The sequence below is a fragment of the Desulfovibrio sp. UIB00 genome, from assembly GCF_022508225.1.
Lineage (GTDB): Bacteria > Desulfobacterota > Desulfovibrionia > Desulfovibrionales > Desulfovibrionaceae > Desulfovibrio.
In genome coordinates this window covers 57,672-249,925 of sequence record NZ_JAETXJ010000005.1, presented here as the reverse complement: position 1 = coordinate 249,925, position 192,254 = coordinate 57,672, and the positions used below count along the sequence as shown (strand labels likewise).

General features: G+C 57.5%; 165 protein-coding genes and 1 tRNA gene (1 of these 166 only partly in view). 88 read left to right on the top strand and 78 right to left on the bottom strand.

From position 1 onward, the window contains the following. Nucleotides 1-580 precede the first annotated feature (580 nt). Nucleotides 581-1,051, top strand: coding sequence for a metalloregulator ArsR/SmtB family transcription factor (locus JMF94_RS10315; RefSeq protein ID WP_240825009.1), 471 nt, complete (start codon nt 581-583; stop codon nt 1,049-1,051). Nucleotides 1,052-1,066: 15 nt separating this feature from the next. Further along, the gene (locus JMF94_RS10310) at nt 1,067-3,076 is read left to right on the top strand and encodes a heavy metal translocating P-type ATPase (protein WP_240825008.1); all 2,010 of its coding nucleotides are present in this window, start codon (nt 1,067-1,069) and stop codon (nt 3,074-3,076) included. A 147-nt stretch (nt 3,077-3,223) separates the two neighbouring features. Here the strand turns inward: JMF94_RS10310 and JMF94_RS10305 are convergent, their stop codons facing one another. The 6 genes from JMF94_RS10305 to moaA form a co-directional block, all read right to left on the bottom strand. Next, entirely contained in the window at nt 3,224-3,601 is a 378-nt protein-coding gene (locus tag JMF94_RS10305) for an ACT domain-containing protein (RefSeq protein ID WP_240825007.1), read from the bottom strand. A gap of 84 nt (nt 3,602-3,685) precedes the next feature. Beyond that, nucleotides 3,686-4,678 (bottom strand): Holliday junction branch migration DNA helicase RuvB, encoded by a 993-nt coding sequence (ruvB, locus tag JMF94_RS10300; RefSeq protein ID WP_240825006.1) that lies wholly within the window; start codon nt 4,676-4,678, stop codon nt 3,686-3,688. Next, nucleotides 4,678-5,289 (bottom strand): Holliday junction branch migration protein RuvA, encoded by a 612-nt coding sequence (ruvA, locus tag JMF94_RS10295; RefSeq protein ID WP_240825005.1) that lies wholly within the window; start codon nt 5,287-5,289, stop codon nt 4,678-4,680. Before ruvA ends, ruvB begins: the two co-directional genes overlap by 1 nt. Before the next feature lie 123 nt (nt 5,290-5,412). Continuing rightward, entirely contained in the window at nt 5,413-5,934 is a 522-nt protein-coding gene (locus JMF94_RS10290) for a MarR family transcriptional regulator (RefSeq protein ID WP_240825004.1), read from the bottom strand. Beyond that, on the bottom strand, nt 5,901-6,326 hold the full coding sequence (locus JMF94_RS10285; RefSeq protein ID WP_240825003.1) for an SRPBCC family protein: 426 nt from the start codon (nt 6,324-6,326) through the stop codon (nt 5,901-5,903). The genes JMF94_RS10290 and JMF94_RS10285 overlap by 34 nt, the downstream gene beginning before the upstream one ends. A 95-nt stretch (nt 6,327-6,421) precedes the next feature. Then, on the bottom strand, nt 6,422-7,501 hold the full coding sequence (gene moaA, locus JMF94_RS10280) for a GTP 3',8-cyclase MoaA (RefSeq protein WP_240825002.1): 1,080 nt from the start codon (nt 7,499-7,501) through the stop codon (nt 6,422-6,424). Here moaA and JMF94_RS10275 point away from each other — a divergent pair. Further along, nucleotides 7,500-7,778, top strand: a complete 279-nt coding sequence (locus JMF94_RS10275; RefSeq protein ID WP_022657260.1) for a DUF5334 domain-containing protein — start codon at nt 7,500-7,502, stop codon at nt 7,776-7,778. The two genes, moaA and JMF94_RS10275, sit on opposite strands and share 2 nt — an antisense overlap. Before the next feature lie 108 nt (nt 7,779-7,886). Here JMF94_RS10275 and JMF94_RS10270 read toward each other — a convergent pair whose 3' ends face one another. Beyond that, nucleotides 7,887-8,423, bottom strand: coding sequence for a hypothetical protein (locus JMF94_RS10270; protein ID WP_240825017.1), 537 nt, complete (start codon nt 8,421-8,423; stop codon nt 7,887-7,889). Between the two features lie 426 nt (nt 8,424-8,849). Between JMF94_RS10270 and JMF94_RS10265 the strand changes: the two genes are divergently transcribed. From JMF94_RS10265 to JMF94_RS10245, 5 genes are all read left to right on the top strand, one after another. Beyond that, on the top strand, nt 8,850-9,224 hold the full coding sequence (locus tag JMF94_RS10265) for a hypothetical protein (RefSeq protein ID WP_240825001.1): 375 nt from the start codon (nt 8,850-8,852) through the stop codon (nt 9,222-9,224). Nucleotides 9,225-9,233: 9 nt separating this feature from the next. Then, a complete protein-coding gene (gene miaB / locus JMF94_RS10260) occupies nt 9,234-10,589 on the top strand; it encodes a tRNA (N6-isopentenyl adenosine(37)-C2)-methylthiotransferase MiaB (RefSeq protein ID WP_240825000.1) in 1,356 nt (451 codons plus the stop codon). Next, on the top strand, nt 10,583-11,197 hold the full coding sequence (locus tag JMF94_RS10255) for a bifunctional nuclease family protein (protein WP_240824999.1): 615 nt from the start codon (nt 10,583-10,585) through the stop codon (nt 11,195-11,197). Before miaB ends, JMF94_RS10255 begins: the two co-directional genes overlap by 7 nt. A gap of 337 nt (nt 11,198-11,534) precedes the next feature. After that, nucleotides 11,535-11,933 carry a hypothetical protein gene (locus tag JMF94_RS10250; protein ID WP_240824998.1) on the top strand — a complete coding sequence of 133 codons (399 nt, stop codon included), beginning with the start codon at nt 11,535-11,537 and terminating at the stop codon, nt 11,931-11,933. A gap of 229 nt (nt 11,934-12,162) precedes the next feature. Continuing rightward, a complete protein-coding gene (locus JMF94_RS10245; protein WP_240824997.1) occupies nt 12,163-13,749 on the top strand; it encodes a response regulator in 1,587 nt (528 codons plus the stop codon). A 159-nt stretch (nt 13,750-13,908) separates the two neighbouring features. On the opposite strand, the gene JMF94_RS10240 is transcribed toward JMF94_RS10245, so the two are convergent. Both JMF94_RS10240 and JMF94_RS10235 read right to left on the bottom strand, forming a co-directional pair. Continuing rightward, nucleotides 13,909-15,315: an MATE family efflux transporter gene (locus JMF94_RS10240; RefSeq protein ID WP_240824996.1), complete on the bottom strand. Its 1,407-nt coding sequence runs from the start codon at nt 15,313-15,315 to the stop codon at nt 13,909-13,911. A 493-nt stretch (nt 15,316-15,808) separates the two neighbouring features. Next, a complete protein-coding gene (locus JMF94_RS10235; RefSeq protein ID WP_240824995.1) occupies nt 15,809-16,654 on the bottom strand; it encodes a 1,4-dihydroxy-6-naphthoate synthase in 846 nt (281 codons plus the stop codon). A gap of 84 nt (nt 16,655-16,738) precedes the next feature. Between JMF94_RS10235 and mqnE the strand changes: the two genes are divergently transcribed. From mqnE to JMF94_RS10200, 7 genes are all read left to right on the top strand, one after another. Next, complete coding sequence (gene mqnE, locus JMF94_RS10230; RefSeq protein ID WP_240824994.1) at nt 16,739-17,878, top strand: aminofutalosine synthase MqnE; 1,140 nt, start codon at nt 16,739-16,741, stop codon at nt 17,876-17,878. Between the two features lie 56 nt (nt 17,879-17,934). Further along, a complete protein-coding gene (mqnC, locus tag JMF94_RS10225) occupies nt 17,935-19,005 on the top strand; it encodes a cyclic dehypoxanthinyl futalosine synthase (RefSeq protein WP_240825016.1) in 1,071 nt (356 codons plus the stop codon). A 115-nt stretch (nt 19,006-19,120) separates the two neighbouring features. Further along, a complete protein-coding gene (locus JMF94_RS10220; protein WP_240824993.1) occupies nt 19,121-19,972 on the top strand; it encodes a menaquinone biosynthesis protein in 852 nt (283 codons plus the stop codon). A 302-nt stretch (nt 19,973-20,274) separates the two neighbouring features. Beyond that, nucleotides 20,275-21,822: a DASS family sodium-coupled anion symporter gene (locus JMF94_RS10215; RefSeq protein WP_240824992.1), complete on the top strand. Its 1,548-nt coding sequence runs from the start codon at nt 20,275-20,277 to the stop codon at nt 21,820-21,822. Nucleotides 21,823-21,852: 30 nt separating this feature from the next. Then, nucleotides 21,853-23,625: an adenylyl-sulfate reductase subunit alpha gene (locus JMF94_RS10210; RefSeq protein WP_240824991.1), complete on the top strand. Its 1,773-nt coding sequence runs from the start codon at nt 21,853-21,855 to the stop codon at nt 23,623-23,625. A gap of 15 nt (nt 23,626-23,640) precedes the next feature. Further along, nucleotides 23,641-23,970 carry a 4Fe-4S dicluster domain-containing protein gene (locus tag JMF94_RS10205; RefSeq protein WP_192113735.1) on the top strand — a complete coding sequence of 110 codons (330 nt, stop codon included), beginning with the start codon at nt 23,641-23,643 and terminating at the stop codon, nt 23,968-23,970. Between the two features lie 88 nt (nt 23,971-24,058). Then, nucleotides 24,059-24,754 carry a Crp/Fnr family transcriptional regulator gene (locus JMF94_RS10200; RefSeq protein WP_240824990.1) on the top strand — a complete coding sequence of 232 codons (696 nt, stop codon included), beginning with the start codon at nt 24,059-24,061 and terminating at the stop codon, nt 24,752-24,754. Nucleotides 24,755-25,076: 322 nt separating this feature from the next. Here the strand turns inward: JMF94_RS10200 and JMF94_RS10195 are convergent, their stop codons facing one another. Beyond that, on the bottom strand, nt 25,077-25,916 hold the full coding sequence (locus JMF94_RS10195) for a hypothetical protein (RefSeq protein ID WP_240824989.1): 840 nt from the start codon (nt 25,914-25,916) through the stop codon (nt 25,077-25,079). 3 nt (nt 25,917-25,919) lie between these two features. Continuing rightward, a complete protein-coding gene (locus JMF94_RS10190) occupies nt 25,920-26,711 on the bottom strand; it encodes a sirohydrochlorin cobaltochelatase (protein WP_240824988.1) in 792 nt (263 codons plus the stop codon). A gap of 196 nt (nt 26,712-26,907) precedes the next feature. On the opposite strand from JMF94_RS10190, the gene rfbD reads away from it, so the two are divergent. The 7 genes from rfbD (at nt 26,908) to JMF94_RS10155 (ending at nt 36,171) form a co-directional block, all read left to right on the top strand. Next, nucleotides 26,908-27,795 carry a dTDP-4-dehydrorhamnose reductase gene (gene rfbD / locus JMF94_RS10185; RefSeq protein WP_240824987.1) on the top strand — a complete coding sequence of 296 codons (888 nt, stop codon included), beginning with the start codon at nt 26,908-26,910 and terminating at the stop codon, nt 27,793-27,795. Continuing rightward, nucleotides 27,792-28,961, top strand: coding sequence for a DUF3179 domain-containing protein (locus tag JMF94_RS10180; protein ID WP_240824986.1), 1,170 nt, complete (start codon nt 27,792-27,794; stop codon nt 28,959-28,961). The genes rfbD and JMF94_RS10180 overlap by 4 nt, the downstream gene beginning before the upstream one ends. Before the next feature lie 64 nt (nt 28,962-29,025). After that, on the top strand, nt 29,026-29,820 hold the full coding sequence (locus JMF94_RS10175; protein ID WP_240824985.1) for an HD domain-containing protein: 795 nt from the start codon (nt 29,026-29,028) through the stop codon (nt 29,818-29,820). Continuing rightward, on the top strand, nt 29,817-30,314 hold the full coding sequence (locus tag JMF94_RS10170; protein WP_240824984.1) for a hypothetical protein: 498 nt from the start codon (nt 29,817-29,819) through the stop codon (nt 30,312-30,314). The genes JMF94_RS10175 and JMF94_RS10170 overlap by 4 nt, the downstream gene beginning before the upstream one ends. Before the next feature lie 193 nt (nt 30,315-30,507). Then, nucleotides 30,508-33,996 (top strand): DNA polymerase III subunit alpha, encoded by a 3,489-nt coding sequence (gene dnaE / locus JMF94_RS10165; protein WP_240824983.1) that lies wholly within the window; start codon nt 30,508-30,510, stop codon nt 33,994-33,996. A gap of 6 nt (nt 33,997-34,002) precedes the next feature. Beyond that, nucleotides 34,003-35,166 carry a metallophosphoesterase gene (locus tag JMF94_RS10160; RefSeq protein ID WP_240824982.1) on the top strand — a complete coding sequence of 388 codons (1,164 nt, stop codon included), beginning with the start codon at nt 34,003-34,005 and terminating at the stop codon, nt 35,164-35,166. A gap of 54 nt (nt 35,167-35,220) precedes the next feature. Further along, nucleotides 35,221-36,171 (top strand): radical SAM protein, encoded by a 951-nt coding sequence (locus JMF94_RS10155; protein ID WP_240824981.1) that lies wholly within the window; start codon nt 35,221-35,223, stop codon nt 36,169-36,171. A gap of 79 nt (nt 36,172-36,250) precedes the next feature. On the opposite strand, the gene JMF94_RS10150 is transcribed toward JMF94_RS10155, so the two are convergent. Continuing rightward, nucleotides 36,251-37,309, bottom strand: coding sequence for a DUF1848 domain-containing protein (locus JMF94_RS10150; RefSeq protein ID WP_240824980.1), 1,059 nt, complete (start codon nt 37,307-37,309; stop codon nt 36,251-36,253). Between the two features lie 154 nt (nt 37,310-37,463). Between JMF94_RS10150 and JMF94_RS10145 the strand changes: the two genes are divergently transcribed. The 11 genes from JMF94_RS10145 (at nt 37,464) to JMF94_RS10095 (ending at nt 47,633) form a co-directional block, all read left to right on the top strand. Further along, complete coding sequence (locus JMF94_RS10145; protein ID WP_022657287.1) at nt 37,464-37,631, top strand: hypothetical protein; 168 nt, start codon at nt 37,464-37,466, stop codon at nt 37,629-37,631. Then, nucleotides 37,628-38,041 (top strand): 6-carboxytetrahydropterin synthase QueD, encoded by a 414-nt coding sequence (gene queD / locus JMF94_RS10140; RefSeq protein WP_240824979.1) that lies wholly within the window; start codon nt 37,628-37,630, stop codon nt 38,039-38,041. The genes JMF94_RS10145 and queD overlap by 4 nt, the downstream gene beginning before the upstream one ends. A gap of 78 nt (nt 38,042-38,119) precedes the next feature. Further along, nucleotides 38,120-38,989, top strand: coding sequence for a WcbI family polysaccharide biosynthesis putative acetyltransferase (locus JMF94_RS10135; protein WP_240824978.1), 870 nt, complete (start codon nt 38,120-38,122; stop codon nt 38,987-38,989). A gap of 328 nt (nt 38,990-39,317) precedes the next feature. After that, entirely contained in the window at nt 39,318-39,941 is a 624-nt protein-coding gene (locus JMF94_RS10130; RefSeq protein ID WP_240824977.1) for a flavodoxin family protein, read from the top strand. Nucleotides 39,942-40,659: 718 nt separating this feature from the next. After that, complete coding sequence (locus tag JMF94_RS10125; RefSeq protein ID WP_240824976.1) at nt 40,660-42,012, top strand: SLC13 family permease; 1,353 nt, start codon at nt 40,660-40,662, stop codon at nt 42,010-42,012. 37 nt (nt 42,013-42,049) lie between these two features. Further along, the gene (locus JMF94_RS10120) at nt 42,050-42,895 is read left to right on the top strand and encodes a fumarate hydratase (protein ID WP_240824975.1); all 846 of its coding nucleotides are present in this window, start codon (nt 42,050-42,052) and stop codon (nt 42,893-42,895) included. A gap of 9 nt (nt 42,896-42,904) precedes the next feature. Then, nucleotides 42,905-43,468 carry a Fe-S-containing hydro-lyase gene (locus JMF94_RS10115; RefSeq protein ID WP_240824974.1) on the top strand — a complete coding sequence of 188 codons (564 nt, stop codon included), beginning with the start codon at nt 42,905-42,907 and terminating at the stop codon, nt 43,466-43,468. A 93-nt stretch (nt 43,469-43,561) separates the two neighbouring features. Further along, complete coding sequence (locus tag JMF94_RS10110; protein ID WP_240824973.1) at nt 43,562-44,191, top strand: succinate dehydrogenase/fumarate reductase transmembrane subunit; 630 nt, start codon at nt 43,562-43,564, stop codon at nt 44,189-44,191. A 9-nt stretch (nt 44,192-44,200) separates the two neighbouring features. Further along, entirely contained in the window at nt 44,201-46,057 is a 1,857-nt protein-coding gene (locus tag JMF94_RS10105) for a fumarate reductase flavoprotein subunit (RefSeq protein WP_240824972.1), read from the top strand. A 10-nt stretch (nt 46,058-46,067) separates the two neighbouring features. Continuing rightward, nucleotides 46,068-46,850: a fumarate reductase iron-sulfur subunit gene (locus JMF94_RS10100; protein ID WP_192113719.1), complete on the top strand. Its 783-nt coding sequence runs from the start codon at nt 46,068-46,070 to the stop codon at nt 46,848-46,850. Between the two features lie 96 nt (nt 46,851-46,946). Beyond that, nucleotides 46,947-47,633 carry a CBS and ACT domain-containing protein gene (locus JMF94_RS10095; RefSeq protein ID WP_240824971.1) on the top strand — a complete coding sequence of 229 codons (687 nt, stop codon included), beginning with the start codon at nt 46,947-46,949 and terminating at the stop codon, nt 47,631-47,633. On the opposite strand, the gene JMF94_RS10090 is transcribed toward JMF94_RS10095, so the two are convergent. Further along, nucleotides 47,630-47,803, bottom strand: a complete 174-nt coding sequence (locus JMF94_RS10090) for a hypothetical protein (protein ID WP_240824970.1) — start codon at nt 47,801-47,803, stop codon at nt 47,630-47,632. The genes JMF94_RS10095 and JMF94_RS10090 overlap by 4 nt on opposite strands. Nucleotides 47,804-47,944: 141 nt before the next feature. Between JMF94_RS10090 and JMF94_RS10085 the strand changes: the two genes are divergently transcribed. Further along, the gene (locus tag JMF94_RS10085; RefSeq protein WP_240824969.1) at nt 47,945-49,864 is read left to right on the top strand and encodes a diguanylate cyclase; all 1,920 of its coding nucleotides are present in this window, start codon (nt 47,945-47,947) and stop codon (nt 49,862-49,864) included. Between the two features lie 126 nt (nt 49,865-49,990). Here JMF94_RS10085 and JMF94_RS10080 read toward each other — a convergent pair whose 3' ends face one another. Further along, nucleotides 49,991-50,878: a LysR family transcriptional regulator gene (locus tag JMF94_RS10080; RefSeq protein WP_240824968.1), complete on the bottom strand. Its 888-nt coding sequence runs from the start codon at nt 50,876-50,878 to the stop codon at nt 49,991-49,993. A 174-nt stretch (nt 50,879-51,052) separates the two neighbouring features. Between JMF94_RS10080 and JMF94_RS10075 the strand changes: the two genes are divergently transcribed. Together JMF94_RS10075 and JMF94_RS10070 are read left to right on the top strand one after the other, a co-directional pair. Further along, on the top strand, nt 51,053-51,445 hold the full coding sequence (locus JMF94_RS10075; protein ID WP_240824967.1) for a CidA/LrgA family protein: 393 nt from the start codon (nt 51,053-51,055) through the stop codon (nt 51,443-51,445). Continuing rightward, complete coding sequence (locus JMF94_RS10070; RefSeq protein WP_240824966.1) at nt 51,433-52,134, top strand: LrgB family protein; 702 nt, start codon at nt 51,433-51,435, stop codon at nt 52,132-52,134. Before JMF94_RS10075 ends, JMF94_RS10070 begins: the two co-directional genes overlap by 13 nt. A gap of 91 nt (nt 52,135-52,225) precedes the next feature. On the opposite strand, the gene JMF94_RS10065 is transcribed toward JMF94_RS10070, so the two are convergent. Next, entirely contained in the window at nt 52,226-56,266 is a 4,041-nt protein-coding gene (locus JMF94_RS10065) for a transporter substrate-binding domain-containing protein (protein WP_240824965.1), read from the bottom strand. A 292-nt stretch (nt 56,267-56,558) separates the two neighbouring features. Between JMF94_RS10065 and rfaD the strand changes: the two genes are divergently transcribed. Continuing rightward, nucleotides 56,559-57,545, top strand: coding sequence for an ADP-glyceromanno-heptose 6-epimerase (gene rfaD / locus JMF94_RS10060; RefSeq protein ID WP_240824964.1), 987 nt, complete (start codon nt 56,559-56,561; stop codon nt 57,543-57,545). Between the two features lie 70 nt (nt 57,546-57,615). Here the strand turns inward: rfaD and rfbC are convergent, their stop codons facing one another. The 15 genes from rfbC to JMF94_RS09985 all read right to left on the bottom strand — a co-directional run bounded on the left by rfbC (nt 57,616) and on the right by JMF94_RS09985 (nt 74,620). Beyond that, on the bottom strand, nt 57,616-58,161 hold the full coding sequence (gene rfbC / locus JMF94_RS10055) for a dTDP-4-dehydrorhamnose 3,5-epimerase (RefSeq protein ID WP_240824963.1): 546 nt from the start codon (nt 58,159-58,161) through the stop codon (nt 57,616-57,618). Further along, nucleotides 58,152-59,045, bottom strand: a complete 894-nt coding sequence (rfbA, locus tag JMF94_RS10050) for a glucose-1-phosphate thymidylyltransferase RfbA (RefSeq protein ID WP_240824962.1) — start codon at nt 59,043-59,045, stop codon at nt 58,152-58,154. The genes rfbC and rfbA overlap by 10 nt, the downstream gene beginning before the upstream one ends. A 14-nt stretch (nt 59,046-59,059) precedes the next feature. Next, nucleotides 59,060-60,139, bottom strand: coding sequence for a dTDP-glucose 4,6-dehydratase (gene rfbB / locus JMF94_RS10045; protein ID WP_240825015.1), 1,080 nt, complete (start codon nt 60,137-60,139; stop codon nt 59,060-59,062). A gap of 13 nt (nt 60,140-60,152) precedes the next feature. Further along, nucleotides 60,153-61,463, bottom strand: a complete 1,311-nt coding sequence (locus tag JMF94_RS10040; RefSeq protein WP_240824961.1) for a nucleotide sugar dehydrogenase — start codon at nt 61,461-61,463, stop codon at nt 60,153-60,155. Between the two features lie 658 nt (nt 61,464-62,121). Continuing rightward, nucleotides 62,122-63,381: a glycosyltransferase gene (locus tag JMF94_RS10035; RefSeq protein ID WP_240824960.1), complete on the bottom strand. Its 1,260-nt coding sequence runs from the start codon at nt 63,379-63,381 to the stop codon at nt 62,122-62,124. Beyond that, nucleotides 63,381-64,298, bottom strand: a complete 918-nt coding sequence (locus JMF94_RS10030) for a polysaccharide deacetylase family protein (protein WP_240824959.1) — start codon at nt 64,296-64,298, stop codon at nt 63,381-63,383. Before JMF94_RS10030 ends, JMF94_RS10035 begins: the two co-directional genes overlap by 1 nt. A 2-nt stretch (nt 64,299-64,300) precedes the next feature. Then, a complete protein-coding gene (locus JMF94_RS10025) occupies nt 64,301-65,245 on the bottom strand; it encodes a glycosyltransferase (protein ID WP_240824958.1) in 945 nt (314 codons plus the stop codon). Between the two features lie 209 nt (nt 65,246-65,454). Beyond that, a complete protein-coding gene (locus JMF94_RS10020) occupies nt 65,455-66,753 on the bottom strand; it encodes a glycosyltransferase family 4 protein (protein ID WP_240824957.1) in 1,299 nt (432 codons plus the stop codon). Beyond that, nucleotides 66,683-67,825 (bottom strand): UDP-N-acetylglucosamine 2-epimerase (non-hydrolyzing), encoded by a 1,143-nt coding sequence (wecB, locus tag JMF94_RS10015; RefSeq protein WP_240824956.1) that lies wholly within the window; start codon nt 67,823-67,825, stop codon nt 66,683-66,685. Before wecB ends, JMF94_RS10020 begins: the two co-directional genes overlap by 71 nt. After that, nucleotides 67,815-68,900 (bottom strand): hypothetical protein, encoded by a 1,086-nt coding sequence (locus JMF94_RS10010; protein ID WP_240824955.1) that lies wholly within the window; start codon nt 68,898-68,900, stop codon nt 67,815-67,817. Before JMF94_RS10010 ends, wecB begins: the two co-directional genes overlap by 11 nt. Before the next feature lie 24 nt (nt 68,901-68,924). Continuing rightward, nucleotides 68,925-69,821: an alpha-1,2-fucosyltransferase gene (locus JMF94_RS10005; RefSeq protein ID WP_240824954.1), complete on the bottom strand. Its 897-nt coding sequence runs from the start codon at nt 69,819-69,821 to the stop codon at nt 68,925-68,927. 301 nt (nt 69,822-70,122) lie between these two features. Further along, a complete protein-coding gene (locus JMF94_RS10000; RefSeq protein ID WP_240824953.1) occupies nt 70,123-71,916 on the bottom strand; it encodes a glycosyltransferase in 1,794 nt (597 codons plus the stop codon). Between the two features lie 362 nt (nt 71,917-72,278). Further along, on the bottom strand, nt 72,279-74,078 hold the full coding sequence (locus JMF94_RS09995; protein ID WP_240824952.1) for an ABC transporter ATP-binding protein: 1,800 nt from the start codon (nt 74,076-74,078) through the stop codon (nt 72,279-72,281). Between the two features lie 41 nt (nt 74,079-74,119). Then, nucleotides 74,120-74,356: a hypothetical protein gene (locus JMF94_RS09990; protein ID WP_240824951.1), complete on the bottom strand. Its 237-nt coding sequence runs from the start codon at nt 74,354-74,356 to the stop codon at nt 74,120-74,122. 57 nt (nt 74,357-74,413) lie between these two features. Next, complete coding sequence (locus JMF94_RS09985; protein ID WP_240824950.1) at nt 74,414-74,620, bottom strand: DUF268 domain-containing protein; 207 nt, start codon at nt 74,618-74,620, stop codon at nt 74,414-74,416. 166 nt (nt 74,621-74,786) lie between these two features. On the opposite strand from JMF94_RS09985, the gene JMF94_RS09980 reads away from it, so the two are divergent. Continuing rightward, nucleotides 74,787-75,173, top strand: a complete 387-nt coding sequence (locus tag JMF94_RS09980; RefSeq protein ID WP_240824949.1) for a hypothetical protein — start codon at nt 74,787-74,789, stop codon at nt 75,171-75,173. A gap of 182 nt (nt 75,174-75,355) precedes the next feature. Here the strand turns inward: JMF94_RS09980 and JMF94_RS09975 are convergent, their stop codons facing one another. The 7 genes from JMF94_RS09975 to JMF94_RS09945 all read right to left on the bottom strand — a co-directional run bounded on the left by JMF94_RS09975 (nt 75,356) and on the right by JMF94_RS09945 (nt 83,415). Further along, nucleotides 75,356-76,309: a GDP-L-fucose synthase gene (locus JMF94_RS09975; protein ID WP_240824948.1), complete on the bottom strand. Its 954-nt coding sequence runs from the start codon at nt 76,307-76,309 to the stop codon at nt 75,356-75,358. Then, the gene (gene gmd, locus JMF94_RS09970; RefSeq protein ID WP_240824947.1) at nt 76,302-77,450 is read right to left on the bottom strand and encodes a GDP-mannose 4,6-dehydratase; all 1,149 of its coding nucleotides are present in this window, start codon (nt 77,448-77,450) and stop codon (nt 76,302-76,304) included. Before gmd ends, JMF94_RS09975 begins: the two co-directional genes overlap by 8 nt. 141 nt (nt 77,451-77,591) lie before the next feature. Further along, nucleotides 77,592-79,007 carry a mannose-1-phosphate guanylyltransferase/mannose-6-phosphate isomerase gene (locus JMF94_RS09965; RefSeq protein WP_276612892.1) on the bottom strand — a complete coding sequence of 472 codons (1,416 nt, stop codon included), beginning with the start codon at nt 79,005-79,007 and terminating at the stop codon, nt 77,592-77,594. Between the two features lie 160 nt (nt 79,008-79,167). Beyond that, nucleotides 79,168-80,574: a phosphomannomutase gene (locus JMF94_RS09960; protein WP_240824945.1), complete on the bottom strand. Its 1,407-nt coding sequence runs from the start codon at nt 80,572-80,574 to the stop codon at nt 79,168-79,170. A 235-nt stretch (nt 80,575-80,809) separates the two neighbouring features. Then, a tRNA-Ala gene (locus JMF94_RS09955) sits at nt 80,810-80,885 on the bottom strand. Between the two features lie 98 nt (nt 80,886-80,983). Further along, complete coding sequence (locus JMF94_RS09950) at nt 80,984-82,621, bottom strand: DUF3880 domain-containing protein (protein WP_240824944.1); 1,638 nt, start codon at nt 82,619-82,621, stop codon at nt 80,984-80,986. 257 nt (nt 82,622-82,878) lie between these two features. After that, nucleotides 82,879-83,415, bottom strand: a complete 537-nt coding sequence (locus JMF94_RS09945) for a superoxide dismutase family protein (protein ID WP_240824943.1) — start codon at nt 83,413-83,415, stop codon at nt 82,879-82,881. A 181-nt stretch (nt 83,416-83,596) separates the two neighbouring features. On the opposite strand from JMF94_RS09945, the gene JMF94_RS09940 reads away from it, so the two are divergent. The 10 genes from JMF94_RS09940 to JMF94_RS09895 all read left to right on the top strand — a co-directional run bounded on the left by JMF94_RS09940 (nt 83,597) and on the right by JMF94_RS09895 (nt 94,602). Next, nucleotides 83,597-84,277, top strand: a complete 681-nt coding sequence (locus JMF94_RS09940) for an RlmE family RNA methyltransferase (protein ID WP_240824942.1) — start codon at nt 83,597-83,599, stop codon at nt 84,275-84,277. A gap of 30 nt (nt 84,278-84,307) precedes the next feature. Beyond that, nucleotides 84,308-85,045, top strand: coding sequence for a YebC/PmpR family DNA-binding transcriptional regulator (locus JMF94_RS09935; RefSeq protein WP_240824941.1), 738 nt, complete (start codon nt 84,308-84,310; stop codon nt 85,043-85,045). A 375-nt stretch (nt 85,046-85,420) separates the two neighbouring features. Further along, on the top strand, nt 85,421-86,236 hold the full coding sequence (locus tag JMF94_RS09930) for an ATP-binding cassette domain-containing protein (RefSeq protein WP_240824940.1): 816 nt from the start codon (nt 85,421-85,423) through the stop codon (nt 86,234-86,236). Nucleotides 86,237-86,382: 146 nt separating this feature from the next. After that, complete coding sequence (gene mlaD, locus JMF94_RS09925) at nt 86,383-86,835, top strand: outer membrane lipid asymmetry maintenance protein MlaD (protein ID WP_240824939.1); 453 nt, start codon at nt 86,383-86,385, stop codon at nt 86,833-86,835. A gap of 2 nt (nt 86,836-86,837) precedes the next feature. Then, nucleotides 86,838-87,482, top strand: a complete 645-nt coding sequence (locus tag JMF94_RS09920) for an ABC transporter substrate-binding protein (RefSeq protein WP_240824938.1) — start codon at nt 86,838-86,840, stop codon at nt 87,480-87,482. Beyond that, on the top strand, nt 87,472-88,317 hold the full coding sequence (locus JMF94_RS09915) for a VacJ family lipoprotein (protein WP_240824937.1): 846 nt from the start codon (nt 87,472-87,474) through the stop codon (nt 88,315-88,317). The genes JMF94_RS09920 and JMF94_RS09915 overlap by 11 nt, the downstream gene beginning before the upstream one ends. 975 nt (nt 88,318-89,292) lie before the next feature. Further along, nucleotides 89,293-90,282, top strand: coding sequence for an ABC transporter ATP-binding protein (locus JMF94_RS09910; protein ID WP_240824936.1), 990 nt, complete (start codon nt 89,293-89,295; stop codon nt 90,280-90,282). Between the two features lie 412 nt (nt 90,283-90,694). Then, entirely contained in the window at nt 90,695-92,452 is a 1,758-nt protein-coding gene (locus JMF94_RS09905) for a methyl-accepting chemotaxis protein (protein WP_240824935.1), read from the top strand. A 124-nt stretch (nt 92,453-92,576) separates the two neighbouring features. After that, nucleotides 92,577-92,945: a hypothetical protein gene (locus tag JMF94_RS09900; protein WP_240824934.1), complete on the top strand. Its 369-nt coding sequence runs from the start codon at nt 92,577-92,579 to the stop codon at nt 92,943-92,945. Further along, a complete protein-coding gene (locus JMF94_RS09895; RefSeq protein ID WP_346770017.1) occupies nt 92,845-94,602 on the top strand; it encodes a methyl-accepting chemotaxis protein in 1,758 nt (585 codons plus the stop codon). The genes JMF94_RS09900 and JMF94_RS09895 overlap by 101 nt, the downstream gene beginning before the upstream one ends. Nucleotides 94,603-94,680: 78 nt before the next feature. Here the strand turns inward: JMF94_RS09895 and JMF94_RS09890 are convergent, their stop codons facing one another. Next, on the bottom strand, nt 94,681-95,688 hold the full coding sequence (locus JMF94_RS09890; protein ID WP_240824932.1) for a DMT family transporter: 1,008 nt from the start codon (nt 95,686-95,688) through the stop codon (nt 94,681-94,683). A 73-nt stretch (nt 95,689-95,761) separates the two neighbouring features. On the opposite strand from JMF94_RS09890, the gene JMF94_RS09885 reads away from it, so the two are divergent. Continuing rightward, complete coding sequence (locus JMF94_RS09885) at nt 95,762-97,249, top strand: PLP-dependent aminotransferase family protein (protein WP_240824931.1); 1,488 nt, start codon at nt 95,762-95,764, stop codon at nt 97,247-97,249. Nucleotides 97,250-97,396: 147 nt separating this feature from the next. Here the strand turns inward: JMF94_RS09885 and JMF94_RS09880 are convergent, their stop codons facing one another. The 8 genes from JMF94_RS09880 to JMF94_RS09845 form a co-directional block, all read right to left on the bottom strand. Further along, nucleotides 97,397-99,196 (bottom strand): methyl-accepting chemotaxis protein, encoded by a 1,800-nt coding sequence (locus tag JMF94_RS09880; protein ID WP_240824930.1) that lies wholly within the window; start codon nt 99,194-99,196, stop codon nt 97,397-97,399. 554 nt (nt 99,197-99,750) lie between these two features. After that, entirely contained in the window at nt 99,751-100,752 is a 1,002-nt protein-coding gene (ilvC, locus tag JMF94_RS09875) for a ketol-acid reductoisomerase (RefSeq protein ID WP_240824929.1), read from the bottom strand. 346 nt (nt 100,753-101,098) lie between these two features. Further along, nucleotides 101,099-101,587 (bottom strand): acetolactate synthase small subunit, encoded by a 489-nt coding sequence (ilvN, locus tag JMF94_RS09870; RefSeq protein WP_022659634.1) that lies wholly within the window; start codon nt 101,585-101,587, stop codon nt 101,099-101,101. A gap of 11 nt (nt 101,588-101,598) precedes the next feature. Further along, nucleotides 101,599-103,290, bottom strand: coding sequence for a biosynthetic-type acetolactate synthase large subunit (gene ilvB / locus JMF94_RS09865; RefSeq protein WP_240824928.1), 1,692 nt, complete (start codon nt 103,288-103,290; stop codon nt 101,599-101,601). A 25-nt stretch (nt 103,291-103,315) separates the two neighbouring features. After that, nucleotides 103,316-103,543 carry a DUF465 domain-containing protein gene (locus tag JMF94_RS09860; RefSeq protein WP_240824927.1) on the bottom strand — a complete coding sequence of 76 codons (228 nt, stop codon included), beginning with the start codon at nt 103,541-103,543 and terminating at the stop codon, nt 103,316-103,318. A gap of 211 nt (nt 103,544-103,754) precedes the next feature. Further along, nucleotides 103,755-104,057: a YggT family protein gene (locus JMF94_RS09855; protein WP_240824926.1), complete on the bottom strand. Its 303-nt coding sequence runs from the start codon at nt 104,055-104,057 to the stop codon at nt 103,755-103,757. Between the two features lie 47 nt (nt 104,058-104,104). Further along, the gene (locus JMF94_RS09850) at nt 104,105-104,797 is read right to left on the bottom strand and encodes an HAD family hydrolase (protein WP_240824925.1); all 693 of its coding nucleotides are present in this window, start codon (nt 104,795-104,797) and stop codon (nt 104,105-104,107) included. Then, a complete protein-coding gene (locus JMF94_RS09845) occupies nt 104,794-105,714 on the bottom strand; it encodes a hypothetical protein (protein ID WP_240824924.1) in 921 nt (306 codons plus the stop codon). Before JMF94_RS09845 ends, JMF94_RS09850 begins: the two co-directional genes overlap by 4 nt. Nucleotides 105,715-105,942: 228 nt before the next feature. Here JMF94_RS09845 and pdxS point away from each other — a divergent pair, with 228 nt between their 5' ends. Next, complete coding sequence (gene pdxS / locus JMF94_RS09840) at nt 105,943-106,824, top strand: pyridoxal 5'-phosphate synthase lyase subunit PdxS (RefSeq protein ID WP_192113958.1); 882 nt, start codon at nt 105,943-105,945, stop codon at nt 106,822-106,824. Next, the gene (pdxT, locus tag JMF94_RS09835) at nt 106,824-107,402 is read left to right on the top strand and encodes a pyridoxal 5'-phosphate synthase glutaminase subunit PdxT (RefSeq protein ID WP_022659627.1); all 579 of its coding nucleotides are present in this window, start codon (nt 106,824-106,826) and stop codon (nt 107,400-107,402) included. Before pdxS ends, pdxT begins: the two co-directional genes overlap by 1 nt. Before the next feature lie 242 nt (nt 107,403-107,644). Here pdxT and JMF94_RS09830 read toward each other — a convergent pair whose 3' ends face one another. The 4 genes from JMF94_RS09830 to JMF94_RS09815 all read right to left on the bottom strand — a co-directional run bounded on the left by JMF94_RS09830 (nt 107,645) and on the right by JMF94_RS09815 (nt 111,446). Beyond that, nucleotides 107,645-108,928: an L-serine ammonia-lyase, iron-sulfur-dependent, subunit alpha gene (locus JMF94_RS09830; RefSeq protein ID WP_240824923.1), complete on the bottom strand. Its 1,284-nt coding sequence runs from the start codon at nt 108,926-108,928 to the stop codon at nt 107,645-107,647. A gap of 47 nt (nt 108,929-108,975) precedes the next feature. Continuing rightward, nucleotides 108,976-110,160, bottom strand: a complete 1,185-nt coding sequence (locus JMF94_RS09825) for a dicarboxylate/amino acid:cation symporter (RefSeq protein WP_022659625.1) — start codon at nt 110,158-110,160, stop codon at nt 108,976-108,978. Nucleotides 110,161-110,236: 76 nt separating this feature from the next. Then, nucleotides 110,237-110,611 (bottom strand): RidA family protein, encoded by a 375-nt coding sequence (locus JMF94_RS09820; RefSeq protein WP_240824922.1) that lies wholly within the window; start codon nt 110,609-110,611, stop codon nt 110,237-110,239. 163 nt (nt 110,612-110,774) lie between these two features. Continuing rightward, nucleotides 110,775-111,446 (bottom strand): PAS domain-containing protein, encoded by a 672-nt coding sequence (locus JMF94_RS09815; RefSeq protein ID WP_240824921.1) that lies wholly within the window; start codon nt 111,444-111,446, stop codon nt 110,775-110,777. Nucleotides 111,447-111,693: 247 nt separating this feature from the next. Here JMF94_RS09815 and JMF94_RS09810 point away from each other — a divergent pair, with 247 nt between their 5' ends. Both JMF94_RS09810 and JMF94_RS09805 read left to right on the top strand, forming a co-directional pair. Further along, nucleotides 111,694-112,089 carry a TraR/DksA C4-type zinc finger protein gene (locus tag JMF94_RS09810; RefSeq protein WP_240824920.1) on the top strand — a complete coding sequence of 132 codons (396 nt, stop codon included), beginning with the start codon at nt 111,694-111,696 and terminating at the stop codon, nt 112,087-112,089. Between the two features lie 109 nt (nt 112,090-112,198). Further along, nucleotides 112,199-113,953 (top strand): GNAT family N-acyltransferase, encoded by a 1,755-nt coding sequence (locus JMF94_RS09805; protein ID WP_240824919.1) that lies wholly within the window; start codon nt 112,199-112,201, stop codon nt 113,951-113,953. A gap of 243 nt (nt 113,954-114,196) precedes the next feature. Here the strand turns inward: JMF94_RS09805 and JMF94_RS09800 are convergent, their stop codons facing one another. After that, entirely contained in the window at nt 114,197-115,864 is a 1,668-nt protein-coding gene (locus tag JMF94_RS09800) for a bacteriohemerythrin (RefSeq protein WP_240824918.1), read from the bottom strand. Between the two features lie 98 nt (nt 115,865-115,962). Between JMF94_RS09800 and yedF the strand changes: the two genes are divergently transcribed. Beyond that, nucleotides 115,963-116,568, top strand: coding sequence for a sulfurtransferase-like selenium metabolism protein YedF (yedF, locus tag JMF94_RS09795; RefSeq protein ID WP_240824917.1), 606 nt, complete (start codon nt 115,963-115,965; stop codon nt 116,566-116,568). A 279-nt stretch (nt 116,569-116,847) separates the two neighbouring features. On the opposite strand, the gene JMF94_RS09790 is transcribed toward yedF, so the two are convergent. The 5 genes from JMF94_RS09790 to JMF94_RS09770 all read right to left on the bottom strand — a co-directional run bounded on the left by JMF94_RS09790 (nt 116,848) and on the right by JMF94_RS09770 (nt 124,527). After that, nucleotides 116,848-118,047 (bottom strand): iron-containing alcohol dehydrogenase, encoded by a 1,200-nt coding sequence (locus JMF94_RS09790; protein ID WP_192113392.1) that lies wholly within the window; start codon nt 118,045-118,047, stop codon nt 116,848-116,850. A gap of 548 nt (nt 118,048-118,595) precedes the next feature. Next, the gene (locus JMF94_RS09785; protein ID WP_240824916.1) at nt 118,596-121,595 is read right to left on the bottom strand and encodes a hypothetical protein; all 3,000 of its coding nucleotides are present in this window, start codon (nt 121,593-121,595) and stop codon (nt 118,596-118,598) included. Nucleotides 121,596-122,120: 525 nt separating this feature from the next. Next, nucleotides 122,121-122,903 (bottom strand): hypothetical protein, encoded by a 783-nt coding sequence (locus JMF94_RS09780; RefSeq protein WP_240824915.1) that lies wholly within the window; start codon nt 122,901-122,903, stop codon nt 122,121-122,123. Beyond that, nucleotides 122,900-123,244 (bottom strand): hypothetical protein, encoded by a 345-nt coding sequence (locus JMF94_RS09775; protein WP_240824914.1) that lies wholly within the window; start codon nt 123,242-123,244, stop codon nt 122,900-122,902. The genes JMF94_RS09780 and JMF94_RS09775 overlap by 4 nt, the downstream gene beginning before the upstream one ends. Nucleotides 123,245-123,252: 8 nt before the next feature. Next, a complete protein-coding gene (locus JMF94_RS09770; protein WP_240824913.1) occupies nt 123,253-124,527 on the bottom strand; it encodes a YIP1 family protein in 1,275 nt (424 codons plus the stop codon). 355 nt (nt 124,528-124,882) lie between these two features. On the opposite strand from JMF94_RS09770, the gene JMF94_RS09765 reads away from it, so the two are divergent. Beyond that, nucleotides 124,883-126,103: a sodium:calcium antiporter gene (locus JMF94_RS09765; RefSeq protein WP_240824912.1), complete on the top strand. Its 1,221-nt coding sequence runs from the start codon at nt 124,883-124,885 to the stop codon at nt 126,101-126,103. A 103-nt stretch (nt 126,104-126,206) separates the two neighbouring features. Beyond that, nucleotides 126,207-127,175, top strand: coding sequence for a DUF3298 and DUF4163 domain-containing protein (locus tag JMF94_RS09760; RefSeq protein WP_240824911.1), 969 nt, complete (start codon nt 126,207-126,209; stop codon nt 127,173-127,175). 83 nt (nt 127,176-127,258) lie between these two features. Here the strand turns inward: JMF94_RS09760 and uvrC are convergent, their stop codons facing one another. After that, complete coding sequence (gene uvrC / locus JMF94_RS09755; RefSeq protein ID WP_240824910.1) at nt 127,259-129,148, bottom strand: excinuclease ABC subunit UvrC; 1,890 nt, start codon at nt 129,146-129,148, stop codon at nt 127,259-127,261. A 136-nt stretch (nt 129,149-129,284) separates the two neighbouring features. Continuing rightward, entirely contained in the window at nt 129,285-130,496 is a 1,212-nt protein-coding gene (gene trpB / locus JMF94_RS09750; RefSeq protein ID WP_240824909.1) for a tryptophan synthase subunit beta, read from the bottom strand. A gap of 277 nt (nt 130,497-130,773) precedes the next feature. On the opposite strand from trpB, the gene JMF94_RS09745 reads away from it, so the two are divergent. Further along, a complete protein-coding gene (locus JMF94_RS09745; RefSeq protein ID WP_240824908.1) occupies nt 130,774-131,568 on the top strand; it encodes an FAD-dependent thymidylate synthase in 795 nt (264 codons plus the stop codon). Nucleotides 131,569-131,654: 86 nt separating this feature from the next. Here the strand turns inward: JMF94_RS09745 and JMF94_RS09740 are convergent, their stop codons facing one another. Further along, nucleotides 131,655-132,965 carry an O-antigen ligase family protein gene (locus tag JMF94_RS09740; RefSeq protein WP_240824907.1) on the bottom strand — a complete coding sequence of 437 codons (1,311 nt, stop codon included), beginning with the start codon at nt 132,963-132,965 and terminating at the stop codon, nt 131,655-131,657. Nucleotides 132,966-133,154: 189 nt separating this feature from the next. On the opposite strand from JMF94_RS09740, the gene JMF94_RS09735 reads away from it, so the two are divergent. The 6 genes from JMF94_RS09735 to JMF94_RS09710 all read left to right on the top strand — a co-directional run bounded on the left by JMF94_RS09735 (nt 133,155) and on the right by JMF94_RS09710 (nt 138,634). Next, the gene (locus JMF94_RS09735) at nt 133,155-133,838 is read left to right on the top strand and encodes an NYN domain-containing protein (protein ID WP_240824906.1); all 684 of its coding nucleotides are present in this window, start codon (nt 133,155-133,157) and stop codon (nt 133,836-133,838) included. A gap of 248 nt (nt 133,839-134,086) precedes the next feature. Further along, nucleotides 134,087-134,830: a basic amino acid ABC transporter substrate-binding protein gene (locus JMF94_RS09730; protein WP_240824905.1), complete on the top strand. Its 744-nt coding sequence runs from the start codon at nt 134,087-134,089 to the stop codon at nt 134,828-134,830. A 64-nt stretch (nt 134,831-134,894) separates the two neighbouring features. After that, nucleotides 134,895-135,638 (top strand): basic amino acid ABC transporter substrate-binding protein, encoded by a 744-nt coding sequence (locus JMF94_RS09725; RefSeq protein WP_240824904.1) that lies wholly within the window; start codon nt 134,895-134,897, stop codon nt 135,636-135,638. A 174-nt stretch (nt 135,639-135,812) separates the two neighbouring features. Continuing rightward, complete coding sequence (locus JMF94_RS09720; protein WP_240824903.1) at nt 135,813-136,613, top strand: amino acid ABC transporter permease; 801 nt, start codon at nt 135,813-135,815, stop codon at nt 136,611-136,613. After that, a complete protein-coding gene (locus JMF94_RS09715; RefSeq protein ID WP_276612890.1) occupies nt 136,600-137,346 on the top strand; it encodes an amino acid ABC transporter ATP-binding protein in 747 nt (248 codons plus the stop codon). Before JMF94_RS09720 ends, JMF94_RS09715 begins: the two co-directional genes overlap by 14 nt. A gap of 139 nt (nt 137,347-137,485) precedes the next feature. Further along, the gene (locus JMF94_RS09710) at nt 137,486-138,634 is read left to right on the top strand and encodes a tRNA-specific 2-thiouridylase (protein WP_240824902.1); all 1,149 of its coding nucleotides are present in this window, start codon (nt 137,486-137,488) and stop codon (nt 138,632-138,634) included. A gap of 841 nt (nt 138,635-139,475) precedes the next feature. Here JMF94_RS09710 and gcvPB read toward each other — a convergent pair. The 5 genes from gcvPB to JMF94_RS09685 all read right to left on the bottom strand — a co-directional run bounded on the left by gcvPB (nt 139,476) and on the right by JMF94_RS09685 (nt 145,125). Beyond that, entirely contained in the window at nt 139,476-140,924 is a 1,449-nt protein-coding gene (gcvPB, locus tag JMF94_RS09705; RefSeq protein WP_240824901.1) for an aminomethyl-transferring glycine dehydrogenase subunit GcvPB, read from the bottom strand. Next, the gene (gene gcvPA, locus JMF94_RS09700; RefSeq protein WP_240824900.1) at nt 140,921-142,252 is read right to left on the bottom strand and encodes an aminomethyl-transferring glycine dehydrogenase subunit GcvPA; all 1,332 of its coding nucleotides are present in this window, start codon (nt 142,250-142,252) and stop codon (nt 140,921-140,923) included. Before gcvPA ends, gcvPB begins: the two co-directional genes overlap by 4 nt. 229 nt (nt 142,253-142,481) lie before the next feature. Next, nucleotides 142,482-142,868 carry a glycine cleavage system protein GcvH gene (gene gcvH, locus JMF94_RS09695; protein ID WP_240824899.1) on the bottom strand — a complete coding sequence of 129 codons (387 nt, stop codon included), beginning with the start codon at nt 142,866-142,868 and terminating at the stop codon, nt 142,482-142,484. Nucleotides 142,869-142,966: 98 nt separating this feature from the next. Then, on the bottom strand, nt 142,967-144,049 hold the full coding sequence (gene gcvT / locus JMF94_RS09690; RefSeq protein ID WP_240824898.1) for a glycine cleavage system aminomethyltransferase GcvT: 1,083 nt from the start codon (nt 144,047-144,049) through the stop codon (nt 142,967-142,969). 242 nt (nt 144,050-144,291) lie between these two features. Beyond that, nucleotides 144,292-145,125, bottom strand: a complete 834-nt coding sequence (locus JMF94_RS09685; protein ID WP_240824897.1) for a TatD family hydrolase — start codon at nt 145,123-145,125, stop codon at nt 144,292-144,294. A 168-nt stretch (nt 145,126-145,293) separates the two neighbouring features. Here JMF94_RS09685 and JMF94_RS09680 point away from each other — a divergent pair, with 168 nt between their 5' ends. From JMF94_RS09680 to JMF94_RS09640, 9 genes are all read left to right on the top strand, one after another. Further along, nucleotides 145,294-146,250, top strand: coding sequence for a UDP-glucuronic acid decarboxylase family protein (locus JMF94_RS09680; RefSeq protein WP_240824896.1), 957 nt, complete (start codon nt 145,294-145,296; stop codon nt 146,248-146,250). Nucleotides 146,251-146,264: 14 nt separating this feature from the next. Further along, a complete protein-coding gene (locus tag JMF94_RS09675) occupies nt 146,265-148,325 on the top strand; it encodes a proton-conducting transporter membrane subunit (RefSeq protein WP_240824895.1) in 2,061 nt (686 codons plus the stop codon). After that, complete coding sequence (locus tag JMF94_RS09670; RefSeq protein WP_240824894.1) at nt 148,322-149,269, top strand: NADH-quinone oxidoreductase subunit H; 948 nt, start codon at nt 148,322-148,324, stop codon at nt 149,267-149,269. The genes JMF94_RS09675 and JMF94_RS09670 overlap by 4 nt, the downstream gene beginning before the upstream one ends. After that, nucleotides 149,266-149,889 carry a hydrogenase-4 component E gene (locus tag JMF94_RS09665; RefSeq protein ID WP_240824893.1) on the top strand — a complete coding sequence of 208 codons (624 nt, stop codon included), beginning with the start codon at nt 149,266-149,268 and terminating at the stop codon, nt 149,887-149,889. The genes JMF94_RS09670 and JMF94_RS09665 overlap by 4 nt, the downstream gene beginning before the upstream one ends. A gap of 9 nt (nt 149,890-149,898) precedes the next feature. Continuing rightward, the gene (locus JMF94_RS09660; RefSeq protein ID WP_240824892.1) at nt 149,899-151,395 is read left to right on the top strand and encodes a proton-conducting transporter membrane subunit; all 1,497 of its coding nucleotides are present in this window, start codon (nt 149,899-149,901) and stop codon (nt 151,393-151,395) included. A gap of 59 nt (nt 151,396-151,454) precedes the next feature. Beyond that, entirely contained in the window at nt 151,455-153,002 is a 1,548-nt protein-coding gene (locus JMF94_RS09655) for a hydrogenase (protein WP_240824891.1), read from the top strand. Between the two features lie 9 nt (nt 153,003-153,011). Then, nucleotides 153,012-153,767, top strand: a complete 756-nt coding sequence (locus tag JMF94_RS09650) for a 4Fe-4S dicluster domain-containing protein (RefSeq protein WP_240824890.1) — start codon at nt 153,012-153,014, stop codon at nt 153,765-153,767. A gap of 214 nt (nt 153,768-153,981) precedes the next feature. Next, nucleotides 153,982-154,896: a TIM44-like domain-containing protein gene (locus JMF94_RS09645; RefSeq protein ID WP_240824889.1), complete on the top strand. Its 915-nt coding sequence runs from the start codon at nt 153,982-153,984 to the stop codon at nt 154,894-154,896. 209 nt (nt 154,897-155,105) lie between these two features. After that, nucleotides 155,106-155,501 carry a PaaI family thioesterase gene (locus JMF94_RS09640; RefSeq protein WP_240824888.1) on the top strand — a complete coding sequence of 132 codons (396 nt, stop codon included), beginning with the start codon at nt 155,106-155,108 and terminating at the stop codon, nt 155,499-155,501. A 257-nt stretch (nt 155,502-155,758) separates the two neighbouring features. Here JMF94_RS09640 and JMF94_RS09635 read toward each other — a convergent pair whose 3' ends face one another. From JMF94_RS09635 to JMF94_RS09605, 7 genes are all read right to left on the bottom strand, one after another. Continuing rightward, nucleotides 155,759-156,973: a response regulator gene (locus JMF94_RS09635; RefSeq protein ID WP_240824887.1), complete on the bottom strand. Its 1,215-nt coding sequence runs from the start codon at nt 156,971-156,973 to the stop codon at nt 155,759-155,761. A 225-nt stretch (nt 156,974-157,198) separates the two neighbouring features. Further along, nucleotides 157,199-157,672: a response regulator gene (locus JMF94_RS09630; protein WP_192113365.1), complete on the bottom strand. Its 474-nt coding sequence runs from the start codon at nt 157,670-157,672 to the stop codon at nt 157,199-157,201. 39 nt (nt 157,673-157,711) lie between these two features. Next, nucleotides 157,712-158,377, bottom strand: a complete 666-nt coding sequence (locus JMF94_RS09625; RefSeq protein WP_240824886.1) for a sensor histidine kinase — start codon at nt 158,375-158,377, stop codon at nt 157,712-157,714. Then, nucleotides 158,374-158,769 carry a response regulator gene (locus JMF94_RS09620; RefSeq protein ID WP_240824885.1) on the bottom strand — a complete coding sequence of 132 codons (396 nt, stop codon included), beginning with the start codon at nt 158,767-158,769 and terminating at the stop codon, nt 158,374-158,376. The genes JMF94_RS09625 and JMF94_RS09620 overlap by 4 nt, the downstream gene beginning before the upstream one ends. Nucleotide 158,770: 1 nt before the next feature. Further along, complete coding sequence (locus tag JMF94_RS09615) at nt 158,771-160,585, bottom strand: ATP-binding protein (protein ID WP_319637971.1); 1,815 nt, start codon at nt 160,583-160,585, stop codon at nt 158,771-158,773. A 38-nt stretch (nt 160,586-160,623) separates the two neighbouring features. Next, nucleotides 160,624-161,052 (bottom strand): DUF1634 domain-containing protein, encoded by a 429-nt coding sequence (locus tag JMF94_RS09610; protein WP_240824884.1) that lies wholly within the window; start codon nt 161,050-161,052, stop codon nt 160,624-160,626. A gap of 37 nt (nt 161,053-161,089) precedes the next feature. Further along, on the bottom strand, nt 161,090-162,220 hold the full coding sequence (locus JMF94_RS09605; protein WP_240824883.1) for a sulfite exporter TauE/SafE family protein: 1,131 nt from the start codon (nt 162,218-162,220) through the stop codon (nt 161,090-161,092). Between the two features lie 679 nt (nt 162,221-162,899). Between JMF94_RS09605 and JMF94_RS09600 the strand changes: the two genes are divergently transcribed. Next, a complete protein-coding gene (locus tag JMF94_RS09600) occupies nt 162,900-163,229 on the top strand; it encodes a hypothetical protein (protein ID WP_240824882.1) in 330 nt (109 codons plus the stop codon). Between the two features lie 253 nt (nt 163,230-163,482). On the opposite strand, the gene JMF94_RS09595 is transcribed toward JMF94_RS09600, so the two are convergent. Both JMF94_RS09595 and mgtE read right to left on the bottom strand, forming a co-directional pair. Beyond that, nucleotides 163,483-164,169, bottom strand: coding sequence for a response regulator transcription factor (locus JMF94_RS09595; RefSeq protein WP_240824881.1), 687 nt, complete (start codon nt 164,167-164,169; stop codon nt 163,483-163,485). 234 nt (nt 164,170-164,403) lie between these two features. Further along, nucleotides 164,404-165,855: a magnesium transporter gene (gene mgtE, locus JMF94_RS09590; RefSeq protein WP_240824880.1), complete on the bottom strand. Its 1,452-nt coding sequence runs from the start codon at nt 165,853-165,855 to the stop codon at nt 164,404-164,406. A gap of 418 nt (nt 165,856-166,273) precedes the next feature. On the opposite strand from mgtE, the gene nadC reads away from it, so the two are divergent. After that, nucleotides 166,274-167,146, top strand: a complete 873-nt coding sequence (gene nadC / locus JMF94_RS09585) for a carboxylating nicotinate-nucleotide diphosphorylase (RefSeq protein WP_240825013.1) — start codon at nt 166,274-166,276, stop codon at nt 167,144-167,146. Here nadC and JMF94_RS09580 read toward each other — a convergent pair. Then, nucleotides 167,121-167,312: a hypothetical protein gene (locus JMF94_RS09580; protein ID WP_240824879.1), complete on the bottom strand. Its 192-nt coding sequence runs from the start codon at nt 167,310-167,312 to the stop codon at nt 167,121-167,123. The genes nadC and JMF94_RS09580 overlap by 26 nt on opposite strands. Before the next feature lie 22 nt (nt 167,313-167,334). On the opposite strand from JMF94_RS09580, the gene nadA reads away from it, so the two are divergent. The 10 genes from nadA to JMF94_RS09530 all read left to right on the top strand — a co-directional run bounded on the left by nadA (nt 167,335) and on the right by JMF94_RS09530 (nt 178,336). Beyond that, entirely contained in the window at nt 167,335-168,381 is a 1,047-nt protein-coding gene (nadA, locus tag JMF94_RS09575; RefSeq protein ID WP_240824878.1) for a quinolinate synthase NadA, read from the top strand. A 10-nt stretch (nt 168,382-168,391) separates the two neighbouring features. Further along, nucleotides 168,392-169,990, top strand: a complete 1,599-nt coding sequence (gene nadB, locus JMF94_RS09570; RefSeq protein WP_240824877.1) for an L-aspartate oxidase — start codon at nt 168,392-168,394, stop codon at nt 169,988-169,990. Nucleotides 169,991-170,114: 124 nt separating this feature from the next. Then, nucleotides 170,115-171,665, top strand: coding sequence for a hypothetical protein (locus JMF94_RS09565; RefSeq protein ID WP_240824876.1), 1,551 nt, complete (start codon nt 170,115-170,117; stop codon nt 171,663-171,665). A gap of 3 nt (nt 171,666-171,668) precedes the next feature. Continuing rightward, nucleotides 171,669-172,850, top strand: a complete 1,182-nt coding sequence (locus tag JMF94_RS09560; protein WP_240824875.1) for a class I SAM-dependent rRNA methyltransferase — start codon at nt 171,669-171,671, stop codon at nt 172,848-172,850. Nucleotides 172,851-172,865: 15 nt separating this feature from the next. Next, the gene (locus JMF94_RS09555; RefSeq protein WP_240824874.1) at nt 172,866-174,050 is read left to right on the top strand and encodes an alanine--glyoxylate aminotransferase family protein; all 1,185 of its coding nucleotides are present in this window, start codon (nt 172,866-172,868) and stop codon (nt 174,048-174,050) included. Nucleotides 174,051-174,150: 100 nt separating this feature from the next. Beyond that, entirely contained in the window at nt 174,151-174,465 is a 315-nt protein-coding gene (locus JMF94_RS09550) for a DUF1844 domain-containing protein (protein ID WP_240824873.1), read from the top strand. Between the two features lie 94 nt (nt 174,466-174,559). Then, on the top strand, nt 174,560-175,615 hold the full coding sequence (argC, locus tag JMF94_RS09545) for an N-acetyl-gamma-glutamyl-phosphate reductase (protein ID WP_240824872.1): 1,056 nt from the start codon (nt 174,560-174,562) through the stop codon (nt 175,613-175,615). Nucleotides 175,616-175,961: 346 nt separating this feature from the next. Further along, nucleotides 175,962-177,053 carry a hydrogenase formation protein HypD gene (gene hypD / locus JMF94_RS09540; protein ID WP_192113352.1) on the top strand — a complete coding sequence of 364 codons (1,092 nt, stop codon included), beginning with the start codon at nt 175,962-175,964 and terminating at the stop codon, nt 177,051-177,053. Further along, nucleotides 177,053-178,057: a hydrogenase expression/formation protein HypE gene (gene hypE / locus JMF94_RS09535; protein ID WP_240824871.1), complete on the top strand. Its 1,005-nt coding sequence runs from the start codon at nt 177,053-177,055 to the stop codon at nt 178,055-178,057. The genes hypD and hypE overlap by 1 nt, the downstream gene beginning before the upstream one ends. A gap of 87 nt (nt 178,058-178,144) precedes the next feature. Further along, entirely contained in the window at nt 178,145-178,336 is a 192-nt protein-coding gene (locus JMF94_RS09530) for a hypothetical protein (RefSeq protein ID WP_192113350.1), read from the top strand. A 168-nt stretch (nt 178,337-178,504) separates the two neighbouring features. Here JMF94_RS09530 and JMF94_RS09525 read toward each other — a convergent pair whose 3' ends face one another. From JMF94_RS09525 to JMF94_RS09510, 4 genes are all read right to left on the bottom strand, one after another. Continuing rightward, the gene (locus tag JMF94_RS09525; RefSeq protein WP_240824870.1) at nt 178,505-179,293 is read right to left on the bottom strand and encodes an ATP-binding cassette domain-containing protein; all 789 of its coding nucleotides are present in this window, start codon (nt 179,291-179,293) and stop codon (nt 178,505-178,507) included. After that, complete coding sequence (locus tag JMF94_RS09520) at nt 179,283-179,984, bottom strand: GTP-binding protein (protein ID WP_240824869.1); 702 nt, start codon at nt 179,982-179,984, stop codon at nt 179,283-179,285. Before JMF94_RS09520 ends, JMF94_RS09525 begins: the two co-directional genes overlap by 11 nt. Beyond that, a complete protein-coding gene (locus JMF94_RS09515; RefSeq protein WP_240824868.1) occupies nt 179,972-180,988 on the bottom strand; it encodes an ABC transporter substrate-binding protein in 1,017 nt (338 codons plus the stop codon). The genes JMF94_RS09520 and JMF94_RS09515 overlap by 13 nt, the downstream gene beginning before the upstream one ends. A 206-nt stretch (nt 180,989-181,194) precedes the next feature. Continuing rightward, nucleotides 181,195-182,427: an Nramp family divalent metal transporter gene (locus tag JMF94_RS09510; protein WP_240824867.1), complete on the bottom strand. Its 1,233-nt coding sequence runs from the start codon at nt 182,425-182,427 to the stop codon at nt 181,195-181,197. A gap of 336 nt (nt 182,428-182,763) precedes the next feature. Here JMF94_RS09510 and JMF94_RS09505 point away from each other — a divergent pair, with 336 nt between their 5' ends. From JMF94_RS09505 to JMF94_RS09490, 4 genes are all read left to right on the top strand, one after another. Further along, the gene (locus JMF94_RS09505; RefSeq protein ID WP_240824866.1) at nt 182,764-184,854 is read left to right on the top strand and encodes a methyl-accepting chemotaxis protein; all 2,091 of its coding nucleotides are present in this window, start codon (nt 182,764-182,766) and stop codon (nt 184,852-184,854) included. 213 nt (nt 184,855-185,067) lie between these two features. Further along, entirely contained in the window at nt 185,068-187,272 is a 2,205-nt protein-coding gene (gene ppk1, locus JMF94_RS09500) for a polyphosphate kinase 1 (protein WP_240824865.1), read from the top strand. Between the two features lie 340 nt (nt 187,273-187,612). Further along, the gene (locus JMF94_RS09495; protein WP_240824864.1) at nt 187,613-188,533 is read left to right on the top strand and encodes a hypothetical protein; all 921 of its coding nucleotides are present in this window, start codon (nt 187,613-187,615) and stop codon (nt 188,531-188,533) included. 329 nt (nt 188,534-188,862) lie between these two features. After that, nucleotides 188,863-192,254, top strand: partial view of an MG2 domain-containing protein gene (locus JMF94_RS09490; protein WP_240824863.1) — the 5' portion only. The gene runs 2,350 nt beyond the window's last position; 3,392 of the gene's 5,742 nt are visible here — the first part of the coding sequence; its start codon is at nt 188,863-188,865; its stop codon lies off the right edge, out of view.

The window sequence follows — 192,254 nt, the reverse complement described above, 5'->3', positions numbered from 1 at the left end:
TTCGTTTCACCGTGAAGCCAGTCGTTTTCTTCAATCGCGAGGAGCGGTTATGCTCCCCTTCGCTTTCGAAGTCAACAACTTTTTTTCATTTCGTGAAACTTTCGTTTCACCTTGAAGCCAAGTCGTTTTCTTCAATCGCGAGGAGCGTTTATGCTCCCCCTCGTTTCACAAGTCAACAACTTTTTGTGTCTTGGCGAATTTCGCCGCGATCCATTGTGTCGATCCCGTGACGCGAGAAATGCACTTTAAGCAAACACCCCTGACGTGTCAACACAAAAACCATTTTCACACGAATATTCAACCAAACGCCCGGTCAGCGCCGATTTACAGCCCTCCAACCACTCGCCACATCTACACTCTGGCATTTTCACCCAACGATCCCCCCCATCACCACTCAGCGTGCCGCCCTTTCATAACGAAGACACACTCTGCCCGGTCGCATCAACGGCACACCCCAATTTGTTCAAGCGAACCATACATTCGCTGTCATATATATAGATGTATCAACTAACATTTCGTCACTTGGCGAAATATGCTTGACTTCAACCACCCCACTTCTTATATTTCGTCACACAACGAAATGAAAAAGACATCCACCTCCATCACGTCCCCCGGAGTACACATGCTCAGCTACATATCCGCTATCCGCGCCCTTGGCGACGAAAACCGCCTGCGCATACTCATGGCCTTGCGCCTGCGCCCTCTGTGCGTTTGCGAGATAACAACGCTCCTTGGGCTAGCAGCGTCCACCACCTCCAAACATCTGTTTATCCTACGTCAGGCGCGCTTGATCGAGAGCATCAAGAATGGCCGCTGGGTTTACTATCGCCTGCCGCAAGATCCTACAGACTGTGTGCGTGATGCGCTTGCGCTCACAATCCGCGAGCTTGCAGACTGCCCCCAAATCGCACAGGACGAAGCCGCCTTGCCGGGCATTTCGCACAACACCAGCATCCATGAATTTTTCAAGCAGAAGCATATTCCTGTGCCTGCCGATCAGGCCGACGACACTGAAGACGATGCCGCGCAAACCGCAGGCACCCCCGCATAACGTCAGGAGATCTGAATGGAATCCACCAAGCTTAGCCCTTTACCCATGAAGGCATGCTGCGCTGCATGCGCCCCGGCCGCCCCTCAGCCAGAGGCAGACGACCACGATCACGGCTGCGCCTGCTGCCATGATCATGACCACGGTCATGAACACGGGCACGACCACGAAAAGCGCGAAATCGCCATCATGGCCATATCGGCCGTGCTTTTCGCCATTGGTATGATCGCGGATGAACGCCTTGCCGAGTTCATGCCCAACTGGTTGGTCATTGGCATCTTCTACGCCCTTCCATATGTATTGTGCGGCTTCGATGTGCTGCGCATCGGGGCGCAAAGCATCCTGAAGAAGGATTTTTTCAACGAATTTACACTGATGGGCGGCGCAACCATCGCGGCCATAGCCCTTGGGCAGTTGCCGGAAGCCGTGGGCGTCATGCTGTTTTACTGCGTGGGTGAATTTGTGCAGGAACGCGCCGCCGGGCGTTCTCGTCGGTCGGTCAAGGCTCTGCTGGCCGCCCGGCCAAGCATTGCCCACGAAATGCTGGACAACGGCGCCACTCAAGATGTGGAACCCGAAGCCCTTGGCCCCGGCAGTCACATTCTTGTGCGCCCCGGCGAAAAGATCCCGCTGGACGGCACAGTGCTGGAAGGCGATTCGCAGGTGGACACCTCCCCGCTTACGGGCGAATCCGTGCCCCAGCGCGTTGCCCCCGACAGCAAGGTGCTCGCGGGCACCATCAATCTGAATGCGGCCCTGCGCGTTGAAGTGACAACGGCCTTTGCCGACTCCTCCATTGCCCGCATTCTGGAAATGGTGGAAAACGCCGTGGCCCGCAAGGCCCCTACGGAACGCTTCATCACCCGCATGGCCCGCTGGTACACCCCAGCAGTGACGGGTATTGCATTTCTGGTGGCGGTGCTGCCTCCCCTGTTCGGGCTTGGCCCATTCTCTCAATGGATTTACCGCGCTCTGGTGCTGCTGGTCATTTCCTGCCCCTGCGCCCTGCTTATTTCCATTCCGCTGGGCTACTTTGGCGGCATTGGCGCGGCTTCTCGCCGGGGCATCCTTATCAAGGGCGGCGCTGTGCTCGACAACCTGCGCGATATCCGCGTGGCTGCGCTGGACAAGACCGGCACCCTCACCGAAGGCGTGTTTGAAGTAAACGCCGTGCTGCCCGCCGAAGGTGTTGCTCCCAATGATCTTCTGACCGCTGCCGCGCTGGCGGAGAGCCGCTCCAACCACCCAATTGCCCGCTCTGTCATGCGCGCTGCACAGAAGCAAGGCATTGTGGTTGATGATGCATCACTCTCAGGCATGGAAGAAATCCCCGGCATGGGTGTGGCTGCCGCTGCTGACGGTCATAAACTTCTTGCGGGCAACGCTGCCCTGCTCACAAGCCGTGGCATTGCGCCCATGGAAGTGACCATGACCGGCAGCGTGGTGCAGGTCGCCAAGGGCGGCAAGCTGCTGGGCGCGCTGGTGGTGGCAGACCGTATCAAGCCGCAGTCGCCGGAGGCTATTCAGGAACTGCGCCGCCTGGGCATTCAGAACATTGCCATGCTCACGGGCGACAGAGAAGAACAGGCCCTCCCCGTGGCCCAGCGCCTGAAGCTGGACACCCTGCGCGCAGACCTGCTGCCCGAAGACAAGGCCGGAGCGCTCGAAGCCCTTGGCCCGGTAAAGAACACAATCTTTGTGGGTGACGGCATCAACGATGCCCCGGTGCTGGCAACGGCAGGGGTGGGCGTGGCCATGGGCGGCCTCGGCGCGGAAGCCGCCATTGAAACTGCAGACGTGGTCATTCTGGATGACAACCCGGCCCGTCTGCCGGAACTGCTGCGCATAGCGCGCCGCACGCGTACCATTGTGTGGCAGAATATTGTTATGGCCTTGGGCATTAAGGGCTTGTTCATGGCGCTGGGCATCGTGGGCCTTTCCGGCCTTTGGGAAGCCGTGTTTGCCGATGTAGGCGTGGCCCTCATGGCTGTGCTCAACGCGGCCCGCGCTGGCAAGATAGACGTGTAGCAAGCAAATCGGGGGAAGAGGCCACAAAGCCCCTTCCCCCGATTTTTATATTCGGCCCTGTCCTGTTCAGGGCTGCGCCTCTGCCCCACTGGCGGGCAAATCTTCTCAAAAACGAAATCCGGCATCCTGCTTGCGCCGACCGACCTTTTACAGGGCAGCGCGCTCCACGGTGTAGCCGCTCGCCTCCAGCGCTTCAATAGCCGGAGCAAGCTTTTCCGCCTTCATCAATATATAGTCCGTATCAAAGGTGGACACGGCAAAAATGCTTATTCCCGCCTGGGCCAGCACGGTGGACAAGCCCGCCATCACACCGGTAAGGCCAAAATCCATCTGCCCCGCCACGCGCAGTGCGCGCCAGCCATCCTCCCGCGCCAGTGTGGCGTGAGGAACATCCACAGTTAGGCAGACCACCGAAATTTCCGCATCAGTTTTGCCCACAAACAGCCACGGCACATGAAAATTGACGGCGCGCAGGTTTTCCACCTTGCAGACGCTGAATTTTCCTTCAATAACTTGCAACTGCATGCTTTCTCCGCCTTTTCTTTCAGTTCGGTGTAAAAAACTGGCCGGGCAGATCATACACCTAGAGCATTTCAACGTTAATCTGGTCTAGGAAAGCAGCATTTTCAAGTGCCTGTAGGCCAAAGCTGTCGCCATGCGCCCACGCGGGGTGCGCTTTAAAAAGCCGCACTGAATAAGGTAGGGTTCGTAAATATCTTCAATGGTTCGCACTTCTTCCGAACAGGCAACGGCCAGGGTTTTGATGCCCACCGGGCCGCCGTCATAGTGTTTGATGAGCACTTCCAGCAGCTTGCGGTCCATCTGATCCAGTCCCAGCTCGTCCACGTCCATGCGCTTGAGCGCCGCCGAAGCCTGCTCGCCAGTCACCAGCCCGTCACCGTGCACCAGGGCAAAGTCGCGTACCCGGCGCAACAGACGGTTTGCAATGCGGGGCGTGCCGCGCGAACGGCGGCCAATTTCCGCAGCGCCGTCAGTGGAGACCTCCACACCCAGGATGCGCGCCGTGCGCTGCACCACGCGGGCAAGGTCGCCCGGACTGTAATATTCCAGCCGCGCCACAATGCCGAATCGGTCACGCAGGGGCGAAGAAATCAAGCCCATGCGCGTGGTCGCCCCCACAAGGGTGAAGGGTTCAAGGTCTATCTTGACCGTGCGCGCCGCAGGCCCCTGCCCGATGACCAGATCGAGCTTGAAATCTTCCATGGCGGGATACAGCACTTCTTCCACGGCAATGGGCATGCGGTGGATTTCATCCACAAAAAGGATGTCGTGCCTGTTCAGATTGGTGAGGATGGCGGCAAGGTCGCCGCTGCGCTCAAGTACCGGCCCTGAGGTGCAGACAAGATTGACCCCCAGCTCGGAGGCCATGATCTGCGCCAGCGTGGTTTTACCAAGCCCTGGATTGCCGTAAAAAAGCGTATGGTCCAGCGCCTTGCCGCGCTCGCGCGCAGCGCCCAGATACACGCGCAGATTGGCGCGCAGTTCATCCTGCCCGATAAAGTCGTCAAGGCTGTGCGGGCGTACGCTTTCGTCAATGCCTGTGGTGCACTCCGCAACGCACGGATTCGCAAGATCGGTCATCAGACCTTCCCCTTGGCAAGGGCCTTGAGGGTGGCGCGCAGAGCGCCGGTCACATCCAGATCAGGCTCTTCATGCAGCAGTTTTTTGACTAGGGGCGCGCATTCGTCCGGCTCGTAGCCAAGGTTGCCCAGACCGTCCAGCACATCGCGGAATACAGAACCGGGCCGCGACCCGGTGGTCAGCGCCGCCGCCTGCGGGGCGTCCTCGACCTTGAGCTTGTATTTCAGCTCAAGAAACACATGCTCGGCGGTTTTTTTGCCAATGCCCGAAACGCGGGTAAGGGCCAGCACGTCATCCTCAAACACAACCCGGCGCAGGTCGTCGGGCCGAAAAATGGAAAGGATGCCAAGGGCCGTGCGCGCGCCCACCTTGGAGATGGAAACCAGCACTTCAAAGGTCTGGCGTTCTTCAAAGGTGGCAAAACCAAAAAGTTCCAACGCGTCTTCACGCACTGCAAGGCTGGTGTACAGCGCCAGGGGTTCCCCTCTGCCGGGCAGGCTGGCAAGCGTGTGGGCGGGCAGGGCCACTTCGTATCCCACGCCCCCTTCGGTGACGATCAGGCAGGCATTGCCCCATATTTCGGCCAGGCGGCCTTCAAGATAGGCGATCATGGATTCCTTGCGAGAAGTAAAGGTTGCTACAGCCAGAGCATAGACTGAAAGGCGAAGGGTTTCAAATGGCGCTTGCCGTGTGCGACGCTGCCGCCCTCAGTGGAACTTTGACCCGAAATTGCCTTATTTGGAAATAACGTCAGGTTCAATACCAGGGATGTTCCCATCGGTTACGGCTGAAAGAACACGGAGCATCCGCGCAAAATCTTTCTGCCCACTCCCAAGGACCCCAAAAAATTCTCTATCTATAACCTCGACCGTTGGCAGGCTGTTGCTCAACCGGAGTTGTCCCTCATCTGAAAGGCTCACAGACTTGGCGCGGCTGTCCTGCGGGTGTGTCGTGCGCAGAATCAACCCTTTTTTTTCCAACAATACCGCAAGCTGTGAAATCGTCATCAAATCCATGTCGGCAAGGTTTGCCACCATGCTCTGGGTCACGTACTCCTCATTTTGCGCCAGATAGCCGGTACAGGCCAGAAAAACGAACTGAGGGTGCGTGAGGCCGCACTTGGCGAGCGCTCTTCGGATAATACCGTGCCAGCGGTTATATGCCCGTATAAAAAGCAACCCAGGGGAGGCTCCAGCCTCCCCCTGAAACTGTGAAGGAAAAACTACAGGCTTTCTGCCAGAATTTTCAAACGCCATAACACATCCGTCATATCCCCAGTGACTTTTTGGAAAAATGCATAATTTTCGTTTGTTATTTCACAATATTTTGGCAGAAGCGAGATGGAATGTTCCACAAAGCGCCGCCCATCGCGCTCTGAAATTTCATGCCCGAACTCTAGCCGTCCTATACCCCCAAGGTCAACGGCATCCCGAAAACGCTTGTTGGTCTGCACCTCTGTAAAAACAAATCGGATCGGCGGCATGCCTTCTAGCTGCATGGTACCGCCCACACCCTCGGCAAATGGCCCGTCAAGCTCATACGATTCCAAATCTGTTTCCCATTGTCTTCGAAGTGAAAATTCGCTGTAGACTCTCCAAATATTATCCGGCGTGGCGTTTACCGGCAATTCAAGTGACATCTTGAGCATGGCGTACTCCTTTGCGCTGTGTTTAATAAGTACATTTATAATAAGTATACTTAATATCGAGAGTCAATCATAATCTTCCAATGGGGAGCTCTCTGTTAACCGCCAATGCCCACCATCTGCTTGTCTGCCACGGCGGAGCCTTTTTTGCGGGCCTTGAGCAGATCCGCACCGATGGGTTTGTCCGCACAGGCAAGGCGCACCACGCGGGCCAGATGTTCGTCATCAAAACGCGGATGACGCAGAAGCCCCCGCAAATGATATTCCCTGTCGTCAAACAGGCATGTGCGCAGGTTGCCGTCGCTCGTAAGCCGCAGCCTGTTGCACGTGCCGCAGAAATGGCAGGATACAGCGGTGATAAATCCCATGCGGCCCTTGCCCCCCTGCACGGCAAACATCTTGGCGGGGCCAGCCTCCGCGCTGCTGTCCTGCACGGGATCAAGGCGCACACGGCGCTCGGCTTCGGCCCGGATGTCTGCGGCAGACCAGAACGTCTCCGGCCCCCAGAGGGTGCCGCTGCCCATGGGCATAAATTCGATAAAGCGCAGATCAACGGGCATAGTGCGCACGGCATGAACAAAATCGTCCATCTGCCCGTCATTGACGCCGCGCATGGCGACAGCGTTGATTTTTACGCGAATGCCCGCTTGCAGCAGCCCGTCCAGCGAGGCGAGAACAGCGGGCAGCAGGTCGCGCCCGGTCACTCTGGCAAAGGTTTCGCGGTCAAAACTGTCGAGGGAAAGATTGACGGCGCTCACCCCCACCGAGCGCAGCAGCGGAATGTGCGGCTCAAGCAGGGTGCCGTTGGTGGTCAAGCGCAGATCAAGGGAGGGGTAACGCGTATGCAGCAGATGCAGCAGTTCGTCGCAGCCCTTGCGGGCAAAGGGTTCGCCCCCGGTAAGCCGCACCTTGGAAACGCCCAGCGCGGCCATCATGCCCACAAGGCGGGCCATTTCTTCATAGCGCAGGACCTTGGGGTGCGGAATGAACTTCTGATTTATCTCGCTACGGCAATAGGCGCAGCGCAGATTGCAGCGGTCAGTGACAGAAAGGCGCAGATACCGCACCACGCGGCCGTGCCCATCGCACAGAGGGGCAGGGTGCGCCAATGACGCGAGTTCTTCACCAGGGGCGGCACAGTTGCCAAGAGGGGCAAATGGATTTACACATGCTTGCATGAAACACCTGCTATTCGGAGCCGCCCTGCTGGGCTGCCTTTGCATGACCATACCCGCGCTGGCCTGGGACGGCTTTGACGCCGATTCCGCCGACCTTGTCGAGGTGATCCCCGACCGTGTTCCCTCCAAGGGCGACACGGTGGACGTGCGCAACTACGATAAGGACGCCACGGAAACCTGCCTCGTTGAATCGGTTGCCCGCAATGCCCGCACTGTGGAACTTGTGGTGCGCACTCCTGCCGGAGTAGCCCGCACCCTTGTGATGGAAGGCCGTTAGCGGCTGTTGCCGAAAAGCATTTTGTGCCCCGAGGACTGTTGATCGCGCTTTGCGGCGCGCAGCCGGGAGCAAAACGGCGTTTTCAGAAACAGCCGCCAGTGCCAGCACTTAGTTATCGCCCGAATCGGCCTCATGCCCCGGCAAAAGAATGCTCGGGCTTTCAGCCTGACCCTGCCCCTTGGGACACTGGGCCTGGAGATGGCAAATTTCGCAGCCGCCCTTGAAGGGATAGTGCGTCACCACGGCATAACGGCGCGTAAGGGTGCCGAATGCCTCGCGGTATTCAATGCCCAAGGAGGCCAGCGCCTCACGCAGCGTTTCTGTGGGGCGCGGCGACGGCGCGCAACCGGCATCTTCCACCTGGGGCAGAGCCTCCTGCACGGCAGCCATGCACATAAACTGGGCAAGATTGTTGATCATAAAGCCGTCAGAGGCAGATTTGCCCCAGGCTTCATCCACAAAATTTTCCACTTCTTCCGGCAGCCAGACAGCCAGATACGAAATTTTGCCAGCCGCAATCTCACAGACGTTCAGTTGCGGCAGCCATTCGCCCCACAGGCCCACAAGACGCTCAAGAATCGCACCGCCAAGGCGCGTTTCCTTGCTCATGGACATGAAGGCTTCCAGATCAAAATAGGGCTGCATTTCATGCCGCCGGATTTCATACGGTTTGCTGCTTGCCTCGCTCACTTGTTCTCCTTGGATGCTCATGCCTGATTAGCCCGCGCGCTGCCGCGCCTGACCGTGCTTATGAGCCGCAGCAGATATTCTATCCATGCAAGGCATATCGTCAAGAGCATGTTTGCCGCAGCAAGGCTGTTGCATGGGCCGCAGAGCGGGGCTGGCGCTGCCTTTTGCGGTCATTTGATTCTTTCGCTCCAAATTTTTTGCAGCGGGCCGACCGGGCATGATCCATACAAAACAATGCCGTCCCCAGCGCGGAGAGCATGTTGCCTTTACTTGGCAGGGCCTCTTTTTTATCATATGCAATTGCCGCACAGCTGATGTCGTTGCAAACGGAGCCTCAGCCTGCGGCCAGGCTTCTGATACCACACACCACAAGGATGCCGCATGAACAAGCCCAGTGACCACCCCGCAAAGATCCGCTATAAATATCAGATGGATGAAAACGCAAGACTGCAAACAGCCCACGGCGTTTGGGGCGGCATAAATCCGCAGGGCGAGATCGAGATGAATTTTTATCACGAAAGCGATGCCCTGCCCGCTTTCTCTGAGCAGCTGGTCGCCCCCGACGGCTCCATCGGCCACGAAATGACCCCCGGCGAGATGGACGCGCGCGAAGTGAACCGCTGCATCCACAGCCGCGTGCTGCTCAACTACCACACGGCCCGCGCCGTGCTTGACTGGCTTGAAGACCGCGTGGCCGCCCTTGAAGAAGAAGGCGCACATGGTATGTACGATGCAGACCTGGACATTGAGCAGTAATACAAGATCATGATTGAAAAGACCTACCATATCATCACTTTTGGCTGTCAGATGAATGTGCACGACTCCCACTGGCTGGGGCGTGCGCTCGGCGCTCGCGGTTTTTTTGAAGCGCCGCTTGAAGACGCGCAGGTGGTGGTGGTCAATACCTGTTCTGTGCGTGAAAAGCCGGAGCAAAAGGTTATGAGTACGCTTGGCCGCATCCGTCAGGTTTCGGGCGGCAACCCCGCCGTGCTGGTGTGCGTGGCCGGATGCGTGGCCCAGCAGCTTGGCGAAAGCATCTTTGAAAAAGAAAGCCAGGTACGCCTTGTGGCGGGCAGCGACGGCATAGGCAATGCCCCGCAGGCCATTGAGCGCCTGCTGGAAAATCCCGCCCAGCGCCTCTCCCTGCTTGATTTTACAAGCCAGTACGTGGAGCGCGAGGGCACAACCGAACCCGGTGTGGTCAGCGGTTCCGTGGCCTACGCCAATATCATGCAGGGCTGCGACAATTTCTGCGCCTACTGCATTGTGCCCTTTACCCGGGGCCGCCAGAAATCGCGCAGCAGCACGGCCATTCTTGATGAATGCAAGGCACTGATCGACAACGGCGCGCGGGAAATCACCCTGCTTGGGCAGAACGTCAACGCATTCGGGCAGGACAAAAGCGGCGACGGCACAAGCTTTGCGGCCCTGGTGCGCAAAGTTGCCGCCCTGCCGGGCCTTGAGCGTCTGCGCTATGTTACCCCGCATCCCAAGGATATGGGGCCGGAAGATATCGCCGCCTTTGCGGAGCTGCCCCAACTCTGCCCCCGCCTGCACCTGCCCATGCAGGCAGGATCGGACGCGGTGCTGGCCCGCATGAAGCGCCGCTACGACAGCGGGGCCTTTCTTGATCTGGTGGAACGCCTGCGCGCAGCCCGGCCCGATCTGGCCCTCTCCACCGATCTTATTGTGGGCTTTCCTGGTGAAAGCGAGCAGGATTTTCAGGATACGTTGCAGATGATGCGCGCCAGCAACTTCATGTCCAGCTTCTCATTTTGTTACTCGGACAGGCCGGGAACACGGGCCTCACTTTTCCCCGACAAAATCCCCGCCGATGTGGCCCAGGACAGGCTTTTGCGCCTCCAGGCCCTTCAGGATGAACTTGGCGCGCGCTGGTTGCAGCAGCGGGTGGGCGGCGAAACCACCCTGCTGATCGAAAACCGCAGCCCCAAGGAAGGCCAGGGGCCGGAGCCAAGCTGGCAAGGACGCGACCCCTACGGCGCGCCCGTGCATGTGGAGCTGTCGTCGCAAGTGGATCACACGGGCCACATGGTGCGGGTGAGCATCACTGAGGCCAAGAAACACAGCCTCATGGCCCAACGATTGGGGGAACCATGGTAGAAATGCGCGTTTTTGGCCTCACCATCGACCCGCAGAGCAAAACACCCATCGTAGTGTTGCGCGAAGCCAGCGGCGATGCCGTGCTGCCCGTCTGGGTGGGAGCCATGGAGGCCATGGCCATTTCTCTGGTACTCAACAACGAAAACCTGCCCCGCCCGCTCACGCACGACCTTTTTCTCATGACGCTCAAAGCCTTCAAGGCCGAGCTGCGGCGCGTGGAGATCAACGACCTGCGCGAAGGCACCTTCTACGCAGTGCTTGTGCTTTCCGGCCCGGAAGGCAGAACGCGGGTGGACTGCCGCCCCTCGGACGCCATTGCCCTGGCCATGCGCGCAGGGGCGCCCATTCTGGTGGAAGAGGAAGTACTGCGCCTTTCTGCCGAGGAGCAGCAAAGGGCAGAACAAAGCACTGCCGTGGAAGTTACCACGCCGATTCCTGATGCCGCCACCGACATGGTGCGCCGCGTCGGTGCCCAAAAAGAGGCGGATATGCTGGGCGGCGCCCTGCTGCGCCACGGCGAGCTGCCCCCCTCCCTCTCTGCGGATGAAGAAACCCGATACCGCGAGATGCTGCGTTCGCTTGATCCGATTTCACGCCGCAAGATGTAACCAGCCGCAACAATTCTCTTTATCTTTACCACACCCGCATTGCTTGGATGTGCGCGTGGGTTTGGGCATCTTCTGTTTTTCCCCATTTTTCGCGCAGACAGCGCTTTTCAGAGGCAATACGGCAGTCCTTGCGGCCATGACGGGACGGGCGCGGCCAAGCCTGCCCCTGGAGGATTCAGGGGTTTTCCTGAACTCTAAAAATATTCTAAATAAAAAATGCTGCACCAACCGCCCAAAATCATGGATAAAAATTTTCAGCCCGCGCCAATAGCCGATTTCAGATCCCTAAAGATATACCGTCTTGCTCCGATTATTAGCAGCAATGGGGAAGCGAACCATGCTGCACTATCGACTATTCAAAGAAATCAACGACCTTTTTGCCTCCGGGCATGTCGAACAGGCCCGCCGCCTGCTCATGGAAGTGCAATCGCGCAGCATAGCCCTGCACGATGAGCTCAACCTGTTGCAAACCCGCCTGAAAACCCTTGAAGAAGTTGTTGAGCTTGCCAGCAACCTGTTCCGCCGCAACGGCCTCTACTGGCTCAAGGCCAAGGATATAAATCTTGGGCCGTTCTGCCCGCGCTGCTACGAAAACGAGGGCGGTCTCATCCGCCTTGAACGGGCAGATGGTACGCTGCACTGCCCATACTGCCACGCCGTTCATTCCTGCCCGCCGGAATATTGCGCCAGCGAGGATGTGCAGCAGCGTGCGCGCATAATACCCTTTGCCAATTAGGCTGGTTCTGACAGATACGACACATAAACACCTTGCCGCCACAACCAGCGACAAGGTGTTTTTTATGGAGGCACAAGCGCTTACGCTCATTCGCGACAGGCATTCATCAAATTTCAAGCCCCAGTTTTCTTGCGCAAGCCCGCTCCAGCGGGTATAGTGCATTTACGGAAGCCACTGCCTGCCCTTCCTGCCGGCAGCTTTTCAACTGGTTATTCCGACAAGGACAAGCATGACCCGCCCACGGCAGATCCATGTTCTTCTTCTCAGCGAAAGCGAATCAATGGCCGCTCTGGACAGACGCGCACTGCGCGAAGTCGGGGTTGACCGCATTGAAGGTCTGACCTCCGGCGTGGCGGCAGCCCGCATGCTGGCTGGCCTTGACGAATTTCCCCCTTCTTTCAAGCCCGATGTGGTCATCTGCTCGCAGCGCCTTTCTGATATGGACGGCGAACAGTTCTGCGCCATCCTGCGTCTGCACCCCCTGCTGCTCGACATGCCCGTACTGCTGATTCTGCCTCACGACAGCGAGGTGGAGCAGCTCCGCACTCTCGGCTGCGGCGCAAGCGCCCTCATATCAAGGCCCTACTCCTTTAGCCAGCTCAAGGCCCATCTTGATTTTCTGGCCAACTCGCGTTCTTCGCTTGATGACCTGGAAAAAGCCGCCCACCTTGCCGACACCAGGGCCTTTGACGAAGCCGTGGCCACCTACGGCATCCTGCTCAAGCCCATTCGCCAGCCCGAAGACTATTTTCGCGTGGGCATGCAGTGCCTTGAACAGCGCAAATGGAACAGCGCCATCAATGCCTTCCAGCGGGCCATGCGCGGCGCGCTTATTCAGGGCAAGGCGGAGCTGGGCATGGCCGCAGCGTGGAAGGGCAAGGGCGACATGGCCCGCTACCGCCACTATCTTTCGTTGGCGGCAGCCACTTTCGTGCGCGCGCGACAGTGGAACCGCGCCCGCGCTGTTTATGCCCGCATGCTTCAGGAAGACCCCGCAGCGCGAAGCCCGTTTTTGTCCGAGGCCTTGCAGCAGATACGCCAGGGCAACTTTGATTTTGCAGCAGGAATTTTGGCTCAGGGGTATGAAATTACCCCCAGAGAGCAGATCAGTGAGCGCATGGCTCAGATATGCCTTGCAACAGATACCCCGGACGACATGCTGAAAAACATGGAAACCTGCCTTGAACAGGCTCTGGGCGCTGACGCCGAAGCCTTGAGCGCAGAAATCCGCACCACCCTTGAAACCCTGACCCGCGAGGCCGAGGCAAAAAAGATTGAGGACGCGGTCGAGCGCCAGTGGCGGGCAGGCCGTCAGGCCGCCAGGGAGCGCGGGGACGCAGAAGGCGCAGCCGCAGAATGGGCAAATGACCCTCTGATGCAGGTGGGTCAGGCGCAAATGGGCCATGTGCAGGCAAATCAAACGCAAACAAATCAGGCTCAGCCCGCAGGCACAGTCCCTCTGGCTGGCGCGCGGCAACGCGGGCAAGTTGGCATTGCCCTTGCCGACGAGGACGAACCGGACATGCCCTCCCAGCAGGGTTCCGCCGCCAGAGCAGGCAATCTGCGCGCCGGGCAGGGTGCCTCCTCGCCAGTTATCCCCTTGTGGGGCGAGCATGAGGGCGCAGCCCAATCAACGCAGAACACCCGCACCGCGCAGGATGCGCAGCCTGCCATTTCTGGCAATACCCCCATCCCGCCGCTGCTTGATCCCCTCGCGCGCGGCAAAAGCTCCGGAAGCCTGCTTGGCGGCAAAAGCAGCCTCACGGACATGATGTCCATAGTAAGATTTACCTGGAAGCAGGCCTTCCGCAAATAGCGCAAACGTCCTTTTCATTTTCTCTGCCAACGCAATCAGTGATTGAAAGAGGCGCAGGCGGGCAAAGCCCGTCTGCGCCTCTTTTTACGCTCGCACCAGTCCGCCCGCAGAAAAAACGTTCTGACAGGGACAGGGTATATATAACTTTATGACATCGTCCTAACGCTTCACGCGCTGGAGCATGTCTTCCGTGGTAAGCGAATGCAGATGCCGCACCCGCCAGAGGTAACATGCCGCCCCGAATCCCAGGGCCACAATGTAGGCAATCCAAAAGCCCGCCGCTCCCATTGAGGGCACCAGAAGGTTTGTACGTGCCAGGGCAAACCCCAGAGGCAGCCCGATAATCCAGTAGGCCCCAAAGCAGATGGCAGAAATAATCCGCGTATCATTGTGCCCGCGCAGAATGCCGATGCCCGTCACCTGCAAGCCGTCCACGATCTGGTAGGCGGCCTGATAAAGCAGGAGTTGCATGGCCAGGGCGGCCACCGCCGCATCCTCGGTATAAATGGCCACAATACTATGGCGGAACAACACTGTAAGCGTAGCAATGAGCAGCGCAAAAACAACGCTCAGGGTCAGGGCCGTGCGGGCCACGATTTTGGCGCGCTCGGCCTGCTGCGCCCCAAGGTAACGGCCAACGCGGATTGTGGCCGTCATGCTGATGGAAAGCGGGACCATGAACACCAGCGCCCCAAAATTAAGGGCAATCTGATGACCAGCCACCATGACCGTCCCCAGTGGGGCCAGCAAAATGGCGCTGAGGGCAAAGAGCGAAACTTCGAAAAACAGGGCCAGCGCGCCGGGAAAGCCAATGCGGAACACACGCAAAACCAGCGCCCCGTCAAAGCGCGGCTCTTCTGCGCTGCCGCCACGGACCAAGGGCGCAAACAACGGCCCCAGGCATTTATACTGCGGGTCGCGGCGCAGATAATACAGCATGCACAGGCCCATAAACCAGAAGCTGATGGCAGAGGCCACGCCGCAGCCCACCCCGCCAAGCTCCGGTAAGCCGAACTTGCCGTAAATGAATACGTAGTTGCAGGGAACATTAAGCGCCAGCCCGAGCAGGCCTATGACCATGGCGGGACGAGTGCGGGAAAAACCCTCAAGAAAGCTGCGCAGGTTCACAAAAAGCAGGAAACCCGGCAAACCCCACATGATGGCGCGCAGGTACGCCCCTGCCATGTCTGCAAGCGCGGGTTCAAGGCCAAAAAGGTCCAGATGGAACGAGACTGCGTAATAAAAGCTCACCAGCACAACGCTCAGGCCAAGAGTAAGCCACAGCCCCTGCCGCAGCAGATGCGCCGCACGGTCAGGCCGCCCGGAACCCACCAGTTGCGCGCTCAAGGGAGAGAGCGCCAGCAGGCAGCCAATGCCAAGCAGGGCCACAGGGGCCCATATGGAACCCGCAACGGCCACAGCGGCCAGAGCCTGAGCGCTGTAAAGCCCGCTCATGGCAGTATCGGCAAAGGTCATGCCCGTTTGCGAAAGCTGGGCAATGAAGATGGGCAGCCCCACCGCATAAAAACGGCGGGCCTCTGAAAGGGAGAATATTTTTTCAAACATAGGGTTCTCGCAGGTGATCCGTGGCGGGCATAAAGCCAGCGCCAGAACAAGCCGGAAGAGTCCGGGGTAAAACGTGTTCCGTCCGCGCCGCAACGCGCGAAACCTGGGGAGGCAAAAGAGTTACGGGCCGGGTTTGCCCTGCCTGGCTATAGCAGTTAACTCATTTCATTCGTAACCTGCTTCAGGGGTTGTCTCTAAATAAATGATTTTGTGCCAAGGGCAAGGAAAAAGGTTTTTTTTACGAAAGGAGTGTACTCGCTTTAGCCGCTGCGACAAAGGAAGCTACGGATGCTTCAAGCGTTGTGACGCAGGAAACTACGCTTGAAGACAGCACGCGTAACGACACGGTTTCATCGTTGCAATCGCTGTCGCCATCCGTAGGCCCTTCGGCAACGGCTGCCGCGAAGACAGCAGCGCTTACGGTACATGACTGGAGTAAAAAATGGCCTTTTGACGCAGCCAGTTGGCCAAAAGAATTATTTAGAAACAGCCCCTAGCGCAAAAACAGCCCTTCAGAAGGCAGGGCCTTGCCCATGATATCCGCAGCCCGGCCCACCAGTGTTTCAATGGCCGCACGCCCTGCCGGGCCGAGATCAAGGCTGAAATCCGTCACAAAGGTCTTGATGTGGGCGCTGGTGACGCTTTCTTCCATTTCCTGCGCATGCGAACGGATAAATTCACGCGAATCATCGGGGTGCGCGTTGGCGTAAGCCAGGCTGGCAGTAATGGTATTCTGCACGCGCCGGGCAAGGGGTATGGGCAGGTCGCGCCGCACGGCAATGGCCCCCAGCGGCAGCGGCAGAGAAAACTCCGCCTCCCACCACTGCCCCAGATCAAGCAGTTTTACAAGCCCTTGACGTGCGTAGGTAAAGCGTCCCTCGTGGATGATCAGACCAAGATCAGCCTCGCCATTGCTCACGGCAGACATAACGTCGCTGAACAACATTTCCTTGCGCGGCCCCTGAAAACCGCCGTGCAGGGTCAGCAGCAGGTTGCCTGTGGTCAGCAGGCCGGGCACCGCCACCGTGGCATTGCGCCAATCTTCGGGCTTGAGGTTTTTGCGCGCCACCACAAGGGGGCCGCAGCCCCAGCCAAGCGCCGCGCCAGAAGACATCAGGGCATAATCCTGCATGATCTCGGTGGTTGCGCCAAGCGACATTTTGGTGACGTCCAGCGCCTTTTGCCGGGCAAGGTTGTTCAGTTCTTCCACATCGGCCATATGCGGGGTGAGAGGCGCGGGAACAGGCACCAGCCCGTGCAGCATGGCATGAAAAATATAGGTATCGTTGGGGCAGGGCGAAAGACCGAATGACAGATTTGGCGGCGGCAAGGCAGACATTTTTTCCTCACGTTGACAGTGTGCGGCGGCGGGGCTTAATCTGCGAGCGGCATTTTGCCCCCAATCCATGCACAGGATTCAGATATGCTAGACGCAACATACTACGCCGCACTGGGCCTTTCGTCTATCCGCGAAAAGGTGCTCTCCGGGGAGCGGCTTTCGCCCGAAGACGGGCTGACACTGTTCAACTGCCCCGATATTACAGCCGTAGGCGCTCTTGCGCTGCACGTGCGCTGCCGCTTGCACGGCCACAAGGCCTTTTATGTGGTCAATCGGCAGATCAACTATACCAATGTGTGCGTCAACGGCTGCACCTTTTGCGCCTTCCGCCGCGACAGGGAGGACGAGCCGGGCGCGTTTGCCATGAGCCTTGATGACGTGCTGGCCCGCCTGCGCGCCGCAGACGCGACCCCCCTGCATCTGGACGAGCTGCACATTGTGGGCGGCTGCCACCCCACGCGCCCCCTTGCCTGGTTTGAAGACATGATCCGCGCGGTGCGGGCCTTCAACCCCAACCTGCCGGTCAAGGCCTTTACGGCCGTAGAGATTGAACATTTTGCGCGCCTTGAAGGCATCAGCACCCTTGAGGTGCTCAAGCGCTTGCAGAACGCGGGCCTTGTGATGATGCCCGGCGGCGGCGCGGAAATTTTTGATGAAGAACTGCGCCCGCAGATCTGCCCGCACAAGGCTGATGCCAAGGCATGGCTGCGCATCCAGGGCGAGGCTCACAGCCTCGGCATTGCCACCAACTGCACAATGCTGTTCGGGCATATCGAATCATACGAACATCGTATCGACCACCTCTGCCGACTGCGCGAGCAGCAGGACAAAAGCGGCGGCTTTACCTGTTTTATCCCCCTGCCCTTCCTTACGGATCATAGCCGACTCAAGCTGCCGGAAGACAAGGTGGGCCCCCAGCGCGGGCTGGATCAGCTGCGCACGGTGGCTGTTTCGCGCCTCATGCTCGACAATATCCCCCACCTTAAGGCCTACTGGATCATGATGGCCCCCAAGCTGGCCCCCGTGGCCCTGTGGTACGGCGCGGACGATCTGGACGGCACCATCATTGAAGAGCGCATCGGTCACATGGCGGGCGCGCAGTCCGCTCAGGGTATGACCATTGAGGAACTTGAGCACCTTATCCGCGAGTCGGGCTTTACCCCGGTGCGGCGCAACGCCACCTTCAATACACTGAACGACGAATCCACGGAGGCGCGCCAGTGAGTACGTTTTTCCCCGCGCACAGCCCCTTTGACGAAGCGGGCGCAGAATTTGAAGACGTGCGCCAGGCCGCAGCCCTTGCCGCCAGTGGTCAGCGCCTTGACCGCGCTGCCGCCGAAGCCCTGTACTACAAGGCCAGCCTGCACACGCTTGCTCAACTGGCCCACGCCAGGCGTCTGCGCCTGCACCCGGAACCCATTGTCACCTACGTGGGCGACCGCAACATCAACTATTCCAACGTGTGCGTGTGCGCCTGCCGCTTCTGCGCCTTTTTCCGCGCGCCAGATCAGGACGGCGGCTACATTATCAGCCGAGAGGAAATGGCGCAGAAAATCGAGGAAACCCTTGCCCTCGGCGGTACCCAGGTGCTGCTCCAGGGCGGACACCACCCCGACCTGCCGCTGGAGTGGTACGAAGACCTGCTGCGCTGGATGCGGGCCACATGGCCGCAACTGCACATCCACGCCTTTTCACCGCCGGAGATTTTCTTCTGGGCCGAGAAATTCGGCCTTTCCGTAACGGAAGTGCTGCGCCGTCTGAAAGAAGCTGGCCTGCAATCTCTACCCGGCGGTGGGGCGGAGATTCTGCACACGGGCGTACGCGCCCAGGTTTCGCCCAACAAATGCACTGCCGAGCAGTGGCTCGGCGTTATGGAAGAAGCCCACAAGCTGGGCCTGCGCACCACCGCAACCATGATGTTCGGCCATGAGGAAGAACCCGCTCACAGGCTGGATCACCTCTTTGCCGTGCGCGAGGTGCAGGACCGCACCCATGGCTTCACGGCCTTTATTCCCTGGACATTCCAGCCAGCGCACACGCGCATCGACGTCGACCCGCTGCCCGCGCCCGCTTACCTGCGCCTACTGGCAGTCTCGCGTCTGGTGCTGGACAATATCGCCAACATCCAGGCCTCTTGGGTGACCATGGGACCGCAGGTGGCCCAACTGGCCCTGTTCTACGGCGCCAACGACTTCGGCTCGCTGATGATTGAAGAAAACGTGGTGGCCGCAGCCGGGGTTTCCTTCCACATGAACCGCAGCGACATCCACAAGGTCATCCGCACGGCGGGCTTTACCCCTGTGCAGCGCACCATGGATTACACGCCCGTGGTTCCCCAGCCTGAAGCGTAAAGCTCCTTGCACAATTGATTCCACGTTTCCGGGGGTTCGCCCCCGGAAACGCGTTTTGGCCGCACATTCAAATTTCGCCCATCGGCTTTGCCCCTGGCAAAAGGTACTCCGCCCCATGACCGAGCAAAAGAAAACTCCCCCTGTACTGCGCATGGGCCGCATTGGCTATCTCAATGTACTGCCCATCTATCACCCGCTTGAAGCCGGTATTCTACCCCACGATTACGAGCTTGTTTCCGGCCCGCCAGCCCTGCTCAACACCATGATGGCGCGCGGCGAACTGCACGTTTCGTCCTGCTCGTGTTTTGAATACGCCAGCCGCCCGGAGCGCTACCAGCTTGTGGAAGACCTCTCCATAGGCTCCCACGGCCCGGTCATGAGCGTACTGCTGCTCTCACGCGTGCCCTTTGATCAGCTTGAGGGGCAGGAAATCCTCATCAGCGGCGAAACACATACCTCGGTGGCCCTGCTGCGCCTCATCATGCGCGACAGGTTCAAGCTCAACGTCACATTCACCACCGGGCAGGTGACCCCGGCCCTGCGCGGCAAAAACCCGCCCGTGGCCTTTCTGGCCATTGGCGATGAAGCCCTGCGCCTGCGCAACCATCCCGAGTATCCGCACCGTCTTGATCTGGCTGAGGCGTGGCGCGACTGGACGGGCCTGCCCTTTATTTTTGGCCTGTGGGTGGTCAGCCGCGCCGCCGCCGAGGCAAAACTCTTTACCAGCGACCCCGGCGCGCTGCTGCGGCAGGGCCGCGACTGGGGCCTTGAGCACATGGACGTCATCCTCGACCTCACGGCCCATGGCTGCCCCCTCTCGCGCGAGGAGCTGGCCTTCTACTACAGCAAGGGTCTTGTTTACACACTGGGCGAAGAAGAACAGCGCGGCTTGAGCCTTTTTTATCAAATGCTGGCAGATGCGGGCATGATCGCCAAGGCTCCGGCTCTGGAGTTTTTCAAACTGTAATTATTCGCTGCGGGCATTTTTCATCTGAAAAAAATTTTGGCCGCAGGGCAAAAAAAATCGGCATGGAGCAGCCGGAGCACGTGGTGCGGGCTGCTCCATTTTTTTGCCGTATTTACATAGTAATTCAGTAAGTTGCCATCATTCACAGAGGTATGCTCAGCCTTAAAAATTGCCGCAAAGCCTACAGCCAGGCCAAAATATTTTTCTCCGAATTATCATCCAGCACATGGAATGGAAGAGCAAACTAACCTAGTGTCAGTGCCCACGCGCGTACTGACACTCTTTTATCGTGGGGTAGGTATATGACTCAGGTTTCTTCCGCCGCAGGGCGGTCTTTTTTGGGCTATCTTTGTGAAAATATTCGTAATAGGGGCAAAAATCCCCTGCGCGCTTTCACGGGTTTTGCCCTGGCATGGGTTGCGTTTTTTCTGCTGTGGACTGTGATTCCCGCTTTTGACGGGCTGACGCACAACGGCATGGCCGTTCTCGGCATTGTGGTATGGGCCAGCATCATGTGGGTCAGCGAGGCCATGCCCGCAGGCGTGACTGGTATTTCCATTCCCACCATGCTGCTGATCACCCAGGCTCTGCCCTGGAACAACGGCAAGCCGCCCATGGCTACCATCTTTGCCGGATTCACCGACCACGTTATCTGGCTGTGCCTGTTTGCCTTTATGGTGGCAGCGGTCATGCAGCTCATTGGCCTTGACCGCCGCATCGCTCTGGGCATTCTGGCCCGCTTCAAGGCTTCGTCCGTATGCCGGGTTATCTGGGGCATGTTTTTTGTAAATATTGTTCTGGGCTTTCTGGTGCCTGCGGCAAACGCCCGCGCCGCCACCCTGCTGCCCGTGGTGCAGGGCATCTGCAATCTGCTGGGTGATACGCCCGAAGAACGCGCCGCAAAAAAGGCCCTTGTCATCCAGTCTCTGGTTTACGGCTCCATGATCTGCGGCATGTTCATCATGACCGCCCACCTGCCCAACATGATTCTGGTGGGTATTTTTGAAAAAAACGGCTTCACCAACATCAACTTTCTCAACTGGATGCTCCTGCAGTTCCCGTATCTGGGGATGTTTGTGCTGACCAACTGGTGGACGCGCTACTACTTCAAGACCAACTGCGTTTCCATTGCGGGCGGCTCCGCCACCATTGAAAAAAGCTACAAGGAACTTGGCCCCATGAGCATGGCGGAAAAAACCCTGCTGGGCATTTTTCTGCTGGTCGGATTCATGTTTGTGACGGGCAAGGGCAGCTTTATTTATGAACTGCACCGCCAGCCTTTGGGCGTTATCGGTCTTGTTGGTATGATGGTGCTGTTTGCCCCCGGCATGATGCCCTGCTCATGGAAGGCCGTGCAGCAAAAGACCATCTGGGGCACATTCTTGCTGCTGGGCGGCGCAATGACCATGACCACCGCCATGACCCAGGCTGGCGTGGCACAGTGGCTTGCCGACCACATCCACAGCATGGTTGTGGGTATGAACTGGTGGCAGACCGTGCTGACCATGATGGTGGGCACGCACATTATCCGCCTTGGCATGCTCTCCAACGTGGCTGCCGTGGCCATGCTTGCCCCGGTGGTATTTGCCATGGCGCCCAAGCTTGGGCTGCACCCTGTGGCCTTTACCCTGCTGGTTTGCGATACCGACACCTTCGCCTACCTGCTGCCCACGCAGATTACCGCCGCAGTCATTGCGCACAGCACAGAAACCTTCTCCACAGCTGACTACGCCAAGGTGGGTTCTGTGGCCGTGCTTATCGCTATCGCCTACGGCGTCTGCGTCATGGCCCCCTGGTACGCGCTGCTCGGCATGCCCGTGTGGAACCCCGCCGCAGCCTGGCCTTTTTAATCGCCCCAACCCTTTGCCCGAGAGGACATTATGGCACGCATAAAAACAACACATGCGGTCGATTTTCGGCCAACCAGCCTGAACGATATTGAAACCGTCGAGGTAACCGCCGACCTGTTGATCATCGGCGGCGGCAATGCCGGTTGCTTTGTGGCAACGGAAACCGCGCGTCTCAACCCCGCAGCCAAGATCGTTATTGTGGAAAAGGCCGACATCATGCGTTCCGGCGCGTGTTCTGCCGGCATGGACGCCATCAACACCTATATTCCGCCCAACAAGACGCCCGAAGACCTCGTGCGCTGGAGCCGCTCGCAGGTTGGCGGCGGCCCCCTGCGCGAAGACCTGGCCCTCTCCAACGCTCAGGAACTCAACGAATGCGTTGAAGACCTGGAGCGCTGGGGCTTGCCCATTCTCCGCGATGAGCAGGGCAACATCCGCTACCGTGGCAAGTGGGATATTTCCATCCACGGCGAGCAGCTCAAGCCCATCATGGCAGAAAAAGCCCTTGAAACCGGCGCGGATGTCTACAACCGCGTGGCGGCAACGGGCCTGCTGGTGCACAATGGCCGCTGCACAGGGGCCACGGGCTTTGGCGTGCGCGACGGCAAGTTCTACGTGTTCCGCGCACGGGCCACTGTGGTGAGCACCGGCGGCGCGGGCACGCTTTACAAGTCCTACACCGCCGATTCCACCGACAGCGGTTCGCAAATCTGGATGTGCCCCTACTGCGTTGGTTCCGGCTACGCCATGGGCCTGCGCCAGGGCGCGGAACTCAGCAGTCTTGAGCAGCGCTGGGTCGCCACGCGCACCAAAGATTTTTGCGGCCCGGTGGATACCATCTCCGTGGGTTACGGCGCGCCCATCATCAACTCCTTGGGCGAGCGCGTCATGAGCCGCTACGCAAGCCTTGGCGGCGATGCGGCCCCGCGCTACATCCGCGCCAACGCTCCCATGGAGGAATGGCTGGCTGGTCGCGGCCCCTGCTTCTGCGACACCACCAACATGACCCCGGAAAAAACCAAGGCCATGATGGAAGACTACCTCAACGAGCGTCCTTCCTTCGTGCTCTTCCTCGCCAGCCGTGGGCAGGATCCGTCCAAGGAACCCATCGAAATCTTCGGTTCCGATCCCTACATCATGGGCGGGCACACAGGCGGCGGCTATTGGGTGGACATGGAACGCATGACAACCCTGCCCGGCCTGTTTGCAGCGGGCGAAACCGCAGGCGGCAACCCCAACAAGTTTGTGGGCGGCTGCTGCGCCGAGGGCAAACTGGCCGCGCGCGGCGCTCTTGCATATATGGCCGTTGCCGATGCGCCGGAGCTTGATGCCGCCCAGATCGCGCAGGAAAAGGAACGCGTGTACGCTCCCCTGCTCACGCGCGAAGAAGAAGGCGTAAGCCCGCTGGAAATGAAGGAACGTCTGCAAAGGCTTATGGATGAATACGCTGGCGGTTCCAGCCAGTTTTATCGCGTCAACGAGCAGCAGCTTGATTACGCCCTGCGGCACATCAAGATTCTGCAAAGCCAGTTCAAGCATCTGCGCGCCAAGGATCTGCACGACCTCATGCAGGCCAACGAAACCATGGATCGCGTGGACGTGGCCGAAGCCGTGGTGCACCACCTCAAGGCCCGCAAGGAAACCCGCTGGGCTGGCTGGCAGACCCGCTCGGACTACCCCCAGCGCGACGATGAAAACTTTGACTGCTTTGTGGAGTCGCGCCGCGATCCCGCCACAGGAGAAATGACAACCTTTACCCGTCCCTACGAGCAGTTGCTGCCCGGCGACAGGTACAAGCCCTAAGTCAGGAGAAAGACAATGCCGCCAAAAATCGACACGCACAAATGCAACGGCTGTAACGGGCGCGAAGAAACCCATTGCGAAGAAATCTGCCCCGGCGATCTCATGGCTCTGAACCCCGCCACGGGCAAGGCCTACTTGCGGGCCGCCCGCGACTGCTGGGACTGCATGTCCTGCATCAAGGCCTGCCCTGCAGGCGCGCTTGAAATCAAGATGCCCTACCAGTTGGGCTACTTCAAGGCCACGTTGCGCCCCATCATGGGCTCCAACTTCATTATCTGGAAGTGCCGCGACATCAACGGGCAGGAACAGACCTACCGCTATGTGAACAGGCTGGACAAGGCCTGATAGCGCAGAGTAGTATTGAAAATAGTCGCCAGCGTCCCGCCGTCTTTGCACGGCGGGACGCTGGCGCATCACACAGGGAAGGGCATTCATGGACACATTCTGGCATCTGGAAAAGGAAGACTTTTTCAAGGGCATTGACGAGGCCAAGAGCGCCTTTTTAAAAAACGCCCAGCGCCTTGAACTGTCCAAGAATGAGATGGTCTTTCTTGAAGGTGACGCGGGAGACTCCTGCTTTTATATAGAATCCGGCCTGATACGCATCTTCTGTATGGACCGCGCAGGCAAGGAAATGACCTTCTCGCTGCGCATGAAGGGCGAAATATTCGGCATTTCAGAAGTGCTGAACAATTCCCCGCGCAAGGCAAGCGCGCAGACGGCCAGCGCATCCGTGCTGTACGCCATCAACCGGCAGGATTTTGAAAGCATGCTTCAAGAGCATTATCCGCTGGCGCGCAGCGTCATTACCCTGCTTGGGCGCAGACTGCGCCAGATGGGCGACCTGGTGCGCCGCCAGAACAGCGACGTTGCCAACCGGCTGGCAAGCCTGCTCATTTCTCTGGCCTACGAAACCCTGCGCACAACTGAGGGCTGGAACAAGCCCTGCGAAATCCCGCTGAGCATTCCCCAGGAACAGTTGGCCTCCATGGTCGGCTCCACCCAGCCCACAGTCAGCGCCACCTTACAGCAGTTTCGTAATGCAGGGCTTATTGTTGGCTCGGGCAGGCGCATTGTGCTGCTCAATCCCATTGAAATGATCTACCGCCTCGACCACAACCTGCTGTAGCCGCGCCACCACGCACTCCGGCACTACGGGCGCGCTAGCCAACACTTCTGCGCAGAAGAAAACTTGCCGCAGGTCCAATAATCTTGCAGCTTATAGTCTGCCCTGCCGATAAATGGTAAATCAGAACAAGGGCTGCACCCAGTGCCTGCCATGTGACTGTCTGCGGCCCCTTCATTCCACTCCATTCCGGTTTCTGCCCCTGCAACGGATTTTGCCGTCCGTGAAAGGTAAAAACAAAGCCCGCTCTTTCGAGCGGGCTTTGCGGCATTATACGTGCAGTTTCAAAAGGCCAAAGGCCGTCCGAATGTTTTGCGTCAGGCGGCTATTCCATGGCCTTGAGAATGCTGCTGGCAGAGACGGACGACAGCACATTGCCGTCAACAATCACGGCAGGCAGGGCCTTGATGCCAAAATACTGGGCAATCTGCTGGGCCTGATACAGGTTCACATTGCCCGCATTATAGCAGTATTTGCCCACGGCCAGTTCCTCGGCGGGGTTCACCGGGGGCCGCAGCTTGCTCATGTAGCTGTAGTGGATGGGGAAGTCAGAGGATTCCGCCGTGGCGTCATATTCATTGTTAAAGGCCACAACGTGTCCTTTTTTCTTTTGGGCAGCCTTGATCTCGTTCCAGCGCGAGAGCGCGTAGGTCATGTAGGCCATGCCCTGACCGGGGCGGGAGTAAGAAATCCAGATGCCCATGCCCATGAGGTCGGTTCCGTAGTATTCCTTGCTGTTGGCAAAAACCGCCACCTTGCACTGCTGGGGCGAAACCGAGCGGCTGGCCTCAGCCACGGCATGCCAGACCTTCTCGCTCTGCGGCGAGGCAAAATCAAGCAGCACCAGAACTTCGTGAGGAGCCTTGGGCTCGCCAAAAAATACGGGATAGATCTCGTTTTTCCACTGGGGCCGATAGGCGGCCTCGCCCTCGATGGACGTAACGCGCCCGCCCATTTTTTGCAGCATGGCCTGACTCTCCGCATCGTTTGTGCGCAGGTTGGGCAAGGAAGTACGCAAGTAGGGGTTAAAAGCATTGGCCTTGGCGTTCTGCACGCCAGCCGCAAGGTTCACCTTTTCTTTGGGGCCGGTATCACCCGTGCCCATAGCGCCGCACCCGCCCAACAACAAACCTGAAACCAGTATAGCCGCCAAAAATCCGCGCATACGTCACCTCTTCTCCCAGCCAGCGGCAAGGGATTGCACGGCATCCTCAAGATGCCGCAGCCATATTTCAGCCACATCGGCGTATTCAGCCGTCCCCATGAGCACGGGCAGGCATTGGTGCCCTTGGGCCTCAATGCGACTGCGCCAACTGTGCCCGTTCTCGCCCGCCATGTCCTCCAGAGCATGGCGGCCCACCACCGACAAAAGCGGCATAAGCCATACCCGGCGTGAAGCGAGATTGGGCAAAATACTTTCAAGCGTCACAGCGCCGTTCATGGCCCCCACATGCACGCGGCTGTCAAGCTCGTGCACGGCGCTGGCCAGATCCACATAGCGGGCAACCGCCTCGTGTTCCGCGCCGTGCCCCATAAAGACCACGTCTTCATCCACGTTGCGCTCTGCGGGCAGATGCCGCACCAGCGCCCGCGCCGTCGCGCGCACATCGTCCGCTGTGGCCAGCAGGGGCGCCCCAACCCGGCAGAGCAGATGCTCGTGTTCGGCGGCCTCTTCAACCATGGCACGCACATCACCATGCTCCTGACCGGGGATGGTCTGCAAGGGCTGCACCGCCACGGCCTCGAACCGCTCAAGCCCAAGACGGCAGACCGCCTTGAACACGGAATCGCTCTTCTGGCGGGCCTGCGCCATGCGCTCGCGCAAGAGCAGCGAAGTGTAGGCCCAGCGTACCGGAATACCGGGATAACGCTGGCGCACAAGGGCGTCAAATCCTTTGAGGGCGTTCTGCCCCTGCGGGCTGCTTGCGCCAAAGGCGACCAGAAGAATAGCGTGTCTCATGGGGGTTTTTTGTACGTCACTTGCGCCCTTGAAGCAAGAACGGCGCTTGCGGCAGACAATGCCCAAGCGGCTTCGTATGAAATTGATGTTGACCTGTCTGTATTGTATTGACCCGGGCATCAATGCGGGGATAATGTGCCGGAGAATGGCCTGGATACCACCAGCACAGCGCTGGCGGGCAAACCTTGGGGGTCGCATGGCAAAAGCTCTGGTACTTGGGGGGGCAACTGGCCTTCTGGGCCAGGCCCTGACGCGAGTGCTTAAAGCACGCGAGTGGGAAGTCGCAACACTGGGCCGTGAAAACGGCAATCTGCTGGACATGGCCTTTCTGCAAGCTGCCATTGCAGAGGCGCAGGCGGATGTGGTGTTCAACACTGTGGCATGGACAGCTGTTGATGATGCCGAAGACCACAAGGACGAAGCCTGCCAGCTCAACCGCGCCCTGCCCGCCTCCATTGCGCGCTGTATCAAGGCGCAAGGGGCCGGATTTCTTGTGCAGTTCAGCACGGACTTCATTTTTTCCGGTGCAGGCGAAACCGCGTGGAAAGAAACAGATACGCCCCAACCGGCATCTGTATATGCCAGCACCAAACTTGAAGGCGAAAAGGCCGTTCTGGAAACACTGCCTGACCGCTCGTGCGTCATACGCACGGCATGGCTTTTCGGCCCAGGTCGCAAAAATTTTGTGGATACCATCCTCGCAGCCTGCCAGCGCCGCGACTCCATCAACGTGGTGCATGACCAGACAGGCTCGCCCACCTATACCCTTGATCTGGCGCACTGGAGCATCGCTCTGGCGGAAAAAAGGGCCACTGGTATCTGGCATGCGGTGAACGGCGGGCAGGCAAGCTGGTGTGATCTGGCTTGCGAGGCTGTTTCTCTGGCAGGTGCCCCGTGCCGGGTTGTGCCCATTGATTCGGCGGAATGGCCTCAAAAAGCTCGCCGACCTGTGTTTTCCGTGCTGGACAACAGCAAGCTGGCCGCCTTTCTTGGCAAGTCTCCCCGCCCGTGGCCCCAGGCCCTGCGAGATTATGTTTTCAGCGACTATCTGCCCGCGCACGCCAGCAAAGGCGGGACGCAGTGACAATACCAGGCCCTTGCCCGGCGCGGATTCCAGCCAGCCAGCCCGAATGGCGGGCGCTTTGCCTGATCACGGCGGCCCTCGCGCTGTTCATTCTCGCGGCGCTCTGGAATGCCGATGACGCTCAGGCCAGGCCGCGCAGCTTGCAGGAGCTTGCCGCCATCAACGGCAAACTGATTGAAACTGGCGTCAAATACGGCTCCATCCCTTCCCTGTACCGCCCGCGCTACGACCGTATTCAGGATGCAAACCTGAGCCTCAGCGATGACGAGGTGGTGTTCATCGCCATGCTGCAAGGGGGCGCGCGCGTATACCCGCAGCGCATCATGGTCTGGCATCAGGTTGTCAACGAAATCGTGGACGACAAGGCCTACGCCATCACTTACTGTCCCACCACCGGCAGCTTCATGGCCTACGATTCTTCCATGGGGGGCCTGAACCTTATTTTTGACACGGAAGGCCGCCTCTACGATGGCAACAGCGTTCTGATTGACCGCAATTCCGGCAGTCTCTGGCTGCAGGAAACAGGCATGGCCTTTGACGGCCCCCTGCTGGGCCGAGGGCTCCCCATGGTGCCCGTATACTGGACAACCTGGGGCGCGGCAAAGCGCACCTTTCCGCATGCCTTGGTGCTTGCCAAACCTAACGGCAACAAGCCCTACGGGCGCGATCCCTACGGCAACTACCTGCGCAAGGGAACCTACTACGATAACGACAGGCTCATTTATCCAGTGGAACGCATGGACAAACGTTTTGCCCGCAAAACGCCCATGCTGTGCATTGAGTATGAGGGATACCTGCTGGCTATCGACATAGGCTATGTGCGCAAAAAAGGGGCCGTGAATTTTTTTGTGGGGCCCAATGCCCTTCTGGCAGTTTATGACCGGGGCCTTGAGGTGGTGCGTCTTTTTAACCGCCAGATATGGGCCGAGCCATTCCTCTTCATATCCCAAAACGGCAAGCTCATGGATCTGACCACGCGCAGCCAGTGGGATCCTGCCACGGGCGTGGCGCTTGACGGCAACATGAAGGGCGCGTCCATGCCGCAGTTTTACGGCGCGTATTCCATGTGGTTTGCATGGTACAGCATGAATCCGGAAACACTGGTCATTCCCGGCCCCGGCGAGGTGCCGGAAAAGCTGCTCTCGCCAGCTCCGCCGGGGGAATAACCCCACAGCCCAAGCAGGGTCAGCCCATTTGCATTGCGTAAAACCAGAGCGTATTTGATTTCCCATGAACTGCACTGTCACAGCATCCGCCGACATATCCTTGCATCTGGCGTGGTTTACTGCATATGCCGCCGCCAAAACAGCCATGGAACAGGGCGATGCCTCGCCCATGGATCTCAAACTCCGGCACTCCCTCGAAGTGCTGGAAAATGCCCGACACACCGTTGAAGGCGAAGGTTTTGCCCCTCAGACTGCGCGGGCCTGCCTGCTGGCAGCACTGTACCATGACGTGGGCCGGTTTGAGCAGTACCTGCGCTACCACACGTTCAGGGACAGGGAATCGTGCAATCACGGGCAGATGGGCGTGCGGGTTCTGAAGGCCGAACACCGCCTCGTCAGCGAGACACCGCAAATGCGCAAGCTGGTCATGGCTGCTGTGGGCATGCACAACCGTTTTGCCCTGCCCAAGGGGACGCCGGAGGATATCGCTCTGGTCACAAATGTGGTGCGTGACGCGGACAAGCTGGACATTCTGCGGGTCATGGATGAACACTTGAGCGGCCCAGCCCCGTATAATCCCACGGTGGTGCTGCAACAGCCGGACGACCCCACCATCGCCAGTGAGGCGGTTCTCAAGGCTGTACGCGAAAAGCGCGTGGCGGCCTATGTGGATCTGCGCTGCGTCAACGATTTTCGCCTGCTGCTTGGGACATGGTTTTTTGATCTGCACTTTGCTTCGAGCCGCCGTAAATTCATTGCGGACGGGCATGCGCAAAATCTGCTGCGTCGCATGCCGGACGGCGTTCCGCAGGCCGAAGCCCGCGACTGCCTGCTGCATATTCTGGAGAGCGCGCAGTGACGTCAGCGCGCATGACAGCCAGTTTTGACGCTTTGCCTGTCTGCCCTGGATATTTTCCGCAGGAGGCGCTGGCGCGGCGGGTGCCGTGGCCGGATGCGTACGCGCATGCTCCGCTCAACCCAGATATGCTGACACTGCGAAGCGCCAGCCATGCGCCCCTGGCTTGTGCGCGCTTGGCTTTTACGCTGTTTTATCTGCCTGCGGCGCAGGCAGAAGCCCTGCTGCGGCTCGCGCTTGAAAGCGCTGAAGTAGTTCTGGTGGCTGATTTCAAGCTGGCGGAACGCAACCTTGAGCTGCCCGCAACGCTGGCGGCGCGCGGCCTCATGGCGCTGACAAAAGCACGCAGAACAGCGGCGGCAGACGGGGCGCCTCAAGCAAGTTTTATTCAAAGGGGCGGCATTGAGGGGCTTGTGCACCAATGCAATGCTCTGGTGCACGAGCGCCGCCCCATTTTTGCAGGCGCTGCGGCCTTGCTGCATTTGCAACGCGCCTGAGATCTTGAACCTTTCCACGCGGCCCCTCGCGAACCCTCGCGGCTAAACCCGCATTTCTGGCCTCATGGCCCCGCCTTGAAGGGCCACCCTGCCTGTGCTATAAGCTGCTCTGGCGCTGCCGCACCCTGTGCAGGCGCTCGCCTGTCAGGCATTTGCGCCGGTAACGCCCGCCTTTTCCGCTTCTGGAGTTTTCATGTCAGATTTTGTCCATCTTCATTGCCATACCGAATACAGCCTGCTTGACGGCGCCATCCGCATCAAGGATCTGTGCGCCCGCGCCAAGGATTTCGGCATGCCCGCCTGCGCCATCACCGACCACGGCAACCTCTTTGGCGCGGCCTATTTTTATCAGGGTTGCAAGGATTACGGCGTCAAACCCATCTTTGGGTGCGAGGTTTACGTCTGCCACGACCACAAGGATAAAAGCACGGATTCGCCTCTGGCGCGCCGCCGCAACCACCTGATTCTGCTGGCCCAGAACACCACGGGGTACCACAATCTGGTCAAGCTGGTCACACAGGGCTATCTTGAGGGTTTTTATTACAAACCCCGCGTGGATAAACCCCTGCTGCGCAAGTATTCCGAGGGCCTTGTCTGCCTTTCGGCCTGCATTGCGGGCGAAATCCCCCGCGCCATTCTTGCGGACGACATGGACAAGGCTCTGAGCCTCACGCGGGAATACGCCGATATCTACCCCGACCGTTTTTATCTTGAGTTGCAGTCCAACGGCCTGCCGGAGCAGACCAAGGCCAACAACGCCCTGCTGGAACTGGCGGAAACCACGGGCGTGCCGCTGGTTGCCACCAACGACTGCCACTATCTCACCGCTGACGATGCCGAAGCCCACGAAGTGCTGCTCTGCATTCAGACGCAGACCACCATGGACGACCCCAAGCGCATGCGCTTTGGCACCCATGAGCTGTACTACAAATCCATCGAAGAGATGGAAAAGCCCTTTGCCCACGTGCCAGAAGCCCTGGCCAACACCATGCGCATTGCCGAGCAGTGCAATGTGGAGCTGGACTTCGGCCACCACTACTTCCCTGTGTACAAGCTGCCGGAAGGGGCCAGCCTTGATTCCGAATTTCGGCGGCTGGCAGAAGAAGGGCTGGAAAAACGGCTGGAAAAACACCCCGACAGAGACACGCTAGACGTCCAGCTCTACCGGGACCGCTTGCAGTACGAACTGCGCGTTATCCTTGAAATGGGTTTTCCCGGTTACTTCCTCATCGTGCAGGAATTCATCAACTGGGCAAAAAACCACAATGTTCCCGTGGGGCCGGGGCGCGGTTCTGCCGCCGGTTCGCTGGTGGCGTGGGCTCTGCGCATCACCAACCTTGATCCCATCCCCTACAATCTGCTGTTTGAACGCTTTCTGAACAACGAACGCGTCTCCCTGCCCGATATCGACGTGGACTTTTGCGAACGCCGCCGCGTCGAGGTCATCAAGCACATGGTGGAAACCTACGGCGAAGGCTCGGTGGCGCAGATCACCACCTTCGGCACCATGAAGGCCAAGGGCGTTGTGCGCGACGTGGGCCGCGCCCTGGGCATGAGCTTTGCGGAAACTGACCGCATCGCCAAACTGGTGCCCGCCGACCTCAAGATGACCATCAAAAAGGCGCTGGAGGCAGAGCCGGAGCTGGAAAACATTTACCACTCCGACCCCAAGGTCAAACACCTGCTGGACACGGCCCGCCGCCTTGAAGGTCTGGCCCGCCACGCCTCCACCCACGCCGCCGGGCTCGTGGTTTCAGACAAGCCCATGGAGGAATACCTCCCCCTGTATCAGGGCAAACGCGGCGAACTTGTGACCCAGTTTGACGGCCCCATGACGGAAAAAGCCGGGCTGGTGAAGTTCGACTTTCTTGGCCTGAAAACCATGACCCTGATTCAGGACACCCTGGACAACATCACCCTTCAGGGGCATGAACCGCCGGATCTCGACAACCTGCCGCTTACGGATACGGAAACCTACGAGCTTTACGCCCGTGGCGACACGGACGGCGTGTTTCAGGTGGAAAGTTCGGGCATGCGGCAGTATCTGCGCATGCTCAAGCCCTCGTGCTTTGAAGACGTCATCGCCATGCTGGCCCTGTACCGGCCCGGCCCGCTCGGTTCTGGCATGGTGGACGAATTCATCAAGCGCAAGCACGGGCAGGTGCCCGTGGTGTATCCGCACCAGTCGCTTACAGAATGCCTGCGCGATACCTACGGCGTCATCGTCTATCAGGAACAGGTCATGCAGATCGCCCAGATCATCGCCAGCTATACGCTTGGCGGGGCCGACCTGCTGCGCCGCGCCATGGGCAAAAAGAAAGCCGAGGCCATGGCCAAGGAACGCGTCAACTTTGTCACCGGCGCGGAAAAGAACAACATCGACAAGGACAAGGCCAACGAAATTTTCGACTTGATGGAAAAGTTCGCCGAATACGGCTTCAACAAGTCGCACTCCGCCGCCTATGCCCTTATTTCGTACTACACGGCCTTTCTCAAGGTTCACTACAAGGTCGAGTTCATGGCCGCCCTGCTCACCTCGGAAATGGGCAATCAGGACAAGCTGCTCAAGTATGTCTCGTGCTGCAAGGACATGGACATCAATGTGGTGCAGGCCTCGGTAAACCAGAGCCAGCGCGAATTTACGGCCCACGGCGGAAAGGTGGTCTTTGGCCTTGGCGGCATCAAGAACGTGGGCGATGAAGCCATACGCGAAATTGTGGAAGCCAGGGGCGAAGGCGGCGAATTTGCCTCGCTGTTCGACATGTGCTGCCGGGTAAACCTGCGCAAAGTCACCAAGCGCGTGCTTGAATCGCTCGTCAAGGGCGGCGCCTGCGACTGCTTTGGCGTACCCCGCGCCGCCATGCTGGCGGCCATTGAAATTGTGGTTGCCCGCGCGCAAAAAAAGGCCAAGGACAAAACATCCAACCAGGTTTCGCTGCTCTCCATGGCCCCGGTGGTGGAAAGCGCGCCCCAACCCGGTATCGGCCTGGACTGCCCCGAAGCCTCGTTGCCCGAAATGGCTGACGACGACAAACTGCGGGCAGAAAAGGAGGCCCTGGGCTTCTTTTTGACCAGCCATCCGTTGCAACCCTTCTCGCGCGAGATCCGCCGCCTGGGACTCACCACGCTGGAAGACGCGCGGGAACTGTTCCCCGGTGCGGAAATCCGCTGCGCGGCGCTGGTTGTCAGCGTGAAGGAAGTACTGACAAAGTCCAAGGGCGAACGCATGGCCTTTGTGGGGATCGAAGACCTCACCGGCCACGCTGAAGTGACGTTTTTTCCCCGCCCTTACGCCGAATGCCGCGATCTTTTGCGCTCTGAACAGCCCATCTGCCTTGTGGCGCGGCTCGACAGCCAGACCGACAACGGCGACAATAGCGATATGGATGAAGAAGCAGACGAAGGCCCGCGCGAAATCAAGCTGCTGGGCCAGACCGCCCGCTCGCTGGCTGAAGCCTGCGGGCAAAGCGACACCCCCATATGCGTGCAGATACCGCAACACCGCCTTGGGCGCGAAGACATGCTGGCTCTGCGCAACCTTCTGGAGAAATTCCCCGGCCCGGTAGAAGCGCATGCCCAGGTTTTTCTTGATGGGCACGTGTGCATTCTGCACCTCGACAACACTCTGAAAGTACGCCCCGGGCCGGATCTCGATAAAGCTCTTGCCGCCTGGGCTTCATAAAACCATATGTTCCGATTTTTTCTGGTAACAGGCATAGGCCTGGCCATTATTAACGGCTGGATATCCTGGTGGCTGTGGCGCGCGCTTTCCGGCACTGGCTGGCTGCGCATCGCGCTCTGCATCCTTGTGCTCGCTCTGGGCGCGGCCTTCCCCCTGCTCTACAAGGGGCATGGCGATACCCTTGCCCACGTGTGGCTGATTCGGGCAGGGGCATTCTGGATGGGCGTGGCTTTCTACGCCTTTGCGCTTGTGCTGCTTGCCGACATATGGGGCCTTGCCGCACGTTTGTTTGGCGCACTGCCGCCCGTCACCCCACGCTGGGGCGCTGTGCTGCTGGTCATGGGCCTGCCCCTGCTGCTGGGCGTGGGCAGCTGGTTCAACGCGGCATTTCCCGCGTTGCGGCACTACGACATCACTGTCCGCTCACAAGGCCCAGTACCCATCACCTATGTGGACAAGCCCCTGAAACTGGGCGTTATTACCGATATGCATCTGGGCCGCCTCATCACCGCAGGGCGGCTGAGCCGAGCAGTAGAGCTACTGGCCCCGGAGCAGCCGGACGCAATCCTCTATGTTGGCGACATCATTGACGACCACATAAAACTGGATGCCGAAGCCACCGCCGCAGCGCTTGCTGTGGCCCAGCCGCGCCTTGGGCATTGGGCTGTGCCGGGCAACCACGAGTATATCTCTGGTTCCATCGACAAAAGTCTGGATTTTCTGCGCGCTGTGGGTATGCAGGTGCTGCGCGACCAGTGGGCTGTGGTGGACAACAGCTTCGTGCTTGCTGGCAGGGATGATTTGAGCAAGCCCGGTTTTACCGGCATCCAGAGGGGCAGCATGGAGGAAATTTTGGCCGATCTGCCAGAACAGTACCGCAGCCTGCCCCTTATGGTCATGGATCACCAGCCCGCCGCCCTTGACGAAGCCCGTCAGGCGGGCACTGCGCTCATGCTGTCAGGTCACACGCACAACGGGCAACTTTGGCCTTTTAACTTTGTGACGGAACTAAGATACGAAAACCCGCTGGGCCTGCTGACAAAAGGCAACTTCCACTCTATCGTCAGCGCAGGCACTGGCACATGGGGGCCGCCCCTGCGTACCACAGGCCGCGCTGAGGTCTTGCTGGTTACGGTGCATTTTACTTCTGCGGACAATGCCGCTCCATAGCCATCGGCATGGGATGATCGACACCCCGGACATCTGGTTCCGGAAGGAGGCCGCATGTTATTCTGCTCCAGGTTTGTTCGGGAACTTGTGTTTGAAGAAAGGGCCTTGCAACCCTGCTGCAATACGCACAACATCGTGGTGCCGAGTTTTTCTTTTGAAGGCGGCGCGGTGGATATGGAGGCATATACCCGCCATATGGGCAGCGTTGCGCAGGAAGTGCAGAAGCAGAATCCCCAGGTATGCGCGGGCTGCCCCGATCTTGTTCCTCTTTCGCATTCCGTCTGTGTGCCCAAATTGCAATTTGCCGTTCTTTCCCTGAATCATCACAGGCACATCTGCAACTGCCGTTGCATCTACTGCGACCTGTGGAAGCCCGGGCAGCACCCGCGCCCCATTGCCATTCTTCCTGCCATCCAGAGTCTGTATGAGCAGGACGCACTGGAAAAGAACTGCGCCATAAGCTGGGGCGGGGGAGAATCCACCCTGTTGCCCGATTTTGAAGCCACAGGCCGCTGGCTGCGCGAGCATGACTACTTTCAGTACGTACATACCAATGCGCTGCGGCATTCTGCCTGGATTGACGAATTGCTTTCCAGCGGCGGCGGCAAAATCAACATCAGTCTTGATTCCGGCAATGCCGCAGCCTATGCCCGCGTTAAGGGCGGCGACTGGTGGAATGATGTGATGGCTTCGATGGAAAAGTATTTTATTGCAGCAATCACACCAGAACAAATTGATATCAAATACATAATTTTTGAACAAAATAACAAGATCGCCGACGTGGAGCAGTTTTTCCAGATCTGCCGCCGATTCGGTGCAGCGAAGGTACAGTTGTCCTTCAATTTTCTGGAAGTAAATGCTGGCGCGGTCAGTGAGCATTCCATTACCGCAGCTGCGTATTTTATGCATCGGGCGCAGGAACTGACTCTTGCTTGCGAGCTGTTTTTTGTGGATGCACCGTTGCGTGAACGCATTGACCGCGCACGCGGCAAATTTTTTCAGTAGCCCGCACAGGCTCTGCGCCCCGCGCAAAATCAGCCAGAGGAATCAGGTAGATGAATCAGGCCCAATGTCAGGCCGGTCGTCAGGCTGTCCTCTCCGGCTCTGCAAAAATGCTCTCCCCCTCCGGCTCATGCCGCCGGAAATTCCGGGCCGCAACGGCGGGTGAGGTATTGGCGTAGCAGTACACGCAGCCGTGGGGGCAGGTGTCGTACTGGCCCACATCCTTGCAAGGTACGCACAGGCACACGGCACGCTGGCCTGTGTCGCGCGGATACTCATGCGGCGTGCTGGCAAGGTTTGCGCCTGAGGGCATTTCCAGAGGCAGGCCCAGTTGTCGCTGCGGCGCAATGCCAAAAAGGCGCAGCATGTCCGGGTGTCTGTTGGTGAGCCTGAGGATAAGTTCCGGGTCTGTGCAGCGGTTATGGCTGATTCCCCATGCCGAGAGGTCGCCCTTTTCACCGCAGGTGCAGGGTTCCGCGCCCATTTCCGCAGCAAGAGCGGCCACCCCCGCTGCCACGGCCTGCATTTCCGCCTGCGTAAAATCACGCCAGGCAAGGCCCGCCCGGCGCAGATTTTCCCGCACCTTGCGGTAGTCGGCGATGTCGGCAAAACTGAACACCAGCTTGCGGGTCCAGCCTTTCAAGGCTCTGCCGATGCGGGCCATTTTGTCCAGCAACACCTGGCAACCGTCAGGATTTTGCGCCAGATGTCCGGCCAGCATCAGGGGGTCAAAGCGCCACACAACCCGTTCCGGTCCTGCCTCATCCGCAAAACGGCGGAAAGTGTCGATGCGTTGATCAAGCTGTGGCAAATTGGGTTCCCATCCTTCCGCCTCGTAATCGTTGAGCGTAAATTCCAGATACCAGGCGAGGCCCCGCGCCTCCACTTCCGGCAGCAAGGGCAGCAAAGGCAGCGGATTTTTGCTCCAGAACACGACAACCCGCGTGTTGGCAAAGGACACAAACTGGGGCCTCCCGTTGAAGGGATTGATCCAGCGGGCGTATCCGGCGCGCAGCCTGTTGACAAACCAGGGCGCGTAAAAAGCCGGGATATCCGTTGCCCGGCTGGCCGCAATGATCTCTGGAGCAACGGCGCTTGCCTGCCCCGATGCGGTGGTTATCTGTACTGTACGCCACTTCATGCCCAAAGTGTTTCAGGGCTGCGCGGCTTCGTCAACTGCACGGGGCATGCGGCCTGCCTGAAACCATGGCTCTGACGTGTATTTTGACTTATCCGGCGCAATTGTTATGCTTAAGGGCAAGCACAATCAATAACCTGTAACAAACTGGAAATTCATGTCTTTCTTTTCCTGGATGCAAAGCCTCTTCACGCCGCCCTCCACTGGCGACCCTGATCTGGATGATCCACATCCAGGCTTTGAATGGAACCAGAACGCCCGCATCATGCTGGCGATCATTGTTGTCATTATTTCGGCCTTCGTGGTCTACTGGATACTGTCATGACAAAGGGCGCTTTCTGGCGGCTGACCGTGCGGGACGATTTCTCTGCTGGTCATGCCTTGCGGCATTATGAGGGCAAGTGCGAACGCATGCACGGCCACAATTTTGCGGTGGAACTGACTGTGCAGGGGCAGCGCCTAACCCCGGACACTGAAATGCTGCTTGATTTTAAAACGCTCAAAAGCGGCCTTAAAGCAGTGCTTGACGCGCTCGACCACCGCCTGCTCAACGAAACGCCGCCCTTTGACGTCATGAATCCTTCTTCAGAAAATCTTGCCCGGCATATCTGGCGGGGCATGGCGGAGCTGCTGGCAGCACATGACGACCCACAGGCCCGGCAAGTGCGGCTTTACAGCGTCACAGTATCTGAAAAAGCCGCGCAAAGCGCCACCTACATGGAAGTGGACGACTGATTCAGGGACGCGAATGGGGATGGACGTTGGCGCACCCCAGGAACACGCCCCCTTCACACCAAGACAGACGGAACCAGCATGACCAAGGCTCTGTGTCTTCTGCACGCCAACTGCCAGGGCGATGCCCTGCGGCCCCTGCTGGAAAACACTCCGGCCTTTGCCAGCCGGTTTTATATCCGCCAGTATGTGAATTACACGCGGCAGAGTATTGCAGACAGCGATATTGAACGCTGCGAGCTTTTTCTCTACCAGCGCCTTGCGCCAAAATGGGGCGACCTCTCCACAGAACAAATGCTGCCGCGCCTGCCGCAACACTGCAAGGCCATTGAGATTCCCAATCTGTTTTTCAAGGGTTACTGGCCCTTCTGGTCCCGCGATGACCGCATCAACTTTGCAGACAGCCTGCTGGAGACGCTGCTGCAAAAAGTCACACCGCAAGAGGCGCTGACCCTCTATCTGCGCGGCGCAGCCTCGCTGCTGGGCAATGCCGATACGCTCAACGCACAGGCTGAAGAATCGCTTGCGCGTGAGGAAGCCAAGGAGGCCGATGCCCCCATACGTTGTGCGCCCCTGCTGCGCGAGCGCTGGCGTGATCAACAGATGTTCATCACGGTCAACCACCCAGGCCGTGAACTGCTGTTCCACATGGCAGACAGCCTGTTGCGCCTGTTGGGCCTTGGCGTTCTGCCCCCCTCCACACGCGGGGCATATGTTCACCCGCTTGAAGATTTCTGGCTGCCCATCCATCCTGCGGTGGGGAGCGCGCTGGGCCTGCCCTTTGCCAGCGTAGACAAACGCTGGCCCATCTTCCACTCCCTGCTCACGCACAGGGAATATACCCTGTGCTACATGGCCTGCCGCGCAAGCAATGTGCCCGACTTTCTGACCTTTCTGAAAAACCTCTCGCCGGATGCCCTGAGGCTGGTCGCAAAAGATATGACAGGCTGATTTTGACTTGCAGATATGGCTGCTTCAGGAGCTGAGGCTGGTGCAGAGGCGCGGGCAGACGGCGTACACACAGGGCCAATGGAGGCAGACTCCAGCGTGGCTTGCACACGTGAAGGGCATTGCGTACTGTTGGAGGCCAAGAAATTACGGACGAAATTACGCTCAGGCTTGCAAGTACTCGCCTAGCCTGCACAGACCGACATCTGCTGGCCTGACGCGCCCAAGCGTCAACATCTGGCTGGCTTTTACCAACAAAATCTACGGGGTCACTGGCCTCGCCGTTCCGCTCACTGCGAGGGCGGCCATTTGGACCCGAAAGGAGATTTTCATGAAGGTACTCATGCTCAACGGCAGCCCGCATCCCAAGGGCTGCACCTTTACCGCACTGTCCACGGTTGCGGCGCAGCTTGAAAAAAACGGCGTTGAAACGCAGATGCTCCAGTTGGGCACAAAGCCCATACAGTGCTGTATTGGCTGCGGCAAGTGCAAGGATACAGGACATTGCGTGTTCAATGCCGACCACGTTAACGAGGCCATTGACCTGCTGCGCGAGGCAGACGGCTTTGTTGTGGGTTCTCCTGTTTACTACGCCGGCCCCAATGGCGGCGTGTGCTCCTTTCTTGACCGCATGTTCTATGGCAAGTCCCTCCACTATGCCTTCAAGCCCGCTGCCGCCGTGGTGAGCTGCCGCCGTGGCGGGGCCAGCGCCTCCTTTGACCGGCTGAACAAGTACTTTACCATTGCCCGCATGCCCGTGGTTTCTTCCCAGTACTGGAACGCCGTGCACGGCAATACGCCGGAACAGGTATTGCAAGACAAGGAAGGCTTGCAGATCATGCGCACCCTTGGCGACAACATGGCGTGGCTGCTCAAGTGCATTGCCGCTGGCAAGGCCGCTGGCGTGGCAACCCCAACCCCGGAACCGTGGGATCCCACAAACTTTATTCGCTAGAACCAGACACTATGTGAGATACCGTGCAGATATTCCTGCAATATTTACCCGTTTGCAGGGCAAACGCACAACTACAGTAACAGGCAAATATCAGTGAGCAAGGCTGTCCGAAAATATTTTCGGACAGCCTTTTTTATTGTCTGGCTGTTCATTTTATATGCTCCTGCTTTATGCAAGAGCATATCTTGTCTGGATGATCGCCGCGCATAAGCCTTCTAGGCGTTCTGACAGAATTTTTCACACGCGCTGTACACTGGCGGCTGCAATCTCAATGTCCCCAGTAAGGCTGGTAAAGCTTTGTCCGCGCATTCGCGCTTTATCTTTGGGCTTCCATACAGATTAGTTCGCGCTGAATATGTGTCTTGCACAAAAAAGCATACCTTCATTAAAAATTGCGATACAAAATTTATATAAAGAGACATTTAATGAAGATCAAACAACTACAATATTTATGACCGATAAATATTCATACCGCATAACATGCGTATTTGTGATTTTTATTACATACTACTTGATATAAAAAATTTTACCATCTTTCATACTGCATACGTTGAATAAATTATAAAGATTGATCAATCATTCAGCATAATATTGTTGCCACGATTTTTCATATCTGGCATTGTTTCAGGTATCCATTTATTTTCCCTGCAATTGTATACCATGAACGCAAAAAAACACGCAGGGACGCCGTAAATTTCATGATGCAGGAGGTTGGCGGATGAAAAGACCAGCTCTATGGGCGTTTATGCTGCTTGCGATTGTTCTTTTTGCCGGACATGAGGCATTTGCAGCTTCCAGTCTTGGCATCAAGCTACCAGAAGACCCCACCAAGGCATACATCACCCTGGGCATCCTGCTGGTTGCAGCAGTGATGTTTTTTACGGAAATTGTCCCCCTGCCCATCACGGCCCTGCTTGTGCCGGTGGCTCTTTCGCTCACAAATGTGGTTTCGTCCAAGGTTGCTTTTGGCTACTTTGGCGACCCCACCGTTGTGCTCTTCATGGCCATGTTCATTGTGGGCGAAGCCACGTTTATTACCGGCTTTGCAGACAAGGTGGGCGGTCTTGCTGTCAAATTGTCCAAGGGCAATCCCGTCAAGCTCATCGTCTACACCATGGCAGCCATCGGCCTGCTCTCAACCGTGCTTTCAAACACCGGCACCACAGTTGTGGCCGTGCCCATGGTGCTTGGCATGTGCATGAAGGCCAAGCTTGCCCCCGGCAAGGTGCTTATGCCCGTTGCCTTTGCCTCGTCACTGGGCGGCACGGTAACCCTTGTGGGCACGCCGCCCAACGGCATTATAAACTCCATGCTGGCCCAGACAGGGCAAAGCCCCTTTGGCTTTTTTGAATTCGGCCTTATCGGCATGCCTCTGCTGGTTGTGGGCTTGCTTTACTATGCCATTGCGGGCCACAAATTGCTGCCCGAAAGAATGCAACTCGATGGCGAAGACGACATTGAAGTTGATGCCAAGGTACGCCGCGACAACAAAATGTGGCATTCCGTGCTGATCTTCGCCTTTGTGGTCGCCATGATGGCCAGCGAAGTCATGCCCCTGACCACCGCCGCCGTTCTGGGCGCCTGCCTTATGGTCATTACAGGCTGCATGACCATGCGTGAAGCCTTCCGCAGCGTTGACTGGACAACAATTTTTCTGTTCGCGGGCATGCTTTCCATGTCTGCCGCCATGGACAAATCCGGCGCTGCCGCCATCGTGGCGAATGCCGTGGTGAGCACGGTCAATGACCCGTGGATGCTCATGTTTGTGTGCTGCGCCCTCACCGCCGCCATCACCAACTTCATGTCCAATACCGCCACGGCGGCCCTGATGGCCCCGCTGGCTCTGCCCATCGCCATGGCCAGCGGCATTTCGCCCCTGCCCATCGCCATGGGCATTGCCATGTCGGCCTCGTGCTGCTTCCTGACGCCCATTGCCACCCCGCCCAACACCATCGTGCTCGGCCCCGGCAGATACAGCTTCATGGATTACGTCAAGGCTGGCTGGCCTTTGCAGTTAATTTCGCTCATTATGTGCTGGCTGCTTATCCCGCTGATCTGGCCTTTCCATTGATAGGCCAGCAGCAGTCGTACTTATTAAAGAGGAAGACATGAAGGAAATCAATGTTGAGGACATAGCGCGCGCCGTTGCCGACCTTGCAGTGCGGGCCTGCTGCCGCCTGCCGCAGGATATGGTGGACGGCATGCATAAGGCGCATGAGGCGGAACCCTCGCCCGTGGGCAAAAACATTCTTGAACAACTGCTGGAAAATGCGGCAATCGCGGCCAGCGATGGCATCCCCATTTGTCAGGATACCGGCCTTGCCGTCATTTTTGCCGATGTGGGACAGGATGTGCGCATTGTGGGCGGCGCATTTGAAGACGCCGTCAATGAGGGCGTGCGCCGGGGCTATGTGGACGGGTACCTGCGCAAATCCTGTGTGGCGGAGCCATTGTTTGAACGCAAAAATACGCGCGACAACACTCCTGCCGTCATCCACACCCGTCTTGTGCCGGGAGACTCTCTGCGCCTGCGCCTGGCCCCCAAGGGGGCAGGTTCTGAAAACAAGAGCGTGGTCAAAATGCTTGTGCCCGCTGACGGCATTGAAGGCGTGCGTAAGGTGGTGCTGGATGCCGTGCTGGCAGCAGGGCCTAACTCCTGTCCGCCCATGGTGGTGGGCGTTGGCCTTGGCGGCACCATGGAAATGGCCGCCATTTGCGCCAAGCGCGCCGCCGCCCGCGACCTTGAAAGCCGCAACCATGATCCGCGCTACGCGGCCTTTGAAGAAGAACTGCTTGAGCTTATCAACAAGACCGGCATTGGCCCTCAGGGCCTTGGCGGGCTGACTACGGCGCTGAAAGTGCATGTGGAATGGGCGCCCACCCACATTGCCTCCCTGCCTGTGGCAGTGAACATCAACTGCCACGCGGCGCGCCACGCCGAAGTTACGCTGTAGGAGGCCCCCATGTCGGAAAACCAGATGAAAAAAATACGCGCTCCTTTTGACGAAGCCACCGCGCGTTCACTGCGCGCGGGCGACCGGGTACTGATTTCGGGCACCATTCTTGCCGCGCGCGATGCGGCCCACAAACGTCTTGTAGAGACTCTGGACAGGGGCGAACCCCTGCCCGTGGATCTGAAGGGCGCAGTGGTCTATTACGTGGGGCCAAGCCCGGCCAAACCCGGCGAAGTGATCGGCGCTGCCGGGCCAACCACCTCGGGGCGTATGGATGCCTACACCCCGCGTCTGCTTGATCAAGGCCTGAAAGGCATGATTGGCAAGGGCTACCGCAAGCCCGAAGTGGTGGAAGCCATGAAAAAGCATGGCGTGCCGTATCTTGCCGCCGTGGGCGGCGCAGGCGCCCTGATCGCCCGCAGCATCAAAAAATACACAGTGCTGGCTTACGAAGACCTTGGGCCGGAAGCCGTGGCTGCCATGGAAGTGGAGGATTTTCCCGCCATTGTGGTCATCGACAGCACGGGCGACAATTACTACGAGACAGGGCAGGCCCCGTACAGACGATCCTGACCTGCGGCCGCCCCTGTGCATGCCGAGTGCCGAAACGTGGCGCGGGCTGCCGCGCCGTTTTATAATGCCTGATATCTTTATGAAGGAGTTGGTATGGCCTTGAGCAGATCCCCTGTCGATGACCGAACCCGCCTTGATTTCTGGCAAGCGGCTTCTGGCGCGGTGCTGGCGCTTTTTGTGTGCGTCCATCTCGTGCTGGAAGGGACGGTCGTCCTTAGCCCCGCACTGACCAACGGCATTGCATGGTTGCTTGAAGTAACCATGCTCGCGCAGGTGGCGGCACCCGTCATCATGCTGCTGATCCTGTTCCATTTTTACATTGCAGCCCGCAAAATGCCCTTCCGTGCCAATGAGCTTGGCGTGTTTGTGCAGCACAGCAAGGGCCTCAAGGAAGTGGATACGTGGCTGTGGCTGGTGCAGGTTTTTACGGCCATCGTTATTCTGGCAGGCGCTTTCTACCATGTGTACAGCGTTATGACCGACCTGCCCATCAATGTGGCGGGCAGCGCCAAACGCCTGCACGCCGGCTGGCTGGCCTTCTACGTGTTCTTTCTGCCTTGCGTCATTCTGCATACGGGCATTGGCGTGTACCGCCTGGCCGTCAAGTTCGGCGTGTGCGTCAAGGCCACGCGCCCGGCGTGGCGCAAGTGGACCTGGATTGTCATGGGCTGTTATCTTCTGCTCGGCGCGGCGGCTCTGACCCGCGTGTGGTTCTTGGGATAGGGGGTGCGTATGCGAGTTTTTGAAAGCGATGTTCTTTGCATAGGCGCCGGCCTGGCCGGGGAACGCGTTGCCGTGGAAGCGGCTCAGGCGGGTTTCAGCGTTATCTGTCTTTCACTGGTGCCGCCCAAGCGGTCGCACTCGTCAGCCGCCATGGGCGGCATGCAGGCGGCGCTGGGCAACTCCATCATGGGCGAGGGCGACTGCCCAGAGGTGCACTTCAACGATACGGTCAAGGGTTCCGACTGGGGCTGCGATCAGGAAGTGGCCCGCCTGTTTGCAGAGACAGGCCCCATCGCCATGCGCGAAATGGCCTGGATGGGCGTGCCCTGGAGCCGCGTTGTGCCTGGCGAGCACACCTACTACAAGGGCGGCAAGCCCTTTCAGGCAACGGAAAAAAAGGAAAACGAGGGGCTGATCCACTCCCGCGCCTTTGGCGGCACCGCCAAGTGGCGCACCTGTTATACATCTGACGGCACAGGCCACGCCGTGCTGTTCACCCTTGATAACCGTCTGCTGCAACTGGGCGTTGACGTGCATGACCGCATGCAGGCCGAGGCCCTGATTCATGATGGACAGCGCTGCATGGGCTGCGTTGCCCGCGATCTGCGCACCGGCGAACTGGTGGGCTATTTCGCCAAGGCCACGCTTATCGCCACGGGCGGTTATGGCCGCATTTACCGGGCCACCACCAATGCCATCATCTGTGACGGCGGCGGCCAGATCACGGCCCTTGAAACAGGCGTTGTGCCGCTGGGCAATATGGAAGCCGTGCAGTTTCACCCCACAGGCACCGTGCCCACGGATATTCTGGTCACGGAAGGCTGCCGTGGCGACGGCGGCACCCTGCTGGACGTGAACGAATACCGCTTTATGCCCGATTATGAGCCGGAAAAAGCCGAACTTGCCTCCCGCGACGTGGTGTCGCGCCGCATGACCGAGCACATGCGCAAGGGCCTTGGCGTACAAAGCCCCTATGGCGAGCACTTGTGGCTGGATATTCGCCATCTGGGCGAAAAGCACATCACCACAAACCTGCGCGAAGTGTACGACATCTCAACGCACTTCCTGGGCGTAAACCCCATCCACCAGCTTATACCTGTGCGGCCCACCCACCACTACAGCATGGGCGGCGTACGCATCAACAAGGACGGGCACGCCTACGGCCTTGAAGGACTTTTCTCCGCTGGCGAAGCAGCCTGCTGGGACATGCACGGATTCAACCGTCTGGGCGGCAACTCACTGGCGGAGACCATTGTTTCTGGCCGCATTGTTGGCGCAAAGCTGGTGGAATTCCTCAAAGGTTACGAAACTGTTTTCTCCACCCAGGCAATGAAGGACGCCGCCACCAAGGTCAAGGAGCGCATCTCTGCCCTGCTGCGCGGTACCGGCGATGATTGTTACACCCTGCGCAACGCCATGCAGGACATCATGATGGAGCATGTGGGTATTTTCCGTAACGGCAAGGATCTGGAAGCAGGCGTTGCCAAGTTGCAGGAACTGCTGGAGCGCACAAAGAACATGCGCCTTGCCAGCGGCAACATTCCCGGCCCCAATGCCGAGCTTTCCATGGCCCTGCGCGTACCGGGCATGCTCAAGCTGGCCCTGTGCACGGCCTACGGCGCGCTGATGCGCACAGAAAGCCGTGGCGCGCACGCCCGCGAGGATTACCCCGAGCGCAACGACAAGGAATGGCTCAACCGTACCCTGGCCTACTGGAAGGAAGGCGACACCCTGCCCACCCTCAAGTACGAACCGGCAACGCCGTTCTATATTCTGCCCCCCGGCGACCGTGGATACGGCGGCGGCAAGATCATAACCGCCGACATCAGCCCGGAAAAAATTGTACCGTACGCACAACAGGGGTAAGGAGAGCCATATGGGACGCAATCTGACGTTTGAAATCTTCCGTTACAATCCGCTGGATCCGCTCTCGCATCCCCATATGCAGACATTCCAGCTTGAAGAACACAACAGCATGACGCTGTTTATTGCGCTGAACATGATCCGCGAAACGCAGGACGCCTCCTTGCAGTTTGACTTTTGCTGCCGCGCCGGAATCTGCGGTTCGTGCGGCATGGTCATCAACGGACGGCCCGGTCTGGCCTGCCACACGCAGACAAGCGACCTGCCAAGCCACATTACCCTGCATCCCCTGCCGGTGTTCAAGCTTTTGGGCGACCTCTCGGTGGATACGGGTACGTGGTTTCGCAATGTGGGAGCCAAGATCGAATCGTGGATACACACCACAAAAGAGTTTGACCCCAAGGCGCAAGAAGAGCGCATGGACAACGAGCTGGCCACCCAGATATTCGAGCTTGACCGCTGCATTGAGTGCGGCTGCTGCGTGGCGGCCTGCGGCACGGCCCGCATGCGCGAGGACTTTATTGGCGCAACGGCCATCAACCGTATGGCACGCTTCTACATTGACCCGCGCGACAACCGCACCCCTGCGGACTATTATGAACTGATCGGCGATGACAGCGGCGTATTTGGCTGCATGGGGTTACTTGCCTGCGACAACGTCTGCCCCAAACAACTGCCGCTTCAGGATCAACTGGGCATCATGCGCCGCATGGTGACAATGGAATCTGTGCGCGGTATTTTGCCCGAGTTTATACGCAACAAATTGCAGGGCTGTGGATGCGGCTGTTCCAAATAACAACGCTTGCCTCATGGAATGGGCTGGCGTAAGCCGCCCATTCCATTCCCACCAGACGGGAGGGGCAACCCTCGCACTACCATCAGGGAGGATGCCATGCTGATACTCGACTGGATGCAATCCAAGGTAATTTCCATTCCGCCGACCGCAACCCTGCTCCAGTGCCGGAAGCTGTTCAAGGAACACAAAATAAACCGACTCCCTGTGGTTGACGCCAACAATGTCGTGGTTGGGCTCATCTCGTCTTCCGATGTCCGCAGTTTTGCTCCCAACAAGTCCACTGGGCTCGAAATCATTGAGCTTCTGGAAATCATGAGCGAAACCAAGGTCAGGGATGTCATGGTGGTCGACCCTGTTACCATCACGTACAAAAGCACTATTGAACAAGCTGCCAAAAGGATGATCGACAGGCACGTTGCCTGCCTGCCCGTGGTGAATGACGAGGAAAAACTGGTGGGCATCATCACCGGCTGGGATGTGTTCAAGGCATTGCTCGACATAAGCGGCGCAGAACAACCCGGCGTTGAGGTGGGCTTTGTAGTCCCCTATCAGCCCGGCACCCTGCGCGAACTGCTCGACAGGCTGAAGGCGCATGGCATGAGCATTATTTCTGTATTGTCGTCGGCTTCAAACGATGGCATGCGACAGGTCAAGATACGCTTCAAGGGCCCCGATGCCATGTCGCAAAATATGGCACTTGAGCAGTTCCGCGACCATCCCGGACTGCGTTACTGGGCGCGCGATGACGAATTTTACCTTAAGTCCAACGTGAATCTGGGCTAAGTATCACCCTGCCCGGCTCTGGGAACGCTGGCTGCGGGGCAGGCCTCGCGAACAAGCTGTAAACGAGCCGCCACGGCTGCTGCGCCGTGGCGGTTTTTCTTGTACCCATCGGCATATTTCCAAGCAGATGCCTTGGCTTCCTTTCTGCAATACGATATACAAAACGGCATTCCGTGTTGCAGGGAGGGGCCATGCCCCGCACAGGGCAAAGGCCTTGCCCGTCCAGCATGGGCGCATGCATTTTCGGCACATCCGGATCCCGTCTTATCACTCGTTGCAGACATATCTGCCTTCACGCTTCAGGACGTTCCATGCATAAGAACTACGCCTTCCGAACCAATTTCATAATCTGCCTGATTATTGTTATCGGCTTTTCTGTCACGTCTGTAATAGGCTACCGTTCCAATGTGGACACCCTGAAAAAAGAAGCGGAAAGCGTGACGCGCCTGGCTTCAGAAGGCATGATGTATCAGATTGACGCCATTTTTGCCCAATCCATACATATTTCACTGACAATGGCGCACGACAGTTTTTTGATCAATTTTCTTTCGCAGGAAAAGGAAAACCTGAAAAACCCGGCATATACGCTGAACATCAGGGAATACCTTGCTGCCTACAGGAAAAAATACAATTACGACTCCGTTTTTCTTGTCTCCATGCAGACAGACCGTTACTACAATTTTTCTGGTGTTGACCGCATTGTTGACCATTCTAATCCTGAGAACAAATGGGTACGGGAATTTATTGCAAGCAATCAGGAATTTTCACTCAATATTGATAATGACAAAGCTGCGCACGACACCATCACGGTATTTGTAAACTGCGCCGTTAAAAACAAGAATAATGAAACCGTGGGCATAGTGGGTGTTGGCTTTACTGTAACCTCCATTCAGGCCATGCTTATCAAGTATGAGCAGCAATTTGCGGTTAAATCCTACCTTGTGAACGCTGATGGGGCCATCCAAATATCTTCATCCGCGCAGGGCAGGTCTGCCGAAGATATTTATTCCGCGCAAACCTTTGCCGCAGTAAAAAACACCCTGAAGAAGAACAGCACAAAAATTTCTGACACGTGGTATTCTGGTCATGGCACAGATGGCTATGCTGTCACGCGCTACCTTCCTGCCCCGGATCTTTTCCTCATTACAGACAAAAACACCTCTGAAATAATCAGACAGATCAGAACAAAATACTACACCGGCGCTATTGTTGTTTGTTTTACAATGATAATTGTCATTTTTATTGTAACAGCAATAATACGTAGATATAAAAACAAGATAATCTCCCTCACCATTGCTGAAGAACTGAAGTACCACGCCATACTTCAAAATGCCACGTCGCATATTTATGACAGCATTGTTGAATTTGACATAACCAACGATGTTGCCTGCGGCGAGGGCACCAAAAAGTTTATGCAGCAGTTGGGCCTCAAACCAAACACATCATACAGCACCATGCTGCAAACCATTGTGGCAAAACATATTTTGCCCGAGCACGTGAACCTGTACCTGAAAACCTTCAGCCCGGAATCCATACGCGCAGCCCTGCAGGAGCAGCGCAACAAGCTGAGTTGCGATTTCCAGTGCATGCAGAGCAACGGCCAATACATCTGGTTCAGGGAAACCGGTTATATCTTGCGCTGGGCGGAGAATGACTCCATCCACATTGTCATTTGCCGCCAGAACATTGACCACGACAAAAGGCAGGAACTCAGCCTTCAGGATATGGCCCAAAAGGACGGCTTGACGGGTCTTTACAACAAAATGACCACAGAAGCGCTTATTGACAGACGCCTGACGGAGCAACCGTGCGATGCTGGCACCCTTGCCATGATTATGCTTGATATAGACAACTTCAAGGAGCTCAACGACTCGCTGGGCCATGTTGCGGGCGACAGGATCATTCAGGAATTTGCCCAGAGTCTGAGGGCGGCCTTTGCGCCCGGTGATCTGGTGGGCCGCATCGGCGGTGATGAATTTATTGTTCTTACGTGCCAGCATAACAGTGAGGCATTGACCACAAAGCTTGAAGAACTCTGCAATCGCATCCGCCACACCACATATGGAGGCGCAGGACAACACCACCTTGCCGCAAGCATGGGCGTGGCGCTCTTTCCCCTGCATGGCAAAAACTTCAGCGAGCTGTATGCAAGTGCAGATGCCGCCCTGTACCGCGCAAAGCAGAAAGGCAAGGACACGTATACATTTTTTGAAACCGCGTCCTTGGCATAAGCCAGAACTGCCCCCCCCAGCAGACACGCCGGCTCGGGGGCAATTCAGACTGCACAGATGACAACGTGCATTGGCCGGTTCGCAGACTATTTTGAGGCAATGCTCAAGGGGTGGATGACTCTACAGCTACCCTGCGGGAATAACATCCGTTTTTTGCTCACAATTTGTGAGACAGCGACAAACAGCCGCCACGTTGGCAGAGGCCATGCCCTTACGCCACACAAGCTCGGTTACGGCATTGCACAGGGGGTGTTCGAGCGCGTGCACGGAAAGCATGCCGTTGGTGCGGCACAGCTCAAGAACCGATGCCGGAACCACGCCAACCCCCATGCCCGCAATAACGCCCCCCACAATGGCGTGGTACGAAGCCAGCTCAACGATATGCTGCGGTTCCCACCCGTAGGCCCGAAACCAGTTCACCAGCCTGTTCCGATAGGCGCACCCTCCCTGAAAAGCCAACACGGCCTTACGCCCTATGTCGTCCGGCGTATGGATGGGTGGATGCTCCCTGGTGGCAATGAGCACCAGCCGCTCAGTAAAGGCCTCCATCCTCTCCAGCCGTTCATCTGTGGGCGCATCAACCACAAATACCGCATCGAGCCTGTTTTCAAGAATATCCCCGTACAGGGAGCTGCTGGTACCTATTACAAGTTCGAGCTCGATGCTGGGATATTCCGCATGCAGACGGGCCAGAACTTCGGGCAAACGCGCCGCAGCAGCACTTTCCAGTGCGCCAATGCGTAACCTGCCGCCCGGTTCCATGCCCTTCACGCACAGCTCGGCTTCATCCATCAGAGCGGTTATCCGGCGGGCATAGGTGTAAAGCGTCTGTCCCCTTGCCGTGGGCAGCAAGCGCTTTTTCTCCCGCAAAAACAGCTGGATGCCCAGTTCTTCTTCCATCAGCATAATGCGGGCGGTAACGCCCGAGGGCACCCGGTGTAAAGCCTTGGCGGCGTGGCTTATGCTGCCGGTTTCCATGACGGCCATGAACGTGCGCAGGTCTGACACTTCCATTTGTTCACCATTTGTGACTGTTTATTTCATTTTTATTCATTTGCCATGATGGCTATCATCTCATAGCGTATGCCGCAAGCCGCCCGTTGTCGTTGGCAGGAAAAACCCTCACTTGCCAAATTTCTGCCAATGGCAACGGGAGGCGGCAGAAACCTTGAACATCAGGAAGACCCTATGCGCGCAACATGGAAGCTGCTTTGGCAGACCGCAATTCTGACAGCCATATTCTGGGGATGCGATCAACTCACACGGCTGACAGGAATTCCCATCCCCGGCAACGTGCTGGGCATAATCGTACTGTTTTTTCTGCTGCTCACCGGTATTGTGAAAGAAAGCCACATCAGCATGGCGGCGGAATTTCTGCTGAAGCATCTTGTGTTCTTTTTTGTGCCCATTGCGGTAGGGCTGATGCAATGGGGGAGCGTTTTTTATGATTACGGATGGGTGCTTGCGGCTGCCATTGTGGGCAGTACAGCCCTGCCGCTGGTGATTGTGGGCTTTATGGCCCGGGCCCTGCGCCGCGCTACGCCTGAAAAGAAAGAGGAAGAAGCACCATGCAGATCATAAACACATTTTTGTGCTCAGCGGGCACCGTGCTGGCATATGCGCTGGTGCGCAGCCTGTATATGCGTTATAAGCATCCGCTCATCAACATCGTGGCTGGCAGCGCCGCCATAGTCATCGCAGTGCTGGTGCTGTGCGATGTTCCCTATGAAACCTATGAGCCAGCCCGACAGATCATGACCTTGCTCATTGGCCCGGCAACGGTCAGCCTTGCGCTGCCCTTGTACCGCTATCGCCACCTGCTCCTGCGCAATGCCTTGCCCATTCTTGCAAGCGTGTGCGCGGGGGCCTTTGCAGCAATGCTCTCTGCCGGGGTTATTGCCAAACTGGGCGGCCTGCCGGACGACGTGGTAATTTCCATTCTCCCCAAGGGGGTTTCCATCCCCTTTGCCGTTGAGGTGGCCTCCATGTATGGCGGCATCCCGTCCCTGACTGCGGCCTTTGTGGTGGCTACCGGTACGCTCGGCTCCCTCTTGGGTTTGTGGGGGCTGAATGTCATACGCATCAAGGATCCCTTTGCACGGGGGCTGACCATGGGCACAATTTCGCATGCTCAGGGAACAGCCGTTGCATTGCAGGAAGGGCAGGAACAGGGAGCAATGGGCGGTCTGGCCATGATTCTGGCAGGTATTCTTACTGCGGCTCTGGCGCCTGTGGCAGTCTGGATAGTACAGCGGCTGCCGTTGATGTAGCCAGTACGATTACGAGATCAAACTTTTTTTGTGATGCGGTCGGCTTGCCGACCGCATCAGCTTTTTACAGAATATTTTCAGTTTGTCTGATTTATTCAGGCTGACCGGATTGGCCTGAATCACCAGCCTGGGCAACCTGGTCTGCTCCCCATTCCAGCCACTGCACTGCCACTTCAATCAGGCGGTAGGGATCAATGGGTTTTGCAAGGTGGTCGTTCATACCCGCTGCAAGGCTTTTTTCCCGATCGCCCACCATGCTGTCGGCTGTGAGAGCAATGATCGGCGTATGGGCATAGCGCGCCTGGGCGCGTAGCAGTTTTGCAGCTTCGATGCCGTCCATCAGCGGCATATGGATATCCATAAACACCATTGCGTAGTCAGTGCCTTCCGCCTTTTGCAGCGCTTCAAGACCGGAAATGGCAATGTCCACAACAAAGCCTGATGATTCCAGCAATTCTCTGGCCACCAGCTGATTAACCTCGTTATCTTCGGCAAGCAGCACCCTGCGGCCTCTGTATTTGGCAGGGATGCGCAATTCCTGGGGCAAGCCGGATGCATCTTCATCAGCTACCCGCTGCCCAAAAACATCCAGGATGGCGTGTTGCAAGAGTGAAGGGCTGACAGGCTTGATGAGAAAATGGCTGATGCCCTCGGCCTGAGCCTCTTCCATGATTTCTTCCCGCCCATAGGCCGTAACCATGATGACGGTAGGAATGTAGGGCAGCTCACGGCAGCCGCGCAGCAGCCGCACCACCTGAATGCCGTTATTGCCGGGCATCTTCCAGTCCATCAGCACCAGATCATAGGGGTCGCCGCTTTCGGCGGCGCGCACCAGTTCTTCCAGCGCGGCATCGCCGCAGTCAGCCGTGCCCGACCGCAGCCCCATATCTTCCAGCTCTTGCCGGAGAATTTCACGGCTTGAGAAGGAATCGTCCACAACAAGCACCCTGCGCTCGGAAAGGTTTTTCATGGCCGGGACTGGCTTTCGCTGGGGATTTTCCTGCAAGTCCAGATTGACGGTAAAGTAAAACGTGCTGCCCTTGCCCAGTTCGCTATCTGCGCCTATTTCGCCCCCCATCATCTCCACAATCCGCTTGCTGATGGAAAGGCCAAGGCCGGTGCCGCCAAAACGCCGTGTTGTGGATGAATCCCCCTGGGTAAACTCCTGGAACAGCTTGTCCAGCTGCTCTTGCCCCATGCCAATGCCTGTGTCTGTGACGGTAAAACGCAACTGCGCCTTCTGGTCTTTTTGCTCCTCAAGCGCAACGCGCACCACAACCTCGCCCGAAGGGGTAAATTTGATGGCATTGCCCACAAGATTGACCAGTACCTGCCCCAGCCGCAAAGGATCGCCCTTGAAAAACAAGGGGACCTCCCGATCGATGCGCAACAAGAGCTCAATATTTTTCCCGCCGGATTTGGTTGTATCCAGACTTGAGAGACCAAGAAGGACTTCTTCCAGGTTAAAGTCCAGATATTCCATGTCCATGCGACCAGCTTCAATCTTGGAAAAATCAAGGATGTCGTCAATGATCCGCAAAAGGGATTTTGCGGAGCTGTCTATATTTTTCAAATAATTACGCTGCGTTGCATTAAGAGGCGTGCGCAGGGTCAAATGAGTAAGTCCCACAACGGCATTCATGGGGGTACGGATTTCATGGCTCATATTGGCAAGAAATTCGCTCTTGGCCCTGCTGGCCTGTTCCGCCGCCTGCTGGCTTTCCACAAGGTCGGTAATATCCCGGCAATCTTCGATAATGCCGAGAAGCTCGCCATCAGGCGAAAGAAATGGCGTGGCAACCAGATCGCAAAATACCCATGTCCCGTCTTTTTTTTGCCGCTGCTGACGGATGGCAGCCCGAGGCTCACCGTTAAGAATGCGCTTGCCCACACAATCAGAGCCGCAATCTGATCCACTGGGGTATTCGCCGCACCAGCGGCCCACCATTTCTTCACGTGAATAGCCAAAGCAGTTTACGTAGGTATCGTTGACTTCCTTGACTATCAGGCTGCGGTCAATAACCCGCATGGCGCTGCCAGCGGCATTGAATATCTGCGACATTTCCATTTGGGCGCGGCGCAGCGCCTGTTCTGCGGCCCGGCGTTCCGTCACGTCTATCCCCATGTAGACCATGCCGTAAACTGTGCCGTCCGGCTCAAACAGCGGAACGCGCACAACATCCAGGATATGTTCCTCTCCAACTGCATCATACCGGACTTCTTCAGTTTTATGTACTTTTCCGGTTTCTATGACCAGTTTGTCCAAGCGCATTCCCTGTTCTGCATGCTCCGGGGAAAGCAGATCGGCTATGTTCTTTCCCACAACGTAGGATTCGGCATAGCCGGTAAATGTTTCAAAATACTTGTTCGCCATAATGTAGCGGGCTTGCGAATCCTTAAGCATCATGAGACTTGGCAGATTATCCACAATGCTGCGCAATTGCTGCTTGCGCTGCCACAGGGCTGAAGCACTGGCTCTGGCCGCTTCCAGAGCTTTTTGCCTTTCTGCCGATTCCTGCGCGAGCTTGCGGTTCCAGATCAAAATGACCGCAAGCAGGCTGCCCAGAAACACTGTCACCACCCCGCCGATCTGCAAGACGAGCATCCAGTTCATGGCGCGCTCAATACGCAGATTGGCCCAGCGCTTTATGATCGCGGCCATCTGCTCATGGGGGATATTATCCAGTGTTTTATTCATGATTTCGACAAGCTGGGGCCAGTCTGAGCGTACGGCTACCCGGGCGGAATACTGCAACTGCGGCAGCAGGCCCACGCGCAGATCGCGCAGGTTTTTGTTCACCACCGCGTATTCCACAGAAAGTGCAATGCCCACCATAGCGTCGAACTGCCCACCCTGCACCGCAGAAAGCCCCGCAGTCAGGCTGGAGACCTCCACGATTTTTGATCGCGGCAACTGGGCGCGCAAATACCCTGCAAGACCTGCGTGATCATGCACTGCCACACTTTTGCCGGCAAGGTCGCCAGGGCTCGTGACCAAACGCTCGGAGTCAAGCGTTGCAACCGCCAGCGGCAGCTGCAAAAAAGGATTGGTAAACAACCAGGGGCCACCCTCTGGCGGCGTCCCTTCCAGAAAAGGCTCCACGTCCGCCCGGCGGGGGCCTGTGGTTTCTTTCAGCACATTGGAAGAAACAGGCTGTATGGCAACATTAAGGTATCGCCCCACAACCTGCATGAGGTTCATACCAATGCCGTTGTATGTGCCCTCGCTGTCCATAAATTCAATGGGATGCCAATCATCCTCCAGGGCAACACGCAGGGTCTGATGGTTTGCCAGCCATTCCCTCTCCGCTGGGGTGAGCAGCAGGGAGCGAGGCATGTCGCCCCAAACGCGGTGCGCCGGATTACGGACCCACCTTTCTTCAAGCGCCACCATTTCAGCGCGGGATATGCGCGAAAGCCCTTCATCCATCAACCGGGCAAGGTCATCCCTGTTACGCAGCACTGCCGGATGAAGGTTGCGAGAAAAAAGGGGGAATGCCTGAGGCATAAAAAAGCTGTTGAGGCCCAACCGGTCAATGGTGCCATAAGCCGAAGGAAAGTTGCTCGAAATGCCATCTGCCAGCCCATTGGCCACCGACATGAACATTTCTGCCCCGTTGCGCACCACCACCAATTGAACCTTGGGGAAGTGCTCCCGCATGTAATCTTCCTGCAACGAGCCTTCAAGCACAACAATGGTCGCATCCCCCAACTGGCTTGGGTCAGTAATTTTTTGCCCGGCAGATGTTGAGAGCAAAAGCCCCCCCATGCCGGGAGAAATGGCCGGGCCAAATTTTGCCCAGCGGGCCCTGTCGGGAGTGATGTACATGCTGAAGTGGATGTCGGCCCGCCCAGAATGGAGGGCATCAAGCGAATCCTGCCAGTCGCCCATGATGAATTTCACAGGTCTGCCTACTTTTTCGCCCCACAGACGCCACAGATCAATCATCAGGCCAACAGGTTCTCCTGTTTTTGAAACAAAAGACAGCGGTTCGTTATCCTTCATGCAGGCAATGGTGATGGGGTCTGCGCTGGCTGCCGTGGAAGAATCCGTCGCGCACAGCGCAAGATTCGCACAGGCGAGAAGCAGCAGAAGCAGGCAGCAGCATGCGGTGTGGAAAAATTTGACCATGTCTACCTCGCTGGTTCTCTTGCAGGAGTTATACTTAATTTCTTATAGCAGTAACAGCCGCATTGCAATATTCTCCCCTTGCCATTGCCATCGCCAAAAATTTTTTTTGCAAAAAGGGGGCAGGGGCAAAGATACGCGCAACCACATATGAATATCTGCTCGGATCAGGCCCCCGGAGCACACTTTGACGCGTCTGGCCCGACAGGGATATGATCGGTGCGCGCGATAGCGCAGACGCGGGTTCTACGCCTTGCTCCGCAAGGAGCCCACATGCTGGATCAATGAGGTTTGTATGTATATTATCACTGGTGGCGCAGGTTTTATTGGCAGCGCCATGCTCTGGCGGCTGAACCAGGCAGGCATAACTGACATACTGGTGGTGGATAACCTCGGTTCAACGGAAAAGTGGAAAAATCTCGTCAACCGGCGATATGCCCGCTATGTACACAGGTCTGAATTTCTGGAAATGCTGCGCGACAACACGCTGGGCGGCAAGGTAGAGGCAATCGTGCACATGGGGGCCTGTTCTTCCACCACAGAAAAAGACGCAGACTTTCTGATGGCCAACAACACGGCCTATACTGTAGAACTGTGCAGATTTGCCCTGGAACACGGAGCGCGCTTTATCAATGCCGGGTCAGCCGCTACCTACGGGGATGGCTCACAGGGTTTCTCTGACAGACCAGAAACGACCAGACGCCTCAAGCCCCTGAACATGTATGGCTACTCCAAACACCTTTTTGATTTGTGGCTGCTGGATAACAAACTTACAGAGAGCGTGGTCAGCCTCAAGTTTTTCAACGTCTACGGCCCCAATGAATACCACAAGGGCGACATGCGCAGCGTAGCCTGCAAGGCCTTTCATGAAATCAACGCTACGGGGCGTTTGCGACTCTTCAGATCAAACATGCCGGATTTTGCCGACGGCGGCCAGATGCGCGATTTTGTCTACGTGAAGGATTGCGTGGAGCTGATGCTCTGGCTGCTTGAAAACCCGACAGCCAACGGCATCCTCAATGCGGGCACGGGCAAGGCTCGAAGCTGGAACGATCTGGCTTGTGCCATATTTGCCGCATTGGGCAAAGAACCCCAGATTGAGTATATGGACATGCCGGAAGCCTTGCGCGGGAAATACCAAAACTTCACCCAGGCGGATATGAGCTGGATGCAGGAAAAAAACTGCCCGATGAGCTTTGCGTCGCTGGAACAGGGCATTGCGGATTATGTGGGCAACTATATGGCCCAGAGCGATCCCTATCTTGAAATGTCCGCCAAATGAAATGCACCCGCTCACGTGTCCAAGCGGGTAAAACTCTGATCAGGATATGCCGCAGTCCGTTGCGATTGATTCAGCGGTCTGCGGCCTGCATAGCCTCAGCCCACAACGGAGCTGCTTGATCCTTGGCGGAAAGCAGAGGTTCGTCCACGGGCCAGGCAATGCCGAGGGCCGGGTCGTTCCAGCGAATGGCCGCTTCGTCCTCTGGACAGTAGTAATCTGTGCACTTGTAGTGAAAATGAGCAATTTCGCTGGTAACTACAAAACCGTGTGCAAGGCCGGGCTGTACCCACATCTGCCACTGGTTCTGCTGTGAAAGTTCTACACCGAACCACTTTCCGAAAGTGGGGGAATCTCGCCGAATATCCACAGCCACATCAAATACGCTGCCCAGCGAAACATAGACCAGTTTACCCTGAGGGCGTGTTTTCTGATAATGCAGACCGCGCAGTATGCCACGGGCGGACATGGAATGGTTATCCTGCACAAAAGGCTGATCAATGCCTGCCGCCGCGTAGCGCTGCTGCTGCCATGTTTCCACAAAATAGCCGCGCTGGTCACCCCACACCTTGGGTTTGACCAAAAGTAACCCGGCAATAGGCGTCTGAACTACTTCCACAGCCCAATCCCCGCATCCACAAGTTCAAGAAGATATTGCCCGTAGCCGGTCTTGGCCATGGGCTTTGCCAGTGCGCGCACAGCGTCCGCATCAATATAGCCGTTACGCCAGGCTATTTCCTCCAGGCAGGCCACCTTGAGTCCCTGGCGTTTTTCTACCGCCTGCACAAAGGCACCGGCATCCATGAGGGAATCATGCGTACCGGTATCAAGCCAGGCAATGCCCCGCCCCATGAGCTCCACATGCAGATCGCCCTGTTGCAGATAGGCGTTGTTCACATCTGTGATTTCCAGTTCGCCCCGGGCCGAGGGACGCACAGCGCGGGCGATATCCAGCACCTTCTGGTCATAAAAATACAGGCCTGTCACCGCAAAGTTGGACTTTGGAAGGACGGGTTTTTCTTCAATGCTGACTACCTGCCGCGCATCGTCAAATTCCACAACGCCGTAACGCTCAGGATCGCGCACATGGTAGCCAAAAATAGTCGCTCCGGATTCGCGGGCCATGGCAGCGTGTGTAAGTGCTGGCAATCCATGACCGAAGAAAACATTATCACCCAAAATCAGGCAGGTATTATGCCCCGCAATGTGATCTTCCGCCAACAAAAAGGCCTGGGCCAACCCCTCAGGGCGGGGTTGCACAACGTAGCTGAACTTGCAGCCCAGTTGCGAGCCGTCGTGCAGCAAAGCCTTGTAAAGGGGCAGGTGCTCAGGGGTGGAAATAAAGCAGATATCCCGAATGCCCGCCATCATCAGAATAGACAACGGGTAGTAAATCATGGGTTTGTCATAGATGGGCATGAGCTGCTTGCTCACGCTCAGAGTCAATGGGTGCAGGCGCGAGCCAGAGCCTCCCGCAAGAACAATGCCTTTCCAGCCGTTCATGCCGCCCCCTTCTTTCAGTTGGCCCCACCGCAAGTGCGATGGGCGTAGTTGACCGCAATCCATTCCCTATAAGCGCCGCTGCGGACATTTTCAACCCACGCAATATTTTCAAGATACCAGCGGACGGTTTCACGCAGTCCGGAATCAAACTTGTGGGTCGGCTTCCAGCCAAGTTCCGCTTCTATTCGGCTGCAGTCTATGGCGTACCGAAAATCATGCCCAGGTCTGTCGGCCACATATTCGATTTGATCGGCATAAGGCCCGCGAGCCAAAGGAACCAATTGGTCAAGGATGGCGCACACGGTCTGCACAACCTCAAGGTTGGTCTTTTCCGCATGCCCGCCGATGTTGTAACACCGCCCCACCCTGCCCGCTTCAAGCACTCGGGCTATGGCAGCGCAATGGTCCTCTACATGCAGCCAGTCGCGAATATTGGCCCCCTTGCCGTAGACAGGCAAAGGTTTGCCATCAAGGGCATTGCAAATCATCAGGGGAATGAGTTTTTCAGGGAACTGGCGCGGCCCGTAATTGTTGGAACAATTGGTGAGCAGCACCGGGAGACCGTAGGTTTCGTGAAAGGCGCGCGCCATGTGGTCGCTGGCGGCCTTGGAAGCAGAATATGGGCTGTTTGGGCAGTAGGGGGTCGCCTCTGTAAAAGACGGATCGCCCGGTTGCAACGCACCATAGACTTCATCTGTGGACACGTGCAGAAAACGAAAGGCTGAAGCGCGCTCCGCAGGCAGCGCGCGCCACCATTGGGCAGCCATTCTCAGCAGCGTGGCCGTACCCAGTACATTGGTGCGCACAAAAGCATCGGGGTCGATAATGGAACGGTCAACGTGGCTTTCCGCAGCAAAATTCACGATGCCATCGGGCTGGAAGGTTTCCAGCAGCCAGGCAACCAGCTCGGCATTGCCAATGTCGCCGCGCACAAAGACGTAATCCGGATCGTCTTTCAACGCTTCAACATTGGCGGGATTGCCAGCGTACGTCAGTTTGTCGAGGTTGATGACGCGCACACCCTGCCGTCGGGCCTGAAGAACGTAGCAGGACCCGATAAAGCCTGAACCACCAGTAACCAGCTGACAGGGCATGCGCGCGTTCAAATTACAGCCTCCAGAGATCAAACCCGGCAGCAAGCATTTCCTGCTTGTTCCAGAAGCCCTTGATATCCATAAGCGTGACTGCATCGCCAGCAAACATGGCGCGTATGGCCGCATGATCAAGCTGGCGGAAACTCTCGTGTGATACGGCCAGGATAAGGACATCCAGATTTTTAAGATCGCTCAGAGGCAACAGTGTTTGCCCGTATTCGTGATGGGCTTCCGCAGCATCAGCTTCGGGATCATGCACCAGAGCCGTGATGCCGTATTCCTTCAGCTCTGCGATGATGTCCACCACGCGGGTATTGCGTATGTCAGGCACATTTTCCTTGAACGTAAAGCCCAGCAGGCCCACGCGCGCGCCCTTGACGTGCTTGTCCGCATTGATGAGGCGCTTGACGCAAATTTCTGCCACATACTTGCCCATGCCATCGTTGATGCGGCGGCCCGCAAGGATAACCTCGGGGTGGCAGCCGATTTCTTCGGCCTTGTAGGTCAGGTAATAGGGGTCCACGCCAATGCAGTGCCCGCCCACAAGACCCGGACGGAACGGCAGGAAGTTCCACTTGCTGCCGGCGGCTTCAAGCACTTCCAGCGTATCGATGCCCATGCGGTTGAAAATAAGGGCCAGTTCGTTCATCAGGGCGATGTTGATATCACGCTGCGTGTTTTCAATAACCTTGGCGGCCTCGGCCACCTTGATACACGAGGCCCTGTGGATGCCCGCCGTCACCACCGCGCCATAGACCTTAACCAGCAGGTCTGCGGTAGGAGCGTCTGAGCCGGAAACAACCTTGCGGATGGTTTCAAGCCGGTGAACCTTGTCGCCGGGATTTATGCGCTCGGGCGAATACCCCACGGTAAAATCCGCAGGAAAGCGCATGCCGGATTCTTTTTCCAGCAGAGGGATGCATTCGTCCTCGGTAACGCCAGGGTACACCGTAGACTCATAGCACACCACGCAGCCCTTGGGCATATGACGACCAACAGTGCGGCTTGCACCCACCACAGGCGTAAGATCGGGCTGTCGGTGGCTGTCTACCGGGGTAGGCACAGCCACAATGATCACGCCAGCCTTGGCAAGCTCGCCAGCATCGCTGGTAAAACGGGCCGTGCTGGCGGCAAGGGAAGCATCGTCAACCTCATTGGTGGCATCGTGCCCCTTGTTGAGTGCATCTACCCGCGCCACGTTGATATCAAAGCCAATGACATCAAAGTGATGGGAAAGGGCAACAGCCAGAGGCAAGCCAACATACCCCAGACCAACCACTGCCACGGAAGATTTCTTTGCCAACAGGTCTTCAAATGAAACCATCTGATTGTCCTCAATACTACTGGATTCCTTCTAACGGAACCACAGACGCAATCTTGTGTGAAGTAAAAAAGTCCGCATCGCAGAGTTGGCCAACATGCCGTATACACGGCAAACTTGATACGCCCCGCAAGTTCAACAGACATACGACCTATAGAAAAAATACGCAAAATACTATTCTTTGCGCAACTTACTTAAAACGTGCTTTTTCAAAGAGTTCCCCTCGCAGGACATTAAAAATCCTACCTGCTGAAGGCTCTCAATGAATCCATCAAGTTCGGCGACACAATTCCTGCCAAGGACAGTGCGCAGAGCTTTGCAGCAACACACGCCGCGAAAGATACACCGCTCGTAACAGATTGAAAAGGGGGAAATACACGATCACCCGACCCAAGAGGCAAGATTCCTCGAAGGCTGCGACCGCCAGTTCCTTTACTTTGCGGTCCGGTTCAAGCTAGCCACCCTCGTTCATAACAGTTGCACAGCTTTACCTTGGCACATGCCAAGAAGCACGCCATAGTCCCTAACGCCTCACATACAAAGGGGTAGAAACATCTGTCACAACGCTTTGAGCATCTCTGAAAACTGTTGTTGCCGCTACACAGTAATCCGCGTTGGCATTGTTTAGTAAATTCTGAAACTGGCTATGCTCTGACACGCTTTAATGAAAATGCTGAGAATCTGCGATCAATGTCAGATACAGGTCGTGATAACGCCGTGCAATGTCTGGCAAGGCGTATTCGTCAACAGCTTTTTGGCGGGCCGCGCAGGACAACCGTTGTTTCTGATCTACAGAACTCAGCAGTATCTTGGTAATGCCTTCTGCCAGAGCCTTCACATCATAGCATGGCGCCAGCATGCCATTTTCCTCATCATCAACCAGGTCAGGGATGCCACCGGTACGGAAGGCTACCACAGGGGTACCGCAGGCAAGCGACTCCATAATCGTGTTAGGCAAATTCTCTTCACGGGAAGGGCAGATAAAAACATCTGCAGCAGAGTAAACAAGCGCCAGTGATACGTCATCATGCAGTCGGCCAAGCTCTATGGCGGGAAGCGGCGTTTCCGAGGCTGCAATGCTCCCACCAAAAACAGCGCACTGTGCACGCCCGCGCAAGGGCATCGGCAACTCGCGCAACGCATCACACAGCAGATCAAACCCTTTGTTGGGATCGCGGCCAGGTGCTACTGCTCCAAAAACCAGCAACGGCACGTCTTGCGGCAACTGCAAAATATGGCGTGCAACATGCTTATCAATCGGCCGAAAACGCTCAGTATCAACGCCATTGGGAATACGCACGATCTGGTGATTCTGAAATAATGGGCTCGCCTTTGCCAGCACCTCCATGTGTCGACTGGGCGCAACAATTGTCATACGTACTTTTTTATAGGCGGCCTCGCGCAATGAATACCCCAACGAACTCATGTCCATGCCTGTTCGACTGCCCAGTTCAGGACACCGCCCGCAGCCCTGTCGATAGAACTCACAGCCTTTAAGAATATGGCAGCCGCCTGTCAGCGCCCATGTATCATGCAATGTCCACACGATAGGGGCGGTCAACCTCGCTAAAGAATGCAACGGCACGAAGCTGTCCGCGATCCAATGCAGGTGCACCACGTCTGGGCGCAAGCCCATGATGTCCCTATGAACTCCAGATGGTCTCCAGGAAGGCGAAAAAAGGACATTCCGATCACGCTTGGGGTAAAGCAAGAGGGGCAGCCGTTCGCCCTGCCTAAAGAAGGGCTGAAGTGTGCGTCGCAGTCGGCTGGTAAGCGCAAGGCAGCCGGGGATATCCCCGCTCTGCTGCATGACAGCAAAGACACTATCATCGCCCAACTGCCGCAGCCCCCGGTGGAGTCGTCGGGCGGCAATGGCAGCGCCGCCGCCACAGTCAAGAGTATTACAAAGAACTGGCCGCACTAAAAATATCCTCTTGTCAAAAAGGTGCGAAGCTGTATCTTGAATGCTGGCCCATCCCAATCACGCACGAGATGCCGCGGTATGGCGTAGCAGTTTGTCCATGGCCGAACCTGTCCAGGAAAGTTGGCTGCCGCGCGTTTAAGTCCAAGCCTGCGGCAGGCCTTTATGCTGTCCTTGTTGTAATCGCAAAATCGGCCAAAAGGAGAACGGGCACCAAAGGGATATGCGGCCACAGTCGGCCGGACGGATGTCCAGCTTTCCAGCTTATCCAAGGATTTTTTTATCTCTTGATATTGATCTTCAGCTCCGAGGTTGCTTAAACGCGGGTGAGTATGTGTGTGTGCGCCAAGGCAGACCAAGGGATGGCGGCTGAACTCTTGTAGGGCCGCAATTGTTAATGGGTGACACTCTTCCAGAGCCTCTGCGGCAGGAGCACACGCTTCCAGCAGTACGTGAACAGCCTTATGTTGTTCTGAAGAGGGCATTGCCAGAATGCGCCCATGGTCTGCCAATCTCCCACATATGCTTAGTGCTTCCCACCAATAGGGCCAACCATGCTCAACGTGGCCTGTACTCACAAAAAATGTAGCAGGTATATTAAAACGCTCCAATATAGGCAATGCAATAGTGTAATTATCCATATAACCATCGTCAAAGGTCAGACAAACAGATGGCCGTGCTGTATGCAACTGGACAGCGTCAAAACGCACGACATCATCAAATGTCTCCGCAATGATCTCCAATTGCTCAGTGAAATTCTTGGGAGTTACCGTCAGTTGGAGTGGGTCTCCTTTATGCTGCGCAACCCTGTGATAAGCAAGAACTATTGCAGGAGGACAAACCAGATTTATCCCGGCGGCGCATACTTGATAGGCACCAAAGCACAGTTTCCGTGCCAACAACTTGCACGTGACCATAACTATCTCCGAATCTTTTTACCGCGCAAAGCATCCCACATTCTTCCCAGAAAAGGAAAACACCGCCGGACACGCGTTTTAAAAATGCCGAAATGCCCCCCACTTTCTTTCAACAAGATCGCTAGTCTAGCCTCAACCATTATTGGGTTTGGCCGCACTTCAATGGAAGTTACCTCAATGGGGGTGGTGCTTAAAGGAACGTCAAAAAGCGTGTCAACGCCGCAGTTTGTGCCTGAGCCGTCAGAACCGGCATGAAAAACAAGGGAACGTCCAGGGTAAAGCGTATACATATCGTGCAAATAGGCTGCAGCATGCCACCGCACCGCCCAAGAAGAATTGCGTTTCTCAGCCACATCGGCCAGCAGCCCGGTAAAATTATAGCAACCTTGGGCATTAAAATCGTGGACGCAAGCCGCGTCGCGAATGCGCTGCAACAATCTTGCAGCGTCAGCGTCAAAAATATCCCAAGCCCGTTTCCATGTTCCCCAGCCCAGGCAGTCTGTACCCTTCAGGAAAAAAGTTTCGGGGGGAGATGATACCGTATGTGGGTAAAGATAGCCGTGTACTGAAGCAACGCGCGGATTGTCGGCATAAATATCGAGCCCGGTATTCATGTACTCCAGAAAGAAAGGGGCTGTAAGCAGATCGTCCTCAAGCACGATAACGCGTTCATGCTTTGCTATAATTTCTGTCACGCCGCGTATGATGCTTTCACCGAGGCCTTGATTAACTTCTGAGGTAACAACCGTGACAGAGCGAAAGCCCAGGGTGCCACGGGCTACACGCCGAGTTTCTTCCGTCAGTTTTTTTTCCGCATCAGAACGCGCCCCGTCGCAATAAATAAACAAATCACTTTGTGCCGCGAGAGAATTGCGTTGCAACGCCTCAAGGGTATTTTTCAGATGACGTGGCCGATTAAAGGCAAAAATGACTATAGGCGCGATCATATGCCCCCAACAGAAGTTGCAGCTGAATACGAGGTTCCAGACAAAGAGTTTCTGAGGCTTGCCGGAAGAAAAGTAAAGTTACCGAAAAAGCATGGTGGGCACAACAAGCCCGAGAACGCCGAACACTTATCACCCTGACAAGTATATTTGTCGGCCTGCCGTCTGCATAGTGCCGTTCGGCCCACTGCAAACAATTGCCGCAAACAATCTCAATAGCGTTTGCGAAAGACCTTATGCAAATGCGTCACAAGATTCCAGATCCTGGGACATTTTTTGAGTAGTTTTACTGCAGTCACCGGAAGAGGAATTTCATCATCCTGTAACTGACGCTTTAAGTCATCGGGCAACGAATGTTTTGGCAGCGCGGAAAGCCAGGCGGAGAGATTACTGCCGTTTTTATACCAGTTGAGGCAACGTTCTGCAAAAGCACGTGCTGCAACTTTTTTTCCAACAAGAGCACATCTGTCATCAACAAAGGTTTGCATGGCGGCTGCCAGAGCATCCAGATTGACCAGACACTGGGGCCAGTAATAACCATCGGCTCGGGACCAGAGTTTGTCGACCGCCACTGCGACCCCGGATTCGGGAGCCACAAATTCATTCATGGGCGGGTTGTCGGGAACAATGATGGGCAGCCCGCAAGCAAGCGCTTCCGCCTGCGTCAGACCAATCCCCTCAAGGCGTGATGGATACACATAGACGTCTCCCAAATGATATAATCCTGGGGCCGGAACTTCTCTGTTATAGATGGTAAGACGCCCCTGCTCCATCAGTTCATTGGCTAAAGACTCGACATCGGCGATCGAACTAAAGGCCCCTTCCTGCATATGCAAAACAAGATGAGCCGGGCCAATAAGACGCGCAAAGGCCTTCAACACAAGGTCCGTCCCTTTGCGGTAAGGACTCAGTCCTGCGGAATGAAAAAAAACGGGGCCTTCATGACCACGAGACCCAGTCGATTGAGGGTGAAACAGCTCTAGATCTGTCCCCCAAGGAATGTACTGGCAGTAAGGGTGTTTTTTGAATACACTATAGTGCCGTTGAGTATTACAAATAAGCCCGTCATATATGGAGAAACTATCCACCGTTGCTTCAGTATAATAGTCAATGTATGCAACAGTCCTGCATCCACACTCCATAGCCCAGTATACTGGGGGAAACCACCACTGCTCGTTAAAAATAATCAATTCAAGGTTATTGCGGCGAATCCAGGATACGAAATCTTTCCTGTCAATTCCCGTAATCCTCTGTACAGCACATTTTTTCCCCCAAGTGACATCTGGGGTATTCCAGCTGGGATCATTTTGTGCGTACCTTTCTCCGCCTCTAGCATAGATCAAGACATCATCGCCGTTCTTGCGTAAAAGATCCCGATATTGACGTGAAACATAGGCCGCGCCCCGTTCAAACCATGTTGTGACTATACCTATGCGCATTTCAAACTGTCTTGGTTGAAAAGAAATCCGAAAGGATATCTGCAATACGTTCAGACGCGCGTCCATCCCCATAAGGATTCTTCGCCGCCACCATAAGCTGATAGCGGCCATCAGGATCATCTAGGATTGCCGAAACGCTATGAACGATTTTATCGCAATCTGTACCAACAAGGCAGCTGCAGCCAGCCGCAACTCCCTCGGGCCGTTCCGTCACATCCCGCATTACCAGGACGGGTTTTTTGAGCGAGGGGGCCTCTTCCTGCACCCCACCAGAATCTGTCAACAAACAGTATGCGCCCTGCATTGCAGCAACAAATTGCCTGTAAGGCAAAGGATCTGTGAGTACAATATTAGGACAATCCGAGAGAGCATGAAATACGGTACTGCGCACATTTGGATTTAAGTGAACTGGGTAAAGAAATGCTACATCGCGATGGATTGATGCCAACTTTTTTAGAGCCTGGCAAATTGACTCAAATCCCTTGCCAAAGCTTTCCCGCCGATGACCGGTGATAAGCACATATCGCTGGCCAGAGTCGATAATTTTTTGAATCTGACTGGGTAAAACTGGTGGGGACATTAAGATGTCATTGGCTGTCCAAAGCAGGGCATCAATACCGGTATTACCAGTCAGATAAACTACATCAGATGGAACACCTTCATCATGCAAAGCAGCTACAGCTCGATCTGTGGGGGCAAAATGCAGACTGGCCACAAGCCCCGCAACCCTGCGATTCAACTCCTCCGGGAAGGGTGAATGCATATTGTAACTTCGCAGCCCAGCTTCCACATGCCCGCAGGAAATCCCCCGGTAAAAGGCGCACAGGGAGGCAACCATCACCGTTGTTGTATCGCCTTGCACCAAAATAATATCGGGGTTTTCCCGAGCAAGAACTGCATCAATGGAGGTCATCAGCTGCGAGGAGAGCTGCGCCAAGCTCTGGTTGGCTGTCATAAGATCAAGGTTGATGTCCGGCTCCAGAGCAAAGTCTCCCAAGGTCTGCATCAGCATTTCACGGTGCTGACCGGTTGACAGCAGAGTAACATCAAACTGATCGCTTCGAGTGCGCAGAGCTTTTACCACTGGCGCCATCTTTATGGCTTCCGGCCTCGTGCCAACAAAAATGAGTATTTTACGCTTCATGACCTTTTACCGGCAACAAGTGATCAAAATCTGAACGAAAGGTAAAAAAAGATTCTGGATAATAGATTTGATCATTGTCTGGACTTAGCTCGTCAATAACAAAGGGCCGATCAGGATCAAAAGGATATTTCTTTTTATCTACAGCATCCTGAAGAACTATCCGATCAGCAAGATGCCCATAGATGTCATTATGGGCGTAGGTTTTAAGCTTGAATAACATCTGCTCAATGGTCAGCTGCCACGAAAAATGGCACCCGGCCATTATAGGAAACTTTTTACCATCGTAACGCCACTTATGGGGATGCGGCCGATGGTTATAGTAACCCGCATATGTCGCGGTGGGGGCCCAAAACGTTTCATTCTTCCACAGGTAATTCATTCTGTAAAAAAACTGGTGCAAAGGAAGAATGAGGGGGCGCTCGGGACGCAGCAGATTTAAAATCAGAGGGTAAACCTTGCGGTAAATGACCTCGTCGGCATCAGCAGAAATAACAATGTCATTATCCTGCAAATCTACATACTTTTCAAATGAATCCCATAAGATATTTTCATTATTATGCATCTGGCAGCCATCGTTGCTTCCAGTACAGTCAATGGTTTCATTGGCAATGTCTGCTTTGATGTATAAAATTTTATGTCGAAGATCATCTGGAATAGATGAGATATAGTTCTCAAAAATATACTCTCGCGGCTCACCCACATGAGTTCTATTGCCTTCAACAACAATAAATTTATCCACATAGTGCAGACTTTCTGCAAGATTCATTTTAATAAATGGCAATTCCAAGGGCGCATAAAAAATTGTTTTGAAGTACACTTTACCGCCTGGCAACGCTCTTGCGATAGGGGTACGGGAATTATCTTTACATTTTTCCAGATATTGAAGCCAGCGAAGACTCTGTCGAACTTTAATTGGAGAAATCTTCAACGCCGTGACGCAGGCGGCCACCCCACACTTGCCATTGTGTTGTGCGCAAAACTTTTCAAGGGCAAAAGTATCCTCTGGCGTGGCAATAAAACACTCAAGAAATGACTTGACTGATGATTTTAACCATTTGGATATTGAATGCATCATAAAAAATCCATGTACAGTTGGCTGTTACAAAAGAAGCCAATTTTGAGGGAACAAGTCAAAAATATACCGAGACAGCAAAACCTTTTTTTGGGCCCACTGCTTTGGAGCAATAACAATCTTTTCAAGATTTGAATTAAGCCAAGCCCCCCACCATGAAAAGGTTGAGTTTGCGATTATTTGATGCTTACAGGAAGCGATCAGGGCCAGATCTTCTTCTGCTGACAGTGCAGGGCAAACGGTTGCATCAGGCCAATCGCCAAACATATCCCGGGCAGAATCATAATCATCAGAAAAAATAAAAAATTGTGGGTTTTCAAATCCCCTGCGTAGCAAAGAGGCTGCGTAAGCATAGTACTCATATGGGATAAGACCAAAGGTGTCACTATGCTGCGTGGCATAATCACCCCGACGTACATGGACCGCTACTGACATGGTGTTGCGAATGGATTCAGCAAGTGGGACATTCGCCTTTACAAGCGGGGCCAGTTTGACAGAATCACGCAACTGACTGGCCGCATCTACAAAATACAACGGTGACTGCCAGTATCCATAAAGATAAACTGATGGATTTATCAATGAAAGAACTTCATCGTAATCATAACGCTTTTCGCTGATGACGGTATACCGCAGACGCCACTGCCGTATTTTCGAGATCAAAACCCCTGCCATGCGGCGTGGAGAGATTGACCATCTATCACCAAATGGCGGAGTGGCCCAAGGCCATTTTTTTTCATTGAGGCCCAGCTTGGCAAGCGCGTAGTCACGGTTTTTTGCTGGATGATGAAAAAAATTTGTGTCTAAAAGTAGTGTTGCTCCAGTCCGTAATGAATATGCATACGCTGCTGCAAACTGAAAAAGCTGGTTGCCAAGCCCACCGGCAATCCACGCTCCTACAAATGGTTGAGATAAATTACATGACATTTTTATTCACCTATTGCCGGCTGGTCGCTAGTGGAAGCAACCCTATCGTATATTACAAATTTCATATCACTCCCAGATGTGAGAATGACAAGACACATACATTTTTCCGACAGAATTTACGCATATGATACATTAAAAAGAATCATGCCCGTAGCTATATGCCTAGACAATGAGACAACACAAAGCATGATATGGCAGTTCCAGCAACATCAATGTGCAACATTACAGATACAGAAAATTGTAAAGGATCAGACTACGTAGAACTCAAATAGATTATTACAATCAGTTCCGACAGCAACATTCAACCCTTTAACGCTGAAGATGAGCGCACGTAAAAAAAACCGTGCAGCCTCGCCTTGAACATCATAAATCGGTATTTTCTTGATCCAATCCCCTCAAAGGGAATTCTAAGTAATGGATAAATTATATTGAATACCTGAAACCACAATGGGAGTTTATGCTTACGCAAAAGATACATACGCCCCGTTGCATAAGATATAATTTTTTGTTTGTTAGTCATTATAGCCATAACATCAACTTCATTATGGTGAACATGAACTGAAGGTGCGTATACTACTGTCAAACCTTTCTCAATGGCGCGCAACAAATAGTCAGTATCTTCCCCGCAACCATATGGCAACCCAGTACCGGGCCCTAACATAGTATCAAAAAGACCAATGTGATTTACAGATTCTTTTCTAAAAAACTGCACATAAGTTTCGCCCCGCTTAAAAATGGATAGCGAAGTGCACAGCCGATTGGAAGGGCAAATTAATTTTCTATCCCTGCCAGGGGCAGACCAACTCCCCTGAATAGCATGCACATGCAGGTGGGATTCAAAAATTTTCTGGGCTTCTAGCAACGTATCAGCTTCATAAAAGCAGTCATCATCAGGAAAGGCAATATATTGCCCATGGGCCAATGGCACCAGGACATTCCGAGCATGCGAAACACCGATATTGGGCACTTGCACAACACGAATGGACAGACGATCAGCATAGCCATCAATCAGTGGTTGTAAAAAACCTGACGGATTCTGGTCTGCAATAAGAACCTCAAATGAAGAGGTCCCGATCGTCTGTTCCAACAAGCAGTCCAAAAACTTCTGTAGTGGTTGTCCTCTGTTAAGTGTAGCAACCAATAAAGAGAAAACTGGCTGCTGGCTGCTGCATGTAGTGGCTGAATCTTCAGGTAGCCGCATGGCCCCAGACAATGGCTCCCTTGTGGTCCAGAGTGGGGTCTTACGAAGTAGCCTTCGATAATAGTCAGCACACCTTGTTGCAAATTGTGCCCCAAACAATATGGACAACCCATTGAACAGATAAGACAAAACCAGGCGCTTCCACAGCGCGCCGCGAGCGCAGTCAGGGAAAAACTTTCTGGATACCCGCAAAACTTCGCGGTTCCGCCTTGCCAGGCCTTCTAGGTTGCCACTTACACCTCCAAGGCTCATACAAACCAGGGCAGGTAGATCAAGATAGACCAAGTTGTCAGGCTTCAGAGTGCTGCACAAAAAGCTATAGTCACCTGTAATCCGTAACGAAGTGTCGAATCTGTTAGCTGAAAACAAACAGCGCCGATGAAATAAACCCTGATGCGGTAGCGGCATCCCCATAGGAAGGTCGCGCTTAAGAGAGCGTGAGGGGAAGAGGGTATCTACCGCAAAACCATCTCCATTGACCAAGGTAACCGGAGCAGCAGCGTATTCAGCATGTTCCGCAAGATTACCCAGAGCAGCTACCGTTGCCTTCAGGCGATGCGGGGAACATATAAAGTCATCAGCCCCCAGAAAAAGAATCCATTGTCCCTGAGGACCTCCGTCAGCTGTAACGGCCTGATTCCATGCATCAGAAATGCCAGTATCTCGTTGGCATATAAACCGAATAGGTAGACGATCCAAATATTCGTCAACGATATTCTGCGTGTCATCAACAGAGCAGGCATCTTTAATGATGATTTCGATTTGGTGCGTATCACACTCCAACAAAGAATTCAGACAACGCCGAAGTGTCTCACCGGCATTAAATGTAGCGATAATAAATGAAATAATGGGTGAGCAACTGTGCATTGCTTGTCCTTTAGAGATTTTCCACAAGTGTTTACTGTTAAGTCCTTGAACATACGATGCAAGGCCAGATCAATGAAAGATCCAGCAACGTATAAAGGCAACTCAGAGCTGCTCGGACTCAAGCCCCCAAGCAGCTCGACCTATACCATAGCTTCCAATGAGATTCCGTCGTAACCAGTATTAGTGAAAAGGATTGCATGGGTCGCTGGGCATTGGGGTGCTTTCAGCTTCGCAGAACCACTTAGGAGCACCCTTGAAAAATTGCAGAGGCGCACATTGAAGCAAAGATATCATTCAAATTGAACACGAAAAAATGTTCCCCCGCCCCACAGAGGCAAGTAACAATTTCGTACTTTAGCTAACACATGCGAAAATATAAAAATGAAGCATTACACTTTGCCTGCAATGCAATCCGTGCCACAGGTGTGTTCTGCCAAAAATGCTTCATATTCAGCTAAAACATCCCGGGCAGGTCCACTCCTGTGAACTTTTCCATCCTTAAGCCAGAAAAGTTTGTCACACTCCTCAACAGTACTCAACCGATGTGCAATAATAATGATAGTCAAATCATTGCTCAAGGTCATGATTGTTTTTTGAATAGCAGATTCCGCAGCACCATCCAAGGCACTCGTAGCCTCGTCAAAAAGAAGAATCTCTGGGTTGTTGTAAAGTGCCCGGGCCACTGAAACTCGTTGCACCTGACCGCCGGAAAGACGCACACCCCTGTCGCCGAGTATCGTATTAATACCCTGCGGCAGTTCATCTAAAAAGTCGATGGCGGCCAACTGACAACACTTAATAACTCTGCCTTCGTCCGGCACCCCCCCCCAATCTGCAAAGGCAACGTTTTCTGCCAATGAAGCGTCCATAATATAGGGGTGTTGCGGGACATAGCCTATCTTTATAAATCCAGGCAAAGGCGCAGTTTCTGTTCCATCTATAATTATTTTCCCAGATGTTGGCTTCAATAGCCCGGTCAAAATGCCCACAAGAGTACTTTTCCCGGCACCTGAAAGGCCGACAACACCTATCATGCATCCCTTTGGAATGGTTAGGTTCAAATTTTTCAGGGCTGCATTTTTTGAATCAGGATAATAAAAATCTACATCAGCGATTTCAATCAAAGAAAACGTCTTTAACCAGTCACTTTCCTTTTCAGTCACATTCGAATCAGAATAATTTTCCAGTATTTTTATTACTGTAGGATAATACGTCTTGACCTGCAAAATCCCACCAACAATTTTATTTACTGCAGGAAGCAACCGCCATGAAACTGCAGCCATCATTGTGAGAGTGCCGGTTATCATTGCGACGTTTTCACCATTGAATACCATAACAATGATCGATAAAAAAAGCAGTAACATACCTGAGCATTCAAGACACCAAGTCGGCAAGGTCGGATAGGTCCCTTGCCGCGCACTCAGCCGGGCCATCATAGCCAATGCGCTCGAGTATTTTTCTATAAACGCACTCCGCCTATGGTAAATCTGCACTTCTCGAATTCCGTGCAAAGCGGCATGTATTACACGGCTCACGCCAGTAGATAATCCAACAAACTGGATCCCAGCATTTTTGGCATTATTTTGTGAAAATTTATAAACCAAAATTGCAACGCATGCTGTCACGCCATAGAGCAACAAGGCAACAGTTGGGGCAACCCAGAAAACCCCCAACATTAAAATGAACATAACCCCAAAATTGCTAACAACTTGTAACACACCCAAGAACAAAGCAGCAATTTGTCCGCGCCAGTTTAAATAATCGCTCAACTCACCAGGATTTTTTTGCATGTGCCAAAAATACGGTGCATACATGTATTTTTCGAACAGCAAGCTACTAACATCACTGCCTATCAACTGTGATACGACATTTTGCCAATACGTAAGTACTGCTGTAATGATATTTTTTGCAATAGTGGCAATACACACCATTCCCATGACAAAAAGGAGCATACGCACTGAAGATGGCATCTCGCGACTAATATTTGGAACTAATTGAAATATTTTTTTAAATACTGCAATTTTTTCTAAGCTAGCAGGATCAGCAAGGGCAACACCCAATAATGAGATGGTTCCAGCGAGGCCTAATTCAACAAAGCTGACAAGCACCATTGCCAGGGCAAGCCCTATAAGTTGTTTTTGACGTAGTTGAGGCAATAAGAAAAAAATTTTACTTAGTGTTTTCAGCATATTATCCACACAGAAAAAAATTTACGAAGAACTGGAGAGCATTATAGCTTCCATCCTAGACGCGGCTTCGCCCACCACAAACGCAACTTCCTCTTAAGACTCAAAAAAGTCTTTTTATATTTCACCTGAGAAATTACGCCGCCACAGCCTAAACGTTTGAAGAATTTTAAATAATAACTACAAAACAATCTTTTCTTGCAGACAGAAGATACAATTTCATTTTTCACGAATTCAAAACAGCCGCAACTGTAACGACTCGCATCAGTGTTTTCTTTCATTGCAGGGTCAATGTGCTGTCCGCAAACCGCTACAAAGGCAAAATTTGCAAGTTCAAATTAAGGGAAGCATTTCAAAATATGTTTAAAATCATATATTCTGTGCGCATTATACTGAATTCTAGCTTTGCCCCCCAAGGGTACAATAAAATACAGATGTCCCCCAGGTTTGACCGCTCTTGCCAGTTCCGCCATTGCTTTCAAGTCGCCCTGAGGATCAAAAATATCCACATCGCGCTCAAGCCCGGCATGTTCTACCACATGCATGCACGATAATGAGGCGATGCTATAGTCACAAATCAGCACGACCACAAGAAAGATCAGAGAGCAAGATTGATGCAGGCCTATAGTCGTAAAATTCAACGGGAATAAAGGCGGAAAGCAACGTTACAAAATCCAACTTTGATCCAATATCAATATGCTTTTCAGGCTGATGAGCTTTGATCTTGCGAGCAGCCCAAGCCGGATGGCAGATGTAATGCGCATCAAAATTTGTTTCACCGGTAGCGGCATTCAAATCTGCCATCGCTTAACTCGTACGATATTTCATGGAACCTTTTCTGAACCGCTCAAACCTGATGAAGCTTCTCAACATATCCCGAATCAGCGCTGCATTTTTTTAATCCAACCATTTTACAATCTTTTTGGTACAATAGATAAAAACGAATTAAAATCAAAAATGGACAGATATTTTTGCGTTAATATCGCATGTATTGCAGCGCACAATCGCTCGGCACGAACAACACGTTCCCCATCTGATATCTTTAGGGTGCCACCAGGAGCAGGCTACACTGTCATCCAGCTCAAGGAGACCGAATAATATCCTCTCCAAATCCATTCTGAAGCATTCATTAGCTTGGCGGCATAACACCTTCGTCTAGAATTGCTTCCCTTACGACAGAAAATTCATGAATAAGGCCGACCCCTTGCGCAAGGGTTCAACCAGAACCTCTTGACTAGCAAGCAAACGATCACAAAAAAAAACAGCAATTTTCTAGTGGGTTAATAGCCCCACATATGCTGGTTTTGTAAAAAATCGCTGTACGCATCGCGCAGACCTTCTTCAAGCCCCACGCGGGGTTGCCAGCCCATGCCAAAAAGTTTGCCCGAATCCATCAGCTTGCGGGGCGTGCCGTCCGGCTTGGTAGAATCAGTATCAATTTCACCATTGAAGCCCACAACGCTGGCGATAAGCCGGGCAATATCCATAATCGTGCATTCCTGCTGGCTCCCCACATTCACATGCTCAAAGTCAGAATAGTTCTCAAGCAAAAATACGCAGGCTTCCGCCATGTCGTCCACGTGCAGAAATTCGCGTAGAGCTTTTCCACTACCCCAAATAGCAACCTCTGAAGCACCGCGTGCTTTTGCTTCATGAAAACGACGGATAAGCCCAGGAATCACATGGCTGTTTTCCGGATGATAGTTGTCGCCGGGTCCATACAGATTGGTAGGCATGGCGCTGATAGCATCAAAACCATATTGCTTGCGGTAGGCCTGGCACATCCTGATGCCCGAGATTTTGGCCAGAGCGTAAGCATCGTTGGTTGGTTCCAGCGGCCCCGTGAGCAGATACTCTTCCTTGATGGGCTGCGGGCACATCTTGGGGTAAATACACGATGACCCCAGAAACAGCAGCTTTTTACAACCGTTGCGGTATGCGCTGTCGATGACGTTGTTCTGGATTTGCAGATTTTGATAAATAAACTCTGCGGGATATGTGGCATTGGCGTGGATGCCCCCCACCTTGGCAGCGGCCAGGATCACCACTTCAGGCCTGTGCTGGGAAAAAAAAGCTCGCACTCCGGGCTGATCGCACAGATCCAGTTCCGCATGTGTGCGGGTGACCTGTCGCGCATAGCCCGAACGCGTCAAGGCGCGACACAGAGCGCTGCCTACAAGCCCCCTGTGGCCCGCCACATAGACCAGAGCATCCTTGCGCACTGCATTACTCATTGTGGCTGAAGGTTTTGAAGCCCGCCACTTTGCACACGGCATCGCGCATGCTCAGGGCAAGGTCTTCGCGCGCCATTTCGGCCACCATGTCTTCAAAGGAGGTTTTCGGCTCCCAACCCAGCTTTTCCTTGGCCTTGGCCGGTTGCCCCAGCAGGGTTTCCACTTCTGTGGGGCGGAAGTAACGCGGATCAACGCACACAATGACATCGCCGGGTTTGAGATGGCATTCCAGCCCCTGACGGTTGCCGGCGACCTGCTGCAATCGGCTCACGTCAACGCTTGTTACGGTGCCGGTTTCTTCCACGCCAGAGCCCTGCCAGCTGAGACATACGCCAAGTTCTGCGGCTGCGGTATTGACAAAATCGCGCACGGAAAACTGCCTCCCGGTGGCGATCACAAAATCGTCAGGCTTTCCCTGCTGCAACATAAGCCACTGCATTTCAACGTAATCTCTGGCGTGCCCCCAGTCGCGTTTGGCGTCCATGTTGCCGAGATACAGGCAATCCTGCAAGCCAAGCACCATACGCGACATAGCGCGGGTGATCTTGCGCGTCACGAAGGTTTCACCACGGATTGGCGACTCGTGGTTAAAAAGAATGCCGTTGCAAGCGTACATTCCATAGGCTTCGCGGTAGTTGACCGTAATCCAGTAGGCGTAAAGCTTGGCGCATGCATAGGGAGAGCGCGGATAAAACGGTGTTTTTTCCGTTTGCGGCACTTCCTGCACCAGACCAAAAAGCTCTGAAGTAGAGGCCTGATAAAAACGCGTGGTCTCAGCAAGCCCGGCAATGCGGATAGCCTCAAGCAGACGCAAGGTTCCGAGGGCATCCACATCCGCAGTGTATTCAGGAGACTCAAATGAAACCTGCACGTGGCTCTGCGCCGCCAGATTATACACTTCGTCCGGCTTTACTTCCTGCATCAGGCGCACCAAATTGCTGGAGTCGCTCAGATCGCCGTAATGCAGAATAAAGTGCCGCCGATTGGCATGAGGGTCTTCATACAGATGATCAATGCGGTCAGTGTTGAACAACGAGGCGCGCCGTTTAATGCCGTGCACTTCGTAGCCCTTCTGCAACAGAAACTCCGCAAGGTAAGCCCCATCCTGTCCGGTGATGCCGGTTATAAGCGCTTTTTTCATAATCTCGGTATATTTTAACGGTGAAGCTACGAGGGCTGAAACTCCCAGCTGTGAGCAAGGAGGCGGATAAAATACCTTGCAAGGCTACCATTGTCCACTGGTCGAAACAGCGGTCGTGCAGCAACCATACAGGCAGCAGTGCTACCCTTCCCGCCCGTACACATCCGCAAACCGCACGATATCGTCCTCCCCCAGATAGGAGCCGGACTGTATTTCGATAAGCACCAGAGGGATAACCCCAGGGTTTTTCAACCGATGCATGGTGCCGAGTGGTATGTAGGTCGACTGGTTTTCCGTGAACAATTTAACCAGATCACCATTGGTCACCTCCGCAGTGCCGCTCACCACAACCCAGTGCTCGGCGCGGTGGTGGTGCATCTGCAAAGAAAGCTCGGCACCAGGGTTCACAATAATGCGCTTGACCTGAAACCGCCCGTCCATGACAAGAGTTTCGTAGCTGCCCCACGGCCGATAGACCAGGGGGTGCTGCCTGCACTCGGGCCGCTGAGCGCTTTGCAGGCGGCCAACAATCTTTTTAACGTCCTGCACGCGGTCGCGCGGCGCAACAAGCACGGCATCCTGTGTTTCCACCACCACAAGCCCGCTCACACCAATAGCCGTCAGCAGCCTGTGGGTGGCGTTAAAATAGCAATCTTCAGCACCCTCGGTCATGACATCACCGGAGCATACGTTGCCGGAGTCATCCTGCTGCCCTAACTGATAAAAGGCCTCCCATGAGCCAAGGTCGCTCCAGCTGACGCCAAGCGGCACAACAGCCGCCAGATCCGTTTGCTCCATAACCGCATAGTCTATTGAATCAGACGGGGAGGAAAGGAATGCCTCGCTGTCCGGGCGGAAAAAGGCCTGATCATCCTTGCGGCCCTTCCATGCGGCATTGCAGGCGGCGTATATCTTGGGAGCAAAACGCTCCAGCTCTTTCAGATATACAGAAGCCCGCAGCAAAAACATGCCGCTGTTCCACGAATAACCGCCCCTGGCCAGCATGACCGTGGCTTTTTCCGCATCTGGTTTTTCCACAAAACGGGCAACCCTGTATCCATTAGCTCCGAGGGCCTCGCCTTGTTCGATGTAGCCAAAGCCTGTTTCCGGGCCAGTGGGGGCTATGCCAAAGGTGACAATACGCCCCTGTTCCGCCAGGGCCGCCGCGCGCTTTACGCCTTCAAAAAAGACACCTTCATCGCCAATGGCATGGTCAGAGGGCAATACCAGCATGAGCGGATCTGCGCCGTCTTCCTTCAAGGCAAAGGCCGCCAGAGCAATAGCCGGAGCAGTGTTACGCGGCGCGGGTTCCAGCAGGATTTTGCCATGCACGCCGCATTCGTACAGCTCTGCGGTCACATAAAAGCGGTGAGCCTCATTGCACACAATAACAGGCTCCATGCTGTCCGGCATATGCTGCGCCCGAAGCACTGTATCCTTGAACAGCGTTTTCCCGTCGCCCAGATCCACAAACTGCTTTGGGTATGCCTCGCGCGAGAGCGGCCACAAACGCGTGCCACTACCGCCGCACAGAATCACAGGGGCAATATTCTGCATGAATTTCCTCACCATTGCGTCAATGTTGGAACACCAATCCGATACACTGCCAGCAGGGCAAACGATTCCATACTACGGCGTCAAGCGTTCACAAACAAGCTTGCGATCTTGCCTATCGGGCCTTGCTCCGCCTGTAAGCGGCAGAACCGCAACGGCTACCTCAGGCGGGCACGGCCCCACCCTGCTCTTCCAGAAAAGCTAGTATTTCAGCCGTTTTTTCTTCCATCAGCGAATGTTTTCCCCTGCTCTCCACATTCAGGCGCAGCAGGGGTTCAGTATTGGACATGCGCAAATTGAAACGCCAGTCGGCGAATTCCAGATTAACGCCGTCCATGCTGTCTTCGTGCAGAGCCGAAGGCGCATAACGATCCCTCACCAGCCGCATGAGGGCTGGGGCATCCTGCACCCTTCGGTTGATTTCACCGCTGCATGGATAGGCCGCCATGCGCTCTGCCACAAGCTCTGCCAGAGGTTTGCCAGTACGGTGCAGCAACGAGGCCACCAGCAGCCAGGGCAGCATGCCCGAATCGCAGTAGGCAAAATCGCGAAAATAGTGATGCGCGCTCATTTCGCCACCATACACGGCATCTTCGGCGCGCATGCGTTCTTTCATGAAGGCGTGTCCGGTCTTGCCCATGACGGGCTGCCCGCCTGCGGCCTGCACCACCTCACGGGTGTTCCAGTACACTCGGGTGTCGTGCACCACTTTGCCGCCAGGCACACGCCGCAGCAGCTCCTGCGCCAGCAGGCCTATGCAGTAATAACCTTCAATAAAGTTACCGTCCGCGTCATAAAAAAAGCAGCGGTCAAAATCGCCGTCCCAGGCAACGCCCATATCCGCGCCAGATTCGCGCACGGCAGCGGCTGTGGCCGCTCGCCGTTCCGGCAGCAAGGGGTTGGGCACGCCATCGGGAAAAGTTCCGTCCGGCTGCATCTGGCGGCAGACAAATTCAAAGGGCAACGAGGCCATCAGGTCGTTCAACACTAGTCCGGCGCAGCCATTACCCGCATCAGCCACAATCTTCAAGGGCTTGCGGCCAGCAGTTAGCGCAAGCTGTGCTGCACCGCTGTATTCAAGCAGCCAGGCCACATAGTCGGCCCGGAACGAGGCATTGTGCAGAGGGGGTAGTTCACGGGATTCGGCAGTGTCGCCGTTCTCAGCAAGGATGGCCCCCACGCGATCGCGCAGGGCAAACAGGCCAGAATCACCGCTGATGGGTATGGCCCCGCCGCGCACCAGCTTAAAGCCGTTCTCGTCCGCCGGATTGTGGCTGCCCGTGATCATGACGCCCGCGCCAAAGGGCTGGTTGGCGGCGGCATAATAGATTTCTTCCGTGCCGCACATGCCTATGTCCGTCACCTGCGCCCCGGCCTCACGCAAGCCCAAGGCCAGCGCATCGCGCAATTCGGGGCCGGAAAGCCGGGCATCGCGGCCAATCACAACGCTTTTTGCACCCAGGATTTCGACAACGGCCCTGCCGAGAGCAAGTGCCAGCGGCGCATTGAGAACACCCGGCACGCGGCCCCGAATATCGTAGGCTTTGAAGCATGAAAGTGAATTGCCCATGACGTCCCTCTTCTGCTTTTTATTGAAGCACTGCCCTTTCCATTCCAGTCCAAAAGGGCAATGCATACTTTTTATCCAACTTGCAGCGCGATTGCCAATGTATTTTGGTGCGTACAGATTCCACACGAAAAATGGCCGCTGTGCACACAAGCCGAACCGTTCATCCCGAAGTCTTTACAGATGTGCAACGCATAAAAAAAGGGGCCACGGTATTATCCGTAACCCCTTGATATTGTGGTGGAGAAGAAGGGATTTGAACCCTCGACCCCCGCCTTGCGAAGGCGATGCTCTCCCAGCTGAGCTACTTCCCCACATGGAAAGCTTAACGCAGGAAATGAGCAATAGGCAAAAGCGCACGACTTGTCAAGCCTTTCTCCTGTTCAGCTATGCATCCAACCCTCGCCACTTTTCAGACAAGTTTTTCAATAATCAGCTGAATACGTTGCTTATAGCCGTGGTGAGCGCGCAGATTTCCACGCCATGCCTGCCGCAGATCATGCGCGGCTTGCGGATGCGCCCGAAACCATGCGCATCTGGCCATAAAGTCGTCGGGCCCGCGCAATGTCATGGGTTCGGTCAATTCCGCAGGGAAGATTTCCAATCCGGATGTGGCGTCACTGAGCAGCAACCCGCCGCTGGCCCAGACGTCAAAATGGCGCTGGCTCAGGCTCTGCGGCAACAGGAGGCTCGTTACGTTCAGCACGGCTTCGGCCCGCGCATACACTTCGGGCAGTGCCGTGTAGTAATCCACTGGCGGCAGTATTTCTGTGTTGGGCAAGAGGGATTTCCAGCCGTCATCGCCGATGACGCGCAGCCCGCCAACCGAACCCGCCCTTGCGGTCAAGAGCCAGCGCCGTCTGTTGGCCTGTGCGCAGCGCTCTGCCCCAAGGCCCGGACGGCGCGCATCATAACCAGGCCACAGCGTGCCTCCCAGTTTGTCCTGCCACCAAAAAAAATGCGGAGCATCCCCCGGGCCGGTGCTGGCCTCAAGCAGCCTCGCGGCATCAGCCTCCAAAGTCTGCGGCACACAGGCCGCAGCAAAAAAGCGCTCTTTTTCAGGAAAGGCGGAGCGCCCCACGAACAGGGGCGGCTCCACTGTAACGGAGGATGGAGCAATATCCGGCAGCTCGCGCCACATGTGGGGCGCAACAGCCAAGGGCAGATGAAAGACCCGGCTTGCGCCATACGCTCTAAGACCATCAACAAAGCCGGCATCCGTCACAAAAATATGGGCATCCCGCCACCAGGGCAGCCGCAGACCAGACAAAATATGCCAGGGATTATCCACAAACCACAGGGCAACGGGAATCCCAAGGGCCCGGCAAAGCTCAAAAACGCGCCCGTCGGCATCCAACCCGCGCAGGTTTACTGAAAGCAGAAATACGGGCTTTCCCCCTTGCAAGAGATCGCGCCAGCGGGGCAAAAAATCATCCTCACGGCCAGCATGCGCTCCGCCCATGCCAGACGCGGGCTGAGGCAGAGCGTCCACCACCGGCCCGAAACCGCATTCGGCAAGAGCCGTGCACAATTCCTGATGCAGCAGTTGCCCATCATTGCCGGGCAACAGAACTGCCCCCCGAACACCCTCGGCCACCATGGACGCACTCGCCCGCGCAGCGGATGCAGGAAGCGCAAGGGCCGCATCCACCCGGCCCAGCAACGGCCCCCAAAATTCAGGATCAAGCCGTAGGCCGGGCGAGTAAATGTAGCAATGACACTGCCCTGCCAGAGCCACAGCCTGCTCTGCGGTGACCGCGCGCCAATGGGCGGGCAACGGTTCGCGCGGCAAAATTTCTGCCTCCAGCCTCCATGCCTCCAGGGCACGAGTCACTTGCGGGGATTCCAGCCAGTATACGGCGGGGGCATTGGCAAGCTGGGGCAAAACCTGCGGCAGGTTTGCTCCTGATTTTGGCCCCAGCCCGAGCAGCAGCACGGCATCGCCCTCACCCCGGCAGGTCCAGGCGTCCGGGCCATCGGGCAGGCTCACACCCCGCCCCGTAAAGTCAGGCAAACGAACCCGCTGGGGGCGTTTGTCTTGGTCGGCCATATTTCTCTCCACCACTGCAGGATCCTTGCGAAACTGTCCTATCAAACAAAAAGCCCCGCTGCGGCAAGCAAGCGGGGCAGAATAATCCCAAACTCCGCGCCGGTTACGGCAGTCGGAGGCTCTCCCCTGTGGCTGGCAATACTTTGCGCCGATAATGACGCGCCCTTGCCAGAACTGCAAGACCCACACAAGGGAGGACATGATCTATCCACGCGAACAGATAAATTTTTTGCCGCGTGAACGCAAAAAACATAATCCTACTCGATCACGCCGCAGGCGATACGCGCGCCTCCGCCGCCAAGAGGAGCTGGCTGGTCGGAATAATTGTCGCCGCCAGCATGAATCATGAGCGAGCGGCCCTTGATGTCAGATGTGGTCAGATCGGTCACATGCAACTTGGCCTTCACATTCTGTTGCGCATCGGCGGTGATAAGCGGCAGATCGCCCTTGTGCCCATGCTTGCCTGGGCCTTCGTGTTTGCCTGCATGGGTGGGATCATAATGTCCCCCTGCGGCCAGGCCAGCCACGTTGGCGCCATCCTTGGCAGCGGGTGCGCACGAAGGATTTTCATGCACGTGCATGCCGTGGTCGCCCTGGGGTATGCCCGCGATATCAACCATGATATCCATACCGCCCTTGCCATCATCCTCAAAAGCAACAAAGCCGATGGCCTCTCCAACGCCTTCACTGCTGATCTTGTTCACAGGAACTTTAATGCTTTCCGCCAGTACCGTCTGCGCTCCAAATGCGAGCGCGCAACCCGCAAGACAAGCGGCCAAAAGAATCCGTTTCATAGCCTCTCCTTACTGGTGATAGTGTGCGAGATCAAAGGTTCTGGAAACTTATTGAAAAAATATCCTGATAAATCCCAGAGGTCAACCTGTTCGGCGATTTTGCGCGGCTCGTCACGAAGGGCTGCACTGCGCACTTGGCGAGCGCAATAAAAAAGGGTATGGTCACCTGTTGGAATTTACCATGAAAGAATACCGAGATCATTATTTTCTGAAGGCCAAGCGCGAGAATTATCCCGCGCGCTCGGTCTACAAGCTCAAGGAGCTGGACTCCAAGTTCCACCTGCTGCGCCCCGGCCAGCGGGTTCTCGACCTTGGCGCTGCCCCCGGATCGTGGTCCATGGGCGCGGCGGAAAAGGTCGGTACGCGTGGACTTGTGCTTGCCTGCGACATTCAGAGCACCGAAACGGTGTTCCCGCCGCAGGTCACATTCATGCAGGAAGACGTGTTCAACCGCTCCGCCGAGTTTGAAGCAAAACTCAAGGAGCTGGGGCCATTTGACGTTGTCATCAGCGACATGGCCCCGCGCACAACGGGCACGCGCTTTACGGATCAGGCCCGTTCGCTTGAGCTTACGGTTGAGGCATTGGCTGTAGCCTGTCTGCACCTTAAAAAGGGCGGCAGTTTTGTGGTCAAAATTTTTATGGGGCCAGATATTCAGGAGCTGCTCGCGCCCATGCGCAAGGCTTTTGATGCGGTCAAATCGTTCAAGCCCAAAAGCTCGCGGGCCGAAAGCAAGGAAACATTTTTTGTCGGCCTTGGTTTTCGCGGCCAGGCGGGCGCTACCCCAACGGCGCACGTGCCGGGCGAAGCCGCCGGAGAAACTTCACACGAAGTTGCCGACGACGCGCCGCCGGGTATATAAACATACTCTACACTAGGTTTCGGAGGTTTTATGTCAGGTCACAGTAAATGGGCCAATATCCAGCACCGTAAGGGTCGCCAGGACGCCAAGCGCGGCAAGATTTTCACCAAGGCCGCCAAAGAAATCATCATCGCAGCCAAGGGCGGCGGTGACCCTGTGGGCAACTCCCGCCTGCGCGCGGCCATTGCCGCAGCCAAGGCCGTCAACCTGCCCAAGGACAAGATTGAGGCTGCCATCCGCAAGGGTACGGGTGAAGACGCAGGCGGCGATCTGACAGAAACCTTCTACGAAGGCTACGGGCCCAACGGCATCGCCATCATGGTGGAAGTTGCCACTGACAACAAAAACCGCACCGTGGCTGAAGTTCGCCACCTTTTCACCAAGCATGGCGGGGCCATGGGTGAAAACGGCAGCGTGGGCTGGATGTTTGACCGCAAGGGCGTTATTGCCGTGGACAAGGCCGCCTACCCCGAAGACAAAATTATGGAAGCCGCTCTTGAAGCCGGCGCAGACGATGTCATTGACGATGAGGACGTGTGGACCATCCACACCGCCATGGCCGATTTCACCTCGGTGCGCGATGCGCTGGAAGCAGCCGGTATTGCCATGCAGGAAGCTGAACTGGCCATGATTCCGCAGAATCTTGTGGCTGTGAGCGCCGAAGTGGGCATGAAGGTACTGCGCCTCATGGACGCGCTGGACGACAATGACGACGTTCAGAATGTCTATGCCAACGCGGACTTCCCCGACGATATGCCCACAGACTAACGCGTTTTCACTTTGAGTTGTCTGGCGGGGGAGAATCCCGTTTGTAAGAAGGGTCATCCCCCGCGCAGCCAGCCAAGCTTCGCAAAATCTCGCCAACCGCGCCCGCAGCGTGGCGCATCATCCGCACTTGTTCCTCCTGCCTCCCTGCGTTATGCTGCAAAAGCGCCAGAAGGCCCGCAGGCCATCCACCTGCTGGCGGCGCTCCGACATCAAGGCATTCTCACGTTGAAATACTTGCTTGCGAGCGATACGGGGTCGCCTGACAAAATATTTTTCAACGGGAATTTTACAAAAAACCGTGCGGAGCAGAGACATACCTTTCAATGATAATCTGCTCCAATCGATAATCCATATCAGAGGCGACAGGCGGTATTCATGCAGGCATGGGACATTGAATTTCGGGATCTCAGCGTGGGCTACGGCGAGCATGTGGTTCTGCGCGATGTCAACGCGGTGCTCCCGGGCGGCAAGGTTTCTGTAATTCTTGGCGGTTCCGGCTGTGGCAAGTCCACCCTGCTGCGCCATATCATCGGCCTTTCGCGCCCGCAGGCTGGCCATGTGCTCATAGGCGACAAAGACCTCTTTGCCCTGCCGCAAAAAGAATTTCGGCGCATGCGCCGCAACATGGGCGTGCTGTTTCAGGACGGCGCGCTGCTGGGCGCTCTGTCGCTGGTGCAAAACGTCACGCTGCCCCTCACGGAGCATCTGAATCTCCCCAAGAAGCTTGTCCGCGAGGCTGGCCTGCGCGTGCTGCGCATGGTGGGTCTTGAGGATTTTGCCGATTTTTATCCCAACCAGCTTTCCGGCGGCATGCGCAAACGCGCGGGCCTTGCGCGGGCCATTGTGGCCGAACCGCGCATTCTGCTGTGCGATGAGCCAACCTCCGGTCTTGACCCCATCACCGCTGCCCGTATGGACGAACTGCTGCTTGCCATGCGCAAGCAATATACCGACATGTCAGTGGTTGTGGTCAGCCACGACCTTGCCAGCCTGAGGGCCATTGCCGACCATGTTCTGGTACTGGGCGAAGGCCGCGCGCTTTTTTCCGGTTCGCTGGCCGAGCTTGAAGCAAGCGATGACCCATATCTGCGCCAATTTTTGTTGCGTGAACCCGGCGACACGCAGGCCGCCATGGGCGAAGCGCCAGATCCGGCGGTGCGGCAGGCCCTTGACCGCTGGCTGGCATCATAAAAACTGCGCCGCTGTATAATAAAAATTGCGATAACCTGGCGATTCGCGATTACCTACTCAACAGTAGGGCTTGAAACTTTGTCATGGCGCACTTATACTGAGATTTGATCTTATTGCCGAATTATCTGTGGAGCTACCTGAACCTTATGAGTACTGTTCGTGAAACCGCTGTGGGCCTTTTTGTCCTGTTCGGCCTTGTATGCGTTGCCTACCTGACCATCAAGCTGGGCAAGATGGAAGTTTTCAGCCAGCAGGGCTTTGAACTTTCTGCCAACTTTGATTCTGTTTCCGGCCTGCGGGTCGGGGCGGATATTGAAATGGCCGGGGTGCCGGTAGGACGCGTGGTAAGCATTGGTCTTGACCCGGACCCGGTGCGCAATCAGGCAGTGGTGCGCCTGCGGCTCGACAAAGACCTGAAACTTTCGGAAGACAGCATCGCCTCCATCCGCACCAGTGGCCTCATTGGCGACAAATATGTCAGCCTTTCGCGCGGAGGTTCGGAGCATGTCCTTGCGGCTGGCGACACAATTACTGAAACGGAATCCGCCGTTGACCTCGGTTCCCTCATCGGCAAGTACGCCTTCGGAGGAGTCAAATAACAATGACCATTCATGCGACCACACGCCATATAGCCGCAGGCTTTCTGCTTGCGCTGCTGACAGTTGCCCTGTTGCCCGGCGCGGCCAGTGCAAGTTCTCCTGCACAACTGGCGCTGGAAACTTCCATCAGCCGCATCCTCGGCTCCATCAAGAACCCCGACTACGTCAATCCTGCCACGCGCGGCCCGCTGCGCCAGCAGATTGAAGATGAAGTCCTGCACATATTTGATTTCAAAGAATTTTCTTCGCGCACGGTGGGGCCGCGCTGGAGCACATTCAGCCCGGCGCAGCAACAGCAGTTCAGCGATGCCTTTGCAGAACTGCTCCTGAATACCTACCTGAGCAAGATTGACGGATACAATGGCGAACAGGTGGTGTACACTGGCGAGGTTTCGTCCCCCAAGGGCGACCGCACCGAAGTGCGCACAATCATCACCATGAAGGACTCGAAAAAAGTCCCCGTTGCTTACCGCATGCTCCCCAAAAACGGATCATGGCTTGTTTATGACGTGCTGATTGAAAATATCAGCCTGGTCAAAAACTATCGCACCCAGTTTCAGGACATTCTGAACACCGGCAGCCCTGACCAGCTTATTGCCAAGGTCAAGGCCAAGGCGCAGGAGGTCCGGCAGGGCAATGGCCAGTAACTACTCATCAACACTGCTAGGGCATCTCTATGTGCCCGGCTTTCTGCTGGCCGCACTGCTTTGCTTGTGGCATGCGCCAGCCAGTGCGGCCCCCAGTCAGGCGCCTGCGCCCTCCACTGTGTACGGCAAAGCGCCCCAGCTGCAGCCTGGGGCCATCACAGTAACGCCCTACGGGACAATGAATGCAGACAGTACCCTGGACGACTACGACAATGAGCCGATCCAGAGTATTTCCGACCCCATTGAACCGTGGAACAGGTTCTGGTTCCATTTCAATGACATTTTCTTTCTCTATGTTGCCAAGCCCGCCTACACAGCATGGGAAGCAGTTACGCCGCACCAGTTGCGCTCCGGGTTGAAAAATTTCTTTTCCAACCTTCTGTTCCCTGTGCGTTTTGTGAACAACATTCTGCAGTTCCGCTTTTTTGAAGCGGGGGTGGAATTTGGGCGTTTTGTCATCAACACCACTTCCAGCGCGGGCTTTGCCGACGTGGCAAAAGGACACAAAACCATTGTGCCCGTTGATCCCACAGGCGAAGACTTTGGTCAGACTCTTGGACGCTGGGGCCTTGGGCATGGTTTCTATATTGTCTGGCCCATCATTGGCCCAAGCTCCGCGCGCGACACTGTGGGCCGTGCTGGCGATCTGTTTGCCGACCCGCTGTTCTACCTGCAACCCACGGAATTGAGCCTTGGGATTGGCGGCGGCCTGCGGTTCAACGCCCTCGGCGATGTGCTGCCCCTGTATGAAGACCTGAACACCGTGGCTGTTGACCCCTACATAGCCATGCGCGAGGCCTATGTGAACTTCCGCAAGGCGCAGGTATTGCACTAGACCTTGCCCTGTAAGCCAGAATGCAAGCCCCCGGCGGAAACCATATAGTTTCTGAGCCGGGGGCTTTTTACGTTTTGGGATATATTTTGGGCGTAGATGCGGCGCGTTTTCGGCCGATCTGTACGATACTATTTTTTTCTGCCCTTCGGGCGCAATTTTCCGCCTTCCGGCGGGGTTTGGGACGCCTGTGCGGCGCGCAGCAAGGCGGGGCCGGTTATGGGGCTACGCCCCCTTCTCGGCCCCCCTTGCATCCCCCCCGAAGCACCCCCTTGAGTTTTCAGCTTCCACAAACCGGCGAGGGCAACGCGGCCATAGCTGCGGGAGCTTCCCTCGCTCGCTGCACTCGCTCAGGTGATCTCCCTCCGCGCCGCGTTTATGCCAGAGAACATTTCCGCTCCGAATGGAATTCCGCTTCAGCCAACTACCATTGATTTTATTGCTGCCAGAGAATGAGCCTTGTACCTTTTTAGTTGCTCTGAATATTCTGGCAGCACTACGCGTGGATAAATTCTGATAGCAAACAAAGACATGCACCACTTCGACAAGGTGCATGTGATACTGACAAGTTTCATTCAGCCATGACCAAAGGAATACCTTACGAGTCAGAAAAATTTGTACTCCATCAGGAGCTGGTCGTTGTGTTGCCTTCCTTAAACTCGCCGGAGCGAATGCGAAGGCGATGGCTGGTGTTGGGCGAATTTGCAAAATACGCGTTTTGCGGCCTGAAAAGGAAGCGCCGGGATTTTGAGCGCAGCGTACTCAAGTACGTGAGCATCAAAATCCCGGCGCTGACGCATTCAGGGCGTAAAAGTCGGGTTTGCGTAAATCAGCCTGACAGGCTCACCCACCCCGCAAAAAACATCTCCCCTTATTTGCCTTTTCTTTCCCGTCCTGCCTTCCATTACCTTCCCCTCTGCCGCAGCACCCCAGGCCCCAAGACTTTTTTTTGCCAGCACCTTCTGGTAGGCTCCGCCCATGAACAATCCGTCCACCCAAGCCTCAAGCCCCCTGCTGCAACTGGAAAACCTCTCTGTGACCTTTGCAACCGCAGACGGCCCGCTGCCCGCCGTGCGCAGCGTAAACATCTGTCTGCATGAGGGCGAAACAGTTTGCCTCGTTGGTGAATCCGGCTGCGGTAAAAGTCTCACGGCCAAAGCCATTTTGCAGCTCACCCCGCCCAACGCGGTGCTTGACGGGCGTATTCTGCTGCACGGTCAGAATCTGCTTGAGCTTTCAGAAAAAGAAATGCGCTCCGTGCGTGGTCGTCAGGTGGGCATGATCTTTCAGGAGCCCATGACCTCTCTCAACCCGGTGCTCAAAATTGGCGATCAGGTGGCGGAACCTTTGCGACTGCATCAGGGCATGAGCCGCTCAAAAGCCCGGGAGGCTGCCATAGAGCTGCTGACGGAAGTGGGCATCCCCGCGCCGCAGAGTCGCTATGACGATTACCCGCATCAGCTCTCGGGCGGCATGCGTCAGCGCGTCATGATCGCCATGGCTTTGTCGTGCAGACCTGCCCTGCTGCTGGCTGATGAGCCAACCACTGCGCTGGACGCTACCATTCAGGGTCAGATTCTGCGTCTGCTGGCGGCCCGCTGCCGCGAGCGCAGCATGGCCGTACTGCTGATTACCCACGATCTCGGCGTAGCCGCCCAGATGGCGGATACGGTGGGCGTTATGTACGCCGGGCGTCTGGTAGAATGCGCCCCGGCCCAGGAGCTGTTCGCTGACCCGCGCCATCCCTACACTCAAGGATTGCTGCACGCTGCGCCCAGCGCCCGTTCACGCGGCCTTGAGCGCCTGCCAACCATACCAGGCACAGTTCCATCCCTTGCCAAGATGCCTACGGGGTGTCCATTCCACCCCCGCTGCAAGTCAGCCCTTGCGCGTTGCGCCGCCGAAATGCCGCCCACAGCTGCCAGCGGCGCACACAGCACGGCCTGCTGGCTGGTCGGCCAGCTATAGCGATAGCCCCTCGCGGGCAAGCATCACGCCCAGCCATTGCCGCAGACCACCTTGCGCAGATATATTGCCTCTGCTATAAACTTATTTTCCAGTTCTCCGTAAATTCAGACAGTGGCTCTGTCCGGCTCATTCCTGCTGCCGCGCCATGCCGCATCTGATTGCTCCCCCCATCGCGTTGCCCCCTACTGGCAACGTTTGGCAATCGGACTTCTGAATTTCGGCGTATTCAAGCATTCCGCCAGACTGTCAGTTTCTGGGCCGCCCCCCTACGGCCCACCAGAGCATTTCGTGGCGCGGATTTTCAGAATCCGCGTGAACAGACAAACTTGTTCAAGTTCATCTGCTCTATGCTGTCAACAGCGCTGCCCTGGGCAAACAGGGCAGTTTCAGCTGAACGTGGAGGATGCCTCACATGAAACTAGGCGCAAAACTTGTGCTCTCTTTCGGCAGTCTCATCGCTGTCATTCTGGTGTCTTCTGCCGTCACCATGCACAACGTGGGCGAAATGAACGGCAAGGTGCGCGAGATTGACGAGGCATGGCTGCCTTCTGTCACTGCCATCCAGTCCATGAATGTGCAGCTCAATTCGCTCCGCGCCGATCTTGCGTCAATAATGTCGCAAACCTACGCCGACGAGATCCGCAAGTACGAAAAAAATCTTCAGGATTCCATGGATTCCATCCAACGTGATCAGGCTGCCTATCTGCAACTGCGCAGCGCCACCCCCGGCATGGATAGTGAGGAAGGCAAGTCCCTTATGGCCCGCATTGCCGACCTTTCCTTGCAGGAAAGCAAGGCGCGCGAAGGCATCATCAAGGGGGTGCTGGATGGACGGCGCGGCGTGGCAAACGTGGCCTTTGACAAAAAATACCGCCCAGTGTTTCAGGAACTTGGCGAAACCTATGGCAAAGTCGTACATATGAACATCACAGGCAGCAAGCTTGCGGCCCAAAGCGCCACCGATGCAGGGCAAAAAACCCGCAACATGTCCATTGCCATCACTCTGGCTGCCGTTATCATCAGCATCTGCATTACCTGGCTGCTCACGCGTTCTGTGGGGCGGCAACTGGGCAAAGACCCCGGCGAACTGGCCGTCATAGCCCGCCGGGTTGCCAACGGCGATTACGATATTGACGATGGCAGTGCCAAAACCGGCGTGTATGCAGACATGGTTTCCATGGCGCAGACGCTTAAGGAAAACATGGCAAGGGCGCACCAGGAATCGGAAAATGCCAGGCAAAGCGCCCAGCGGGCAGAAGAAGCCCTGCGGCAGGCGGAGGCAGCAAGCGTTGAAGCTCAGCGCAAAGCCGAAGCAATGAGCGCCGCTTCTGAGGGTCTTCAGCAGGTTGCGCAGGTTGTGAGCGACGCTTCAACGCGACTGGCTGCGCACATTGAGCAGTCTGACAAGGGCGCATGCGAGACGTCGCTCAGGCTGACTGAGGCAGCCAGCGCTATTCAGCAGATGAACAAGACCGTGCATCAGGTGGCGCAAAACGCCGCAGCCGCCAATGCCGCCTCGCTGGAAACGCGCCAAAAGGCCGAACAAGGCGCGGAAATCGTCAAGCGCTCCCTGCACAGCATCAGCGAGGTGCACCATGTTTCGCTGGCGACCAAGAACGATATGGCGCAGCTCCGGGAACATACGCAAAATATCAACCGCATCATGAACGTTATTTCGGATATTGCCGACCAGACCAACCTGCTTGCCCTTAATGCCGCTATTGAAGCCGCCCGAGCTGGCGATGCCGGGCGCGGTTTTGCCGTGGTCGCTGATGAGGTGCGCAAACTGGCGGAAAAAACAATGAATTCCACGCATGACGTGGCCAACGCCATCACAGCCATTCAGGACAGTGCCGCAAAGAGCATGGATTCTGTGGATAACGTTGCCCTTCAGATCGAGCAGGCCAATGATTTTGCCCAGCAATCCGGGCAAGCGCTGACAGATATCGTTGTGATGGTGGAATCCACCTCTGATCAGGTTACCGCCATCTCTTCTGCCAGCGAGGAGCAGTCTGCCGCCAGCGATCAGGTCACAAGCGTTATTGACCAGATCAACGGCATGTCCCGTCAAACAGCCTCTGCCATGCGTGCAGCCACTGAAGCTGTGGAAGATCTGGCAGCCCAGGCCAACGGGCTTTCGGGCCTTATTGCGCAGATGCGCGCCCAGTAGTTTTTTCAGGGCATCCCTGGATGTCTGCAACATTCGTTGCAAAAACGCCGACCTCCGGGTCGGCGTTTTTGTTTGCTGTGTCATCCTGGGAGTCTGATCAACTGCCTTTATATTTTAGACAGCCATGAGCGAGGCGGCAGAGGCCATAACCAACCTTTCCGCCCAAGCCAGCAACCTCATGCAATTGGCAGAAGCCATGAATCACGATTTATCCCAGCTTGCGACGGCATCCCCCACACACTGCATGGCACGTACAAAGCGGTGGTTCAGAAAAACCACCGCGTTGTTGTATATTTTGTCCTTCATGCCATTGAAAAAATTTAGCACGCTCTTTGCATATGTTATACATTCATCGCAAGTGTCTGTAGCACAAACCCAGGAGGTGAAAGATTATGCGACTGATTGTAAAACTTGGATTATCATTCTTTTTCATTACACTTGTTCTGCTTGCGATGAGTGGCATGTCGATCAAAAACATTTCTGCAATGAATAAAAGATTCATTGAAATAGATACATCGTTACTCCCATCGCTCATAGAACTTCAGGAAATGCATCTGAAATTCTGGATTATTCGCTCTGACGTATTGGCGCTTATTTCACAAACATCGCCAGCAGAGATCGAACGCTATTCCTCCAACATCACCAGCACGATGGATTCAATCAGGGAAAATCATGATAGATATTTTTCCATTGTGGGTGAATCCGAAGACCAGCATCATGCAGCGGCAAAGGAACTGATAGAAAAAATTGATGCAATTTCTCGCAAGCTCAACACTGTACGCAAAGAAATCCTTGCATTTGTGCAATGTGAAGAACGCGGAGAGGCAATAAACATATTTGAAAAGAAATACACGCCCTTATTCAACAGCATTGAGCCACTCTATGAAGAACTGATGGCACTTACCAAGTCAGACAACAAACAGGTGTCTGCCGAGGCCGTTACCTTAGGCGAAAGCGCCGTTAAAGGCGCATATGCGCTCAGTGCTGCCGCCGTATTTTTCAGCATCATCGTTTCTCTTGCACTTTCGCGCTCCATAAAGCATCAACTTGGCAAAGACCCCGGCGAACTCCAGGCAGTGGCAAGCCGTGTTGCCGCCGGAGACTACGACATTCATGACGCAAATAGCGACAGCGTCGGCGTGTACGCTTCCATAGTCGCCATGGTGCTGGCGCTGAAAACCCATATCGAAAGTGCTCAACGCGAATCGCTGGTGGCTCGGGAGCAATCCGCCAAGGCAACCGAAGCATTGCGCCAGACGGAAACCGCCAATATAGAAGCCCAAAACAAAAGCGAATCTCTGCGGATGGCCGCCGCCAGGCTTCAGGAGGTGGCCCGGATAGTGAGTGCAGCTACCGCGCGCCTGGCCGCGCAGATTGAACAGTCAGATAAAGGCGCGCAAGAGACATCGGCCCGACTGGGCGAGGCGGCCTCTGCCATGCAGCAGATGAATGCCACTGTGCAGGAAGTGGCGCGCAACGCGTCCGTTGCCTCGCAGGCCTCCACAGAAACCCGCGCCAAGGCGGAAAACGGCTCAGAAATCGTCAAGCGTTCACTGCGCAGCATTGATCAGGTGCATCAGGCCTCCATGACGCTCAAGGACGACATGGCCCAACTGCACGGACACACCCAAAACATCAACCGCATCATGGGCGTTATTTCAGACATAGCCGACCAGACCAACCTGCTTGCCCTCAACGCGGCTATCGAGGCTGCCCGAGCTGGCGATGCCGGGCGCGGTTTTGCCGTGGTGGCGGATGAAGTGCGCAAACTGGCGGAAAAAACCATGGCCTCCACCCATGACGTTGCCAACGCCATCAAGGCCATCCAGTCCAGCGCTACCCAGAGCATGGATTCTGTGGACAAGGCCGCAAGGCAGATTGAAGAAGCCAATACCTACGCCAGCCAGTCTGGTGCGGCCCTGACCGATATTGTGGCCACGGTTGAGGGCACGGCGGACCAGGTCAATGCCATTGCCGCCGCAAGCGAGCAGCAGTCTGCCGCCAGCGATGAAGTAAGCCGCGCCATAACCCAGATAAGCGAAATGTCGCGTCAGACCTCTGCCGCCATGCGCGAAGCGGCAGATGCCGTGGCCGAACTGGCAGGGCAGACCCAAAATCTTATGGATCTCATGTCCAGCATGCAACAGTAGCACAAAAGAAGGGGCTGTTCCGTCAGGACAATGCGAGTCTCTGACGGAAAAGCCCCATCGGCCCGAAATATTTTTTTTCTACGGCTCTTCCGCCACGGCAGGCTTGCACCGCCTGCCCAGCCAGCGGGCGATCACAGGGGGCAGCCAGCCAGCGCCCTTTTGTCCGGCCCCGGCAACGCAATCCTTGCTTGGCGTATACTGCCTTTTGACAATATAGACGCCCACCAGCACCACCCCTATGCCCATAACTTCCAGCCCAGACAATTTCTCTGAAAATATGGCCCACGAGTACACAGCTGCAATGGCAGGCTGGCAAAGGCATATCACCGAAGAAAGATTGACGCTGAGCTTGCCCTGACAATGCGTGAGCATGTTATGCCCTATTACCTGCACGCAGAGCGTAAGAGCCAGTATGGGCCACAGATCATCCCAACTTCGCGGAATCTGCAAACCCTCCACGCCCCACGAGGCAAAAAAAAGGCCCACAAGCCCGCCAACGGCGCTGCCAAGCATGATGACGCTGCTTTCCATCCTGTCGCGCAGGCGGTAGGCAATGAGCAGAAATCCCGCGTAAAAAAAGGCCGCAGCCAGTGCCAGAAAATCACCAAAATAGTTGCCCGGCACAGGGCTGGCCTTGCCCCCCACCAATAGCACCACCCCGGCAAGGGTAACAGCCGCGCCGGGAATGAACAGCTTCGGCAGTCGCTCGTGAAACAGAAAATATGAGACCGGAATAACCGTGAACGGCGTCAGATTGGTGAGCAGGTTGGCATTGGCAACCGTTGTATAGCTGAATGCCGTGTTCCACAGGGCCACATCGCCCGCCAGGAACAGGCCGGATAACAGCAGCAGGACGACATCCCTGCCGCTGAGCCGCCCAAGCCTGCCATAGGCCAACGGCCAGAGCAGCGGGATAGAAAAAAGCATGCGGTACATGCCCGTATTGATGGGCGACAGACCGCTCTGGCGCACAAAGATACCCCCGGTGGCCAAAAAGGCCACTGCCAGCACCGCCAGCAGAACATATTTTGTGCCGTTCCCCCGCCACATTCCGCCCTGCGGCGCAGTATCGTCTTGCGTGGACATGGAGCCCCCCATCCTTTTATTGTGTTTGCTGCCCCCTTTGATACAGTGGGCATGGCACCATCAAAAGTGCCACATGATACATATTTTATGGTGCCACCTGGGGGCAGACATGATCAGCACGGGCAAGAACGGCTCCGGGCCGCTGTATTTGCAGATATACAGCCAGTTGAAGCAGGATATTGCCTGCGGCGCGCTTGCAGAGGGCACGATCCTGACCGGCAGCAGGACGCTGGCATCCATGCTGGGGGTCAGCCGCAATACTGTGGACAATGCCTATAGTCAACTGGTGGCGGAGGGCTATATAGCCGCCCGCACGGGGGTAGGATTTGTGGTGCAGCATGTTCCCATCATTGACGCCCCAGCCGCGCCAACAGGGCACACAGCGCCACAACCTGCGCAGCGCCCCGCGCAGCCAGAAATTTATGCCCAAAGGCAGGCGCAGATTCACGGGCAGCCCCTGGTTTACGACCTGACAAACAGCAGCCACACGGTTGACCTTTTTCCCAAAAGCCTCTGGAAAAAATACACCTTTGAATGCCTTGAGATGCTGGAGAGAGAAGAAAAAATTTCTGCCTTGCAGGTCATGCAGGGCGAACCCTACCTGCGCAAAAACCTGCTGGGCTACCTCAAACGCATTCGCGGCGTGAACTGCACGGAAGACCAGATCGTCATAACCTGCGGTTTGCAGCAGTCGCTGGAATATCTGTGCAAAATAGCAGCCCGGCGCGGGCAAAAAATTCTGATGGAAGAACCCGGCTTCAACAAGGCGGCCGCTGTATTCCGCAACAACCACCTGCCCATTGAGACCGTACCCGTGGATGAAAACGGCCTGAAAGTGGCCGACCTGCCCCACAGGCCGCAGGCATTTGCCATCTATACCACGCCATCCCACCAGTTCCCCACCGGTGTCACGCTCCCCATCGGGCGCAGACATGCCCTGTTGCGCTGGGCGCAGAGCAACAACGTCTACGTGCTTGAAGACGACTTTGACAGCGAGATGCGCTACTATTCCAAGCCCATTCCTTCGCTGCAGTCCATAGATTCGGAAGCGCGGGTCATCTATCTTGGCACATTTTCCAAGGGCATATCCCCTTCCATCCGCATGGGGTACATGATTCTGCCGCCGCAGCTTGCCACCGCTTTTCGCGAAATGTTTGACGAATACAACAGCACCGTCCCCGTACTGAACCAGTATATTATTGGTCGCCTGCTCGAAACCGGCCAGTACGACAGGCATATCCGCCGTCTGAGCCATGTGTTCAAAAACCGCCTTGAGCTGTTCATTCAGGAATTTTCCCGTCTTGGATCGGGCCTGCGCATTACAGGCAACGGAACGGGCCAGTATTTTCTTTTGCGTTTTTCTGCCGGTATTGATCAGAAATTGCTCATAAAAAAAGCCCTGGAGCAGGGGGTGCGGGTCTACCCCACCATGCAGTTCTGGCAGGACAAGGCCGACTGCCCGCCCGACACGCTGTTTCTGGGGTTTGGCAAAATTCGCCTTGAAGACATACCAGATTGCGTGACGCGGCTTAAAACGGCCTGGGCGGAATGGCTGCATTGAGAGGAGCAAATAGCCGCCAGCACCAGGAGGACCAGAGAGGACGACCCGCCAGACTACTTCCAGAAGGCTTCCGCACCCTGAATGCAAAAGGGCCTCTGCACGGTTTTGCACCGCACAGAGACCCGCAGTGTTACAAAGAGACAGCCCCTAGTTTTTCATATCCACAATCAGATCGGCCAGCCCCCTGGTCTGAACTGCCAGATCAGCCACGGCCTTTTGGGCTTCGTCCATGGCCTCCGCCGTCTGGTGGGCGACCTGTGTGGCATCATCAATTGAATGGTTGATTTCTTCGCTGGCAGCAGACTGTTGCCCGCTGGCTTCGGCAATGGCGTTCACCTGGTTGGCGGTGGCTTCTACAGTAGCCACGATTTCTTCCAGAGCCTTGCCCGACTGATTGGCAAAATCCGTGGCCTGCTCCACTTGCCCCACAGCCTTGTCCATGTCCGAAACGCTCTTGGCCGTGCTTTCCTGGATGGCCTTGATGGCGTTGCCCACATCCTGGGTTGAGGCGAGGGTTTTTTCCGCCAGCTTGCGCACCTCATCCGCCACCACGGCAAAGCCGCGCCCAGCATCGCCCGCTCGGGCAGCTTCAATGGCGGCATTGAGCGCAAGCAGGTTGGTCTGGTCGGCAATATCCGAAATAACGCCCATGATGCGCGTAATGGCCTGTGAATGGTCGTTAAGTTCGGCCATGCCATCCCGGAGCCGCAACGAAACTTCGTGCACATGACCAATGCTCTGCACGGCCTTTTCCACAATGCCCGCTCCGCTCAGAGCGCGCTCACGTGTCTGGCTGGCCGCGTCAGATGCGGTTGCGGCGCTCAGCGCCACCTCCTGCACGCTGGCGTTCATCTGGTTCATGGCTGTTGCGGCCTCTGCAAGCATCTGGGCGGAATGCACAGCCCCTTTGTCCGACTGCTCTATCTGGGCCGAAAGCTGGGTAGAGGCAGTGCTCACAGCCTGGGCAACCCGCTCCAGCCTTTCCGCAGCCTGGAGCATGGCAGCGGCTTTGTCCTTTGCCTTGAGCTCGGCTTCGAGAGCCTCCGCCTGCGCCTGCTGGGCTTCACTGGCGGCCTTACCAGCAAGACGGCTCTGCTCCTCGGCCTGACCGATAAACTCCTTGAGCTTCACAACCATTGCGCTCAAGGCCTGTTGCAGGGTCGCCACTTCATCGCGCCCTGTTGTTTCAAATTCTTCATCAAGATTGCCTTGCGCCACGGCGCGAGCATGCCGGGTTATGCCCGCAAGAGGGCGAGTTATGGACACGACCATAGCATAGGAAAGCGGGCAGACCACCAGCAACAGTATCGCCAAAAAACCACCGCCATAGATTGCCAGCTGGCTGTGCAGGATGGAGCGCATGGTGGTGATGAGGCGACTTTCGGCCTTGTCCACATTGTCGATATACACGCCCGTGCCAATCCAGAAGGGCGTGCCCGCAATAGCTTCCGCATAGCCCAGCTTGAACACGTCGCCAGAGCCGGGCTTTGGAAACACAAAATCCACAAACCCGCCGCCGCGCTGCGCGGCCCTGTACAGTTCACTAACATAGTGAACGCCCCTGCTGTCAGCGGTTGAAGCCAGATCCTTGCCGATCAGTTGCTTCTGCAAGGGATGGGCCGCGCTGAGCGTGCCCTTGTACACATAAAAATACCCGGAGCTGTCATCCTCAAACCGGGCGCTGTCCACATACTGCGCAATGATGCGCAACTGCTCGGCCTCGGACTGGCCTTGCGTCATGGCCGCCAGACCAAGCGCCTGGGAGTGCGTGATATCCTTGATGCGCGCCCTTTGGGAGTCGAGCAGCATTTCTTTGGCAAGTGCCGTGCCGTCAGCAATGACGCCTTCCGTCATGCGCACGGACAGGCCCGCGATGGAAATAATCAGGGCGATCATGATGATGACAAAAAAGATAATTCGCTGACTGATGCTGAAATTTCTGAGCACGTCTTAATCTCCTGAAAAATCAAGGTGCAAACCGACACGCCGAAAAGCCGCACCAACCCTCCTGCGCAAGCACACGCTGTTGCAGCGGGCGCGGAACGCAAAAAGTACAGCGCGGACACAATGCCAGAGCAGGTCATACCAGCGTAACTGGCTACATAAATGGGCGGTCGCAAGGCAAAGGCGGGAAGCAATGCACACATGATAAAACCAAAAGCGGAAAGGCCATGCCCGTAAAATACGGCACACCGAGGCAGCCCGCAGGATGCTCCGGCGCATGGAAGACAACAACTTTATATACAAGCTGTATGGCCTGATTGTGGCAAACAGTAACTATTTTTGCAACATGCAGAAGTCGATAAAATTGATCAATTTACTATGGCAATATCCCCTGTCAGCCTAGAATCATGTCGGCTGCGTCCCAATCCTCTACGGGCAGGCTCCATGAAGGACATCGGCTTTGTTATTTTTCAGCGGATAAAAAAATGGGGCTTCTCACGGAAATACCGCGAAAAGCCCCAACAAAACGCTTTCAGCCTGCGGCTGAAACAGCGGAACTAGTCTTTCTTGTCCTTCTTGAGCCAGGACATCATGCCGCGCAGTTCCTTGCCCACCTTTTCGATCTGGTGTTCAGATTCGTTGCGGCGGGTGGTGAGGAACATGGGGTACTTGGCGCGGGCTTCAAGAATGAAGTTGCGCGCAAACACGCCGCTCTGGATGTCCTTGAGCACGCCCTTCATTTCCTTTTTCACCGTTTCGGTGATCAGGCGGGGGCCGGTGACGTAGTCGCCGTATTCAGCGGTGTTGCTGATGGAGTAACGCATGCGGGAAAGGCCGCCCTCGTACATGAGGTCAACGATGAGCTTCATTTCGTGCATGCATTCAAAGTACGCCATTTCGGGCTGATAACCGGCTTCCACGAGGGTTTCAAAACCGGCCTTGATCAGGGCGGAAACGCCGCCGCAAAGCACGGCCTGTTCACCGAAGAGGTCGGTTTCCGTTTCTTCACGGAAGGAGGTTTCAATAACGCCGGAGCGAGCGCCGCCGATGCCCTTGGCATAGGCCAGAGCAATCTTGAGGGCTTCGCCGGTGGCGTCCTGATGAATGGCCACGAGGCAGGGCACGCCACCGCCTTCAGTGAAGGTGCGGCGCACCAGATGGCCGGGGCCCTTGGGGGCGATGAGGAACACGTCCACATCCTTGGGCGGCTGGATCTGGCTGAAATGGATGTTGAAGCCGTGGGCGAACAACAGGGCCTTGCCCTTGGTCAGGTGGGGCTTCACGTCGTTTTCGTACACGGCGGCCTGCACTTCGTCAGGCAGCAGAATCATGATCAGGTCGGCCTGAGCGGCGGCCTCGGAAGCAGACACGGGGGTGAAGCCGTGTTCCTTGGCCAACTCGTAGTTGGCGCCGCCGGGGCGCTGACCCACCACAACCTTGACGCCGGAATCACGCAGATTCTGGGCATGGGCATGGCCCTGACTGCCATAACCGATGATGGCCACGGTCTTGTTTTTCAAACAATTAAGGTCTGCATCCTGATCGTAATAAACTTTCATCTGAACATCCTCTGAGATCACTCACGGTTAGACAAAAAAAATACATTCCTTCCCGCCCTTGCGGCAAGGACAGAGGGGGGCCGACTGGATACGGCGGGCAAGGCCGCCTGTGGGACGCTTTGCCAATGACCCGGGCTGGTTTGAATGGATATACGCACCACCCCGACCTCATGCGCGCTGTCAAGGAGACCTTGTGGGCCATTGACACGCTCACGGGCTAACGCTCCTGTAATCTCGCGGCGCATGGCCGCGCGACCGGGTTCTTTACGCGCAGGGGCAGCCATGCCTCGTGGGGTGTCTTGTGTCAAACACCCCGGCAAAAGGCTGTCCTTCGCGTCCCGGAACCCTAATCCGTTTTCTTGGAACGACGCATGGCAACTGCGCCTGTGCGCGCCAGTTCCTTGATTCCAAACCGTTGCAACAGGCTGATGATGGCGTCCAGCTTGTTCTGGTCGCCAGTGGCCTCAATGGTCATTTCATTGGGGCTGACATCAACCACCTTGCAGCGGAATATTTCAACAGTTCGCAGAATTTCGCCCCGCATGGGGCCTTCTGCCTGCACCTTAACAAAGATCATTTCGCGTGCCACAGCGGGAATATCCGCAAAATCCACCACCTTGATGACCGAAACAATCTTGTGGAGCTGCTTCATGATCTGCTCCAGAATAAGACTGTCGCCATCGGTGGTGATGGTCATGTGCGAAACGCCCTCTTCCAGAGCCGGAGCCACATTGAGGGAATGGATATTGAAGCCGCGCCCGCTGAACAGGCCAGCCACGCGGGAAAGCACACCGGGTTCGTTTTCCACCAGCACGGAAAGCACATGTCGTTGCATAGCCATCTCCCTTACACCAGCAACATTTCATCAAGCGCCGCACCAGCGGGCACGATGGGGTACACGTTTTCTTCGCGCTCTACTACCACGTCAATAAAGGCAGGGTTGGGCGAAGCAAGGGCCTTTTCAAGCACGGCCCGCATGTCCTCAGCCTTTTCAATGCGATAGCCTTCGGCCCCGTAGGCCTCGGCCAGCTTCACAAAGTCGGGCTGGGCTTCCATGTTGGTGGAACTGTAGTTGTTGTTGTAAAAGAGCTCCTGCCACTGGCGCACCATGCCCAGGTAGCGGTTGTTCAGAATGACGACCTTGATAGGCAGCTTGTTGGCCACTACGGTTGCCAGCTCCTGAATGTTCATCTGCAGCGAGGCGTCGCCTGCCACAGCAATGACCTTTTTATCCGGAAAGGCAAACTGCGCCCCCACCGAAGCGGGAAAACCGTAGCCCATGGTGCCGAGGCCACCGCTGGTCAGCAGGGTGCGCGGCTTGGTGAACGAATAAAACTGGGCCACCCACATCTGGTGCTGTCCCACCTCGGTGGCGATGATGGCATCGCCGCCGGTGATGTCGTAAAGAGCTTCAATGACCGACTGCGGTTTGATGTTGCCATTGCACTGGTAACACAGGGGCTTGCTTGCCTTCCACTCGGCCACGGCGGCAATCCAGGCGGCATGTTCACCCGCCCAGTCCTTGTTTTCCAGCTTGGCCTCGCAGATTTCGGCAATGCCTTCCAGCGCCAAGCGGCAATCGCCAACCACAGGCACATGCACCTCCACATTCTTGCGAATGGACGTGGGGTCAATGTCGATATGCACAATGCGGGCCTTGGGCGCAAAGGCCGCCAGCTTGCCGGTAACGCGGTCGTCAAAGCGCGCGCCCACGCACATCAGCACATCGCAGTTATTGATGGCAAGGTTGGCCGCGTAGGTGCCGTGCATGCCCACCATGCCCAGCCACAGGGGGTCTGTGGCCGGAAAAGACCCAAGCCCCATGAGGGTGCAGGTAACAGGGATGTTCAGCTTGCGCGCAAGCCCGGTAAGGGCCTCCGCACCGTTGGACAGAATAACCCCGCCGCCCGCCAGAATCACCGGACGCTCGGCCTTTGCCAGTTCTTCCACCGAGCGGCGCAACTGGTTCAGGTTGGGCTTGTAAGTGGGGTTGTAGCTGCGCATGTAGACGTCTTCAGGCCAGACAAATTCAGCCCGCTTCTGCATGACGTCCTTGGGCAGGTCCACCAGCACCGGGCCGGGGCGGCCCGAACGTGCAAGGTAAAAGGCCTGACGGATGGTCAACGCCAGTTTACTGATATCCTTGACCAGGAAATTATGTTTGGTGCAGGGCCGGGTGATGCCCACGATATCCACTTCCTGAAAGGCATCGTTGCCGATCAGCTGGGTGGGCACCTGCCCGGTGAACACCACCAGAGGAATGGAATCAGAGTAGGCTGTGGCTATGCCCGTGACCGTATTGGTAGCTCCAGGCCCCGAGGTGACCAGGCATACGCCGGTCTTGCCCGAGGCACGGGCATAGCCGTCAGCCGCGTGCACAGCTCCTTGCTCGTGCCGTACCAGCACATGGCGTAGCTCGGGATGTCGCGGTAGTTCATCATAAATATCAATGACCGCACCGCCCGGATAACCGAACAGCACATCCACGCCCTCTCGCTTCATGGACTCAAGGAGAATCTGCGCACCAGTACATTCCATGTCCGACTCCTTAAAAAAAGCCCGGCTATCCTTGTTTCTTCAGACGATCAAGAACGGCCATGAGCTGGGTTTTTCCTTCGAGCTTCTGCTTTTTCAATTGCTTGAGCGTCTGCTCTTCAGTGGGCGAACGGAAGGCTTTGCCTTCGAGCTTTTCCACCTGTTTTTCGTAGAGCACGTGATCTTCCCAAAGGGATTTCAGCTCCGGATCAGTGGCAGCGTACTTTTCCAGCAGTTCCAGTTCTTGCTGATCCATAAGAAATCTCCATTGTTAGATGTTCATAGGCTTTTGCCTGCGCATCAACTGAGGCTTTTGCTCAAGGGGATCAGCCCGCCTGTGCCGCTGCGCCGATGTGGCTTTGTGCAGCGCGGCTACAGGTTATATGGGCTTGTTCTCCTGGCGCGGATTCTCAGACATCCGCATGGAGCATGTGTAAAAAATCAGTCCTCCGGCGGTGCCAGTTCTTTTAATGAAGCGTCATCGCGTACTGGGCCAGCGAGGTAATGACAATCCTGTTAAACAGCTCAATGGCCAGCAGCACCACCACAGGCGAAAAATCCATGCCGCTTGAATAGGTGAACGGCAACCATTTGCGCACACGGTAAAACACAGGCTCCGTAAGCGTGCGCAGGGTGCGCACAATAGGATTGTACGGATCGGGGCGCACCCACGTGAGCACAGCCGCGATAATGACAATCCAGAAATACAGACTAAGCAGAGACCCGAGCACCAGGGCAATAGCGCTCATGGTATTGGCAACAACAATCATGCGCCCTCCAGCGTGGCTTTCTTTTATATTCGCAACGGGTCCAGGCCTTACAGGCCGGAAACAGGCGGCAGCACTGCGGCCAGCGCATTGTGCAGACCGGGATAATCCGCCGCCGTAATCTCTCCCCGTAACGGGCCGCCATTAAATGCGGCAAATATCACGCCCGCCCCCCGGGCCGCCTCCTTGTCGTGCTCGCTGTCGCCAACAAAAAGCACCTGTTGCGGAGGGCATTGCCACGCGGCGCATATGTGCCGCGTACCCTCGGGCGAAGGCTTGGGTGCGGCGGTATCCGCCGCGACCACAGGATTAAAATAGGAGGGCAGGGAAAAAATGTCCAGAACCGTTTGTATTCCATCGAGCTTTCGATTGGTGTGCACGGCCATACGCACCCCCCTGCTCCGCAGATTGCCGATAAAGTCCATAAAACCGGGCTGTAAGCGCAGCATGGGGACAATATCGCGCTGGTAAATAACCTCGTGGCGGATGACATGGTCGATCTGCCCGTGCAGAGGCTGCGGCACAATATGCAGCAATGCCTGACGCGATGTAGCCATGAAACAGTAGTTTTCCTGTTCAATGGTCATGGGCGGCAGGCCAAACCAGGCGAGAACACGATTGTAAAAGATGTTGTTCGCCTCGCGCGAATCAATCATCACGCCGTCGCAGTCAAAGATCACGCCAGCAATGCCGTGCGGGAACAAACCTTGCGCGGTGAGTGACTGCGCCTGCTGGCTGTTCATGCTCCGGCCCTCCAGGTGATCCACACCCGCTCGGCGTCAATCGGCGGCTGCCCTGTGGGGCGGGTATGCCCAAGCAGTTTCCAGCCCGGGGCGCGGGCTTCTACCGCCACGGGCAGCGGTGCGCCTGCGGAGGCCGACTCCGGCGCGCCAAGCAGGCCCTGACGTTCTGGGGCCGGGACAAATTCCAGCATATCCAGCACATCTTCACGCATGGCCCCTTCAATAATAATGGGCGCATGGGGCGGCACAAAATAGAGCGCGTTGGCCATCACCAGCCGCCACGGCGGCACAAGGCCAGTATCAAGCGCAATGGGCGAACCAAGGCGCACCAGGTCGCCCGTAAGGGCATCCGGCGTCAGCCCGGCCATATCTTCATCCGGGTCAACCCCCAGAGAAGCTGTCAGGCTGCCCGCATTTTTGGCAAAACTCGCTGTCAGCTCCGCCAGATCAGCCAGGCTTTCCTCCTGCTGCCAGACCCAGAGCAGGGTCTTCTGCGCCTGAGTGCGCGCAAGCAGCTCCTTGCGGGCCGCTTCTGCCGCCAGAGCGGCTGCGGCATCGCCATCAGATTTTTCAAGGCCGGAGAGCATGGCCATTTCTGAGCTGCGGCGCGCGGCGCGCGCGTTGCCAGCGGCGGCTGCGCCAACCGGCAGGCCGGAAAGGGCCGCATCGCCCATCTGTTGCAGATCGCCAAGGCAGGCCACGGCCTCGCGGGGTGAAAAGGGATAGGTATCCGGACAAAAAAAACCTTCGGCAGGCGCATCAGGCAGACCGGGCCACAGACGCAAAGCGCCAGCCCAGTGTGGGTCTGATCCTTTTCCGGCGGCTGGGGCCTGGCCGGACTGAGCGGACGCTTCAAAAGCGTGCAAAGGCAGTGGGCCGCGAAGCAATGGCAAAAGAATGGGGAAACTTTCTGTCATCATACTTCCTTTTGAGTCCTTAAGCATAGCCAGAGGACGCCCGAAGCGCAAGCCGCATGGGCCAATGACGGAAGTTTTTTGCGGCGGGATGTCCTGCTGCGGAGCATGTCAGGTATCATATTGTCAGGTGCGGCTTATTGACATATATACACGCCAGCAAAGCCGCCGCATGTGCGGCATGCAGACATCATCACCAGCCGGCCTCCGGCTCAGAAGGAGTAGAAAGATATGGAACAGGGCACCATCCGCCTGAAGACAGGCCTTGCTGAAATGCTCAAAGGCGGCGTGATCATGGACGTCACCACTCCCGAACAGGCTAAGATCGCCGAAGCAGCGGGAGCCTGCGCAGTCATGGCCCTGGAACGCGTACCTGCCGATATTCGCGCCGCAGGCGGCGTGGCCCGTATGGCCGACCCCACCATCGTCAAGCGCATCATGGAAGTGGTGAGCATTCCCGTCATGGCCAAGGCCCGTATCGGTCATTTTGTTGAAGCCCGTATCCTTGAAGCCATGGGCGCCGACTATATTGACGAAAGTGAAGTGCTCACCCCCGCTGACGACAAGTACCATATCGACAAGCGCGATTTTACCGTGCCTTTCGTGTGCGGCTGCCGCAATCTGGGTGAAGCCCTGCGCCGTATCGCCGAGGGTGCAGCCATGATCCGCACCAAGGGTGAACCCGGCACAGGCAACGTGGTTGAAGCCGTGCGCCACTGCCGTCAGGTTATGGACGACGTGCGCAAGCTGTGCAGCCTGCCCGAAGCCGAAGTTGCCAACTACGCCAAAGAAATCGGCGCTCCCCTTGAAGTGTGCTACGCCGTGCGCAAGGAAGGCCGCCTGCCCGTGGTGAACTTTGCCGCTGGCGGCATTGCCACCCCCGCTGACGCCGCCATGATGATGCACCTCGGCTGCGACGGCGTGTTCGTCGGCTCCGGCATCTTCAAGTCCGGCGACCCGGCCAAGCGCGCCAAGGCCATTGTGCAGGCCGTGACCAACTACAACGATTTCGCCATGCTGGCCGAAATCTCCCGCGATCTGGGCGAACCCATGGTGGGCATTGAAATTTCCACCATTCCTTCTGCCGAACGCATGCAGGAACGGGGTTGGTAATGTCGCAGCTTTGCGTAGGCGTTCTGGCTCTTCAGGGAGCCTTTCGCGAGCATGTGGCCGCTGTTGCCAGCCTTGGCGCAACGGCCCGCGAGGTGCGCCAGCTCAAGGATATTGAGGGCATTGATGCCCTGATCATTCCCGGCGGCGAAAGCACCACCATCGGCAAACTGCTCAATGAATGGAACATGCTTGAGCCCCTGCGCCAGCGCATACTCGACGGCATGCCCGTTTATGGCAGTTGCGCCGGGCTTATACTGCTGTGCCGCGACATTGAAAACTCGGATCAGCCCCGCCTGGGCGTGCTTGACGCCACCGTGCGACGCAACGCCTTTGGCAGGCAGGTGGACAGCTTTGAAACCAATCTGAGCATACCCGAGATCGGGGCAGACCCCCTCCCGGCAGTTTTCATTCGCGCTCCTGTCATTACCGGCGTGGGCGCGGGTGTAAAGGTGCTGGCAGAGGTTGACGGTCAGGCGGTAGCCGTGCGCCAGAACAATATTCTGGCCACGTCCTTCCACCCCGAGCTTACGCCAGACACGCGCATGCACAGCTACTTTCTGTCCTTCTGCGGCAAGTAGGCCGCTGCGGCAATCTGCCGACAAAGCCTGATATAAAGCCCGTTCCGCATTGCGGGACGGGCTTTTGCGTACAGAAGCCCGCAAAGCAGCCAGAACTCATTGAACAGATTGTGGGTTTACCACATCACAAAAAAGGCCCCTTCCACGCACCTTATCCATTACTGGTAAAGGCAACGACAGGAAGGGACCCTTGCAGCTCAGTTCTGGCCTTTTGCCACTGAGGGAATGCCGCTACAGCAAACTCAGCTTTTCGCCACCATGATGTCCAGCACCACGCGGTCAGCCTGAGCCATACCGTCGCAGCCCAGCCGGGCCAGATTGGCAATGCATTGTTCAATATCGTCTTCAACAATGCCTTCATTGCGGGTTACGCCCATACCATCCATAGCCAGCATGGCAGATTGCACGCCCGCGCCTACCGCCGAAGCAACCTTCATGGCGCAACCGGTCTTGGCGCCATCGCAGATCATGCCCGCCACGTTGCCCACCATATTGCGGATGGTACGGTCAATCTGCTCTATCCCGCCGCCAAGCAGCATTACAATACCGCAGGCGGAGGCCATGCTGGCAACCGTAGCGCCGCATAAAGCCGAAAGCCGCCCCAGACGATGCTTGACGTGAATTGAGGTAAGGTGGCTCATAATCAGCGCCCTTGCCAGAGCCTCGTCCCCTGCTTCCAGCCGCATGGCAAAGGCCACCACCGGCATGGTGCAGGTTATGCCCTGATTCCCGCTGCCGGAATTGCTCATCACAGGCATCATCACGCCGTCCATGCGCGCATCGGAAGCGGCAGCCGTCAGTTTGACCGCCAGGGTAGCCACATCGTCGGACATAAGACGTTTGCGGATATTGCCATCAATGGTGCGTCCTACCTGCAGGCCGTATTCCCGGGCCAGGCCTTCCAGAGCCACCGCTTCGTTGAGCCTTGCGGCTTCAAGAATAAAGCTGATGTCTTCAAAAGGTGCCTGCGTGGCAAACTCGTGAATGGCGGCAATGGACAGCGGCCACTCGTCACTTTTTGCAGTTGCCGCGCCCTCTGGCTCTTCACGGCTGAACAGTACCTTGCCATCGCGCTCAATACGCACAATGTTGGTGTGCTCATGCTCAAGCACAGCCCGGCCTGTATGGCCCCCGCCTTCCACAAGAACTTCCGCATACAGCAGGGGCGAGCCTTCGGCAATGCCCACATGGACACGGCCTGCTTCGACCATATTGCGGCCCGCTTCGGCCTGTTCGGGGGTAAGCTCCGCCAGCACTTCAAGCCCGCGCGCAGCCTTTCCGCCAATCGCCCCGACAGCAGCGGCAATATTCATACCCGTGGCACCGGTGCCGGGCACACCAACACCCATGCCGTTTTTCAGCAAATTACCGCTAACGAGCACCTTTATGTTCTCGGGCTGGCAACCCAGAGCCTCAACGGCATGGGCAGCAGCCAGCGCCACGGCTACTGGCTCTGTGCAACCTAGAGCGGGCACTACTTCCTTATGCAGCAGTTCAATAAAACTGGGCCATTGGGAATTGGGCATGTATGCTTCCTCGCATTTATTGCAGGGGGTTGTTATATTCATGATTTTCAGGCTTGGCTGACCTTGCCTTTTGACCGGTTGAAAAGGCCTTCCAGCATCAGGGCCATTGCGCCATCGCCGGTAACGTTGCAGGCAGTGCCAAAGCTATCCTGAAGGGCAAATATGGCGAGCAGCAAGGCCACCCCGGCAGGATCAAAACCAAGCACACTCACCACAATGCCAAGAGAAGCCATTACTGTACCGCCAGGCACGCCAGGAGCACCGATGGCGAACACCCCAAACAGGGCAATAAACACCGCCATTGTCGCCGGGCTGGGCAAATAGCCATACAGCAACATGGAAATAGTCATGGCAAAAAAAGTTTCCGTCAGCACGGAGCCGCAGAGATGGATTGTCGCCCCAAGCGGCACGGCGAACTCCACCATTTCCTTGGAAAGTACGGAAGATCGCGATGCGCAGGAAAGGGAAACTGGCAGCGTCGCCGCGCTGGACATGGTGCCAACAGCAGTAAGGTAGGCCGGGCCATAGTGGCGCAGCACCTCAAGGGGATTGCGACCAGACACAATACCGGCAATAGAGTACAGCACGGCAAGCCAAATGTAGTGCCCGAGCAACACAAGAATGATAACTTTCAAGAATACGGGAAGCTGCCGCGTGAGGCTACCTTCGTAGGCGAGTCCGGCAAAGGTGGCGGCAATAAAGAGCGGCAACAGGGGAATGACCACGTTGCTCACGATCTTGAGCATGATGGCTTCCAGCTCGTCCAGCAGGCGCACCATGATTTCAGCACGTGTCCACAGCGATGCTATGCCAATGAGAATAGCCGTTACCAAGGCTGTCATGACCGGCATGACCGGGGGGATATCCAGCTTGAAGAGCACATCGGGCAGAGGATGCAGGGCCGCCACCGCCGTGGGAACGGACAAATGGGGAATAATGGCGTATCCGGCGAGACAAGACATGGTGGCCGCGCCTACGGAAGAAATGTAAGCAATGACCAGCGCCGCAATCAACATGCGGCTGGCGTTCTGTCCAAGCCGGGTAATGGCAGGCGCAATGAACGCAATGATAACGAGCGGCACGGTGTAAAAGATTATCTGGCCCAGAACATACTTGAGAGACATTACAACCTGCATGACATTTTCATTGGCCGCAAAACCGATCAGTGCGCCAATGACAATGCCTGCCAGCAGCTTGAGAATAAGACCGAATTCGTTCTTGCTCTTGGACATGTGGTGTCTCCTGACGATGAAGTACCGTTCAGCGGCCCCATGCCGCCGATGCTCAGACAGCTAAGCCCACTTACGCCTACAGGGCGGCGATTGCTTCAATCTCGACCTTTACGCCAAGAGGCAAGGCCGCAACCTGTACGCAACTCCGGGCAGGAAAAGGCTCTGCAAAATAGGTGGAGTACACCTGATTCACAGCGGCGAAATCACCCATATCAGCCAGAAACACCGTAGTTTTTACCACACGGTCCATGCTGCTGCCGCCAGCTTCCACAACGGCCTTGACATTTTCCAGCGACTGCCGGGCCTGAGCAGCCACATCGTCGGGCACAGCCTTGGTGGAAGGATCAACGGGTATCTGACCGGATGTAAAAAGAAGGGTGCCGCAGACCATACCCTGAGAGTACGGGCCAATGGCTGCTGGGGCCTTTTCCGTTGCAATACGCTGAGACATTTGACGGATTCTCCTTAACAAGTTGTTAAAACAAGATGTTATGCGCTGCCCCGTTAAGGAGACCACACGCCCTGCAAGCACAGCTATCGCAGTGAAACAAAATTATCTTGATAATAATTTTTTGTCAATATGATAGAAAAAAATCATGTGTGCGGAAAACACTTCAGGAAGAAACCCGTTGCAGATACCTGTAAACGGTGGCCTCAGATGCTGCCAGATGGCGCGCCACAACCGCCACCGCACCTTTAAGCAAAAATACTCCTTTTTCGTTAAGGGTGCGTACAATAGCTATTTTTTCATCTGCCGTCATGCGATCCGGCGGGATATCCGCGCCATTCACTGCTTGCTGGATAATACTGCTGGTCAGGTCTTCCAGCGATTCAGCGAATGTTTCAAGAGGATGCCCATTTTCAACATCTGACCTGGGCTTTTCCATTCGCGCTCGCGATATGAAGCGCTCAAGCAGATCGCGCGCCTCAATCAGCGGGGCCGCATCCATGTTGAGACATAACATCCCCGCCAAAGAACCATCGTCTTCACGGATAAAATATGTTGCCGAATGGAGCTGACGACCATCCTTGCTCTGCGTTTTATAGCCCGTAATAAAAGGCGCGGTCATCCAGGTACCGTCCTTGATAAGCCGCAACGCCATATCCGTAATGGGCGATCCCACACGGCGTCCGCTTATATGGCTGTTGGCTATCGCAAGCACGGAGCTGTCCGGCCTGGTGGCATCGTGCAGCACAACTTCACAGTCCGCACCCAAAAAAGCGCCCAGAAAGTCCACAATAGGGATAAACCGCTCTAATGTTGAGGGCTTTCTATATTCGGACACAACTTCCTCCTTGGCTACATCGTGATGATAAATTATATGCATGAGAAAATTATTGCACAAACACCCCCCTGTCAACAAATCTTCCCTTGAGCTGCATCTGTTCAGAAAGCACAGCCTCCGCCTCCACCACTTTGCCGCCAACATGACGCACAAGTTCACATGGGCGTCACCATAACGCAAACCAGCACATTCATGATGCCCCAAGAGCAACAGTTCAACCATCGGAAATTCTCCGGAGGAGGCAGACATGGACAATTTGCACACTTTGCAGCGTCTTCAGGGCGAACTGAACGAAGAAATGCACCGTCTCACCCTGCTGCGCGATGTTTTTCAGGCTCAGCACTGCGCGGACGAACTGGACGCAGCCAGCCACCTTGAGGCGGCCCACATAGCCCATTGCAGCGCCCGCCGCAGCTCCCAGCGCATTCGTGAACTCCAGAGCCTTGTGGCGCTCCTGCGGCACGGCGGCCCCCGCCGCTGCGAAGAATGCGGCGAAGAGATTCCCCTAGCCCGCCTCATGGCCGCACCAGGGGCGACCCGCTGCTGCGAATGCCAGCAGAACATTGAAAACGATCTGCGCACAAATATGATCCAGATGAAGGCCACGCCGCTTCCTCAGGAAGTGTGCGCCGAATACTGTTAGACATACGAAAATTACCCTCGCCCGGCCCGGCTCGCCGCCACGCGCAGGAAACGGAACCAGCCGGGTATGCGCCCACGCGCATGCCCAGCCCAAGCACAGGAGAATCCCCATGCCCGGCAATGCTGATATTTTACCCCTTGCACCTGGCCGCCCGCTGGTCAGAAGCGTCGGGCGGCTGGCCCGCGCCCTGGCCCGTCAGCTTTCGGGTTTCGCCCGGTTGGAAAAAATGGCCGACACACTGCCCCAGTGCGGCGACCCTCAAACCTTTGCCACCGCCTGCCTCACTGCGCTGGATGTCCGTACGGAATGCCTGCGCGGCGATCTGGAGCGCATTCCTGCCCACGGACCGGTGGTGCTTTTTGCCAACCACCCCTCCGGCGCGCTTGAAGGGTTGATGCTTGCTGCGCTCTGCGGCAAGGCACGTCCCGATCTCAAAATTCTTGCCAGCGATGCCTTGCTGCGCATTCCCCAACTGGCGCAACTTGCCCCCATGCTGTTGCCCCTGAATCTTTCTGGCGGCGCAGCCGCCAACGCCGCAGTGTTGCGCGCAGCCATGACCCACCTGCGGGCGGGCGGCGCACTGGGTATTTTCCCCTCCGGGCGTGTGGCCCGCTGGCAATTGGGACGCGGCATTGCTGAGCAGCCATGGTCGCGCCTGCTCAGCAGGCTTGGCGGGCGCAATGCCGATATCCCCGGCCTGAATTTTGTTCCCTTGCATATGGGCGTACGGCAGAACGCCCTGTTTATCGCTGCAACAGCGCTCAAGGAAAACGTCGGCGAGGTTCTGCTGCCCAATACCTTGTTCAGACAAAGGGGAAGCACCGCCCGCATGATCGTGGGCGAGGCCATCCCCGCAGAAATTCTGACCGGGCTGAACCACGAGCAGCGCACCCACTGTTTGGGGCTTTGCCGCTCTGCCCTGGGTTCTGAACACGGTGCAGCCGGGCATGCAGCCAATTGCCTGCCCCTGGCCCCTGCCGCTGCCAAGATGGATATCATGGTCAGCCTTGCCGCCCTGCCGGAAAACCGCATGCTGGCCCGCGAAGGCCGCTACGGCGTCTATCTGCTTGAGGGCAACGAATCCCCCCTGCTGCTGGACGAACTGACCAGAAGACGCGAAGAGGCCTTTCGCGCGCTGGGGGAAGGATCTGGGCAGGCGCGGGATACAGACCGCTACGACCCGCAATATTCACACCTGCTGCTTCTGGACGAAGAAGGCAAAAACATTGCCGGTTCATACCGGGCACGAGTGGTGCGACCAGAAGGAACATGGCAGTATGACAAAAAACACCTCTACACTGCCTCGCTTTTTGAGTACGAGCCGGAATTTTTCCGCCAATGCGGCAATGCGCTGGAGCTTGGACGCGCCTTTGTCTGCCCTGAATATCAGCGCGATTACACTCCCCTGCTTCTGCTATGGAAGGGTATTGGGCAGATGGCCCTGCGTAATGGCGTGCGTACCCTCTTTGGCCCTGCCAGCATTGGTCTCAACTATCGCCCGCAATCGGTAGACCTGCTCTGGCGGCACCTGCGCCTGCGCCACTGGGATACGCCTCTGGCAAGTCTGGTGCACGGCAAACAGCCCCGCAAGCTGCGGGAAGAACTGCCCTTTGCCCAGCATCTTGATTACAAGTCCGTCAACGCGCTGGTGCGGCAGATGGAGGGCGGGCGCACCCTGCCCATCCTTTTTAAGCACTACCTGCAATTGGGTGGGCGCATTGCCGCCTTTCACGAAGACAGAACCTTTGGGACCCTTGATGCCCTGCTGGTGGTGGATCTGCTCAACGCCCCTGACAAGCAGTTGCGCCGCTATGTGGGAGAGGAAGGCATGCGCAGACTTCGCGAGGGCAGCTGGCCCGCGTAGGGCAGACCTGCAGCGGGATGTTCTGTGAAAGCGTGCCCCTTTCGTCCCCTCCCTCTGAAATTTTTATCTTTATTCCAGGCTCAGAAAGGGGACAGGAAGAAATATTGTTCTGAAGCGCCACCTGCGCACAGAGGCCGTCACGCATGCCCGGCGTGACGGCCCCTTTTTTGTAGGGTTCCGCACGCAAGCAAAAAGCCCCTTTCGGGGCTTCTTTGCTTGCATAAAAAATCTTTGATTTTATGACTACCGCTTAGCGGGTTCCTTGTCCTCAGGCTTGAGGTAGGGCAAATAGGTGGGGTCTGTGCCCATGATGTGCTGTACCAGCCAATCCTTGAGGAAGGTCAGCAGATCCATGCTCACAGTGGCGGTGCCCATGCGCAACTGCTCTTCCACCTCATCCAGCTTGGCGACAAACTTTTTATGAATCTTCATATGCTCCGCTGCGGCCTTGTAGGCGGGAACATTGAACAGCCTTTCTTCATCGCCAAAGTGGGTGGCCGTGTAATCGCGCAGCTTTTTGAGCACCGTGATCATTTCAGACACAGGCTTGTTATGCGTCATGGCCTGATGCAGTTCGTTGATATATTCCACCAGCAGCTTGTGTTCCCTGTCCACCAGGGGCACATGCAGTTCAAGCTTGGGCGTCCACTCCACGAACTTGTCGGAGAGGGCCTGATCAAAGTCGCCTGCAACAAGCGCATTGACGATCATATCCAGCTCTTCCATGCCGCTCTGGAACGTCAGCAGCGAGGCAGTAAACATCTCCATGTTTTTGGAGGTGCTCTCTGCCACCTCTCGGACTTCTTCCAGCGCTCCGCTGGTTCCGGCGCTCTGCTCGGACTGCTCGGCGGCACCGGCAGCGATGCTGGCAAGGTGCCCGGCGGTATCCGCCATGCTTTGCAGAATAGTACGCATCACATCACCGGCATTGGTGGCCTTGTCTGCCGCGTCCACGCTCAGTTGCGCGGCCTTGTCCACAGTCAGCACATTACGCCGTGTTTCATCCTGAATGGCCTTTACGGCCTCCTCGACTTCCTTGGTGGCACCCATGGTTTTTTCAGCCAGCTTGCGCACCTCGTCGGCCACCACGGCAAATCCGCGCCCGGCCTCGCCAGCGCGCGCCGCTTCAATGGCGGCGTTGAGGGCCAGCAGATTGGTCTGATCCGCCACTTCGTTGATGACGCTCATGACCTGACCGATATTGCTAGCTTTTTCGCCCAGACCAGCCATGGCTTCCTTGAGTTGCACGATGGTGTCACGCACACTGTCAATGGAGCCAACAGCGCCTTCCACTTCCTGCTCGCCCGTGGCTGCGCTGGCGCTTGAATTCTGGGCGCTCTCGGAAAGTTCACGCACACGCAGGGAGGCCTGACTGGCAGAATCGGCCACGCGCTCCATTGCCGCGCCTGTTTCCTCCAGCCTGTCACGCTGCACGGCAACGCCGCCGTTCACGTCCGTAATGAGGCTGGCAAGCTTGCGCATGTCGCCAGAAAGTCTGGTGCACACCGAGTGGGCCTTGTGCAGGGCGATAACGCCCTTTTCGCGCCGCCCGCGCAAGGTTACGACAAGTTCCTCAGATTCCTTGAGCTGCTTGGCGAGTTCGCTGTTCTGCGCCTGCAAGGATTCCACAACCTGAGCGTCCGCCTTGGTTTTCAGCGTTTCACGCAGGCTTTCAATGCACTGCATGGCCCGCTGTTCCACATCGCCATCAGCAGCTGGCGCTGAAGTCTGAGCCTCCAGATACTGTGCCAGACGGGCAGCGCGGGAACGCCCGCTCAGCCAGAGCCAGATGTTTGCACCGGCGCAGACAAAAATAATGCCGACCACCAGCCAGCTTATACCCTGTATACCACCCAAAGCGGCCAAACCGCCCAAAGCGGCAATGATTACTACCTGAAGCGCAATGCCCATATATGCCTACCTTAGTTTGTCTTGCTTATCGGCTTTTTTCTAACTACCCTTACCCCTAATAGTTGTAAATCGCAGATATCATGCTCAGGAGGATATTCATGGAACAATTTGATTGCAGAGGGCTGGCCTGCCCCCAGCCCGTCATGCGCACCCGCGACGCCCTGGCAGCAGGAGCAAATGCCCTGGAAGTACTGGTGGACAACGAGCCTGCCCGGGAAAACGTGCGGCGCTTTCTGGAAGGTCGCGGCTTTACTGTTGCTGCCAGCCAGGAAGGCCCCGACTGCTGGCGCATCACGGCGAGTGCTGGTGAATCTGCGGCATCCGCTCCGCAGCAGGCCGAAGAAGCATCACGCCCTCTGGGTGAAACCAACCGGACGCTGGTACTCATCACCACTGAGACCATTGGCCGTGGCGATGACGGGCTGGGCGCCAAACTCATGGGCAATTTTGTGGCAACCTTGCCGGAGCTCGGGCCTCGCCTGTGGCGTATTGTACTGATCAACGGCGGCGTTAAACTTGCATCCCAGCCTGGCCCTGCGTTGGATGCCCTGAAAAAAATGGCAACCGATGGCGTTTCTGTGCTTGTGTGCGGCACCTGCCTTGCGCACTTTGGTCTGCTGGAAGCCAAGCAAGTGGGCGACACCTCAAACATGCTTGATATTGTCACCAGCCTTGACCTGGCAGACAAAGTCATCCGTCCCTGAGCCCCTGCCCCTCGGGCATGGGCTGCCTTAACACGCAAAAAGCGGCATGGGTTCCATGCCGCTTTTTTGTTATGGGGCAAAGCCACGCAGTTTTTCATTTCATACCCCGCCAGATACGCGGAACAAAAATGCGCCGTGAGGCTTGCCGTAGAGCACAACGCAAAGAGCAAGAAAAACGGCGCGGAAAGTCCGCGCCGTTTTTCATACCGCGATGTCTGCCAAAGGCCTGCCCCGCAATGGGGGATCAGGCAAACGGCCTACATTCTGGAGGACACTGTATTACAGGGCCGCCTTGTAGATAGCCGCCACAGCCGCATCCGTCATGGAGCGGGGGTTGGTAAGGCCGCAGGCGTCCTTCTGGGCGTTGGCGGTCATTGTGGGGATATCGGCTTCGCGTACTTCCTTGCCGTATTTCTTGCCAAGGGCGATCAGGCCATCAGGGATGCCCACGTCCTTGGACAGGATGTTGATGGCGGTGATGGCTTTGCGAGAGGCTTCGTCAGCGCTGATGCCCTGGGTGAGTTCGCCCAGAAGCTGGGCAATGCGGCCAAAGCGGCGACGGCTGGAGATGCGGTTGTATTCGCACACATGGGGCAGCAGAATGGCGTTGCATTCGCCGTGGGGCAGGTCATAGAAGCCGCCAAGCTGGTGAGCCATGGCGTGCACGTGGCCGAGGCTGGCATTGTTGAAGGCCATACCAGCCAGATACTGGGCATAGCACATGCCTTCGCGGGCTTCCTTGTCCCGGCCGTTGGCAACGGCGCGGCGCAGGTACCGGTTGATGTATTCCATGGCCTTTTCAGCGCAGGCATCGGTCATGGGCGTGGCGGCAGTGGAAACGTAGGCTTCCACGGCGTGGGTCAGGGCGTCCATGCCGGTGGCTGCGGTCAGGGCCGGGGGCATGCCCATCATCAGGACGGGATCGTCAATGGCCACGCTGGGGGTACAGCGCCAGTCAACAATGGCCATTTTCACCTTGCGCGAGGTGTCGGTGATAATGCAGAAACGCGTCATTTCAGAGGCGGTGCCAGCGGTGGTATTAACAGCAACATACGGGGGGAAGGGCTTTTTGGACTTGTCCACGCCTTCATAGTCATGAATCTTGCCACCGTTGCCAGCCAAAAAGCCTACGCCCTTGCCGCAGTCATGCGAGCTGCCGCCGCCAAGGGTAACGATGCTGTCGCACTTTTCCTTTTTGTACAGGTCAAAAGCTTCTGCAACGTTTTTATCCGTGGGGTTCGGGATGGTCTTATCGTATATGGCATACTTCATCTTGGCGGCATCAAGGATGTCGGTGATCACTTTAAGGATACCGGCATTGACGATACCCTGGTCAGTTACAACCAGCGGCTTCGCACCATTGATGCTCTTCAATCGAGCAGGAATCTCTTTGGAACATCCCTCGCCCACCAGGGTGACGTTGGGGATAAAGAACGAGGTGATCTGACCCATATGCATGCTCTTAAGATCCGTACTCATTCGTAACTCCTTTTGTTATACAGAACGATATCAGTGTGAAATGCTCTGTCGTATGTATGAAAGACTCCTGTGGAAAAAAATATACCATATAAAAAACCAATGCAAGCATAACACAGCATTTAGTTAGTTCTTTTTTTCCTTTTAGTTTCACATTTAAATGTTCCTTTTTGCACAAGCAACTAGAGTGAAAAATTATTTTTTGCACAAGCACATCTTTGATTGATTGACCACACAATGCACTCGCTTAAAATAAAAACGTGAAAAAACAGATCACTAACAGTTTTACCTTGTACTTTTGCCGCAACAACAAAAAACCACCGGAGCAAGCGTACCTGCAACGGTGGTTTGAAGACGGGAACCGCGTCGTTCCCATACTTCCGGTGTGTACTGGCGCTGCCTGTCAGGCAGGAGCGCCCTGTGCCCGGCGCAAAGGCAAAAGCCGCGCCCGCTGTATGATTTTATTCAGATGACGCCCGCGTAGCAGGCAATACCTGTTCCCTTGCTATCCTTTGCCTACTCTGGCCTTCCGGTATCGGCGGAGATCGGTTTCAGAAGGTTACCGGCTCCCGCATCTTTCCCGGACGGCACAGGCGGCTTAACCGCCTCAGATATTCTTTCCGCTTATCGAGGTAAAAAGCCAGTGGCCGGGAGAAATTACGTCCAAGCAATCCGTCCACCAGCATCTGGCTGACCTCGCGCTCACGCGTCAGCACAAGCTGCGCCCGTGCAAGCACATTGCGGTCAGCCTCAGGCATGGTTCTGGCAATCTGCCGGAATGCATCCTGCGCACGTGGCTGGTAGAACCATATATACATGAGGTCAAGGGCGTTAATGATGAAAGCCCGTTCAAGCTCCTTGCCCATCACCCCGCCGCTGCCCTGCAGGCCGCCGGGTTTCGCAAGCTTGATCAGTGCGTCTTCGTCAGGAAACAGCAATTCCAGCCGCGTGTAGCAGTCAAAAACATTGGCAAGCTTGCTGCGATAATCCCATCTGCGCATGCGCAGGTTTACCTGGCTGTCCGCATAACCTTCAATGAGAGCGGCAACCGAATCCGAGGCCATCTTGGAAATAACCGCAGCGCTCGGCACAAGATACATGGCCGGATTATCCACCCCAAGCAGAAAGGCCGCCTGATACAGCACCCAGTTGTACAGCGACGACACGGGGATGGCCAGAAGGCTGCGGAACAGATTGCCGATGGATGCTTCTTTGGGAAAACCGCGAAACACATTGTGCGCGCACAAATAAATGCCGTTAACAAGGCTGAGCACGCCAAACACCACCCAGGGATTCTGGGCCGCTGTAATGCCAAGTGTTTTATCGAGCAGCAGCACACGCACCAACATTTCGAGCAGTAGCACCGAAAAACCCGTGAACATGAGGGAATCGCACAAGCGGCTCACGTTGACCTGATCTTTCCAGTGAATGAGCGTGGAGCGCGTCGCCCCCTTGGCGGCCATGACCATTTGCACCACGTTACGGAACCCGGTGATGCCAAACCAGATAAAGGTGCCGCACCAGGCGAGGAACCACCAGTTCTGCGTGTACATAAAGGAGAAAAACGCCGGGCAGAAGCCCATGAGCACCTTGAGGCAGTTGCTCACAAAGCTGTTGAAATATGCTGGCCCCAGAGATTCGCTGCTGCCCTTTTCGCAGGTTTTGCCCAGCAGGCCGTTGCCGCAGGCAAGGCTCAAGCCGCCAAGGTTGAGCACGTTGCCCTTGGTGCAGATGCGAAAGTCCACGCTGGCGGTCTTCCAGACAGACTGGCGTTCCATACCCATATGGCGGCAGCCGGGCAGATGGCGCAACAGGCGCAAGGCCTTTTGCCAGGGCGAAGGATTGCGGGGTTTGCTGTAACGCACGCATTCTTCAACCGGCGAACACACGGGAATATCCGGCTGCTTTTGATCCCTTGCGTAAAATTTGCGGCTGCGGGCGGGCAGGGTCTCGCGCAGCACAAAACCCATGCCATAAGAATCACGGCTCACCGAGCTTGTGCCAAGGCGTGAACCAAGGGGCTTGTTGCGATAGTGCTCCCACAATTTCGGCACGTTGTGCAGAATATGGCGGAACTTTGCCGCGCGCTCCTCGTCCTGGGTGCTCATGCGGCGTACCATCGTGCGGATCATCTGCTTCACACGCGGGCCAAGCCCTTCATTGAGAGCTTGCTGCAACTCGCTGATAGCCTTGAGGCAGGAGTGTTTGCCTTCCATCCAGCCGCGCATGTTGAAAATTTCCAGATGGCTGATGCTGCCCCGGCTGTCCCACAAAAGTTCCGCCACGTCTTCCACGCTCAGCCCCTTGGTGGTCAGCACAAGGCGGTAGCCGGGGTTCAGTTCGGAAAGTTCGCGGGTAATATCACCCACAGAAAGCTGCATGAGCGGCGGCAGGTCGCCGTGCGCGCAGGGTTTGTTGAGGTCGGGCATTTCCGGGTGTTCCAGGGGGGAAAGCCAGTGGTCGGCGATGTATTCAGCGCTCAGGTTATCCAGAAAAACCAGTTCGGCCCTGGCCTCCTCGCTATCGCTCTCGCGCAGCAGGGCTGCGCGTTCACGCAACGATGGCTGCACATGCGCATGCAGCGCCTCGGCAAGATGCAGGCCAGAGGCCTGCCCCCGGCCCACATGCCGCGAAAACCCCTCGCCGGTCAGTTCCGGCACAGTTACTCCCCACTGGGCTTCAAGCTGTGGACGCTGAATTTCGTTCCAGAGTGCAAGGCTTTCGAGCACGCGTTCACGCCGCCAGCGCAGCACCTCGCGGCCCCGCTTCATAAGTTCGGCAACCTTGGGGCTGTGCAAAAACTCCAGAAAATCCTCGTTGGAGCTGAAGCCACGGGGAATCCAGAACAGGCTGATGAATCGCCCGTAAAAAGGCAGATGAAATTCCAGGCCGATACGCACGCCGATACCGGTGATTTCCGCTGCACGCAGAATTTCACGCGCTGCCTCGGGCTGCACCCAGTATTCATAGGCCACGGTAAGGGAACGCATCCCTTTGATCCACGCGTCCATGATCAGATGGGTGGGGGTTTTGCGCCCCTTGGTGTTGGCGTCATACACATGGTCGTCAAAGGCAAGCTGATTCCAGCTTTCGGGCATTTCAGGCAGGTGATAGCGCGCAAGCATGCGGCGCACCACGCGCGGCGTACCCTGCACGGTGCGGCGAAAGTCGTGCGCCAGCTTGAGCTGCTCAAGCTGGTTGCCGTGGGCGCGCACCATGCTCTTCATGATCTGCATGAGGGCGCGCGCAGTGTTGCGCCGCAGGGCCGAGTGGGCACTGTTGAGCACTTCGTCATACAGGGTCTTGAGGGCAAGCAGACGGTCGCGAGCCTGTGTACGGCCCGCCTGAAGGTTGCGCAGCAGGTTTATGACGGCATACGCCATGCGCGACACAGGCGAGGCCACCAGTTCCTTGATGCCGTGCGGATGCAGGCTGGGATCAAAAAGAAATGTGTCCGACTGTTTGCCGTCGGATTCCAGAATACGGTTAACCAGAGCCAGGATGTCCCTGTCCTGCTTGTCAAAATAAAGACCTTGCATCTTCGCGCACACGGCGGATCTCCTTTCTGCCGCTTCCCATTCAGCCAAATCCATTGGGGGAATGATCGGCAAGGAACTGTTCCCACATATTTGCACGGCCTTTTGCTGGCAAAAGGCCGAACCCAAGACGGATGCGGCGCGGTGAAGCAGCGCGCAACCTGCTTGTGACGGAGTGAACAGCCCTAGTATTTCTTATTACTTACCCTGTGACAATGGCTTCGTCAAACAGAGCTTTTTCCTTACCACTCAAAAAGTTAGGAGCGGGGCATTACTACCCCGCTCCTGTTTGACGGCAAAACCCGCATGACGGTCTATAGCTTATCGGCGGCGGCAAAACAGCCTTACCGAAAAGATCAAAAGCCAGAATGGCAAAGCCGCGACTCAAAGCTTATCCTTCCAATATTTCAGACAGTATCCGCCTTTGCACGACAAACCAGCCCACAAGGTAAACCTGAAACTACAGTTGCCCACCCCACAGAAAGTTCAAAAAAGTACAACCATGCGCCATATGAGGAACGACAACGGATTACTCTACACCTAAAAGGCCTTTGTGCCAAACACCGTATCCCAGAACGACTTTTCCTTGGACGAAGGATCAACCCAGGCCAGAACCTCGCGGCCCATATCCCACGCCAGCGAGCGGGCGATAAAGCCCGAGGGGTCGCCGGGATTGCGCTCCCTGATGGAGAAAAGATAAAAATCGTGCACCTGTCGGGCTTCCATCAGGCCACCCTGAGCCATGGACCAGAGCAAGGTGCCGGAGCGCGCGTCGTACACTTCCATAGCCAGCGAAAGCGAGCTTGAGCCGGTGCTGCCGCCGTCCATGTAGTGATTGATGTACCCCCCGACCACCATTTCCGCACCGCGCTGGCGGGCCAGAGCTATGGCTCGGGAGGGTTCATACGGCGCGCCCTGCGGCGCATACTCAAGGGCCTGAAAGGCATTGAGCGAAAGCCAGACCTGCCATATCTGCCGTGAAAGCATCTCGCTGAAGCTCACGGCATTGGCTATCTGCTGCGTGGCACGCAAAGGCACGAACAGGGCGCGGGGTCGCCGCCCCAGAACCATCTGCGGAGCCACGTAAATGGCAGGAGGCTGACGGCGCACAAAGTTGTTTATCTGCAACTGAAAAGGCGTGCCAAAGTCGCCGGTGACGCTCACAGACCTGCGGCTGTCGTCCGGCGGCGAAGAGCAGCCGCCCAGAAGCGTAAACAAAAGCGTTGCCAGAACTGTAGCTGCGCCCAGCGCCAGCGCAAGTGGCCCGCGCTGGCGCGACACCGCGCCGCCCAAGCCGCAAAACCGAGTATACAGATGGTTCATTGCGTTTTCTCCGAGGCCAGACATGCATTTTGCATGGAATCGAGCAGCTTTTCCCTGGCCTGCGCCAGGCTGTCGTGCAGATCGCGGCGTTTTTCTGCCGGGATGGTGCAAAACGAGGTCTGGCGGGTCATCTGCACAAGGCTGCGCATTTCCCGCTCCAACTGGGCCAGATGGAGCGATTCCGCTTCCGTCAGCGCAATACTTCTTCCGGCCAGTTCCGCCAGATGCCCAAGGTCTTCGGCCTTGGCGCGAATGGTGTCTGGCCTGATGCTTGCGCCATATTTACGACAATTGCGAAATTCATGCCAGAATAGCGCAATTTTTCGCCAAAAGCGGGCCATGGCAATCCTCAGAATTGTGCAGCCTTCATCACCTGCAACAACAGCGGCGCGAGCAGCAGCACAACAGGGGCAAAACCCATGAAGGTCTGCGGCCACGTAAGATTAAGAACCGTGCGGCAACCCACAAGGACGCAGGCAACCATCCAGATAAAGCCAACAATGGAACCCAGCAAAGGCACCACGCACAGCAAAGAGGGGGCCGCCGCATAGGCCGCCACCTGAAACACCAGCGAGAATTCGGGCCTTTTGCCAGTTATAAAGCCATAGGTAAAATGCATCAGCGCCGTCAGCACGTAGAGCTGCACCACAGAAACGCCTGTTTTGATCAGGATGGTCATGGGCAGGCTGAGCTGGGGTGAAAGCAGGATGAGCATTTTTTCCAGCTCGGGGTCAGAGGCGGCGCTGGGGGCCATGAGCGAAAGAAAGATGCCCGACCAGACCCTTTCAATAACAACCTGAATCACGCTGATGATCAGATAGAACACCAGCGGCCGCACCTGTGAGGATTCAGCCCGCATATGGGCAAAAAAGTTGTGTGCGCCAAACATGACCCGCATGCAGGTGTGATAAAAGGCGGGTATCCAGCCATCGGGTTCAGGCGCGGCATCCCAGGGATTGGCCGGGCCGTGCTGAGCATCGTCCTGACTGGCGTCGTGGCCGTTTTCAAAACGCGCAGACTCACGCGCATAGGCCGCGCTGGCATTACGGCTTTCATCAGCATCATCGTCAGCAGGGCCAAAAAGTCCGCGCTGCGAATTACGTTTCTGCTGATTGTCGTCATCCCTTTCGCCAGCACGCTTTTCACTGCTTTTGTCATCGCGCTGGCCAAAAATATTTTTGCCGCCCAGCAGCCCCCACAGATTACCTATATGCTTTTCTTCTCCAGCATCCGCCTGGGGGAATTTTCTGCCAGACTGCGGCTTTTGCGCGGGTTCACGGCTCGCGTCCCGCTCGTCATCCGAATAGGAAGGTTTCTGCACGGAATGACCGGGAACAATGGCCCCAGGGGGCAATGGATCATCATCGCCCGACTGCCAGGCTCCCCGCCCATGCGGTTCCGCACCCAACTTTTCAGGCCGCGCAGCGGCGACTTTGGAATCACCGTTGTGTGCAGGATTTTCAATGGGGTGTTCCGGTTCGGACAGCACATCCATGACGCCAACGCCGGGAACCAGACGGAACCGGCAGGCGCAGTGCGGGCATGTAGCTATAACTGCCTTGGAGGGCAGACGATCGGCGGGCAATTCGCGGCTGAAGCCGCAACGCGGGCAAGTAATATTCACAAAGAGCTCCTAGGCTGGCCGACTACGCCGGCACATAATTCATCGTCACTTTAGCCGCAGGCACCCATACTGGCAAGTGCCGCCTGCCCCCTTGCAACAATGCGGCGCATGGTTCGGACAGCAAAGCCTGTGTCCCTGACTACGCAGCGCTGCATGCCGCTGAGCGCCCGGTGGAATTGTTGACAGCACCGTGAACAACGTCTATTTTGGCAGCTCAAGGGGAGTAACTGGGTTCTTGAAACCCGGGCGACATCAACAGCATGGCCTCAGGCCTGGTGTCGCCGTCGGTACAGCCGATTAGTGAGACCTTGGCGTTACATCGCCAAGGTCTTTTTTATTTTTTAAGGAGAACAGCATGACCATTCGCGCACTGCGCCCCTACATCATTGCCGTGGGCATGACCCTGCCAGGCATTGGGCTACGCTTTCTGCACCCTGACGTTTCGCCGCTTCTGGTGGCCCTGCTCTCGGGCATGGCCATTCTGGGCGCATCCTTTCTGCTCACCTGGGCGTGCGAAGTGGCCCAGATGGACATCCCGCAGGCTGTAGCCGTGGCTGTGGTGGCCTTTATCGCCGTGCTGCCCGAATATGCCGTGGACATGTACTTTACCTGGATGGCAGGCCAGCACCCCGAAAGCGCGTACTCCCACTACGCCATTGCCAACATGACCGGGGCCAACAGGCTGCTCATCGGCGTAGGCTGGTCGGCCATTGTACTTGTTTTTGCCAGACGGTTCCATTCGGGGGTGTCCCTGCCGGACGACAAACGCACGGACGTACTCTTTCTCGGCCTAGCAACCATTTACGCCCTGTTTATTCCGCTCAAGGGTTCGCTGACCTGGGTTGACGGCGCAGTGCTGCTGGGTATCTATATCTGGTACATCTGCATTATCGCCCGCAGACCCGTGGAAGAGGAAGAACCCGAAGGCCCCGCAGCCCTGCTGGCCCATTTTGCCAAAAAGGTGCGCCTGCGCAGCGTTATCCTTATTTTCCTTTTTTCGGCGCTGGTCATTTTGTGCAATGCCGAGCCCTTCAGCGAAAGTCTGGTTGCCAGCGGAAAACTGCTGGGCATCAACGAATTTTTGCTGGTGCAATGGCTTGCGCCTCTTGCCTCTGAATCTCCCGAGTTCATCATTGCCCTCATGTTTGCCGCGCGGGGCAATGCTTCACTGGCTCTGGGCAGCCTGCTTTCGTCCAAACTGAACCAGTGGACCCTGCTTGTGGGCATGATCCCCGGCGTCTACGCCGCGTCATCCGGATCGCTTTCACCTTCCATAAACCTTGACACTCACCAGTTTCAGGAAATACTACTGACCGCCGGGCAGTCCCTTTTTGCCGTGGCCCTGCTGGTGGATCTGCGCCTGCATGTACGCGAGGCCCTGTGGCTGTTCATTCTGTTTGCAGCCCAGTTGCTCTCGCCTCTCTACGACACCCAGGTTGAAGCCCTGCTGGGGCTTGCGCACGATCCTTTACGCCTGCACTATTTCTTTGCGCAGGTGTATCTGGTGCTGGCGGCAGTGCTGCTGCTCAGAAACTGGCGCGGCCTTCTGCGCCTGCGTGAAGGATTCAAGGTTTAAAGCTATTGTATTTACCGCCCGCATGTGTTCCTGTGCCAGCACATGCGGGCTTTGCCGCAAAACCCCGTCGGTCAGACTTTTCTGACCGCTACAATGGATGAATATGCCCCGCCTAGTCTTTTTTCTGCTTCTGCTTTTGCCGCTGCTGGCATGCGCGCAAGCCGCCCTTGCCGCCCGCCTGCCCGAAGTGCAGGCAACGGGATCACTAAAAGCTGAAACTCCGGCTCAGGGCATTAAAATAATACCGGCCCGCAAGGATTCCGCGAACACGCCTGCCACTTCGCTGGCCGCTGCAGACCCCAATGCGGGTGCGGGCCAGCTCCCCCTGCCAGCGGCCAATGCGGACAAAGACAGCCCTGCCGCGACAGATGCCGCACCAGCGCTGAAAGCTGTGGAAAAAGCGGATGAAAAGACTGCGGCAGCCATCATTTCCGGTTCGCGCCGCCCTGGCATCATTGAACACCAGATCGTGCGCACCAACCGGGAAGACAAGCCGGATATCAATCTCAGCTATCCCTCGGTCGGCATCCGCGCAGTTGACGCCAATATCCGCGAATGGGCCACGGGCATAGCCGACGCCTTTGAAGAAACCTTCAATTCTCCCGGTCTGTACCCGGATGAAAACCGCCCGGTTCCTGAACTGTGGTGTTCCTATTCTCTAAGCCATCCTTCGGACAAGGCGCTGAGCATCACCTTTGAAGTCTGGACCTACACGGGCGGCGCACAGGGCAATCTGGACATCATGACCCTGAACTACAGCCTGCTGACAGGCCAACGCCTTGGGCTGGTGGATATTTTTGAAGACCCGGACGCGGCCCTTGCCATCATGTCCGCATGGTCGCGCAGGGAGCTTTTCCAGCGTCTGGGCGGCATGCGTCAGGAGCAGTACCTGCGCACAGGCCTTAATCCCGTGCCGGAAAACTTCGCCAGCCTGACCCTGACGCCCTCGGGCATACGCATCAACTTTCAGCCCTATCAGGTGGCCCCTGGCATGGCTGGCGCGCAGAAGGTGGAAATCCCCATTGAAGAACTCCAGCCTGCGCATCCCCTGATGCTGCTCTGGGGCAAATAACGCCCCTCGCCGTAGCGCGCTCATATATGCAAAAAGCCCCTTCCGGGGCTTTTTTTGTGAGCAGTCGTCAGTGCCTGCGGCCATCAATCCAGACCGCGTAACTTTTCGCGCAGCAGAGCGGCCTTGGCAGGGCCGATGCCGGGAATCTTGCACAAATCCTCCACCCCTGCGGCCCGCATGGCCTCAACACTGCCAAAGTTGTCCCAGAGCAGGCGCGCCGTGGCAGGGCCGATGCCCGGCAGACGCATCAGCTCGCCAGACAAAGCAGCACCTTGCCGCGCCCGGCGGTGTCGGCCAATGGCAAAGCGGTGGGTGTTGTCGCGCACGTTCTGCAAAAACAGCAGTTCCGGGCCGCCCTCGCGCAGGGGCAGCGGATTTGCGCGGTTGGGCACAAAAATTCTGTCAGCTACATTGCCTGCGCGGCGGTCGGCATGGCCCTCCTCATCCCTGGCCTTGGCAATGGCCGCGAGGGCAAACAGATCTTCCTGCCCTGCCTCGCGCAGGGCGCGCTGCACGGAGCCGAGCTGCCCGCGCCCACCGTCTATGAGCAGCAAATCCGGCCACGGCGGGCCGCTCTCAATTCTACGTGCCACCCAGGCGTACAGGGTTGCGTAGTCATCTCCACTGTCGGGCATGGCATAGGCCCGATACTGCGAGCGTTCGGGCTTGCCGTCCTCAAAAACAACCATACCCACGCGGGTCTGTTGCCCGCCAGTGTGGGACACGTCCACGCATTCAATCCGCATGGGCGGGCCGGGCAGGTGCAGGGCCTTTGCCAGACGCTCCAGAATGTTCTGATCCGTCTTCTGTTCCTGACGACGGGCTTCCTCCCGTGCGTTTGCCTGCGCAAGGTCTATGAGCTGGTTGTCGCCCGCATTCTGCGGCGGCACAATGCGCACTGCTCCGCCCCGGCGGTCTGCAAGAGTCTGCTCCAGGGTTTCGCGGGTTGATGCGCCGCTTTCGCCTGCCTGTCCGTTACTGTCAGTTGTCTTGTCGCCCTCTTCTGCTGGCTCCTCTTCCTGATCGGCGGGAATCCAGGGCAGCAGGACACGCGGGGGCGGCGTGGCCTGGCTGTAATACTGCCCCATGAACGACCACAAAAGCTCCGGCGCGTCTTCAAAGGTCAGGCCCGACCAGTAAAAAGCCCGCCCGTCCGTCACCGCCCCGTTACGCACAAAGATAAGCCCCAGCGCCAGCCCCTTGTCGGCAGAGAAAAGGCCCACCACGTCCATGTCGCCGCCGCCGGGCAGCACGGCGGCCTGCCGCTCAACAGTGCTTTCCACTGCGCGGATCTGGTCGCGCAGGCTGGCGGCCCTTTCAAATTCCAGTTCTTCGGCGGCCTGTTCCATGGCGGCGCGTAGCCCGCCAAGCAGCTCGGCGGAACGCCCCTGGAGCAGATCCGTCACCTTGCGCACGTTTTCGTTGTATTCCTGCGATGTCACCATGCCCATGCAGGGCGCCGGGCATTGCCCCATAAAATGATACAGGCAGGGGCGCACGCGGTTTTTCATGGCCTTGTCGGTGCAGCGCCGCAGGGCAAAGGCGCGGTGGATGAGCTTCCACGTTTCACGCGCCGCCAGAGCGGATGTGAACGGGCCAAAATAACGCGCGCCATCGCGCCGCGCCTGCCGCACGATTTCCAGCCGGGGAAAGGGATGCTTGGGATTGATGCGAAAAAGCACGTACTGTTTGTCGTCGCGCAGCACGATGTTGTAGTGCGGCCTGTGCTTTTTGATGCAACTGGCTTCCAGCAGCAGGGCCTCTTTTTCCGTGGTGGTGGTCAGATACTCAATGCTTTCGGCATGCGAAAGCATGGCCCGCGTTTTGGCGGGCAGCCCCTCTGGCCGAAAATAGGAGAGCACCCGGCGGCGCAGCACGCGCGCCTTGCCCACATAGATAATGCGGCCCTTGGCGTCCTTGTACAGGTAAACGCCGGGAGTAATGGGAATGCTGGATGATTCGGGCTTCTGCATGACAAAAAGAATGGGGAGTTAAAGAAAAAAAGCAAGTGCGGGGGAAAAAGCCAAAAGGCTTCCTTCCCCCGCGCTCCTCCTGCAAAACTGGCGGGCGTCTGCTCACACAGCCGCCAGAGCAATTTTAAGAATTGCCCTAAATCAGGCCCTTCTGCATCATTTCGGCAACCTGGGCCACGTCCTTGTCGCCACGGCCAGAGAGGTTCACCAGCAAAATGCCGTCCACAGGCATGGCGGGGGCCATCTTCATGGCGTGGGCCAGCGCGTGGGAAGATTCCAGCGCCGGAATGATGCCTTCATGCCGCGAAAGGGCAAAAAATGCGTTCAGGGCTTCCTTGTCTGTCACGCTGACGTATTCGGCGCGGCCCATATCCTTGAGCAGTGCGTGTTCCGGCCCCACTGAGGGATAATCAAGCCCGGCGGAAATGGAATACACTTCGCCCGCCTCGCCCCCAGAATCCTTGATCATATAAGAATTGAAACCGTGCATGACACCGGGTTCGCCAAGGCAGAGGGATGCGGCATGCTCGCCGTAGCTGTTGCCGCGACCGCCGGGTTCCACGCCCACAAGGCGCACGTCCGTATCGTCAAGAAAACCCGCGAACAGGCCGATGGCGTTGGAACCGCCGCCCACGCAGCCAAGGCAGGCATCGGGCAGGCGGCCCGTTTCGGTCAGCATCTGGGCACGGGCCTCGCGCCCAACCACCGACTGAAAAACACGCACCATATAAGGGTATGGATGGGGGCCAACGGCAGAGCCTAGCACATAGAACATTTCCGGATCTTCAATCCACATGCCCAGGGCTTCGTCCACGGCTTCCTTGAGGGTGCGCTGACCACTCTTGGCCGCCACCACGCGCGAGCCGAGCATCTCCATACGGATAACATTGAGGTGCTGGCGCTCAATATCCACTTCACCCATGCAGATGGTGCATTCCAGCCCCATCAGGGCTGCTGTGGCCGCTGTGGCGACACCGTGCTGGCCTGCGCCGGTTTCTGCGATAACGCGCTTCTTGCCCATGCGTTTTGCCAGCAGGCACTGTCCAAGGGTATTGTTGATCTTGTGCGCGCCCAGATGGTTGAGGTCTTCACGCTTGAGCCATATCTGCGCGCCGCCAAGGTGACGGCTCAGGTTGGCGCAGTGAAATACCGGATTGGGCCGCCCCGTGTAGTGGGAGCAAAGATAGTCCAGCTCTTTCTGGAAGGACGGATCCGCCTCGGCGGCCTTCATGGCTTCGGCCACTTCGTCCAGACGGGCCTTGAGAGGCTCGGGTACGAACTGCCCGCCGTAGGCCCCAAAAAAGCCCTTGCTGTCAGGAATGCCGTAAGGGGCGGAATGCTGGCTCATGCGATCTCCTTCTTCATGCTGGGTTTCTGCAATATCTGCGGCCTGCGCGGTTTTCAGCCTATGAATGGCCATCCGGCGGCGGCATTTCAAAAAACTCCGTCAGTCTGGCGTGTTGCCCGCGCCATGTCAAGATGCCGCCCCAAATACCCGCTCAGGGCGGGCCTTTTTTGATATCTCCGTGTTTTGCGTAGTGCTGTACGCAACCTTGCCCGCAGGGGCGCTTTGCCCTATAGTCTGCCTCTGTTGTACTGACCCATATTAGATTAGGCGGAAATCCATGCTTGACGAAAAATACACTGGCAACGGCAAGGTTGTGTTGCTGGCAGGCGGCGGAAAAATCTATACGGATATCGCCGCCCGGTTTGTGCGCAGTGAGCGCGATCTGGAAGAAATCGTGGCCTCGCCTTACTCGCGCCAGATAGTGCAGAACATTCTCGATTCGGGCCACAGGGCCGCGCTGGAGTTCGACTTTTTTCTCTTTGGCGTCGAGGGCTATTCGCGCGTTACCGAAACCCAGCTTGTGCGCAAGCGGCTGGCCTCGTACCTCATCAAATCCGGGCGGGCGGAACTGGGCGGCAAGCGCCGCTATTCCGTGGTGTATCCGCGCAGCGTTGCCGAATTTTCCGCGCAGGTGACCCTGCCCGACGGGCACACGGCAACCCTCAGCGGGCACGATCTGGCTGACATTTCACGCCAGTGGTATGATGCTGGCCTTGACGCGGGCCTGCCTGAAGAAGACTTGCGCTACCTGAAGCCACAGGCCACGGAATTCAAGGCCATCATCGGCATGAACGCCCACGCCCTGCTCGACTGGTTTGCCATCCGCTGCTGCCGCAACGCACAGCACGAAATTCGCCATCTGGCGTGGCAGATGCTGCGCCTCAGCCGCAAGGCCGCGCCCGACCTCTTTGCAGGGGCTGGCCCAAGCTGCGTGCAGATGGGCTATTGCCCTGAAAACAAGCGCCAGCACGCACGGTGCGTGGGCCGCGTGCTCACCAAGGAGCAGGCGCTTGAAATGCTGCGCTCGCATGGCGGGCAGCAGACCAGCGCTGAAGACTTTACCGATCAGTAAGGCTTTCCCAAAAGGCTTGCAGAAAAGTTTTGCGGTTCCGCACACTGTGTGTGGAACCGCATTCTCTTTTGCTCATATGGGACTCTTTAAAAGAATGTTTTGCCCACCGCTACGGCTTCATCCTGACGCGCCTGCTCGGCCAGGTCTTCCGGGGCGGCGTCCAGACCGTTGACCACAGCCCCGATCATGACCCCAAGGTGGCTCATGGCAAGGCCCAACCACCAGATGCGGTAAAAGTCATGTCCAAAGATGCCGTTGACAAGCCAACCGCCAAAACCGATCCAGAACCAGGCAGTCAAGCGCCAGTAGATGCTGGGGCTTTTGCTTTCAAGCTCTGCCAGCAGGCGCGGGCGTATACGCTTGTAGCCCCACCAGATAAAGCCCAGCAGAAAAATCATACCCAGCACAAAGCCAACAATACCATGCGCGTACAGCATATCCAGATAAAGGTTGTGCGGATGGCTGATGGTGATAACGTCTTTTTCAGGCGCAAGACCGAGCGCGCGGAAGGCCTCGTTATAACGGCCCGCTCCGGCTCCCAGCCAGGGATGTTCACAAAACACCTGCCACGCCAGATGCCACAGGCTCCAGCGGCCATCGCTCTCCACCGCGCCCAGCCCGGCCCGCCCCTGCAGCAGGAGCACCGCCAGCAGAATGCCCAGCGAGCCCACGGCAAGTTTGAAGCGTCCACGGCCCCCGCGCAGCAGCACCCACAAACCAAAGGAAGCTGCCACAGCCAGCGCGCCGCTACGGCTGCTTGCGCCAATCAGCAGGAAAAACGCGGGCCAAAGCGTTGCGAACCACAGCAGGGCCGAAACCGCAGGCGAGAGGGCACGGCGCAAGATGAACCAGAGGGAAAAGGCAGGGATGAGCGCCAAGGCGATGTAGTTGCCCACAGTGTAATCGCCGAGGCTCCCCGTGAGCCTGCCCGCATTAAGGGCATAGCCCATGATGAAATCCGTGCCGGTCAGCGCCTGATGCAGGCCGTCCAGCCCTTCCCAGAAGCAGGCCAGCGCACAGGCCCACACAAGGCGGCGCAGGTCTTTTTCGCTCCGCACGCATTCCATGCCGATGAACGGCAGAATAAAACCCTTGTTAATGCCTGTGCCCGCGTGGAGAAGTGAAGTCCATATGTGTTCTGAAAAAAACACGCCAATACCGATCATGGCCCACAGGCAATAAAAAAACGGACGCGCATCAAGCCTGTGCAAAACACTTTCTGCCCAGTTGTAGCGATAATAGAGCAACAAAAAAATAAAGCAGATGACGGGCAAGACCTCACGCGCACCGTACCCTATGGGAAAGGAGGCCAGCGAAATCCAGAACGACCAGAAAAGGCAGCGATGCCACTGTACATCAGACGGATTGCGCAATGCGCAAAGCAGGTGCTCCCGCACGTGCAAACCCTGTTTTTTTGCTTCATTATATATATTCAGCACAGCTCATGCGCCCTTTGTTTGGATACAGACTATGGCGCAAGGTGTATCCGTTGGCGGGCATAAATTCAAGTAGCCGTAAAATCCTTGCATTAGGGGAACAGGCAAAATATACTTTTGCGATAAATTATTTCACCATTGAGGTATACTATGGCCAGATTTACCGGTTTTGACGAAGTATTCAGTGCTCTTTACGTTGACTTCGACAATATTTACACCCGCTTTCTTGAAATTGACCCCGAGGCTGCCAGGGCCTTTGGCTCTGTTCCATACCGGTGGGTGCGCTGGATTGAAAACCATGCGCTACGCATTCTGTACGGCGAAGGCGTGCGCCGCCGCATCCTCAAACGCATGTGTTACCTCAACCCCCAGCGCTATCAGGAATACCGCAATCCCTTCATCCGCAGCGCATTTCAGGTGGTGGACTGCCCGCCGCTGACCACACGCGGCAAAACCAGCACCGATATCCATCTGGTGATGGACTGCATGGACGACCTTTCCCACTCCACCCACTTTGACGAATTCATCATTCTTTCCGGCGATGCGGACTTTACCCCCCTGCTCATCCGCCTGCAGGAACATGCCCGCCGCACCCTGGTACTTTCTGTGGGATATTCTTCGCCCGCCTATACGGCTGCGGCATCCTGGCGCATCCGCGAAGACTGGTTTTTGCAGCAGGCCCTGCGCGACGAGCGCGCCGATGATGTGGACGACCAGCCCATTCCTGTAGCGCCCGCACCATCCATTGCCCGCACCGCGCATGTCGCGCCGCCAGCCCCCGAAAAGAATCCTGACGACGAGGACGAAGGCCCAGCGCCCGGCAATGCGTGGTAAATACCCGCAAACTGTCAGTCCAACGGCCCGAAGCGCTTGACGCCGGGAGCCGCCAACGCTAAAAAGTGAGACGCTCTTTTCTGGTTGGTAGCCCGCCCTACTGGTGCACCCCGCGCTTACCGGCGAACCACGGACCGCCGCAGCCTGTAGCCGTTTTCAGTGATTACGGCCGCATGATTACGGCGCAGGCGTCCCCCATGACGCATACAGCGGCGGGCCTGAATCATAAAACCTGGTTAGGAGGTCCTATGTTTCGCCGTGTTATTCTTGCCCTGATTACCCTTGCCCTGCTCTGCGGGCCGGCGGCCGCCGCCGAAAAATTCATTGTTGCCAGCGACTGCACATGGCCCCCCATGGAAATGCTGGACGCCAACAAGCAGCCTGAAGGCTTCTCCACAGACTACCTCCGCGCCATGGGCAAAGCCGCAGGCTTTGAGGTTGAAGTGCGCAATATCGCGTGGGACGGCATTTTTGGCGGTGTGGCCACCGGACAGTACGACATCGTGGCTTCCTCGGTGACCATCACCCCCGAGCGTGAAAAGCAGTTTGACTTCTCCGCTCCTTACTATGAAGTGGTTCAGGCCGTGGTGCTGCCCGCTGGCAAGAGCATCAAGACCCTGGCTGACCTCAAGGGCAAGAAGGTCGGCGGCCAGATCGGCACCACCGGCATCTTTGTTATGCGCAAGGCCAATGCCAACGCGGACATCAAGGAATATGACGATGTGGGCCTGGCCATTCAGGACCTCGTGGGCGGCCGTCTTGACGCCGTTATCTGCGACGATCCGGTTGCCATGTACTATGTGAACAAAAAGCCTGACACCGCCGGCAAGCTGAACATTTCGTTCAAGGCCGACGAAAAGGAATACTATGGCTTCACCGTCCGCAAGGGCCGCAAGGACCTGGTGGAAAAGCTGAACAAGGGCATTGCCGCTGTGAAGGCTTCTGGCGAAGACCGCAAAATTGCTGAAAAGTGGCTTGGTAAATCCAACTAACGTTCCGTTTTCGCGGGGCGTTCGGGCTTGGCCTGGGCGCCCCGCCGTATTTTAAGGAGTGGACATGATCCGTCGTCTGTTGCTGGCCCTTGTTGCCGTTTCCCTTTTGTGCGGCCAGGCTATGGCTGCTGAAAAATTTGTTGTGGCCACCGACTGCACCTGGCCCCCCATGGAAATGCTGGATGCCAACAAGCAGCCTGAAGGTTTTGATGTGGACTTCATCAAAGCTGTCGCCAAGGCTGCCGGCTTTGAAGTTGACGTGCGCAACATCGCCTGGGACGGCATTTTCGGCGGTGTAGCCACCGGACAGTACGACATCGTGGCCTCCGCCACCACCATCACTGAAGAACGTCAGAAGCAGTTTGACTTCTCTGATCCCTATTATGAAGTGGCCCAGGCTGTGGTGCTGCCCGCAGGCAAGAGCATCAAGACCCTGGCCGACCTCAAGGGCAAGAAGGTCGGCGGCCAGATCGGCACCACCGGCGTGTTCGTTATCCGCAAGGCTGGCGTGACGGTTGATCTCAAGGAATACGACGATGTGGGCCTGGCCATTCAGGACATGCTGGGCGGACGCCTTGACGCCGTTATCTGCGATGACCCGGTTGCGCTCTACTACGTCAACAAAAAGGCCGACACCGCCGGCAAGCTGAACATTTCTTTCAAGACCGAAGAAAAGGAATACTACGGCTTTACCGTGCGCAAGGGCCGCCCGGATCTGGTGGAAAAGCTGAACAAGGGCATCAAGGCCGTGAAAGCTTCCGGCGTGGAAGCCCAGTTGCTCCAGAAATGGATGGGCGCTTCCAACTAGCTTGCTTTTTTTTGCGATATTTTGCTGGCTTCCGGGAAAACTCCCGGAAGCCATTGCACAAACCAGGGCAATGCCTTACACCACAGGGCCAGCCCGTTATAACCTGCGGCATCTCGAGACGGCCCAGCCCGTTGCTTGCCGCCAGCCTCAAACGCCTTGTCATGAAGGACTGCGATGCACGATAAAAAAGATGGAAGCAAAGGCAACATCATTATGGTCACGGATGGCGCGTCCATCCCCGACCCGCGTGAATGGCGCCTGATAAACGCATGGTCTATCGCCCTGGTGGGCGCGCTCGGCACCCTGTTTACCCTCTGTACGCTCTGGCCCGAGCCATACCTGCGCATTCTGCTTTACCTGCCGGACGGCATACTGATCACATTCAAGATCACCCTGCTTTCCATCTGCTGTGCGGTGCCGCTGGGGCTGCTCACAGGGCTTGGTCGCATTTCGGACAACCGCCTCATAAATCTCATCGCCTCCACCTATGTGGAAGTGATACGCGGCATCCCCCTGCTTGTGCAGATATTTTACATCTACTACGCACTCTCGCGCTTTGTGCAGGTGAGCGGCGTGACCTCTGCGGTGGTTGCCATCAGTTTTTGCTACGGCGCCTACATGGGCGAAGTGTTCCGCGCGGGCATCACGGCCATCAACAAGGGCCAGACTGAAGCCGCGCGCTCGCTGGGCTTCAACCGCTACCAGACCATGCGCCTTGTGGTGCTGCCCCAGGCCATGCGCACCATTCTGCCCCCCGTTGGCAACGAATGTATCGCCATGCTCAAGGATACCTCGCTTGTATCCATCATGGCCGTGCCGGACATCATGCAACGCGCGCGCAGCTTTGTGGGCACCACATATCTGTATTTTGAGACCTACACCATAGTGGCAATTATGTATCTGATTATCACTCTTGTGCTCTCCAAGGCTGTGAGCATCATGGAATCCAGGCTGAACTACTATGACGGAAAATAGCGCCGCCCCCATTATCTCCATCAATCACGTCTGGAAGTACTTTGGTTCGCTGCCTGCCTTGCAGGATGTGAGTCTGGATATTGCTCCCGGCGAACGTGTGGTTATTATCGGCCCTTCCGGCTCCGGCAAGTCCACCCTGCTGCGTTCCATCAACAGACTGGAACAGATCGACCAGGGCAGCATTATTGTTCAGGGGCAGGATATCCAGAGCGATGAGAACAACATCAACGAGATGCGCCAGAATCTGGGCATGGTTTTCCAGCAGTTCAATCTTTTTCCGCACAAGACGGTACTGGAAAACCTCACTCTTGCCCCGCGCCACCTGCGCAAGCTCTCGCGCGAGGAGGCTGACGCCCGCGCCCTGAGTCTTCTCAAAAAGGTCGGCATCAGCGACAAGGCCAATGTGTACCCGGCCATGCTTTCGGGCGGGCAGCAGCAGCGTGTTGCCATTGCGCGCGCTCTGGCCATGCAGCCCTCCATCATGCTCTTTGACGAGCCTACATCAGCCCTTGACCCCGAAATGGTGGGCGAAGTGCTGGACGTTATGGTGAAGCTGGCAGAAGAAGGCATGACAATGGTTTGCGTAACCCACGAAATGGGCTTTGCGCGCACGGTCGCTGACCGCCTCATTTTTATGGACCAGGGCCAGATTGTGGAAATGGGCAAGCCCGAAATGCTTTTCACTGCCCCCCGCCATCCGCGCCTGCGGCAGTTCCTGAACCAGATTCTGTAGTTCGCTTTTGGGCAGGAGGGGCCATTGCCCGCAAGGGGTCCCTCCTGTCGTATCCCCTCCCTCTTTCCCGCCATCCCTTACGCGCTGCGTCAGCAGCTACGCCCTCCACGGCGACAACTGCAAGGGAGTGAACAAATCCATGAACGCCCCCCATACACATAGCCCTACTGTAGCCGTTGCCGTGAGCGGCGGCGTGGACAGCCTGTGCGCAGTGGTCATGCTGCACAATGCGGGTTTTCGCGTATTGGCCCTGCACGGTCTTTTTTTACCAGACGGCCCAACTGTCGCCCCCGCAGGGCTGGCCGAAGCCTGCGCCGCGCTTGGGGTTCCTCTGCATGTAGCCGACCTGCGCGAGACCTTTCAGCGCGAAGTGCTGGCCCCCTTTGCCGCCGCCTATGCCCAGGGGCGCACCCCCAACCCCTGCGCCTACTGCAACCGGGCCATCAAGTTTGGCGTGCTGCTCGACACCGCCCTTGCTCTCGGTGCGGACAAGCTTGCCACCGGGCACTACGCCCGCCTTGTTCCCGCCCCAGACGCGCCAACAACTGTGGGCGAGGATGAAACTTCCAAAGCCTATCCCCTGCTTGCCGCCGCTGCGGATGCCGCCAAGGATCAGAGCTATTTTCTCAGCCTTGTGCCGCGTCAACGGTTGAGCCGCGCCCTGTTTCCGCTTTACGGGCAGAACAAGGAGCAGACCCGCGCCATTGTGGCGGCAGCAGGGCTGGCAGTTCCCCTGCCGTCCGAGAGCCAGGATATCTGTTTTGCCCCGCCCACAGCGCAGGCTGGCATGTCTGCCGCAGAAGCCTATCGCCCCTTTTTGGAGCGGCACTGGCAGGCAGCTGGCACCATCGCGCCTGGGCCGGGGCCAGTGCTCTTGCTGGACGCTGCGGGCAACAGGCGCGAAATTGCCCAGCACAAAGGCCTGTGGCGCTATACGGAGGGGCAGCGCAAGGGCCTTGGCATTGCATTTACGGAGCCGCTTTTTGTGCTGACCAAGGATAGCGCCACCAACACCCTTGTGGTCGGGCCGCGTGCTTTGCTGGGCATACGCACCTGCGTGACAGGGCCAGCAAATATCGCATTGCCGCCGCATCTTTGGCCTGACAGGTTGCTTGTACGGCTGCGGCATCGGCAGCGCCCCTGCCCGGCGAGCGTGCAGGTAGAGGATGCGTGTCTGCGCATTATGCTGGCTGAACCTCAGTTTCCCACGGCACCCGGTCAGGTGGCAGCGGTTTATGACGAAGAAGGCCGAGTGCTGGCTGCTGGCGTTGTGGAGGAGATGGCATAGGGCAAGAAGAAGAATTTCCCCATACGGTAGTGCGGGTGAGCCTGTCAGGCTGATTTACGCAAACCCGACTTTTACGGCCTAAATGCGTCAGCGCCGGGATTTTGATGCTCACGTACATGAGTACGCTGCGCTCAAAATCCCGGCGCTTCCTTTTCAGACCGCAAAAACCGTATTTTGCAAATTCGCCCAACACCAACCATCGCCTCCGCTACGCTCCGGCGAGTCTAAGGAAGGCGACTTCACGACCAGCTTTTGATGACGTGCCGAGTTCCAATCGTGCGTAGTTGGTCAATTCCCAACGCTGACCGCGACTGTTGGCTGAAACGGAGTTCGACTTAAACGAAAGCGGACTCTGGCATTAACGCGGCGCGGAGGGAGATCACCTGAACGAGTGCAGCGAGTGAAGGAAGCTCCCGCAGCTACAGCCGCGTTGCCCTCGCCACGCGAAGGGAATTGAAGATTCCTCTTTGGGGGTGCTTCGGGGGGGATGCAGGGGGGGCCGAGAAGGGGGCGCAGCCCCATAACCGGCCCCGCCTTGCCGCGCGCCGCGCAGGCGTCCCAAGCTTCGCCGGAGGGCGAAATGGTGTGCCCGGAGGGCGACAAATACTCGCAACACCACGCCGGGAAGGCGAAAACGCACGCCTCGCAGGCGTCCCAAGCTTCGCCGGAGGCTGAACCCTGTGCCCGAAGGGTAGCAATGCTACAAATATCCCCCACCAGCAACGACAAAAAACAGGCCTCAGCATCAGCCAAGGCCCGTTATAAAAGTTTTTGCGGGGATGGGGGTTTGGGGGCAGGGGCGCTTTTTTCAAAAAGCGCCCCTGCCCCCATCATTTTTTACCTACCCCATATCTGCCGTCAGAACCATCTGGCGCGCAGCGGCGGTTTCGTCCAGACGGCGCACGGGCAGATTGGTGGGCAGTTCCTGAAGAGACTGCGGATCAGCCTTGCCCGTAAGGATGATCTCCTTCAGGGCTTCAACGTAACCATCCAGGGTTTCCTTGCTTTCCGTTTCCGTGGGTTCGGCCATGAGGCACTCATGCACGATAAGCGGGAAGTAGATGGTGGGCGCGTGGATGCCGCGTTGCAACAGGGCCTTGGCGATATCCAGCGCACGCAGCCCCTCGGGTGCGGACGCCACAAATTCGTGCGCGCAGAAACGATCCTTGAAGGGAATCTCCAGCACGTTCTCAAGCTTTTTCTTGAGGTAGTTGGCGTTGAGCACCGCGTATTCAGATGCGCGGGTGAGTCCTTCGCCGCCGAGGCGAAGCATATAGGCCAGGGCTTTGATAACCACGCCAAAACTGCCGTAGAAGGGGCCGATGGGGCCGATGGTCTGCGGCAGATTGTAATCGAGGAAGAAACGGCCATCAGGGTGCTTTGCCACGCGCGGGGCGGGCATAAAGGGCAGCAGACGGTCAGTGACACCCACAGGGCCAGCGCCTGGGCCGCCGCCGCCGTGCGGGGTGGCAAGGGTTTTGTGCACGTTGAGGTGCACCACGTCAAAGCCCACATCGCCCATGCGCATCTTGCCCATGATGGCGTTCATGTTCGCGCCGTCATAGTACAGCAGGGCATCGACCTTGCGCAGTTCCGCCACGATGCGGGGCAGGTGCACTTCCATGAGGCCGAGGGTGTTGGGGCAGGTCATCATAAGGCCCGCCACATCTTCGCCGTGTTCGGCAATGGCCGCCACGATGGCTTCGGGATCCACCATGCCGTCGCGCGATTCGATATTGATGGTGTCAAATCCTGCAAGGGCGGCGGAGGCAGGGTTGGTGCCGTGGGCCGCATCGGGAATGAGCATCTTTTTACGGTTGCGTCCCTTGGCCTTATGGTAGGCGGCAATAAGCTTGACGCCGGTGAACTCGCCGTTGGCCCCGGCCATGGGCTGGAAGGTGAAGGCCTTCATGCCCGTGAGTTCGCAGAGCAGATTTTCGGCTTCATACAGGCATTGCAGCGCGCCCTGAGCGCAGTCGGCCCCGCCTTCAAGCTGGGCCATCATGGGGTGCAGGTGGGTAAAGCCCGGCAGCGCCGCCACGTATTCCATGAACTTGGGGTTGTACTTCATGGTGCAGGAGCCAAGGGGATAGAAATTGGCGTCCACGCTGTAGTTGAGCTGCGAGAGCTGGGTGAAGTGGCGCACCACGTCCAGTTCCGAGCATTCGGGCAGACGGGGAGCTTTTTTGCGCAGCAGGTCTGCGGGCAACATGGCCTCAGCCTTGGGGGCGTCGCTGTTCAGGCAGCAGGCAGTGCGCCCAGAAACGGATTTGGCGAAAATGGTTTTCACAACAGACCTCCCATGATTTCGGCCAGCTTGTCTATCTGGGTGCGGTTGTTGGCCTCGGTGCACGAGAGCAGCAGCACGTTTTCCATGCCGGGATAGTGCTTGCCCAGCGGATAGCCGGGCACGACGCCCTTGGGCGTCATGGCCTTGACCACTTCGGCAGCGGGCATGGGCAGGCGCAGGGCCACTTCCGAACCGTAAGGGGCGCTGTTGAGCAGTTCCACGCCCTTGAGGCCGGTAAGGCGTTCAACGGCGTAGCGGGCAAGCGCCATGTTGTTTTCGGCAACCCGGGTGAGGCCCTGCGGGCCAAGCAGGCTCATGTGGATGAGCGAGCGCAGGGCGCAGAGAGCCTGATTGGAGCAGATGTTGGAGGTAGCCTTGGCGCGGCGGATGTGCTGCTCGCGGGCTTGCAGGGTCAGCACGTAGCCGGTTTTGCCGTCCACATCGGTGGTGCGGCCCACAATGCGGCCGGGGAACTGACGGATGTGTTCCTTGCGGCAGGCCATGAGCCCGAGGTAGGGGCCACCGAACGAGAGGTTCATGCCAAGACTCTGGCCTTCGGCCACGGCCACGTCAGCCCCCATTTCACCAGGGGTTTTGAGCACAGACTGCATGACCGGATACACGGAGATGACGCCAAAGGCTTTGTTGGAACGGGCCTTGGCAAACAGGGCCGTGTAGTCCGCCACCGCGCCGAAAAAGTTGGGATTCTGCACGATAACGGCAGCGCAGGTAGCGTCGGTGGCAGCCATGAGGGCGTCCATATCGCTGCAACCATTCTGCTGGGGGACGGTCTTGATTTCCAGATCAAGGCTGGAAACATAGGCCTCCAGCATGGAGCGCCAGATGGGGTTGACGGCTTCGTCCACCACCAGCACGCGGCGGCGCGTGGAGCGCACGGCCATCATGGCGGCTTCAAAAATGGCGGTGCCGCCGTCATACACGGAGGCATTGCCGCAATCCATTTCCATCAGGCGGCTGACGGCGGTCTGGAATTCAAAAATGGCCTGCAGGGTGCCCTGCGAGCATTCTGCCTGGTAGGGCGTGTAGGCGGTGTAAAATTCGCTGCGGCCAGAGAGCGCGTCCACAGCCTTGGGGATGTCGTGATTATAAAAGCCCGCGCCGAGAAAGGACACATGACCGGGGCAGTTTTTGGCTGCCAGCTCTTCAAGGTGTCCGCAGACGGCGGCTTCGCTCTGCCCCTTGGGCAGATCAAAGCTCTGGGGGCGCATGCTGGATGGGATGTCGGAAAAAAGCTCATCCAGACTGCGCACGCCAACTACGGAGAGCATTTCATGCAACTCTTCCGGCGTATGAGGAATGTATGGCATACTAGCTCCTTGCCGCCGGACACGTTGTACCGCTTGTGCGACGGCAGCCGCTGTGAAAGGGACTCCGGCTGGAACCCGCCGTTGTACGACGCTGCTCCAGCCGGTGCGAAAGAAAAAATTTCAGGCTGTTACACACTCGGTGCAAAAGTTTGCCAGCGCGCAGGCAGCCCAAAATCATACAAGGGTAACTTGGTTAAACTGCGCTACCCATGTCACACGGCATGACGGATTAATGTTTCTCAGTGGCGCAATGAGCTTCGTAAGCCGCCGCGTCCAGCAGGCCGCCGGGCTTGTGGGCCAGCTTGACGCGCACAATCCAGCCTTCGCCAAAGGGATCGCTGTTGCAAAGCTCGGGGGTGTTTTCCAGAGCTTCGTTCACGGCCACAACTTCGCCCGTAACGGGAGAAATCAGGTCGCTTGCGGCCTTGACCGATTCCACAGAGCCGAATTCCTTATCTTCAGAAAGCTGATCGCCCACAGGGGGCAGTTCCACGTAGGTGATATCGCCAAGGGATTCCTGGGCAAAGCTGGTGATGCCGATGACGGCCTCGTCCCCTTCGATGCGGGTCCATTCGTGGCTGGTGCTGTACAGAATATCGGCGGGATTGGTAGCCATGTGCAAACTCCTGAAAAATTGGGTTCAATCGTTATAAAAATTACGCTGTTCTGCGGGATGTACCGTGCGATGCGGCCCCCCAGAGATCAACGACCGTATCAGGCCAGTTTTTTACGCGCGGTGCCTTCGGTGTAGAACGGCGCTTCAACCCGCGCGGCGGGCAGCTCCGTTCTGGCGGCGCGAACCACAAAATTTTCGGCCCCGGCATGCGCGGCCTTGACCCAGGCAAAGGCGATCACATAACCCAGCGAGGGCGCAAACGAACCGCTGGTCACGTGGCCCACTTCCGTGCCGTCAGCAAGGGCTATCACATCGCCATGGCGGGCGGCGCGGCGGCCGTCAATGCGCAGGGGCACCAGCACTTCGGCAATGTTCTGCGCGCCTTGGCGGCCCACATAATCGGCTGTGCTGGTCATCATGCGGCCCATGCCTGCCTCGGCGGGGCTGTGATTCTCGTCCAGATCGTGCCCATACAGGGGCAGACCAGCCTCAAGGCGCAGGGTATCGCGTGCGCCAAGGCCTATGGGCTTGACGCGTTCATCAGCCAGCAGGGCGCTCCAGAAAGCCTCGGTCACGGAGCTGTCAATGTACAGCTCATAGCCCAGCTCGCCGGTGTAGCCGGTGCGGCTCACCAGCAGGGGTGTACCCTGCCAGGTGGTTTCGCGAAAGCCGAAGTAGCCAAGATCATGAAAATTCTGACCCAGCAACGTTTCAAGCACGTCCAGGGATTCCGGCCCCTGAAGGTCGATCTTGCCGGTTTCGGCGGAAATGTCGGTCATCTTGACGCTTTGGGGCAGGCGAGCGCGCAGCACGGCAAAGTCGTTGGCGGCGCAGGCGGCGTTGACCACGGCCATAAAGGAATCAGGGCCGAAGCGGTAGATGATGCCATCATCCAGCACGCCGCCCTTTTCGTTGAGCAAAAAACCGTAGCGGCACTTGCCGGGGGCAAGGGTCTGGAGGTTATGGCTCACGGCCTTGCTCAGGGCTTCGTCCGCGCCGGTGCCTTCAATAAGAAACTCACCCATGTGGCAGATGTCAAAAAGGCCTGCATGCTGGCGGGAGTGCTGATGCTCGACAATAATACCCTCATACTGGATGGGCATGAGCCACCCGGCAAAGGGGGCCATTTTTGCGCCATGCGCCTCGTGCCAGGCAGTGAGGGGGGTACGCAGATCCGACATGGAATCTCCTTAAAGTTGGGCAAACAGCTTGCGCTGACGCTATAGAGGACGCGCCGGGGCGGCCCTGCAGCAGCAATACGCTGCGGCAGGCCGGACAAAGCACTGAAAATATCTATCAAAAAAATTACCAAGCCACCGTTTCGAGCGGCTTTGGACATGGTATCACTTCTGCCATGTGGACACAAGAACAGACCCGTGCGAGGCCAGCCGCGCGAGCAGGGCTGGCGGGGGTCAGCACCGCATCATTCCTGCGCTGGCAGACCGAAAAACCGGCGGGCATTGTCGCCGCAGGTACGCCAGAGTTCTTCGGGATTTTCTCCCCTCGCTTCGGCCATGGCCCGCACGGTAAACACCGTATAGGACGGTTCGTTGCGTTTGCCGCGCCACGGCAGAGGTGCAAGATAGGGGGCGTCGGTTTCCAGCAGCATACGGTCGGCGGGGATAAGGGCCACGGCCTCGCGCAGGGCCTCATTGGCCTTGTACGTGACAGGGCCGGGAATGGATATGTGCCAGCCGTTGCGCAAGATGCGCCGCGCAATTTCCGGCCCCTGTCCAAAACAGTGCCACAAGAGCGGATACCCGGCAAAGCCCTCGCCCTCCAGCGTCATGAGCGTTTCTTCTTCAGCATCGCGGCAGTGAATGACCACCGGACGCTCCACGGCGCGGGCAAGGGCAAGCTGATCGCGCAGAGCCTGATACTGGATTTCCTTCGGGCAATCAGGCCAGTAAAAATCCAGCCCTATTTCGCCCACGGCCTTGAGCCGGGGGTCAGCGGCAAAGGCCGCGCGCATGGTGGCAAGACGCTCCTGTGTACACTTCTGCCCATCGCAGGGGTGTACCCCCATAAGAAAAAAAACCTCGGGGTGAGCATCAAAATAAGCCCGGCGGGCATGATACTCTTCCGGTCCCAAAAAAACGTTGCCCACCTGGGCAATACCTGCCGCGCGGGCGCGTTCAAGCACGGCATCGCGATCCGCATCAAATTCCTGACCATCAAGGTGCGCGTGGCTGTCCACCCCGGCAAGGGGCAGGGCCAGAGTCAGGGGATCAATGCGGGCGGCTGATTTTTTCGACATGGTTTACCTCGCGGCCGATACATAGCAACGGGGGCAGGCGAAAGGCAAGTGGCAAGCCTCGGCAGTACCCCCTACACCCAGTCACCATTGCAATGCCCGGACAATGGGGCTATGCTTTTGGGGATTTGCCAGTTTTTACTGGTTTCCTATACTCTTTTCGGGGGAATCATGCATCTCCGCAAACGCATTCTTGTCACCGGCGGTTCCGGGTTTTTAGGTTCGCAACTGTGCGAACGCCTGCTCAACGAAGGGCACGAAGTGCTCTGCGTGGACAATTTCTTTTCCAGCGCCCGCGCCAACGTGGAAGCGCTCATGGATAACCGCAGGTTTGAGCTTATCCGCCACGACGTGACATTTCCCCTCTTTGTAGAGGTGGATGAAATTTATAATCTGGCCTGCCCGGCCTCGCCCATCCATTATCAGCATGACCCGGTGCAGACCATCAAGACCTGCGTTCACGGCGCCATCAATATGCTGGGGCTGGCCAAGCGGCTTGGCGCGCGCATTTATCAGGCGTCCACCAGTGAAGTGTACGGCGACCCCGAGATACATCCGCAGCAGGAAAGCTATTGGGGCCATGTGAACCCCAACGGCATCCGCTCCTGCTACGATGAAGGCAAACGCTGCGCCGAAGCACTGTTCTTTGCCTACTGGCGTCAAGGCGGTCTGCCCATCAAGGTGGGACGCATCTTCAATACCTACGGGCCCAAGATGCACCCCAACGATGGTCGCGTGGTCTCCAACTTCATCATTCAGGCGCTCAAGGGCGAACCCATCACCATTTACGGCGATGGCTCCCAGACCCGCTCCTTCTGCTATGTGGATGATCTTGTGGAATGCATGATCCGCTTCATGGCCTCGCCCGATGATTTTGTGGGCCCCATGAACATGGGCAACCCCGGCGAATTCACCATTCGCGAACTGGCGGAAAAGGTCGTGGAAATGATCGGCAGCAAATCCGTGATTTCTTACGAACCCCTGCCCTGCGACGACCCCAAGCAGCGCAAGCCCGACATCACCCTGGCCCGCGAAAAGCTTGGCTGGGAACCAAAGGTAGCCCTTGAAGAAGGCTTGGTTAAAACCATCGCCTACTTTGAAAAGCAGCTGAAAGACGGCCTGGCGTAGGTATTCCGGCAGTCATGTTCCTTTTTATCACGGCCATCGGCATATTGGCGGCAACAGCCGCCCTGTGCGCACTCTTGGCCGTGCGCCCGCCCTCAAAGGCAACCGGACGCGCGGCCAATGCGGCTGGCGTTATCGGGGCCTTTGCGGGCTGTTTTGTCGGCTTGTGCGCTCTTGCTTCCGGCCCCTGGGCCGGGCAGGAGAGCCTGCGCCTGCCTCTGGCCTTGCCCGTGGGTTCCTGCGCCCTGGGCATGGATGCCCTGAGCCGTCTTTTTTTGCTGCCAGTGTTTGGTCTGGGTTTTGTTTGCGCCGCCTCTGGCGGCATTGCCCTACGACATGAAGAACCAGCGCGCCACAACCTTGCGGCGCACTGGTTCTTTTTTCATATGCTCCTGATCGGCCTTGCCCTGGTGATGACCGCGCGCGATGCCGTGCTGTTCATGCTGGCGTGGGAAATCATGTCGCTGGCGCCCTTCTTTCTTATCGATTTCAATGACGGCGACAGCAAGGTGCGCGACGCCTCCTGGGTCTACCTTGTGGCTGCCCACCTGGGCGCTGTGGCCCTGATGGCCTTCTTTACCCTGCTCTGGCAGGTCACGGGCGACACCTCGCTTGACGCCCTCCAAGGCGGGGCTGTGCTTGCGCAGGTGCTTGAACAGGCGCAAGGCTATTCCGGCCCCGGCCTGCTCACGGTGCTGTTTGTGCTGGCCGTGGCCGGATTTGGAGCCAAGGCTGGGCTTGCCCCCCTGCACGTATGGCTGCCCGAGGCGCACCCTGCCGCGCCAAGCCATGTTTCGGCCCTGCTCTCCGGGGCCATGATCAATGCTGGATTTTACGGCATGATCCGTAGCGTGGGCATGTTGGCCCCTGCGGGCGCGGCACCTGAATGGTGGGGCTGGGCACTACTGTTGCTGGGCCTTGCCACGGGCCTCATGGGAATTTTAAAGGCCACGGCCCAAAGCAACCTCAAAAGGCTGCTCGCCTATTCCAGCGTGGAAAACATGGGCCTGATGGTCATGGGGCTGGGCGCCGGGCTTATCGGCCAGAGCTGCGGCAATGCGTGGATTGCTGTTCTGGGATTTTCCGGCGCGCTGCTGCACATGCTCAACCACTCTGCATTCAAGGGGCTGCTCTTCCTGTGCGCAGGCGAAGTGCTGCACGCCACAGGAACCGTGCGCATGCAGCATCTGGGCGGGCTTCAAAAACGTCTGCCCCTGCTTGGCGCGGCCTTTGCCATAGGCGCAGCGGCCATTGCCTGCCTGCCGCCTTTTAACGGATTTGCGGGCGAACTCGTGATGGGCCTTTCCCTGCTGGACGGCCCCGCGCTTTTTGGCGTGGAACGACAGGTGGGCCTGCTGCTTGCCCTGGCGGGTCTTGCCTGCATCAGCGGTCTTGCGGCAGCCCTGTACGCCAAGGCCTACGGCATCGCCTTTCTGGGCGAGCCGCGTTCCGGCTTTGCCGCCAGTGTGCACCCGCTTTCCTGGCGCACGCTCTGGCCCCTGGCCCTGCCCGCCGCCGTGTGTCTGGCTGGCGGTCTGGCTGCCCCCTGTTTTTTTGATCTGGCAGCAGGTGCGGCGCAAAGCGCTCTGCCCTTGCCTCCGGCATTTCAGCAGGCTGGTTTGGCTGGCTTGACACAGGCGCATACAAGCCTTGCAGCTGTGGCAAAAATCGGCGGAGCCGGCCTTGGACTGACCCTGATTATCCTTTTTGTTCGGCGCTGCCTGCTTAAAAAACGCGCTGTAGAATCCATGCCCACCTGGGGCTGCGGCTTTCAGGGCGGCTCTGCCCGCATCCAGTATACGGACGCGGCTTTCTCCGAACCCACGGCAAAAATATTTGCTCCGGTCATGGGCCTCAAGACACGCCTGCAACTGGATGACGGTCTGTTCCCCACGGGCGGGCAGCTGAGTGTCACCGCGCCCGATCGCTTGCGCAGCGGCCTGTTTACACCGCTGTTTACGGCGGTGGAAAACCTGTGCAATGCCTGCAAGGTTATCCAGCACGGCAAAATCCACCTGTATATTCTGTATATTCTCGCTACGCTGGTGGCGCTGCTCGTGTGGGGGCTGCACTCATGAAAGCCGAGCTTGCAGTCTATCTTGCGCAGTTTGCCCTGTCCCTGATTCTGGCCCCCCTGCTGCCCGGCATCATCAACCGGGTCAAGGCCAAATTTGCCGGACGCCACGGTAAGCCCGTGCTACAAACCTACTATGACATCGCCAAACTGCTGCGCAAGGGCGAGGTGATCAGCCGCACATCCACATGGATATTTGCCGCCGCCCCCTCCATATCCCTGGCAGGCGCAATCTGCGCGCTGGCCCTGCTGCCCCTTGGCGGCGCGGTTTCGCCCCTGGCCTTTGCTGGCGACTTTGTGCTGGCCGCCTATCTGCTGGGCATGGGGCGCTTTGCCGTCATGCTGGGCGCGCTGGATACCGGCTCGGCATTTGAAGGCATGGGAGCGAGCCGCGAGGCCACATTCTCCGCCCTTGCGGAACCCGTTCTTTTTCTGGCGCTCATGGTGCTCACCAGCCTGTGCCTCGGTCTTGGGCACGGCACCGAAACAGCATTCAGCCTCTCCACCATGTTTGGCGGGCAGACTGCCGGGGCATGGCTGACAGGCAAGGGCGAGCTGCTGCTCCTGCCCGTGATCTTTTTTGTGCTGCTGCTGGTGGAAAACTGCCGTATCCCGGTGGACGACCCCAACACGCACCTTGAACTGACCATGATCCACGAGGTCATGGTGCTTGACCATTCCGGCCCCAATCTGGCCCTGATACTTTACGGTGCTGCCCTCAAGCTGTGGTTTTTCGCCGCGCTCATTGCGGGCCTCATCACTCCCGCGCTGCCCTTGTGGGAGCAACTGGGGGTGCGTCTTGGCATTGTACTGCTGCTGGCCGTGGTTGTGGGCATTGTGGAATCCATCATGGCCCGCCTGCGCATGGAGCGCGTGCCCTATCTGCTGGGCGCAGCAGCGGGCATGGGCATGCTCACGCTTATTCTGACCCAGGCGAGGTTGCCATGACCACGCTTTTACAGTCCTGCCTTTTCCTTCTGGTATTAAGCAATTTTCTGCTGCTTGGAACGCGCCGCGTTGCGGGTATGACGCGCCTGACCGCCTTTCAGGGCGTTTTGCTGGCAGCCCTGCTGCTGAGCCTTGATCACGCCCTGCTGGCCGGGGCTGTGTTGCTGATCAAGGGCGCGCTGCTGCCCGGTTTGCTGTGGCGCACCCAAAAACGGCTGCCCGCCGATGCCCTGATCTGCCCGGCCCGCCGCGTGGGCTTCGGCGTGCTGGCTGGCATGGCCGGCCTCGTGTTTTCCATCTGGCTGGACGGCAAGCTGGTCATGCCGCTGGGCCTTTATCCGCCCCTGCTGCTGCCAACAGGGCTGACAACGCTGTTTTGCGGCTTTATCCTCATCGTGGGGCGCATCAAGGCCATCACACAGGTCATCGGCTATCTGGTGGCGGAAAACGGCATTTTTCTGCTGGGCGTGCCGCTCATGACAGGCGGCACGGTGTGGTTTGAGCTGGCCCTTCTGCTGGACGTTTTCGTGGCCGTGTTTGTTATGGGCATAGCCATCAACCATATCAGCGATTCCTTCGCCTCCATTGACGTGGCGCGGTTCCGCAGCCTCAGGGATTAGGACGAGCGCATGCTGACAGCACTTCTTTTCATCCCCCTGTGCGCAGGCTGCATCATGCTGCTCTGGGGCCGCGCCGTCATCTGCCGACTCGGCCTGCCGCTCACGGCACTGGCGCACACAGCCCTTGCCGCCGCGATTGCCGTCAAGGTCGCGCGCGGAGAAGCCCCTTCAGAGCTTGGCGGGCTGCTGGCCCCGGACGCGCTGGGCGTGCTGTTTCTGATGTTGGCGAGCCTGCTGTTTCTTACCGCGTCGTTCTATGCCGTGCATTACCTGCGGGAAGAAGAACGCATCGGCGAACACACCAACATTCTGGATCACGGGCGCTTCACCAATGCGCCAGAGCGCCGCTTCACAGCCTGTCTGTGCTTTTTTCTCGGGGCCATGACGCTTGTGACCATCACGCCGCACATGGGCGCGCAGTGGGTGGGCATTGAGGCGACCACGCTTTCAAGCGCCCAGCTCATTTATTTTCACCGTCACAAGAGTTCGCTGGAAGCCACCTGGAAGTACCTGATCATATGCTCTGTGGGCATTGCCCTGGCCCTGCTGGGCAACATATTGCTCGCCGTGTCGTTTCACGGTGCGGAAGGCGCCACTGGCGCAGCTGACGGCATGGATCAGGTGGGCTGGTTTGTGCGTAATGCGGGCCTTGCCGAACCCACGTGGCTCAAGGCGGCCTTTGTTTTTCTGCTGGTGGGCTACGGCACCAAGATGGGCCTCGCCCCTCTGCACAACTGGTTGCCCGATGCCCACAGTCAGGCTCCTTCGCTGGTTTCGGCCCTGCTTTCTGGCGCATTGCTCAACTGCGCCATGCTGGGCATGCTGCGCGGGCACCAGATCATGCTGGCTGCGGGGCTTGGCGGGCTTTCGGGCGGCATGCTCATGTTTTTCGGCATTCTTTCGCTCATGACAGCCGCCATCTTTATTGTGGGGCAAGGCCACTACAAGCGCATGCTGGCCTATTCCAGCGTTGAGCACATGGGCATTCTGGCTCTGGGCATAGGCGTGGGCGGTGTGGCTGTGCCCGGCGCAATGCTGCATGCGGTCTGCCATTCACTCACAAAATGCATGCTCTTTCTGCTTTCTGGCAACATCCTTGCCCGCTACCACACCTATTCCAGCTACGACGTACACGGCATGCGCTGGACCATGCCCGCCACGGCGGCACTGTGGACAGCAGGATTTCTGGCTGTAGCCGGATCGCCGCCCTTTGGGCTTTTTGTCAGCGAGCTGCTCATCTTCAAGGGCATGCTGGCAGCAGACCTGCCCTGGCTTTCCGCCGGGTATCTGGTGCTGCTGGCCATAATATTTGTCGGGCTTTCCGTGTCGGTGCTGCGCATGGTGCAGGGCAACCGCCCCGTGGATCTGCCGCCCGCAAACACCGAGCCAGTGCTGAGCGTCCTGCCGCCGCTGGTGCTGGGGCTGACCGTGCTGACTCTGGGCCTGTGGATTCCTGACTGGCTGTGGAATTTTCTTAACCGCGCCGCTGCGCTCATAGGCGCGTAAGCGCCAAAGGCTGATGCCAAAACCCACCGGGTTTTGCGCTGCCAACGGTGAGAGGGCCGATGCTATTCGATTACCGCGATACCGTGCCGCTGTCGGGCATGCCCCCTGTTTCTGTTGAAGAACTGGGAGCTTTTGTGCGCCGCTACATTGCCGAAGGCTGGCGTCTGCTGGCCCTGTTCGGCCTGCCGGAATCTTCGGACGAAAACGCCCCTGCGGGATTGTGCTGCGTACTGGCTCAGGACAGTTCGCACTATCTGGCCGCCATGCGCACCGCCCCCTTGCAATTTTATGCTTCCATGACGCCCGCCACGCCTCAGACGCATCTGTTTGAACGCGAGATATTTGAACAATGGGGCATACGACCCGAGGGCCATCCCTGGCTCAAAAGTGTGCGCCGCATCCCGGACGCCGCCGAAGCCAATGCCAGAACGCAGGCCGAAGGCGGCTCGCTTGCCGCAGCGCCCGGACAGGCTGCCCAGCCCTATCCCTTCTACAGGGTTGAAGGCGAAGAAATTCATGAGGTTGCCGTTGGCCCCGTACATGCCGGGGTTATTGAGCCGGGGCATTTCCGCTTTCAGTGTCATGGCGAAAATGTGCTGAACCTTGAAATTGCCTTGGGCTATCAACACCGTGGGCTTGAGCGTATGCTTGTGCGCGGCCCTCTTGCCCGCTGTCTGCCCCTGCTGGAATGCGCCGCAGGCGATACAACCATAGGCCATGCCACGGCCCATTGCGTACTGCTTGAGCGCCTTGCGGGCTGCGTGGTCGGCCCGCGCGCTCACCGTCTGCGGCGGGTGGGCCTTGAGCTTGAGCGACTTGCCAACCACACGGGCGACCTTGGGGCCATTGCCGGGGATACGGGCTTTTTGCCGACTGCTTCATGGAATGGCCGCATTCGCGGTGATTTTCTCAACACCACAGCCTGTCTGTGCGGCAATCGGTTTGGCCGGGGGCTGCTGCGCCCCGGCGGCACGGCCTATGATCTTGACGCTGAAGGCTGCGCAGACATGCTCGCACGCATCAAGGCGGCAGGGCGCGATGTGCGCGGCGCTGTGGACGTGATGCTGCACACCGAAAGCGTGCTTGAACGCCTCACGGGCACGGGCTACGTCAGCAGGGAAACTGCCCAGAATCTCGGATTGGTGGGCATGGCCGCGCGATCCTGCGGACTCAAAATTGACGCGCGTTTCCACTTTCCCCTTGCCGACCTGCCCACCAGGGACTGCGCGCCGCGTGTTGAAAACACGGGTGATGTTCTGGCCCGCACCCTCGTACGCAGCAAGGAGATTGACGATTCCCTGCGCCTGCTTGAGGCGGACCTTTCCACCCTCGCCAACCTGCCCCCCCTTGCGGAACGGCCAGACGCAGAGGCCCTTGCGTCCCTTCCGCCCGATACCCTCGCAGTATCGCAGGTTGAGGGCTGGCGCGGCGAAATCTGCCACGTGGCTGTTACCGGGCCTGACGGTAGATTTTTGACCTACAAGGCCATCGATCCTTCGTTCCACAATTGGTCAGGCCTTGCCATGGCCCTGCGCGGCAACCAGATTTCCGACTTCCCGCTCTGCAACAAGAGTTTCAACCTCTCGTACTGCGGACACGATCTGTGAGGCTTTGACATGCTGCGTATTATCAAGGAACGCCTGCACCAAAAATACCGCACGCTGGATTACCCCAAACTCCAGCCCTCGCTCTCGCCCCGGTATCTGGGCCGGCCCGAGCTTGCACAGGTTTCCTGCGGCTCGTGCCGCGCCTGCTACGCGGCCTGTCCCGCTGGTGCCCTGCTGCCCACCGCTGGTGCCGAAGACAGTACTCCCACGCTGGACATGGGGCGCTGCACCTTTTGCGGCGCATGCCGTGCCGCCTGCCCCAAGGGTGCCTTTACCTTTACCGGGCAACACCGCATGGCGTCCTTTACCCGCGAGGGCCTGCTGGTAATTCCCGGTCAGGCGTTTGCAGAGCAGCCCACGCCGTCCCGGTTTTCCCTGTTCCGCCGCTCGCTCAAGCTGCGGCAGGTCAGCGCCGCAGGCTGCAACGCCTGCGAGGCCGACAGCAACGTGCTCACCACTCTGGTGTTTGACCTTGGGCGCTTTGGCATCGATTTTGTGGCCTCGCCCCGCCATGCTGACGGTATTGCCGTGACTGGCCCGGTTTCGGAAAACATGCGGCTGGCCCTGCTTGACACCTTCAAGGCAACTCCGCAGCCGCGCGTTGTCATTGCCGTGGGGGCTTGCGCCATTTCCGGCGGGCTGTTCCGCGAGAGCGAGCAGTGCAACCGTGGCGTGAGCGAACTGCTGCCCGTTGATCTGTATATTCCCGGCTGCCCGCCTAATCCGTGGACAATTCTTGACGGGCTGACCTCGCTGCAAAAATAATCCCCCAAGCCGCCGAATTTGCTGGCTTCAAATCTGCAAAAATACTTTTCCACCCACGCCGCAGAGAGCAAAAAATTGCGCCCCTTGCCGCGTTTTACCCAGACTTGCCTTAATCTGCATAATGATTATAGTAGATAAGGCTTGTACAGAAAGTACTATCCGGTCATATCGCCACTCAAGGAGATGACCAACACCGCCCTTATGGGAGATGTTCATGCAAATAAAAGCTTTTTTGACGATTCTTGTTCTGCTTTGCTGTTCGCTTATGTTCGCCCTGTCTGATGACGCACTTGCCGCTCGTCTTGGAGGCGGGGGGTCGTTTGGCAGCAAGCCCTTTATGAGCACGCCTGCGCCCCGTCCACAGACCACTTTCCAGAATAAGCCCAGCGCCGCTCAGCCTCAGGCACAAGCGGCCCCTGCCGCGCGGCCTGGCGGTATGTTTGGCGGTATGGGCGGCCTCATGGGCGGCCTGCTTGCCGGTACGCTCATAGGCTCGCTCTTGGGCGGTCATGGCTTTGCTGGCGGCGGTTTTATGGATATCCTGCTCATCGGCCTGATGATTTTCCTCGGCCTCAAGCTTTTTGCCGCCTTTCGCGGCTCGCAGAGGCCAGCGCAAGCATCCGCAGGCGCGCAAGACGCACAGGCCGCGCAGCCCGAAGCGGGCATGATGCGTAATGACAGTGCGAGCAATGGCTGGGACGCACTGCGTGGGCAGGGCGGCGCTGGCGAAGCTGAAGCTCCCGGCCCGCAGATTCCGATGCCTCCCGGTTTTGATGCCGATGAATTCCTGCGCGGGGCCAAGATGGCATACACCCGTTTGCAGACGGCCTGGGACAAGCGCGACATGAACGATATCGCGCAGTTCACCACCGAGGCCGTGCAGAAATCAGTGCGCGAGCAGATGGAAGCCGATCCCAAGCCGAGCACCACAGAAATTCTGCTGGTCAATGCCCAGCTGCTCGGTGTGACCGATGAAGGTCAGGAGCAGTACGCACAGGTGTTCTTTGACGTGCTCCTGCGTGAAAGCCCTGAACAGCAGACGCCGTCTTCCGCGCGCGAAGTGTGGCACTTTATGCGCCCTGTGACAGGCGGCAACTGGAAGCTGGACGGCATCCAGCAGGTTGAATAAACCATATCTGCATTTGTTTGATGTAACACGGGCTGAAAGCCGAGGCCTTCAGCCCGTTCTTTTTCACAAGAGCAAAACAGCCTTGAGAATGCGTATTCTCAAGGTTTTTTAAACGCCAACTTTGGCGCGGTGGTGCGGCAACAAGGCATGTGCCTGAGACAAAGCCGACTCGCTAAACGCCAGGGCAAGGGGTACGTGTGGAGATGGAAATGAAAAACTACGTGGAAAAGCACGACAAGCTGGTGCGCTATCTGGATATGACCATTGAAAGCGCCACACCGGAATATGCCAAGGTAACCATGCCGATCACCGAAAACCACAAAAACGGCATGGGCATGGCCCACGGCGGGGCCATCTTTGCCCTGGCCGATGTGGCCTTTGGCTCTGCCGCCAATGCGGGCAAGGATTACGGCGTGGTAAGCCTGAATACCACCATTGAATACCTGCGCCCCGGCAGGGTTTCCCCCCTCACGGCGGAGGCCTTTGTGGTGCGCAACGGCAAGCATATCCTGAATTACGACGTAAAAATTTACGACGGTTCAGGCGATCTTATTGCCAAGTGCGTTGCCGCCGGATTTCAGACCGACGTGCTGCTGCCGGATTAGTTTTTTCTTAATCACGCCGAGCCCCGCCCCATTATTCAGACCGGGCAAGAGCAAAGCCCGCAACAACATTAACATAAAGCCCCTGCCGGAGGACAACCTGCGGCAGGGGCTTTATGTTGGCCTGCAATAAAAGAATTGCCCCTTGCCGAACCCTTGGCAAGGGGCTTCCACCGTAAACGCTTGGGGCGCATGGAGGTGATGCGTGGCGCAAACGTCAGAGATCGAACCTTGCGCGCAATATGAAAAATTTCAGAGTCCTATGCTTCTGCCTTGGGCGTTGGGTGTTCTCCCAAGGATTCCGCCAGGGGCAGGCTGAGGCAGAATTCCGCCCCGCCATCAGCCGCGTTGGCGGCTGTCAGCTCGCCGCCTCGGGCGTGCGCCAGAGACCGTGCCACCGCAAGCCCCAGGCCCACGTAACGGCCAAGCGTCTTGCCGCCGGATGCATGTGCGGCAACCGGGCTTTGCAGGGCGCGCGTGCTGAAAAAGGGTTCAAATATGTGCGGCATGATGTCGGGCGCGATGCCTGGGCCGTTATCGCGCACCACAAGGTCATACCAATCCTGCCCCTGCGCATCGCGCCTGGTGCTGGCAGTCAGGATAATCAGACCGCCGGGGCGCTCTGCCGCTCCTGATGCGGATTCAGTATCACTGAGAGCATCCAGCGCGTTTTCCAGCAGGTGCAGGCATATCTGCTGCAATTCCGGGGCGGAACCCAAGGGGCGGGGCGCGCCCTCGCCCTGCGGCACTTGCACATCGCAGCGCACATGGGCGCTTTCCATGCGTTCGTGCAGCAGGCGCAGCACCTGAGCCACATCCGCAGCCACATCAAGAGCGCCCACACGGGAGTCAAGCCCGTGCCCCACCATGAGCAGCTTGCGCGTAATCTCGCGCACCCGCAGGCTCTGCGTCCTGATGGTGTCCACAGCTTCACGCACTTCGCCGATATCGGGCAGGGCTTGGGCTTCCGGCTCTTCCAGACAGTCACGGATCAGGCCAGCGGCCTGCACCATGATATTCAGCGGGTTGTTGACCTCATGGGCCACACCTTCCGCTACCCGGCCAAGGCTGCGCCAGCGGGCTGCCTCGGCCAGACGTGCGGCTTCCTGCCGTGCGCCTGCGCGTTCCGCCGCTTTGCGGCATTCCGCAAGGATGCCGTCCATGCCCACGGGCTTTGAAAGCCAGTTCAACGCGCCGCGCCGCATGGCTTGCACGGCCTTGCCCATATCTCCTGCGCCTGAAAGCATCACCACATCGGTCTGCGGGTAGTGCTCGCGCAAAATTTTCAGCAGATCCACGCCGTCCATACCCGGCAGCCCCACATCAAGAAATATGAGGTCGCGGGGGCCGCGCGCCAGTTCGGCCAGGGCCGCATCGGCATCCTGCGCGGTTGCGGTTTCGTAGCCGCGCAATGCCAGACGCTCGGCCAAAGGCTCCGAAAAGGCAGGTTCGTCATCCACAACAAGCACACGCATGGCGAACTCCTATGGCGAACCGCTGCCGCCCTGACAGTTTCAGAAAACTGCTTCAGGACAATTAACGCTTGAACCAGCCGCCTTGCGGCGGGCAAGACCAGCCAACGCCTGTTTATGGCAGGGACTGGGGGACAAGCCCCTTCAAGAGCATTTCGTACAGAAACACTCTTGCCGCAGGCCGGATGCGCTCCATCCGGCCCTCCCCGGCCAAAGCTGCACCAGCGCCTATTTACCGTGCTCTTCCAGCACGTCCTTTTCGTTCATAACATCACGTGCGGAGTCAAAATCACCGCCTTCGGCCAGAGAAACAGCCACCATGGCGTTCTCAAGCTTGTCGCGGTAGGCCATGCGAATGCTGTTGAGCAATTCGTCAATGTCCATGGGCTTTCTGAGGAAGTTGTACGCACCCATGCGATAGGCGGTCTGTTCTTCAGCGTCGCCGCCGTGGCCCGTAAGAATGATGACCTGAACCTGCGGATTGCTCTTCTTGACGTTGCGCAGCACTTCAAAGCCGTCCATGCCGGGCATGCGCAGGTCAAGCACGATAACGTCGGTGGGCTGCTCCACAGCCTTGAGGGCCTCGGGGCCGTCATAGGCCACCCGCGCTTCAAAGCCGCGCATGGCAAGGCGCTCCGACAGCGTGTCCACAAACTGCTTTTCATCGTCCACCAGAAGGATTTTGATGTCTTCCTTGGTCATGGAATACTCCTTGAAGGCCCGGCAACATGCCGGCGCCGGTTATTCGCCTTCGCTATCGCAGGCCGAAATGGAAAGGAAAAATCTTGGCCCGGCATCCCGCCAGGGCATAAGCACGGCGCGCCAACCGGGGCGCATGCCGTCCAGCATGGGGCTGCCCGTCATGGCCGCCAGGGCCATTTCGCGGTTGGCCCCTTCCAGTGCCTCAACAATAATGCCTTCTTCCTTCTGCCGCCGTCCGGCGGTAAGGCGCAGGTTCACCTGCCCGCCCACCGAGGCGCAGAGATCAAACACTTCAAGCAGCGACCGCAGCACAGCCAAAGGCGGCACATTGGCCCACACGGGTTCTTCAGTTTCGCCGCTGGTCAGGTGTATCTGCGCCGCGCGCGCCTGACGCGCCGCCAGCAGACAGAAACTGCGGCTCACCCGCGCAAGATCGCAGGGGCCAGCACCGCCGGGCTCCATGCCTCCAGCCTGAGCCATGAAGTCCATGGCTTCGGAAAGGGCCGCCCCCTGGATGATGGAACGCTGCACTTCACTCAATGCCGATGAAAGCCGCTCTGCCCCAGGCGCGGCAACAGCCTTGCCGCCAGCCAGCGTTGCCAGATCCTGCGCCAGCCCGGCAGATTCACGTATCACTGCCAGCACGTTGCGCATGTCGTGAACGGCGGAAGCCAGCAAGCGGGCCATGCACTGACTTTCATTCATGACTTGCCTCCGCTGGCTGAGCATTCCTTGCCTTCACGCACTGCAGCTTGCAGTGTTTCCAGAAAAACATTGAAGCTCAACGGCTTGGTGAGGCAGGCAAAGGCCTGCGCCACGGGGTTTGTGCCGTTGTCGTCCACGGCCTCGTGCCCCGTCAGCAGGATAATCGGCAAATCCGGGTACAGAACCTTGAGGCGGCGCAGCACTTCATCACCCGACAAACCGGGCATGAAGAGATCAAGCACCACAACATCGGGTTTTTCCGGCGTGGCGGCCTGGAGTGCGCTGATGCCGTCATAAACCACATAGGGAGCAAATCCGCGAAGCGAAAGTCGCTCTGCCAGGGTATCGACAAATTCTTTTTCATCGTCAGCCAGAAGGATGCGTAATGACATTCTACACCTCCACCGCGACATCTGGCGGAGTAAGCGGCAGGGTGATGCTTATGGTGCTGCCCCGCCCTTCTTCGCTTTGCACGTGAATTTCGCCGCCAAGCTTGCGCACGATGCCGTAGGTGATGAACATGCCGAGCCCGGTTCCCTTGTCTTTTTTTGTGGAGTAAAACGGCTCAAAAATATGCCGGAGCACTTCGGGCGACATGCCCTTGCCGTTGTCCTGCACACTCACCAGCATCTGCCCGTTCTGGCTTTGACAGCGGATTTTAACAAAACGCTCTTCGCCCTGCGGAGTCTGCGTGCTCCCCTCGCCACCGGCCAGCGCGTCCAGCGCGTTGCCCACGATATTGAGGAACACCTGCTGCAACTGGCCTCTGTCGGACACAATTTCCGGCAGGTTGGGCGGCAGTTCCGCTTCAAGTTTGACGCCCCGGTTTTTGGCTTCGCGCTCAAGAAAACCAAGGGTTTCTGAAATAACTTCTTCTATGTGCAGGGCCTGACGGTTGGCTTCCATGCGGCGGGCAAAGCCCAATAGCCTGTGGGTAATGCCGCGCGCGCGTTCCACTGTGCTTTCAATGCCTTCCAGCAGTGCGCAAAGCCTTTCCTTGTCCTTGCCGTCGCCGCACACCTTGCCCATGCTCAAAAGATCCTGGGCAAGCCCCGCCTTTTCGTAAATGACGGCCAGCGGATTATTGACCTCGTGGGCCACACCCGCAGCCAGCCGCCCGATGGACGAAAGCTTCTGGTTGTGCTCCATCTGGGCAAAAACAGCGACCCGGCGTTCATCGCTGGCCTGCAACCGGTTTATAAGCTGCTGCATGAGCAGATTAGAAACCATAAAGATCAGGGCAATGCCGCCGCACAAGACCAGCAGCAATTCCGTGCGCAGGGCCAGCCAGGGGCGGATGGCGTCTTCCGTGGGCTTGACGGCCAGCAGCATGAAATCCGTGCCTGCCAGCGTGCACGAGGCCACCATGAGCTGCCTGCCCTTGGGGTCTGTAATGCGGCGCACCACTGTTTCGTGCGAGGCCGGGGGCAAATCCATGGGCAGTTTTTCCAGCGCCTTGCCGAAAAGATTGGAATCCGTTTGCAGCACGCCTTCCGTGTCCACAAGAAACACGTCAGTATCATGCTCCGGCCCAACGGTGGACACAACCTGCTGGATGCGCAGGGTATCTGTGGCCACGCGCAACGTCCATGAAACGCCGTTTTCTTCAAGCCTGTGCACTGCCACGACAAGGTGCGGATACCCGCGATACCCCAGAATTGCGTTGCTGAGGTAGCGCCCCTTTATCTCGGTATCGCGCAGCCAGGGCTTGCCCGCGTAATCCACGCCCTTGAGCTTGTAAGGCCCCACATAGCCAACCTGCTGGCCGTCCGCGTCCACTAGGCCCATATCCACAAAGCCCTGATATTCACTTTTAAGGGCCAGAAACACGCGGTTGAGAGTTCGTTCGTCCAGTAAATCCTTGAAGGTGTACGCGTGGGCCAGAAAACTCACCGTGGAAACACGTTCACCAAGGTACAGTTCAAGTGCCGCCTGCGACTTGCGGGCCAGGGCGTACACCGGGCTTTCAAGCTCGCGCTCAAGGGTACGCATGTACTGCACGTGGCTGATGGCCGAAAGCAGTAGTAGCGGCGTAACCGAAACGGCCACCATGAGCACTGTCATCAGCCGCCGCAGTGAGCGGTACCGGGCCGGAGACACAGCCTCCGGAACTTCCAGCAGATGCGCGAAGTAGTTTTTTATCGTGGCAAACATGTGCCCTCCAAGGTCTGCGCCGCCGTCAAGCCCGCTGGTGCGGTTCAGCTCCACGGCGGCACGTTCCCCGGCCCCGTAAGGCAAAACCCCGACTAATGGCCGCCAGCCACCAGAACGCCCGAAGCCGCAAGGCTGAGCACCAACACTTCAAGCACGGCAATAATCGTCATAATCCACTGCTTCTGGCGCACAAGACTGATCGCAAGCTGCACAAAGCAGATGATGGTGAGCGCCGCAAGAAAAGCGATACCAATGAAATTGCATATATCGCCCTTACCCACAAGGGCAAGCCAGCCCCAACCTTGAGGAATATTGCCCGCAGCACGGTAGGCTGCTGCGTTCTGCGTCCACAGGTGCGGCATTTGGTCCAGAGGAATCTGCGGCGTCAGCACGCCAAAAACATAGAGCGCGTAAGTAACAAGCATTGCCACAAAGCCCAGCAGCGCGCCGTAGAACAGGGTGTCTGCATAGCGCAGTTGCGCGGGGGAGGCCTTTATGTCGTTCTTCAGATCAGTGGTCATTGTTTTCTCCCTTCAGTTCAAGCGTATCCGATGCGGATTACCAGCCGAGGCCCTTCATGAGGGCCTTGGCCCCGGAGAAGAAGAGCACGCCAATAACCATGTAGCGGATGAACTTGGGCTTGGCCTTGGCAAGCAGACGCACACCCACCACAGAACCCAGCATGAGGCCAACGATGGAAGGAACGGCCATCAGCGGGATAACGCAACCCTGGTTCAGATACACCCAGGCGGCAGACGTGTCGGTAATGGAAAGCAGGAATTTGGAGGTACCCACGGCCACCTTGAGGGGCGCGCCCATGAGCAGGTTGAGCACAGGCACGTTGGCCCAGCCAGCGCCAAGGCCGAACATGCCCGCCATGATGCCGATGGCGATGAACAGCAGTAGGCCAGCCAGGGTGCGGTGGGTTTTCCACTCCACCACTTCGCCGGTGCTGGGTTCAAGGAAAACGCCGTTCATGCCGAGCGCAAGACCGATGGCATCCTGCTTGGTCACTACCGGACGCACGGAATTTTTGGAAAGCAGCAACAGCACGGCAATACCGAGGATGGTCGCACCAAGGCAGGTCTGGATGATATGGGTCGGCAGCGCCAGGCCGAGCATGGCGCCCACGATGGCGCAGGCAGAGGCAATCAGCGCCACAGGCAGAGCCAGACGCAGGTTGGCGAAGTTACGCCGCAACAGACCGGGGCCAGCGGCCAGCGCGCCCGCAAGGGCCACCAACAGGCCAGCGCCTCGCACAAAGTCGAGGTGGAAGGGGAAAAACCCGCTCACCAGCGGCACAAACAAAACGCCGCCGCCTACACCTGCCATGACGGCGATCACACCAAGGATAAAACAGAAGAACAGCAGGGCCAGCGGCCAGTACCACCACGGATGGTTGTCTATGGCCACCGCTTCAGTCGCTTGCGAAGCAGCAGGAGCGGCTTCAGCGGGCGCAGCCTGCACCGAGGTTTCGGCGGCAGCCACAGCCACAAAAGACTGGGTCTGGATTGGAGCGGCATTTTCAGCCTGCGCCGTTACTGCGGCCTGAGCAGCCGGAAGGGCCTCAGCGGCCTGCGCCGACATCGGGCAGGCAAGCCACAGACACAGTACCACGGGCAGCAGAATGAACTTCATCACAGAATTCTCAGCCCCGCTCTTCAAGGTTCTTTGGAAATCAAAAGCCATTGTTTCCCCCTTGCGGCCTTTTGCCGACGCAAGTTTATTTACGGTTAGCCCAAGGTAGTTTGGAAAGGGGTTGGGTACTATCAGGAGAATCCTGAATTGTGAAAAAATGACTAAGGGATTTCCCCAGAGGGGAGGGGGAGAGAGTTAGCCTGTTGGCGTGCGGGGAATTTGCGGTCTTTCGGGCGCGGGGTTTGCCTCCCCGCGTGGGGCTTAAGCAGTTTACTGCCCTTCGGGCATGTGATTCCGCCACCCGGCGGTGTTTGGGACGCCTGCGCGGCGCGCGGCAAGGCGGGGCCGGTTATGGGGCTACGCCCCCTTCTCGGCCCCCCTTGCATCCCCCCCGAAGCACCCCCATAAGAAGGGCTTTCAACTTCCTTAGCGTGGCGAGGGCAACGCGTCTCTTGCTGCGGGAGCTTCCCTCGCTCGCCACGCTCGCTCAGGTGATCTCCCTCCGCGCCGCGTTAATGCCAGAGGACGCTTTCGCTTCGATCAATATCCGCATTCAGCCAAGTACCACTGGTTAAATTGCTCGTTTCGGGTTTGCATTTGTACTTTTCTCAGTAACACTAAACATTCTAAAATCACCACAAGTTACTTGTAACGACACCAATTCCCGTTCAGCCATGACCAGACAGGAAATTTGCGAGTCAAAAAATATATTCACCACCAGGAGCTGGTCGTGGAGTTGCTTTCCTTATTCTCGCCGGAGCGAATGCGAAGGCGATGGCTGGTGTTGGGCGAATTTGCAAAATACGGTTTTTGCGGTCTGAAAAGGAAGCGCCGGGATTTTGAGCGCAGCGTACTCAAGTACGTGAGCATCAAAATTCCGGCGCTGACGCATTCAGGGTGTAAAAGCCGGGTTTGCGTAAATCAGCCTGACAGGCTCACCCATCCCGCAAAAACTCTCCCCCTACTTTTGCCTTTTTCTCCCAGCTTTTCTGCTTTTCTTGCCTTTTCTGACTCCCTCCGCCCCGCCATCAAAAGCTGGTCGTTGTGTTGCCTTCCTTAAACTCGCCGGAGCGAATGCGAAGGCGACGGCTGGTGTTGGGCGAATTTGCAAAATACGGTTTTTGCGGCCTGAAAAGGAAGCGCCGGGATTTTGAGCGCAGCGTACTCAAGTACGTGAGCATCAAAATCCCGGCGCTGACGCATTCAGGGCGGAAAAGACGGGTTTGCGTAAATCAGCCTGACAGGCTCTCTCCCCCACCCAGGACTGCCGCATTCCTGCTTTCTGGCCTTCTTTTTTGCTTTCTGCCGTTCCGCTACACCTTCACAAGACCGTGCCGGATGGCAATCTTGACCAAATCCCCCACAGACCCGGCCTGCAACTTGGTAAGCAGATTGTACTTGTGGGTTTCCACCGTCTTGGGGCTGATATACAGTTCTGCGGCTATGCTCTTGACGCTCATGCCGTCAGCCAGCAAACGAAAAATCTCTTTCTCGCGGGGCGAAAGCGCCCCCAGATCAGCCCCGGCATCGGCATTCGCCGTATCGGCAGCCTCGCGCCGCTGCCGCAGCATGGCCGCCACACGGCCGCCCGGATCAGAAAAACTCAGATAAATCTCGCCCGCGCGCACACTTTCAATGGCGCGCAGCAGCACGCCGGGCGATTCAGACTTGCGCACATGCCCCATAATGCCCAGATCAATAAGCTCCGGCAGCCAGCGCTGATCTTCATGCCCGGTATAGACCAAAATACGCGTCTGGGGCCGCACCTCAAGCACGGCGCGCCCTGTTTCAAGACCGTTCATGCCGGGCATGCCAAGGTCAAGCACCAGCAAATGCGGTTGCAGGGATGCCGCCAGAGCCACAGCCTCGCCTCCGTTCTGGGCCATGCCCACAACGCGCAGATGCCCGTAAGGCGCGAGCAGACTGCGCACGCCCTCCATAAGCAGCTTGTGATCGTCCACCAGCAAAATGCGGCAGACCTCGCCCGGAATATCACCCATTGGCACGGCTTTGCGGCTCTCGCAGCTGATGTTTCGGCCCGCTTCCCCTGTGGCGGCTGTTGGCGTCTAATCCGGCAATGGGGGACAAAGCCGGAAGGCCTCCATGCCCTGGCCGCGCGGCAAGAAAGCCGCAGCGGCTATGATGCAGCACACGGAGCAACGCAAGGTTGCCCTGTAACAGCCGCGCCGTTGCAGGGGCATGATCCCTCAAACAGACCAAGGGTGACAAATTTTTTATAAAATGAACAGAGAGGCCAGGCCCAAAAAGATAAAAAAGCCTGCGCCATCGGTGATGGTGGTGAGAAAAATACTTGAAGCCTGCGCGGGGTCACGCCCCAGCGCCCGAAAAATAAGCGGGATGGAACCGCCAGCCACAGCACCCAAAAGCATGTCGCACAAGAGCGCCCCGCCCATGACGCCGCCCACCATGGGCAGGCCCGTGAACCACCATGCAGCGAAAAAGGCCACCACAGCCATGGCCATGCCAGTGACAATGCCGATCTTGCCCTCGCGCACCACAGCCATCCAGGCTTTTTTCTGGTCAAAACGGTCTGTGGCCAACTGGCGGATCATCACCGCCAGAGCCTGCTGCCCCGTATTGCCCGCCTGATTGGCCACCATGGGCATGAGCACGGCCAGCACGGCCATCTGGGCGATAGAACCCTCAAACATGTAGACCACAGAGGCCGAGAGGGCGGAATTTATCATGTTCACAAACAGCCAGGGCAGGCGCTTGCGCACACTCTCAAGCCAGGGGGTATCCACGCTTTCTTCCGGGTCGGCGCCCACCATGCCCAGCATGTCGGCGCTGGCTTCTTCGTGCATGATGTCCATGATGTCGTCATAGGTGACCACGCCGAGGATATGCCCCTCGTTGTCCACAACGGGCATAGCCATAAAATTGTAGTGCGAGAGCAGGCTTGCCACTTCGCGCTCGTCCGTATCGTAGGTGACGCTGACAACGCTCTGTCCCGAAACCGCGTCGCCCACGATGGTGCCGGGGCGCGCCAGCATGAGGTCGCGCAGAGAAAGCACGCCCACAAGTACCTGATGTTCGTCCACCACATAGGCGTAGTAGGGGCTTTCCTTGTCTTCCATTTCGCTGCGGATATGGGCGATAGCTTCGTCTGCCGTGAAATTCTTTTCCAGCAGAATAAGCTCGGTGTTCATGACGCCGCCCGCAGAATCCGGGTCAAAATTGAGCAGGTTGCGCAATTCTTCCGAATCTTCGCGGTCAAGCTTTTCCAGCAGGGCGTCGCGGTGGTCCTCGTCCAGTTCGTCCAGCACGTCGGCGGCGTCGTCAGGCGACATCTCGGCGATAATCTGGGCGGCTACGTCGTCGTCCAGATTTTCCAGCACGTCCACGGCCATGTTCTCGTCCAGTTCGGCCAGCGCCTCGGCGGCGTCCTCCTTGGACATGCGACTCAGGGTGCTGACCTGCTTTTCGAGACTCAGATTCTCCAGATGGTCCGCCATGTCAGCCGGATGCACGAATTCGGCATCGGCGTATTCTGCGGCAAAATCTTGATCATGGGCATCGGGCCGCTCCGCAGTCAGCAGAGAGGCCGCGCCCGTGGGCAGGGTGTCTTTTTCAGATGAAGGATGGGGAGGTACTACAGTGGGCTGCGCGCTGCCGGGCTGTTCCGCAGGATCGGTACGGAATTTGTCGTTGTGCTGATCTGCCATGGCGCGCCTTTAATCCAGTCTGTAGCCAAAGTGGAATGGTCGCGCCCAAGGCGCAACCCTGCAACAAGGAGCGGCAAAGCTCCGCCACGGGCAACAGCCGATGGCAGCCCCCAAAACCGCACACGATGGGCGGCACGGCAATCCGGGGCAATTTTTTACGATCCCCGACAGCCAGCCGCAAAACACTGCCGACTGTTAAGCAAAAAACGTGTGATTGTCACCAGCACGTCATGCTTGTGAAAAAACTCATGAAGTCCCGGCAGCTTGACGCGAAACACGGGGCATTCTATCTATTACACCACACCCGTATTGGGCAACCGCCGCAATCGGGCCATATTTACAGTCTTGCAGCGTGTGCGGAGCACGCCCTGACGGGCGAGTTTCCACTTAGCACGTGCAAGAAATGGGGACAAGCGCAATGTTCACGCCCTGGGCCGCATTTTTCTCTCCCGAAGGTCAGCGGCTACTCCAAAAATCCATCGATCTCGCTCTTGAGGAAGACGGCCCTGAAATGACCGCTCTGGGGCTTTTCGCTCCAGAATCCTCCATGAACGCCGTTATCCGCGCCAAGGAAGACACCCTGGTTGTGGGCCTGCCGATTATCGGCGCTGTTTTCAAAAGCCTCGGCGCGCCGTTCACATGGCGCGCGCTGGTCAGGGAAGCCGCCGCCGTGCCCTCCATGACAGAGGTTGCGCATATCACGGCCCCAGCCACGGCCATGCTCAAGGCCGAACGCGTCATTCTGAACTTCATCACCCATCTTTCGGGCATTGCCAACCTCACCGCCCGCTACGTGCGTGAACTGGAAGGCACTGGCGTACATCTGCTCGATACACGCAAAACCACTCCGGGTCTGCGCTGGGTCGAAAAATACGCCGTTCAGGCTGGCGGTGGGCACAACCACCGCAAAAACCTGACAGAAATGCTCATGCTCAAAGACAACCACATTGATGCCGCTGGCTCCATCACGGCGGCGGTTGCCAAACTGCGGGCGCAGTACGCGCCCTGCCCGCCCATCGAGGTGGAGTGCCGCACCCTTGACCACGTGTACGAAGCAGTAGCCGCCAAGGCTGACCGCATCATGATGGACAACATGGACGGCCAGCGCCTTTCCGAGGCTCTCGCCCTTGTGCCCCGCTCCATCGAAACCGAAGTGAGCGGCGGCGTGCGGCTGGATACCATCCGCTCCCTTGCGCTCACCGAGCCGCGCAGGCCCGATTTTATTTCTGTGGGGCGTCTGACCCATTCCGCAGTGTCGGCAGATTTCAGCATGACCCTGCTGGCAGTGTAGCCGCAGCAACAGCCATGCCCGCGTTCTGCTGCCATACTTCCGCACACCGCAAACCGCCAGCCTTGGAAACAACACGCTGACCCACGGCGGCAACCATACGGCGACATTGCGACAACACAGTGACATCACCGGAACAAATTTCCGCATTTGCCACTTCTTTTTTCATACTGCCTGCTGAGGAACCTGACATGCAAGACACAAGCGCTGCAATCGCATCCCTGAAAAAACAGCTTGGCGCGAATCTGTGTATAATGGGGCACCACTACCAGAACGACAACGTGGTGCGCCACTGCGACATCACCGGCGATTCGCTGGAGCTGGCCCGCCGCGTTCCCGGCATTGACGCGGCCCACATTGTTTTTTGCGGCGTCTATTTTATGGGTGAATCCGCCGCCCTGCTGGCAAAGCCCGGCCAGGGCGTGCATCTGCCCAGTCTGGACGCAGACTGCCTCATGTCGCGCATGACCCCGGCCCCCCTGGCCCGCAAGGTGCTGGAGCAGCTCGCAGCCACAGGCCGCAAGATCATTCCGCTGGCTTATGTCAACACAGATCTGGCCCTTAAGGCCGTGGTGGGCGAATTTGGCGGCGCGGTCTGCACATCTGCCAATGCCAGGATCATGCTGCGCTGGGCGCTGGATCAGGGCGATGGCGTGCTCTTTCTGCCCGACAGGCATTTGGGCAACAATACCGCCGAAACTCTGGGCATCAGCCAGGACGAACGCCATGTGCTGCGCGTGGGCGCTGCGGGGCTGGTACAGCCAGAAACCCAGCCCCTTGACCGCAAGCTGCTGCTCTGGCCCGGCTGTTGCGCCATCCACGCGCGTTTTGAACCCGATGATGTGGAGGCCATCCGCGCCGAATACCCCGGCTGCCGCGTCATCGCCCACCCCGAATGCAGGCAGGAAGTCATTGAAGCCTGCGATGGCGCAGGCTCCACGTCATATCTCATCAAGGAGGCGGCCCGCGTAGCCGCCGAAGAACCGGGCACGACCCTGATTGTCGGCACGGAGAACAACCTTGTGTACCGTCTGGCTGAACGCCATGCGGGCCAATGCCGCATCCTGCCGCTGGGCCATGCCATTTGCGGCAACATGGCCAAGGTTACGGAAAAGAAGCTTCTGGCCACGCTGCAAAGCGTAGCCGCCGGAGCAGCTTCGCCTCTGCACATTGAGGAGAACCTCTGCCCCCCCGCCCGTCTCTCCCTAACCCGCATGCTTGAAGCTTGCGGTAACTGAGGTTTGCGCCGTGAATTCTATTCGCCGTCATGTGCCCGTGCTGATCATCGGCTCGGGCGTTGCCGGATGTACCGCTGCACTTACCCTTGCCGACTCTGGCTGCGACGTTCTCCTGCTCAACGCCGGAGACAGGCTGGCTGACGGCAACTCCGAACTTGCCCAGGGCGGCATCATCTATCAGGCAAATCCCACGCCAGAACATCCCTCGGACGCGCCAGCTCTGGAAAAGGACATTCTGGTTGCAGGGCACAATTATAATTACAACAAGGCCGTCAGTTTTCTGTGCGCGCAAGGCCCGCAGTGCGTGGATGAGGTGCTCATCAAGCGCGCCCAGGTGCCCTTTGACCGCAACGAGGACGGCACGTTCAACCTCACGCGCGAGGGCGGGCATTCCACCCAGCGTATTCTGCACTGCGCCGACTTTTCGGGCAGGGCCATCATGGAGGGCCTCACCGCCCAGGTGCTGGCGCATCCGCGCATCACACGGCTGCACCGCCGCGCCGCCATCGACCTTCTGACCAGCCACCACCACGCCAAGGCCTCGCAGTACCGCTACGAGGTGCGCAACCGCTGCCTTGGCGCGTACGTGCTCAATGAAGAAACCGGCGAAACGGAAACCATCCTCGCGGACTGGACTGTGCTTGCCACCGGCGGCGTGGGGCAGGTCTTCCTGCACTCCACCAACGCGCCCGGCTGCGTGGGCACGGGTATGTCCATGGCCTTTCGCGCTGGCGTTGATCTTGCCAACCTCGAGTTCATGCAGTTCCACCCAACCGCGCTGTACGAAGAACGCAGCAACCGCCGCTCGCTCATTACCGAGGCCATGCGCGGCGAGGGCGCGCGCCTGCTTGACAGCAAGGGCCGCGCCTTCATGCTCGACCACGACCCCAGGGGCGACCTGGCCCCGCGTGACGTGGTGGCCCAGGCCATGATGGACGAAATGCTGCACACCGGCGCGCCCTGCCTGTATCTGGATGTGAGCGGCGTGGAGCAGGACGTGCCCACGCGCTTTCCTACCGTATACGAAAAATGCCGCGAGGCCGGCATCGACATTCTCAAGGAGCCCATCCCCGTGGTGCCTGCGGCCCACTATTTCTGCGGCGGCGTACTCACCGATGTGCATGGACGCACCTCGCTGCACGGGCTATACGCCATCGGAGAATGCGCCTGCACCGGCCTGCACGGGGCCAACCGTCTTGCCAGCACCTCCCTGCTTGAGGCATTGGTATGGGGCGTGAGCAGCGGCAAGGATCTGTCCCACCGCGTGGTGGCCGAAAGCGGCCTGCCCAAGGCCCTTGCCGCCGCCATCCCAGACTGGAAACACGAAGGCGATGAGCGCAGGGACGACCCGGCCCTTGTGGCTCAGGACTGGGCAAACATCCGCAATACCATGTGGAATTACGTGGGCATTGCCCGGACAGAGGCGCGCCTGCGCCGCGCCTTTGAAGACATGCGCGACCTTGTGCGGCATATCCACGACTTTTACAAGCGCACGCGTATATCGCGGCGGCTGGTGGATCTTTTCCACGGCTCGCAGACCTCGTACATCATCACGCAGGCCGCGTTGCGCAACAAGGTAAGTATTGGCTGCCACCACCGGGTGGATTAAAGTGCATGTGGGCCACGGCCCTTGCCGAACACATTTTAGCAAAATCGGCTGAATACCTGCGGTGCGCGGCGCAAGCCCGCACTTGAAATTTTGCCGCTGAAGTTTTGAAGCTGGAGAAACCTGAATGAAAAAAGCATATTTGCCAGCCGCCGTGGTTATTCTGATCGCGGCGGGTTTTCTGGGTCTGTTTTTCGGCCTGAGCCCTCTGGTGGAGGGGCAGGTGCAGAGGGGCATCCAGAGCATCGGGATCTCCGGCGACGGCATATCCACGCAGGCCGCAGTGGACAGGGTGGAATTTTCGCCCTTGTCGCGCACCCTGACCCTGTACGGCCTGCGCCTGCGCGGCGAAACTCCCCAGGGGCCACTTGCGTATGAAGTGGCGGAGGTTTCGCTCCGCATTCCCATGCGCATGCTGCTGGCCTACACCCCTTTGCGGCCCATGGTGCTGAAGGATGTGGGCATGATGCCCGTGGCCGAAAACATCGTGCTGCGCAATCTGGCCCTGCGCACGCCCGAGGCCCGAGGCTCGGTGCAGCGCGAAGAAATTGACGAACTGCGCAGTCAGAGTGAACTGGTGGGGCGTTTTCTTGACGGAGCACCCATTGACGCGCTGGCCGCCACCTACCTCATGGGCGCAGACAAGGCGCACAGCTTTTTTCTGAGCGTCAGCCTTCCCGGCAAGGAAGGTCTGGCCCAGCTGACCATTAAAGAATCGCTGATCAAGGGATGGGACGGCGCATCAGTCGAGCATATGCGCATTGAAGACATGCAGAGCCGCCTTGATGGGCACGAGAGCATGCGTATGGCGAGCTTTGAAGCCAACGGCCTCACCCTGCCGGAGCTGGGCCTGCTGCACCGCCTTATGGACGCAGCCGCCATGAGCGAAAACGACATGGACGCAGCAGTTAAGGCCCTTGGCCCGGTTGTGGAAGAAATTCTGGCTGCTGACCCGCCCCTTGTGCGGCAGGTGCGCGCCTCGGGCATGACCTTTGCTGTGGAAAACGGCAGCGTGACTGTTGGCAGCGTGGGTTTTGACTGGCTTTCCAACTCGCCGCGCCACACAACCAGCTTTATCCGCGACCTTGCGGCCTCCAAAAGCCTGCTTGAGGATGCTTCCGGCCTTGCCATGCCGGCGCTCAAGGCCAGCATGACCTTTGAAAGCCTTGGTCTGAGCACCGCTTCGCACAAAAAAACAATGTCCATCAAGGCCGAAGGCCTCGCGGACGTGGACTGCTCGTTCACCCTGTACGATGCCGGAATCATCAGCACCAGCGAACAGGCCCTGCTGATGCAAAGCTTCAGCGATCTGCACCTCGCCGTGAAGGATCACGGCGCGCTGGCCTGGGTTGGGCTCAATCTTTCCCACGACGGGCGCGCGGCGGCCACGGCGCTGCACCAGACTCTGGACAAGGGGCTGGATCTTGCCCCCACCCAGCAGAACAACGCCATACGTCAGGCCCTGCTGACCTTTGTGCAACGCCCCGGTCAGCTTGAAGCCGCCAGCGCCAAGGGCCAGCGTATAGGTATTCTGCAAATACTGGCTGCTCTGAACGACCCCGGCGCGCTGTTTACATGCTCCTCTGTCGCCGGTCAGAAAACGCTGGAAGAACAGATCAACGCCCTTGCGGCGCAAACCTCCCAAAAATCCGCCCCCGCCGAAGCAGCGGGAAAGTAACATATGCGCAAACTCTGTCTCAAAAAAAATGAAGATCGGCGTCTGCGCGCCGGGCATCTCTGGATTTTCGCCAATGAGGTGGACGTAAAACAAAGCCCGCTCACCGACTTTGCCCCCGGTGAATCCGCGACACTGTGCGACTGGCGCGGCGCGCCCCTTGGCAGCGTGTGCGTCAACTCGGCTTCGCTTATCTGCGCCCGCCTGCACAGCCGCAAGCCCGATGTGGAACTGGACGAAGCCCTGCTGACCCAAAGGCTGGAATCGGCACTGGCCCTGCGCCAGCGCCTCTATCCCGGCCCCTGGTACAGGCTTTGCCACGGCGAGGGCGATTTTTTGCCCGGTCTGGTCATTGACCGTTACGGCGACCACCTGACCGTACAGGTCACCACTGCGGGCATGGAACAAAGGCGTGAGGCGCTCACAGCTGCCCTGCACACGCTGCTGCGCCCCACGTCCATTCTCTGGGCCAACGACCTTGCCGCGCGCGGGCTTGAAAACCTCTCCCGCGAGCAAGAGAGCGAAGGCCTGTTGCCCGAAAGGCTGGAAGTGCCGGAAAACGGCTGCCGCTTTTTCGCGCCCTGCGCCACAGGCCAGAAAACCGGCTGGTTTTACGACCAGCGCCCCAACAGGGCGGAACTGGCGCGCTATGCCAAGGATGCCGACGTGCTGGATATTTTCAGCTATGTTGGCGGGTTCGGCGTTACCGCAGCAGCTGCGGGGGCGCGCTCCGTCACCTTTGTGGACGCCTCGGCCCTGGCGCTCGCCTTTGCGGAAGAAAACGCCCGAGCCAACGCCCCCGGCTGCGAAGCCCAAACCCTGTGCGGCGACGCCTTTGACCTGCTGCGCCAGATGCGCGACGAGGGCCGCCGCTTTCAGGCCATCAGCCTTGATCCCCCGGCCTTCATCAAGCGCCGCAAGGACGCGGCCCTTGGCCTGGCGGCCTATAAGCAGGCCAATGATCTGGCCGTGCAACTGCTGGCGCCGGGGGGCATACTTGCAACCTCGTCCTGTTCGCACCATCTTGAAACGCAGTCTTTGCGCGCTTGCTTGACGCAGGCCGCCGCCAAGCGCAAACTGCATGCCCGTATTCTTTTTGCCGGGGGCCAGGGGCCGGATCATCCCATCCACGCCGCCATGCCCGAAACGGCCTATCTGAAGTGCTTTATCGCCCAAGTGGGCGCGTAACTAGAAGGATTTGACATGCTGAACAAAGTCCGCCTGCTCACCCCTGGCCCCACGCCTCTGCCGGAGCGCGTACGTCTTGTGCTTGCCAAAGACATGATCCACCACCGCAAAAGCGAATTCAAGGCCGTGATGGGCCGGGTTCAGGAGCGCCTGCGCGTGCTGTTCGGCACCGCAGATGTGGTTCTGCCCCTTTCCTGTTCCGGCACAGGCGCCATGACGGCGGCGGTGTACAGTCTGTTTACCCCCGGCCAGCGGGTACTGGTGGTCGAGGGCGGCAAGTTTGGTCAGCGCTGGCGCGAGATCGCGGTTTCGCGCGGGCTTGAAGTCACCACACTTGAAGTGCCGTGGGGCGAAGCCGTTGACCCGCAGGCCGTTGCAACGGCCCTCAAGGCCGATCCGGGCATCGCGGCGGTGCTTATCCAGCACTCCGAAACCTCCACCGGCGTACTGCACCCTGTGGAAGCAGTGGCGCGCATCACCCGCGATACCGACACTCTGCTGCTGGTGGACGGCATCTCTGCCGTGAGCCTCGCGCCCTGCCCCATGGATCAGTGGGGTATTGACTGCCTTGTCACCGGCTCGCAAAAAGGCCTCATGCTGCCCCCCGGCCTTGCGCTGCTGGCGCTCTCGCCCCGCGCATGGAAAAGGGCCGAAAGCGTCACGCCCGGCTGCTTCTATTTCAACCTGCCCAAGGAACGAGCCAAGATCGCTCAGGGGCAAACATTGTTCACCTCTGCGGTGAACCTTGTGGTCGGCCTGGACGAAAGTCTTGAAATGCTGCTGGAAAACGGTCTTGAAGCCATTTACGCCAAGCAGTGGGCGCTGACCATGCTGGCCCGTGCAGGCGTTGCCGCCATGGGCCTTGAGCTTTACGCCAAAACCCACTTTGCCTGGGGCATCACCAGCGTCATGCTGCCTGCGGGCGTTGACGGCGCCGAGGTGCTGCGCATCGCCATGGATAACTACGGAGTGTGCATGGCTGGCGGTCAGGATCACATGAAGGGCCGCATGGTGCGCATAGGCCATATGGGCTGGGTGGACTGGGCCGATCTGGTGGCCGGGCTGCATGCCCTTAACCGGGGCATCATTGAAGCGGGTGGACACTGCGGCTCGCGTGACTATCTTGAAGAAGCGCTGGCAGCTTATCGCATGGCCCTGGCGGGCAAACCAGGCGAGCCGCTGCCGCTGATCCACAGCTAGGGCGCAAGCCCTTGCGCTGGCGGTAAAAGCTTGTATGTTGGACGCAGGCATTTGGCGCAAATTGCAGTTACCGTAACCGTTTACGTGCCACGAGGTCGCCATGAGTGACAATAACTGCGGCTGCAAGGCCGATGGCCCCATGCCGGAAGTGACGTTTTCGACCTTTATCATTTCGCTGGCGTCATCGGCATTGGTGCATCTGGGCGAGGTGCCCAATCCCGAAACCGGCGGTACGGAAACAAACCTGCCGCTGGCAAAGCACAGCATTGATGTACTGGAAATGCTGCGCGCCAAAACTGAAAATGGACTGGAAGAACAGGAGCGAAAGCTGCTGGAGAGCATCCTCTACGAGCTGCGCATGAAGTTCGTGATGAAGTGCGGCCCGGACTGCGCCTGTCAGTCAAAAAAAGCTTAAGGCTCTGCGGTGCGGCACGGCCAGCGGCAATCTGCCGTCTGCGTGGCGCGGCTCCGTCACTACTATCGACCATAGTTTCCAAAGGATCGGTGGCATGAAGACAATCAATGTGGGTCTGGTGGGCATTACCGGCTACGCGGGCATGGAACTGACGCGGCTTCTCGTGAGCCATCCTTCCATGCGGCTTGCCATGGCCTGTTCGCGGGCAGAATCGGGCAAACGGCTGGGGGATTTCTATCCTTTTCTGAACCACATGCCCGGCGCGGATGTGGTCATCAGCGTTTTTGACCCGCAGGAAGCCGCCCGTCAGTGCGATGTGGTCTTTCTTGCCGTGCCCGCAGGCACAGCCATGGACATGGCTGAAATGCTGCTGCGCGCCGGGGTGAAAGTTGTTGACCTCTCGGCGGATTTTCGCCTGCGCGACCCAGAAACATATGCCACATGGTACAAGCGCGAGCACGTATGCACTGATCTGCTGCACAAGGCCGTGTACGGCCTGCCCGAACTATATGCGGCTGAAATCGCAGGTGCGAAACTTATCGCCAACCCAGGTTGCTACCCCACCTCGGTGATACTGGGCCTGTACGCCGCCATCAAGAATGACCTCGTGCATACCGATGACATTGTAGTGGACGCCAAATCCGGGGCCACGGGCGCTGGCCGCAAGGCAGCAGTGCCTACGTTGTTCTGCGAGATTTCCGACAATTTCCGCGCCTACGGCCTGCCCACGCACCGGCATACGCCGGAAATCGAACAGGAACTCAGCCTGCTGGCGGGCCACGACATGCGGATTTCGTTCAACACGCACATCTTGCCCACCAACAGGGGCATTTTGTCCACCATCTATACCAAGCTCAAAAACCCCGCCACCAGCCTGGATGAAGTGCGCGAGGTCTTTACCCGCACGTGGGAACACAGCCCGTGGGTTCGCATTCTGCCCAAGGGAGCGCTGCCGGAAACGCGTTTTGTGCGCGGCAGCATGTTCTGCGATCTGGGTCTTGTGGTAGACCCCCGTACGGGGCGGCTCATCATCGTTTCTGCCATCGACAACCTGTGCAGGGGCGCATCCGGTCAGGCCATGGCCAACGCCAACCTCATGTGCGGGCTGCCGGTAGAAACGGGCCTCAATACTTTGGCCCCGCTGGCCTAATGATATATTAACAATATGGCCCTGTTGCCCCCTGCCTGCGTCAGGAAGCCTTTTTATTCCGGTCGAGTACCGAAGCAGTACACTCTCTCCATAAAAAGGCTTACTTCCTTGGCAGGGAACAAAATTTCTCATATTGTTAACATATCATGGACCTGATACACACAACCATTTTACATTCAAGGCTCGGCAGAAAGGCTTTTTATTCCTGCTGGATGCAGCACATGCGTTGCAGGTAAAAAGCCTTTCTCCTTGCCGGAACCGCCAGTAATGGCCGAGCCTTTGCCCCGGAGAATGCCGCCAGAGTTTTGCCCGCCGATCCCCTGCGGGCCGCAAAAAAGGAATGCCCATGCAACTGGAAACCGCCTTTCAGAATCCGCAACTGTGCCACAGCCTTCTTGATCGCCTTAACCGCGCCCTTGATGGTCGCACAATGCGTTTCATGGAAGTGTGCGGCACCCATACAGTTGCCATCTTCCAGAGCGGCCTGCGCTCGCTCCTGCCCAAATCGGTAACGCACCTTTCCGGCCCCGGCTGCCCCGTATGCGTCACGCACGATGCGGAAGTAGCTGCTTTTCTTGAGCTTGCGGGCCGTGACCGCGTCATCATAGCCACTTTTGGCGACCTTTTGCGCGTGCCCGGCCCCGGCGGCCTCAGCCTCAAACACGCTCAGGCCCAGGGCGCGCGGGTTGAAATTGTCTATTCGCCGCTGGACGCTCTGACCCTTGCGGCGGCCAACCCCGGCGATACAGTGGTTTTTCTGGGCATTGGTTTTGAAACCACCGCCCCCACCGTGGCCGCCACCCTGCTCACCGCCCAGCAGCGCGGGCTGAACAACTTCTGCGTGCTCTCCCTGCACAAGCTTGTGCCCCCTGCCCTGCGTATCCTGCTTGAAGACAGCCAGTGCGGCGTAGAAGCCTTTTTGCTGCCGGGGCACGTTTCCACCATTCTTGGGCTGGAGCCTTACGCCTTTCTGGCGCGCGATTTTCATGTTCCCGGCATTGTGGGCGGCTTCCAGCCCGCCGACATTCTGCTGGCCCTCTGCCTCATGGCCGAGCAGATGCGCGACGGCAAGCCCGATGTGGTCAATGCCTATCCCCGCGCCGTGGACGACACGGGCAACCCCCGCGCCCGCGCCCTGCTGGAACAGTTTTTCCAACCGGCGGACGCCCTGTGGCGCGGCATAGGCCGCATACCCCAGAGCGGCCTGGCCCTGCGCCCGGAATATGAGAGCATGGACGCCATGAAGCGCCTTGACCTCACCTTGCCGGATGTCCCCCCCCTGCCCGGCTGTCGCTGCGGCGATGTGCTCAAGGGGCGCATTACCCCGCCGGACTGCCCGCTTTTCGGCAAGCGCTGCACCCCAGCCAACCCCGTTGGCCCCTGTATGGTTTCCACCGAGGGCAGTTGCGCGGCCTACTTTAAATATTCGGAGCGATAATGGACGAGTGCCTTCTTCTTGATGCTGGCAGCGGCGGCAGAGCCTCGCAGCGCCTTATTGCCCAGTGCTTCATGCGCCATTTTGCCAATCCCCTGCTGGAACGCATGGACGATGCAGCGCTTTTGACCGATCTTTCCGGCCCGCTGGCCATGAGTACCGATTCCTACACGGTGACGCCCCTGTTTTTCGCAGGCGGCAGCATCGGCAGTCTGGCTGTGCACGGCACCGTCAACGACGTTGCAATGCTGGGCGCGCGGCCCCGCTACCTGAGCTGCGGATTTATCCTTGAAGAAGGCCTGCCCCTCGAAACCCTCGAGCGCGTTGTGGCCGACATGGGCGCGGCAGCCCGCGAGGCCGGGGTGAGCATTGTGACGGGCGACACCAAGGTTGTGCCGCGCGGTGCTTGCGACAAGATTTTCATCAATACCACAGGCATCGGGCAGGTGTTTGCCTCGCCCTCGCCCTCGGGGCACAATGCCCGACCCGGCGATGTAGTACTGGTCAGCGGAGCCATGGGCGACCACGGTCTCACGGTCATGGGCAGCCGCGAAGGCCTGTCCTTCCTTACGGACGTGGCCTCGGACTCCGCCCCGCTGAACCACATGATTGAAGACATCATCAACACTGTGGGCGAGGTGCATGTGCTGCGCGACCCCACTCGCGGCGGGCTTGCCACCACGCTCAACGAAATCGCCGAGCAGTCGCAGGTGTCCATCCTGCTTGACGAGGCCAGCGTTCCCGTTCACGAAGCCGTGCGCAACGGCTGTTCCTTCCTCGGCATGGATCCTCTGTACCTTGCCAACGAAGGCAAGTGCATCTGCATTGTGCCCGAAAGCAGCGCAGAAGCAGCCCTTGAGGCCATGCGCCGCTCGCCCTACGGCAAGGAAGCGGCCCGCATCGGCACGGTAACGGAAGGCAAGGCGCAGGTGGCGCTGCAAACCCTCATAGGGGGCCGCCGCCTGCTGGGTATGCTGGAGGGCGCGCAGTTGCCCCGCATCTGTTAGGGCATGCCACTACGGTTCTTTTGCCCCCTGGAACTGTTCTCTTTGTGTCAACTGAATGCGGGAGCCTCCCGCCTGAAAGGAAAAAATATGGATTCCACCTATCAGCGCGCCATGAACGCCAATGTGACCCCGCAGATTTTCTCCACCATGGTGAGCAATGCGCAAAAGGTGGCCGAAGCCTTTGCCGGTTCCGGCTCCGCCACTGTGGATGCAGAGAGCATTGCCGCCGTGTTCAGCCGCATGGTGGTTGCCCAGATCGAGATGTTTGAAAAAAAATAACGTTCGTTTCACAAGATATACAAAGGCAGAGGCCGTCCCTTGGGGCGGCCTCTGCCTTTGACATATTGCACATTCTGCTCTTGCCCTGCTTCAGACAGAGCCTGTTAAAACTGCAAGTAAAGCATATGACTATTGGTACGGGGCGTTTCCCCCCGCAAAAAATACCAGCTAAAGAACCCAGGGGGACATGTCCGCCCCTTTGCGCAGAGCCTCGCGCACCTCAGACCACTGCCGCTCCATCTCTTCCAGCCGAGCCAGAAGGACATCCTCCGCCGGGGTACGCGCCAGCACCGATGCCACGGCCCCCTGCTCGAACACCAGTCGCCTGTCTGCCGCCAAAGCCAGCACGGGATCGTGCGTTGCCATGACAATAATCTTATCCGAGGCCAGCAGCAGATCAAGGGCCTTGCGCTTGTCCACTCCGGCATTTTCAATTTCGTCAATGAGCAGCACGGGCGACCAGCTGAGCAGGGCTGTATCCGCAATCATCAGGGCTCGCGACTGCCCGCCGGAAAGCTGGGTCAACTGCGTACACCCGTCAAAGGATTCGCCAGCCAGTTCATTGGCGGCGGCAAAAACCCTGGCCGCAGCGGCTTCAGGGTCTGGCACCTCGCGGCTTAGCGCGTGGGTGCGCAAAAAATCTAGCACGCCCATGTCCAGCACAAAATTCATGTTCTGGGTCAGCTGGGCCACCAGCCGCCCCTGTAGGTCAAAGCGCGTATCTTCATCGGGTTCCGCGCCGTTGAGCAATACGGTGCGGCCAGTTGGGGTATCGCCTGCGGCCAGCGACTCAATATCGCTCAAAAAGCGGCTCTTGCCAGCGCCCGTTGGCCCCAACAGGGCCGTGATTTCACCGGGGCGGAAGTGAATCTGCGTCTTTTCCGGCTGGCCTGCCTTGTCGCGGCCTGGGGTCAGGCTCAGACTGCGCAGGGACAGCTCCATATTTTCACGCTCCATGGCCCTCTCCAAATTCCGCCTTTTTGACGTTGCCCTTTTGGTAGCGCGCGCCAATGCGCATTTCGCTCAGGCAATAGGAGCAGATGGCTGCGGGCATGGCGAAGCGCAGCCGCATGTCGGTAACGGAGGCAATGTCCGGCGCGATGGCCATGATGGCGGCAAGCTCCGCGCAACCCTGCCCTGTCAGGCCGTTCACGTGGCGGATAACCGCCCGCTGGTTCATCTGCCGGATGCGGTAGCGGTAGACCTCGCGCTCTGCCTGCGAAACCAGATCCCCCTTGGTCACGGCCACCACATCTGCCAGCCGCAGCATTGGCCCAATTTTTTCCGGCGCGTCAATGCCCATGAGGTTGTCGATGACGCACAGGGCCAAGGCTCCGCGCAGATGTGGCGAGCAACGGTTGCACAGGCCAGCAGTTTCGATAATGCAGATGTTGGCCCCGGTTTCTCCAGCCCAGGCAAAGGCTTCTTCCAGATTGGTGGCAAAAAAATGGTCGGGGCACAGCCCGCCGGAAAGTGCCACGGAAACGGGAATATCCGCCGCCGCGTAGAGTTCGTCGTCGCGGGTTTGCAGGCAGTCAAACTTGATGACGGCGCAGGTCGCGCCCCGCGCCTTCAAGGCCGCGCCAGCCCTTACCACCAGCGAGGTTTTACCGCACGCGGGCGGCCCCGCCACGGTTATGAGACGCATGCCGTGCCCGCCTGCAAACGCCGGAACTTCAGGGCCAGAATATCGCGCAGACTGTTCACATCGTTGCTTTCCACAAAATCCCAGCCCACCCATTTGAGCTTGGCCCCTGCGGGCAACTGCGAAGGGCGCGAACCGTCCACAGGGATGAACCATGCGGCGCTGTCTATGCCGCCAAAGCCATTGGCAAAGAAATCCAGCACCGGGGCCAGACGGGCTTTTTCAGACTTTTTTGCCAGCAGGTAGAGGGGGCTTGCGGCTGCGCCGTCCTCAGGCCAGACAATTTCCACGTGTTCCGGAAGCTTGGTGCTCTCGGCAAAAAACAGGGGGATGATAAAGATGCCCCCGGCATCCGGCGCGGCTGTGCCGCAGACCTTTGCCATGCGCGAGGAGTGCATGAAGCTTTTAATGTTGGCGGCAAGCCCGGTGACGCCCGGTTCGCCAAAATCCTTGTACTGGTTGAGCAGCACGGCATCGGCCATGTCGTCGCCATCGCCGCACATGACAATCTGCCCGCGATAACGTGGGTTCATGAGGTCTGCCCAGTTTTTCGGCGCTGGCAGGCCGTCCAGCTTTTTGTGGTCTACCAGAAAAATATACGGGGTCACGCCATAGATGGTATAGGCCCCGGCAGGGTCAATCAGCCCGGCATCGGCATACAGGGGATTCAGTACGCGGGGCTGTACGCTTTCAAATACGCCCGTGTTGACAAAACGCCGCACAAATTCGCCGCGCCAGAAGTCGCCGTAGCCAATGGACGCGATAACGGCGGGCAGCTTGTTCACGTCTGATTCCATATACAGCGGGTCATAAGGATCAACCGACGTGCAGCCCATAGGTATATGCGCCGTCAGGGAAGGATTTGCCGCAGCGGCAATGGCCTCTATGCGCTCCTTGACCACAAGCTTTACCGGGCAGGGGGCATAGAGCAGCAGGTCTGTTTTGCCCATGACGGGGGTATCATCCTGCTGCTGCAATGCCTGCATGAGATGTTCAAGCCTTTTCATGGTGCCTCTTTCCGCAAAAAGTTTGGGAACCGCTCTGGGTACAGCAAGGAACATGCCGATGAAAGATTCCGTTCAACATGCCGATATGTAAGTCAATTTACCTTTCACCTTCATCCACGATCCAGACAATATTGTACTATAGCCACACGGCAATACAATATTGTGTCCGCTGACAGGTACATGCTTGGGCTGGTTCAGAAATGCCGCTAATCCAGCGCGCTGAAGAGCAGCATGATGTTCAGCACGGTCACGATGCCCGTGAGCGTGTAGAGCAGCAGTTTTGTGCCCTTGCCGTTGGCGTATTTGCCCATGACCTTGGGGGACGATGTCAGCGCCACCAGCGAAACCATGGTGATGGGCAACTGTACCGAAAGAGCCATCTGCGAAAGCAGCAAGCCCTTGAAGGGGTCGCTGGTCAGCCAGATGAGCACAAGGCCGCAGCCCAGCGAGCCAACAATGCCCATGACGCTGTGCTTGTCCTTGGTATTGTAGGGTTCGCCCGCCATGCCCGATGTCATGATGCCGCCCGCCATGCCCGATGTGACGGACGAGGCCACCCCGGCAAACAGCAGGGCCACGGCAAAAATCACGGAGGCGCTGTCGCCCAGCAGGGGTTTGAGCAGGTCGCGGGCCTGTTCAAGTTCCGTCACATGCTCCCCCGCGGTCCAGAACACCGCAGCAGCCAGAATGATCATGGCGCTGTTGATGGCCCAACCCACCAGCATGGCAAAGAGCGTGTCAAAAAATTCATAGTCGAGCCTTTTTTTGATAAAGGCATCGCCCTCAAGATTCCACTGACGGCTCTGAATAATTTCGGAATGCAAAAAAAGATTGTGCGGCATGACCACCGCGCCAAGAACGCTCATGATCACCAGCATGGAACCTTCGGGAAAGGCTGGCATCACCCAGCCCACAGCAGCCTGGGGGAGCCATCCGGCAGGCACCAGCCACAATTCATACAGAAAGGCGATGCCGATCAGCGACACAAAACCGATGATCCACTTTTCAACTTTATTGTACGAATTGAACAGCAAAAGTCCGCCAGCCAGAAGGGCCGTGAGAGTTGCGCCAATGGGCAGGGGGATGGAAAAGAGCATGCGCAGGGCAATGGCACCGCCGAGGATTTCAGCCATGCTGGTCATGACCGAAGCGCCAAAGGCACTGAACAGCACAAGCCGACCAAGGGTGCAGGGAAAATACTCCGTTATGGCCTCGGCCATGCATTTGCCCGTCACAATACCCAGGTGGGCCGCATTGTGCTGCAATACAATGAGCATAAAGGTGGAAAGGCTCACCATCCACAGCAGGGAATAACCGTATTCCGCCCCGGCAGCCAGATTGGCGGCCCAGTTGCCAGGGTCGATAAATCCAACTGTCACCAGCAGCCCCGGCCCTACAAATTTAAGGAACTCTTCGCCCTTGTGGGCAATGCCTGACACATTGCACTTGCTCCAAAAGCTTGTTGCACACATGCAAACCTTCCCGATCTTTAATTTTGATTAACCGGCGGTGCGCAGACTGACCGCGCAGCAACACCGGATGCAGCCATATTGCAACCTGACGGTATACGCACTCATGGGCAGCAGGCAAGTACGGCCTGCCCCTCTTGCGCGCACGGGGGATAATACGTATGTGTCCCTTGCCCCCCATCGTTTTTTTCATGTTACATTTGCATTTCAGATATTAAGCTTCTGAAAAACAAACCGATAGTTTTATTAGCGTCAGATCCGCCAGGCTGGACGCATGTCCACTTCAGATTGAGCAGGAGCCTTGCTATGACTATCAGACTGCGCGTTATTCTTGGATTCCTTTTTACAATTATTGTGATGGCAGCAGGCACCCTGCCCTTTATGATCATGACCATGCGCAACAATGCCGAGGAAAGCTATACTTCCAATTCCTCAACCCAGTTGCGCCTCATGAACAACTATGTGGAAACATTCATCAGCGGGGCGGAACGCGACGTCGCCCTTCTGGCGCAGGAACCTTACATTGCTGAAGCTGTGGGTCTTTTCCCCAACTTCTCCAACAATAAAGAAGCGGACGTTTTTCTTCGGGCCGATCTTTCGGTAGATGCCTTCAAAACCGTTCAGCCGCTGGTGCGGCTTGACGAAGGCTCAGAAGATTACGTGGAAGCCTACGCAGGCTACACTGACGGCAGCTACGCGACCTCTGCCGACAATACCAAGGTACCCGCTGGCTACAATACCAGCAAGCGGCCCTGGTACACGCAGCGCGCGGCTTCGTCGCAAAAGGTCGGCTTGGCCGACAGCTACCTTTCCATCACCGGTGAGCTGGTGGTAGCCATCACGCACAAAATGTTTTCGCGGCGGGGCGACTTTACGGGCGTTCTGGGCATCGACGTTTCGCTCAACGGCCTGTCGCAGCGCTTTGCCGAACTCAATTTCGGCAAGACCGGCTACTTCATGCTGCTCGAAAATACGGGGCGCATCCTCTGCGACCCGCGCAACAAGGATCTGACGGGCAAAATCATTGGCAAGGACATACAGGATCCCGGCCTTGTGAAGCTGTTTGGCGCCAAGGACGGCATGCTGCAAGCCGTTGTAAACGGGCACGAAGTACGCGCCAATGTGCTCACCACGCCGCATGGCTGGAAGATCCTCATGCTCCAGTCTGAGGAAGAAATTCTTGCGGCCACCAACACCGCCGTACGCGCCAGCGTAATCATTACCCTCAGCGTGGCCCTGATCATGCTGCTGATCGCCTGGGTCATAGCGCGCTCCATCAATCGGCCCTTGAGCCTTATTGTCAAGGAGGCCGACAAGGTCGCCACCGGCGATCTCAACGTGAACCTTGACGCCCGGCAATTCTACGGCGAACTGGCCGAGCTGCACGCTGCCCTGCTGAACATGGTGAGCAATCTGCAGGAAATGATCACCACCGCCCGCCAGAAAGGCGAGGAGGCCGAACAGCAGACCGCCCTTGCAAAAGCCGCCACAGAACAGGCCGAAGAAGCCCGCAAAGAGGCGGAAAACGCCCGCCGCGAGGGCATGCTCTCTGCCGCCATGCAACTGGAAGAAGTGGTGAAGGTCATATCCTCCGCGTCCAACGAGCTTGAAGCCCACATAGGCCAGGCCAACCACCTTTCGAGCGAGTCTGCCCTGCGCCTCGGCGATGCTGCCACAGCCATGAACCAGATGAACGCCACCGTGCGCGAAGTGGCGAGCAATGCCTCGTCCGCTTCAGACATGTCTGACCAGACCAGAGCCAATGCCGAAAACGGCGAAAAAATCGTGCAGCAGGCCTTGCAAAGCATTGACCGCGTGCACTCTGTTTCCATGGCGCTCAAGGATGACATGGGTACGCTCAACGAGCATGCCCAGGCCATCAGCCGCATCATGAACGTTATTTCAGACATAGCCGACCAGACCAACCTGCTGGCCCTCAACGCCGCCATTGAAGCGGCCCGTGCTGGCGAGGCCGGTCGCGGCTTTGCCGTGGTGGCCGATGAGGTGCGTAAACTGGCGGAAAAGACCATGGCTTCCACCAACGATGTGGGCAACGCCATTGCGGCCATCCAGCAAAGCACATCCAAGAGCGTGCAAAGCATGGACAACGCCCTTGAACAGGTGCAAACCGCCACAACGTTTGCCAACAAGTCGGGCGAAGCCCTGCGCGAAATCGTCAACAACGCGCTTTCCACTGCCGATCAGGTGCGCGCCATCGCAACTGCCAGCGAGGAACAGTCCGCAAGCAGCGACGAGATCAACAAGTCCATTCTTGAGGTCAATGAGCGCTCCGAGCAGACAGCCCACGCCATGAACGCCGCTTCCGGCTCCGTGGCGGATCTGGCAACTCAGGCCAACACCCTGAGCAAGCTGGTAGCCGACATGAAGCGCGGCTAACGCGACCCAGGCCTTACAACACCCATCGGGGCGTCCGCCATGCACAGGCGGACGCCCTTTTTATTTGCGCGTGACAAATACGGCAAAGCATGGCCCGCTGCATGGGCAAATACGGGCTTGCGCCACGCAATTGTAACAAATCCATCATACATAACAGACGTAAGCGAGGGTAGTTATTGCCCTGCCGTTTTACCAATGCCACGGGAGCATACAATGAAGCCTTCGGCTGTTATGAACAACAGGGAACTGAGCTGGCTCAGTTTTAACGAACGAATATTGCAGGAAGCCCGCGACCACTCCACGCCACTTATGCAGCGGCTGCGCTTTCTGGGTATTTTTTCCAGCAATCAGGACGAATTCATCAAGGTTCGCGTGGCTTCCCTTGTGCGCCTTACCCGCTCCAAAAGCAAAATAAAGCCGCTGCTCATGGGCGGCTTGACGCCGGATGAAGCCTTGCAGCGTGTTAACGACAAGGCCGCCACCGCGCAAACGGCCTTTCGCGAAACCTACGAGGAAGTGCTGGACGCCATGGAGCACGAAGGAATACGCGTGCGCGATGAAACAGAACTCAGCGAAGGGCAGGATGCCTTTTGCCGTGGCTATTTCGGCAATGTGGTCTATCCGCAGCTGGTGCCGCTTATTCTGAACAAATCCGCCCGGCTGCCCTTTCTGCAAGACAGCCAGATATACCATGCCGTCAAGATGGAGTCGGACGCAGCGCCGGGCAAATGCCGCTATGCGGTGCTGCGCATCCCCGTCAACGCGGCCTGCCCGCGCTTTGTGGAAATGCCCTCGTCGCCCGGCTGCCACGACATCATTTTTGTGGACGACATCATCAGGCTGTGCCTGAACAATATTTTCTTCATGTTCAACTACGACCGCATCTCCGCGTACACCTTCAAGGTAATGCGCGATGCGGAACTGAGCCTTGACGACGACGTGTCCAAAAGCCTCATTGAAAAGATGGAAGAAGGGCTGGAGCACCGCCTGCGGGGCCGCCCCGTGCGCCTTATCTACGACAGCGCCATGCCCGAAGACCTGCTTTTTCTGCTGGCCTCAAAGCTCAACCTCAAGAAAAGCGAGCTTGACCCCGGCGCGCGCTACCATATGATGCGCAGCCTCATGAACTTTCCGCGCGTGCGGCCAGATCTGGAAAACGCCGTCATGCCCGCCCTCACCCATCCGGATATCAAACCCTTTTCCAGCATTCTCAAGGTGGTGCGCAGCAAGGATATTCTGTTGCACTTTCCCTACCATACTTTCAATCATGTGGTGGAATTTCTGTGCGAGGCGGCCATCGACCCCAAGGTGACGGATATTTCTATCACCCTGTACCGTACTGCTGACCATTCACGCATCATCAACGCCCTTATAAACGCAGCGCAGAACGGCAAACGGGTTACGGCCTGCGTGGAGCTCATGGCCCGCTTTGACGAAGAGCGCAACGTCAAAAGCATCGACATGCTGCATCAGGGCGGGGTGCGCGTTATCCACGGCCTCAAAGACCTCAAGGTGCACAGCAAGGTCATTCTTGTTGAGCGCGTCGAGGGCAGCAAAAAAACAGGTTATGTCTATATCGGCACCGGCAACTTCAACGAAGACACAGCCCGCCTGTATAGCGACATGGGCCTTCTGTCCGCCAATCCCGGATTTGCGGAAGACGCCCGCACCATCTTCAATTTTCTCAATGCATCGCACAAGCCGGTTTCGTGCCGGGAGCTGGTGGCGGCCCCCCAGTGCATGCGCGCCTTTTTCACCAACGCCATTGAGCGAGAAATACGCAATGCCAAAGCCGGGAAAAAAGCCTATATCCACGTAAAACTCAACAGCCTCACCGATGAATCCATGATCCGGCTGCTTTACCGCGCCAGCAAGGCCGGGGTGGAAATACGCCTTATTGTGCGTAGCGCCTGCTGCCTCAAGCCGCAGGTTCAGGATCTGAGCGAAAACATCCGGGCTATCAGCATTGTGGACAAATTTCTCGAGCATGCGCGCATTGCGCTCTTTTGCAACAACGGCAGCGAGCTGGCCTATATCTCAAGCGCCGACTGGATGCCCCGCAATCTTGACCGCAGGCTGGAGGTGGCGGCCCCTGTCCACTGCCCGGCCCTACGCCAAAATCTGCGGGATATTTTTGACATCCAGTGGGCGGACAACGTCAAGGCCCGCATTCTTGACGGCACTGGGGTCAACAAATACAGCAAGGGCGAATCCGTGGCCCCCTGCCGCTCGCAGACGGTGCTCCACGAATATTACAGCCGCATGGCCGCACGCCCTGCAACAGATGCGCCTGCCGCTCAGACCGAAATAAGCCGGGCCAAAAAGTCACGGTCACCTGCAACCAAGAACCGAAAGCCCGCGCGCACGACACCTGCCACCGCGCGCGACGACACGGCTGGCGCACTAGCTGAAACTTAGGGCTGCTTGCCATTCAAGGGCCTGACTGTTTGGCGTGGGTGCTGAAAAAATCTACGCCGACATGCAGGCATCCAATGTAAAGAAACCCTGAAGTCGCAGGTTTTCCTGCACCCCTCGCCCTAAAAACCAGTGTATATTCCTGCGGTCTTGGTGTAGTCTTGCTGAACCGCGCCTCAGGGCGCGACGTACTACCGCCAGGCATTTCACCCACTGCCGCAAGAGCAGTTTACGAATGAAGTGAGTTAACTGCTCGGCAAGGATTTTTCTGAAAATCCTTGCCGAGAAATGCGAGCTGCCGTAAGCGAGTATTTCAAGTGTTAAACTCTCTAGAGGAGACAGAGTGAAACCCAGCATGCTTGCCGCCATTGACGTGGGCTCCAACGCCATACGCTTTCTCATCAGCAATGTTGAAGAGCTGAGCCCCGACAAGCCAGTCAAAAAAAACGCCTATCTTCGCATTCCCATTCGCCTTGGGACGGATGTTTTCCTTTACGGGGCCATCTCTGAACAAAAGCAGGCCGCCTTTGTGGACGCCATGATCGGCGTTGCCCACATCATGCGGGCCTACGGGGTTGACCACTACCGCATCTGCGCCACCAGCGCCATGCGTGATGCCGCCAACGGGCAGGACATCATGAATCTTGTGCGCGAAAAAACAGGCCTGCGCATAGATATCATCAGCGGGCTGGAAGAAGCGCAGATTCTTTTTAACGCCAATGCCCTTGCCCGATACACCGATGTGAGCAGCGCCCTGTATGTGGATGTGGGCGGCGGCAGCACAGAGGTGGTAGCCCTGCGCGATGGCAAGCTGCAAGAGGCTTTTTCCTTTCAGCTCGGCACGGTGCGCATTCTCGCCAATGCGGTGAACCCGGCGGAACGCGAGCGATTTACCGCAGAAATGCGCAGGCTGGGTGAAACCTACGCGCCGGAATGCGTCATTGCCTCTGGGGGCAATATCAACAAAGTTTCAAAGCTGCTCGAAAAACGGGACGGCAAGCCCGTTGGCGCGCCGGAACTACGCGCCCTCTACAAGGATCTGCTGGCCTTGCCGCTGGAAGGCCGCATGGAAAAATACGGCCTCAACGCCTACCGGGCGGACGTTATTGTTCCGGCACTGGACATATTCCTCGGCGTGGTTGACATGTCGGGTGCAAAGCAGCTCATCATACCCAAGATAGGCCTTGTGGATGGCATTATCCGTCACATGTGGCTCAATGCGGACAGCCTTGAAGACCGGGCTTGCCCCGGGCTGGCGCACTAGGCCGACACACATCTCAGGGCACGGCCTCAAGGCACTAGGCTGTGCGATTCCGCACATTTTTTGTGTGTGCAGACCACCGTGTCCCACGGCCCTATATACTTCTTCAACCTTTGCGGATTGCGCCTCCCCCCGGCGCAAATCAGCAGCCCCCGTCCCTGTTCCATGACTGCCGTAGACAAATAGTGCCGAATCCGGCATTCATAGCATAGCACCTGTTAACGCGTAGCGTTAGCGGGCGCTTCCTTCATAATTCCACCTGTTTTGCAGCGCTCCGGGCCATGCGGGCACCGGATTTTCGCTCCTGCCCTTTACCGCACTGCGGAGGAATCATGCCGACAACGCCACTGCGTTTCCTGCTCATAATTCTGGCTGTTTTTCTGCAAGCCGCTCCGGCTCTGGCCGGGCCTGCCTACCGGGTTGCCGCCCCCAGCAATCCGCAGGAGGACAACTGGCTGCGCCGCGAAGGGTTTTCCATAACTTTTCAGGTGGATGAAGCCCGCTGCAAAAAAGAATACGGCGCGGATTGGTCGCGCCAGTGCGCCTCTTCCCCGGCTGGAGAGGAAGGACGCGTTGTGGATGGCGTGCGCATGACCCCGCCCGTGGCTGGCGTGTGGCGCTGGGTTGACGACTCCACCATGGAATTTACCCCCAAGGAGCACTTGTCGCCTGATACCCGCTACACCATTTCGCTGGAAAAAATGGCTTTACCGGGACGGTTCTCTCTCAAGCGGCAGGCCGTATACGCCACCCAGCCCCAGGCCGTGCGCGTGGGCAAGGAAACCTTCTGGATTGATCCCTCGCCCAAGGGCGCGCACGCCGTTTCCGTGCCCTTGCGCTTTATCTGGCCCGTGGGCACGCAGGATATGGATGGGCGCATTAGCATTGCCCCCAGCGATGCCAAAAGCGGCCTTGCCCTTGGCGCGCCCCGCCTTGTGTGGAACGAACGCCGCGACGAGGTGGTCGTCACCGCGCCCGTCACAGCCCTGCCGGAAAACAACGCCGCCGCCCGCATCAGCATCAAGGGCTTGCCCGCATTTGCCGAAGGCTCGGGCAAATGCGTGGTCGTTGCGCCCAAAAAGGACGCCAAGGCTCCGCCGAGCGTGGAGGCCCTCTTCTCCATCACCGGGCGCGCCCGCCTGATGGATGTGGCTAAAATTACCATTAATCCCGTCTATGACGACAAGCTGGACAAAAAATTTCAGCTCGAGGTCAAAACCACCCTGCGCGTCCTGCCCACAGAGTTGTTGCGCAAGCTTGAGCTTATCCAGTTGCCCCGCAAGCTCACCGCCGAGGCAGGGAAAGATGCTGACTGGACAAAAATGCCCGCCATCAGCCCCGATGACGTTAAAAACGGCACACGACTCAAGCCGGAGCTGATGCAGGCAGCCGATGAACCGGCAGACCGTATTTTGCTGCGCATTCCCGCAGAGGCCGGGCGTGGCCTGCTTGCCGCCGTGGACAAGGGCCTGCCCTCCACAGCAGGGCCGGAAACAGCGCAGGTTCGCCGCTTTATCATGACTGTACCCTCCCTCGGCACCGAAGTGGGCTTTTTGCAGCCCGGCAACGTGCTGACCCTGAGCGGCCAGAAAAAACTGGATATTTACGCCACAGGTCTTACCTCCGTGGCCTGGCGCGCCGAGCGAGTCCGCGATCCTTTTCTGGCCCTTGCCGCAAAAGAATCCGGCTTTGAATACCCCACGGCGGATATGGACGTCATGAGCGATGTGGTGGAAGGGCGCATTGAAGTACGCAAGGAACAGGCAGGCGCTTCTTCCTTTCCCGTGCTTGATCTGGCCCCGCTGCTGCGCGGCGGCAAGGAGCCGGTGCACGGGCTCATGCGCATAGAGCTGACCGGGTACAGCGGTGATAAATCCATTGCCTATGCTGCTCGCCTGCTGCTGGTTACAGATATGGGCCTGACGGTTAAAATGGCGGGAGACGGAGCGCGCACGGTCTTTGTGCAGCATCTGGGCACTGGTCAGCCCGTGCAGGGCGCGGAAGTGCGCCTGCTGGGTCTTAACGGTTTGCCGCTGCAAAGCGCCGTCACCAACGCGCAGGGCCGCGCCGACCTGCCGCCCGCCAATGGCCTTGAACGCGAAAAACGCCCGGTGGCCGTGGTGGCTCTGGCCCCCGCAGCCGGAAAAACCGCCGATGCGGCCAAAGACGCTGGCCCGCAGGATCTGGCGTGGCTCTCACTGGACGATGCCACCCGTATGGTGGATTACAGCAACTTTGCCATTTCTGGCCGCCACACCTCGGCGGATGGCCTCAGCGCCTCGGTTTTCAGCCAGCGCGGCATCTACCTGCCGGGCGAGACCCTGCACTTTGGCTGCATTGTGCGGCGGTTTGACTGGCAGCCCATGCCCGCCGGTCTGCCGCTGGAGGCGGTGCTTGTCAGCCCCACCGGGGCGGAGGTAATGCGCCGCGCCTTTACCGTGGGCGAAGACGGCCTGAATTCCTTTGACTGGGCCTGCCCCGAGGATGCCGCCGTTGGCTCGTACCAGCTTGATGTGCGCCTGCCGGGCGACACTGCCCGATCCGGCGCTTCGCCCGTGTTGGGCAGCACCCGCGTACGCGTTGAAGAATTCCAGCCCGACACCCTGGCCCTTGCAGCCTCGTTTACGCCCGCAGCGCCCAAGGGCTGGATACGCACCGGGCAGGAGGCCCCGGCTATGGAAGCGCAGGCGCGGCTGGACAATCTGTATGGCGAACCTGCGGTCAATCACCGCGTTCAAGCGACCCTGCGCACGGAAAAAAGCCGCCTGCACTTTGCAGGATACGAAGACTATACATTCTATGAGCCTGCGGGCTTTGAGGGCGAAGGCCAGTCTCTGGAACTGCCCGCAGCATTTACAGACAGCAAGGGCATAGCCGCCTTTGCCCTGCCTCTGGGCAGGTTGCAGGCCGGTACTCTGCGCGGGGCCGTGCAGATAGAAGGCTTTGAGCCTGCGGGCGGCAGGGCCGTTACCCGCCAGCTTGACGCGCTGTTCTCGCCTCTGGTGGTGGCTCTTGGCTACAAGCCCGAAGGCGAGGTCAACAACCTTGACTACATCCCGCAAAACGCCAAGGCATCCCTGCGCCTGCTGGTGCTGAACAACGACCTTGCGCCCGTAAACCTTGCCAAGGCCGAAGCCGTGTTTTCTGCCCGGCGCTATGTCAACAGTCTGGTAACGGATTCCAGGGGCGAATACCGCTATGACGCCACGCCCGTCGATACGGAACTGACGCGCAAAACTCTTGATTTCGGAACGCAGGGCCTCTCCCTGCCACTGCCCACCACTGATGCGGGTGATTTTCTGCTCACCGTGCGTCAGACAGACGGGGCCGTACTGGCGGTCATCCCCTACACAGTGGCTGGCGACAGACTTGCCCAGCCTTCGGCCCTTTCAACGGAATCTCTTGCCAAGGGCGATCTGCGCCTCAAGCTCGACAAGCAGCAGTACTCCCCCGGCGACACCATCAAAATGCGTATTTCCACGCCCTACGCGGGCGCGGGCCTCATCACCATTGAGCGCGAAAACGTGCTGGCTCAGGCATGGTTCACGGCGCAGGCTGGCGAAAGCGTGCAGGAAATCCGCATTCCCGATGACTTCCAGGGTCGAGGCTATGTAAACGTTTCCTACGCCCGTTCGCTGGATTCGGACGTGATCTACATGAAACCGCACGTGGTCGCCGTGGCTCCCTTCATGGCGGGCATTGACCAGCGCGATCTGGGCCTTGC

What these genes read in the sequence shown, in the direction of transcription:
- JMF94_RS10315 (WP_240825009.1), top strand. Translation starts at nt 581, where the DNA reads ATGAAAAAGACATCCACCTCCATCACGTCCCCCGGAGTACACATGCTC.
- JMF94_RS10310 (WP_240825008.1), top strand. Translation starts at nt 1,067, where the DNA reads ATGGAATCCACCAAGCTTAGCCCTTTACCCATGAAGGCATGCTGCGCT.
- JMF94_RS10305 (WP_240825007.1), bottom strand. Translation starts at nt 3,601, where the DNA reads ATGCAGTTGCAAGTTATTGAAGGAAAATTCAGCGTCTGCAAGGTGGAA.
- ruvB (WP_240825006.1), bottom strand. Translation starts at nt 4,678, where the DNA reads ATGACCGATCTTGCGAATCCGTGCGTTGCGGAGTGCACCACAGGCATT.
- ruvA (WP_240825005.1), bottom strand. Translation starts at nt 5,289, where the DNA reads ATGATCGCCTATCTTGAAGGCCGCCTGGCCGAAATATGGGGCAATGCC.
- JMF94_RS10290 (WP_240825004.1), bottom strand. Translation starts at nt 5,934, where the DNA reads ATGGCGTTTGAAAATTCTGGCAGAAAGCCTGTAGTTTTTCCTTCACAG.
- JMF94_RS10285 (WP_240825003.1), bottom strand. Translation starts at nt 6,326, where the DNA reads ATGCTCAAGATGTCACTTGAATTGCCGGTAAACGCCACGCCGGATAAT.
- JMF94_RS10275 (WP_022657260.1), top strand. Translation starts at nt 7,500, where the DNA reads ATGAAACACCTGCTATTCGGAGCCGCCCTGCTGGGCTGCCTTTGCATG.
- moaA (WP_240825002.1), bottom strand. Translation starts at nt 7,501, where the DNA reads ATGCAAGCATGTGTAAATCCATTTGCCCCTCTTGGCAACTGTGCCGCC.
- JMF94_RS10270 (WP_240825017.1), bottom strand. Translation starts at nt 8,423, where the DNA reads ATGCAGCCCTATTTTGATCTGGAAGCCTTCATGTCCATGAGCAAGGAA.
- JMF94_RS10265 (WP_240825001.1), top strand. Translation starts at nt 8,850, where the DNA reads ATGAACAAGCCCAGTGACCACCCCGCAAAGATCCGCTATAAATATCAG.
- miaB (WP_240825000.1), top strand. Translation starts at nt 9,234, where the DNA reads ATGATTGAAAAGACCTACCATATCATCACTTTTGGCTGTCAGATGAAT.
- JMF94_RS10255 (WP_240824999.1), top strand. Translation starts at nt 10,583, where the DNA reads ATGGTAGAAATGCGCGTTTTTGGCCTCACCATCGACCCGCAGAGCAAA.
- JMF94_RS10250 (WP_240824998.1), top strand. Translation starts at nt 11,535, where the DNA reads ATGCTGCACTATCGACTATTCAAAGAAATCAACGACCTTTTTGCCTCC.
- JMF94_RS10245 (WP_240824997.1), top strand. Translation starts at nt 12,163, where the DNA reads ATGACCCGCCCACGGCAGATCCATGTTCTTCTTCTCAGCGAAAGCGAA.
- JMF94_RS10240 (WP_240824996.1), bottom strand. Translation starts at nt 15,315, where the DNA reads ATGTTTGAAAAAATATTCTCCCTTTCAGAGGCCCGCCGTTTTTATGCG.
- JMF94_RS10235 (WP_240824995.1), bottom strand. Translation starts at nt 16,654, where the DNA reads ATGTCTGCCTTGCCGCCGCCAAATCTGTCATTCGGTCTTTCGCCCTGC.
- mqnE (WP_240824994.1), top strand. Translation starts at nt 16,739, where the DNA reads ATGCTAGACGCAACATACTACGCCGCACTGGGCCTTTCGTCTATCCGC.
- JMF94_RS10220 (WP_240824993.1), top strand. Translation starts at nt 19,121, where the DNA reads ATGACCGAGCAAAAGAAAACTCCCCCTGTACTGCGCATGGGCCGCATT.
- JMF94_RS10215 (WP_240824992.1), top strand. Translation starts at nt 20,275, where the DNA reads ATGACTCAGGTTTCTTCCGCCGCAGGGCGGTCTTTTTTGGGCTATCTT.
- JMF94_RS10210 (WP_240824991.1), top strand. Translation starts at nt 21,853, where the DNA reads ATGGCACGCATAAAAACAACACATGCGGTCGATTTTCGGCCAACCAGC.
- JMF94_RS10205 (WP_192113735.1), top strand. Translation starts at nt 23,641, where the DNA reads ATGCCGCCAAAAATCGACACGCACAAATGCAACGGCTGTAACGGGCGC.
- JMF94_RS10200 (WP_240824990.1), top strand. Translation starts at nt 24,059, where the DNA reads ATGGACACATTCTGGCATCTGGAAAAGGAAGACTTTTTCAAGGGCATT.
- JMF94_RS10195 (WP_240824989.1), bottom strand. Translation starts at nt 25,916, where the DNA reads ATGCGCGGATTTTTGGCGGCTATACTGGTTTCAGGTTTGTTGTTGGGC.
- JMF94_RS10190 (WP_240824988.1), bottom strand. Translation starts at nt 26,711, where the DNA reads ATGAGACACGCTATTCTTCTGGTCGCCTTTGGCGCAAGCAGCCCGCAG.
- rfbD (WP_240824987.1), top strand. Translation starts at nt 26,908, where the DNA reads ATGGCAAAAGCTCTGGTACTTGGGGGGGCAACTGGCCTTCTGGGCCAG.
- JMF94_RS10175 (WP_240824985.1), top strand. Translation starts at nt 29,026, where the DNA reads ATGAACTGCACTGTCACAGCATCCGCCGACATATCCTTGCATCTGGCG.
- dnaE (WP_240824983.1), top strand. Translation starts at nt 30,508, where the DNA reads ATGTCAGATTTTGTCCATCTTCATTGCCATACCGAATACAGCCTGCTT.
- JMF94_RS10160 (WP_240824982.1), top strand. Translation starts at nt 34,003, where the DNA reads ATGTTCCGATTTTTTCTGGTAACAGGCATAGGCCTGGCCATTATTAAC.
- JMF94_RS10155 (WP_240824981.1), top strand. Translation starts at nt 35,221, where the DNA reads ATGTTATTCTGCTCCAGGTTTGTTCGGGAACTTGTGTTTGAAGAAAGG.
- JMF94_RS10150 (WP_240824980.1), bottom strand. Translation starts at nt 37,309, where the DNA reads ATGAAGTGGCGTACAGTACAGATAACCACCGCATCGGGGCAGGCAAGC.
- JMF94_RS10145 (WP_022657287.1), top strand. Translation starts at nt 37,464, where the DNA reads ATGTCTTTCTTTTCCTGGATGCAAAGCCTCTTCACGCCGCCCTCCACT.
- queD (WP_240824979.1), top strand. Translation starts at nt 37,628, where the DNA reads ATGACAAAGGGCGCTTTCTGGCGGCTGACCGTGCGGGACGATTTCTCT.
- JMF94_RS10135 (WP_240824978.1), top strand. Translation starts at nt 38,120, where the DNA reads ATGACCAAGGCTCTGTGTCTTCTGCACGCCAACTGCCAGGGCGATGCC.
- JMF94_RS10130 (WP_240824977.1), top strand. Translation starts at nt 39,318, where the DNA reads ATGAAGGTACTCATGCTCAACGGCAGCCCGCATCCCAAGGGCTGCACC.
- JMF94_RS10125 (WP_240824976.1), top strand. Translation starts at nt 40,660, where the DNA reads ATGAAAAGACCAGCTCTATGGGCGTTTATGCTGCTTGCGATTGTTCTT.
- JMF94_RS10120 (WP_240824975.1), top strand. Translation starts at nt 42,050, where the DNA reads ATGAAGGAAATCAATGTTGAGGACATAGCGCGCGCCGTTGCCGACCTT.
- JMF94_RS10115 (WP_240824974.1), top strand. Translation starts at nt 42,905, where the DNA reads ATGTCGGAAAACCAGATGAAAAAAATACGCGCTCCTTTTGACGAAGCC.
- JMF94_RS10110 (WP_240824973.1), top strand. Translation starts at nt 43,562, where the DNA reads ATGGCCTTGAGCAGATCCCCTGTCGATGACCGAACCCGCCTTGATTTC.
- JMF94_RS10105 (WP_240824972.1), top strand. Translation starts at nt 44,201, where the DNA reads ATGCGAGTTTTTGAAAGCGATGTTCTTTGCATAGGCGCCGGCCTGGCC.
- JMF94_RS10100 (WP_192113719.1), top strand. Translation starts at nt 46,068, where the DNA reads ATGGGACGCAATCTGACGTTTGAAATCTTCCGTTACAATCCGCTGGAT.
- JMF94_RS10095 (WP_240824971.1), top strand. Translation starts at nt 46,947, where the DNA reads ATGCTGATACTCGACTGGATGCAATCCAAGGTAATTTCCATTCCGCCG.
- JMF94_RS10090 (WP_240824970.1), bottom strand. Translation starts at nt 47,803, where the DNA reads ATGCCGTTTTGTATATCGTATTGCAGAAAGGAAGCCAAGGCATCTGCT.
- JMF94_RS10085 (WP_240824969.1), top strand. Translation starts at nt 47,945, where the DNA reads ATGCATAAGAACTACGCCTTCCGAACCAATTTCATAATCTGCCTGATT.
- JMF94_RS10080 (WP_240824968.1), bottom strand. Translation starts at nt 50,878, where the DNA reads ATGGAAGTGTCAGACCTGCGCACGTTCATGGCCGTCATGGAAACCGGC.
- JMF94_RS10075 (WP_240824967.1), top strand. Translation starts at nt 51,053, where the DNA reads ATGCGCGCAACATGGAAGCTGCTTTGGCAGACCGCAATTCTGACAGCC.
- JMF94_RS10070 (WP_240824966.1), top strand. Translation starts at nt 51,433, where the DNA reads ATGCAGATCATAAACACATTTTTGTGCTCAGCGGGCACCGTGCTGGCA.
- JMF94_RS10065 (WP_240824965.1), bottom strand. Translation starts at nt 56,266, where the DNA reads ATGGTCAAATTTTTCCACACCGCATGCTGCTGCCTGCTTCTGCTGCTT.
- rfaD (WP_240824964.1), top strand. Translation starts at nt 56,559, where the DNA reads ATGTATATTATCACTGGTGGCGCAGGTTTTATTGGCAGCGCCATGCTC.
- rfbA (WP_240824962.1), bottom strand. Translation starts at nt 59,045, where the DNA reads ATGAACGGCTGGAAAGGCATTGTTCTTGCGGGAGGCTCTGGCTCGCGC.
- rfbB (WP_240825015.1), bottom strand. Translation starts at nt 60,139, where the DNA reads ATGCCCTGTCAGCTGGTTACTGGTGGTTCAGGCTTTATCGGGTCCTGC.
- JMF94_RS10040 (WP_240824961.1), bottom strand. Translation starts at nt 61,463, where the DNA reads ATGGTTTCATTTGAAGACCTGTTGGCAAAGAAATCTTCCGTGGCAGTG.
- JMF94_RS10030 (WP_240824959.1), bottom strand. Translation starts at nt 64,298, where the DNA reads ATGGTCACGTGCAAGTTGTTGGCACGGAAACTGTGCTTTGGTGCCTAT.
- JMF94_RS10025 (WP_240824958.1), bottom strand. Translation starts at nt 65,245, where the DNA reads ATGATCGCGCCTATAGTCATTTTTGCCTTTAATCGGCCACGTCATCTG.
- JMF94_RS10020 (WP_240824957.1), bottom strand. Translation starts at nt 66,753, where the DNA reads ATGGGGATGGACGCGCGTCTGAACGTATTGCAGATATCCTTTCGGATT.
- wecB (WP_240824956.1), bottom strand. Translation starts at nt 67,825, where the DNA reads ATGAAGCGTAAAATACTCATTTTTGTTGGCACGAGGCCGGAAGCCATA.
- JMF94_RS10010 (WP_240824955.1), bottom strand. Translation starts at nt 68,900, where the DNA reads ATGATGCATTCAATATCCAAATGGTTAAAATCATCAGTCAAGTCATTT.
- JMF94_RS10005 (WP_240824954.1), bottom strand. Translation starts at nt 69,821, where the DNA reads ATGTCATGTAATTTATCTCAACCATTTGTAGGAGCGTGGATTGCCGGT.
- JMF94_RS09995 (WP_240824952.1), bottom strand. Translation starts at nt 74,078, where the DNA reads ATGCTGAAAACACTAAGTAAAATTTTTTTCTTATTGCCTCAACTACGT.
- JMF94_RS09990 (WP_240824951.1), bottom strand. Translation starts at nt 74,356, where the DNA reads ATGAAAGAAAACACTGATGCGAGTCGTTACAGTTGCGGCTGTTTTGAA.
- JMF94_RS09985 (WP_240824950.1), bottom strand. Translation starts at nt 74,620, where the DNA reads ATGCATGTGGTAGAACATGCCGGGCTTGAGCGCGATGTGGATATTTTT.
- JMF94_RS09980 (WP_240824949.1), top strand. Translation starts at nt 74,787, where the DNA reads ATGAGCTTTGATCTTGCGAGCAGCCCAAGCCGGATGGCAGATGTAATG.
- JMF94_RS09975 (WP_240824948.1), bottom strand. Translation starts at nt 76,309, where the DNA reads ATGAGTAATGCAGTGCGCAAGGATGCTCTGGTCTATGTGGCGGGCCAC.
- gmd (WP_240824947.1), bottom strand. Translation starts at nt 77,450, where the DNA reads ATGAAAAAAGCGCTTATAACCGGCATCACCGGACAGGATGGGGCTTAC.
- JMF94_RS09965 (WP_276612892.1), bottom strand. Translation starts at nt 79,007, where the DNA reads ATGCAGAATATTGCCCCTGTGATTCTGTGCGGCGGTAGTGGCACGCGT.
- JMF94_RS09960 (WP_240824945.1), bottom strand. Translation starts at nt 80,574, where the DNA reads ATGGGCAATTCACTTTCATGCTTCAAAGCCTACGATATTCGGGGCCGC.
- JMF94_RS09950 (WP_240824944.1), bottom strand. Translation starts at nt 82,621, where the DNA reads ATGGCCGACCAAGACAAACGCCCCCAGCGGGTTCGTTTGCCTGACTTT.
- JMF94_RS09945 (WP_240824943.1), bottom strand. Translation starts at nt 83,415, where the DNA reads ATGAAACGGATTCTTTTGGCCGCTTGTCTTGCGGGTTGCGCGCTCGCA.
- JMF94_RS09940 (WP_240824942.1), top strand. Translation starts at nt 83,597, where the DNA reads ATGAAAGAATACCGAGATCATTATTTTCTGAAGGCCAAGCGCGAGAAT.
- JMF94_RS09935 (WP_240824941.1), top strand. Translation starts at nt 84,308, where the DNA reads ATGTCAGGTCACAGTAAATGGGCCAATATCCAGCACCGTAAGGGTCGC.
- JMF94_RS09930 (WP_240824940.1), top strand. Translation starts at nt 85,421, where the DNA reads ATGCAGGCATGGGACATTGAATTTCGGGATCTCAGCGTGGGCTACGGC.
- mlaD (WP_240824939.1), top strand. Translation starts at nt 86,383, where the DNA reads ATGAGTACTGTTCGTGAAACCGCTGTGGGCCTTTTTGTCCTGTTCGGC.
- JMF94_RS09920 (WP_240824938.1), top strand. Translation starts at nt 86,838, where the DNA reads ATGACCATTCATGCGACCACACGCCATATAGCCGCAGGCTTTCTGCTT.
- JMF94_RS09915 (WP_240824937.1), top strand. Translation starts at nt 87,472, where the DNA reads ATGGCCAGTAACTACTCATCAACACTGCTAGGGCATCTCTATGTGCCC.
- JMF94_RS09910 (WP_240824936.1), top strand. Translation starts at nt 89,293, where the DNA reads ATGAACAATCCGTCCACCCAAGCCTCAAGCCCCCTGCTGCAACTGGAA.
- JMF94_RS09905 (WP_240824935.1), top strand. Translation starts at nt 90,695, where the DNA reads ATGAAACTAGGCGCAAAACTTGTGCTCTCTTTCGGCAGTCTCATCGCT.
- JMF94_RS09900 (WP_240824934.1), top strand. Translation starts at nt 92,577, where the DNA reads ATGAGCGAGGCGGCAGAGGCCATAACCAACCTTTCCGCCCAAGCCAGC.
- JMF94_RS09895 (WP_346770017.1), top strand. Translation starts at nt 92,845, where the DNA reads ATGCGACTGATTGTAAAACTTGGATTATCATTCTTTTTCATTACACTT.
- JMF94_RS09890 (WP_240824932.1), bottom strand. Translation starts at nt 95,688, where the DNA reads ATGTCCACGCAAGACGATACTGCGCCGCAGGGCGGAATGTGGCGGGGG.
- JMF94_RS09885 (WP_240824931.1), top strand. Translation starts at nt 95,762, where the DNA reads ATGATACATATTTTATGGTGCCACCTGGGGGCAGACATGATCAGCACG.
- ilvC (WP_240824929.1), bottom strand. Translation starts at nt 100,752, where the DNA reads ATGAAAGTTTATTACGATCAGGATGCAGACCTTAATTGTTTGAAAAAC.
- ilvN (WP_022659634.1), bottom strand. Translation starts at nt 101,587, where the DNA reads ATGCAACGACATGTGCTTTCCGTGCTGGTGGAAAACGAACCCGGTGTG.
- ilvB (WP_240824928.1), bottom strand. Translation starts at nt 103,290, where the DNA reads ATGGAATGTACTGGTGCGCAGATTCTCCTTGAGTCCATGAAGCGAGAG.
- JMF94_RS09860 (WP_240824927.1), bottom strand. Translation starts at nt 103,543, where the DNA reads ATGGATCAGCAAGAACTGGAACTGCTGGAAAAGTACGCTGCCACTGAT.
- JMF94_RS09855 (WP_240824926.1), bottom strand. Translation starts at nt 104,057, where the DNA reads ATGATTGTTGTTGCCAATACCATGAGCGCTATTGCCCTGGTGCTCGGG.
- JMF94_RS09850 (WP_240824925.1), bottom strand. Translation starts at nt 104,797, where the DNA reads ATGAACAGCCAGCAGGCGCAGTCACTCACCGCGCAAGGTTTGTTCCCG.
- JMF94_RS09845 (WP_240824924.1), bottom strand. Translation starts at nt 105,714, where the DNA reads ATGACAGAAAGTTTCCCCATTCTTTTGCCATTGCTTCGCGGCCCACTG.
- pdxS (WP_192113958.1), top strand. Translation starts at nt 105,943, where the DNA reads ATGGAACAGGGCACCATCCGCCTGAAGACAGGCCTTGCTGAAATGCTC.
- pdxT (WP_022659627.1), top strand. Translation starts at nt 106,824, where the DNA reads ATGTCGCAGCTTTGCGTAGGCGTTCTGGCTCTTCAGGGAGCCTTTCGC.
- JMF94_RS09830 (WP_240824923.1), bottom strand. Translation starts at nt 108,928, where the DNA reads ATGCCCAATTCCCAATGGCCCAGTTTTATTGAACTGCTGCATAAGGAA.
- JMF94_RS09825 (WP_022659625.1), bottom strand. Translation starts at nt 110,160, where the DNA reads ATGTCCAAGAGCAAGAACGAATTCGGTCTTATTCTCAAGCTGCTGGCA.
- JMF94_RS09820 (WP_240824922.1), bottom strand. Translation starts at nt 110,611, where the DNA reads ATGTCTCAGCGTATTGCAACGGAAAAGGCCCCAGCAGCCATTGGCCCG.
- JMF94_RS09810 (WP_240824920.1), top strand. Translation starts at nt 111,694, where the DNA reads ATGGACAATTTGCACACTTTGCAGCGTCTTCAGGGCGAACTGAACGAA.
- JMF94_RS09805 (WP_240824919.1), top strand. Translation starts at nt 112,199, where the DNA reads ATGCCCGGCAATGCTGATATTTTACCCCTTGCACCTGGCCGCCCGCTG.
- JMF94_RS09800 (WP_240824918.1), bottom strand. Translation starts at nt 115,864, where the DNA reads ATGGGCATTGCGCTTCAGGTAGTAATCATTGCCGCTTTGGGCGGTTTG.
- yedF (WP_240824917.1), top strand. Translation starts at nt 115,963, where the DNA reads ATGGAACAATTTGATTGCAGAGGGCTGGCCTGCCCCCAGCCCGTCATG.
- JMF94_RS09790 (WP_192113392.1), bottom strand. Translation starts at nt 118,047, where the DNA reads ATGAGTACGGATCTTAAGAGCATGCATATGGGTCAGATCACCTCGTTC.
- JMF94_RS09780 (WP_240824915.1), bottom strand. Translation starts at nt 122,903, where the DNA reads ATGAACCATCTGTATACTCGGTTTTGCGGCTTGGGCGGCGCGGTGTCG.
- JMF94_RS09775 (WP_240824914.1), bottom strand. Translation starts at nt 123,244, where the DNA reads ATGGCCCGCTTTTGGCGAAAAATTGCGCTATTCTGGCATGAATTTCGC.
- JMF94_RS09765 (WP_240824912.1), top strand. Translation starts at nt 124,883, where the DNA reads ATGACCATTCGCGCACTGCGCCCCTACATCATTGCCGTGGGCATGACC.
- JMF94_RS09760 (WP_240824911.1), top strand. Translation starts at nt 126,207, where the DNA reads ATGCCCCGCCTAGTCTTTTTTCTGCTTCTGCTTTTGCCGCTGCTGGCA.
- uvrC (WP_240824910.1), bottom strand. Translation starts at nt 129,148, where the DNA reads ATGCAGAAGCCCGAATCATCCAGCATTCCCATTACTCCCGGCGTTTAC.
- trpB (WP_240824909.1), bottom strand. Translation starts at nt 130,496, where the DNA reads ATGAGCCAGCATTCCGCCCCTTACGGCATTCCTGACAGCAAGGGCTTT.
- JMF94_RS09745 (WP_240824908.1), top strand. Translation starts at nt 130,774, where the DNA reads ATGCTTGACGAAAAATACACTGGCAACGGCAAGGTTGTGTTGCTGGCA.
- JMF94_RS09735 (WP_240824906.1), top strand. Translation starts at nt 133,155, where the DNA reads ATGGCCAGATTTACCGGTTTTGACGAAGTATTCAGTGCTCTTTACGTT.
- JMF94_RS09730 (WP_240824905.1), top strand. Translation starts at nt 134,087, where the DNA reads ATGTTTCGCCGTGTTATTCTTGCCCTGATTACCCTTGCCCTGCTCTGC.
- JMF94_RS09725 (WP_240824904.1), top strand. Translation starts at nt 134,895, where the DNA reads ATGATCCGTCGTCTGTTGCTGGCCCTTGTTGCCGTTTCCCTTTTGTGC.
- JMF94_RS09720 (WP_240824903.1), top strand. Translation starts at nt 135,813, where the DNA reads ATGCACGATAAAAAAGATGGAAGCAAAGGCAACATCATTATGGTCACG.
- JMF94_RS09715 (WP_276612890.1), top strand. Translation starts at nt 136,600, where the DNA reads ATGACGGAAAATAGCGCCGCCCCCATTATCTCCATCAATCACGTCTGG.
- JMF94_RS09710 (WP_240824902.1), top strand. Translation starts at nt 137,486, where the DNA reads ATGAACGCCCCCCATACACATAGCCCTACTGTAGCCGTTGCCGTGAGC.
- gcvPA (WP_240824900.1), bottom strand. Translation starts at nt 142,252, where the DNA reads ATGCCATACATTCCTCATACGCCGGAAGAGTTGCATGAAATGCTCTCC.
- gcvH (WP_240824899.1), bottom strand. Translation starts at nt 142,868, where the DNA reads ATGGCTACCAATCCCGCCGATATTCTGTACAGCACCAGCCACGAATGG.
- gcvT (WP_240824898.1), bottom strand. Translation starts at nt 144,049, where the DNA reads ATGTCGGATCTGCGTACCCCCCTCACTGCCTGGCACGAGGCGCATGGC.
- JMF94_RS09685 (WP_240824897.1), bottom strand. Translation starts at nt 145,125, where the DNA reads ATGTCGAAAAAATCAGCCGCCCGCATTGATCCCCTGACTCTGGCCCTG.
- JMF94_RS09680 (WP_240824896.1), top strand. Translation starts at nt 145,294, where the DNA reads ATGCATCTCCGCAAACGCATTCTTGTCACCGGCGGTTCCGGGTTTTTA.
- JMF94_RS09675 (WP_240824895.1), top strand. Translation starts at nt 146,265, where the DNA reads ATGTTCCTTTTTATCACGGCCATCGGCATATTGGCGGCAACAGCCGCC.
- JMF94_RS09670 (WP_240824894.1), top strand. Translation starts at nt 148,322, where the DNA reads ATGAAAGCCGAGCTTGCAGTCTATCTTGCGCAGTTTGCCCTGTCCCTG.
- JMF94_RS09665 (WP_240824893.1), top strand. Translation starts at nt 149,266, where the DNA reads ATGACCACGCTTTTACAGTCCTGCCTTTTCCTTCTGGTATTAAGCAAT.
- JMF94_RS09660 (WP_240824892.1), top strand. Translation starts at nt 149,899, where the DNA reads ATGCTGACAGCACTTCTTTTCATCCCCCTGTGCGCAGGCTGCATCATG.
- JMF94_RS09655 (WP_240824891.1), top strand. Translation starts at nt 151,455, where the DNA reads ATGCTATTCGATTACCGCGATACCGTGCCGCTGTCGGGCATGCCCCCT.
- JMF94_RS09650 (WP_240824890.1), top strand. Translation starts at nt 153,012, where the DNA reads ATGCTGCGTATTATCAAGGAACGCCTGCACCAAAAATACCGCACGCTG.
- JMF94_RS09645 (WP_240824889.1), top strand. Translation starts at nt 153,982, where the DNA reads ATGCAAATAAAAGCTTTTTTGACGATTCTTGTTCTGCTTTGCTGTTCG.
- JMF94_RS09640 (WP_240824888.1), top strand. Translation starts at nt 155,106, where the DNA reads ATGAAAAACTACGTGGAAAAGCACGACAAGCTGGTGCGCTATCTGGAT.
- JMF94_RS09635 (WP_240824887.1), bottom strand. Translation starts at nt 156,973, where the DNA reads ATGCGTGTGCTTGTTGTGGATGACGAACCTGCCTTTTCGGAGCCTTTG.
- JMF94_RS09630 (WP_192113365.1), bottom strand. Translation starts at nt 157,672, where the DNA reads ATGACCAAGGAAGACATCAAAATCCTTCTGGTGGACGATGAAAAGCAG.
- JMF94_RS09625 (WP_240824886.1), bottom strand. Translation starts at nt 158,377, where the DNA reads ATGAATGAAAGTCAGTGCATGGCCCGCTTGCTGGCTTCCGCCGTTCAC.
- JMF94_RS09620 (WP_240824885.1), bottom strand. Translation starts at nt 158,769, where the DNA reads ATGTCATTACGCATCCTTCTGGCTGACGATGAAAAAGAATTTGTCGAT.
- JMF94_RS09610 (WP_240824884.1), bottom strand. Translation starts at nt 161,052, where the DNA reads ATGACCACTGATCTGAAGAACGACATAAAGGCCTCCCCCGCGCAACTG.
- JMF94_RS09605 (WP_240824883.1), bottom strand. Translation starts at nt 162,220, where the DNA reads ATGGCTTTTGATTTCCAAAGAACCTTGAAGAGCGGGGCTGAGAATTCT.
- JMF94_RS09595 (WP_240824881.1), bottom strand. Translation starts at nt 164,169, where the DNA reads ATGGGTGATATTCCGGGCGAGGTCTGCCGCATTTTGCTGGTGGACGAT.
- mgtE (WP_240824880.1), bottom strand. Translation starts at nt 165,855, where the DNA reads ATGGCAGATCAGCACAACGACAAATTCCGTACCGATCCTGCGGAACAG.
- nadC (WP_240825013.1), top strand. Translation starts at nt 166,274, where the DNA reads ATGTTCACGCCCTGGGCCGCATTTTTCTCTCCCGAAGGTCAGCGGCTA.
- JMF94_RS09580 (WP_240824879.1), bottom strand. Translation starts at nt 167,312, where the DNA reads ATGAAAAAAGAAGTGGCAAATGCGGAAATTTGTTCCGGTGATGTCACT.
- nadA (WP_240824878.1), top strand. Translation starts at nt 167,335, where the DNA reads ATGCAAGACACAAGCGCTGCAATCGCATCCCTGAAAAAACAGCTTGGC.
- JMF94_RS09565 (WP_240824876.1), top strand. Translation starts at nt 170,115, where the DNA reads ATGAAAAAAGCATATTTGCCAGCCGCCGTGGTTATTCTGATCGCGGCG.
- JMF94_RS09560 (WP_240824875.1), top strand. Translation starts at nt 171,669, where the DNA reads ATGCGCAAACTCTGTCTCAAAAAAAATGAAGATCGGCGTCTGCGCGCC.
- JMF94_RS09555 (WP_240824874.1), top strand. Translation starts at nt 172,866, where the DNA reads ATGCTGAACAAAGTCCGCCTGCTCACCCCTGGCCCCACGCCTCTGCCG.
- JMF94_RS09550 (WP_240824873.1), top strand. Translation starts at nt 174,151, where the DNA reads ATGAGTGACAATAACTGCGGCTGCAAGGCCGATGGCCCCATGCCGGAA.
- argC (WP_240824872.1), top strand. Translation starts at nt 174,560, where the DNA reads ATGAAGACAATCAATGTGGGTCTGGTGGGCATTACCGGCTACGCGGGC.
- hypD (WP_192113352.1), top strand. Translation starts at nt 175,962, where the DNA reads ATGCAACTGGAAACCGCCTTTCAGAATCCGCAACTGTGCCACAGCCTT.
- hypE (WP_240824871.1), top strand. Translation starts at nt 177,053, where the DNA reads ATGGACGAGTGCCTTCTTCTTGATGCTGGCAGCGGCGGCAGAGCCTCG.
- JMF94_RS09530 (WP_192113350.1), top strand. Translation starts at nt 178,145, where the DNA reads ATGGATTCCACCTATCAGCGCGCCATGAACGCCAATGTGACCCCGCAG.
- JMF94_RS09525 (WP_240824870.1), bottom strand. Translation starts at nt 179,293, where the DNA reads ATGGAGCGTGAAAATATGGAGCTGTCCCTGCGCAGTCTGAGCCTGACC.
- JMF94_RS09520 (WP_240824869.1), bottom strand. Translation starts at nt 179,984, where the DNA reads ATGCGTCTCATAACCGTGGCGGGGCCGCCCGCGTGCGGTAAAACCTCG.
- JMF94_RS09515 (WP_240824868.1), bottom strand. Translation starts at nt 180,988, where the DNA reads ATGAAAAGGCTTGAACATCTCATGCAGGCATTGCAGCAGCAGGATGAT.
- JMF94_RS09505 (WP_240824866.1), top strand. Translation starts at nt 182,764, where the DNA reads ATGACTATCAGACTGCGCGTTATTCTTGGATTCCTTTTTACAATTATT.
- ppk1 (WP_240824865.1), top strand. Translation starts at nt 185,068, where the DNA reads ATGAAGCCTTCGGCTGTTATGAACAACAGGGAACTGAGCTGGCTCAGT.